Annotated in this window: 217 protein-coding genes and 4 pseudogenes (1 of these 221 only partly in view); 74 read left to right on the plus strand and 147 right to left on the minus strand. The window is 64.6% G+C overall.

Annotated features, from left to right (window positions below):
- Nucleotides 1–33: 33 nt before the first annotated feature.
- On the minus strand, nt 34–588 hold the full coding sequence (locus K8M09_RS12150; RefSeq protein ID WP_229341844.1) for a hypothetical protein: 555 nt from the start codon (nt 586–588) through the stop codon (nt 34–36).
- Nucleotides 589–866: 278 nt separating this feature from the next.
- On the opposite strand from K8M09_RS12150, the gene K8M09_RS12155 reads away from it, so the two are divergent.
- Nucleotides 867–2078, plus strand: a complete 1212-nt coding sequence (locus tag K8M09_RS12155; RefSeq protein ID WP_160788268.1) for an IS256 family transposase — start codon at nt 867–869, stop codon at nt 2076–2078.
- Nucleotides 2079–2126: 48 nt separating this feature from the next.
- Here K8M09_RS12155 and K8M09_RS12160 read toward each other — a convergent pair whose 3' ends face one another.
- The 22 genes from K8M09_RS12160 to K8M09_RS12265 form a co-directional block, all read right to left on the minus strand.
- Nucleotides 2127–2720, minus strand: coding sequence for a hypothetical protein (locus K8M09_RS12160; protein WP_229341846.1), 594 nt, complete (start codon nt 2718–2720; stop codon nt 2127–2129).
- Entirely contained in the window at nt 2720–3181 is a 462-nt protein-coding gene (locus K8M09_RS12165) for a hypothetical protein (protein ID WP_160787732.1), read from the minus strand. Before K8M09_RS12165 ends, K8M09_RS12160 begins: the two co-directional genes overlap by 1 nt.
- Nucleotides 3182–3227: 46 nt before the next feature.
- On the minus strand, nt 3228–4208 hold the full coding sequence (locus K8M09_RS12170) for a hypothetical protein (protein WP_160787731.1): 981 nt from the start codon (nt 4206–4208) through the stop codon (nt 3228–3230).
- A gap of 177 nt (nt 4209–4385) precedes the next feature.
- On the minus strand, nt 4386–5069 hold the full coding sequence (locus K8M09_RS12175) for a CDP-alcohol phosphatidyltransferase family protein (RefSeq protein WP_160787730.1): 684 nt from the start codon (nt 5067–5069) through the stop codon (nt 4386–4388).
- Entirely contained in the window at nt 5066–5461 is a 396-nt protein-coding gene (locus K8M09_RS12180; RefSeq protein ID WP_160787729.1) for a hypothetical protein, read from the minus strand. Before K8M09_RS12180 ends, K8M09_RS12175 begins: the two co-directional genes overlap by 4 nt.
- The gene (locus K8M09_RS12185; protein ID WP_160787728.1) at nt 5458–6405 is read right to left on the minus strand and encodes a phosphatidate cytidylyltransferase; all 948 of its coding nucleotides are present in this window, start codon (nt 6403–6405) and stop codon (nt 5458–5460) included. The genes K8M09_RS12180 and K8M09_RS12185 overlap by 4 nt, the downstream gene beginning before the upstream one ends.
- On the minus strand, nt 6402–7049 hold the full coding sequence (locus tag K8M09_RS12190; RefSeq protein ID WP_160787739.1) for a lysophospholipid acyltransferase family protein: 648 nt from the start codon (nt 7047–7049) through the stop codon (nt 6402–6404). Before K8M09_RS12190 ends, K8M09_RS12185 begins: the two co-directional genes overlap by 4 nt.
- A gap of 417 nt (nt 7050–7466) precedes the next feature.
- Nucleotides 7467–8438: a DUF3592 domain-containing protein gene (locus tag K8M09_RS12195; protein WP_160787727.1), complete on the minus strand. Its 972-nt coding sequence runs from the start codon at nt 8436–8438 to the stop codon at nt 7467–7469.
- A 167-nt stretch (nt 8439–8605) separates the two neighbouring features.
- Entirely contained in the window at nt 8606–8821 is a 216-nt protein-coding gene (locus tag K8M09_RS12200) for a DUF2274 domain-containing protein (RefSeq protein ID WP_160787726.1), read from the minus strand.
- A 2-nt stretch (nt 8822–8823) separates the two neighbouring features.
- Nucleotides 8824–9963: a TrbI/VirB10 family protein gene (locus tag K8M09_RS12205; protein ID WP_160787725.1), complete on the minus strand. Its 1140-nt coding sequence runs from the start codon at nt 9961–9963 to the stop codon at nt 8824–8826.
- Nucleotides 9960–10919 carry a P-type conjugative transfer protein TrbG gene (trbG, locus tag K8M09_RS12210; protein ID WP_160787724.1) on the minus strand — a complete coding sequence of 320 codons (960 nt, stop codon included), beginning with the start codon at nt 10917–10919 and terminating at the stop codon, nt 9960–9962. Before trbG ends, K8M09_RS12205 begins: the two co-directional genes overlap by 4 nt.
- Entirely contained in the window at nt 10916–11605 is a 690-nt protein-coding gene (trbF, locus tag K8M09_RS12215; RefSeq protein ID WP_160787723.1) for a conjugal transfer protein TrbF, read from the minus strand. Before trbF ends, trbG begins: the two co-directional genes overlap by 4 nt.
- Complete coding sequence (gene trbL, locus K8M09_RS12220) at nt 11602–12966, minus strand: P-type conjugative transfer protein TrbL (RefSeq protein WP_160787722.1); 1365 nt, start codon at nt 12964–12966, stop codon at nt 11602–11604. Before trbL ends, trbF begins: the two co-directional genes overlap by 4 nt.
- A gap of 3 nt (nt 12967–12969) precedes the next feature.
- A complete protein-coding gene (gene trbK-alt, locus K8M09_RS12225) occupies nt 12970–13248 on the minus strand; it encodes a putative entry exclusion protein TrbK-alt (RefSeq protein ID WP_160787721.1) in 279 nt (92 codons plus the stop codon).
- A gap of 10 nt (nt 13249–13258) precedes the next feature.
- Nucleotides 13259–14026, minus strand: coding sequence for a P-type conjugative transfer protein TrbJ (gene trbJ, locus K8M09_RS12230; protein ID WP_160787720.1), 768 nt, complete (start codon nt 14024–14026; stop codon nt 13259–13261).
- Between the two features lie 2 nt (nt 14027–14028).
- A complete protein-coding gene (gene trbE, locus K8M09_RS12235) occupies nt 14029–16473 on the minus strand; it encodes a conjugal transfer protein TrbE (protein ID WP_160787719.1) in 2445 nt (814 codons plus the stop codon).
- A gap of 13 nt (nt 16474–16486) precedes the next feature.
- Complete coding sequence (locus K8M09_RS12240; RefSeq protein ID WP_160787718.1) at nt 16487–16765, minus strand: VirB3 family type IV secretion system protein; 279 nt, start codon at nt 16763–16765, stop codon at nt 16487–16489.
- The gene (locus K8M09_RS12245) at nt 16765–17037 is read right to left on the minus strand and encodes a TrbC/VirB2 family protein (protein ID WP_229342355.1); all 273 of its coding nucleotides are present in this window, start codon (nt 17035–17037) and stop codon (nt 16765–16767) included. Before K8M09_RS12245 ends, K8M09_RS12240 begins: the two co-directional genes overlap by 1 nt.
- A gap of 92 nt (nt 17038–17129) precedes the next feature.
- Nucleotides 17130–18125, minus strand: coding sequence for a P-type conjugative transfer ATPase TrbB (gene trbB, locus K8M09_RS12250; RefSeq protein WP_160787717.1), 996 nt, complete (start codon nt 18123–18125; stop codon nt 17130–17132).
- Between the two features lie 141 nt (nt 18126–18266).
- Nucleotides 18267–18731: a ribbon-helix-helix domain-containing protein gene (locus tag K8M09_RS12255; protein WP_160787716.1), complete on the minus strand. Its 465-nt coding sequence runs from the start codon at nt 18729–18731 to the stop codon at nt 18267–18269.
- Nucleotides 18732–18741: 10 nt separating this feature from the next.
- Nucleotides 18742–20721: a conjugal transfer protein TraG gene (locus K8M09_RS12260; RefSeq protein ID WP_160787715.1), complete on the minus strand. Its 1980-nt coding sequence runs from the start codon at nt 20719–20721 to the stop codon at nt 18742–18744.
- A 124-nt stretch (nt 20722–20845) separates the two neighbouring features.
- Nucleotides 20846–21148, minus strand: coding sequence for a DNA -binding domain-containing protein (locus K8M09_RS12265; protein WP_160787714.1), 303 nt, complete (start codon nt 21146–21148; stop codon nt 20846–20848).
- A gap of 137 nt (nt 21149–21285) precedes the next feature.
- Here K8M09_RS12265 and K8M09_RS12270 point away from each other — a divergent pair, with 137 nt between their 5' ends.
- The gene (locus K8M09_RS12270) at nt 21286–21507 is read left to right on the plus strand and encodes a helix-turn-helix domain-containing protein (protein WP_160787713.1); all 222 of its coding nucleotides are present in this window, start codon (nt 21286–21288) and stop codon (nt 21505–21507) included.
- On the opposite strand, the gene K8M09_RS12275 is transcribed toward K8M09_RS12270, so the two are convergent.
- The 5 genes from K8M09_RS12275 to K8M09_RS12295 all read right to left on the minus strand — a co-directional run bounded on the left by K8M09_RS12275 (nt 21490) and on the right by K8M09_RS12295 (nt 30719).
- Nucleotides 21490–22449: a LysR family transcriptional regulator gene (locus tag K8M09_RS12275; RefSeq protein WP_229341848.1), complete on the minus strand. Its 960-nt coding sequence runs from the start codon at nt 22447–22449 to the stop codon at nt 21490–21492. The genes K8M09_RS12270 and K8M09_RS12275 overlap by 18 nt on opposite strands.
- 135 nt (nt 22450–22584) lie before the next feature.
- Nucleotides 22585–23226, minus strand: a complete 642-nt coding sequence (locus tag K8M09_RS12280; RefSeq protein ID WP_229341850.1) for an invasion associated locus B family protein — start codon at nt 23224–23226, stop codon at nt 22585–22587.
- Nucleotides 23223–24113, minus strand: coding sequence for a SapC family protein (locus K8M09_RS12285; RefSeq protein WP_160787712.1), 891 nt, complete (start codon nt 24111–24113; stop codon nt 23223–23225). The genes K8M09_RS12280 and K8M09_RS12285 overlap by 4 nt, the downstream gene beginning before the upstream one ends.
- On the minus strand, nt 24110–24529 hold the full coding sequence (locus K8M09_RS12290) for a globin family protein (RefSeq protein WP_160787711.1): 420 nt from the start codon (nt 24527–24529) through the stop codon (nt 24110–24112). The genes K8M09_RS12285 and K8M09_RS12290 overlap by 4 nt, the downstream gene beginning before the upstream one ends.
- A gap of 10 nt (nt 24530–24539) precedes the next feature.
- The gene (locus K8M09_RS12295) at nt 24540–30719 is read right to left on the minus strand and encodes an autotransporter domain-containing protein (RefSeq protein WP_160787710.1); all 6180 of its coding nucleotides are present in this window, start codon (nt 30717–30719) and stop codon (nt 24540–24542) included.
- Nucleotides 30720–30974: 255 nt separating this feature from the next.
- Between K8M09_RS12295 and K8M09_RS12300 the strand changes: the two genes are divergently transcribed.
- On the plus strand, nt 30975–31949 hold the full coding sequence (locus tag K8M09_RS12300) for a helix-turn-helix transcriptional regulator (protein ID WP_160787709.1): 975 nt from the start codon (nt 30975–30977) through the stop codon (nt 31947–31949).
- On the opposite strand, the gene K8M09_RS12305 is transcribed toward K8M09_RS12300, so the two are convergent.
- Nucleotides 31946–32422 (minus strand): DUF3592 domain-containing protein, encoded by a 477-nt coding sequence (locus tag K8M09_RS12305; protein WP_160787708.1) that lies wholly within the window; start codon nt 32420–32422, stop codon nt 31946–31948. The two genes, K8M09_RS12300 and K8M09_RS12305, sit on opposite strands and share 4 nt — an antisense overlap.
- Nucleotides 32423–32555: 133 nt before the next feature.
- On the opposite strand from K8M09_RS12305, the gene K8M09_RS12310 reads away from it, so the two are divergent.
- A complete protein-coding gene (locus K8M09_RS12310; protein WP_160787707.1) occupies nt 32556–33059 on the plus strand; it encodes a DUF3592 domain-containing protein in 504 nt (167 codons plus the stop codon).
- A 50-nt stretch (nt 33060–33109) separates the two neighbouring features.
- Here the strand turns inward: K8M09_RS12310 and K8M09_RS12315 are convergent, their stop codons facing one another.
- From K8M09_RS12315 to K8M09_RS12360, 10 genes are all read right to left on the minus strand, one after another.
- Nucleotides 33110–34615: a DUF3363 domain-containing protein gene (locus tag K8M09_RS12315; protein ID WP_324256112.1), complete on the minus strand. Its 1506-nt coding sequence runs from the start codon at nt 34613–34615 to the stop codon at nt 33110–33112.
- An 871-nt stretch (nt 34616–35486) separates the two neighbouring features.
- Entirely contained in the window at nt 35487–36410 is a 924-nt protein-coding gene (locus K8M09_RS12320; RefSeq protein WP_160787705.1) for a lytic transglycosylase domain-containing protein, read from the minus strand.
- A 4-nt stretch (nt 36411–36414) separates the two neighbouring features.
- A complete protein-coding gene (locus tag K8M09_RS12325; RefSeq protein WP_160787704.1) occupies nt 36415–36750 on the minus strand; it encodes a DUF736 domain-containing protein in 336 nt (111 codons plus the stop codon).
- Nucleotides 36751–36817: 67 nt separating this feature from the next.
- A complete protein-coding gene (locus K8M09_RS12330) occupies nt 36818–37363 on the minus strand; it encodes a S26 family signal peptidase (protein WP_160787703.1) in 546 nt (181 codons plus the stop codon).
- The gene (locus K8M09_RS12335; RefSeq protein WP_160787702.1) at nt 37360–37878 is read right to left on the minus strand and encodes a DUF2840 domain-containing protein; all 519 of its coding nucleotides are present in this window, start codon (nt 37876–37878) and stop codon (nt 37360–37362) included. Before K8M09_RS12335 ends, K8M09_RS12330 begins: the two co-directional genes overlap by 4 nt.
- On the minus strand, nt 37875–39002 hold the full coding sequence (locus K8M09_RS12340) for a replication initiator protein A (RefSeq protein WP_160787701.1): 1128 nt from the start codon (nt 39000–39002) through the stop codon (nt 37875–37877). Before K8M09_RS12340 ends, K8M09_RS12335 begins: the two co-directional genes overlap by 4 nt.
- Complete coding sequence (locus tag K8M09_RS12345; RefSeq protein ID WP_067182956.1) at nt 39003–39272, minus strand: helix-turn-helix transcriptional regulator; 270 nt, start codon at nt 39270–39272, stop codon at nt 39003–39005. It lies immediately after the preceding gene.
- A gap of 135 nt (nt 39273–39407) precedes the next feature.
- Complete coding sequence (locus K8M09_RS12350) at nt 39408–39932, minus strand: DUF2285 domain-containing protein (RefSeq protein WP_229341852.1); 525 nt, start codon at nt 39930–39932, stop codon at nt 39408–39410.
- 55 nt (nt 39933–39987) lie between these two features.
- Nucleotides 39988–40191, minus strand: coding sequence for a transcriptional regulator domain-containing protein (locus K8M09_RS12355; protein WP_229341854.1), 204 nt, complete (start codon nt 40189–40191; stop codon nt 39988–39990).
- A 303-nt stretch (nt 40192–40494) separates the two neighbouring features.
- Nucleotides 40495–41337, minus strand: coding sequence for a DUF932 domain-containing protein (locus K8M09_RS12360; protein WP_160787735.1), 843 nt, complete (start codon nt 41335–41337; stop codon nt 40495–40497).
- A gap of 272 nt (nt 41338–41609) precedes the next feature.
- Here K8M09_RS12360 and K8M09_RS12365 point away from each other — a divergent pair, with 272 nt between their 5' ends.
- Complete coding sequence (locus tag K8M09_RS12365) at nt 41610–42260, plus strand: abortive infection system antitoxin AbiGi family protein (RefSeq protein WP_160787699.1); 651 nt, start codon at nt 41610–41612, stop codon at nt 42258–42260.
- Between the two features lie 68 nt (nt 42261–42328).
- On the opposite strand, the gene K8M09_RS12370 is transcribed toward K8M09_RS12365, so the two are convergent.
- A complete protein-coding gene (locus tag K8M09_RS12370; protein WP_160787698.1) occupies nt 42329–42646 on the minus strand; it encodes a DUF736 domain-containing protein in 318 nt (105 codons plus the stop codon).
- On the opposite strand from K8M09_RS12370, the gene K8M09_RS12375 reads away from it, so the two are divergent.
- Entirely contained in the window at nt 42636–42998 is a 363-nt protein-coding gene (locus K8M09_RS12375) for a hypothetical protein (protein ID WP_160787697.1), read from the plus strand. The genes K8M09_RS12370 and K8M09_RS12375 overlap by 11 nt on opposite strands.
- Nucleotides 42999–43582: 584 nt before the next feature.
- Nucleotides 43583–44389 (plus strand): hypothetical protein, encoded by an 807-nt coding sequence (locus tag K8M09_RS12380; protein WP_160787696.1) that lies wholly within the window; start codon nt 43583–43585, stop codon nt 44387–44389.
- 74 nt (nt 44390–44463) lie between these two features.
- On the opposite strand, the gene K8M09_RS12385 is transcribed toward K8M09_RS12380, so the two are convergent.
- Both K8M09_RS12385 and K8M09_RS12390 read right to left on the minus strand, forming a co-directional pair.
- Nucleotides 44464–44871, minus strand: a complete 408-nt coding sequence (locus K8M09_RS12385) for a hypothetical protein (RefSeq protein ID WP_160787695.1) — start codon at nt 44869–44871, stop codon at nt 44464–44466.
- 131 nt (nt 44872–45002) lie between these two features.
- Complete coding sequence (locus tag K8M09_RS12390; protein ID WP_160787694.1) at nt 45003–47102, minus strand: ParB/RepB/Spo0J family partition protein; 2100 nt, start codon at nt 47100–47102, stop codon at nt 45003–45005.
- A 592-nt stretch (nt 47103–47694) separates the two neighbouring features.
- Here K8M09_RS12390 and K8M09_RS12395 point away from each other — a divergent pair.
- From K8M09_RS12395 to K8M09_RS12410, 4 genes are read left to right on the plus strand one after another with little or no spacing between them, the layout of a single operon-like run.
- Nucleotides 47695–48159 carry a mobile mystery protein A gene (locus tag K8M09_RS12395; protein WP_160787693.1) on the plus strand — a complete coding sequence of 155 codons (465 nt, stop codon included), beginning with the start codon at nt 47695–47697 and terminating at the stop codon, nt 48157–48159.
- Nucleotides 48156–48746 (plus strand): mobile mystery protein B, encoded by a 591-nt coding sequence (locus tag K8M09_RS12400; protein WP_160787692.1) that lies wholly within the window; start codon nt 48156–48158, stop codon nt 48744–48746. Before K8M09_RS12395 ends, K8M09_RS12400 begins: the two co-directional genes overlap by 4 nt.
- A gap of 56 nt (nt 48747–48802) precedes the next feature.
- Nucleotides 48803–50707: an ATP-dependent nuclease gene (locus K8M09_RS12405; RefSeq protein WP_229341857.1), complete on the plus strand. Its 1905-nt coding sequence runs from the start codon at nt 48803–48805 to the stop codon at nt 50705–50707.
- 8 nt (nt 50708–50715) lie between these two features.
- Complete coding sequence (locus tag K8M09_RS12410; RefSeq protein ID WP_160787691.1) at nt 50716–52539, plus strand: UvrD-helicase domain-containing protein; 1824 nt, start codon at nt 50716–50718, stop codon at nt 52537–52539.
- A gap of 174 nt (nt 52540–52713) precedes the next feature.
- On the opposite strand, the gene K8M09_RS12415 is transcribed toward K8M09_RS12410, so the two are convergent.
- The 5 genes from K8M09_RS12415 to tnpA all read right to left on the minus strand — a co-directional run bounded on the left by K8M09_RS12415 (nt 52714) and on the right by tnpA (nt 56275).
- On the minus strand, nt 52714–53088 hold the full coding sequence (locus K8M09_RS12415; RefSeq protein ID WP_229341860.1) for a hypothetical protein: 375 nt from the start codon (nt 53086–53088) through the stop codon (nt 52714–52716).
- A gap of 87 nt (nt 53089–53175) precedes the next feature.
- Complete coding sequence (locus K8M09_RS12420; protein ID WP_076443148.1) at nt 53176–53865, minus strand: UPF0149 family protein; 690 nt, start codon at nt 53863–53865, stop codon at nt 53176–53178.
- Nucleotides 53807–55417 carry an IS66 family transposase gene (gene tnpC, locus K8M09_RS12425; RefSeq protein WP_160787690.1) on the minus strand — a complete coding sequence of 537 codons (1611 nt, stop codon included), beginning with the start codon at nt 55415–55417 and terminating at the stop codon, nt 53807–53809. Before tnpC ends, K8M09_RS12420 begins: the two co-directional genes overlap by 59 nt.
- A 100-nt stretch (nt 55418–55517) precedes the next feature.
- On the minus strand, nt 55518–55865 hold the full coding sequence (tnpB, locus tag K8M09_RS12430) for an IS66 family insertion sequence element accessory protein TnpB (protein ID WP_076443144.1): 348 nt from the start codon (nt 55863–55865) through the stop codon (nt 55518–55520).
- A complete protein-coding gene (gene tnpA, locus K8M09_RS12435; protein WP_160787689.1) occupies nt 55862–56275 on the minus strand; it encodes an IS66-like element accessory protein TnpA in 414 nt (137 codons plus the stop codon). The genes tnpB and tnpA overlap by 4 nt, the downstream gene beginning before the upstream one ends.
- 474 nt (nt 56276–56749) lie before the next feature.
- Between tnpA and K8M09_RS12440 the strand changes: the two genes are divergently transcribed.
- The 8 genes from K8M09_RS12440 to K8M09_RS12475 all read left to right on the plus strand — a co-directional run bounded on the left by K8M09_RS12440 (nt 56750) and on the right by K8M09_RS12475 (nt 63890).
- The gene (locus tag K8M09_RS12440) at nt 56750–57262 is read left to right on the plus strand and encodes a hypothetical protein (protein WP_229341862.1); all 513 of its coding nucleotides are present in this window, start codon (nt 56750–56752) and stop codon (nt 57260–57262) included.
- A complete protein-coding gene (locus tag K8M09_RS12445; protein WP_160787687.1) occupies nt 57259–57948 on the plus strand; it encodes a hypothetical protein in 690 nt (229 codons plus the stop codon). Before K8M09_RS12440 ends, K8M09_RS12445 begins: the two co-directional genes overlap by 4 nt.
- Nucleotides 57949–58004: 56 nt before the next feature.
- Entirely contained in the window at nt 58005–58853 is an 849-nt protein-coding gene (locus tag K8M09_RS12450; RefSeq protein ID WP_160787686.1) for a bacteriophage abortive infection AbiH family protein, read from the plus strand.
- Between the two features lie 96 nt (nt 58854–58949).
- Complete coding sequence (locus K8M09_RS12455; RefSeq protein ID WP_160787685.1) at nt 58950–59525, plus strand: hypothetical protein; 576 nt, start codon at nt 58950–58952, stop codon at nt 59523–59525.
- Nucleotides 59522–60907 carry a 7-cyano-7-deazaguanine synthase gene (locus tag K8M09_RS12460; protein WP_160787684.1) on the plus strand — a complete coding sequence of 462 codons (1386 nt, stop codon included), beginning with the start codon at nt 59522–59524 and terminating at the stop codon, nt 60905–60907. Before K8M09_RS12455 ends, K8M09_RS12460 begins: the two co-directional genes overlap by 4 nt.
- The gene (locus K8M09_RS12465; RefSeq protein ID WP_160787683.1) at nt 60891–62081 is read left to right on the plus strand and encodes an XRE family transcriptional regulator; all 1191 of its coding nucleotides are present in this window, start codon (nt 60891–60893) and stop codon (nt 62079–62081) included. The genes K8M09_RS12460 and K8M09_RS12465 overlap by 17 nt, the downstream gene beginning before the upstream one ends.
- Complete coding sequence (locus K8M09_RS12470; protein ID WP_206366698.1) at nt 62056–62721, plus strand: PIN domain-containing protein; 666 nt, start codon at nt 62056–62058, stop codon at nt 62719–62721. Before K8M09_RS12465 ends, K8M09_RS12470 begins: the two co-directional genes overlap by 26 nt.
- A gap of 419 nt (nt 62722–63140) precedes the next feature.
- Nucleotides 63141–63890, plus strand: a complete 750-nt coding sequence (locus K8M09_RS12475; protein ID WP_229341864.1) for a hypothetical protein — start codon at nt 63141–63143, stop codon at nt 63888–63890.
- Nucleotides 63891–63907: 17 nt separating this feature from the next.
- On the opposite strand, the pseudogene K8M09_RS12480 reads toward K8M09_RS12475, so the two are convergent.
- The 3 genes and pseudogenes from K8M09_RS12480 to K8M09_RS12490 form a co-directional block, all read right to left on the minus strand.
- Nucleotides 63908–64402: pseudogene (locus K8M09_RS12480) on the minus strand (IS3 family transposase); the annotation flags it as partial.
- A 53-nt stretch (nt 64403–64455) separates the two neighbouring features.
- The gene (locus K8M09_RS12485; RefSeq protein ID WP_160788268.1) at nt 64456–65667 is read right to left on the minus strand and encodes an IS256 family transposase; all 1212 of its coding nucleotides are present in this window, start codon (nt 65665–65667) and stop codon (nt 64456–64458) included.
- Between the two features lie 150 nt (nt 65668–65817).
- A pseudogene (locus tag K8M09_RS12490) lies at nt 65818–66075 on the minus strand (IS3 family transposase); the annotation flags it as partial.
- Nucleotides 66076–66192: 117 nt separating this feature from the next.
- Between K8M09_RS12490 and istA the strand changes: the two are divergent.
- Both istA and istB read left to right on the plus strand, forming a co-directional pair.
- Complete coding sequence (gene istA / locus K8M09_RS12495; protein WP_160788247.1) at nt 66193–67719, plus strand: IS21 family transposase; 1527 nt, start codon at nt 66193–66195, stop codon at nt 67717–67719.
- A complete protein-coding gene (gene istB, locus K8M09_RS12500; RefSeq protein ID WP_160788246.1) occupies nt 67709–68521 on the plus strand; it encodes an IS21-like element helper ATPase IstB in 813 nt (270 codons plus the stop codon). Before istA ends, istB begins: the two co-directional genes overlap by 11 nt.
- Nucleotides 68522–68560: 39 nt before the next feature.
- Here istB and K8M09_RS12505 read toward each other — a convergent pair whose 3' ends face one another.
- From K8M09_RS12505 to K8M09_RS12515, 3 genes are all read right to left on the minus strand, one after another.
- The gene (locus K8M09_RS12505; protein WP_229341866.1) at nt 68561–68764 is read right to left on the minus strand and encodes a hypothetical protein; all 204 of its coding nucleotides are present in this window, start codon (nt 68762–68764) and stop codon (nt 68561–68563) included.
- Between the two features lie 184 nt (nt 68765–68948).
- On the minus strand, nt 68949–69440 hold the full coding sequence (locus K8M09_RS12510) for a type II toxin-antitoxin system YhaV family toxin (RefSeq protein ID WP_160786289.1): 492 nt from the start codon (nt 69438–69440) through the stop codon (nt 68949–68951).
- A gap of 1 nt (nt 69441) precedes the next feature.
- Nucleotides 69442–69777, minus strand: coding sequence for a type II toxin-antitoxin system PrlF family antitoxin (locus K8M09_RS12515; RefSeq protein ID WP_160786290.1), 336 nt, complete (start codon nt 69775–69777; stop codon nt 69442–69444).
- Between the two features lie 112 nt (nt 69778–69889).
- Between K8M09_RS12515 and K8M09_RS12520 the strand changes: the two genes are divergently transcribed.
- The gene (locus K8M09_RS12520) at nt 69890–70027 is read left to right on the plus strand and encodes a BrnA antitoxin family protein (protein ID WP_160786291.1); all 138 of its coding nucleotides are present in this window, start codon (nt 69890–69892) and stop codon (nt 70025–70027) included.
- A 455-nt stretch (nt 70028–70482) separates the two neighbouring features.
- On the opposite strand, the gene K8M09_RS12525 is transcribed toward K8M09_RS12520, so the two are convergent.
- Nucleotides 70483–71679, minus strand: coding sequence for a hypothetical protein (locus K8M09_RS12525; RefSeq protein ID WP_160786292.1), 1197 nt, complete (start codon nt 71677–71679; stop codon nt 70483–70485).
- 108 nt (nt 71680–71787) lie between these two features.
- Nucleotides 71788–72567: a hypothetical protein gene (locus K8M09_RS12530; protein ID WP_160786293.1), complete on the minus strand. Its 780-nt coding sequence runs from the start codon at nt 72565–72567 to the stop codon at nt 71788–71790.
- Nucleotides 72568–72763: 196 nt separating this feature from the next.
- Between K8M09_RS12530 and arsC the strand changes: the two genes are divergently transcribed.
- Nucleotides 72764–73186 (plus strand): arsenate reductase (glutaredoxin), encoded by a 423-nt coding sequence (arsC, locus tag K8M09_RS12535; protein WP_160786294.1) that lies wholly within the window; start codon nt 72764–72766, stop codon nt 73184–73186.
- On the opposite strand, the gene K8M09_RS12540 is transcribed toward arsC, so the two are convergent.
- Nucleotides 73183–74289, minus strand: a complete 1107-nt coding sequence (locus K8M09_RS12540; protein WP_160786295.1) for a glycosyltransferase family protein — start codon at nt 74287–74289, stop codon at nt 73183–73185. The two genes, arsC and K8M09_RS12540, sit on opposite strands and share 4 nt — an antisense overlap.
- A gap of 286 nt (nt 74290–74575) precedes the next feature.
- On the opposite strand from K8M09_RS12540, the gene K8M09_RS12545 reads away from it, so the two are divergent.
- The gene (locus K8M09_RS12545) at nt 74576–75592 is read left to right on the plus strand and encodes a LacI family DNA-binding transcriptional regulator (protein ID WP_160786296.1); all 1017 of its coding nucleotides are present in this window, start codon (nt 74576–74578) and stop codon (nt 75590–75592) included.
- Here the strand turns inward: K8M09_RS12545 and K8M09_RS12550 are convergent, their stop codons facing one another.
- The 4 genes from K8M09_RS12550 to K8M09_RS12565 all read right to left on the minus strand — a co-directional run bounded on the left by K8M09_RS12550 (nt 75593) and on the right by K8M09_RS12565 (nt 78511).
- Complete coding sequence (locus tag K8M09_RS12550; protein WP_160786297.1) at nt 75593–76636, minus strand: Gfo/Idh/MocA family protein; 1044 nt, start codon at nt 76634–76636, stop codon at nt 75593–75595.
- An 8-nt stretch (nt 76637–76644) separates the two neighbouring features.
- Nucleotides 76645–77430: a ThuA domain-containing protein gene (locus K8M09_RS12555; protein WP_160786298.1), complete on the minus strand. Its 786-nt coding sequence runs from the start codon at nt 77428–77430 to the stop codon at nt 76645–76647.
- A gap of 118 nt (nt 77431–77548) precedes the next feature.
- Nucleotides 77549–77890, minus strand: coding sequence for a DMT family transporter (locus K8M09_RS12560; RefSeq protein WP_160786299.1), 342 nt, complete (start codon nt 77888–77890; stop codon nt 77549–77551).
- Nucleotides 77891–77950: 60 nt separating this feature from the next.
- Entirely contained in the window at nt 77951–78511 is a 561-nt protein-coding gene (locus K8M09_RS12565; RefSeq protein WP_160786300.1) for a TetR/AcrR family transcriptional regulator, read from the minus strand.
- 144 nt (nt 78512–78655) lie between these two features.
- Between K8M09_RS12565 and K8M09_RS12570 the strand changes: the two genes are divergently transcribed.
- Together K8M09_RS12570 and K8M09_RS12575 are read left to right on the plus strand one after the other, a co-directional pair.
- Nucleotides 78656–79072, plus strand: a complete 417-nt coding sequence (locus tag K8M09_RS12570; protein ID WP_160786301.1) for a group II truncated hemoglobin — start codon at nt 78656–78658, stop codon at nt 79070–79072.
- A 4-nt stretch (nt 79073–79076) separates the two neighbouring features.
- Entirely contained in the window at nt 79077–79442 is a 366-nt protein-coding gene (locus K8M09_RS12575; protein ID WP_160786302.1) for a DUF423 domain-containing protein, read from the plus strand.
- 1 nt (nt 79443) lies between these two features.
- Here the strand turns inward: K8M09_RS12575 and K8M09_RS12580 are convergent, their stop codons facing one another.
- From K8M09_RS12580 to K8M09_RS12605, 6 genes are all read right to left on the minus strand, one after another.
- The gene (locus tag K8M09_RS12580) at nt 79444–79815 is read right to left on the minus strand and encodes a bleomycin resistance protein (protein WP_160786303.1); all 372 of its coding nucleotides are present in this window, start codon (nt 79813–79815) and stop codon (nt 79444–79446) included.
- A complete protein-coding gene (locus K8M09_RS12585) occupies nt 79812–80126 on the minus strand; it encodes an antibiotic biosynthesis monooxygenase family protein (protein ID WP_160786304.1) in 315 nt (104 codons plus the stop codon). The genes K8M09_RS12580 and K8M09_RS12585 overlap by 4 nt, the downstream gene beginning before the upstream one ends.
- 15 nt (nt 80127–80141) lie before the next feature.
- Nucleotides 80142–80402, minus strand: coding sequence for a hypothetical protein (locus tag K8M09_RS12590; protein ID WP_160786305.1), 261 nt, complete (start codon nt 80400–80402; stop codon nt 80142–80144).
- Complete coding sequence (locus tag K8M09_RS12595) at nt 80399–80791, minus strand: DUF2325 domain-containing protein (RefSeq protein ID WP_160786426.1); 393 nt, start codon at nt 80789–80791, stop codon at nt 80399–80401. The genes K8M09_RS12590 and K8M09_RS12595 overlap by 4 nt, the downstream gene beginning before the upstream one ends.
- 397 nt (nt 80792–81188) lie before the next feature.
- Nucleotides 81189–82082: a cell envelope integrity protein TolA gene (locus tag K8M09_RS12600; RefSeq protein WP_160786306.1), complete on the minus strand. Its 894-nt coding sequence runs from the start codon at nt 82080–82082 to the stop codon at nt 81189–81191.
- A gap of 58 nt (nt 82083–82140) precedes the next feature.
- On the minus strand, nt 82141–82572 hold the full coding sequence (locus K8M09_RS12605; RefSeq protein WP_160786307.1) for a hypothetical protein: 432 nt from the start codon (nt 82570–82572) through the stop codon (nt 82141–82143).
- A 223-nt stretch (nt 82573–82795) separates the two neighbouring features.
- Between K8M09_RS12605 and K8M09_RS12610 the strand changes: the two genes are divergently transcribed.
- The 6 genes from K8M09_RS12610 (at nt 82796) to K8M09_RS12635 (ending at nt 87743) form a co-directional block, all read left to right on the plus strand.
- The gene (locus K8M09_RS12610; protein ID WP_160786427.1) at nt 82796–83842 is read left to right on the plus strand and encodes a hemin-degrading factor; all 1047 of its coding nucleotides are present in this window, start codon (nt 82796–82798) and stop codon (nt 83840–83842) included.
- A gap of 65 nt (nt 83843–83907) precedes the next feature.
- A complete protein-coding gene (locus tag K8M09_RS12615) occupies nt 83908–84858 on the plus strand; it encodes a heme/hemin ABC transporter substrate-binding protein (protein WP_160786308.1) in 951 nt (316 codons plus the stop codon).
- Nucleotides 84859–84895: 37 nt separating this feature from the next.
- Nucleotides 84896–85966 carry a FecCD family ABC transporter permease gene (locus tag K8M09_RS12620; protein WP_229342359.1) on the plus strand — a complete coding sequence of 357 codons (1071 nt, stop codon included), beginning with the start codon at nt 84896–84898 and terminating at the stop codon, nt 85964–85966.
- 4 nt (nt 85967–85970) lie between these two features.
- Nucleotides 85971–86759: a heme ABC transporter ATP-binding protein gene (locus K8M09_RS12625; protein ID WP_160786310.1), complete on the plus strand. Its 789-nt coding sequence runs from the start codon at nt 85971–85973 to the stop codon at nt 86757–86759.
- A gap of 100 nt (nt 86760–86859) precedes the next feature.
- Complete coding sequence (locus tag K8M09_RS12630; RefSeq protein ID WP_160786311.1) at nt 86860–87246, plus strand: glycine zipper domain-containing protein; 387 nt, start codon at nt 86860–86862, stop codon at nt 87244–87246.
- A 65-nt stretch (nt 87247–87311) separates the two neighbouring features.
- Entirely contained in the window at nt 87312–87743 is a 432-nt protein-coding gene (locus tag K8M09_RS12635; protein WP_160786312.1) for a hypothetical protein, read from the plus strand.
- A gap of 30 nt (nt 87744–87773) precedes the next feature.
- Here K8M09_RS12635 and K8M09_RS12640 read toward each other — a convergent pair whose 3' ends face one another.
- From K8M09_RS12640 to K8M09_RS23665, 3 genes are all read right to left on the minus strand, one after another.
- Nucleotides 87774–89279: a sensor histidine kinase gene (locus tag K8M09_RS12640; protein WP_160786313.1), complete on the minus strand. Its 1506-nt coding sequence runs from the start codon at nt 89277–89279 to the stop codon at nt 87774–87776.
- Nucleotides 89280–89399: 120 nt separating this feature from the next.
- Complete coding sequence (locus tag K8M09_RS12645; RefSeq protein WP_160786314.1) at nt 89400–89954, minus strand: RNA polymerase sigma factor; 555 nt, start codon at nt 89952–89954, stop codon at nt 89400–89402.
- Nucleotides 89955–89961: 7 nt separating this feature from the next.
- Nucleotides 89962–90075, minus strand: a complete 114-nt coding sequence (locus K8M09_RS23665; RefSeq protein ID WP_160786428.1) for a NepR family anti-sigma factor — start codon at nt 90073–90075, stop codon at nt 89962–89964.
- Nucleotides 90076–90305: 230 nt separating this feature from the next.
- Here K8M09_RS23665 and K8M09_RS12650 point away from each other — a divergent pair, with 230 nt between their 5' ends.
- On the plus strand, nt 90306–91100 hold the full coding sequence (locus K8M09_RS12650; protein WP_160786315.1) for a response regulator: 795 nt from the start codon (nt 90306–90308) through the stop codon (nt 91098–91100).
- Between the two features lie 292 nt (nt 91101–91392).
- On the opposite strand, the gene K8M09_RS12655 is transcribed toward K8M09_RS12650, so the two are convergent.
- The 9 genes from K8M09_RS12655 to K8M09_RS12695 form a co-directional block, all read right to left on the minus strand.
- Nucleotides 91393–92976 carry an FGGY-family carbohydrate kinase gene (locus K8M09_RS12655; RefSeq protein WP_160786316.1) on the minus strand — a complete coding sequence of 528 codons (1584 nt, stop codon included), beginning with the start codon at nt 92974–92976 and terminating at the stop codon, nt 91393–91395.
- On the minus strand, nt 92976–93668 hold the full coding sequence (locus tag K8M09_RS12660) for an HAD family hydrolase (protein ID WP_160786317.1): 693 nt from the start codon (nt 93666–93668) through the stop codon (nt 92976–92978). Before K8M09_RS12660 ends, K8M09_RS12655 begins: the two co-directional genes overlap by 1 nt.
- 66 nt (nt 93669–93734) lie before the next feature.
- Complete coding sequence (locus tag K8M09_RS12665) at nt 93735–95219, minus strand: mannitol dehydrogenase family protein (protein ID WP_160786318.1); 1485 nt, start codon at nt 95217–95219, stop codon at nt 93735–93737.
- Nucleotides 95220–95282: 63 nt separating this feature from the next.
- Nucleotides 95283–96056, minus strand: a complete 774-nt coding sequence (locus K8M09_RS12670) for an L-iditol 2-dehydrogenase (protein WP_160786319.1) — start codon at nt 96054–96056, stop codon at nt 95283–95285.
- The gene (locus K8M09_RS12675; protein ID WP_160786320.1) at nt 96053–97054 is read right to left on the minus strand and encodes an ABC transporter ATP-binding protein; all 1002 of its coding nucleotides are present in this window, start codon (nt 97052–97054) and stop codon (nt 96053–96055) included. The genes K8M09_RS12670 and K8M09_RS12675 overlap by 4 nt, the downstream gene beginning before the upstream one ends.
- Before the next feature lie 13 nt (nt 97055–97067).
- Complete coding sequence (locus K8M09_RS12680) at nt 97068–97892, minus strand: carbohydrate ABC transporter permease (RefSeq protein WP_160786321.1); 825 nt, start codon at nt 97890–97892, stop codon at nt 97068–97070.
- A 13-nt stretch (nt 97893–97905) separates the two neighbouring features.
- Nucleotides 97906–98778 carry a carbohydrate ABC transporter permease gene (locus K8M09_RS12685; RefSeq protein WP_160786322.1) on the minus strand — a complete coding sequence of 291 codons (873 nt, stop codon included), beginning with the start codon at nt 98776–98778 and terminating at the stop codon, nt 97906–97908.
- Nucleotides 98779–98985: 207 nt separating this feature from the next.
- Nucleotides 98986–100296 carry an ABC transporter substrate-binding protein gene (locus tag K8M09_RS12690; protein WP_160786323.1) on the minus strand — a complete coding sequence of 437 codons (1311 nt, stop codon included), beginning with the start codon at nt 100294–100296 and terminating at the stop codon, nt 98986–98988.
- Between the two features lie 180 nt (nt 100297–100476).
- A complete protein-coding gene (locus tag K8M09_RS12695; RefSeq protein ID WP_160786324.1) occupies nt 100477–101430 on the minus strand; it encodes a sugar-binding transcriptional regulator in 954 nt (317 codons plus the stop codon).
- Nucleotides 101431–101687: 257 nt separating this feature from the next.
- Between K8M09_RS12695 and K8M09_RS12700 the strand changes: the two genes are divergently transcribed.
- Together K8M09_RS12700 and preA are read left to right on the plus strand one after the other, a co-directional pair.
- Nucleotides 101688–103049, plus strand: a complete 1362-nt coding sequence (locus K8M09_RS12700; protein ID WP_160786325.1) for an NAD(P)-dependent oxidoreductase — start codon at nt 101688–101690, stop codon at nt 103047–103049.
- Nucleotides 103050–103061: 12 nt separating this feature from the next.
- Nucleotides 103062–104375, plus strand: coding sequence for an NAD-dependent dihydropyrimidine dehydrogenase subunit PreA (gene preA / locus K8M09_RS12705; RefSeq protein ID WP_160786326.1), 1314 nt, complete (start codon nt 103062–103064; stop codon nt 104373–104375).
- Between the two features lie 18 nt (nt 104376–104393).
- Here preA and K8M09_RS12710 read toward each other — a convergent pair whose 3' ends face one another.
- On the minus strand, nt 104394–104738 hold the full coding sequence (locus K8M09_RS12710) for a carboxymuconolactone decarboxylase family protein (RefSeq protein ID WP_160786327.1): 345 nt from the start codon (nt 104736–104738) through the stop codon (nt 104394–104396).
- Nucleotides 104739–104810: 72 nt separating this feature from the next.
- On the opposite strand from K8M09_RS12710, the gene K8M09_RS12715 reads away from it, so the two are divergent.
- Both K8M09_RS12715 and K8M09_RS12720 read left to right on the plus strand, forming a co-directional pair.
- Nucleotides 104811–105113 (plus strand): ArsR/SmtB family transcription factor, encoded by a 303-nt coding sequence (locus K8M09_RS12715; RefSeq protein ID WP_229341868.1) that lies wholly within the window; start codon nt 104811–104813, stop codon nt 105111–105113.
- A 2-nt stretch (nt 105114–105115) separates the two neighbouring features.
- Nucleotides 105116–105649: a rhodanese-like domain-containing protein gene (locus K8M09_RS12720; protein ID WP_160786328.1), complete on the plus strand. Its 534-nt coding sequence runs from the start codon at nt 105116–105118 to the stop codon at nt 105647–105649.
- Between the two features lie 6 nt (nt 105650–105655).
- Here K8M09_RS12720 and K8M09_RS12725 read toward each other — a convergent pair whose 3' ends face one another.
- On the minus strand, nt 105656–106294 hold the full coding sequence (locus tag K8M09_RS12725) for an exopolysaccharide biosynthesis protein (protein WP_160786329.1): 639 nt from the start codon (nt 106292–106294) through the stop codon (nt 105656–105658).
- A gap of 142 nt (nt 106295–106436) precedes the next feature.
- Here K8M09_RS12725 and K8M09_RS12730 point away from each other — a divergent pair, with 142 nt between their 5' ends.
- Nucleotides 106437–107366, plus strand: a complete 930-nt coding sequence (locus K8M09_RS12730) for a DMT family transporter (protein WP_229341870.1) — start codon at nt 106437–106439, stop codon at nt 107364–107366.
- Between the two features lie 3 nt (nt 107367–107369).
- Here the strand turns inward: K8M09_RS12730 and rutR are convergent, their stop codons facing one another.
- Nucleotides 107370–108020, minus strand: coding sequence for an HTH-type transcriptional regulator RutR (gene rutR, locus K8M09_RS12735; RefSeq protein ID WP_160786330.1), 651 nt, complete (start codon nt 108018–108020; stop codon nt 107370–107372).
- 271 nt (nt 108021–108291) lie between these two features.
- On the opposite strand from rutR, the gene K8M09_RS12740 reads away from it, so the two are divergent.
- From K8M09_RS12740 to K8M09_RS12790, 11 genes are all read left to right on the plus strand, one after another.
- Nucleotides 108292–109542, plus strand: coding sequence for a Zn-dependent hydrolase (locus K8M09_RS12740; RefSeq protein WP_160786331.1), 1251 nt, complete (start codon nt 108292–108294; stop codon nt 109540–109542).
- 99 nt (nt 109543–109641) lie between these two features.
- The gene (locus tag K8M09_RS12745; RefSeq protein WP_160786332.1) at nt 109642–109836 is read left to right on the plus strand and encodes a hypothetical protein; all 195 of its coding nucleotides are present in this window, start codon (nt 109642–109644) and stop codon (nt 109834–109836) included.
- Between the two features lie 11 nt (nt 109837–109847).
- On the plus strand, nt 109848–111302 hold the full coding sequence (gene hydA / locus K8M09_RS12750; protein WP_160786333.1) for a dihydropyrimidinase: 1455 nt from the start codon (nt 109848–109850) through the stop codon (nt 111300–111302).
- The gene (locus K8M09_RS12755; protein ID WP_160786334.1) at nt 111302–111679 is read left to right on the plus strand and encodes a hypothetical protein; all 378 of its coding nucleotides are present in this window, start codon (nt 111302–111304) and stop codon (nt 111677–111679) included. The genes hydA and K8M09_RS12755 overlap by 1 nt, the downstream gene beginning before the upstream one ends.
- A 232-nt stretch (nt 111680–111911) precedes the next feature.
- Nucleotides 111912–112706 (plus strand): ABC transporter ATP-binding protein, encoded by a 795-nt coding sequence (locus tag K8M09_RS12760; RefSeq protein ID WP_160786335.1) that lies wholly within the window; start codon nt 111912–111914, stop codon nt 112704–112706.
- 41 nt (nt 112707–112747) lie between these two features.
- Nucleotides 112748–113632: an ABC transporter permease gene (locus K8M09_RS12765; protein ID WP_160786336.1), complete on the plus strand. Its 885-nt coding sequence runs from the start codon at nt 112748–112750 to the stop codon at nt 113630–113632.
- Nucleotides 113629–114498, plus strand: a complete 870-nt coding sequence (locus K8M09_RS12770) for an ABC transporter permease (protein WP_160786337.1) — start codon at nt 113629–113631, stop codon at nt 114496–114498. The genes K8M09_RS12765 and K8M09_RS12770 overlap by 4 nt, the downstream gene beginning before the upstream one ends.
- Before the next feature lie 22 nt (nt 114499–114520).
- Entirely contained in the window at nt 114521–115513 is a 993-nt protein-coding gene (locus tag K8M09_RS12775; protein ID WP_160786338.1) for an ABC transporter substrate-binding protein, read from the plus strand.
- Nucleotides 115514–115870: 357 nt separating this feature from the next.
- Nucleotides 115871–117028, plus strand: a complete 1158-nt coding sequence (locus K8M09_RS12780) for an efflux RND transporter periplasmic adaptor subunit (RefSeq protein ID WP_229341873.1) — start codon at nt 115871–115873, stop codon at nt 117026–117028.
- Between the two features lie 139 nt (nt 117029–117167).
- Nucleotides 117168–120479 carry an efflux RND transporter permease subunit gene (locus tag K8M09_RS12785; RefSeq protein WP_160786340.1) on the plus strand — a complete coding sequence of 1104 codons (3312 nt, stop codon included), beginning with the start codon at nt 117168–117170 and terminating at the stop codon, nt 120477–120479.
- Nucleotides 120480–120629: 150 nt separating this feature from the next.
- Nucleotides 120630–121313: a Crp/Fnr family transcriptional regulator gene (locus tag K8M09_RS12790; protein ID WP_160786341.1), complete on the plus strand. Its 684-nt coding sequence runs from the start codon at nt 120630–120632 to the stop codon at nt 121311–121313.
- A gap of 6 nt (nt 121314–121319) precedes the next feature.
- On the opposite strand, the gene K8M09_RS12795 is transcribed toward K8M09_RS12790, so the two are convergent.
- The 13 genes from K8M09_RS12795 to K8M09_RS12855 form a co-directional block, all read right to left on the minus strand.
- Complete coding sequence (locus K8M09_RS12795) at nt 121320–121934, minus strand: glycosyltransferase family 29 protein (RefSeq protein ID WP_160786342.1); 615 nt, start codon at nt 121932–121934, stop codon at nt 121320–121322.
- Between the two features lie 7 nt (nt 121935–121941).
- Complete coding sequence (locus K8M09_RS12800) at nt 121942–122322, minus strand: lysozyme inhibitor LprI family protein (protein WP_160786431.1); 381 nt, start codon at nt 122320–122322, stop codon at nt 121942–121944.
- Between the two features lie 38 nt (nt 122323–122360).
- Nucleotides 122361–122615, minus strand: a complete 255-nt coding sequence (locus K8M09_RS12805) for a DUF1272 domain-containing protein (protein WP_160786343.1) — start codon at nt 122613–122615, stop codon at nt 122361–122363.
- 207 nt (nt 122616–122822) lie between these two features.
- Nucleotides 122823–123941: a branched-chain amino acid ABC transporter substrate-binding protein gene (locus K8M09_RS12810; RefSeq protein ID WP_160786344.1), complete on the minus strand. Its 1119-nt coding sequence runs from the start codon at nt 123939–123941 to the stop codon at nt 122823–122825.
- 113 nt (nt 123942–124054) lie between these two features.
- On the minus strand, nt 124055–124399 hold the full coding sequence (locus tag K8M09_RS12815; RefSeq protein WP_160786345.1) for a DUF6867 family protein: 345 nt from the start codon (nt 124397–124399) through the stop codon (nt 124055–124057).
- 28 nt (nt 124400–124427) lie between these two features.
- Complete coding sequence (locus K8M09_RS12820; protein ID WP_380735078.1) at nt 124428–125153, minus strand: ABC transporter ATP-binding protein; 726 nt, start codon at nt 125151–125153, stop codon at nt 124428–124430.
- Complete coding sequence (locus tag K8M09_RS12825) at nt 125153–126043, minus strand: ABC transporter ATP-binding protein (protein ID WP_160786346.1); 891 nt, start codon at nt 126041–126043, stop codon at nt 125153–125155. The genes K8M09_RS12820 and K8M09_RS12825 overlap by 1 nt, the downstream gene beginning before the upstream one ends.
- Nucleotides 126043–127434: a high-affinity branched-chain amino acid ABC transporter permease LivM gene (gene livM, locus K8M09_RS12830; RefSeq protein WP_160786347.1), complete on the minus strand. Its 1392-nt coding sequence runs from the start codon at nt 127432–127434 to the stop codon at nt 126043–126045. The genes K8M09_RS12825 and livM overlap by 1 nt, the downstream gene beginning before the upstream one ends.
- Before the next feature lie 4 nt (nt 127435–127438).
- The gene (locus K8M09_RS12835; protein ID WP_160786348.1) at nt 127439–128341 is read right to left on the minus strand and encodes a branched-chain amino acid ABC transporter permease; all 903 of its coding nucleotides are present in this window, start codon (nt 128339–128341) and stop codon (nt 127439–127441) included.
- Between the two features lie 285 nt (nt 128342–128626).
- Entirely contained in the window at nt 128627–129181 is a 555-nt protein-coding gene (locus K8M09_RS12840) for a sarcosine oxidase subunit gamma (RefSeq protein ID WP_160786349.1), read from the minus strand.
- Nucleotides 129182–129191: 10 nt separating this feature from the next.
- A complete protein-coding gene (locus K8M09_RS12845; protein ID WP_160786350.1) occupies nt 129192–132149 on the minus strand; it encodes a sarcosine oxidase subunit alpha family protein in 2958 nt (985 codons plus the stop codon).
- Nucleotides 132146–132421 (minus strand): sarcosine oxidase subunit delta, encoded by a 276-nt coding sequence (locus K8M09_RS12850; RefSeq protein ID WP_160786351.1) that lies wholly within the window; start codon nt 132419–132421, stop codon nt 132146–132148. Before K8M09_RS12850 ends, K8M09_RS12845 begins: the two co-directional genes overlap by 4 nt.
- A gap of 8 nt (nt 132422–132429) precedes the next feature.
- Entirely contained in the window at nt 132430–133680 is a 1251-nt protein-coding gene (locus K8M09_RS12855) for a sarcosine oxidase subunit beta family protein (protein ID WP_160786352.1), read from the minus strand.
- 151 nt (nt 133681–133831) lie between these two features.
- Here K8M09_RS12855 and cysQ point away from each other — a divergent pair, with 151 nt between their 5' ends.
- Entirely contained in the window at nt 133832–134641 is an 810-nt protein-coding gene (gene cysQ, locus K8M09_RS12860; RefSeq protein ID WP_160786353.1) for a 3'(2'),5'-bisphosphate nucleotidase CysQ, read from the plus strand.
- Nucleotides 134642–134674: 33 nt separating this feature from the next.
- Here cysQ and K8M09_RS12865 read toward each other — a convergent pair whose 3' ends face one another.
- The 4 genes from K8M09_RS12865 to K8M09_RS12880 form a co-directional block, all read right to left on the minus strand.
- Complete coding sequence (locus K8M09_RS12865; RefSeq protein WP_160786354.1) at nt 134675–137755, minus strand: efflux RND transporter permease subunit; 3081 nt, start codon at nt 137753–137755, stop codon at nt 134675–134677.
- On the minus strand, nt 137752–138825 hold the full coding sequence (locus K8M09_RS12870) for an efflux RND transporter periplasmic adaptor subunit (protein WP_160786355.1): 1074 nt from the start codon (nt 138823–138825) through the stop codon (nt 137752–137754). Before K8M09_RS12870 ends, K8M09_RS12865 begins: the two co-directional genes overlap by 4 nt.
- Nucleotides 138822–139892, minus strand: a complete 1071-nt coding sequence (locus K8M09_RS12875; protein ID WP_160786356.1) for an efflux RND transporter periplasmic adaptor subunit — start codon at nt 139890–139892, stop codon at nt 138822–138824. Before K8M09_RS12875 ends, K8M09_RS12870 begins: the two co-directional genes overlap by 4 nt.
- Nucleotides 139893–140425: 533 nt before the next feature.
- On the minus strand, nt 140426–142747 hold the full coding sequence (locus tag K8M09_RS12880) for a methyl-accepting chemotaxis protein (RefSeq protein WP_160786357.1): 2322 nt from the start codon (nt 142745–142747) through the stop codon (nt 140426–140428).
- 321 nt (nt 142748–143068) lie between these two features.
- Here K8M09_RS12880 and K8M09_RS12885 point away from each other — a divergent pair, with 321 nt between their 5' ends.
- Together K8M09_RS12885 and K8M09_RS12890 are read left to right on the plus strand one after the other, a co-directional pair.
- Entirely contained in the window at nt 143069–144022 is a 954-nt protein-coding gene (locus K8M09_RS12885) for a ring-cleaving dioxygenase (protein ID WP_160786358.1), read from the plus strand.
- A 69-nt stretch (nt 144023–144091) separates the two neighbouring features.
- Nucleotides 144092–144649, plus strand: a complete 558-nt coding sequence (locus tag K8M09_RS12890; protein ID WP_160786359.1) for an NADPH-dependent FMN reductase — start codon at nt 144092–144094, stop codon at nt 144647–144649.
- A 57-nt stretch (nt 144650–144706) separates the two neighbouring features.
- Here K8M09_RS12890 and K8M09_RS12895 read toward each other — a convergent pair whose 3' ends face one another.
- The gene (locus tag K8M09_RS12895; protein WP_160786360.1) at nt 144707–146263 is read right to left on the minus strand and encodes a VOC family protein; all 1557 of its coding nucleotides are present in this window, start codon (nt 146261–146263) and stop codon (nt 144707–144709) included.
- Nucleotides 146264–146501: 238 nt separating this feature from the next.
- Complete coding sequence (locus K8M09_RS12900) at nt 146502–146720, minus strand: glycosyltransferase family 1 protein (protein WP_160786361.1); 219 nt, start codon at nt 146718–146720, stop codon at nt 146502–146504.
- Nucleotides 146721–147378: 658 nt separating this feature from the next.
- Between K8M09_RS12900 and K8M09_RS12905 the strand changes: the two genes are divergently transcribed.
- Nucleotides 147379–148776, plus strand: a complete 1398-nt coding sequence (locus K8M09_RS12905; protein WP_160786362.1) for an efflux transporter outer membrane subunit — start codon at nt 147379–147381, stop codon at nt 148774–148776.
- Between the two features lie 36 nt (nt 148777–148812).
- Here K8M09_RS12905 and K8M09_RS12910 read toward each other — a convergent pair whose 3' ends face one another.
- Nucleotides 148813–149505 carry a GntR family transcriptional regulator gene (locus K8M09_RS12910; protein WP_160786363.1) on the minus strand — a complete coding sequence of 231 codons (693 nt, stop codon included), beginning with the start codon at nt 149503–149505 and terminating at the stop codon, nt 148813–148815.
- A gap of 117 nt (nt 149506–149622) precedes the next feature.
- Between K8M09_RS12910 and K8M09_RS12915 the strand changes: the two genes are divergently transcribed.
- Nucleotides 149623–150462, plus strand: a complete 840-nt coding sequence (locus K8M09_RS12915; protein WP_160786364.1) for a fumarylacetoacetate hydrolase family protein — start codon at nt 149623–149625, stop codon at nt 150460–150462.
- 59 nt (nt 150463–150521) lie between these two features.
- On the opposite strand, the gene K8M09_RS12920 is transcribed toward K8M09_RS12915, so the two are convergent.
- The 4 genes from K8M09_RS12920 to K8M09_RS12935 all read right to left on the minus strand — a co-directional run bounded on the left by K8M09_RS12920 (nt 150522) and on the right by K8M09_RS12935 (nt 153372).
- On the minus strand, nt 150522–150683 hold the full coding sequence (locus K8M09_RS12920) for a hypothetical protein (protein ID WP_170299502.1): 162 nt from the start codon (nt 150681–150683) through the stop codon (nt 150522–150524).
- A 112-nt stretch (nt 150684–150795) separates the two neighbouring features.
- The gene (locus tag K8M09_RS12925; protein ID WP_160786365.1) at nt 150796–151434 is read right to left on the minus strand and encodes a hypothetical protein; all 639 of its coding nucleotides are present in this window, start codon (nt 151432–151434) and stop codon (nt 150796–150798) included.
- Nucleotides 151435–151515: 81 nt separating this feature from the next.
- Nucleotides 151516–152562 (minus strand): CatB-related O-acetyltransferase, encoded by a 1047-nt coding sequence (locus K8M09_RS23725; protein ID WP_324256113.1) that lies wholly within the window; start codon nt 152560–152562, stop codon nt 151516–151518.
- A 120-nt stretch (nt 152563–152682) separates the two neighbouring features.
- Nucleotides 152683–153372 (minus strand): helix-turn-helix transcriptional regulator, encoded by a 690-nt coding sequence (locus K8M09_RS12935; protein WP_160786366.1) that lies wholly within the window; start codon nt 153370–153372, stop codon nt 152683–152685.
- Nucleotides 153373–153458: 86 nt separating this feature from the next.
- Here K8M09_RS12935 and K8M09_RS12940 point away from each other — a divergent pair, with 86 nt between their 5' ends.
- Nucleotides 153459–153881, plus strand: coding sequence for a GFA family protein (locus K8M09_RS12940; RefSeq protein WP_160786367.1), 423 nt, complete (start codon nt 153459–153461; stop codon nt 153879–153881).
- Nucleotides 153882–154047: 166 nt separating this feature from the next.
- The gene (locus K8M09_RS12945) at nt 154048–155922 is read left to right on the plus strand and encodes a HAMP domain-containing methyl-accepting chemotaxis protein (RefSeq protein ID WP_160786368.1); all 1875 of its coding nucleotides are present in this window, start codon (nt 154048–154050) and stop codon (nt 155920–155922) included.
- An 89-nt stretch (nt 155923–156011) separates the two neighbouring features.
- On the opposite strand, the gene K8M09_RS12950 is transcribed toward K8M09_RS12945, so the two are convergent.
- From K8M09_RS12950 to tauA, 13 genes are all read right to left on the minus strand, one after another.
- Nucleotides 156012–157634 carry a 5-guanidino-2-oxopentanoate decarboxylase gene (locus K8M09_RS12950; protein WP_160786369.1) on the minus strand — a complete coding sequence of 541 codons (1623 nt, stop codon included), beginning with the start codon at nt 157632–157634 and terminating at the stop codon, nt 156012–156014.
- A gap of 157 nt (nt 157635–157791) precedes the next feature.
- A complete protein-coding gene (locus K8M09_RS12955; RefSeq protein WP_160786370.1) occupies nt 157792–158439 on the minus strand; it encodes an amino acid ABC transporter permease in 648 nt (215 codons plus the stop codon).
- Nucleotides 158436–159104 (minus strand): amino acid ABC transporter permease, encoded by a 669-nt coding sequence (locus K8M09_RS12960; protein ID WP_160786371.1) that lies wholly within the window; start codon nt 159102–159104, stop codon nt 158436–158438. Before K8M09_RS12960 ends, K8M09_RS12955 begins: the two co-directional genes overlap by 4 nt.
- Before the next feature lie 37 nt (nt 159105–159141).
- Nucleotides 159142–159939 (minus strand): transporter substrate-binding domain-containing protein, encoded by a 798-nt coding sequence (locus K8M09_RS12965; RefSeq protein WP_160786372.1) that lies wholly within the window; start codon nt 159937–159939, stop codon nt 159142–159144.
- A 221-nt stretch (nt 159940–160160) separates the two neighbouring features.
- Nucleotides 160161–161018, minus strand: coding sequence for a LysR family transcriptional regulator (locus K8M09_RS12970; RefSeq protein WP_160786373.1), 858 nt, complete (start codon nt 161016–161018; stop codon nt 160161–160163).
- A gap of 307 nt (nt 161019–161325) precedes the next feature.
- Nucleotides 161326–162324, minus strand: a complete 999-nt coding sequence (pta, locus tag K8M09_RS12975) for a phosphate acetyltransferase (RefSeq protein ID WP_160786374.1) — start codon at nt 162322–162324, stop codon at nt 161326–161328.
- Nucleotides 162324–163361 carry a YeiH family protein gene (locus K8M09_RS12980; protein ID WP_160786375.1) on the minus strand — a complete coding sequence of 346 codons (1038 nt, stop codon included), beginning with the start codon at nt 163359–163361 and terminating at the stop codon, nt 162324–162326. The genes pta and K8M09_RS12980 overlap by 1 nt, the downstream gene beginning before the upstream one ends.
- A 70-nt stretch (nt 163362–163431) precedes the next feature.
- On the minus strand, nt 163432–165207 hold the full coding sequence (gene xsc / locus K8M09_RS12985; RefSeq protein ID WP_160786376.1) for a sulfoacetaldehyde acetyltransferase: 1776 nt from the start codon (nt 165205–165207) through the stop codon (nt 163432–163434).
- A gap of 38 nt (nt 165208–165245) precedes the next feature.
- Nucleotides 165246–166646, minus strand: coding sequence for an NAD(P)/FAD-dependent oxidoreductase (locus K8M09_RS12990; protein ID WP_160786377.1), 1401 nt, complete (start codon nt 166644–166646; stop codon nt 165246–165248).
- 16 nt (nt 166647–166662) lie between these two features.
- Entirely contained in the window at nt 166663–167043 is a 381-nt protein-coding gene (locus K8M09_RS12995; RefSeq protein ID WP_206366677.1) for a nuclear transport factor 2 family protein, read from the minus strand.
- 107 nt (nt 167044–167150) lie between these two features.
- The gene (locus K8M09_RS13000) at nt 167151–167978 is read right to left on the minus strand and encodes an ABC transporter permease subunit (RefSeq protein WP_160786379.1); all 828 of its coding nucleotides are present in this window, start codon (nt 167976–167978) and stop codon (nt 167151–167153) included.
- On the minus strand, nt 167971–168783 hold the full coding sequence (locus K8M09_RS13005) for a taurine ABC transporter ATP-binding protein (protein WP_160786380.1): 813 nt from the start codon (nt 168781–168783) through the stop codon (nt 167971–167973). The genes K8M09_RS13000 and K8M09_RS13005 overlap by 8 nt, the downstream gene beginning before the upstream one ends.
- 150 nt (nt 168784–168933) lie before the next feature.
- Nucleotides 168934–169950: a taurine ABC transporter substrate-binding protein gene (gene tauA, locus K8M09_RS13010; RefSeq protein ID WP_160786381.1), complete on the minus strand. Its 1017-nt coding sequence runs from the start codon at nt 169948–169950 to the stop codon at nt 168934–168936.
- A 128-nt stretch (nt 169951–170078) separates the two neighbouring features.
- On the opposite strand from tauA, the gene pdxR reads away from it, so the two are divergent.
- Nucleotides 170079–171575: a MocR-like pyridoxine biosynthesis transcription factor PdxR gene (gene pdxR, locus K8M09_RS13015; RefSeq protein WP_229341875.1), complete on the plus strand. Its 1497-nt coding sequence runs from the start codon at nt 170079–170081 to the stop codon at nt 171573–171575.
- Nucleotides 171576–171661: 86 nt separating this feature from the next.
- On the opposite strand, the gene K8M09_RS13020 is transcribed toward pdxR, so the two are convergent.
- Nucleotides 171662–173713: a bifunctional aldolase/short-chain dehydrogenase gene (locus tag K8M09_RS13020; protein WP_160786382.1), complete on the minus strand. Its 2052-nt coding sequence runs from the start codon at nt 173711–173713 to the stop codon at nt 171662–171664.
- A gap of 186 nt (nt 173714–173899) precedes the next feature.
- Here K8M09_RS13020 and K8M09_RS13025 point away from each other — a divergent pair, with 186 nt between their 5' ends.
- Nucleotides 173900–174880, plus strand: a complete 981-nt coding sequence (locus K8M09_RS13025; RefSeq protein WP_160786383.1) for a sugar-binding transcriptional regulator — start codon at nt 173900–173902, stop codon at nt 174878–174880.
- 32 nt (nt 174881–174912) lie between these two features.
- Here K8M09_RS13025 and K8M09_RS13030 read toward each other — a convergent pair whose 3' ends face one another.
- The 5 genes from K8M09_RS13030 to K8M09_RS13050 form a co-directional block, all read right to left on the minus strand.
- Nucleotides 174913–175860 (minus strand): carbohydrate kinase family protein, encoded by a 948-nt coding sequence (locus K8M09_RS13030; protein ID WP_160786384.1) that lies wholly within the window; start codon nt 175858–175860, stop codon nt 174913–174915.
- Between the two features lie 25 nt (nt 175861–175885).
- Nucleotides 175886–176917, minus strand: coding sequence for an ABC transporter permease (locus K8M09_RS13035; protein ID WP_160786385.1), 1032 nt, complete (start codon nt 176915–176917; stop codon nt 175886–175888).
- The gene (locus K8M09_RS13040; RefSeq protein WP_160786386.1) at nt 176917–178485 is read right to left on the minus strand and encodes a sugar ABC transporter ATP-binding protein; all 1569 of its coding nucleotides are present in this window, start codon (nt 178483–178485) and stop codon (nt 176917–176919) included. Before K8M09_RS13040 ends, K8M09_RS13035 begins: the two co-directional genes overlap by 1 nt.
- 84 nt (nt 178486–178569) lie before the next feature.
- Entirely contained in the window at nt 178570–179568 is a 999-nt protein-coding gene (locus K8M09_RS13045) for an autoinducer 2 ABC transporter substrate-binding protein (RefSeq protein WP_160786387.1), read from the minus strand.
- A 120-nt stretch (nt 179569–179688) separates the two neighbouring features.
- Nucleotides 179689–180675 (minus strand): ABC transporter permease, encoded by a 987-nt coding sequence (locus K8M09_RS13050; protein ID WP_160786388.1) that lies wholly within the window; start codon nt 180673–180675, stop codon nt 179689–179691.
- Between the two features lie 559 nt (nt 180676–181234).
- On the opposite strand from K8M09_RS13050, the gene K8M09_RS13055 reads away from it, so the two are divergent.
- From K8M09_RS13055 to dhaL (K8M09_RS13070), 4 genes are all read left to right on the plus strand, one after another.
- Entirely contained in the window at nt 181235–182227 is a 993-nt protein-coding gene (locus K8M09_RS13055) for a dihydroxyacetone kinase subunit DhaK (protein ID WP_160786389.1), read from the plus strand.
- Between the two features lie 13 nt (nt 182228–182240).
- On the plus strand, nt 182241–182882 hold the full coding sequence (dhaL, locus tag K8M09_RS13060; RefSeq protein WP_160786390.1) for a dihydroxyacetone kinase subunit DhaL: 642 nt from the start codon (nt 182241–182243) through the stop codon (nt 182880–182882).
- Nucleotides 182883–183018: 136 nt separating this feature from the next.
- The gene (locus K8M09_RS13065) at nt 183019–185136 is read left to right on the plus strand and encodes a bifunctional sugar-binding transcriptional regulator/dihydroxyacetone kinase subunit DhaK (protein WP_160786391.1); all 2118 of its coding nucleotides are present in this window, start codon (nt 183019–183021) and stop codon (nt 185134–185136) included.
- 28 nt (nt 185137–185164) lie between these two features.
- Complete coding sequence (dhaL, locus tag K8M09_RS13070; protein ID WP_160786392.1) at nt 185165–185803, plus strand: dihydroxyacetone kinase subunit DhaL; 639 nt, start codon at nt 185165–185167, stop codon at nt 185801–185803.
- Between the two features lie 433 nt (nt 185804–186236).
- Here the strand turns inward: dhaL (K8M09_RS13070) and K8M09_RS13075 are convergent, their stop codons facing one another.
- The 6 genes from K8M09_RS13075 to K8M09_RS13100 all read right to left on the minus strand — a co-directional run bounded on the left by K8M09_RS13075 (nt 186237) and on the right by K8M09_RS13100 (nt 192277).
- Nucleotides 186237–187301, minus strand: a complete 1065-nt coding sequence (locus tag K8M09_RS13075) for an ABC transporter ATP-binding protein (protein ID WP_160786393.1) — start codon at nt 187299–187301, stop codon at nt 186237–186239.
- On the minus strand, nt 187298–188221 hold the full coding sequence (locus K8M09_RS13080) for a PfkB family carbohydrate kinase (protein ID WP_160786394.1): 924 nt from the start codon (nt 188219–188221) through the stop codon (nt 187298–187300). The genes K8M09_RS13075 and K8M09_RS13080 overlap by 4 nt, the downstream gene beginning before the upstream one ends.
- Nucleotides 188222–189244, minus strand: a complete 1023-nt coding sequence (locus tag K8M09_RS13085; RefSeq protein WP_380735099.1) for an SIS domain-containing protein — start codon at nt 189242–189244, stop codon at nt 188222–188224.
- Entirely contained in the window at nt 189241–190086 is an 846-nt protein-coding gene (locus tag K8M09_RS13090; RefSeq protein ID WP_160786395.1) for a carbohydrate ABC transporter permease, read from the minus strand. The genes K8M09_RS13085 and K8M09_RS13090 overlap by 4 nt, the downstream gene beginning before the upstream one ends.
- Nucleotides 190086–190970 (minus strand): carbohydrate ABC transporter permease, encoded by an 885-nt coding sequence (locus K8M09_RS13095; RefSeq protein WP_160786396.1) that lies wholly within the window; start codon nt 190968–190970, stop codon nt 190086–190088. The genes K8M09_RS13090 and K8M09_RS13095 overlap by 1 nt, the downstream gene beginning before the upstream one ends.
- A gap of 68 nt (nt 190971–191038) precedes the next feature.
- Nucleotides 191039–192277, minus strand: a complete 1239-nt coding sequence (locus K8M09_RS13100; RefSeq protein WP_160786397.1) for an extracellular solute-binding protein — start codon at nt 192275–192277, stop codon at nt 191039–191041.
- A 143-nt stretch (nt 192278–192420) separates the two neighbouring features.
- Here K8M09_RS13100 and K8M09_RS13105 point away from each other — a divergent pair, with 143 nt between their 5' ends.
- A complete protein-coding gene (locus K8M09_RS13105) occupies nt 192421–193626 on the plus strand; it encodes an ROK family transcriptional regulator (RefSeq protein WP_160786398.1) in 1206 nt (401 codons plus the stop codon).
- Here K8M09_RS13105 and dgt read toward each other — a convergent pair.
- From dgt to K8M09_RS13120, 3 genes are all read right to left on the minus strand, one after another.
- Nucleotides 193623–194966: a dGTP triphosphohydrolase gene (gene dgt / locus K8M09_RS13110; protein WP_160786399.1), complete on the minus strand. Its 1344-nt coding sequence runs from the start codon at nt 194964–194966 to the stop codon at nt 193623–193625. The two genes, K8M09_RS13105 and dgt, sit on opposite strands and share 4 nt — an antisense overlap.
- A gap of 94 nt (nt 194967–195060) precedes the next feature.
- Nucleotides 195061–195837: an SDR family oxidoreductase gene (locus K8M09_RS13115; RefSeq protein ID WP_160786400.1), complete on the minus strand. Its 777-nt coding sequence runs from the start codon at nt 195835–195837 to the stop codon at nt 195061–195063.
- Between the two features lie 10 nt (nt 195838–195847).
- Nucleotides 195848–196612 carry a FadR/GntR family transcriptional regulator gene (locus K8M09_RS13120; protein WP_229341876.1) on the minus strand — a complete coding sequence of 255 codons (765 nt, stop codon included), beginning with the start codon at nt 196610–196612 and terminating at the stop codon, nt 195848–195850.
- Between the two features lie 206 nt (nt 196613–196818).
- Between K8M09_RS13120 and K8M09_RS13125 the strand changes: the two genes are divergently transcribed.
- The 4 genes from K8M09_RS13125 (at nt 196819) to K8M09_RS13140 (ending at nt 201232) form a co-directional block, all read left to right on the plus strand.
- Nucleotides 196819–197802: an arabinose ABC transporter substrate-binding protein gene (locus K8M09_RS13125; RefSeq protein ID WP_160786402.1), complete on the plus strand. Its 984-nt coding sequence runs from the start codon at nt 196819–196821 to the stop codon at nt 197800–197802.
- 64 nt (nt 197803–197866) lie between these two features.
- Nucleotides 197867–199399, plus strand: a complete 1533-nt coding sequence (gene araG, locus K8M09_RS13130; RefSeq protein ID WP_160786403.1) for an L-arabinose ABC transporter ATP-binding protein AraG — start codon at nt 197867–197869, stop codon at nt 199397–199399.
- Nucleotides 199396–200346 carry an L-arabinose ABC transporter permease AraH gene (gene araH, locus K8M09_RS13135; protein WP_160786404.1) on the plus strand — a complete coding sequence of 317 codons (951 nt, stop codon included), beginning with the start codon at nt 199396–199398 and terminating at the stop codon, nt 200344–200346. The genes araG and araH overlap by 4 nt, the downstream gene beginning before the upstream one ends.
- A 4-nt stretch (nt 200347–200350) precedes the next feature.
- Entirely contained in the window at nt 200351–201232 is an 882-nt protein-coding gene (locus tag K8M09_RS13140) for an aldose 1-epimerase (protein WP_160786405.1), read from the plus strand.
- Between the two features lie 8 nt (nt 201233–201240).
- Here K8M09_RS13140 and K8M09_RS13145 read toward each other — a convergent pair whose 3' ends face one another.
- Nucleotides 201241–202137 (minus strand): LysR family transcriptional regulator, encoded by an 897-nt coding sequence (locus tag K8M09_RS13145; RefSeq protein ID WP_160786406.1) that lies wholly within the window; start codon nt 202135–202137, stop codon nt 201241–201243.
- A gap of 116 nt (nt 202138–202253) precedes the next feature.
- Between K8M09_RS13145 and K8M09_RS13150 the strand changes: the two genes are divergently transcribed.
- Together K8M09_RS13150 and K8M09_RS13155 are read left to right on the plus strand one after the other, a co-directional pair.
- Nucleotides 202254–202754 carry a nucleoside deaminase gene (locus K8M09_RS13150; RefSeq protein WP_160786407.1) on the plus strand — a complete coding sequence of 167 codons (501 nt, stop codon included), beginning with the start codon at nt 202254–202256 and terminating at the stop codon, nt 202752–202754.
- Nucleotides 202755–202802: 48 nt separating this feature from the next.
- The gene (locus K8M09_RS13155; RefSeq protein WP_160786408.1) at nt 202803–204194 is read left to right on the plus strand and encodes a nucleobase:cation symporter-2 family protein; all 1392 of its coding nucleotides are present in this window, start codon (nt 202803–202805) and stop codon (nt 204192–204194) included.
- A 178-nt stretch (nt 204195–204372) separates the two neighbouring features.
- On the opposite strand, the gene K8M09_RS13160 is transcribed toward K8M09_RS13155, so the two are convergent.
- Nucleotides 204373–205284, minus strand: coding sequence for an alpha/beta hydrolase (locus K8M09_RS13160; RefSeq protein ID WP_160786409.1), 912 nt, complete (start codon nt 205282–205284; stop codon nt 204373–204375).
- A gap of 106 nt (nt 205285–205390) precedes the next feature.
- On the opposite strand from K8M09_RS13160, the gene K8M09_RS13165 reads away from it, so the two are divergent.
- Complete coding sequence (locus tag K8M09_RS13165) at nt 205391–206308, plus strand: LysR family transcriptional regulator (RefSeq protein ID WP_160786410.1); 918 nt, start codon at nt 205391–205393, stop codon at nt 206306–206308.
- Nucleotides 206309–206329: 21 nt separating this feature from the next.
- Here K8M09_RS13165 and K8M09_RS23730 read toward each other — a convergent pair.
- A pseudogene (locus tag K8M09_RS23730) lies at nt 206330–206437 on the minus strand (helix-turn-helix domain-containing protein); the annotation flags it as partial.
- Between the two features lie 123 nt (nt 206438–206560).
- Between K8M09_RS23730 and K8M09_RS13175 the strand changes: the two are divergent.
- The 3 genes from K8M09_RS13175 (at nt 206561) to K8M09_RS13185 (ending at nt 209212) form a co-directional block, all read left to right on the plus strand.
- Entirely contained in the window at nt 206561–207505 is a 945-nt protein-coding gene (locus tag K8M09_RS13175; protein WP_160786411.1) for an alpha/beta hydrolase, read from the plus strand.
- Between the two features lie 62 nt (nt 207506–207567).
- The gene (locus K8M09_RS13180; RefSeq protein ID WP_160786412.1) at nt 207568–208500 is read left to right on the plus strand and encodes an alpha/beta hydrolase; all 933 of its coding nucleotides are present in this window, start codon (nt 207568–207570) and stop codon (nt 208498–208500) included.
- Nucleotides 208501–208576: 76 nt separating this feature from the next.
- Entirely contained in the window at nt 208577–209212 is a 636-nt protein-coding gene (locus tag K8M09_RS13185) for an SDR family oxidoreductase (RefSeq protein WP_160786413.1), read from the plus strand.
- Between the two features lie 182 nt (nt 209213–209394).
- Here the strand turns inward: K8M09_RS13185 and K8M09_RS13190 are convergent, their stop codons facing one another.
- The 7 genes from K8M09_RS13190 to K8M09_RS13220 form a co-directional block, all read right to left on the minus strand.
- Entirely contained in the window at nt 209395–210156 is a 762-nt protein-coding gene (locus tag K8M09_RS13190) for an ATP-binding cassette domain-containing protein (RefSeq protein WP_160786414.1), read from the minus strand.
- A gap of 11 nt (nt 210157–210167) precedes the next feature.
- Nucleotides 210168–211367, minus strand: a complete 1200-nt coding sequence (locus K8M09_RS13195) for an alanine racemase (protein WP_160786415.1) — start codon at nt 211365–211367, stop codon at nt 210168–210170.
- Nucleotides 211368–211377: 10 nt separating this feature from the next.
- Nucleotides 211378–212355: an ABC transporter permease gene (locus K8M09_RS13200; protein ID WP_160786416.1), complete on the minus strand. Its 978-nt coding sequence runs from the start codon at nt 212353–212355 to the stop codon at nt 211378–211380.
- A 37-nt stretch (nt 212356–212392) separates the two neighbouring features.
- Nucleotides 212393–213451, minus strand: coding sequence for a substrate-binding domain-containing protein (locus K8M09_RS13205; protein WP_229341878.1), 1059 nt, complete (start codon nt 213449–213451; stop codon nt 212393–212395).
- Nucleotides 213452–213537: 86 nt separating this feature from the next.
- Nucleotides 213538–214593 carry a substrate-binding domain-containing protein gene (locus K8M09_RS13210; protein WP_160786437.1) on the minus strand — a complete coding sequence of 352 codons (1056 nt, stop codon included), beginning with the start codon at nt 214591–214593 and terminating at the stop codon, nt 213538–213540.
- 33 nt (nt 214594–214626) lie between these two features.
- Entirely contained in the window at nt 214627–215886 is a 1260-nt protein-coding gene (locus K8M09_RS13215; RefSeq protein ID WP_170299503.1) for a M20 family metallopeptidase, read from the minus strand.
- Nucleotides 215883–217097 (minus strand): ROK family transcriptional regulator, encoded by a 1215-nt coding sequence (locus K8M09_RS13220; RefSeq protein ID WP_160786417.1) that lies wholly within the window; start codon nt 217095–217097, stop codon nt 215883–215885. Before K8M09_RS13220 ends, K8M09_RS13215 begins: the two co-directional genes overlap by 4 nt.
- Nucleotides 217098–217221: 124 nt before the next feature.
- Here K8M09_RS13220 and K8M09_RS13225 point away from each other — a divergent pair.
- Nucleotides 217222–217340: pseudogene (locus K8M09_RS13225) on the plus strand (IS5/IS1182 family transposase); the annotation flags it as partial.
- 53 nt (nt 217341–217393) lie between these two features.
- On the opposite strand, the gene K8M09_RS13230 reads toward K8M09_RS13225, so the two are convergent.
- The 4 genes from K8M09_RS13230 to K8M09_RS13255 form a co-directional block, all read right to left on the minus strand.
- On the minus strand, nt 217394–218692 hold the full coding sequence (locus K8M09_RS13230) for an HlyD family type I secretion periplasmic adaptor subunit (RefSeq protein ID WP_160786418.1): 1299 nt from the start codon (nt 218690–218692) through the stop codon (nt 217394–217396).
- A gap of 10 nt (nt 218693–218702) precedes the next feature.
- Nucleotides 218703–220604, minus strand: coding sequence for a calcium-binding protein (locus tag K8M09_RS23735; RefSeq protein WP_206366676.1), 1902 nt, complete (start codon nt 220602–220604; stop codon nt 218703–218705).
- A complete protein-coding gene (locus K8M09_RS13250) occupies nt 220601–222382 on the minus strand; it encodes a type I secretion system permease/ATPase (RefSeq protein WP_160786419.1) in 1782 nt (593 codons plus the stop codon). The genes K8M09_RS23735 and K8M09_RS13250 overlap by 4 nt, the downstream gene beginning before the upstream one ends.
- 68 nt (nt 222383–222450) lie before the next feature.
- Nucleotides 222451–224496 carry the final stretch of a peroxidase family protein gene (locus K8M09_RS13255; protein ID WP_160786420.1) on the minus strand. 5322 nt of this gene lie beyond the right edge of the window, so only the last 2046 of its 7368 coding nucleotides appear in the window; its start codon lies beyond the right edge, outside the window; the stop codon is at nt 222451–222453.

Here is a 224496-nt window from a genome sequence, read left to right on the forward strand (position 1 = left end):
ATGTCAGTATTCGGTTTGTTTTGGCGCGTTCGCCTAATTGACCTCGACGTCTATTCTCAGCCTTTGAAGCACGTCGGGCAGGTTGCCGCCGCTATCGAGAAGGTCGATCAGGTCGATGCCGGGTTGGGTCTTGGCCTGGACCGTTACGTCGATGCTTTTGAGCCCTTCGGCGATGAAGCGCTTGAGGGCAGCGCCGACCGCGCCCGCGTCGTCGGATGGATAGAGAGTGCCGAAGGCGGTCTGAGCGACGATCCGCGCGAGCACGGCCAGCCGTTCGCCAGGATCGTCGTTGTCGGGCTTTATTATGGACGCGGCGAGAAGATCGCGAAGGCCGGAATCACGGATCGAGGCGGTGACGAACCGGATCGTCAGGCCGGATAATGCGGCCTGAGCCTCTGCCGGGTCCGTCGAATACAGCGCCTTGCCCGCCTTGGCGACTTCACCAGCCAGAAACACGCCGCCGACATCTCTGGTCGTGACGGAGGCTTCGAGGAGGCTGATCGTGTTCTGCCGCTCACTCCATTCGGCTGCGAGGCGAAACGTCCCGTCGATCCGAGCCAGTCCTGCGCTGCGCAAGGCGGCGAGCATGGGGGTGTCAGGAGCGGCCGGTACATCGAATCTTACCCCCATGCCTTCGACATCGAACGACGTCGGGATGCCATTGTGGAATGCCGCCAGAGAGGCTTCGAGGCTGAGAATCCCGACTCCGACCGGTAGCGTCCGCGCACGTGGTGTAATTTCGGAGGCGCATTGAGGTGGAAACGGCGGTGGAGAATGAGCTGCCGAATTCGTTGAGCGCAAGGTGGGCACCGGGCCTGTCGGAGAAGGTGGAGTTGCAAAGCTTCAACCAGCCGAAAGGAACCCCGATGACCGACGACAGATTAGCTCTTTCCGAGCTTGCCGCGAAGAGTGGCGATAGCGATTTTCTGCGCACGATTGCCGAAAGCGTGCTGCAACTGATCATGGAAGCCGATGTTGATGGCCTGATCGGCGCTGGGCGCTATGAACGTGGCGACAGCCGCCAGACATGGCGCAACGGCTACCGCGACCGCTCGCTCGACACCCGGCTCGGCACGCTGAACCTGAAGATACCGAAGATGCGACAGGGAGCCTACTTTCCCGGCTTTCTGGAGCCGAGGAAGATGGTGGAGAAGGCGCTGGTGGCCGTGATCCAGGAGGCGTGGATCAACGGCGTCTCGACGCGCAAGGTCGATGAGCTGGTGCAGGCCATGGGCATGACCGGCATCTCCAAATCCTCCGTCTCCAAGCTGTGCAAGGATATCGACGAGCGGGTGAACGCCTTCCTCAAGCGCCCCCTTTCCGGTGACTGGCCATACCTCTGGCTCGACGCCACCTATCTGAAGGTGCGTGAGGGCGGTCGCATCGTGTCGGTGGCGGCGATAATCGCGGTGGCGGTCAACACGGACGGGAAGAGGGAGATTGTCGGCCTGCACATCGGCCCCTCCGAAGCCGAGCCGTTCTGGACGAGCTTCCTGCGTGATCTGGTCCGCCGAGGCCTCACCGGCGTCAAGCTGGTCATCTCCGATGCCCATGAAGGGCTGAAAGCGGCCATTACCCGTATCCTCAGCGCGACATGGCAGCGCTGCCGTGTTCATGCGACACGCAATGCGCTGGCCTACGTTCCCAAGGGCCAGCACACCATGGTCGCCGCCGCGATCCGTCAGGCTTTCATCCAGCCCGACCATGACAATGCCGTGCAGACCTGGCGGCATGTCGCCGACCAGCTCCGCGCCAGATGGCCCAAGCTCGGTACCTTCATGGACAATGCCGAAGCCGACGTGCTGGCCTACATGGCCTTCCCCGCCCAGCACCGCACGAAATTACATTCAACGAATCCACTCGAACGCCTCAACAAGGAGGTCAAGCGCCGTGCCGATGTCGTCGGCATCTTCCCCAACGAGGACAGCATCGTTCGCCTCATCGGCGCGGTTCTGCTCGAAGCCAACGACGAATGGCAGCTCCTGAGCCGATACATGCAGGTCGAGGCAATGGCCGAGCTAAACCCACCAACAATCGAAGAGGAAACTACACTTCAGATTACACCCAGAGCCGCCTGATCATGACGGCCCGGTCCTACACCCGAAATTACACCAACTTGACGGACGCTATCCTCCGACCCGGCCGCCGGGATAGGCGGAGTGCGGTACATCGAACGACATATCCTCGAAGATTACCCCCGGCCTTTGCTCGGGTTTCATGCCATGACGCAGGAGTTGCGTGCCGCCTTTGACGTTGCGGGCAGCGATATTGTCGAGCCGGGATTCTCCCCACGGCATACCGAGAACGATCGAGCCAATGGCCATGGTGGCCGCCTGCCCATTACCGACATCGCGCAATTCGATGTCGGTGAAAGCCAAACTGCTTCCGGCCAATCCCTGCGGCTCTGTCACAGTGATGGTGAGTCTCGGGATCGAAATCCGCTCCGCACGTATCGTCGCCAGCTCCGCCAGCGATCCGGCGGCAAGGACGGCCTTCACACGGTCGGCTGCAAGGCTCGATCCTGATTGATCTACCACCGGGATTGATACGGAATAGGTGGTCGCACCCGCGACACCTTCTATTCTTGTATCGAGCAGCACGCTCCCGGCGTATGCGTGGCATGGCACGGCGAGCAGAGCGGCAAGCATGGCGATATGGCCGCGAAACCTGCAGCCGGTTCCAGGAACGGGCCGCGTTGTGCGGTGGTGTTCGTCCATCATCACTCGACGAAGCAGGAAATATTGCCGCTGAAGGTCGTTGCATTCCCGCCCTCGACATTGCTGTCGGTCATATCTTCGGTCGAGAGCTTGTACGTGCCCCGGAATTTCCCCTCGTCGCTCGCGCGTCGGGCACGAAGCTCCAGCGTGACCGAGCCAAACGGCCCATTTCCTTCGCGCTCCTTATAGAGGATCAGGCGCAGGTCCTTGCTGTCCAGCCAGTATTGCGGCCGGTCGGCTCCGCCGAAGGTCATGGTCCGCAAATCTTGCGCGACGGCCTTGTCACGGATTTCCAGCTTGCCGGCTAGATCGTAAGCCGGGTTGCCCATTCCGCTCGTCAGCGATGCATAGACGCTGAAATTGACGGATTTGTCATTGGCGGTGCATTCCAACCCGCCGGATGCGGAGGCCGGCAATGCCGCCCCCGCGAAGAAAAGGCCACCAAGAAAGAGTTGCAGACGCATCGGGTCGCTCCCCGCATTCGAGTGAGGTTATATGCTCTGACGCAGCCTATGGTGCTGGGCTGACGGTGATGGTTCTGGTTTCGGTCTTTTCCAGGCTGCGGCCCATCGCCCGCGCGACGGTGACGGATTTGTCGGTGATCCGACGGGTCATGCCGCCCTCAACCTCGTACACTGCGCTTCGCTCAAGCGAGATCGCCATCTGCCTGACGACGCTCTCGATCTGATCGGGCGTCACATTGCCGGCGCTTGCGGCAGCCCGCCCGCTGAGAGCCTGGATGACCTCTTTTACGGAGGCGGGGTCGTAAGTGGTGGTGGTGACGAAAACCCGCCGTCCACTACCGGTATCGACTTCGGAAAGCGTGAAGGTGGAGCTGGTTTTCAAAGCTCCGCCGAGGGGATTGAGCGCTGTGTCCGACCAATACCGGGCCTCGCCCTGCTTCATGCCGGTATTCTGAGCAATGGCGAGCTGCGGCAGGTCATCGAGGTAGGTCCTGGCGGCCGCTTCGGCGTCGACCTGGATGAAGCCAACCATGATCTGATTGAGCAGAGCGACAATCTGGGGTTTGCTTTGATATGGCTCGGTGATTTTGCTGGCCATGACGCGGATGGCCGCTTTCGCTTCGTCAAGATTCTCGACACGCAACGGCTTGCCGCTCATGTCGGTAATTGCGCGAACCGGCACATTGTCGAGCGCCTGTGCGGCAGACAGGATGAGCGGCAATCGCGGATCGTCGCCTCCGGCCGTGGTGCCAAGCTGGCGATAGGTGATGCGGAATCCATCCGCCGTCTTTGCCTCGAAAATCAGTTCGGCGCGCGTGGCGATCTGTGAGGCCCTTTTTCCTTCCGGCCTCGTCTCGATCGTGTCGCGCTTGGTCTCGACGATCCAGCGACTTCCGACGGGCGGATTGAAGAGCGGCTCGGCAGTGTCCGCGATCGACCCCTGCGTCGAACCAAGGGTCAGCAGGGTCGCAGCCGCGAGGCCAAGGAATTTCAGCCGGAGTAGACTAGAGATATACTGCCGGCTCATACGCCCCCCGGGGTTCGTTACCCCGAGCGCTTCCTGGGCGCAGACGGGCATATTCAGATCATAAAATTTTCCGCCCCGATCATATCGGACTTGAAGCGATGGGAGACCTCGGCAATTGGCGAACACTGACGGGGGAAACGGCGATGTCTCGGCGCTTATGCGGGATGGTTCGCCCGTTCACCCCCTCGCGCGGAGTGTCCTGACGATGCGCAAAGCCCGACGAAACGTCGTCACGGCCGCACCGAATGCGATCGCCCAAAGTGCGAGAGCGAGGATGACGTTCCAGCCGTCCCAAAGCGGATCGAAGAGCGATAGTAGGGCGGCCACGGTTATGACGGCCATCCGGTGCTGCTTCGCCATCGGCCCGGAAAAGTCTGCCGGCAATCCACAATTGCTGCCGAGTTCGCGCGTATATGCGGTCAGAACGGATAAACCGCCTACGGCCCAGCCGAGCGTCGGCAAGCCGATGCCGTGGCCCAGGCCGGCGAAGATGAGCAGGTCGGCGATGCGGTCGGGAAACTCGTTCCAGAACGGACCGTCCGGCGATTGCTTTCCGCCCTCGATGGCAACCATGCCGTCGAGAAGATTGCATATCAGGCGAAGCTGACAGAACGCGGCGGCCATGAGCAGCAGGAAGCCTCTCGATCCGAAATCACCAGCGTTGGCGATCAGGAATGCGAAACCTGCACAGGCGGCCATCACCATGCTTGCCATCGAAATCTGGTTTGGCGAGATCTTGGCCGCCGAGAGGATACGCGCCGCTTCCCGCGCCCAAACCTTGTCGCGGCTGGCCAGCGGCCGCCGATCCTTTCCGGCAAGCGCGGAGGGCAGGTCTTGGTCTGAAAGAGGCGATCTCGTCATGGATAATCCTTTCCGGCGTTCCAGAGGGCCAGGCTGTAGAGCGCCGCATATGTTGTCGAGACGGTGAGCGGGAGCACGATTGTTTGGCCGAGCTCCGGCGTTCCGCCGATCCGGTGCATCGTCACAGCGATGATGGCCGACAAGATGCACGCGATGACGGGTGGCGCGACGAGCGCACTCCAACCGCTGAACCGACTGGAGGTTCGCTCGATCGTGCCCTTGAGCGCGAGGGTGATGCAGCCGGAAACAACGCCCTGGATCAGGGCCGCCGTCAGCGGCGCGGGCATGGGATGAAAACGGTTCGAGAAGGCCGCCCAGCCTCCCATCGCAGCGCAGGCGACGGAAAAATGCGTGACGCCGTGATGCGCGATCCTGACAAAGATCCCGCTCATGTCGCCGACCACCAATAGCGCGTCAGATGGAAGAAGATCGGGGCGGCGAATACGACGGAATCGAGCCGGTCGAGAAAGCCGCCATGGCCGGCGATCAGATACCCCCAGTCCTTCACGCCGCGATCGCGTTTGATCGCCGACATGACGAGACCGCCGAAAAAACCCATGAGCACGATGACGAAGGACAGCGCGGCCGCCTGAAGCGGCGTGAACGGCGTCATCCAGGACAGCGCGGCCCCGACCGCCGTCGCGCTCAACGCCCCGCCGACGAAACCCTCGACCGTCTTCGACGGAGACAGCTTGGGCGCGATCTTGGTGCGGCCGAACAGTTTGCCCCAGACATATTGCAGCACGTCGCTGAGCTGCACGACGACGACGAGAAAGGCGATCAGAAGGACGTTGCGGCCGGAATAGCCCGGAATGTCGAGGCTGAGCAGCGCCGGCACATGCGAGATGCAGAAGACGCAGATCATCAGCGCCCATTGCACCTCGGCAACCCGCACCAGGAACCGATCCGTGTCACCGCGCAGCGCGGCGACGATCGGCATCAGCAGGAAGGCATAGACCGGGATGAAGATCGCAAAGAGCCCGTACCAGTCGATCCAGATCAGGTAATACTGGACCGGCAGGACGATGAAGAAGGCCACCGCCAGCGCCGTGTGGTCGGCGCGGCGCGTGTCGGTCAGCGTCATGAACTCGCGCAGCGCTGCGAACGAGCACAGGGCGAAGAGGAGCGTGACGCCGACCCGGCCGCCGATGAGAGCGAGCCCCATCAGGATGACCATCACCCACCACGCCTGGATGCGATCGTTGAGATTGTCGATGGCGGCGTTCGGTGCGCCGACGACCCGCCGCGCCAACGTGAAGCCGATGACGGAGGCGAGCGAGAGAACGCCGAAGAGACCGGCCAGAACCCGGAGCAGATCGGGATGCGGCATCGTCATGGCGCGGCCTCCTTGGGGGCGAGCGCCAGCAACGCGGTCCGGGCGCGGTCGAGAAAGGGTTGCTTGGCTTCATCCTCCTCAAGGCGCAGCGGCGCGCCGAAGGTGATGGTGCAGGTCAGCGGGACCGGCAAGAGCTCGCCCTTGGGCATCACCCGGTTCAGATTGTCGATCCAGGTCGGGACGAGTTCGACATCCGGCCGCGTCCGCGCTAGGTGATAGAGACCGCTCTTGAACGGTAGCAGCGCGGTGTCGGTGACGTTGCGCGTGCCTTCCGGGAAGACGATCAGCGAGGCGCCGCTATCGACAGCCTGCGCCATCTGCCCGACCGGATCGGCCTTCCGGGCGGCCCGGTCGCGCTCGATTAGCACCGCGTTGAAGACGTCGCGGCCGATGAAGCGGCGAAGCGAAGACTTCAGCCAGTAGTCGGCGCCGGCCACCGGCCGGGTCTTTTGACGCAGCCGAGGCGGCAGCACTGCCCAGATCAGGACGAAATCGCCGTGGCTCGCGTGATTGGCGAAATAGATGCGCTGCCGGTCGATCGGCTCGGTGCCTTCCCATTGACCGCGAACGGCTGTCACGGCACGGGCGAGGCCGAGCAGTCCGACTCCAATCAGACTGGACAGGAGACGTTTTGGCGCTGCCATGTGCCGCACCGGCGCGCTTGTGAATTCCGACATGGGATTGCTCTTTGCGGGACGCAGGGGACTTGACCCGGTTCCCGCCATTCGTCAGCGAGAACTTGCCCTGATGGCGGTGATGGCGGCGACAGAAATGCCGCTCGAAACAAGATGCAGTCGCTTCATGCGCCCCCTTCGGCTCATCGAGCCGCGTTTTCAACGTGATGCATTTTTGGAGAGAAAGGGGCTGGCGTTGCAGTGCAATGGCGCTCAAGTCTCCCATTCAGGCAAGCGCTTGCCCCTGGTCGGGACTGGCACAAGCTTCCGTGGAAACGATAACCCTCTTCGGGCCGGGTGAGACCTCGGCATTTGGCGAACGCTATCGGTGAGAACTGCGATACCTCAGATGGTCTACGGGCCTTCAGCGTAGCCCATACCATCGGTTCAGCCTCGTATTGCGAAGAAAACTGCCAGCACGAACAGCACCGTCGCTGCGGTCCAGACCACGGCTACGCCGCGTGCGCGCGGCTCCAGAACGGATTCGGATGGATTGTCAGGATTGACATGAACATCAACGATCTGGCCGCTGCGATACCGTCTGATCGAATGCCCGGCGAGGTGCGCCGACGTCGTCATGACCTCGGCGCCGGAAGAGGCCACGGAACCGATGTAGTCGTTGCCTTCATAAGCATAGCGATAGCTTATGTCGGCCTTGAACACCTTCGCTCCGCGGTGCACGCCGTCACGTGCATCCCGAAATCTTTCGAGGCCGGCAGTTAATATGGTCCCCTTGACGACCGGCCAGCGGCCAGCTTCAGCGGCACGGCGTTGCATGCCAAGAGCTGTCAGCATCATTATCGTTGCGAAGGTCGCGATGCCGATTGACAGCGGTGCATTGGCGATATGGCGCGAGGCAAACCGTGCAAGCTGGTCGAAGCCGATGATTGCGCCGAATATGAGGGCTACGAACGCCAAGGCTGTCCAGCCGACGATACGCCACAAACCAGGAGGGTCACGTTCGAGTACAGAGTCGGTGCGTTGGTTCGGGTTGTAATAAACGGTTACGCGCCTGCCGGCTGGATAGCGCGCGACGGTCTTCGCGACTCCAAAGTTGCCGCGATCCACGCCTATGGCCACACGGTTGTTGCTATAAACCTCCCCACCGACATCGTATTCGTAAACGATATTGGCGAAGTTTCTCTCCTCAAAGCGAACTCCGCTTTCACGATTTCTGTCTAACACTTTGATGGTGCGTGCCTCGACTTCGGATGACACGATAATGCCCGGCGCGCTCGGCCAGTTGCGGGGCACACTTGATTGGCGCGATCCAATGGCAGCGAAAATGACGACTACCCCGACGGGGGCGAGCCACGTGAGAAGGACTATGAAAGGGATGTCCTGCAGCACCGCGATCATTGCTTGCGCACCCCAGGGAAAATCGTAGCTTTCAAGGTCCTAGCTGGCGCGCTTCTATTGGTCATGGAAAACTCCGCACCGATCCTACTGTATGTGCGGAGGACCGAGACCACGGTGTTTTCCGAACGCTGCGGAGGGGAAACGCGATACCTCGCTCCAGTCCGACCCTATGATTTTGGGCGGCGTGCTTTTGCAAAGCCACGATCGGTGGCCACGAAACGCTCGAGCATAGGCACGATCAGCTTGGCGGGCTGGACTGGCGTGCCGCCCTCGGCGAGAAGACGGCCGTAGTCGGTCAGGTCGCGGTGAAGCGCCGCCGGCAGCTCCACCGAGATCCTGACGGGCTTGTCATCGGCGATGGGTCCGAGTTTCAGCTTGGTCATGGTCAGCTCCTGTAGGGTTCGAGCACCAAATCCTTGGTGACGATGACGCGGACGGGGAAACCGGGCCGGATGGTCAGGGTCGGTGCGACCTGCAACTGGCGCTGGACGATCTGCTGACCGGCCTGATTGACCGTATCCTGCGCACCGTCACGGATGGCGCGGATCAGGCGATCGTTGTCATCGGTGGCGAGTTCGGCGCCAACGCCGAGCAAGGTCGAGAGTGCGGCGGCCTTGGCGAGATCCCACCAGTGGTAATCGACGCCATCCTCCAGGCCGGCATAGCCCTGCGTATCCGCGCCGGGCTGGCGCTCAAGAACGATGGAGCGGCCGTTCGGCATGATGAGTCGATTCCAAACGAGCAGAACGCGGCGCTGGCCGAACTGCACGGCATTGTCATACTGACCGATGAGGCGGGTTCCCTGCGGTACGAGTAGAATGCTCCCCGTCGGGCTGTCATAGATGTTCTCCGTGACCTGCGCCGTGATCTGGCCGGGAAGATCGGAACGGATGCCGGTGATGAGCGCGGCCGAGATGACCGCGCCGGCCTGAAGCACGAAGGGCGATGCCGGAGGCGTGACACGATCCGGCGTGACGGTGCGCCGGTCGGCCGCCGCATTGAGGAAAGCAAGCTGCTTGTCCTGCGCGGTCGGCTGTCCCGTCGCGCTGGCGGGATCGAAACCGGCAAGGCCCGGCATCGTGCCGGAAGTCGCCGCCGTCGAGCCCTGCCGGGACTGGAAGAACACGGTGCTGAGGCGGGCGGCCTCTTCCTCGGCGCGGCGACGCTGTTCGGCCTCATCGACGCCGGGCGTCTGAACGACGGGCGGCACGACGGGCTGGCCGGCATTCTGCGCGGACAGGATCGGGCCGCCGAGATCGCCGGGTAGCGCGGGACCGAGGATCGGGCCGGTATAGTCGCGCGGCAGGCCGGCGAGGCCATCGGCGGGCTGACGGTTGGCGGTGGAATAAAGCTCCTCGCCGCCATCGCCGGGACCGCGCGTCTGAAGTGCATAGATCAGCGCGCCACCGATCCCGACCAGGGCGACGGCCGCGACGCTGGCCAGCATCTTGCGTGACAGGCGCGTGACTCGTGGGGCTTCGGCGCGCAGGCGCATGGGAGCTGCATTGGATTCGGTATCGGTCATGATTGCGGTCTCCCGTCGGTGCGGACGATCCTGACGGTCTGCTGGCGGCCGCCGCTGCCAAGACGCAGCTCGGCCGCACCGAAGAGGCGATCGACGATCAGGATGTGTTGATAGATGCGGCTATTGACGATCTGCGCCTCGCCCTCGGGGCCGATGACGAAGATCGGGGGCATCTCGCCCTGCACGATGCCGCGGGGGAACTCGACATAGACGCGGCGGCCGTCGTCATAGACGGCGACGGGCTTCCATGGCGGATTGCTGCTGCCAGTCAGGCCATAGCGGTAGTTGCGCGCGGCGACGGCCGGAATGACCGGCGTTGCCGGGACGGCCTGACGGCCGCCGCCTGCCGGCTGCGGATAGGCCCATGCGACGGCGGGCATATAGGGCTTCTCGCCGGAACGCAGCTCGACCATGTAGGTTCGCCGGTCGGTGGTGATGACGAGGTTCGTGGTGATGTCGGCGCGCGTCGGCTTTATCAGCACATGGACCCGGCGGGCTACGCCGGAGCCGGATTCCGTGTCGCCAATGATCCAGCGAGCGGTGTCGCCGGCCGCGATCGGTCCCGCGCCGGTCAGGCTCTCGCCGGGTTCGAGCGCGATGTTGGTGATTTGGCCGGGGGCGGCATAGACTTGATAGAGCGCGCCTTCCGACCACGGATAGACCTGAATGGCGTTGAAATAGCCTTCGCGGCGTGGCTGCACGCGGGCGGCGGCGTTGGCGTTCTCCACGCGCGCCGTCGGTGTCGCTCCAGCCGTGCCGCCGCGTGCAACTGTCCAGGCGGGCGGAACATGGATCGGCTTCAGCCGCTCGTCTGTCACGGCCGCCGGAATGCTCGGCAGCGGCGGCACGCTGGCATCGTAGCTGATCTCGGGCGGCGGGGTGGTGGCGCAGCCAGCGAGCGCCGTAGCGGACAGCAGCAATATGGCGACCGTGGATTTACGGATTACGCAGCTCATTGGTCCATCTCCCGCGACCAGTTGATGGCATTGACGTAGATGCCGAGCGGATTGGCCTTGAGGCGTTCGGCGTCTCGGGGCGGCTGAAGCGCGATGGTCAGGATGGCGGTCCAGCGTTCGGTCGTGGCGAGCTTGCCATCCTCGTAGCGCCGTTCGGACCAGGCCACGCGGAACGAATCCGGCGAGGCGCGGATGACGCTGGAAACCTCGACCGCGATCTGCTGCTTGCCGACCTTGGCGAAGGGATCGTTGGCGCGGGCATAGTCGTTGAGTGCGCCCGCGCCGCGATCGGTCGTCCATTCATAGGCGCGAAGCCAGTTCTGACGGACGATGACCGGATCGGCCGGGATGGAGCGTACCTGTTCGATGAAGCGGGCGAGATGCCACGCGATCTGCGGATCGGTCGGCCGATAGTCGGCGGTTGCCGGAGCCACTGCCTGCGAATGGCCGAGATTGTCGACCTGCACGACCCAGGGCACGACGGTCCCACGCGCCGACTGAATGACGAGCGCGGCGGCGAAGCCAGCCGAGAGGAATAGCGAGCCGAAGGCCATGATGCGCCAGTTCTTCGCCTGCACGCGGGCCGAGCCGATACGCTCGTCCCAGACCTGCGCGGCGCGTTGATAGGGCGTCTCGGGTTGCGGTGTCTTGCCGTAATGGGCAGCGGGTCGTTTGAAGAGGTTCATGAGCGATCACTTTCTGAGAGGTTGACGGAAGAGCCGGAGGCGTGGCTGTCGCCGGAGCGGACGGCATGGGCGGTCGCCTGAACGCCGTGGGTCACGCGCTGCGAGCGCTGCATCCGCTTTGCCCAATCGGGCTGGCCCTTGACGGTCTTGGTCTCGGCGGTGTCGTTCCCGGCCTCGGTGGGGCTGCCGACCGTGCCCATGGTCGAAGCGCCGCCGGTCGCGCCAAACCCGCTCTTCACACCATCGGAGAAGCTGGATTTGACGGTGGCGGAAGCGCGACGAAGCGGCGATGCGACGGCGTTTCCGGCAGCGCTGCCAGCAGCGCGGGTGACGCCACCGAGACCGGAGGCGACACCCGACGCGCCGGATTTGCCGAGCGAGCCGAGCGAATAGGCGGACGACGCCGCGCCTGCGGCCGTCGTTGCGCCGCGCACGGCTGCGGCCCCACCCGACAACATGGCGGCTCCGCCACGCGCGGCGAGCATTGCGCCACCGCCGGCGGCCATGGTCGCGCCGGCGGCGGCGAGACCCGTGCCAACGGCAGCACCAGCGCCGAGCTGGGGGCCGCCGCTGACCAGCCCGGAGGCGATGCCGGGTCCGAAGACGCCAAGGCCGAGCAGCGACAGCGCGGCGAGCACAACGGCCATGGCATCGTCGATGCTCGGAGTTTGTCCGCCGAAGCCCTGGGTGAACTGGCTGAACAGCGTCGAGCCGATGCCGATGATGACGGCAAGCACCAGAACCTTGATGCCGCTGGAAATCACGTTGCCGAGCACCCGCTCGGCCATGAAGGCGGTCTTGCCGAACAGGCCGAAGGGGATCAGCACGAAGCCCGCCAAGGTGGTCAGCTTGAACTCGATCAGGGTGACAAAGAGCTGGATGGCGAGAATGAAGAAGGCGAGGATGACCAGCGCCCAGGCGAACAGCAGGCAAGCGATCTGGATGAAGTTCTCGAAGAACGCGATCCAACCCATGAGATCGGAGATGGATTCGAGCAATGGCCGGGCGGCATCGAGGCCGGTCTGTGCGACCTTGCCGGGGCGCATCAGGTCAGCGGTCGAAAAGCCCGTGCCGGAGCCTTTGAGACCGAGGCCGGCGAAGCTCTCGAAGACGATCTTGGCGAGATTATTCCAGTTGCCGATCAGGTAGGCGAAGACGCCAACGAACAGTGTCTTCTTGACGAGCCGGGCGATGATGTCGTCATCCGCCCCCCAGCTCCAGAACAGCGCGGCCAGCGTTACGTCGATGACGATCAGCGTGGTTGCCACGAATGCGACCTCGCCGGACAAAAGCCCGAAGCCGCTGTCGATGTATTGGGTGAAGACCCCGAGAAAGTTGTCGATGACGCCTGTGCCACCCATGGCTCACCGCCCTTCCGGCGCTGTGGGCGCAGGTTGGCGGCCAAGGAAGCGGTCACGGGTCTCCGCCCAGACGCGCAGGCAGTCGGTGTCGTTCGCGGCCTGTTGCCCGAGCTTCTGGCATTGGCGCTGGCTTTCGCGCAGCGGATCGGAAGCCGATTGGTGAAGGCGCACCGGCGAAGATGCCGGCGCGTCCTCTTTGCGGGTCATTTCGATCACCGTCGCCGTGATGGCGATGGCAACGAAGACGATTGCGCCGAGGCGGGCCAGCATCTTGCCATCCATGGTCGCGCCCTCAGTTGCTCTTGTTGAACATCTGGGCGTTGCCGGGCTGGTAGCCCGAGCCCGGCGTCAGGAAGCGGCGACGCTGTTCGCGACCCTGCTCGGCGGCGGCAGCGCGTTCCGCATCGGTCAGGGCGCTTGCCCGGCCATTGGCCGAGATGACCGCGACGAGATCGGAAAGCTGCTGCGACTGGAGGGCGAGAAGCTGGTTGCCGGCCTGCGCCGCCTGAAGTGCGCCGGTGGCGGACTGGCTCTGGCCGACCAACGCCGACATCTGCGCGCGGTTGCTGTCGATATTGCCGACGACGCCGGCCTGCACGCGCATGGCGTCCTGCAAGCCGCCGACCGTGTTCTTCCAGCGGTCGCGGGCATTGGCGACGAGCTGTTGATCGGACGCCGAGAGCGAGACGTTCCCGTATTTCTGCTGGAACATCTGGTCGATCTGCTGGACGTTGAAGGCGATGCCCTGCGCCTGCTGCAAAAGCTGCTGCGTTTTCTGGACGGATTGCTGAATCTGCTGGAGCGCCGAGAACGGCAGGCTGGCGAGGTTCTTCGCCTGATTGATGAGCATCTGCGCTTCATTCTGAAGCGAGGTGATCTGGTGGGTGATCTGCTCCAGCGTGCGCGCGGCGGTCAGGACGTTTTGCGCATAGTTCGTCGGGTCGAAGACGATGATGGCGTGCGCCGGCGTCGCCACCATCGGCGAGAGCGCGAGCGGTGCGGCCGCGAGCATGGTTGCGGCGAGCGCCATGGCGCGCGAGCGGAAACGGCGAATAGTCATGGTCAGGACTCCTTTTCTGCTTGGGGGATCGGGAAAGTCGGGATGAGGTCGACGGCCCAGCCGGCGTCGCGGGACCGGAGCCAGGCCGCGAGAAAGCCGTCGCGGCCGTGTTCGGCGACGAGGTTGGCGATCAGGGTCTGGTCGGATTTCGAGGAGGCGGCGCAGAGCGCGAGGCCGACTTCGGACAGGCCCAGCTCGAACAGGCGATTTCCTCGCCGGGACTGGCAGTAATAATCCCGCTTGGGCGTCGCCCGCGCCAGGATCTCGATCTGGCGATCGTTGAGGCCGAAGCGGCGATAGATCGCCGTGATCTGCGGCTCGATTGCGCGCTCGTTTGGCAAGAGCAGCCGCGTCGGGCAGCTCTCGATGATGGCCGGGGCGATATTGCTGCCGTCTATGTCCGACAACGACTGGGTGGCAAATATGACCGATGCGTTCTTCTTGCGCAGCGTCTTCAGCCATTCGCGGAGCTGGCCCGCAAAACCTTCATCGTCCAGCGCAAGCCAGCCTTCATCTATGATGAGCAGCGTCGGCCGTCCGTCGAGCCGGTCGCCGATGCGATGGAACAGGTAGGACAGGACGGCCGGAGCTGCGCCCGTTCCCACAAGCCCCTCGATCTCGAACGCCTGCATGTCGGCGCTGCCCAGATGTTCGGCCTCGGCGTCGAGCAGCCGGCCATAGGCCCCGCCGACGCAGTACGGGCGCAATGCCTGCTTCAAGTCGTTGGATTGAAGCAGGACGCAAAGGCCGGTGATGGTGCGTTCTTCGATGGGCGCGGAGGCGAGCGAGGTCAGCGCCGTCCAGATATGCTCCTTGGCTTCCGGCGTGATCGTGATGCCTTCGCGCATCAGGATCGCGACGATCCAGTCCGCCGCCCAGGCACGCTCATAGGTGTCGTGGATACGGGCGAGCGGCTGGAGCGCGACGGAGAACTCGTCCCCCTCGGTCAGCCCGCCACCGAGATCGTGCCAATCGCCGCCCATGGCGAGCGCGGCCGCACGGATCGAACCGCCGAAGTCGAAGGCGAAGACCTGTGAGCGGTCGTAGCGCCGGAATTGCAACGCCATGAGGGCGAGCAGTACGGACTTGCCCGCGCCGGTCGGGCCGACGACCAGCGTATGGCCGACGTCTCCGACATGAAGAGATAACCGGAACGGGGTCGAGCCTTCGGTCTTGCCATACAGCAAGGGGGGCGCACCGAAATGCTCGTCCCGTTCCGGCCCCGCCCACACGGCAGAGAGGGGGATCATGTGGGCGAGATTGAGCGTCGAGACCGGCGGCTGGCGGACATTGGCGTAGGCATGTCCGGGGAGCGAGCCGAGCCAGGCATCGACGGCATTGACTGTTTCGACCATGGCCGTGAAGTCGCGGCCCTGAATGACCTTCTCGACGAGGCGCAGCTTCTCGTCGGCAAGACGCGGATCGGCGTCCCAGACAATGATCGTGGCCGTGACATAGGCCATGCCGGCGACATCCTGCCCAAGCTCCTGCAAGGCCATGTCGGCGTCGGCCGCCTTGTTGGCGGCATCCGTGTCCACGAGGGCGGATGCCTCGTTGGTCATGACTTCCTTGAGAATCGCGGCGATCGACTTGCGCTTGGCGAACCACTGCCGCCTGATCTTCGTCAGCAGGCGTGTGGCGTCGGTCTTGTCGAGCAGGATCGCGCGGGTCGACCAGCGATAGGGAAAGGCGAGCCGGTTGAGATCGTCGAGCAGGCCGGGCGTCGTCGCAGTTGGAAAGCCGATGATGGTGAGGACGCGCAGATGCTCGCTGCCAAGGCGCGGTTCGAGCCCGCCGGTCAGCGGCTGGTCGGCGAGCAGCGCATCGAGATAGACCGGCGTTTCCGGCACGCGGACGCGATGCGGCTTTGTCGAGACGGTCGAATGCAGATAGGTCAGCGTTTCGCCGTCATCGAGCCAGTCGCATTCGGGCATGAAGCCGTCGAGCAGCGCCAGCACGCGATCTATGCGATCGGTGAAGGCGCGCAGGATTTCATGCGGATCGACGCCGCTACGTTCACGGCCCTCGTATAGCCAGGCCTCAGTGCGGGCGGCTTCCTCGGCCGGCGGCAGATAGAGGAAGGTCAGATAATAGCCCGACACGAAATGCGCGCCGGCTTCCTCGAAATCGGCCTTGCGCTCGGCATCGACCAGGCCGGAGGCCGGATCGGGGAATTGGCTGTCGGGATAGATCGCGGCCTCGGAGCGCTGCGCCTCCACGAAGATCGACCAGCCAGAGCCGAGACGGCGAAAGGCGTTGTTGATGCGACCGGCGACCGCGACCAGTTCGGCGGCGACGGCACTGTCGAGATCAGGACCACGAAAGCGCGCGGTGCGCTGAAAGCTGCCGTCCTTGTTGAGCACGACACCCGGCGCGACGAGCGCGACCCAAGGCAGATAGTCGGCAAGGCGGCTGGCGGAGCGGCGATATTCGGCGAGGTTCATCATGGTTGCGCCTCCCTCAAACCGACAGGTGGGTGGGGATACGCAGATGTCGGCGGCCAACCTCCACAAAGAGCGGATCGCGCTTGGCGGCCCAGACCGCCGCGAAATGCCCGACGGCCCAGATGAGCAGGCCGACCAGCCAGAGGCGCAGGCCGAGGCCCACGGCCCCGGCCAGCGTCCCGTTGAGGATCGCGATGGAACGCGGTGCGCCGCCGAGCAGGATGTGCTCGGTCAGCGCGCGGTGGACCGGCACGGTGAAGCCCGGCACGTCCAGTTGCTCGAAAGCGCCCGCCATCAGACCAGCGCCCCGCCGCCGAACGAGAAGAACGACAGGAAGAAGCTCGACGCGGCGAAGGCGATCGACAGGCCAAAGACGATCTGGATCAGGCGGCGGAAGCCGCCCGACGTGTCGCCGAAGGCGAGCGCCAGGCCGGTGGCGATGATGATGATGACCGCGACGATCTTGGCGACCGGGCCTTCGATCGACTGGAGGATTTTCTGGAGCGGCGCTTCCCACGGCATCGAGGAGCCGGAGGCATAGGCTGGCGGCGTGGCCGTCATCACCATGATCGTGACGAGTGCGGTTGAGGCCGCGAGGCGATCATAGGCGATGCGCATGACAGAGGGTTTTGACGGTTTGGGGAAGTTGATCGGTGGCTTCATGCGGGGTCTCCTGTGTTGGTGGGGATGGCCAAAGGGATGGCGTGCGTGACGCGGTAATCGCCGTCGGTCGTGAGCCCTTCGACGCGGGCGAGTTCGGCGAGCCGGCGCGCGGAGCCGCGGCCGGAGAGGACGGCAACGAGGTCGATGGTCTCGGCGATCAGGGCGCGCGGGACGGTGACGACGGCTTCCTGAATGAGTTGTTCGAGCCGGCGCAGCGCGCCGATGCCGGTTCCGGCGTGGATCGTGCCGATGCCGCCGGGATGGCCGGTCCCCCAGGCTTTGAGGAGGTCGAGCGCTTCAGAGCCGCGCACCTCGCCGATGGGAATGCGGTCGGGGCGTAGGCGCAGCGATGAGCGGACGAGATCGGAGAGCGTGACGACGCCTTCCTTCGTCCGCATGGAAACGAGATTGGGTGCGCAGCACTGCAGCTCGCGAGTGTCCTCGATGATGACGACGCGATCGGCCGTCTTCGCCACCTCGGCGAGCAGCGCATTGGTCAGCGTGGTCTTGCCGGTGCTCGTGCCGCCCGCGACGAGGATGTTGGCTCGCGCCGCCACGGCTTCGCGCAGCGTCGCGGCCTGATCGGCGGTCATGATGCCGGCGGCCACATAGTCCGCGAGGGTGAAGATGGCGACGGCGGGCTTGCGGATGGCGAAAGCAGGTGCCGCGACGACGGGAGGAAGAAGCCCTTCAAACCGCTCGCCGGTTTCCGGCAATTCGGCCGAGACGCGCGGGGATCGGGCGTGAACCTCTGCGCCGACATGATGGGCGACCAGGCGCACGATGCGCTCGCCATCGGCAGGCGACAGGATTTCGCCGGTGTTGGACAGTCCTTCGGAGAGCCTATCAATCCAGATACGGCCATCCGGGTTGAGCATCACTTCGACGACGGCCGGCTCTTCCAGAAACCGCGAAATCGCCGGACCCAGCGCTGTGCGCAGCATCCGCGCGCCGCGTGCGATGGCTTCCGGTTTTTGATGGCTGGTCGTCATATCCGCCCCGTTTCTTCACGAGGCGCAACAGACAGTCCCCGGATCGGGGTCGATTAAAAGAGCCTGAAATCAGGCCGGTTCAACAAGTATCGAAGGCCGTGCGGAGATCGGCGGCCATCGGCGGCGAATAGGATGGATCGACTATTCGAGCGCAGCGCCATTCGTCTCCGGCTGAGCTGGTACGGGAGCCTCCGGGGGCGACTCGACATCGCGCGAAAGCTCCTTGAGGAACCTGTCTCCCGTCGCCAAACGCTTGCCGAGTGCCTGCATGAAGCCCTCGAAACGCTCCAGGCCCTTCGCCCGGCCAGAGGCTTGTACGGCCTCGGGCAAGACCGGCGTGAAGGTGAGCCAATAGCGGACGAACAGCGACACGGCTTCGCCGAGCACGGCGAGGTCTTCATCAAGCCCGTCGATCTGGCGGCCGAGCTTGTCGAGCCGGCGCGACATCGCGGCTTCCAGCTTCTCGCTGGTATCGCCGGAGAGGAAGGACGCGACGGCGGCTTCGACAATGGCGGATTTGGAAACTTTGCGACGCATCGCCAGCGCGTCGAGCTGCTTGAGCAAAGCCGGGTCGAAATAGACGTTCATGCGAGTGCGGGTCGTCATGACGTGGTCCTCAAAGCTCAATGCCGTCGCCGGGGTCTAGGGATGCCTGCCGGGCAACATTGCGCATCCGGGCGCGCATGGCGTCGGCCTTGGCGGCGTCGACATCGGGGTCGTCGTCCAGAAGCTCGAATTCCTGTGCCGGCGACGGCGGCGGCGCGACGATTTCCTCATGCTCGGGCAATTCCGGCTCGCGGCGGATGCCGGCATTGGCCGGATCGCCGTCGCCCGCGCCAGCGGCGCTCACGGACGATCCCGCCGCCGCGACGATGCGGCCGGACCAGTCATCCGACGATGCCGGAACCACAACCGCCGCCAATGCTGGCGGCGTGATGATGCGCTCCTGCAAGCGCCTGTCCTCGAAATAGCGGGCCTTGGTGGCGCGGATTGGCGGCGTACCCGCGACCATGACGATTTCCTCGGACGGCGGGAGCTGCATGATCTCGCCGGGGGTCAGCAGCGGCCGGGCGGTTTCCTGCCGCGAGACCATGAGATGGCCGAGCCAGGGCGCGAGCCGGTGGCCGGCATAGTTGGTGGAATCGCGCAGCTCGGTCGCCGTGCCGAGCGCATCGGATACGCGCTTGGCGGTGCGCTCGTCGTTGGTCGCGAAGCTCACGCGGACGTGGCAGTTGTCGAGAATGGAATTGTTCTGGCCGTAGGCACGCTCGATCTGGTTGAGGCTCTGCGCGATCAGGAAGCCCTTGATACCGTAGCCGGCCATGAAGGCGAGCGCGGATTCAAAGAAGTCGAGCCGGCCGAGCGCAGGAAACTCATCGAGCATCAGGAGCAGGCGGTGGCGCTTCGTCGTCGCGGTCAGCTCCTCGGTCAGCCGGCGGCCGATCTGGTTGAGGATGAGGCGGATCAGCGGCTTGGTGCGGTTGATGTCGGACGGCGGCACGACGAGGTAGAGGCTGACCGCTTTCTTGCCGCCGACAAGATCGGCAATGCGCCAATCGCAGCGCGCGGTGACACGGGCCACAACGGGATCGCGGTAGAGGCCGAGAAACGACATGGCGGTCGACAGCACGCCGGAGCGTTCGTTGTCGGATTTGTTCAGCAGCTCGCGGGCGGACGATGCGATGACGGGATGCACGCCGGCTTCGCCCAGATGCGGCGTGTCCATCATCGCGCGCAAGGTGGCTTCGACCGGGCGGCGGGGATCGGAGAGGAAGTTGGCGACGCCCGCCAGCGTCTTGTCCTTCTCGGCGTAGAGGACATGCAGGATCGCGCCGACAAGGAGCGAATGGCTGGTCTTTTCCCAGTGGTTCCTCTTGTCCAAGCTCCCTTCGGGGTCGACCAGGATGTCGGCGATGTTCTGAACGTCGCGGACTTCCCACTCGCCCTGGCGGACTTCGAGCAGAGGATTATAGGCCGACGACTGCACGTTGGTCGGATCGAACAGCAGGACACGACCATGCTTCGCCCGGAAGCCCGCCGTCAGCGTCCAGTTCTCGCCCTTGATGTCGTGGACGATGCAGCTTCCCGGCCAGGTCAGCAGCGTCGGCACCACGAGGCCAACACCCTTGCCAGAGCGGGTCGGCGCGAAGCACAAGACATGCTCGGGGCCGTCATGACGAAGATAGTCGCGTTCGTAGCGGCCGAGCACGACGCCATCGGGACCGAGCAGGCCAGCGGAGCGGATTTCCTTGTCCTCGGCCCATCGTGCCGAACCATAGGTCGCGACATTTCGGGCTTCGCGCGAGCGAATGATCGACATCATGATCGCTGCGACGATGGCGAGGAAGCCGCCGGACACGGCGATGATGCCGCCCTCGGTGAAGATCCCGGGCGCATAGGCATCGAAGGAGAACCACCACCATAAGAAGGCCGCCGGATAATAGATCGGCCAGCCCGCCAGCTCGAACCATTGGGTGCCAAGCTGCGCCTGAAAGCCGAGCCGCCATGCGGTCCATTGGGTCGCCGCCCAGATCATCACGAACACGATGGTCAGGACGACGGCAATCTGACCCCAGAGAATTCGGCCTCCACGCATACACGCTCCAATCGGCAAAAATGTCGGAGCCGATCAGAGAATGGGGGATTTCGGGAGGTGCAACAGCCAAGATCAGGCTGGCGGGCCGCCGGCTAGAAACGGCGGCGAATAGGATGGTTCCGTGTCAGTGCAGGCCCTTGCGCTGTTCCTCTTCGGCGGCCTGTTCGAGAATGCGGCGATAGCCGGTGTGGGTCATCCATTGCGCGCGGGCCAGATGGCTCGACCAGCATCGGCGGGTGCGGGCCTCGTCGTTGGCGGGATCGCGGTGAAGGACGATCTGCGCCACTTCCCTCCAGTCCGCACCATCGGCCTCGGCGTCGAGCAGGCGCATATAGGTGACGAAATGCGCCTCGTCGTAGAGCGTGATGTCCGGGCCGGTCGGCGCTTCATCTTCAACGTCGGGGTCAAGTTCTGGCTGAACGCGCATGATGCCATCCTTTCCGGCCGGGCGCGGTGCATACATACGACGTGCAGCGCCAACAATATTGCCGGATAGCAGTATAGCATACGAATAGGAACGATCGTTCCTAGAATGATCGTTCCTATGCTGGTTCCGCTGTCCCCATGGATCTCAAGGAGGTCATGGCGAGGAATCTGCGTCGGATACGTCATGCAAAAAAACTTACGCAGGAAGAGCTGGCCGACCGCGCGAGCCTGAGTATGCGTTATGTCGGCGCAATCGAACGCGGCGACGTGTCCGCCAGCGTCACCGTGCTTGGTCAGATTGCTGAAGCTCTTGAGGTCGATCCCGCCGAATTGCTCCAGCGATCAACTGGCGGCGATTGAACGCCCCATCTTTCCGGCCAGGTCGAGCAGGTTTCGGAGTGTGGCGCCCTGATTATATGGCGACCAGACTGCAGAGAACGGGACTGGTTCCGGCTCGTCGTGAAACGGCCGGAAAGTGACGCCGGGGATGTCGATCAACCCCGCCGCCTCACCGGCGATGGACACGCCGAAGCCCTGCGCGATCATCTGCATCAGCGTGCAACGCTCAACATCGCAGCGCATGATAGCGGGTGCATCCAACCAACGTCCGGCCATGCGCAGGAGTATGTGTTCATAGGCTTGTGGTCCGGTACCGCTGTGCCGGACGATGAAGGACTCTTCCGCCAGATCGTCCCAAGCTACGCTTTCTCTCTCGGCGAGCGCATGATTGGCAGGCAGGACAGCGACCAGCGGCTCGTGCCAGATACGGCGTGAATGGCAATCTGGAAGATCGGGAGCCCCGGCGACGAAGGCGATGTCGAGCTGATCGGCGCGAAGCTGAACGATGATGTCGCGCGCGGTGCCCTCGCTGATCTCGATGGTGACGTGCGGATGCTCCTTACGATAACGCATGAGGAGATGGTCAAGGAAGCTGCCGGGCGTTAGGGCATAGACGCCAACGCGCATGCAGCCGAGATCACCGCGGGCAAAAGCCCCAGCGGTTTTTACGGCATGTTCGAGCCGGTCGACCCCCGCGGCCACACCTTCGACGAAATGCCGCCCGGCCTCGGTCAGTCGGACTCCGCGCGCGTGGCGCTCGAACAATCGAATGCCCAGGTCTTCTTCGAGCGTCTTGATGCGTTCGCTCACACTAGAGGCGCTGACGCCGAGATAGTTCGCGGCATGACGGAAGTTCAGATATTCGGCGACGGCAAGAGTCTGGATCAGCGAGACCATGGGTATGCGCGCGCCGAGCCGTGAGGGCGACTGCCAGGTTTCGGAGAATTTCTGGAGACGCCGCATCGTCGGACTATCCGAAGGGTCGGCTGAAACCTCCGTCGCGCGCGCCGATGCAATGCGCGACGGACAAGCCGTCCTTGTGAGCCGCCGAGGGTGAAGCGCCGTAAGCGGCGCTTCCTATGGTCAGTGCACCCCGCCTCAACGAGCGAGCGCCGCCACGCGATCAAGGGCCGTACCGAAGCCTTGCAGGGAGATGGAGAATGGCGTCGCTGCGCCTCCGTCGGCGGTTGCCTTGATCTTCAGGACGGCCCCGGCGCGCAATGCAACCAGGGTCGCCGCGTCAAAATTGACGTTGACGATGCAGCCTCCCGGCACGCAGGTCCGGAAGCGCACTGGCTGCATTGCCGGCTTCTCGTCGATCTGGAAGGTGACGCCGGCATCGAGCGCCAGACCGAACGGAAGAACGAGCGTGCCGGTGACAGCGTTACCTGTCGGCGCGTTCAGCTCGATCGCCAGAACGCGCTGGCCGTTCTGCTGAACCTGGGCCTGTGACAGGACGCAGCTTTTGACGGTGCCTTGTTGTACGCAGGCGACGCGCCAGTCCTTATATGTCTCGTTGAGGGACGATGCGCCACCAGGCAATCCGCTCGTCGCTGCTCCGCCAGCTTGCGCCTGGGCCAGTTCGAAGCGTTGCGGAACAGGGTCGGCATTCGACGTCGTGAACAGCGTGTCCGTGCCGGATGACGACTGCGCGCCGCTTGGTACGGCATAGGCTGCTACGGCCGCAGCAATCGCCGCGGCCGCAACTGTGGAAATGCCAAGTATCTTCTTGCTCATCATGCGAGCGCCTTTCGTTCGTTCGCGCGCTGCGCATTGAGGTCGAGCAGGTTCTGGAAACTCTGCTGGGAGACGAGGTGAAGCCCGACGAGATCAAGCCAGCCTTTCGTGTGCCATTCGGCGACGGTCTTGGGCGGAAGAGCGCGGAACGCCTGTTCATCGACGGCATAAAAGCCATTCACCTGGTTCAGCGTGCCATCGGGAAGCCGGAACTCGGCGTGGTAGGGCGTGAGCAATTTGGCGGCAAGAAGCGCCTTTCCGAAGGCGATCGTGGCGGCATGATCTGTATGATAGGCGTGGCAGAACGCCATCGCCGCCTGTGCTGCGGCGGTGGCGTTCCCCACGGCATCGAACAGGCGCTCAGCCTCGGGGCGGTCCGCCACGGAGGCGACAAAGCGCTCCGAGCCCCGGTCGATGGCAAGCAGTTGCTGCGCCCTGTCCGGCGTCTCGGTGACGATGAAGGGATAGCGGCGGATATAGGCCGGAGCATAGCTGCCGGACCGCCAGGTTCCATCCCGCTCGATAAAGAGATTGGCGTCGCGACGAATGCCGACGAGCGCGATCGGGGTGGCCTGGTCGTCAATCGCGAAAACGATTGGGAAATGCCGTTGCGCGACGGCGAACTCACCGACGCACAGGGGAATGGCCACGGCCTCGCGGGCGAAGCCGAAATGGCTGGCCGGTGCGAGGCCAGCATCGCCGTGCTCCTCGAAACGGAGAAGCACCGGGTCCTTGTAGAAAAGCGGCAATGAGGGGGACTGATCCAAGATATGCATGTCCATATTAACGTGTTGAACTGATCGCTCGGTCTGGCCATGGAGCAATAAGCGCTCGGCGGCTCGAAGCGGGTCTGGCTGCCGGCGCGACGCGGCGCGCCGGCTTGCGGTCAAGGCAGGGCGTCTTCTTTCGCCGCTGCGATCATGACGCCGGAGAGAGCGCCATAGGCGTCCGTCCAGGCGCGTCTGACCTCGGGCGTGAAGGCGTCCCCGAGACCCTGGCGGAGCGTCCATAAAAGCGTATCGCCGACTGCATCATAGTGGGCATCGACGACACCATAGTCGTTGTGCTTCCGGGCGAGTTGCTGGACGGCCGGCAATATTGTGTCGAGCCTGTCCAGGCCGTTGACGACAAGCGCGAGCATCTGGACGAGTTTTTTCGACTGCGGGCCGATGTCCTCCGCGAACATCGGCCGCACCGCAGGATAGGTCTCGAACAGGCGGGCGTAGAACGCCGCGCCCACCTGATCGGCAACCGGGACCAGCTTCTTGAAGCTGGCCTGTACGAGAGCGATGGTGTTTTCCTCCATGCGCGCGCCCTCAGAACTTCACGTTGAAGTTGGCGCGGAAGGACTGGTCCGTGACGCCCGAGCCGAACTGGCCGCCATAGGACACGCCCAGGATGGCGTTCGGCGAAAGTGTGAAGTCGAGGCCGGCTTCGACCACGGCCAAATCTCGCGCAACGGGAACGCCGCCGATGGAGAAGGCGCTGCCGCCCGAGGCATAGGACATCATCACCGACGGGGTGGTGTCGCCAAAGGCATGACGCCAGCCGACCGTACCCTTGGCCGTGACCGCCGTTTCACCCATGGTGAAGCTGGTCGAGGCGCGCAGTCCGAGGGTCGTAAAGGTGTTGTTCGTCGATCCGCCAGCGCCGGATAGCGCCGCGGCGCCGCCCTTCTCGGTGAAGCCGTTCGCGTCGAAGTTGACATAAGCGAGGTTGGCGAAGGGTTCGAGCTTGGCCGTGCCGAGATCGATTCCATAACCGACTTCCGAGAAAGCCTGGAAAGTGCCGGCCCGGTATCCGGCCGTCAGGCGATCGGAGAAGCCAGGGAACGCCACGTTCCGAGTCGTGTCCATGTCGTGCCAGGTGTAGGCAAGGCCGGAGCGGAAGGCGACAGCGCCCCAATCGGTCCCGCCATAGAGACCGAGGTGGTAGTTATCGCTGGAGCCGGACGAGATGCGATCCTTCGTGTTGAAGCTGGTGCGGCTGTAACCGGCCACCGCGCCAAAGCGGGCATTGTCGAACACTTCGCCATCGGCGCCGAAGAAGAAGCCGCCGGTCGAGCGGTCCGTCTTGGCGGCATTGCCGTTACCGTTGGTGTGCCCCCACGAACCGAACGCCTGACCCCAGACGCCGTATCCCTTGCCATCCTCGCCGGCGCGGATGCGGTCCCACATCGCATTGCGGACGAAGCGGCTGTCCTCGATCAATGCCGAGATCGCCGAAGCGTGAACTTCGCCGGAGAGCTGGTCGAAGGCGTATTGCGCCTGCGAAGCCGACAGGTTCAGCACCGCGTCATAAACCGGATTACCGAGGCCGAGGCTTTCGGTGCCGTTGCCGGTGGCGATCTGGTTCGGCGTCACGCCGACATTCTGGAAGCCGACATTATTGCGCGTCATCGTCAGATAGACGTTGTTGGCGTCATAGCTGAGCGACGGGTCGAGAAAGGCGAGGTTCGAGGTCACGCCGCCGGTGAAGGTGCCGGTGCGCCCGCCCGCTGCGGTCAGGATCGTATACTGGGTCTGCGGCGCATAGTTGCCCGCGCCCGCCAGCACCTGAACCGAACCGCCATTGATCGTGGCCGTACCGCTCGCATTGATGAGATCGGTCTGACCTGCCGCATTGACTTCGACCTCATAGATCGAGCCGCTGTTGAAGGTGATGTTCCCCACATTGAGCGTGCCGATGGAGTTGCCGGGCGCGATGACGCCGTTGACCGTGGTATTGCCGATCGTGCCGTTGCCGCCGAGGCGACCGCCGACCGCGACATTGACCGCGCCCGCCAGCGACCCCGTCACCGAGAGCCCGCCGGACTGGACGATGGTCTCGCCCATATAGGTGTTGTTGCCGGCGAGGATCAGCGTGCCGAGGTCGCTCTTGACCAGGCCGCCGGCTCCGGTGAGGGCCGAACTGATCGTGGTCGTCCAGTTGGCACCTGCCGACGTGCCGTCGCCGACGCGGATCGTGGTGTTGCCGCCCGCGCCGTTGAGTGCGACAGCATCGCCGGTGACGGTCCAGCCCTGGCCGATGAACTGCATGCCGGTGGTGGAGATCGCACCGCCGCTGCCGTCGACGGTTACGGTGCCGGGGTTGTTCTGGAAGACGGCGAAGTTGCCGCCCCATGCCGCGGCCGTCGCGCCAGCGGAATCTGTCCAGTTGGTCGGCCCCATGCGCCAGGTGCCGCTGCCGCCATGGATCGTGCCGTCGGCGGTCGTGGTCGCGCCGTTCCAGAACTGCATGGTGGGGATCGGGCCGGGACCGCCATTGTCGACGACGAGGTTGACCTGATTGGCCATCGCCGTCTGCACGGTGGTGGTCGTGCCGGCCGGCAAGGTCGGCATCGTGCCGATGTCGAGCCCGTTGTCGGTGAGCGCGCCGGTATAGTTGACGATCCGGTAGACGCCCATGCCGAAGCCGCCGGCATCGGTGACGTTCAGTGTGCCGTCGAGCGTCAGGTTGCCGTTGACCTGGAAGAGGCCCGCACCACCGGCCGCGCCGAGCGCTGCGTTGATGGTCGCGCCGGAAGCGAGGACGAGATTGCCGGTGGTGAGCGTCTGGCCCTGTGCGCCCGCGAGGATGCCGCCATTGGCGACGGAGACGGTGCCGACCGTGCCGGAGCCCGTCAGCGTGCCGCCGGACATGACCGAGATGCCGCCGCCGAGCGTGCCGTTGACGCGCAGCGTGCCGGCGGCCACATCGGTTCCGCCGGTGAAGGCGGCGGAGTTGCCGGTGAGCGTGGTCGTGCCGCTGCCCATCTGCCAGATGCCGCCGCTGCCCGAGATCTGACCGCCGAAGGTCAGGTCGTTCGAGCGGTTGAAGGCGAGCGTGCCGTTGTTCTGCACATTGCCGGCGATCGAGCCGGAGGTGCCGCCATTGCCGATCTGGAGCGTGCCGGCATTGATCGCCGTGCCGCCCGAATAGCTGTTGGCGCCGGTCAGGATCAGGGTACCGAGATCGTCCTTGACGAGACGGCTTGCGCCGGTGAGCGCGGAGGCGATGGTGGCGCTATGGGCGGCATTGGTGCCGTCGCCGACGCGGATCGTGGTGTTGCCGCTCGCGCCGTTGAGCGCGACAGTATCGCCGGTGACGGTCCAGCCCTGGCCGATGAACTGCATGCCGGTGGTGGAGATCGCGCCGCCGCTGCCGTCGACGGTCACGGTGCCGGGGTTGTTCTGGAAGATGGCGAACTGGCTGCCCCATGCCGCGGCGGTGGTGCCGTTCACATCGGTCCAGTTGGTCGGCCCCATGCGCCAGGTGCCGCTGCCGCCATGGATGGTGCCATCGGCGGTCGTCGTCGCGCCGTTCCAGAACTGCGTGTCGTTGGCCATGCCGGTGACGAGCAGGTTGACCTGATTGGCTACCGCCGTCTGCACCGTGCCGCTGGTGCCCGAGGGCATGGTGCCGACATCGAGGCCCTGATCGTCCAGCGTGCCGCCATAGTCGAAGATGCGATAGACACCCTGACCAAAGCCGCCCGCATTGGTGACGTTAAGTGTACCGTCGAGGCGCAAGGCGGCATTCACGTTAAACAGCCCGGAGGCATTGCCGGGGGTGCCAAGCGAGACATTGATGTTTGCACCGCTCGACAAGCTGAGTTCGGAGAACGTAAGCGTATCGCCCTGAACACCGATCAAAGTGCCGCCATTATTTATCACGGCAAGTAAAATGGCGCCGTTACCGCTGAGCGTGCCATGCTCAAAGACGTCGACATATCCATTGACGAGCGCGCCATTTTCGACGCGCAGCGTGCCGGTACCCTCGCTGCCTACGTTAAGCGAATAAAGGTTAGGGGCGCCGATGTTCCAGCGCGATCCCGCCCCGGTGACCAGCACTATGCCCGTGCCGCTCCCTCCAGCCGTCGCGGCGCCGATCGCCCCACCTTCTGTCGTGGTGAGGATGCCGCCTCCCGAAATTGTCATCGAACCAGTGCCATTGCCGCTGCCGATCCCTGCATTCTTGACATCGATAGTTGACGGGCCGTCCAAGAGGATGGTGCCGTTGCCACCGACAGCTGTGCCAACAATGAGTGAGCCAGTCGACAAGAGTTGAGCGCCATTCTGGACCGTCAGGCTGCCGTTACCGGATAGGCCGACAGAAAGATTGTCGCCACCGGCTAACCAGCGGGCATTAGCCCCTGACAACGTGACAGCGCCGCTGGAGCCGGATGAAACGCCGATGATGCCGCCCTGGGTTTCCAGCAACGCGCCGCTCTGGACATTCAAAATGCCGTTGCCGGCGTGGCCGACCCAGATTGGCACTACCATCGAGGACAGGCTTGCATTGTCGAACAGGTTGAGCGTGCCTGTTACACTGGCACTCTCGCCGACAATGACCCGATTGCCCGCGCCCGCCACGTTGACTTGGGCGCGGTCGGAAATACTCAGGCTGCCATTGGCTGCTCCGCCGACGACAAGGTTGCCGCCGGTGATCTGCCAATCGGTGCTGAGGCCCGTGACGGTCGCGGTGCCCTCATGCCCTGCGAACGAGCCGATCCGCACAGCGCCGCTGCTGATCTGTGCACCACCGCTGGCGACGAAATTCGCCGAAGTGCCGGCGGTCCCGACATGGATCTGATCGGCCAGCAGGCGGGCGTTATCCGCGATGGTGACGCTCGCCGTTCCTTCATTGCCGACCGTCAGCACGCCGCCGGTGGCGTTCCATTCCGACTGATCGCCGGTGATGAGGACGGTGCCGCTGCCGCCTGCGTCCTGTCCGATGATGCCGCCCCAGGACCGGACCCTGCCCAGGTTCTCCACCGTGAGCGTACCGTCGCCATACTGCCCGACGACGAAGGTGCCGAGCGCCTCGAGCCTGGAATTGCCGCCGGTGACGGTGATGGTGCCGGTGGCGCCTAAGTCGAAGCCGGCGCGCACGATGCTGGCGCGGGCAAGGCCGCCATTGTCGATCGTCAGCGCGCCTGCGCCGGACGAGCCGACATTGATGGCGCGGGTTGCTGTGAGACCGGATGTCGCGCCGGTAACCCGCACGGTTCCGGTCGTGCCGGCGTTGAACCCGATATTGACGTCGTTGCTGAGGGTGGCGAAGCCGTTGTTCTGGATGGTGACTGTCGCGGAACCGCTTCCGCTGGCATCGAGGTTGAGATCGCGGGCATTGAAGGCGCCGTTGAATCCGACCGTGAGGCTGCCGTCGCCGTTGGCGCCACCCAACCAGACATCGCCGTTCTGGGCGTTCCAGATGGACTGAACCGATCCGGCCGTGCCGATGTTGACCACGCCCGTGCCGCCATTGCCGACGTAGCCTCCGGTGGTCAGCAAGACGCCACCCGTGTCGATGTTCACCGTGCCGGTGCCGAAATCACCGACATTGAGCACGCCCGTGCTGTCCCAATAGCCTCTGTTCGAAACTGTCAGTGTTCCGACGCCCCCGGCGGGCGAGCCGACCTGAATGGCGCCACTGTTGACGATCGCCTCATTGGTCAGCGTCATCGTGCCGGTGCCGTCGCGCCCGACGGCGAAGGCGCCGCTATTGGCCCAATGCGTGCCGACGCCCGAAACCGTGGCCGTGCCGACGCCGCCGGTATTGCGCCCGATCGTCGCCTGCGCGCTCGTCATCTGCGCGCCACCTGACAGAGAGAGCGTGCCGGTGCCGGCAGCGCCGATGGTCACTGCTGTCCCGACGTCCCATTCGGCACCGCTGGTCAGCGAAACCGAGCCGTTCGAGCCGGCCTGTTGGCCAACGATCGCCGAGGTGCTGTCGATCTTGCCACCATTGCTTGCGGTGATCGTGCCCGTGCCCAAACGTCCAACGATGAGGGATTCCGAACTGAACAGCGAGCCAGCGCCATCGACGGTGAGCAAGCCGGTGCCTTGCTCATAGAAACCCAGTGTTGCAATCTGCGACGTCACCGTGCCCGTGGACGCGATATTCAGCGTCCCGTCGCCCTGATAGCCCACGAACAGTTCGCGAGAATTGTTCCAGGTGCCGCCCGTCGTGACGTTGACGGTTCCCTTGCCGCCTTCGCGGTTGCTCAGATAGCCGTCCTGACTGGTCACGAGACCGCCGTCGGACAGGTTGAGGGTGCCGGTGCCGAGAAAACCGAGTTCCAGGTAATTGGCCAGATTCAACTGGCTCCCGCCGCCGGTGATCGTCACCGTGCCCGAGCTTGCGTCGTTAAAGCCGATCTCCATGGCGTCGGACGAATTGAGCTTGGCGCCATTACGGATCGTCAGGTTGGCACCGCTACCGTCCTTGCCGACCCAGATTCTGCCGATGTTGTGCGTGCCGCCGGTGATGATCGGCCAACCGGCCCCTTCATTGTCGATGGTGACGTCGCCGCCGGCGGGCACCGCTCCGCCCTGCCAGTTGCCGGCCGTCGCCCAGTTGGTCGATAGCGTGCCGGTCCATTCCTGCGCATGAAGCGTGGCCGGCATGGCGACGGCGAGAACGACAAAGGAGGACGAGCATAGCCACTTCCTGAAGGAATGCCCGATGCGCGGACGGTGTTCTTTGGTCAATTCGGAAGCGGCCTTTTTCATCTTGTCCCCTAAAGTAAAACGAAGAACGCGACGGCGAGTCGCGCCCTGATAGATGTCTTGGCTTGCACTCCTGAACGATGAGAGGGTTCCGCGTCTCGCCACCAGAGGAACAGGCATTGACGCAGGAGGAACCAGAGCCGAAAAAGGCCCTCCATGTGCCGAAAATGCCGCACGAAATCTGGCATTTGGCGAGAAAGAGTTTGATCGGAGCGGCGGCTTTGCCTTACCCTTTTGAGGAACCGGCAAGGGGGTGCCATGGACACTGAAGACAATGCGGCAGCAGCGCCATCGATAAGTTTCTCGGTGAACGATATTCCCGGCAAGAACCGTCGCGGCGCTATTCGTGACTATTTATCCGAGATGATGCATGTAGAAGTCGAGCCGGCGGATCTCGACATACCATTTCAATACAGTGCGGACTTACGCTTCCTGCCCGATGTGAGTTTCGGGCATGCGTTCTCGTCCGCGGTGGTGACGCATCGCACCCGCCAGCTCCTCAAGGACGCGCAGGATGACCTGATGCTGGTGATGCCCGAGGCGCGCATGACGATCCTGATGCCCAACCGGGACGATCTTGTGATCGAGCCCGGAGGAGCGGCGCTGGTATCGCAGGCGCGCGAGATGCGCCTGGTTCATCACGAGACGGCGGCGAGCTGGGCGGTACGCATGCCGCACCGGAACATGGCGCGAATGCTGGTGGGGCTCAGTGCCGCGCCGGTGCTGGCATTGCCGCAGGGCACGCCGATGCTGGAGGTCCTGCGCCGGTTCCGGCGCGTGCTTGATGGCGATCCTCTCAGGCATGTCGCGGAGCGGGAGCTGACCTCGCGGCAATTGCAGGAAATCATCGCCGGCACGATCAGGCATTCGGCGGGTTATGTCGGCGAGGCGGAAGAGAATGGCCTGCTCGCCGTGCGGCTGAGAACGGTCAAGGCCGACATCGACGATAATCTCGGCAACATCCATCTCAACCTGGAATGGATCGCTGCGCGGCAGAAAGTATCGTCCCGTTATGTGCGCAAGCTGTTCGAACGGGAGGGAACGAGCTTTTCCGATCACCTGCGCAAGACGCGGCTCGCACGCGTCTATTCGATGCTGATCGACCCCCGCAACAGCGGCCGGACCATCAATTCGATCGCGCACGAATGCGGCTTTCCCGAAGCCTCGTCGATGAACCGCGCCTTCCGGGAAGAATATGGAATGACCCCGAGCGACGTACGCGGGCGAAACTAGTCCGCGTCTCCCATCTGCTTGAGGCGGTCACGGTATCTGCCGGACGCGCGTCGCAGCGTCGTGGGCGAAAGAAAGGCAGCATGCAGTATCAGCAGAATCATACCGAGGCCGCCGAAGAGCGCGGCAGTGAAATAACGCCCCCAGAAGCCGTCAATCACGGCCTTGTCCGGGACTACCGGATCATAGAGCACCGGAACCGGGGCCCCGCGGTCATAGGCCGGCGGGTTAGTCGAGACGGGCTCGACGAAACGGTGCATGGCGCCGCCTGCGTCCCTGAACTCCACGACGGCGGCGAAGACGGTGCGCGTGGGAAAGCCCGGTCGCCTGTCCTGCACCAGATCGATGACGACGCCATCCGCGTGGGACGCCGAAAGCCCGAAGGCGATCTGGTCTATGGCCTGGTAGCCGGCAAAGGCGAGCATGGCGAGGCCAAGGATGAGGACGAGACGGCCCATGAGCCGGAATATGGTCAAGCGCGTCGTCCTCTCCTGAAGGTATTGCCGATCCTGTCCGTTGCGCGCCGGTCGAGTCGCCGACGCTGTTCCTCTCCGCTATCAGGATGGGCGGCGCTTGTGGAGATACCCGCATTTTTTTCGACGGTGATGCATGCCCTGGTGGTCTAGCATTACATCGCGGATCAACGCGCCCAATGTTCTGGCGCTCTACGGTATCGGCATGGTGATCTGGGGCACCGGATGGGTCGTCTGGTCGCTGATCGAGACAATCCCGCCGCAATCCTGGCCGGTCACGCAGGGCGAGGTGGTTCGGGCCTACTATGTCACGGAGCCGTTCAGCACCAAGTTCGAGAGCGGCTATATCTATGTTCCCGTCATCCGGCATCGCTATGCTATCGGCAGCCAGAACTACAGGTCTGACACGACCTGGACCGGCAAGCGCGTGACATATCGCATTCTGGCGGAGACGGAGGCTTTCCTTGCGCGCTACCCCGCTGGCTCCAGGATCGCCGTCCGATATGATCCGGCAGCGCCGGAGCGCTCGACGCTGTTTGTCGAAACCGACTACGCGATGCTCGGAACGGCGGGCATGGGGCTTTTTCTCTTCCTGCTGAGTTGCCTGATGCGCTGGCCGGGAAAGCAAGAGGAGCCTTGAACCGGCCGTTGCCTGCGAAGCTGCAGGAGCTTTTCTTCCAGTGTCGCGGATCAAATCCCGAGCCCACGCTGCCGGCCCAGCTGCCATGAGACTGATCCGCCCTGAACGACGCCACTGACCTCACGGCCAAGCTGGCGGTCGATGACCGGCCGCCACGGGACAAGGGTGAACTCGTGGCTCTGCTCGACCATGGCGAACTTTCCGCTCGATAGCTGCACGGTCCCGGTGAACTTGCCGGAGACGGTCTCGCCATCGGCGGCGGCGCGGAACGGCAGGCCCTTGGTCGCCGCCAGCTCGCCGCCGACGCGGGCAAGTTCGCGCTCGCGCAGCTTGGCCAGAAGGTTGCGCCGATAGGCGATACTGCCATTAGGCTGACGGGCCGCATCGCCCCGGTCGATATGATGCTCGCGGCGACGATCCATCGCGTCGCGCACCTCCCGGCCAAAGCCGGCGGGCGCGAGGTCCGATGTCTCCGCCGAGACCAAGCGGCGGTCGAGCCAGGTCGCGCCGTCCGCGCCGATCTGCTGTTCGAGGCGCGCGGTCGCGAGGATGCGGATATTGGCCTGCCGGTTTCGGCCCGCGTCATAAGCGGCGGCGCGCGCCTCATAGTCCTGCGGGATGCGCCATTGGTCGGCGTCGATCCGCTCGGCGATCCCGGCGCGGCGTAGCGCCTCCAGCCGCCGCACATGCGCATCGACATAGTCGTCATAGTCGCCGCCCGGCACGCGACCCTCGAACTTCGCCTGTTCGAAATGCCGGCTCGGCCGATAGATGCCGCCTTCGGCAATCGTCGCGATGGTGCGATCTGACGGCCGGCTCGCGGTGTCGGGCGGGCCGATCTCGACGACGCTGCCGATCCGGGCGTCGGCAACGCGGGTCGGGTCGATGCCGGCGACATGGTGCGTGCGTCCGTCGATGCCGTCCACCACCACGGTCAGGTTCTCACCCAGCTCGTCGGTCAGATATTTGTCGATGACGCGGCCGGTGATCGGGACTTCCGGCGCGGCGTCGTGAATCTGGAAGGTCATGGGGTCACGGTCCAGCCCGTCGGCCTTTAGCGCCTTGTGCATGTTGCGGATGATGTCTCCACGCTCGCCCAACTCGCGCAGCGCCGGTTCCATCCGCTCGCCGAGTTCCCAGACGCCCGTCGCGTGCTCCGTGGCGAGGCCCATCTTCTCCAGCTTGGCGAGGCGGCGCAGGCGCAGCGTCCGGTTGAACTGGCGCTTGGGATCGGTGGGCTCATGGCGCAGATCGAGAAAGCGGTCCTCGGCTTCCTCAGTCATGGCGCGGTCGATGCGGGTGAAGCGGTCTTGGTCGATCTCAGTCGAGAGCTTGCGGCTCTGCTCGATCTCGGTGACGGGACCGAGTTCGAGCGTGGCAAGATCGCTCGCCCGCTCGCGGATGCCGTTGGCGAGATAGGCGCCGTTGATGACGAGGTTTTCGCCCAGCTCGTCCTTGCCGCGCACGATGACGTGGACATGCGGGTGGCCGGTGTTGTGGTGATTGACGGCGACCCAATCGAGCCGGGTGCCGAGATCGGTTTCGACCTGGCTCATGAGGTCTCGCGTGTAGGCCGTGAGATCGGACAGGTCCGCGCCGTCCTCGGGTGAGACGATGAACCGGAACTGGTGGCGATCGTCCACGCCGCGCTCGACGAAGGCGGTCCCGTCGGCTCGGTCCTCGGTCGCGGAATAGAGCTGGCCGCGCTCGCCGTCGCGCGAGGTGCCGTCGCGCTGGATGTAGCGCAGATGGGCGGCGGATTTCCCGTTCTTGCCCGCGCCCTGAACGTAGCGGGTTTTGACGATGACGCGGCGCTGGCCGGGCGCGCTGTGCTTCCATCCGCCCGAAAGGGTTCTAGCACGCACGAAGGCTGCGCCGCGTCCCCGTTTTAGGCCCGGCCCCCTGGCAGAGCGCGCGGCCTTGCCGCCCTTCGCGGCCGCCACCGATCTCAAACGAGACGACGTTGACGACGATGACCGCGACGGGCTGTTGCTCTGCTGGCGCGCGATCTTCTTCGCCTGGGTGAGAAAGCTCTTGGCCTTGCCGAGCTTCGGCGTGTCGGCGCGGATGCGGCCGGGCTTCGGCCGGAAACGAAATTCGTCGTCGGCGCTCAAGGACGCGCCTCCGGCCCAACCTGCGGAAAACCGCCCGATTTCGGGCTATGGTGCCGGTCGAAACCCTGCAAAGCCAACGCTTTGCGCGAACACGCGGCACGCGGGCTCGAAAAGCAAGGTGCCGGAAACGGCGCTCCAAAACAGTGTGCAGACAAGGGCTTGCCCCGAAACCGCCGCCGCATGGTGCCGGTTTCCTTTATCTTGCCCTCCGCCTTCTCCGACCTTTCCTCCCTTCCGACCGGGAATGCAGCCAGGCGCGACCCTGCCTGACTGTACACCGGAACCAGCGCAAGCGGACGGGGGAACGCCATGCTCATGGTACTCTCCCGTCGTCGGCACGCGCGACGAACATGCTGCCGTCACGCGGCTCCGCATCGCGACGCTCACGCACCGGAACGGTCGGGCGAGCCTCGCCTGATGTGCCGATAGTTTGCACCGGATCGGCGCTGCGCCTGTCGCCCGGACGCATGACGAAGAGCGGCGCATCGCGCCAGTCGGGCGGCGGCGCGGATTGCTTCTCCGGCGTCTCGACCGCGACCGCGCCGCCGAGCACCGGGGCGAGCGCGGCGACATAGGCACGGGTTTCGGCGGGCAACGGGCGGCCCGTCGTGCGATGATCGTCGTAGCGACCCGGACCGGCATTGTAGGCGGCGAGCATTGCCGCGACATTGCCGTAGCGATCCCACATCTCGCGCAGATAGGCGGTGCCTGCGAGGATGTTGTCGCGGGGATCGTAGGGATCGCGGCCGAGACGATAGCGAGTGCGCAGGCCCGCCCAGGTATCGGGCATGACCTGCATCAGCCCGAGCGCGCCCGCCGACGAGATCGCGCGCACGTCGCCCGCGCTCTCGGCGCGCAGCACGGCGCGAATCCAGTGCTCGGGAATGCCGAAGCGCTGCGACGCCTCGGCGATGTGGCCGCCATGCGGATCGGTGGCGACTGTACGTGCGACCGGCGCGGACTGCGCCAGCGTAGCCGCCGGCCCCGTGCCGAGCACAAGCGCGCCAGCGATCAGGATAACGGCATAGCGCCGTGCTTGCCTTTCTCCACCCAACCACCAGCCTGCCAGCGTGCTCGCTGCGGTCAAGGGTGCGCGCGAAGCGCCGGCCGGTGGCCGCCCTTGACCTTCGCTGCGCGCGCCGGCCGACTTGTGGTCGAGCGGGACGAAGGAATGAGACGGCTTTCCCGCGAACAAAGGAATGAGGGCTTGGAGCGCGATGATGACAGAGGACCGCATGGCTTCAGTCCCGCTCTTCGCGCGGTTTCGGGCGCGTCCAGTGCAGCGACCATGACGATCCCGCATCGTCGTCACGGAACAGGTTCGCGCGGATCGGCTGCGGCAAGGCGGGATCGTCGAGCAGCACCGACAGATATTCGCCGGCCTTCTCGCCGGTGCGTTTCCACGCCGCGCCGATCTCCGGGCCGTCGTCGGCCCCGTGATGGACGCGGTAGTCCGGCATGCTCTCCGAGTCCGAAGGATCGGCGGGAACAATGGTGAGTTCGCGGTATAGCGTGAGCGTATGAACGCGCCCGGTGAAGCCGGACCCTTCGCGCGTGAATTGACCGATTTGCGGCATGACTGTCTCCATGCGGTGGTGTTGGGAAAGCCATCGGCGGACACCGCTTCCATCGATGGGAAAGCGGTCAGTGGATCGGCGCGCGCCAGACGAAGCGGCCGTCGCCGTCTTCGTCGGTCCAGAGCGGCAGCGCGCGGCCGATGACGGAGCTTGCGGAGATCGGTCCGAAGTAGCGGCCGTCGAGGCTGTCGGGGACATCCCAATTCATGAGGAAGAGCTGGCCGTCGGCGATGACGCGGCAGCCCTGCCAGACCGGTAGAGCGCGGCCGATCCGGTCGCGGTCGAGCGTGTCACCCATCTCCACGCCATCGACCGTGATGGCGTGGCCGATGCGGCAAACACGCTGGCCGGGGAGACCGACGACGCGCTTCAAGAGCGGCACGCCGCGCCCGACATAGCCGCGCGCGATCATGAAGCCGGCGAGCGGTTCCGGCGGCCTGACGGCGACCAGCTCCGGCACTTCGATCCGGTTGGCCGGCTCAATGATGTAGAAGCCGACCGGCGCGCTCGCTGTGGCATTCCAGAGGAGTTTTGTCGGCATATCGGCTGCGCTGGCGGCGGCGATGCCTATGACGGCGAGCAGCGTCACCGCGAGGATGCGGCGGCGGCTCATGGGTCGATCCTCCGGCGACCGATCCATGCGGCATGACGCTCGGGCGTGTAGGCGTTCGGCTCCAGTCCGGCGGAAAGCCGGTTATGGACGTGCCGCCAGTGATCGGGCGAAGCGTCGGCCGGATCGAGGCCGAGCGCTTCCACCGCGTCGATCGCGGCAAGCGCACGCTGGACCTTGGGCCAGCCGTCGATCCGCAAGAGGATGTCGCCACCAGGCCGGACGAAGGGCAGCGTCTGGAACGGCTCGCCGCGGCGGATGGCGCGCACGATGTCGATGCGCGAGATGATCGTGCCATGCTCGCCCGCCGCCCATCGGACGAAGGCGAAGATGCTATCGGGCGCGAAGCCGACAACGCTGCGGCGACGGTCGAGGATCTGTTCGTAGCTCTTGCGCCCGAACCTGATCCAGTGCTCGACCTTGCGTTTCTCGAAGGTCAGCTCGGCCAGTGTGGTGAACGGCGCTGGCCCGTCCGTCAGCGGACGGCTATGCGCGCGATGGGCAGCCCTGTCGCTCATGACCTGCCTCCATGGCGATCATCGGCGGCGAGCATGTCGCGCAGCACGTCGGCGATGGAACGAGCGGCACCGGCACCACGCCTCGCGTGCGCGTGCGTCAAAGAAGAAGAGTTAGATTCTCTGTTAGACTCTAGGTTAGCAGTCGGGTTCCGCTTTTCAGGCCATAGGCTTAGCTGCGGTCCTTGCGCCTGATGTGCCGATAGAGCTGCGCCCGATGTGCCGATACCCCGTGCGCCTGATGTGCCGATGGTATTCACACCCTTTTCAACAGGCACTGTGGACAAGGTTTCCGGGCGGATGCGCAGCAGCTCGCGGCCGTGCTCCCGCTCGATCTCAAGGCGATAGCCGGGAAGCGGCTGGCGGGCGGCGATACGGCGCAGGTCGAGCGCGAAGTCGGAGACGCGGGCGAGACTGCCGGACTTCACATGAAGGTGCGCGACCTCGAACAGCCAGCCGTGGCGCTGGTGGCCGGCGTGCTTGCGGGCGACGCGATAGAGCCAGCGTTCGATGCCGCCGGTCAGCCGGAAATAGGCCGGGTCGATGGTGAGGACCAGCGAGCGGTCGACGACGCTGTTGTAGAACCATTCGGGCAGGACGAATTCCATGCCCTCGATCCGGCCGGAGCGCGTCGTCATCTCCTCCCATTCGTTGATCCACGAGAATTGCCGACGCCGCCAATGCGGGCCGTTGCGGATCGTGGTGGCGATGACGGTGGATTGCAGGCGCGCGAGCGCGGCCTTCAGCAGCACATATTGACGGTTGCCGGTCGGCCGCCCGATGGCGCGCAGCAGGTGATAGGGCGTGAAGCGGAAGAAGCGCGAGGTGCGCAGGCCATCGTTCTCGGCCGCCACGATCTGCGAGGCGGCCCATATCAGCACGTCGGCATCCCAGATGGTCGCCATGCCGTGTTCGGGCATGGCGAGCACCTGCACCTCGACATCGGCGGCCTTGTAGAGAATGGGCTTGGTGCGCGGCGTCTTTGCCAGCGAGAAGAAAGGCCGCTCCATCAGGTCGCGCTGGTCGCGTGGGGCGGCGTCGCCGGTCGCGACCACGAAGGGGTTGAGGTGGCTGCGCTCGCTCGCATCGGCCGGCTGCGCGGGTCTATGATCGTCGTCGCGCAGCATTCAGCACTTGCCCCGCTCTTCCGGCGTCAGGGGACGCGCGGGGAAAACCGTGCCGGCCGTCGTCTCGCGGGTGGATTTGCGGGTGCCGATCTCCGACCAGGATTCGAGATCGTGGACGGTGTAGAGGACGCGGCCGCCGATCTTGCGATAGGTCGGGCCGGTTCCGTAGGTCCGGTGCTTCTCAAGGGTGCGGATGGAAATGCCGAGGAAGCGGGCGGCTTCCTGCGTGCGCAAGAGTCGTGGCGGCAGGCCCGCCAAGGGGTTGGCCATGGGATCACCTCTGGTTCGTCGTTGATGCGCGCGGCCTTCGTGGCGGCGGGCTGTGGCGAACCATGGCGAGGCATCGGCGGCGGGTAGCGTGCCGAATTTGCGCATACGCGCTGACGGCACCCCTGATGCGGCGGGTTATTTGCGCGGGGACTTGATCGGATAGTGGAGAAGAAGACGATAGCCGCCGCGCATCATGGCGATGCCGTTGGCGACAAGGCGGCGCACCTTGTTCTTACGGGGATCGACCTCCCAATCCTCCTTCGTGCCCTGAAAGCTAAGCAGGACTTCGGCGATGGCGCGATAGCTCTCGCCATGGAGCTTCGCGTCGAGAGCGCGCAGCGCGAGGATATGGAGTTGCCGGAGTTGCGAGGGCATTTCCCGAAAATCCCGGCCCGGAGGATCACCGCTGAAGGAGCGCCGGAGCCGCTGGGAGGCGTGCGCGCGCAGGTCGTGAAAGCCATCCATCGGCAGGACCGAGGCGTAGAATGCAGGTACATCAGGCACGGCCTCGGCAAGCCAGAACTGATGCGTCACGCCACCGACCTGCCAGATGCCGTGCCAGCCATCGGCGGCGTGGCGCAGATCGAGGCCGGCGAGATGAGCGAGCGTGACAATCGGCTCCGTATCGCCGTCATGATGCTCAACGGGCAGCAGCTTCACGGCCTGCGGCCGGACACTCGGATTCCAGAAGAGCGCCTGCTCGTCGGCGGATGTGTCAGGGTCGCTCGGGAAATCGCAACCCCCAGCGCCGCGTGAACGCCTCCAGCATATCGGCGCTGGGCTTCCGGTCACGGCTGATGGCCTGATAATCGCGATGGTAGTTCGCATCGCGGCGAAGATATTCCCAGGCGAAGCCGGCGGCAGCAATACTCTTGGTATGCTTGTATGCTGCCGCTGAACGCCAGTCGATGTTCAGCATGGCGTTACCTCTTTACGCGGGTGATCTACGTCAAACCCGAGCAAAGAGTGTCCGATGCAAGTCTAAGTGGTTGAAGTTAGTGAAGCGAGAAACGTAATACGGCTCAGCCGACCGAGTGTGGTTACTCTATTCTTAACGTGAGAGCTGTTGTTTTGCGAGCCGGGCGCAGCACGGCGAGCGCGGCCATGATTTCGGGCATGGCCGCACCGCCGATCCGCAACGTCGGATCGGCGCGATTTTTCCGCCCCTGTCATCGCAGGAAGAGGCAGGGCCGCCGGGACGGCGGCCCTGTGGCGCTCGGGGTCAATTCCCCTTCAAACGCTGCATCCCCTCGGCGAGCGTCCAGAGTGCGCGATTGAGCCCGACATTCTGGTCGATGCCGTTAACGGCGCGGGTTTGGGTACGACGAATACGACCGTCCGATGTCTGGCGGCGCCCCCGCAAGCCGCCCTTCGTCAAATGCTCCTGAATGACATTGAAGGTGCTCCAGACGCTTTGCCCCGCATCCTCATGGCGGCGCGGCATGATAATCTGATCCGGCTGCACCGGGCTTTCCTCCTCGCCGTAGCGGGCGACAAGGCTGGCCTCTGCCAAAACCCGCTGCTCGTCCCGCGAAAGCCGCGTTTCCTTCATCGTCTCGGTGGCGTCGATGAGGCGCGGGAAATCCTCGGCGACTGTATAGACGCCTTCTATGATCTGATCCTGAATAGCGCCCTTGTGGGGAACGCGGATTTCCTCGAACCGCTCGCCCGCGATCATGCTGTTGGTGCAGACGAAACGCAGCATCCCCGCGAACATCTGATAGGCGCTGGTCCCGTCATGGCTGTTGACGATGATGACTTCCGCCGCCTCCGGCTTGCCGATGCCGCCATCCCGGCGAAGGCGCAGCATGTGCTTGGCGTGCCCGTGGCGCGAACCGTCACGCGGAACCGACTGCACGGCAAAGAACGGGAACCATCCTTCACGACGCAGGCCCTCCACGATGTCGATGGTGGGGACATAGACGTAACGCTCGGAACGGCTGTCATGGGCTTCGCTGGCGAAGATCGAAGGGACGTGCCGATAGAGGGCTTCGTTATCCAGCGGCTCGCGCCCGCTGATCTGATGGCTGTTGCGGCCGAACCGGGTGGCAAGCTGATGATACATGGTCTTTCTCCTATGGGCTTGGGTTGGAGCGCAGCGCTGCGCTGCAACCCTGGCCGTCGCCGAGACCGGGGTAGAAAGGTGCAAGGGCGACCGGGCCGGAGGGGGATCACCCGGCCTGCACGGAACGGCGGAACGACGTGGAGGAAGGCCGGGGAAACCGGCTTGGTCGAGCGTCAGCGATCCCTTGCGCCGCGCGAGGGCAGAGCCCTTAGTGTTCAATAGAAAAACGGCGCCGTATGCGGCGCTCACTGAGTCGTTCGGAGTTTTTTGCTGTGAAGAAGCTGATTGGTTCGACGCATCCGAACTGGGAAGATATGTCCCCGTTCGTCGTTCATTTCACGAAGAAGTCCGCGACAGGCAGCGAATACGCTAACTCGATCTCGATCCTCGCAAGCCGATGCCTTCAGGCGAAAAATCGTTTTGGCATGGGCAAGAATCACACGGAGTCGCCACCGTGCGTTTGTTTCAGCGAAGTGCCGCTGCACCAGCTCAAGCGCTTTGCCGACGCGCGCGGGCCATATGGGATCGTCTTCCGAAAGGAGTTCATTGTGGCACGCGACGGCGGGCCGATCCTCTATGCCTATCAGGATACACCGCACGCCAAGGCCACGCGGATGCTAATTGAGGGGGCTGTGGGGAAACCCAACGATCCCATCTGGAAGATCGCGCCCTTTGTCGATCAGCCGGGGCACTATGGAAGCTCGTCATACTTCTACGAGTGGGAGCGCGAATGGCGACACCCCGGCAATCTCGTTTTCAATGAAGCCGACCCCGCCTTCCTGATTATCCCCGAGGATCTTCACGAGGCAGCCCGAGACTTCTTCGACAACGCCGAGCGCGAACAACTCGGACCAAATTACAAGTGCCCCTTCATCGCCCCCTATTGGGGTCTGGAAAAAATCAAAGGCATCTTGAAGCCGTAGGCTTCGAGCGGCGGCGGGCATGAGTATGAAGAAGCCCCGCCGCGGCGGGGCTTCTTGAGGGGCCGGTCTCAGTCGCCGTTGCGGCGGGACCAGATGAGGTTGTGACCGCTGCCGTCCTCGGCTTCGATCAGGCTGGCGTAGATCGGGGCCGGGAAGCTCGGATCGTCCAGCTTGACCGAGAGGTATTCGCGCTGGGTCTCACGGGCGGTCTTCTTCCAGGCCGCGCCGAACTCGGTCGCGCCGGCGAAGATGCGGAAGTCCGGGCCGCGCTCGCTTTCGCCTTCCGAGGGGACGAACTTGGCCTTGACGTTGAGGGTCAGGGTCTTGACCGCGCCGGTGAAGCCCGCGCCGGTTTCGTTCTTGGTGAAGGTGCCGATGGTCGCCATTGTCGTATTCCTTTTCCTGTCGGGCCGCTCCATTGCGACCTCGATGGGGGTCGTGAGACCGGGGACGATCGGCCCTGCACCCGAAGGGCTGGAACGAAGTGGAAGGCGGCTGGCGACGGCTTTTTTGCCTCGCGATGCAAAGCCGAAGGCGGCGGAAAAAAGTTGGCGACGGACGTTGCGGGAGACGAGCGAGGCGAAGCCGGTCTTCGGTCAGACCCATGCCAATCGAGATCGCGGATGGAGCGCCCGTTTCAGGAAGTCGGGGGAATACGGCAATGGCGGCCGTCCCTACGCCTTGACGCTCGAGAACGGAAACGGCGTGGGCTTCGCTGGTCGATGCTCTGCCGCCTGACCTTCGTCGTCATGGCCCGGCAATCGCCCCCGGTTTGGCATGATCGACACTCGGCCCTGTTTTTCGCTCCCTCGTGGCATTGATCGCGTTCAGCGCTACCGAGCGACCGCGTATGAGATGCTGCATGGTTTCCTTGGCTCGCCGCGCCTATCCGGGTTCTTGGCGCTTCTCTGCTGCTTGCCTTTTATTGAGCGGGCGGCGCTGCCCCATCTCACTAGTCCCGCCGCAACGGCGACTAAGTCCAGCTTTCGGGAGCCTTGCCTACACGGGGCGCTCGCGAAATGACCGCCACCGTCTCCTGCGTTAGCGATTGAAGCCGAATGGCGGAAACGCGCCGCAGGCGTGGTTCCGGCGCAGCCGAAAGCGCGGCCCGCAGGGCAACGCGAAGATGCGTTTGCCGACGTATGATGCCTTGAAATTCAAGGTGCAGAACATCATCTTACGAATCGGGCTGGACACCTGTGACCTGTCGCCGGGTCAAACGTCCTGAACGGATAACGTTTCAACACATCTCAACACCTGCATCCCAACCAATGGGCTGCTGCGTAATCGGCGAACAGCATGGCCCGATATGGAGATGCATCGTGTTTACTCTCACGATTCCTGTTTCGACGGATGGCCTCAGTGCAATCAAGGCCGACCTCACGCGCAAACTGCCTGATGTAAAATCCTCGCATCGCTGCGAGGCTATCGCGCGAGGGCTGGGTTTCCGCACCTATGCGACGGCTCTGGCGGCCGTGCAGGCGGGCGCTACAAGCACGACCCAGGTTCGCGGCGACCTCTTTGTCGCATACCTCGCGGAACACGCCTTCACTGTTTCACCGGCAGCTTTCTACCACGCTGCTGCAAAGCTAGCCCTTCGCGATGTCTGGGAACGCACGCCGAAGCTGACGATGTGGGGCATTGGCTCCGGCGGTCCACGGCGGAAGGACGACGGGCGCTGGGAAGATTTCCGGGACATGAACGCCAGGTTCAAGGAAGCACGCTCGGAACTGCTCGGTGACGGCGCCGTGAAGCCGTTCCTTGCTTCGCTGGCCTTCCTCGGTCGGGTTACGCCGACAAAGACCATTCGGAAGGGAACGGGAAGCTACTGGCTGAAGCACATCGCGGAAAACTTCGCATGCAGCTACCCAGAGGGCGAAAAGCTCGGCCCGACCTATGTGGCGAACGGCGTGTTGATTGCGGCCGCGCTACACGCTGGCTTCAAGATGAAGACCTATGTCGATAATCTTGGCTATGATGAGTTGAACGTCAGCTTCAACATGTCGAAGCCTTGCCTTGAGGAACTCGACTATGAAGTGCGCCCAGACGGTGCGCGGGCGCAGGATCGACGGCACCGCGAGGCCATGAAGCGGAACCGGCACTATCCCTTTGGGTCAGCGACATTCTGATAGCCGCCAATGTGGTCGCGCGGCGAACGAACGCTCGCGCGACCACGCCTTCTCTCCGCGATTGGCGGGGGGAATCAGGCACGGGCTGACGTGATCAATCGCAGTAGCGCCGAAGTTCCGACAAATGCCCCACCGATGATGCAGAAGATTTGCCGCCAGATTTCGGACGGCACGGATTCCTTGGTGACGCCGTGGACGAGCGCATAGCCCGCGACGGCGGCGGGCGCGGCGAAGACCAGCGCCACGATCAGGCGCAGGATCGGTGAGCGCAGCGTGTCGAACAACAGCGCCAGCACGCCGAAGGCGGCGACGGCGGCGACAAAACCGACAAGGCCCGCGCCGATGAATCCCGCGCCGGTGTGATAGGCGAACTGCGCAGCGGTAACGCCGAGCATAAAGGGCAAGGCATAGACGGCGAGCGTATAGGCCAGGATGCAAAGCCCGGCGATCAACACGACGCTCATCAGCATGACGGCAACCATGGTTCTCCTCCTTCATGGTGATTCCGACCGTGGCGACGGTCGAGGTGATCGGGCCGCGCGACTGCGCGGCCCGCGATTTTTTCGGACTGAAAGAAAGCCGGGGCCGCTTGCGCGCGCCCGGCCTGCCTTCTTCATTCCGCTGCGATGGCGAAATGGTCATCATAGGCTTCCTGCGAGGATGCGGGCTCGACGGGTGCGAGGGCGAACGTCTCGGCCTGCTGGTCGGGCCATGCGGGACGCGCGGTGCGCAGCACGGGCGGGAGCCAGCCGGTCCCGGCCAGAAGCTGCTCGGCGGCTTCGGCCATCTCCACCTTCTTCTTGTCCGCGATCCGCTCCGCTGCCTCGTCGCCAAGGGCTTCGCGCACGGCGGCGAGGATATGGGCCTTGGTGACGCGCCCGAGATAGGTCCGCACGGTGGGCGTCCAGTGCGCCGTCATGTCGAGCGTCACCGCCGTCGCCAGCTTGTCCGCCGTTTCATGGGCGCGGCGCTTGCTGGTTTCCCACGGCAGCTTCACCGCATTGACGGTCAGCGAGGCGCAATGCGCGAGCAAGGCCATGAGGCTCGCATGGTCGAGACCGGCAACGAAGCTCCAGAGGTCGGCCACGTCGCGCGGCATATCCGCCGCCCATCCGGTGTGGCGGTCGTCCAGCATCTTCGCCACCGCCGTGTCCTCGATGCCGTCCGCGTGGGCGGCGAGGTAATTGCTGGTCGGGCTGATTTCGAGGCAATGGGCCGTGCTGCCGCCCCGATAGAAGGTCTGCGCCGCCAGCGTGTTGATGACGGCGATCAACGCCATGTCCGGCTGCTCGCCAAGGGCGAGGCGCAGGCCAAGGGTGCGGTGCGCTGTCAGGTCGCGGATGAGGGAATCGGGCAGCGGCTTGCCCGATTCCCCGGCGTCTTCTTCCGGCTCCGGTTCGGTTTCGGGAAGGTCATCGCCTTCGCCGTCCTCGCCGTCCCCGTCGAGGATTTCACCATCTGCGTTGACGCGCACGCCGCCGATGACGGTTTCACCGCTCTCGGCAAGTTCCGGCTCCGGCTCCGGTGCCTCGTCCTCGGCGCGTATGAAGCCGCGCTCGATCCGGGTTTCGCCGTTATGGGCAACGACGATGAACGCGCCGCCGCGCGCGATCTCTTGCGCATCGTAGGCATGGCGCTTGGCGTCGATCCGCTCGATCTCGGCTTCAAGCTCCGCGAGCCGCGCATCCACCTCGGGCGGGAGGTCAATATCGGCGTCTTCCCATTCCGCTGTCACGCGCTCAAGCTCGTCCTGCGCGGCGTCGTAGGCGGTGGCGTCTTCCTCCGAAAGCTCTACCGAATGCGGATAGACGCGGCGCATCCCATGCGCGTGGGGGAAGTCCAGATAGGCGGCGGTCCACTTCCACCCCTCGGCCTCCCGCACCTCGGCGGCGATCCGTTCCAGCTTCTCGACGGCAAGCCGCTCCAGAAGCACCGGGTCTTCAAAGAAGCCGCCGCGATCCTCGGTGAACAGGTCGCGGATGATGTTGCCGCCTGCCTCGGCATACGCTTGCGCGCCGACAAAGACCGCGCAGCGATCCGTCGCCGCGACGTTCATCTTGGTCAGGTCGCGCCGGATGATGGAGGGATCGCGGTTATAGGACAGGTTCTCATAGACGTGTTCCTGTCGCGCGTGATCGTCGGTGATGGCGAAGGCCATCAACTGGTCCAAGGTCAGTTCTCCGTCGCGATAGACCTGCAACAGCTTGGGGCTGACCGCGCCGAGCCGCATCCGCTGCTTCACCACATGGGCGGTCACGCCGAACCGGGCGGCGATTTCCTCCGCGCCCCATCCCCGATCTTCCGAAAGCTCGCGGAACCGCTCGTACTGGTCGGCAGGGTGAAGGTCTTCGCGGGTCACGTTCTCGTCGAGGCTGATTTCCGCCGCGTCGTTCGCCGTATCGACGACGCAGCGGATGGGTTCGGTCTTCTTGATCTGCTTGCGCTTCACGCGCAGCATCTGCGCCAGTCTGCGGCCTTCTCCGATGCTGACGAGATAGAAGCCGGTCGGCGCGCCGTCCGCGTCCGCTTCCGGCTCGACCACCAGATTTTGCAGGATACCCTTGGCGGCGATGCTCGCCGCCTTCGCCTCGATAGACGCCTCGCTGTGCGGGGTCTTGCGGGCATTCTTCGGGTGCTTCTTGAGCTTGTTGAGCGGGATGAAGACGGTCGCGCCGTGTTCGTCGGTCGGGGCGTTGGTTTCGGTCGTGGTCATGGTCTTTCTCCTATGGGCTTGGGTTGAAGCGCAGCGCTGCGCTGCAACCCTGCCCGTCGGCGAGACCGGGGGGTGTAAGGTGCAAGGGCGACCGGGACGGAGGGGGATCACCCGGCCTGCACAAGCGGATCGAAGCCATGGCGAGAGTGGGAAACACGTATCCGCGCGGAAGGCTGGGGAGACCGTCTCGGTCGAGCGCCAGCGATCCCTTGCGCCGCGCCAGGGGGCAGAGCCCCCAAGCTAACGGCCCGGCCTGAGCGGAGCGGCGGCCGGGCGCAAGGACCGGATCAGGATGTGAAGGCCGATTCGCCCCGAACACCTCCATCCTGGTCTCCATCTTGTTCCGCCACGGTGCGACCATGCGAAAGCGCCCCGCGCGCAGGGGGCGTTGCGGGGTCTCCCCGCAGAAGGGGTCGGCCGAGACCCTGGCTCGGGCGCAGGGGAAGGCTTTCCCCATATCAGGCCGATCAGGCCGCTTCTTGCTCATATATTCATGAGCGACTTTTAGAAGTTTGCTCATGCCTGAGTGAGCAGTGTTAATTGTTTTGCTCACATATATATGTTAAAGATCGCCCGAAATGGACACATATATATGAGCGAAAAACAGGCCAGACTCGCCAGAAAGAACCTCGATAAACGGCTTTCTCCCCTGAGAGCCGACCGCATTCTGACGCCCTCGCGTGGCTGGACGAAAGCCATTCGGGAGGCCCTAGGCATGACCACTCGCCAGCTCGCCGAGCGCATGGGCGTGGCCCCCTCTCGCGTGACGACGATCGAAAAGGCGGAGGCCACGGGCGCGATCACCCTCAAGACCCTACGCGAGACGGCCGAAGCGCTCGACTGTCAGTTCGTCTATGCCTTTGTCCCGACCAAGGCCCTCGACGACATTCGCTACGATCAGGCCGAGCGCAAGGTGCGCAACGAACTCGCGCATCTCAATCACACGATGCGCCTCGAAAATCAGGCGGTGAACGCGGAAGACCTTGAAGGGCAAAAGCGTCGCATCGTGGCGGACTACCTCGCGCACTTTTCGCGGAAGCTGTGGGACAAGGAATGAGCGATCCGCTTTTTGAGGGTGACGACGACGGAAACACACCGCTCGAAGCCGAGGAGCGCGAACAGCTCATTCCTTCCTACATCACGACGCGCGACGAGTTGAACGAGGCGGAGCTTGCCAACATCGCCGACGCCGTTCGTTGGGTCGGGCGGCGAAAGCGCAAGGTGCTCGACCAAGATTTCCTGAACGAGTTGCATAAGCAGATGTATGGCGATGTCTGGAAGTGGGCGGGCACCTACCGCACGACGGCGCGCAACATCGGCATCGACGCCTATCGCATCCCGGTCGAGTATTATCAGGCGATTGACGATGCGAAATATTGGGCCGAGCACGCGACGTTTCCGCCGGATGAAATCGCGATCCGTTTCAGCCACCGGGTTGTTGCGATCCATCCCTATCCCAACGGGAATGGCCGCTTCTCGCGCATGATCGGCGACCTGCTGGCGATCGAACTCGGCCAGCCGCGGTTCACCTGGGGCCAGATCAATCTCGTCGATCCGTCCGCAACGCGGAAAGAGTATATCGCAGCACTCAAGGCCGCCGACGGGGGCGACTACGGCCCGCTCCTCGCGTTCGCCCGTTCTTAGCGCTCGCGTGCACGCACTTAGCGCGATAGCCCCGATATGGTTGCTTAAAGCGGCACATGCTGCCGATGGAGCGAGTGACGTTCCACCGATTTGGGGCTAACTGTGAAATAGAAAAAATTTGTGATGGATGGCGCCGGGGGGCTGAGTTGAAGATTTACGCCGTTTCGATTGAGAATTTCAGGGGTATCAGTTCAACCAAGCTGGTTCTGCCCGATCACGCTGTCCTTATCGGCGACAACAACACCGGCAAGTCCTCCGTTCTCGAAGCTATAGACCTTGCACTTGGGCCGGATCGACTGAGCCGCCGGCCTCCTGTCGACGAGCACGATTTCTACGAGGGCAAATATCTGCCCGGGGCTCCCGCTCCGGCCGAAGAGGGCGAAGCGCCAGCAGAGCCGCCGCCTGCACCGCAAATCACCGTCGAGGTGACGATCATCGGGCTGTCGGAGGAGCAGGAAGCCCGGTTTGGTGGCAATATCGAGTGGCTCAACGTCGAGACCGGAGACTTCTTCACGGAAGCAAATCCCGCTGGCGTGGATGCGGCGAATATCAAGGCGGCGCTGCGCGTCACGTTCATCGGCGCATACGACGGCGAAGAGGACGATTTCGTCGGCAATACCTATTACGCGCGCAGCCTGACGGATGAGGAGACACCAACGCCCTTCTCCAAGAAGGACAAGCAGCATTGCGGCTTCCTCTTCCTGCGCTCGCTGCGAACCGGCTCGCGTGCGCTCAGTCTGGAGCATGGCAGCCTGCTCGACATCATCCTGCGGCTGAAGGAAATCCGACCGCAAATGTGGGAAGGCACGATCGGCACGCTCGCCGGATTCGATGTCGCGAGCGATCCTGCAATCGGCATTTCGGGCGTGCTGGAGAGCATCGACAAGTCGCTGAAGAAATATGTGCCGCGGGAATGGGGCGTGAAGCCGCATCTCAAGGTCTCGAACCTCACGCGCGAGCATCTGCGCAAGGTCGTGACCGCCTTCATAGCCACCGGCGATGGCGCACATGCCGCGCCCTTCTTCCGGCAGGGCACCGGCACGATCAACATGCTGGTGCTGGCGATGCTGTCGCAGATCGCCGAGGACAAGCAGAACGTCATCTTCGCGATGGAGGAGGTCGAGACCGCAATCCCGCCCTATGCCCAGAAGCGGATCGTTCACGAGCTGCGCAAGCTGGCAGCCCAGTCGATCGTCACCTCGCACTCGCCCTATGTCCTTGAGGAGTTCAAGCTCGACGAGACCGTGATCCTGTCGCGGGCGAATGATGGCATTCTCAAGCAGGCGCAGATCGCGCTGCCCGACAGCGTGAAGCACAAGCGCTATCGTCAGGAGTTTCGGACGCGGTTTTGCGAGGGCCTGCTGTCACGGCGCGTTCTAATCGCCGAGGGCGCGACCGAGGCGAGTTCCTTTCCGGTCGCGGCCCGCCGGCTCTCTGAACTGAACCCCGGCGTCTATGCCTCGCTCGAAGCGCTCGGCATCTGCATCATCGATGCGGGCACCGAGTCGCAGATCGCCGATCTCGCTGGTCTCTATAAGGGCCTCGGCAAGCGGACGTTCGCACTGTGCGACAAGCAAACCGACCCCGCGAAGGCCGCAATCGAAGCCCAGGTCGAGCGCCTGTTCATGCACGAGGAAAAGGGCATCGAGGATCTAATCCTCAAGAATACGACCCAGGCCGCGCTTGAGCGTTTTTCAGATGCGCTCGATTGGCCCCCACATCTGTTGCAAAAGTTTCCCGATCCGAAGATCAATCTCGTCGCCGCGCTGAAGGAATATTTCGGGTGGGCGAAGGGCAACTGGGGGATCGCGGATTTCCTTGGTCAATGTTCGGAGGCTGAAATCCCGTCGTGGATTCGCGACGCTTGTGTGAGCCTGAGGGCGCTCTGCGATCCGCCGCCTGCACCGCCGGCTCCTCCGCAGGAGAATGGCGAGGACACCGCCGTCGAACTGGGCGAATAGAGGGACGGATGGTCGATCTGACTCTCGCGCAGAAGAATGTTCTGAAAGAAGACGGTCACCAGCTCGTCGTGGGCGGCCCCGGTTCCGGCAAGACCACTGTGTCCATCCTGAAGGCGGCGAAGATTGCCCGCGAGAAACTCAGGCCGGGCCAGCGCATCCTGTTCCTGAGCTTTGCGCGCGCAACGGTTTCGCGCGTCTTCGAGGCGATCGACGAAGAGCAGTCCGTCACAAAGGAGGAGAAGAAGCGGATCGAGGTCGACACGTATCACTCCTTCTTCTGGCGCATTCTCAAGGCGCACGGCTATCTGGTCGGTTTTCCACGCCGGATGACAATTCTGACGCCGCCCAACGAGGCGATCGCGCTGTCAGCGATCCGCAGCGGCTTCAAGGCGCCGTCTAAGCTCACGGACGAGGAGAAGGCGCAGAAGGCCGCGCTGGAGATTGCCGAGAGAATGCGGTTGGCGACCGAGGAAGGCAAAATCTGCTTCGACCTGTTCGCGGAGCGCGTGGCTCTCCTGTTGCACGGCTCCGCCAAGGTCCGCGATCTCGTATCGACCATGTACCCTTTCATCATCCTCGACGAGTTTCAGGATACCAGCGCCCAGCAGTGGCGCGCGGTCGAGGCCATCGGGAAGAGCAGCACGCTGATCGCTCTGGCCGATCCCGAGCAGCGCATCTTCGATTTCATCGGCGCGGACCCGGAGCGTCTCGACCACTTCAGAGAGGCTTTCAAGCCTTCCGAGCACGATTTGGCCGGAGACAACCATCGCAGCAAGGGGACGGACATTGCCTTGTTCGGCAACCACCTTCTAACCGGCAAATTTCGGGAAGAAGCATATCAGGGCATCGACTACGAGGGGTTTGCCTCGAATCCTAATCAGGCTTTCGCCTCGCTTGTCGCTCAGGTTCTGAAAGCGCGTAAGCGGCTAATCGCGACGGGCCGCCGGGACTGGTCGCTTGCGATTCTGGTGCCGACGAAGCGTATGACCCGGCTGGTCTCCGATAATCTGCGCGAGCCCTTCGGCAACGTGCCTCCGATCGCGCACACGGCGGCCGTCGACATGGAAGGCCCGATCCTGGCCGCGGAGGTGATCGCCTTCCTTCTCCAGCAGCGAAGTCACGCCGGCTGCTTTGACGAATTCGTCGATGTGCTTTGCAGCTATTTCAGCGGCCGAGGAGGCCAGGCGCCGACGAAGGGCGATCTGACGGAAGCGGCGCGTTTCCGCTCGGCGCTGGGCAAGTGGAATGACTGCCTCGTGAAGGGAAAGGCCGTTCCGGCAAACAGCGTCTTGCAAGCCACGTTCGCGGTCCACGAAGCTGCAATGGCTGTTGCGCTGACTGGACAACCCGACGGCGACTGGACCGCGGTTCGAGCGGTGCTTGAGGCTGGTGCTTGCACTCGGCTCGCCGAGGTTGCGAAGGAGGCGCGCAACGTCCGGATTCTCGAACGCGGAACGCAGCTCCGGCAAGGCCTGTCGCAGGACTGGCGTGATACCGGCGGATACAAGAACGCGCTGGCTGTCACTCGCCAAGCGTTCGTGCAGGAGCATTTCGCGACCGCTCACAAGCCGGAGTCGGGTGTCGTCGTGATGAACATGCACAAGGCCAAGGGCAAGCAATTCGATGAAGTTATCATCTTCGAAGGGTGGCCGAAGCGCTACAGGGGCGAGATCGTCGGTAACCCGGATCGCATTGTGGGCGGCAATGTCCGCGCGGGAGCGATGACGCAAGCTCGCCAGAATTTCCGCGTGAGTGTGACGCGTGCGAAAACCCGCACGACGATCATGTCTCCCAACGATGATGTTTGTGTGCTCCTGCTCCCTGCAGAGTGAGAACGGATGAAACTTGGCATCTTGCTGGCGGCAATGAGAGGACGGCACCGATCATCATCGCTAAGCTCCGCGCGCCAAATGCTCCCGAATTGGTGTTGATTGCGACCGCCTAACACCACCGATATCCGCATAAAATCGACGCAACATAACACCAACGCCGCGTCGACCGACATTCTAAGCACAGGATTCAGCTATCGCCGAATGAAGGAGCGTCAGTGATGGGCTTCTTTCCCGCCATAAGATCTTGCAGCATGGGGCGGGCTTGTCGGTGACGCTGACGCTCACGTGAGCCGCGTCCCCAGAAATATCGCGATAGCTGCGATAAAGTCGATCGAAGTCGCTGCCCTCCAGGAGCGTACCGAGTTGGATTGCCTTCGCGCCCTGAAGCCCTTGATCGACAAATTCCTGTAGCTGTTGCCTGACGTCGTCGGTGCCGCTGAACGTCTTTGCATCGAGATGAAGAGCAGCGCGCGAATGCCGGCTCTTGAAGTCGTCGTCCTTCATTTTTGCGACGAAAGCGGGATTTCGGTCCAGCGCGATGAGGTACATCGTGGCCTCGAGGACGCCGCGGGAATGGATTCGAAAATCAAGCTGTCGGGTAACCGTCCGGTCTCGGCCCTGTGAGCTTTAGCGCTCTCAGTTGAGACCGCAGCATTTTTTGTGTTTCTTGCCGGAGCCGCAGGGGCACGGGTCGTTTCGCCCGACCTTCTGAGCCGGAGCGGCGAAGGGGTTTGATCGGGTGGTCATGGTCGGCGCCGGGGCGGCGTTGGCGAGGCGCCAGTCGTTGAGTTCGATCACCCAGTCGGCGATCTTGTCGTGAGCGGTGGCGGTGATGGCGTCGATTTGCTCGTCGGAGAAGCGGGGATCGCGGCGGGCGACATCGGCGAGCATCATCAGGCCGGTCCAGGCCCTGGCGGCCTCGATATCGGCTGTGGCGAGGGGCACCCAGGCTTCGGGCTTCAGCTTGACGGCCTTTTCGAAGCCTTCGATCCAGATCTCCCACAGGATCTCGCCATTGCGCCTGTCGATGCTGACGATCGGACCATAGCGCTCGGGTTGGTCGAAGAGCGTGCGCGCGACGTCGTTGTAGTACGCCATCACCAGGCCCATCACCTTGTTGGCGTGGTCGAGGCTCTCGAACACCGGCTCGCCCTTTGCGTCGGCGCTGTTCCAGACCCATGGCAGCCAGGCGCTGGGAGGGATCATCTGCGGGCAGACGAGGAGGCCGGCAATGAAGCCGTCCAGTTCCTCGATCAGCATCGCCTCTTCATCGAGGTCCAGCAGCGCCTTCGACAACTGCTTCTGTTGGCGCGACAGTCCGGGCATGGCTCGTCCAGTTCCAGGGGGCGAGTTCACCGACGCGGTTGATGGGATGGTCGCCGATGCGGGCCAGAACATCCCGGAGATAGGCCTGGGGATCAAGGCCATTGAGCCTGGCGGTCCCGATCAGGGTGTAGATGACGGCGGCGCGCTCGCCGCCCTTGTCGGAACCGGCGAAGAGCCAGTTCTTGCGGCCGATGGCGAGCGGCCGGATCGCGCGCTCGGCGGCGTTGTTGTCGATCTCCAGATCGCCGCGGTCGGCATAGCGGGTGAGCGCGGGCCAGCGCGACAGGCCGTAGCGGATCGCCCTGGCGAGTTCACTCTTGCCCGACAGCTTGGGCAGGGTCGTGTCGAACCAGGTCCGCAGATTGGCGAGCCGTGGAACGGCGTGCTCCTGCCGCGATCGTCGCCGTTCGTCGGGCGGGCGGCCACGGACGGCGTCCTCGACCTGGTAGAGCTCCCCGATCCGGCGCAAGGCCTCGGCTGCGACCGGCGAGGCGTTGGCCTGGTGGATATCGAAGAACTTGCGCCGGACATGGGCCCAGCAGGCGACCTCGGCGATCGCGGCGCGCTTACCGGGGCTGCCGGCATAGAGCTTGTCGAAGCCGGCATATCCGTCGGCGTGGAGATATCCGGCGAAGCCCTGGAGATGGCCTTGCGGGCGCACGCCCTTCCGATCCGGCGTATAGCGATAGAGGACGGCTGGCGCGGCATCTCCGGCATGGGGGCGCTCGTCGCGGACATAGACCCAAAGGCGGCCCGTCGCGGTCTTGCCGAACCCGGGGGCGAGCACCGGCACGGGCGTGTCGTCGGCGTGAAGCGCGCGCCCGGCCATGGCATGCTTGCCGATCGCCTCGGCCAGGGGTGTCAGCAGCGCCGCCGCCGATCCGACCCAATCGGCCAGGGTGGAACGGTCGAGATCGACGCCTTCGCGGGCATAGACCTCGGACTGGCGGTACAGCGGCAGATGGTCGGCATACTTGGCCACCAGCACATGGGCGAGCAATCCAGGGCCCGGCCGCCCGCGCTCGATCGGCAGGGACGGCATCGGCGCCTGCACGATCGCTTCACACAGGCGGCAGACGATCTTGGGGCGGATATGCCGGACGACCTTGAACTGGGTGACGCGCTCCAGCACCTCGGTCTCGTCCTGGCCGAGCCGGCGCAACTGTCCGCCGCAAGCCTGGCAACCACAGCCGAGATCGCCATCGGCGATGCCCGCTGGCCAATGCACGATCTCCTCGCGCGGCAGATGATCGGGCAAGGGACGACGAACCGGATGCTGCCGGGCGTCGGGAGTTGCCGGCATGACCGCGCGCTCCAGAACCGTCCGCGCCGCCGTGCCCTCCTCGACATCCTCGAGCGCCAGCTCCAACTGGTGGATGGCGGCGTCGAGCTTCTCCGACGACTGCCCGAACTGCATCCGGCGCAGCTTCGCCAGTTGCGCCTTCAGCTTCTCGATCATGAGCAGATGGGCGGCCGTCTCGGCCCGTGCCGCGATCAGCAGCGCCTGAAGCGTCGCCACGTCGTCGGGAAGGTCTGCGGAGGCGCTCGCCATGGTCCTTTCGAGATTATCCCGAGGCCGGCGGCCAAGCCATTGAATCATGGTCGATCTTGACCGCGGACCACAGTCCTGAATCGGCTCGAAGCACCTCGCTTCACAGCGCCAGGCTGGGGCGATCGGTTCGAATCGGCGCGCGCCAATCGATCCCCTCCAGCAGCATGGAGAGCTGCGCCGGCGTCAGCCGCACCACGCCGTCGGTCGTCACCGGCCAGATGAAGCGGCCCTTCTCCAATCGCTTGGCGAACAGGCAGAAGCCTTGTCCATCCCAGTACAACACCTTCAGAAGATCGCCCCGGCGGCCACGAAAGACGAACAGGTGGCCGGAGAACGGATCCTGCTGCAGCGCCTGCTGCGCCAGAGCGGCCAGACCGTCGAAACCCTTGCGCATATCCGTCGGGCCCATCGCGAGATAGACCCGCATCCCGGCAGGGATCGCGATCATCGCCGGTCCAGCACGTCGAGCACCCGCCGCAGCGCGTCCGCGTCGACATCGCGGTCGACCCGCAGCCTGCGGCCAGAACCGAGCGCAATCTCGATGATGCCGGACAAACGACGGCTCCGGCGCGCGGGCTCTGTGCAGGCAACCTCGGACGCCGACGTGGGCGGGACGTCGGTCACGACAGGAGCCAGTTCGACGGGCAGCAGAAGCGGCGCCGGGCTGCCGCCGCCCAACTGCCCCAGCTTCGCCTGACGCCGCCACGTGAAAACCAGGCTTGCCGCGACCCCGTTGCGTCGCGCGACATCCGTCACCGTCACACCCGCCGAAAAACTCTCCTCGACGATCCGGACCTTGTCCTCATAGCGCCAGCGCCGCCGCCGCTCGATCGCGCCCAGAACCTCAGCCCGAACCATCGCCATGACCTTAAAGCTAGACTTAAGGTCACACCGTTCGGGAAATGCCGCCCACCGCGCAAGGCGGCCGAGACCGGACGGTTACGCTGTCGGTCGTTTTCGAGCAGGAGCAGGGCGCCCTCGAACAGCGTCAGCGCTCGGGCGTAGAGCGCCATTTTTAGCGCTATCAGCTCCCGCTCTTCGTCTGATGCAACATCGACCGGATCTTCTGAAGTGAACCGCCTGGCAGCGTCGACATAGTCATTCATCCAGGCAAGCCATTGCGATGAGCGCGATTGTTGTTCGGTCACGGACAATAGCTCCGAAAAAATTGGTATGGCTGGGGTTTCCTGGCAGGATTTGGCGGGAGGCCTATGCCATCAGCGCGCATATTGGAAAAGCAAAGAGCGTTGGGTTTCGTATTCTTGCTGCCGAATTCGGTTTTCACGTCGCGGTCCCGATTTTCATTGAGGTATTTCATGGTAGATGAATGTCATGAGGGATGATTTGCAAGAAATACTTTCAGTATTCGCGGCTGCGGTGCGTGCACTTCTGCAGGATAAGGATCTTGCCTATGCGGATCCTGCCGAGCGCGCGCTTGTCGCTCGGATTCGGGATCTCCTGCATGGGGAATATGCCGGCTGGTCAATCGATTTGGAATGGAATCGCCGCGAGGACGTGATCAAGCGCCTTCGCTATGACCTGAGCGATGACGAGTTGATTGGGAAGGATGCGATTGTCCCTGACCTCATCGTACATCGGGTCGGCAAGCGTGAAAATTTGCTCGTCGTCGAGGTCAAGAAGTCGACCAACAAGGACTTCGATGGGGACATCTGGAAGCTCAAGGGAATGACGGAACAGGCCGGGGCTTACGGGTATCTGGTTGGGCTTCATCTGGTGATCGACGTGAAGGCGGGGATCGCGCCGCGTTGCGACGTCTATGTCGACGCTGCGTTGGACGACGAGTTGACAGAGTGGATGCGCGCTGAGCTGGGGAAGGCAAGATGACTGGGGATCCCGTCGAGATCGTCAAACTGCTCGGTCGCTTTACCGGGCCGGATTTGACGCAGACACTGTCGCGCATCGAAGGCGCGGTACGAGGTGTGTCGGCCAGCGATTGCACGGGCTTCCTCGAAAATGCCGGGGCTGGCCGTGAGGTGCTTGCGGCCGCGGCCGGCATGAAGCGGCTGGCCGGACAGATCAATGTCACGATCCATGCGCTCGGCATCCTCATGTGCCTGCCGCATATTCTCGAACCGGACGAGCGCGTCGAATCTGTGTCTCTCGGTGCGGGAAATACGGGCCGCGATTTCGATCTGGAGACGAATGTTCGGGTTGCCGAGTTCAAATTCATCCAGTGGAGAGGCGGACCAGAGACGATTCGCCAGAATGCAGTTTTCAAGGACTACCTGCTGCTTGCGGAGCATCCGACGGCAAAGCGTAAGCACCTCTATTTGCTCGGAACGGAGCATGCGATCAGGTTCTTGCGTGGTGGTCGCGCGATGTCGAGCGTCCTGAGCAGAAACGCCAAGCTGCAGAGGATGTTTACGGAACGGTTCGGGAAGCGCTTCGGGACAGTCGGTGACTATTACGCGGCGCACGCCAACGCGGTTCAGATCGATGATGTTTCGCCCTGGCTTTCGGAATTGGCGGAGGAGTTGATCGCGGAGGCGGATATGGAGATTAGCGATTGAAGAGCAGCGCAAATGAGCGAATGCGTTGGCGAACGGGAAAACACTGAAGGGCTGGGATGGGGAAAACGCTTTACATCATCGGAAACGGCTTCGATCTCCACCACGGAATTCCGTCATCCTATAAGGCGTTCGGAGAGTATCTCCGGCGGTCGGATGCCAAGACCTATGATGTCGTCGAGAAATACTTTTCGATGGATGCGCAGTTTTGGGCCGAATTCGAGGATCGGTTGGCCTCTTTCGACAGCGATTCACTGATTGAGGACGCGGCCAACTTTCTGGTCGGATATGGCGCCGACGATTGGAGCGACGCATACCACCACGATTACCAGTACGAGATACAACAAGCGGTCGAGGCGATCTCGACGACGTTGCGGTTGCGCTTCGCCGAATGGATACGCCAGCTCCCTGTGCCATGGGCTGCTGAGTTCAGCGGGCAGCGCGTTCGGGTGGATCGCTCGGGGACCTTCTTGAACTTCAATTACACCCCGTCGCTACAACGATTGTACGCGGTTCCCGACATCAACGTGTTGCATATCCATGGAGCGGCCGCGAACCCAACGGAGACGTTGGTGCTGGGCCATGGATGGGAGCCTGTTCCAAACCTGGATCCCTACCGTTTCCACCAGGATCCGGAGGATGCGGATATGCGTGTCGTCGAAGGGCAGGGGATTGTCGACGACTACTTCAAGGACACGTTCAAACCCACCGCCAAAGTCATCGAGAAAAACGCAGCCTTCTTTGCCGGGCTGTCGGATGTCGATCGGATCGTCGTGATGGGACATTCGGTGTCGGAGGTCGATCACCCGTATTTTGAGGAGGTCATCGCGAATATCGACGTCAACCGGGTGCGCTGGAAGGTTACGCGACGAGCGCCAAGCGATCATGTCCGCATCACACACAGCTAGGACTTTTCCTATCCAGGCCTCCAATTGTCAGGTTTATATTATCATATATTGACTTTGTCAGATTTTATGCGCATATTGCCGACATGGGAGGCTGTCATGACCGATGGGCCATTCAGAAATGCAGAACTGAGCAGCCGCTGGAAACGGTACGGGCAAGACCTGGTCAGCGACGCGGTCAGCGCGGAAGAGCGGACGATGCAGGCTTGTCACAGCATGATTGGTGACGTCGACATGAACGCATTCAGCCCGCTTTTCGGCGACCTCAAGGCGCATGCGGAACGCACGCAAATGGATCTAGACCCGGTGTCGGAGGTCGAAACGATTTTCGAGAGTCACCCAACCTCGCCTCTGGCGGATGCGCTTCAGCGGCATTTGATCGCGAACCTGCGTGACCAGATGCCTATCGACGAGGCTCTCAACCGATCGCTCGAAAGCACGGCGAAAGACTGGATCGGCACCACCAAGAACAGGCTCGACGAAGAGTGCATTCGCGCCCGCGAGCTCGGCGACATGAAGCGAGAGGATTATCACAAGGGCATAGAACGGAACCGCGAGACGTTTGCGGCCATCAAGCCCAACGAGCTCTGCGATGCCCTGGCCACCGGTAGCAAGAGCGCTTTCCGGCTGGCAGTTCAAAAGAAAGCCGGCGTGGACGAGGGGCCGGAAGAGTGAGCGCCCGTACGCATGAGGCACCCGTATCGGGCAAGCACCTGTTCGTTATCGAAAAGGGGCAGAAGCCCGGCCGCGCTCTCCCGAAGGGCGCCGTAACGGCGGAAGTCGGCCGGCACATTCGCTTCAATGCTGCGGTTCTGGATACGTTCGACGTGAAGGGGTTCCAGCCGCTGCATTACGACATGTTGGTCTTGTGCGCCGCCATTGAGTTTGCTGACCGACGTTGGAAGCGCCCGCTTGGGTGGCGCCGGACCCTGGAAGTGACTGTTCCGGTCATCGACCTCAAAAGTTGGCAGAAGCCGGAGGTTTTGAAGAGCCTGCATGGCGTCTTGAACCACCTGACCGGCGACACGTGGCGGTTTTCCTTCGTTGGAGCGAAAGACCGCTCGCCCATCGGTTCGCGGCAAATTCCGCTGGACTTCGGCAAGACCAAGACCTTTGCCGTCGCTTACAGCGACGGCTTGGATTCGCGTGCGGTCTCTGCGTTGAGTGGCGACCAGGACGAGGCCCTATGCATTCGGATCGCCGGCAAGCGCCAACGCCGGAAAACCGGAGACAGTTTTTTCACGCAGATCCCGTTCAAGGTGCAGGGATATCGCGGACACGAAAGCAGCTTCCGTTCGCGCGGATTCCAGTTCGCGGCGGTAACGACAATTGCCGCGCAGCTTTCTAGCGTGGCGCGTATCATAGTGCCCGAGAGCGGCCAGGGTGCGCTTGGACCCGTATTGCTGCCTCTGCACAACATCTATCCCGACTATCGCAACCATCCGACGTTCTTCCGAAAGATGGAGCGGTTCATCACGGCACTGCTAGGCTATCGGGGCAAGTTTGAGCAGCCACGTTTGTGGTCGACGAAAGGGCAGACGCTACGAGCATTCCTGGACATTCCCGGAAAGACCGAACGGCACCTGACAAGCACTCATTCCTGCTGGCAGAGCCGCCGCGTGGTGAATGTTGGGGGGCGAAAGCATTGTGGCTTGTGTGCTGCCTGTTTGCTCAGGCGCGTTAGTTTGCATGCAGCTGGTGTTAACGAGGCGCGAGACGCTTATGTCGTGTCCGATCTGGCCGCCACTGACGCGAGCGGCGCACTATCCGTCATACCCCTGAAGGCCGATCGGGACATCATGGTCGAATATGGGAGCGTGGGCGCACGGCACCTGCAGCACCTTGCCGAGCTCGCCAGCTTGCCTGATGACGCCCTTCGCGTCCACGCCTCGCAGATCGGGGCGGTAATCGGGGAAAGCACTGAGAAAGCGCTGACGAAGCTAAGGACAATGTTGGGTACGCATGCCGTGGAATGGCGGGCATTTCTGTCCGCGCAAGGAGAACAAAGCTTTTTGAAGAGCTGGATGGATGGAGGGCGCTATGGCCGATTTGAATGAGCTGAGCGCGCAAGAAATAGGACGCCGACTGCGCATCGCGCGGGAGAACGCGGATATCCGGCAGGATGACGCGGCCCAGGTCATAGGCATGTCTCGCCCGACGTTGGTATCCATCGAGAAGGGTGTGCGCCGTGTGCGCATCCAGGAAATCCAGATGCTGGCTCGTCACTACGGCGTGTCTGTGAACGCCCTCCTTCGCAGAGAAGCCGTCCACACCGATTTGATGCCCCGCTTCCGGAAACTGCGTGAGACGGAGGACGCACACACCACCGAGGCCATTCTGCTCTTCAACGATCTGATCAAGGCGGACGTTGAAATGGAGAACATCCTAGGGATCCAGCGGCGGAGAAATTACCCGCCGGCGCGCGGCATCAATGACGGTGATGTTGTTGCGTTGGCTGAAACGCATGCCAAGGAACTGCGCCACTGGCTGGGTCTCGGCCCAGGGCCGATTGCCGATATCTTTTCGGTTATCGAGCTGGGCCTCGGCATCCGCTTGTATCAGCGCCGCCTTTCTTCGAACTCGAAGGTGGCGGGGCTGTTCACTTACGATGAAAGCATCGGCGCCTGCATTCTTCTCAACGCCAACCATCCATTGCCACGTCGCATCCAATCCGCGGCTCATGAAATCGGCCATTTCTATGGCACTCGGCAAACCCCGGAAGTGCTCGAGGATGATGAGAGATTCTTGTCGCGCGATGAACGCTACGCAAACGCCTTTGGCCGCGCGTTCCTGACGCCTGCTGAAAGCTTCTCGGAAAGCTTTCGCCAACTGAAGGAGATAACCGGCAAGACGACCCGACGCCTGATCATCCTCCTTGCCCAACAGTATAACATCTCGCGCCAAGCTTGCGGTCTCAGGCTCGAAGAATTGGGTCTCGTCAAGCGCGGCACTTGGGCCTGGTTCGAGAACAACGGCGGCATCACCGACGACCATGTTCGGGAGGTCCTGGGCGAAATGACGGATCGCCGCGATCCGTCAAAGAGTGACGCCGATCGACCGATCTCGCACCGCCTGAGCCTCATGGCGCACGCCGCCTGGAAACGCGGACTGATGTCGGAAGGACAATTGGCAGAATTGCTGAAGGTGGGGCGAGTGGAGCTTCGCGGCATTGTTGATCAAATCGAGCTTGAGGAAAGAGAGACGGATGAGTTGCTCAAGCTCCCTGATTAATATCGCGGACCCGCTGGTTCTCGACACCAGTGTTCTGATCAACCTCCACGCCTGCAAATACGGCGAACGGATGCTCGCAGCCATTCCCAACGATATTCTCGTCCCCGAGATTGTGGCTGGAGAACTGGAACACGAGACGAGCCGCAGGAACGGGGAGCACGGTTTCCTGTACAGTCTCGTCGCGAATGGAACCGTGACGCTCGCCCGCCTGACCGAGGTGGAGTACGAGATTTTCTACGAACTCACGTCGATCGCGCCTTCGCTGGACGATGGCGAAGCGGCAACGATCGCTGTTGCCTCGACCAGAAACTTCGTACCCGTCATCGACGAAAAAAGAGGACGAGCTCGCGCTCTCGCCAAAGCGCGAGCGGCGGGCTGGTCACTGGATATCTTCCGTCATCCATCCGCGCTTTCCACGCTCGGCGATCAATCCGCCATCGACGCGCTCTATCTCGCCCTTCGCGACGGCCGCATGCGAATACCCCCGGAAAGCGCGGATAGCGTGATTGGGATTATTGGTATCGAGCGTTCACGCGATTGCACCTGCCTCCCCGGCTACCGGGACCGATTTGCAGGGATGCGTAATCGATCCATCGACGTGGAAGCTATCGCCGCCGCAGATCTGGAGGCCGGAGAATGATTGCTCGATCATTCGGCCGAATCTGAGTGATCTATTGTGCCGATCTCCGTATGCACAACTCCCCGATCGTAGCCATCAAGGTCGGCTTGAAATGATGAACAGCGAGCTGTCCATCAAGCTCCGGGGGGCTGCAGGCCTCGTTTCTCGCCAAAGGAGGGCCTTAGAGGGCTATGGAGTAGATAAAGTTGTCTTCTTCACCCGGTGCGGCGCGCCACCGAACTAATTGATTTGATTGACGTATCAGTCTTTGCTTGATCTCTTACATTGCAGAAATAAGCTAGCACAGTCCTAGCCCAGTCGCATTTTTGCGTTGGAAAAAACTCAAGCTTTTCAATGCCGGTGAAAACTGTGCGGGACGCCCGTTAGCACAGTCTTAGCGCAGTCGCGCTATCGTAGTAACACCATTGGAAACCGGGTTCATGTTACAGCGTACCAAGCAGCCTTTCGTTCTTTTCCAGCGCCCAGGCACGAAAAACTGGTCCATGAGATACAGTTTGGACGGCAAGCAGATCAAAAAATCCCTACAAACGCCTGATGAAGCAGAAGCCTTGCGCCTAGCCAATCAGATTTGGCACGAACAGACTTATCGTTTGAAGCAGGGCCTCACCATTGACGAGCAGCCTTTCTCGAAGGTGGCGGAAGAATTCATGAAGAAGGTCGAGTTCGAGGCATCCGCCGACGAACGCAGCAAGTATCACCCGATCTATTGGCCTCCGATCATCCGCCGTTTCCCAATGGCTTATTTCGGCGATAAGCCCATCGACACGATCACGTCGGCCGACCTCGAACGCTATCTGCTATGGCGCAAGACCTATTGGACATCTGGCCACGGAACGAAGATCGAGAAAATTCGCTGCGAGCGTAATGGTCGAATCTATAGTCGTGCTGCACCTCGAAAGGTGGCCGCGCTCAGCACCCTGAATGGCGAGATGGTCATCATTCGCGGTATATTCGAGCAAGCGGCTCGTTGGGGGTATTGTCAGCCACTCGTCATGCCGTCCACGAAAACCCGCAAACGAGTGGATAACCGTCGCCCGAGCTTCACAGGTACGGAATACAACACATTGCTCCGCGTTTGCGAAAAGCGCATCTATGAGAGCTTTACGGGCGAAAGACAGGTTCAGGAGAGGTGGCTCGGTTTGTCTGAACAGCTTCGGGCGTTTCGCTAAGTGGATTTCCGCCTCGATTATGCCGCCACCATCATTGGTGTCAGCGCGTTGAAGTAGGCCTGATCCGGCGTCCGCCGGTCAAGGGATGAATGTGGGCGTCTGGTGTTGTAGAAGTTCAGATATCGGCCGATGCCAGCGCGTGCCTCGGACACAGTCTTGTAGGCATGGAGGTAGACTTCCTCGTATTTGATCGAACGCCAGAGCCGCTCGACGAAGACATTGTCTCGCCACGCACCCTTGCCATCCATCGAGATGGCGATCTGTGACCTCTTCAGCACGGCGGTGAAGTCGATGGAGGTGAACTGCGATCCCTGGTCGGTATTGAAGATTTCCGGCCTGCCATGACGGGCAAGTGCCTCCTCCACCGCCTCGATGCAGAAGGCTGCTTCCATCGTGATCGACAACCGCCATGACAAGACCTTCCGGCTGAACCAGTCCACGACGGCGCACAGATAGACAAATCCCCGCGCCATGGGGATGTAGGTCAGGTCCATTGCCCAGACCTGATTGGGGATAGCGTCCGTCAAGTTGGTGTAATTTCGGGTGTAGGACCGGGCCGTCATGATCAGGCGGCTCTGGGTGTAATCTGAAGTGTAGTTTCCTCTTCGATTGTTGGTGGGTTTAGCTCGGCCATTGCCTCGACCTGCATGTATCGGCTCAGGAGCTGCCATTCGTCGTTGGCTTCGAGCAGAACCGCGCCGATGAGGCGAACGATGCTGTCCTCGTTGGGGAAGATGCCGACGACATCGGCACGGCGCTTGACCTCCTTGTTGAGGCGTTCGAGTGGATTCGTTGAATGTAATTTCGTGCGGTGCTGGGCGGGGAAGGCCATGTAGGCCAGCACGTCGGCTTCGGCATTGTCCATGAAGGTACCGAGCTTGGGCCATCTGGCGCGGAGCTGGTCGGCGACATGCCGCCAGGTCTGCACGGCATTGTCATGGTCGGGCTGGATGAAAGCCTGACGGATCGCGGCGGCGACCATGGTGTGCTGGCCCTTGGGAACGTAGGCCAGCGCATTGCGTGTCGCATGAACACGGCAGCGCTGCCATGTCGCGCTGAGGATACGGGTAATGGCCGCTTTCAGCCCTTCATGGGCATCGGAGATGACCAGCTTGACGCCGGTGAGGCCTCGGCGGACCAGATCACGCAGGAAGCTCGTCCAGAACGGCTCGGCTTCGGAGGGGCCGATGTGCAGGCCGACAATCTCCCTCTTCCCGTCCGTGTTGACCGCCACCGCGATTATCGCCGCCACCGACACGATGCGACCGCCCTCACGCACCTTCAGATAGGTGGCGTCGAGCCAGAGGTATGGCCAGTCACCGGAAAGGGGGCGCTTGAGGAAGGCGTTCACCCGCTCGTCGATATCCTTGCACAGCTTGGAGACGGAGGATTTGGAGATGCCGGTCATGCCCATGGCCTGCACCAGCTCATCGACCTTGCGCGTCGAGACGCCGTTGATCCACGCCTCCTGGATCACGGCCACCAGCGCCTTCTCCACCATCTTCCTCGGCTCCAGAAAGCCGGGAAAGTAGGCTCCCTGTCGCATCTTCGGTATCTTCAGGTTCAGCGTGCCGAGCCGGGTGTCGAGCGAGCGGTCGCGGTAGCCGTTGCGCCATGTCTGGCGGCTGTCGCCACGTTCATAGCGCCCAGCGCCGATCAGGCCATCAACATCGGCTTCCATGATCAGTTGCAGCACGCTTTCGGCAATCGTGCGCAGAAAATCGCTATCGCCACTCTTCGCGGCAAGCTCGGAAAGAGCTAATCTGTCGTCGGTCATCGGGGTTCCTTTCGGCTGGTTGAAGCTTTGCAACTCCACCTTCTCCGACAGGCCCGGTGCCCACCTTGCGCTCAACGAATTCGGCAGCTCATTCTCCACCGCCGTTTCCACCTCAATGCGCCTCCGAAATTACACCACGTGCGCGGACGCTACCTGATTGGGCCGGGTGACTGCCAGCTTTCGTAGGAGGTAGGGATAAATTTTGTGCCCTGGCGCTGGTTTCGAGGTGTTCGGGCGGCGGTAGATCGCCTCGATGCCCATCTTCTTCATCAGCGTGGCGACGTGTCGCCGCCCGGTCTCCAGACCTTCTCCTCTCAAGAGCCCTTGCAACATCCGACTTCCGGCAAAGGGGTAGTCGAGATGCAATTCGTCAATCCGGCGCATAAGGGCCAGATCGCCGTCAGACACCGGATTGTTGATTGCCACTGAGAACTGACCCGGCGTGGCCTGATATTTCCATTGAGAATTGACCCATGTTCCAACCTTCCCTCGCATGTTTTCAGCGGGGGCTATGGAGTGATCGACATGGCGTTATTGAGCGTGATCCGACGCTGGCATTTTCGAGAAGAACTATCGATCCGGGAGATTTGCCGCAGGACTGGCCTGTCCCGGAATACCATCCGCAAATACCTGCGCCTGGACGGCGTGGAGCCGAAGTTCAAAGTCCCGGAGCGGCCAAGCAAGCTTGATCCTTTTGCTGATCGGTTGTCTGCCTGGCTGAAGAGCGAATCCAAGAAGAACCGCAAGCAGAAGCGGACGATGAAGCAGTTGCATGCCGATCTGATGAGCCTTGGCTACGAGGGCTCCTACAATCGGGTTGCGGCATTTGCTCGGGAATGGCGTGATGATCGGCAGAGAGAATTGCAGACGACGGGCCGCGGGACATATGTGCCCCTGGCGTTTGACCCCGGCGAAGCCTTCCAGTTCGATTGGTCGGAAGATTGGGCCATCATCGGCAATGAGCGCACCAAACTGCAGGTGGCGCACACGAAGCTGAGCTACAGCCGCGCCTTCATCGTTCGGGCCTATCTCCTGCAGACGCATGAGATGCTGTTCGATGCCCATAATCATGCATTCCGGGTCTTCGGCGGCATCCCCGGCCGCGGAATCTACGACAACATGCGCACGGCGATCGACAAGGTCGGCCGCGGGAAAGAGCGCGACGTCAATGTCCGTTTCCTGGCGATGGCCAGTCACTACGTATTCGAGCCGGAGTTCTGCAATCCCGCGTCTGGTTGGGAGAAAGGGCAGGTCGAGAAGAATGTTCAGGATGCGCGTCATCGCTTCTTCCAACCTGTTCCGCGCTTTCCATCATTGGATGCCCTGAACGACTGGCTGGAGCTTCGGTGCAAGGAATTCTGGGCAAAGACCCCACACGGACAGATGCGCGGCACCATTGCCGACATCTGGGCTGAGGAAGCTTTGGCATTGATGCCTGTTACCCGTCCGTTCGACGGCTTCGTGGAGTATACGAAGCGGGTCACGCCAACCTGCCTCGTCCATCTGGAGCGCAATCGCTACAGCGTGCCGGCATCCTTCGCCAATCGACCGGTGAGCCTGCGGGTCTATCCGGATCGTGTCGTGGTTGCTGCGGAAGGCCAGATCGTCTGCGAGCATCGTCGCGTCATCGATCGCTCTCACGACCGACCGGGACAGACGATCTACGACTGGCGGCACTATCTGGCGGTCGTGCAACGCAAGCCAGGCGCGCTTCGCAACGGTGCACCCTTTGCCGAGCTACCGGACGCGTTCCGGACCTTGCAGCAATACCTCCTGAAGAAGCCGGGTGGCGACCGCGAGATGGTCGATATCCTGGCCCTTGTTCTCCAGCACGACGAACAGGCCGTGCTATCGGCGGTCGACATGGCGCTGAAGTCCGGCGTCCCCACGAAGACCCACGTGCTGAACCTGCTGCATCGCCTCGTCGACGGCAAATCCTTCACACCGCCCACCATCGATGCACCTCAGGCCCTGACGCTCGTCAACGAGCCCAAGGCCAATGTCGAACGATACGATGCGCTGAGAAAGACGGAGGCCCGCCATGCGTCATAATCCAGCAAGCGGCGCTGTCGTCATCATGCTGCGGCAACTGAAGATGCACGGCATGGCCCAGGCCGTCGGCGAACTCACCGAGCAGGGATCGCCGGCATTCGAGGCGGCAATCCCGATCCTGTCGCAGCTCCTCAAGGCGGAGACCGCGGAACGTGAAGTTCGATCGACGGCCTACCAGCTCAAGACGGCACGCTTTCCAGCCTATCGTGACCTGAACGGCTTCGACTTCACCAGCAGTGAGATCAACGAGGCGCTGGCCCGTCAGCTTCATCGCTGCGACTTCCTGGACGACGCCAACAACATTGTCCTGGTCGGCGGTCCCGGCACGGGCAAGACGCATATCGCCACGGCCATCGGTGTCCAGGCCATCGAACATCATCACAAGCGGGTTCGGTTCTTCTCGACCGTGGAACTGGTCAACGCGCTCGAGCAGGAGAAGTCCCAAGGTCGCTCAGGCCAGATCGCCAACCGCCTGGCACACTCCGATCTCGTCATCCTCGACGAGCTCGGTTATCTGCCGTTCAGTGCTTCAGGCGGTGCGATGCTGTTCCATCTGCTGAGCAAGCTCTATGAGCACACGAGCGTCATCATCACCACCAACCTGAGCTTCAGCGAATGGGCCAGTGTCTTCGGCGATGCCAAGATGACAACCGCGCTGCTCGACCGGCTCACCCATCATTGCCACATCCTCGAGACCGGCAACGACAGCTTCCGCTTCAAGAACAGCTCCGCGCACGACACCAAAACGACAAAGGAGAAAACGAGGAACTTGACCACGACCGCAGAGCCGAAACATACCTAATAAGCGGGTCAATTCTCGGTGGAAACGCCGGGTCAGTTCTCAGTGGCAATCAACAATATTGTCGAGAATATCGATGGGAATGTCGTCCCGGGTGGACTGGCACGCGGCTCTCACGAGGTCCTCCCGGTGCGGCGAATACTCGGGATCCGTCAGCAGATCGTTGGGCTCGGAGAAGACCCGGTACAGGTCGCCAACGATCTGCCGAACCTGGGTACTTTCGAAGAAGTTGTCGAAGTCGGGCATCGGTTTGGCCTCTGGTGGCGATCTGGAACGATGGCATAACGGGCAGAATTCCCGCGCCCGCAAGTCTTTTCAACCGCCGGGTCTTGGCATGGAGCATTCGCCGGGCCGATGAACGGCTTGGCTGCGGCGGTAAGGCTCATGTTCTCGATGCTGCCGGTTCGCCTTTCGTGGCTGTGATTGCCGATCAGGGCTTCGAGGGGGAGGCTTTTTCCAGCCGCTGAACGGCTTTCGCGTCGGAAGCCGTTTTGTGCAGCGTGTCCCAATCGTCAGGTGGATTGCCGTCGTCCAGCATTCCCTTGAACACTTTGTACGCGTCCGCTTTGGACCCATAGGTCCGCAAGGTGTTCTCGTCGTTCACCCAGGCAAAGATGATGACCTTGCTGGCGCTGCTGTACCGGAAGAACAGCCGGAAACGGCCATTGCCGAACTTGGCGCGGAACCAGTGCTTGCGATCATCGCCGAGGGTCGAGCCTTGGCGATACATGGCGGCTGTCGGGTCCGATGGCACCGTGACGGTGACGAGTTGGACCAACGCGGCGAGCAGCTTGGCGTCGGCGGATTTCTGATATTCGCCCGGCTTCTTTGCCTTGAGCGTGTCGACCGCCTCGATCAGCTTTTCCCACTGATCGAGGAAGAGAGGGTGTGCGAGGACGGTCCAGCCGTTGATCGTCAGCATGTCAGATCGAGACGTCTCCCTCGATCTCAGCATCGAGATCGACCGTCATGCCCGCCGTCAGGGCGACAGCCCGGTCCAGCAGGGCTTTCGGGAACGGCTGGACAGACTTCTCGGGGTTCTTCGCCATATCCTGAGCAAGGAATTCGAGAAAGCGGTCGATTACGGGATCGGCAGTTTCTTCCACTTCCGCCTTCTGGACATAGACGCGACGGTGCTCATCTACGAAAAAGGCAATGCGCCCGCCATAATCGACACCCAGCGCCTGCCGAACAGACTTCGGCACGGTAGTCTGTCCCTTGGCGGTGATCGTGCTTTCTTCTTTTAGTAGTGCTCCCATAGCGAGCCTCCAAAAATCCTTCAGGCGGAATGTAAGGAGTAATCCTTACAAAATCAAGGAATGCTTGTAGCCTCTCGACCCGGCCGGTGACGCTCTTGTGTTACAGGTTGCCATGCTACCCACCAGATACAGCAGCGCGAAGCAGATCACGCGTCAGCTGGACGAGGCAGTCGTCGCCAAGTTTCACGAAACCGGCAAGAGCTGGCAGGGGCGAATGAACGAGACACTGAGAAAAGCCGCGAGCCTGTAAAACTTAGCGCAGTCGCAGCGCAGTTGAAATATGCCTCCTGTAAGATCAATAACCTATAACCAATTTCTACCAATTCCGATGACGCGGATTTGCCGTGCTAAAATTTTCTGTACTGAGCTAATTTCCCCTCGACCGCAGAGGAGCGCAAGGTAGCGCAGTTCTAGTCCAGTTTCGAGCGCGCATCATATACAACAATAGCTTAGAACCATAGATAACCAATTCCGATTCCAAAGGTCACAGGTTCGAATCCTGTCGGGTGCGCCATTAAATTCCACCATTTGTGGATATCTCGACAACCGCTAGAACTCTCTCGGAGTGAGACAGATGCGTTGACCTGTTCCCGCAAGCTCATATGACCGCGGGGCAGTATCTAGGAAAATACGGCATCCGCCCGAATATCTGAAATCCGAGCATCTGAGCGCACGCATGCTTTAAGGGAGGCTGTACGCCCTTCCTCAAAGCAGGTTGAACTGCGGGAAGGATTTGCGGTCGATGTGGTAGACCGCGAGGTAGTCGTTCGACCGGAAGAAGCCCGGGGCCTGGGCGTAGGCGTAGGCATTCGTCCAGCGGACAGGGCCGATGTCGCGGTGAACCGTGGCCACCACGCCCGCATTGCTGAATTCCAGCGAATGCGCCAGCCCGTTCACCAGCTTGATCTCGAAGCCGCAGTGGAGCGCGGTGTAGAACTGGTAGGTGATGTGGTCGAAAATGCTGTGCCCCAGCCGCTCCACGAACTGGAGGTTGGCGCTCCAGCCGATCCAGTCGAGGAAGCCGGGAACGGTTTTCGCGTCATAGACCGGCAGATCCCACCACCAGGTATAGAGACCCCAGTCGTGTGAAAGCGCGCGGATTTTCTCGTGCTCGGCGGCGGGCGCAAGGCCCAGCGAGGAGGCGTGCATGATCTGACGCTCGGCCATGTGCGTTTCGGTGAGCACGCCGCCATACCAGCAGGCATCCGACACGATCTTCGCCGCCGCTTCGGTCCAGCCGGTCGGGCGCAGGATGAAGGTCTCCGCGTCGACGCAGAGGATGTGGTCGTAGGAGGCGTGTACCAGCGAGATCGCCAGGAACTTCTTGACTGTCGGCCAGACATTGCGCTCGGCAACGAGCCTGAGCGCGCTTCCGCTGAAATGATCGTCGAGCACGATCGAATGGTAGTCGAGGAAGGAGGAAGCCTGGTGCATCGCGGCGAAGGCGCGGCGGTCGGCATCGGTGGAGAAGACGAAGACGATATCGTAGTCCGACCCCATGCTTTGATAGAGCAGATTGATGCCGTAGATGAAATAGGCGTCGTGGATGGGCACGACGAGCGCCGTGCGGTTCTTCGGGCGTTCCAGCGCCTCGTCTTCCTTGAGGTAGTGCAGATGACCCGGCCCGCCCAGGCGGAAGGGGCCCTCCATCTCATGGCGGCCGTCGACGGATGTCATCCGGCTGAATCGGGTCGAGACCTGCCCGTTCTCCGTCACGAATTCGATTGCCCCGCCCTTGACGCGCCAGGTGCTTTCATTCGGATGGGTGTAGCCGAGGATGCGCCCGCCGCTCGCCAGCGTCAGCGATTGGGAAAAGACGTCGCCGGTCGATGCGTTTCCGAACGTCCAGGTACGGCCCTTCGCCAGCTTTTCGAGCGAAAAGTCGTTGATATCGACACTCATTCATCCATTCCTTGTCCAAACCCGTAACGCGCGGGCGCTTGCGGCCAGCCGCCCCATGCTAGGAAGCCCCTCTTGCCTCAGGCTTGTGAGGCGAGGGAGCCGTTTGCCTTAAAGCGGCTGCGGCAGAAGCTTCGGCAGAACGAATTTCTCGCCGAAGAGGTGCAGCCAGAGACGCTCGAGGATGTAGCCGTAGACCGCGATGCCGGAGACGGAGAGGTTGCGCAGGGCCTCGATGGCCTCGGGGGGAACGGCGGCGACGTGCCGGTTGCGAACGGCGAAGATGGCGCCGTAGGAGAAAACGCCCAGCGTGTGCCGCGCAGCCTCGTCGGCCATCGCCTCCAGCCCGGCGAGCCGCAGGAAATGGCTGGCGATATTGGTGCCGTCGGGCAGGCCGCCATGGATGGCGCGGTAGACGTTGCCCATGCCCCAGGCGCCCTGGTCGATAAAATCGATCGGCCCCCAGGTGAGCAGCGAGAAGTGCTCGAGGCGCACGCGCGGGCGGCCGAACAGACCCCGCTCATATTCCGACAGGAGAAGCGCCGGCGGCACCTTTTTCTCGGCGATCCACTGCCAGGACATCGGCTGCAGGTCGCCCCAGTTCCTCCAGGTGTGCAGAAGGTTGATGAAATCCGGGCTGTGCTCGAAGGGGCCGGCCTGGGCATAGACGGTGAAATCGTCGTCGTCCCGCCGCTCGGTCAGCATGTGGTGGAGATAGGTTTCCGATTCCCGCCCCTCGTTCGGCCGGTCGACGATGGTGGAGGCGCGCCGGATGACGTCGGGGGATTCGATCCGGTCGCCCTTGTTGTAGATGACGACCTCGAAATCCTCGGGAATGAGTTTGATCCACTCCAGGGGTTCGGCATAACGCGCAAGCACGACACGGTTCATAAAAGCCTCCAGCGACAGGGCACCTGAAAGGAGGCTCGTCATGAGCCTGAGGCCCGGGCCGCATCCATCCATTCCGGCCCCAGCCTATGGCACGAAAATCTTGCTCGTGGCTGGAAGCCGGCAGGCCCTTCCCGCCCCTTGACGGCCAGCCCGGATCGCCTATTCCTCGACACGGATACGATCCGAAGGAGCCGGCATGGACGCGGTCATCTATCACAATGAAAGATGCGGCACGTCGCGCAATACGCTGGCGCTCATCCGCAATGCGGGCGTGACGGCGACAATCGTCGACTACCTCGCCTCGCCGCCTTCGAAGGAGGCGCTGCGGGCGTTGATTGCCGCCGCGGGCCTGACCGTGCGGGCGGCCCTGCGCGAGAAGGAGACGCCCTATGCGGCGCTCGGCCTCGACGATCCTGCGCTTTCCGACGACGCCCTGCTCGACCATATGATCGCGCAGCCGATCCTCATCAACCGCCCCTTCGTGACGACGCCGCTCGGAACGCGGCTGTGCCGCCCCTCCGAAACGGTGCTGGATATCCTGCCGGATACGCACAAGGGGCCCTTCGCCAAGGAGGATGGCGAGAAGGTGATCGGCGAGGACGGCAAGCGGCTCGTCTAAGGCCGCGCAAGGCCGAGGGCGGCGCGAAGCGTCGCCTCGCTCTTCTCCGCAAAACGCAGCGCCGCCAGATGGCCGCCTTCGGCATCGCGCGGCGGCAACGGACCGGCGAGCCGTCCGGTGACCGTCTCCGGGCTAGCCGCGATATGCGGCAGGCTTTCGGCGGCGCACAGGCGATGCGCAAGCGAGCCTTGCCGCACGACGACGGGAATGCCGAGCTGCGCCGCCCGCCCGAGAATGCCGGACGCATGGTCGCCGACCGGCGGATAAAGGCACCAGACCGCATCGCTCGCGGCATAGGTGCCGAGCAGTTCGGCATCGGAAAGCACCCGGTCGACCAGCACGCCGCCGGCCTCGACCAGAACGGCGGCATGCTCCCCCGCCGCCGGCACGACACGGCCACAGGCAATGAACTGGCAGCGCGCGCGCAGGCCAGCGGAGCGGGCATAGACATCGGCGAACAGGTCGATGCCCTTTTCCGGGCTCTGCGTGCCGATGGCGCTCACCACCGGGCGCTCGCCCATCCGTCGCTCATCGCGCAGCGCCTCGATGGCCCTGCGCTCCTCCTCCGTCACATCCCAGAGCTGGAAGTCGTAGATCCAGCCATCCGCAATGGAGGCGAAAGCCGGGAAGATGCCGAAGGGCAGCACAGTGAGCGTCTGGATGGAGCGCCAGCGCTTCAGCCGGCGCAGCACGGCCCGCCGCAAGCCATGGTGCCAGCGGGCGGAAACGGCGAGCGTCCTGGGCCGGGCCAGCAGGCCCACCGTGCGCCGCCCGATCATCGCCCGCAGCAGGCCGACGACGACATAGAGGAGGAACGCCTCCTCCACCATCAGGAACAGCACCGGAGCACGGGAAAGGAAGAGATCGCGCCGCCGACCCGCGCGGCGCGCACCGAACAGGCGCTCCAGAACCCGCAGATACGAACGACGCCGGCCGGTTTCGAGCCGGGTGTAGACCAGCGGCGCGCCCTGCCCGCTACCGGCTACGCCGCGTTCCGCCCCAACCGGCAGAAACCGCTGGCCGGCCTCCGCCGCAGGTTCCTCCGGCCATAGATCGGCGCGGGCAAACGAACCCGCCGCCGGCAGCATCGAGCCAACCAGCATGCCCCCTCCCCGAAAACGTCGCAGGCATTGCCGGAAAGGCTTCCCTGCAGATGACAGGCGAGCGGACCAGCCCCATGGCCCGTATCGTCGCAACAGATCGGGATCGGGCGAAAACGCACCCACACACAACCATATCGCTAATATTTAGACTTTAACGTGCCGTTTACCGATTTCAAGCGCTTTCACAACTCCTGCGGATTACCCGCGCGCATCCTTCGCGGCGCTTGCTGCACAGGGCCGAAGGGTTCATAAATGACACCCGGTCGCCCGCAGCAGAGAAGACAGCATGAACCTCAAGGAATTCGCCGCGCGCATCGGCCTGTCTCAGACGACGGTCAGCCGGGCGATGAGCGGATATCCGGAGGTGAAGCCCGAGACGCGGGCGCGCGTGCTGGAAGCGGCCGAAAAGCTCGGCTACCGGCCGAACATCAGCGCACAGAGGCTCGCCACCGGCCGGGCCGGCGCCATCGGCATCGTCTTCCAGGGCGGCGGGCGCTTCGGCCCCCATTCCAGCGAGTTCATGGGCGGCCTCTCGACGCGCCTGCAGAAGGACGGCATCGATATCCTCGTCTCCACCGTGGAAACGCAGGACGAGGAGGAGGCCGCCTATCGCCGCCTTGCCGCCAGCAAGCGCGTGGACGCGGTGATCGTCCATACCACCGCCTGTACGGATACGCGCATCGCCCTGCTGCAGGCGCAGGGCCTGCCCTTCATCGTGCATGGCCGCAGCGAGGCGCAGGAACCGTTCGCCTTCCTCGATATCGACAATTTCGGCGCCATCGAAGCCGCGACGCGGCATCTGGCGGGCCTCGGCCACCGCCGCATCGCCCTCATCAACGGCGATATCGCGCACACCTATGCCCGCGACCGCGATGCGGCCTATCGCGCGACGCTTGCCGCCCACGGCCTTGCCCTAGACCCGGCGCTCGCCGGCCACGGCGAGTTCACGGACGAAACGGGTTTCCGGCTGATGCAGGCCTTCCTCGCCCTTCCCTCACCGCCGACAGCCGTGATCGCCGGCTCGATGATGTCGGCGCTCGGGGCCATGCGGGCGATCCGCATCGCCGGGCTTGCGGTGGGTGTGGACGTTTCGCTCATCGCCCATGATGATGTCTTCCCCTATCTCAGCCCCGACAATCTCGTGCCGGCGCTCACCACGACGCATTCGCCGATCCGCGCGGCGGGCGAGCGGATCGGCGACATGGTGCTGCGGCTGTTGCAAGGGGAAGCGCCCGAGACCTTGCAGGAGATCTGGCCGGTCGATTTCATCGTACGCGGCTCGACGGGTCCCGCCCCGGCCTAATCAGACCTTCCGTTCGCGGCGCTCCTTCTCGGTCTCGATGGCAAGGTCGAGAACCTTCTGAAGCTCGGCCGCATGGCGGAAGCCGGGTTCTATCGCTTGGCGGGCGGCGACGGCGGCGGCGAAGCGCTGGTAGTTGGTCGGCACCGTGCCGGCGTCGATCTCCCTCCACACGGCCGCCTCCACATCCTCGCCAAGGCAGGCGCGCAGGCTCGATCCCTCGGTCGAATGGATCACCTCCAGCGCGCCGCGATCGCCATGCAGGCGAAGGCGCAGCTCGTTGAGGTGGCCGGTCGCCCAGCGGCTGGAATGAATGACCCCGAGCGCGCCATTGGCGAAGTCGACGGTCATGGCGAAGCTGTCATTGGCGTCGAGATCGTATTCGCCGATGCGGTTGCCCGGCGCCTTGTCGAAGGCCTTCAGGCGCGCGAAGACATGCTCCACATCGCTTCCCGCACCGTAGCTGGCGAAGTCGAGGATGTGGATGCCGACATCGCCGAGAACGCCGTTTGAGCCGTGCTTCGTGGACAGCCGCCAGAGCCACTGGCTTTCCGTCGCCCAGTCGCCCCACGCCTTCGAGACGAGCCAGCTTTGCAGATAGGACGCCTCGACATGGCGCACCTGACCGATCGCGCCGGCCAGCACCATCTCGCGCGCCTTCTGCAGCGGCGCGACATTGCGATAGGTAAGGTTCACCATGGTGACGAGGCCGGAGGCCTCCGCCGCGCGGGCCATCTCGTCCGCCTTGGCGTAGTTCTCCGCCAGCGGCTTTTCGCACATCACATGCTTGCCCGCCGCCAGCAGCGCCAGCGTGGTCGGATGGTGCGCCCGGTCGGGCGTCACATTGGTCGCCGCATCGAAGTCGCCCCAGGCGATGGCCTCTTCCAGCGAGGTGAAGACATGCGCGATGCCATGCTGCGCGGCGAAGGCTTTCGCCCGCGCGGGATCGACATCGACGGCGCCGACGAGTTCGACGCCGTCGATTGCGGCAAAGTGCTCGGCATGGGTATTGGCCATGCCGCCGGTTCCAAGAACGAGAAGTCGCATGGCCTGCCTCAACGGTAACCGGCTTCGCCGGCTTCATGCAGCTTCGGCCCGCGCTCGACGATCGGCTCCAGCGCCGTTTCCACCGGCACGTTCGGCGCGTCGTGGATCGCCGTATAGGCGCTCTGCGGGTTGAAGGCCCATTTCACGCCGTTGACCAGAACCTTCTGCACGGTGGCGTCATGATAGGTCGGGTAGGTCTCGTGGCCCGGGCGGAAATAGAAGATATTGCCCGCGCCGCGCCGCCAGGTGAGGCCCGAACGGAACACCTCGCCGCCGGCGAACCAGGAGATGAACACCGTCTCCAGCGGCTCGGGCACGGAGAACTGCTCGCCGTACATTTCCTCATTCTCCAGAACGAAGTTCTCGCCGAGACCCTCGGCGATGGGATGGCGCGGATTGACGACCCAGACACGCTCCCGCTCACCGGCCTCGCGCCATTTCAGCGCGCAGGGCGTGCCCATCAGGCGCTTGAAGATCTTGGAGAAATGGCCGGAATGGAGGACGAGAAGGCCCATGCCCTCCCACACGCGCTTCGCCACGCGTTCCACCACCACGTCGCTTACAGCGCCGTGGTTCTGGTGGCCCCACCAGGTCAGCACGTCCGTCTCGGCCAAACGCGCCTCCGTCAGGCCGTGCTCCGGTTCCTGCAGGGTGGCCGTCGTGGCCGTGATCGCGGGGTCCCGGTTGAGCGCGTCCGCGATCGTGTTGTGCATGCCGTTCGGATAGATCGAGCGGACGACCGCGTTCGTCTGCTCGTGGATGTTCTCACCCCATACGATGGTGCGTATTGCCATGTGCCATTTCCTCGAAACTGAAAATTGAAACCGCTTTCAATTCCGGGAAATGGATAGAGGCAGCGCCGCCCTTTGGCAAGTGGGTCCCTGGCGGCTCCTTGCCGATTCCGGCTTTCGTTCAGTGGAATGTCGACTTGGAGAAGAGGTTCAGCACGACGACGCCGGCGATGATGAGGCCAAGGCCGAGGATCGCGGCCGGATCGAGCTTCTGGCCGAAGACGAAATAGCCGACGAGCGAGATCAGCACGATGCCAAGCCCGCTCCAGATCGCATAGGCGATGCCGACCGGCACGAAACGCAGGCTCCAGGACAGGAAATAGAAGGCGATGGCGTAGCAGACCACCATCGTCGCCGTCGGCACGAGGCGGGTGAAGTGCTGGGCCGCCTGCATGGCGGAGGTGCCGAGCACCTCGAAGACGATGGCGACGACGAGAACGGCGTAGACGGCGGTAAGGTTCATGGCAGGTCTCCGGCGCGGGCCGCGCCAACGGGCGCCGCGGGGCATAAATTCAAGGAGGCGTCAAAGACGCGACAGCACCATCAGCCGCTCCAGCATGGCCGCGCGCGCCGGCGGGTCCATGACCGGCGCGCCGAGCAGGTCGGCCAGCCAGAGCCCGTCCACCGCGTAGCGCACCAGCATGGCGTCGAGCGCGGAATCCGTGCCGACATTCTCGGCAAGCTGCCGCTCCACCCATTGTCGCCAGCGCTCGCGCAGGTGCGGCTCGGAGATGAGCGCGACGATCAGCACCTTCCACTGGTCGCCGTCCGCCATACCCTCCGGCAGGAACCAGATGGCGACATAGGCCCGCGTGAAGCGCCCCTTCGGCTCCGGATCGTCCCGCATCCTTTCGGCAAGAGCCCGGTCGAACTTGCCCGTCAGGTCGTCGAACAGGCCGTCGAGCAGCGACAGCTTGTTGGGGAAATGGTGCAGCAGGCCGCCCTTGCTGACGCCCGCCGCCTGCGAGACCGCATCGAGCGTCACGCTCGACGGCCCCTTCTCCAGCGACAGCTTCGCCGCGACCTCCAGCAATTGCTGGCGGACGGCTTCGGGGTGCTTCTTGCGGTGATGTGCTTGGCTCATGCGAAAAACATACCGTCCAGACGGTTTCTTGTCAATCGACGGCAAGGCGGGTAACGGGAAGGCGGGCGCGTTTCGTCGCGGCCTCGCGGCCGGCATTGCGCCCTCAGCGCGCCGGCGCTAAGACCGGAGCGAACGGGAAACATCATGACGGACACGACGGAAGACCAGCAGCGGCAGGGCGAGACGGTCACCCTCTACGAGGCCATCGGCGGCGACGCTGCGGTGCGCGCGCTGACGCGCCGCTTCTACGAGCTGATGGATACCCTGCCGGAAGCCGCCCGCTGCCGGGCCGTCCACCCGCCGGACCTGACCGGCAGCGAGGAAAAACTCTACGAATACCTGACGGGCTGGCTCGGCGGCCCGCCGCTCTATACGCAAAAGCGCGGGCACCCCATGCTGCGCCGCCGCCATTTCGCCGCCCCGATCGGTCCGGCGGAGCGGGACGAATGGCTGCTCTGCTTCGTGCGCGCGCTGGAGGAAACGGTGCCGGGCGAGGGTCTGCGCGCCGTCATCCTCGAACCCGTGACGCGGCTCGCCCACCACATGCAGAACCAGGAATAATCCGATGTCCTTTTCGCTCCGCTCGGCAAGCCTTCTCGTCGCCGGCCTGATGGGCCTTGCCGGCGTCGCCGCGGCCGCAGCCGCATCCCATGGCAGCGATCCGCGCCTGATGGCCGGCGCTTCCGCCATGTGCCTCGCCCATGCGCCGACGCTGATCGCGCTTCATGCCGCATGGCCCACGGTGCGCACCGCGCCGCTTGCGGCCCTGCTTCTCATCGTCGGCACGGCGCTCTTTGCCGGCGACCTTATCTTCCGCCATTCGGCAGGCCACGGCCTCTTCCCCATGTCCGCGCCGACCGGCGGGTTCCTCATGATGGCGGGATGGCTGGCGGTGGCGCTGGGCGCTTTCCTGCCGCGCGGCAACGCCTGAGTCAGCACTGCGGGATACGGCCGAAGCGCAGCAGGTTGCCGTGCGGATCGTGGATGTAGAATTCTTCCATGTTCCACGGCCGCACGCTCATCGGCGTCAGCCCCGGCACATCGCGCGCGGTGAATTCGCGGTGAAGATCGCCGATGCCGCCGCCGCGCAGGTAGACGGAGGTGCGCTCGCAAAGCGTCCGGTCGTCGGTCAGCCAGAAATGCAGCTCCATGCCGGGACGGCGGACGATGAGATAATCGCCCGTCTCATAGACCAGTTCGGCAAAGCCGAGCTTGCCGGCGTAGAAATCCCGTGTCTCGGCAATGTCGAGCGACGGCAGGACAGGCAGGACCTCGATGCGGTCCGGATCGTCGAGCGCGCTCATGCGCCGACAACGGCGGTGAAGCCCTCGAATTTCGGCGGGCCGAGATAGATGCCGCGATTGTCGCCGGCATTCTTGTGAGCCTGCCGAAAATTCTCCGACTGCGTCCAGGCGGTGAAATCGTCCTTGCTCGCCCAGACCGTATGGGAGGCGAAGAGCGTATAGCCTTCCTCCGCATTGGTATCGCCGCGCAGGAGATGGAAGGTCCTGAAGCCGGGCATTTCCGCAAGGCTCGATTCCCGGCCCTTCCAGATATTCTCGAAGCTCTCCTCATGGCCGACGGCGATGCGGAAACGGTTCATGGCGACAAACATGCGACCTCCCTCGTCTCAATCCCGCCGCGCGCGACGCGGCGCGGGGAAGGCTACGACATTGTCGTTGCGCGCTTCAAGGGCAGGCACGCCCTCGAAGGCGGGCCGGGCCGGCGGCCGGGCGCTGTGCAGCGGGAATTCCGTGACATTCGCGCTTTCCAGGGCATCCGCCCGGCGCGTCAGCAGGGCGTAGAGTTCCGGCACGAGGCCGTCGCCGTTCTGCGAGGCCAGCTTGTGCAGGCCGATCATCATGAAGGCTTCGGGTCTTTCGTCATTCACTGGGTACTGTCTCCCTGGCTCATGCTCTGCAGGGCGCGCTCGAAGGAGGATTTGCTGCCGTTGCGCAGCGGCACGAAGGCCTTCTCCCACTTCTTGCAGCCCGTCTTCACGCGGATGCAGGCATCGTGGCTGATACAGTCGATGGGGCAGAAGACGCAGTCGACCGAAGGCAGCACATTGTCGATGCGCGAAACCGCCTCGCGCAGCCCGCCGTCGTGGTGGATGAGGTTCGCGCCGTAGGAGCTGGCGATCTGGCGCAGATGCGCCACCTGGCAGTCGCGCCCGCCGACATAAAGGAAGCTGCGCCCTTCGAGGCCGACCTTGTCGCCCTTCTGGGCGTCGCTGTCCTGCTGGCGGGCCTGCTGCTGTTGCCTGTGCTTCTCGCGCATCGCCTTCCTCTCCGCTTCGCCGGTCCGGCGCTTCACCTTGGTGACTTCCACGCTGCGCGGCGCCTGCGGCGCCTTCACCTCGACCCGCGCCACGGCCGGCGCTGCGATACCCGGCTCCGACGCGCCGGCCATCTGCTTCTTGAGCGCGGCAAGCTGGCGCTCCAGGTCCGCGATGCGCCGGTCGCGCTCGGCGATCATTGCCTTCAGGACCGATTCCATGCGGCCCGCAGTCATCGAATTCATGCAACTCCCCTTTGGCACTCCGCGAAGGGCGGAGCCTCGGTTCGGGGGCAACCTACAAAACTTGATTTTCAGAGTAAAGTATAAACATGACTAAGTTAGTCATATTTTCGCGCAAAAAAATCCCGCCGGTTGGAGGCCGGCGGGAAGGAAACACTCAGTTGAAGAGGATCGGCACGTCGAAGGCCCAGGAGGAGCGCCCCGCCCCTTCGGGAATCTTCGCGAAGGGCGCGGCGCGGCGCACCGTATCGACCGCCGCCTTGTCGAGCGCGGCGCTGCCCGACGAGCGCGCCAGACGAATGCCACTCGCCTGCCCGCTCGCGCCGACGACGAAGCTCACCACGGCCGTGCCCCTCTCGCCGTTACGTCCGCCGCGCTTTGCCCGGTTGATCTTGTTGCGCACCTTGCCCGGATAATTGCTGACGGCGGCATTGCCCGCCATCGACGAATTGCCCTTCTGCTGGCCGCCGACCGACGCGGTCTTCACATCCGCCGAGCCGTCGACCTCGCCCTTGGTGGCGTTGGCCTTGGCATTGCCCTTCTCGCCGGCCTTCTTGACGACCTTCTGCTTCGGCTTCTTGCGCTCGACCTTCTTGACCGGCTTTTCCTTCTTCACCTGCGGAACGGGCTTGACCTCTTCCTCAGGTTCGATCAGCGGCTTGATGTCGGGAACGGGAACCGCGGCGATCTCCACCTCGGAAGAGGGCACGACGAGTTCCGGGACGGCCTCAGACACGACCGGATCGACCGGCGCGATTTCCGTTACTTCGGGCTGGATCTCGGCCGGCTGGATTTCCGCCACCTCCTGCGGCTGCGGTTCGACGATATCGGGCTGGATCGCCTCGGGCGTGATGGCGTCCTCGGGATTGCCCGATTCCACCGCCTCGAACGCGCCGTTGCCGAGCATCGCCACTTCCGCGACGACCCCGCCGGCGATCAGCGCTTCCTCGTCCTGCTGCGCAGGCGTCATCGTAAGGATTGCCGCCGCCCCGGCATGGGCGAGCAGGGACAGGACGCCCCCACTGATCCAGAGCCATTTGCTTCCAGCCATCGTCCTGTCCGCCATTCCGTTTCCCGCGCCGCAGCCTCATGCGCGGCGCTACTCAAACTCAGCCTTCGAGACCCGCCGCCGCCTTGCTGCGCGTGACGATACCATCCATGCAGGCGCCCTTGGCCAGCCCCTCGCCCTCGCAGGCCGGCGCATCGTTGATCAGAAGGTTCTTCACGGCCTCGCACTTGATGCCCGGCACGTCGAACTGGCGCACCTTGGCCTTGCCCGACGGCAGGTCGCGGAAGTCGAGCAGCGCAAGGCGCTCGACCGTGCCCTTGTCGTTGAAGATCACGACCTCGAAGGAGACCTTCGCGATATCCTGCGCAAGACCGCTCTGCGCCACGAAGGTGAAGAGGCAACCCTTCTGCGAGGCGGCAAGCGCATTCAATTCGACGGTCAGCCCCTTGGCCTTGGCGGCCTCCTCGGCCGCTGCGCCGGAAACCGCGGCCGCGGACATCAGCGCAGAGAGAAGAAGGATGCGTACGGTCATTGGCTCGCCTGTCTCGCGTATCGGTTCCATATCTCACGAGGCCGCCGGGCAAAGAATTAACATGACCTTGCGGCTCCGGTATTGCGTGCATAAAGAAATATGAGTTATGAAGTCAAGATAGCAAACCGCAAAATCCCGGTCAAACCCCTGTTCCACCAAGAAAATCCACCGGTTGGAACAGCATGAGGGAATGACGCAACGCATTTCGATGAAGGCCGCGCCCATGAGCAACACGACCCGACCGACCCCCGCCGAGATCCGCGCCTTCCGCGCCGAGAACCCGAAGATGCGCGAGCGCGACATCGCCGCCCAGCTCGGCATTTCGGAAGCCGCCCTTGTCGCGGCCGAAGTCGGCCTGACGGCCGTGCGCATCGACGGCGACGCCAACCGTTTCCTGGAGCGCTCGGAAGCGCTCGGCGAGGTCATGGCCCTCACCCGCAACGAGAGCGTCGTACACGAGAAGATCGGCGTCTTCGAGAAGATCAACACCGGCAAGCACGCCTCCATCGTGCTCGGAGAGAACATCGACCTGCGCATCTTCCCCGGCACCTGGGCGCACGGCTTTGCCGTCACCAAGACGGATGGCGATCAGGTCCGCCGCAGCCTGCAGTTCTTCGACAAGGCGGGCGAAGCCGTACACAAGGTTCACCTGCGCCCGGCCTCCAATCTCGAAGCCTATGAAGCCATCGTCGCCGACTTCCGCCTGGAGGACCAGTCGCAGGAATTCGTCGAGGTCGTCACGGAAAAGACCGTCGAGACCGGCCCCGTCGATGTCGACGCGCTGCGCGAAGGCTGGAGCGCCATGACGGACACCCATCAGTTCTTCGGCCTCCTGCGCAAGCTCAAGGTCGCCCGCCAGGACGCCGTGCGCAGCGTCGGCGAGGACTTCGCCCATGAGGTGCGCGCCGATGCCGTCAGCGAACTGCTGCGCGCCTCGGCCGAGCGCGAGGCCGAGATCATGTGCTTCGTCGGCAACCACGGCACGATCCAGATCCACACCGGCCCGGTGAAGAACATCCAGCCGATGTGTCCGTGGATCAACGTGCTCGACCCGACCTTCCACATGCACCTGCGCACGGACCACATCGCCGAGTGCTGGGTGGTGCGCAAGCCGACCACCGATGGCCATGTCACCTCGCTGGAAGCCTATGACGCCAGCGGCGAGATGATCATCCAGTTCTTCGGCAAGCGGAAGGAAGGCATGGTGGAGCGCGCCGACTGGCGCGAGATCCTCGCGAACCTGCCGCGCCCGGACAGCGCGGCCGCCTGAGCCGAACCAAGCAACGGGTCCTTGCGCCGCGCGCGGGGACCCCGCAAACGCCGAAGGATCGTCCGATGAGCAAGAGCCTCGATTTCCGCCGCGCCCGCCCCTGGGAAGTGGCCCTCACCCTCCTTGCGCTTGCCGCACCCATCGCCCTGCCCTTCACGGCGGGCGGCGACGGCGGCTTCATCCGCAAGGCGGTCGCGCAGGAGATGCAGCAGGCCGATACCTCCCGGCTGGTGACGATCGGCGGCGCGCTCACCGAGATCGTCTATGCGCTCGGCGAGGAAAAGCGGCTCGTCGCGCGCGACAGCACCAGCATGTATCCGGAAGAGGCGATGAAGCTGCCGGATGTCGGCTACATGCGCGCGCTTTCGCCGGAAGGCGTCATCGCCGTCAACCCGACCGCGATCCTCGCCGTGGAGGGCAGCGGCCCGGCCGACGCCCTTGCCGTGCTGAAGAGCGCCGGCATCCCGTTCGAAACCGTGCCGGAAGGCTACGACCGCGCGGCGATCCTCAAGAAGATCGACGCCGTCGGCACTTTCCTCGGCGTGCAGGAAAAGGCCAAGGCGCTTGAGGAGAAGGTCGGCGCGGAACTCGACGCCGCCATCGCCGACGCGGCCAAGCGGCCGGAAAGCGAGCGCAAGCGCGTGCTCTTCATCCTCAGCGTCCAGAACGGCCGCATCATGGCCGCCGGCGGCCACACCGCCGCGGACGGCATCATCGGCCTTGCCGGCGCGATCAACGCGACGGACGGCGCATTCGAGGGCTACAAGCCGCTCACCGACGAAGCGGTGATCAACGCCAAGCCGGATGTCATCATGGTCATGCGGCGTCCCGGCGCGGACAGCTCGGACGAGGAAATCCTCGCCCATCCGGCGATCTCCGTCACCCCGGCCGGCCAGAACAAGGCCATCCTGCGCATGAACAGCCTGCACCTGCTCGGCTTCGGCCCGCGCACCGCCTCGGCCATCAGCGGCCTCAACAAAGAACTCTACGGCAAATCCGGCAATGTCTCTCAATGATGCCGTGCGCGCGCCGATCGCCCGCGGTTCCTTCCTGATGCGCGCCGGAACGGCCCGGGCCACCGGCGACCGGACGGCCATCGCGCGCCTGACGCTCGCCGTCCTCGTCGTTCTCTCCGTCGTCGCCCTCGCCCTTTCCATCGCGACCGGCGCGTCGGACGCCTCGGCCGTGGGCGTCATCGGCGCGCTGCTGAGCGGGGCGGAAGACACCGCCCTCAGCCTGCGCGACCGCATCATCGTCTTCGATATCCGCATGCCCCGCGCCCTGCTCGGCTTCCTCATCGGCGCGGCGCTCGCCATGTCCGGCGCGGTCATGCAGGGCCTGTTCCGCAATCCGCTCGCCGATCCCGGCCTCGTCGGCATCTCCTCCGGCTCGGCGCTCGGCGCGGTGCTGATGATCGTGCTCGGCAGTGCCCTGCCGACCGGCCTGATGCTGACGCTCGGCCCCTATGCGCTGCCCGTCGCCGCCTTCGTCGGCGGCCTGCTGACGACGCTGCTGCTCTACCGCATCGCCACGCGCGGCGGCCAGACCTCCGTCGCCACCATGCTGCTCGCCGGCATCGCCATCGCCGCGCTCGCCGGGGCCGTCACCGGCATCCTCATCTACATGGCCGACGACAAGCAGCTCCGCGACATCACCTTCTGGGGCCTCGGCTCGCTCTCCGGCATGACCTGGACGAAACTCTTCGCCGCCGGCCCGATCATCCTCGCCGCGCTGCTCGTCGTGCCCTTCCTCTCGCGCGGCCTCAACGCCATCACCCTCGGCGAGGCCGCCGCCTTCCATATGGGCGTGAAGGTGCAACGGCTGAAATACATCGCCATCGTCGCCGTCGCCGGCGCGGTCGGCGCGTCGGTCGCCGTCAGCGGCGGCATCGGCTTCGTCGGCATCGTCGTGCCGCATCTCCTGCGCATCGTCATCGGGCCGGACCACCGCTACCTGCTGCCGGCCTCGGCCCTGCTCGGCGGCGTGCTGCTGCTGGGCGCGGATATGCTGGCGCGCGTCATCGTCGCCCCCGCCCAATTGCCGATCGGCATCATCACGGCGCTGGCCGGCGCACCCTTCTTCCTCTGGGTGCTGCTGCGCGACCGCACGCGGAACGGCTGGTAACATCATGATCACCGCATCGAACCTTTCGGTCAGCCTTTCCGGCAAGCCTATCGTGCATGGCGTCTCGCTCGTCGCAAAGCCCGGCGAGGTCACCGCCATCGTCGGCCCCAACGGCTCCGGCAAGACGACGACGCTGAAAGCCATCGCCGGGGAACTCGCCAGCAAGGGCGACATCACCCTCAACGGCCACGACATTCGCGCGCTCGAACCCTGGCAGCTCGCCGTCAAGCGCGCCGTGCTGCCGCAGGCCGCGACCATCGCCTTCCCCTTCACCGTGCGCGAAATCGTCCGCCTCGGCCTCACCGTCGGTCCGAACCGCCATGCCGAGCGCATCGACGCGGTCACCGCCGAGGCGCTGGCCGCCGTCGACCTTGCGGGCTTTGCCGGCCGCCTCTATCAGGAGCTTTCCGGCGGCGAACAGCAGCGCGTGCAGCTTGCCCGCGTGCTCTCGCAGATCTGGGAGCCGGTGCTCGACGGGGAACCCTGCTTCCTCCTGCTCGACGAGCCGGTCTCGGCCCTCGACATCCGCCACCAGCTCACCATCATGCAGCTTGCCCGCCGCTACTGCGTGGCCGGCGGCGGCGTGATCGCCGTCATGCACGACCTCAACCTCACCGCCATGTTCGCCGACCATATGGTGATGATGAAGGAGGGCCGCATCGAGCGGTCCGGCGCGCCCGCCGATGTGATGACGGACGACGCTATGGAGACCGTCTTCGGCTGTCGCATGCGCATCAACGGCGTGCCCTCCGGCGGCGTGCCCTTCGTGCTGCCCCACACCGCCTCGGCCTGATCCCGCCGCCGCCCGGCGGAACCTTTTGCCCCGCCCCCGCGTTTCCTTGCCGAAAACCGCTCGCCGCAAGGCGGGCGGCGTCCGCAAAAGGAGAAACGGCATGGCCACTGGACTGTTTTCGTCCCGCAGCAAGACCCTTCACGATGACGCCCACGCAGTCGAGGAGCAGATCGCCGAACTGCGCGAGGAGATCGCCGCGCTCGCCCGCACGCTCGCCGACGACGCCTCCAAGGGCGCCGGCAGCATCCGCCGGAAGGCCCGCGCCGCCAAGGCCGAGGCAAGCGAGGCCGCCCATGGCCTCAAGGACCGCGCGGAAAACGACATCCGCGACATGATCGCCGCCGGCGAAGACATGCTCGCCGAGCTACAGGGCCGCTACCAGGACTCCGGCCGCAAGGCACGCCAGGCGGTGCAGGACCATCCGCTCACCACGCTCGGCATCGCTGCCGTCGCCGGCTTCGCGCTCGCCGCCCTGCTGCGCCGCTGATTTCCCGCCTTCACGTCCGAAGCTGCCCGCGCGGCGGCTTCCTTTCCATACGGAGAACAGACGGCATGCTGTCATTGGGGGCCATTCTCGTCCAGAACCTCGTCACCCGCGTCACCGACCGGGTGGACGAGACGCTGGACAGCGCGAAGCGCAACGCGATTGCCGGCCTCCTCGTCGGCGTCCTGCTCGTCACAGCCTATGCCCTCGCCCTTGCCGGGGCGACGGTGGCGCTGGCCGAGCGCTACGGAACCGTGCCCGCCCTCTTCGGCCTTGCCGGCGGCTTCCTGCTTCTGGCGCTGATCGTGCTGGCCATCGTCGCGGCCCGCAATAGGCGCGAACGCGAATTGCGCCGCATCCGCCGCCGGCAGCTTGCCGCCCGGCGCGACCTGCTGGCTGCCGCAGCCACCGCGGCCACCCGCAAGCCCTTCGCCGCAACGGCCGTGGCCCTCGCGCTCGGTTTTCTCCTCGCGCCGAAATCCCGCCGCGACGACGATTGATCGCCAGTCTTTTTCGGAAAACGACGCCGCTTAAAGCGGCATGCGCACGACCGCCGTCACGCCCTTCGGCAGATATTCGACATGCACACTGCTGCCGAGGATCTTGTCGAGGCTCCGCTCGATCAGCACCGAACCGAAACCGCGCCGACCGACCGGATCGACGGGCGGCCCGCCGACCTCGTGCCAGGTCATGTTGAGCACGCGCTGGCCATCCTCGTTCACCACGCGGGCGGTGATCACCACCTTGCCGGATCGCACGGACAGGGCCCCGTATTTGCGGGCATTGGTGGCAAGCTCGTGCAGCACGAGGCCAAGACCGACCGCCTGGTCCGGTCCCAGTTCCACCTCGTCCTTGTGGATTTCGATCTGGTTCTCGTAGTCCATCGCATAGGGCATGATCTGCTTCTGCAACAGCATCTTCAGGTGGATCACGCCCCATTCATGGTCGCTGAGCAGGCCATGCGCCTCCGACAGCGATTGCAGGCGGCCGGCGAAAGCCTCCATGAACTCCACCGGATCGCTGGTCTGGCGAAGGGTCTGGCGCGCCAGCGATTGCAGCATGGCGAGCGTGTTCTTCACCCGATGGTTCAGCTCCCGCAGCAGAAGGCGCGTCCGCTCGGAGGCGAGCTGGCCGTCGGTGACATCCACATTGATGCCGAGAAACACGGTCGGGCGTCCCGCCGCATCCCATTCATGCACACGGCCGCGGCCGAGCAGCCAGCGGCCGGTTTTCGCCGCCCGGAACAGGCCGTCATATTCCTTGCCGGTGGCAAGCGCGCTGCGCAGGCGGTCGATGGTGACCTTGCGGTCGGCCGGATGCACGGAGGTGAAGAATTTCCGCGCGCTCATCGGCTTTGCCGGCCTGACGCCGAGCATGCGGTAGAAGGTTTCGTTGCCGGAGACGATGCCGGTGGAGATATCCCAGAGCCAGCTCGCCACATTGGCAGCGTCGAGCGCCAGCGCATGGCGCTTCTCCTCGCGCGAGAGCGCCTCGGCGGCCAGCGTGCGCCGCCGCGCCTCGTCCTTCAGCGTGATGAGGGAAGCCGCAAGCCCCGCAAGCCGCTGCAACCGCGACAGCAGGTCCCCGGCAAGGCCGGCATGCGGCTCCACGTCGAAGACGCAGACCGTGCCGATGGCCCGGCCGCCGAGCAGGATCGGCGCACCGGCGTAAAAGCGCAGGCGCGGCTCGCCCGTCACGCTCGGCAGGCCGGCAAAGCGCGGATCGCGATGCGTGTCGGCAACGGCCATCGGCTCGCCGGGACAGGCCGCCAGCATGCGCGCGCAGAAGGAATCTTCCGATGGCGCGCGGATTTCCGGTGTGCCCTGTCGGGCAAGGAACCACTGGTCCTTGCGGCCGAGCACGGTGACGAGGGCGATCGGCACGACAAAGAGCGCGGCGGCGAGCGCGGCGATATCGTCGAAATCGGGATCGGGACCGAGAAAGACCGGCATGGCCGCGTCGAGCGCCGCCAGACGGTCGGGCGCGCCCAGAACCGCAGCGACTTCGGATGGCAATGGCTGGATATTGTCCTTCATCTCTTCCCGGTACGCGATTCTGCCCCTGTTTTCACCCGTTAAACGCGTGGCGGGCTGCATATTCGCCTCTCCCCCTTACGCTTGCGCCGCCCGCCGGAAGGGCGGGCGGCGCACCGTTTCTCAAGATGCGAAGGCGCGCGACGTGATGGGCGCGGATATCGCATCCGGCCCGTAGTCGCTTTCCCCGCTCACCTGCAGAAGCTCCTGCAGGCGCTGGCGGGCGCGGTTCACGCGGCTCTTGATCGTGCCGAGCGCGCAGCCGCAGATTTCCGCCGCCTCCTCGTAGGAGAAGCCGGAAGCACCGACGAGGATGATCGCCTCGCGCTGCTCGTCCGGCAACTGCTCCAGCGCCTTCTTGAAATCCTGCATGTCGAGCGAGCCGTATTGCGAGGGATGCTGCGCGAGGTTCTCGGTGAAGATACCGTCGCTGTCCTGCACCTCGCGGCCGCGCTTGCGCAGCTTGCTGTAAAGCTCGTTGCGCAGGATCGTGAAGAGCCAGGCCTTCATGTTCGTGCCCATCTCGAACTGTTCCTGCTTGGCCCAGGCCTTCATGATCGTGTCCTGCACGAGATCGTCCGCCTGGTCGTGGCGGCCGATCAGGGAGATCGCGAAGGCGCGAAGGCTCGGCAGAACGGCCAGCATCTCGCGCTTGAAAGTGGTCTGTTCCCGGTCCATCGCGCCCTCACTCGGCCCGTTGCACGCTGCCTTCGACAGCGTCCAATTTTTCGAGAAGATCCAGGAACCTCTGGGGAAGTGCCTCGTCCTGTACGGAATGGTAGAATGCGCGCAGCTTCATCGCAATCTGCGCATTCGGATCACCCGGTCGTCTGGGAGGTTTGTTCGTGCTGTTTGTGGTGTTCACGCTATTCACTCTCGGCCGCTTTCATATCTCTATCCATGCCCCGGAACGGATTTGGCGTGAAAATGCCCGGCATCAAAAAAAGTTCCCGGTCCCGGAACCTAAATTTGTCTCCCGCGTTCAAACCGTCGACTGCGATTGCAGAGAATCGAGAACAGGGGAACGTCATGCCCATTTCCGACCGTATCGGACCGCACCTTCCGGCCCTGCGCCGCTATGCCCGTGCCCTGGCGGGCACCCAGTCTTCGGGCGATGCCTATGTGGCCGCCATGCTCGAAACCATTCTCGTCGATCCCACGCTCATGAACGAGGGCGAGGACGACAAGATGAGGCTCTTCGCCCTGCTCAGCCGCATCATCGCCTCGCTGCCGGTCTCGATGGGCCGGGGAGCGTCCTCCCTCGTTCCCGGCGTGGAAACGCCCTTCGACCTGTCCGGCGTTCCTCCGCTCGGCCGGCAGGCATTGCTGCTCGCGACGGTCGAAGGCTTTTCCGTCGAGCAGACCGCCGAAATCCTCGAGGCGGAAATGGCGGCCATCCGCACCCTGCTCGACGCAGCCTTCGCGGAGATCGCCGCCCAGGCCGAAACGGGCATCATGATCATCGAGGACGAGCCGCTGATCGCGCTCGACCTTGCGCATATGGTGAGCGGCATGGGCCATCGGGTGACCGGCATCGCCCGCACCCAGGCGGAAGCCGAAACGCTGTGGAACGACAGCCAGCCCGGCCTTGTGCTCGCCGACGTCAAGCTCGCCGACGGCTCCTCCGGCATCGACGCCGTGAACACGATCCTTTCGCGCACCGATATTCCCGTCATCTTCATTACGGCCTACCCGGAAAAGCTGCTGACGGGCGAGCGCCCGGAACCAGCCTTCCTCGTGTCGAAGCCCTTCAATCCCGAACAGGTGAAGGTGCTGATCAACCAGGCTCTTCTCTTCACGCCGCAGACCCGCGCAGCGGCCTGATCCCGCTCCCGGACAGCCGCAGCGGCGGCGCGGCGGCGGCGGTGGGACGGCACGCCCACCGCCGCTTTTGTTTTTCCTCGCAAGGCACAGCCGCAGGGCACAAAAGAAAACAGCCAGCGCCTGAGAGGCACTGGCTGCTTGAGTATCCACGGACCGGAGGGGGACACGGTATCGTGGTCGATCACCGGTCGAGGGCCTCGCATTTGGGGGATATGCGCAGACCGGTGACGCCGTAGAAACACGCGGCGAGCGATTTGGTTCCATCCGGTTGCAAATTTTTTCGGACTTTTTTTCAGCCCATCGCCTCAAGCTCCGCCCGGTGGCGGGAAAGCGCGAGGAAACGGCGGTAATCCCGGTCGTAGCCGGCCTTGCGCGCGGCGTCGGGCAGGAGTTCCGTTCCGGCCGCCTGCATGCCCGCGCCGGCCGCGGACAGATCGGGATAAATGCCCCCGGCAACCGCGCCTACCATCGCCGTCCCCAGCAGCACCGCATCGCCGCTATCCGGCACCACGATGCGGCAGCCGGTGACGTCGCGGTAGAGTTCCAGAAGCAGCGGATTGCGCACATGGCCGCCGGCGACATGGAGCGCATCGGCGGGATAACCCGCTTCGCCGAGTGCCTCGAGGATCTGGCGGATACCGAGCGCGATGGCCACCGCGGTGCGCCAGTAGAGCCGGCAGAGGCCGTCGAAGGAGGCATCGAGCGACAGGCCGCTGATCACTCCGAGCGCGTGCGGATCGGCGAGCGGTGAGCGATTGCCATGGAAATCGGGCAGGACATGCAGTCGGGCGGCGAAAGCCTCCCCCTCCTGCGCCCGCATTTCGCCGATGCGCGCGGCGATGCGGGCATGGGTCGCCGCATCCGGCTCTCCGCCCGCGCCATGCGCCCGTACGATATGGTCGAGCAGCGCGCCCGTGGCGGACTGCCCGCCCTCGATCAGCCAATGGCCCGGCAGCACCGCCTCGTAATACGGCCCCCACATGCCGAAGCCGAATTTCTTCTCGCGCGAAAGCGCGACGATGCAACTCGACGTGCCGCCGATCAGCGCGAGCCGGCGCTCCAGCCTCTCCGGTTCGCCGGCGAAGGGGCCGAGCACGCCGAGCGCGCCCGCATAGGCATCGATGAGGCCCGCCGCGACCACGCAGTCCGTGTCGAGGCCGAGGCTTGCGGCCGCCTCCGGGGTCAGCCGCCCGACACCCGTACCGACGGCAAGCGTCTGCGCCGACAGGGCGCCGCGTTCGCGCACGTCATCGAGGCCGATCGCCTGCAGGAAGCTCTCGCTCCAGCCGCCCTCCTCATGGGAGAGATAGTTCCACTTGGCCGCCATGGTGCAGCGTGAGCGGGCATTGCTGCCGGTCGCGCGCCAGGTGATGAAATCGGCAAGATCGAAGAAAGAACCGGCCTTCGCCCATTGCGCCGGCTGATGGCGCTTCAGCCACAGGAGCTTGGGCATCTGCATCTCCGGCGACATGACGCGGCCGGAATGGGCAAGCACCGGATGCTGCGTGGCGGTGCAGGCATCCGCCTCCTCCAGCGCGCGGTGATCGAGCCAGACGATGGTGTCCCAGCGTGCATCCTCGCCGCCGGAAACCGCAAGCGGCCGCCCGGCCCCGTCCCGCACGACGAGCGAGCAGGTCGCATCGACGCCGAAGGCGGCGACCCGGCTGGCATCCGCGCCCGCCGCCGCGCAGGCGGCCTTCACCGCCGCGCACACGGCGCGCCAGATGTCTTCCGAATCGTGCTCGGCATGATTGACGCTGGGGCGACGCATGGCGATGGGGTGTTCGGAACGCCCGAGCAGCGCGCCGCGCCGGTCGAAGACGCCGGCCCGGGCACTGCCCGTGCCGATGTCCACCGCAACGATCAGATCGCGCATCAATGCTCTTTCCCGCCGTCCTCGTCCTCGCGGACAAACTGTAACAATTCCCGCATGTCGTCAAACAGGGCGTCGGGTTCGAGGCTGAGGAGCGCCGCGCGGTGCTGGGGCGAGCGGGCATGGGAGCCGCCGGTGAAGGCGACGACCCGCATGCCGGCGGATTTCGCGGCGGCGATGCCGGCCGGACTGTCCTCCACGACCACACAGCGGCCCGGCTCCACCCCCATGGCCGCGCTGGCATGAAGGAAGAGGTCGGGTGCGGGCTTGCCGTGCCTGACCATGCTGGCGCTGAAGATATTCGGCTCGAAACGGTCGAGCAGGCCGGTGACGGAAAGCGACAGGCGGATGCGTTCCGGCTGGCTGGACGAGGCCACGCAATGGGCGATGCCCAGCCCGTCGACGGTCTCGGCTATGCCCGCAATGGGTTGCAGTTCGCTGCGGAAGCGCTCGTAGAGCGCTTTGCGCATGCCATCGAGAAAGGCGGCGTCGACGGCGAGGCCATAGTCGTCATGCAGGATTTCCGACATGCTTTTCAGGCTGCGCCCAAGGAAGCGCTCGTGCGCCTCCTCCTCGCTCATCGTCACGCCCGCCGCCGCAAGGGCCTCGACCAGCACCGTGATCGAGATCGGCTCGCTGTCGACGAGCACGCCGTCGCAATCGAAGATGACCAGTTGTGTCGCTGTGGCGGCCATGGCGTTCCGTTCCGTGTTCAGGCCCCCGTTGGTACTGTCTGCCCGGCGCGATGGAAAGGCCCTTCCTCACGCCGCCAGCCGGTTCTCCAGATAGCGCCTCAGCGTCGCCCGCGTGCCCTCCCGCTGGAGGCATTCCAGCGCATGGGCGAACCGCTTGCGGAAAAGGTCCGATCCCGCGACCGTGCCGAAAATATCCCTCAACTCGAGGAAGGCGCCCGGATCGCCCTTCGCCGCCGTCGCGGCGGCGCGGATGCGGTCGATATTGGGATCGTTGAAGGCGATATCCTTGCCGCTGTCCGTCTTGCCGGCGAGATAATGGCACCAGAGCGCCGAGACCAGCGAAAGGCCGACGACGTCCTCGCCGCGCGAAAGCCGGTCGGCCGTCGAGGGCAGGATGAATTTCGGCTGGCGGTTGGAGCCGTCCTGCGCAAGGCGCGGGATCGTGTCGGCGATCTTGGGGTTCAGGAAGCGCCGTTCGATCAGAGCGAAATAATCGTTGAGGTCCGTGTCCGGCACCGGCGGGATGACGGGAATGATCTCCTCCCGCTCCAGCTTGGCGAGGAAGGCGCGGATATCCACATCCTCCATGGCCTCATGCACGAAATGGATATCGAGCAGCGCCGCCGGATAGGCGATGGCCGCATGCCCGCCGTTGAGGATGCGGATCTTCATGTGCTCATAGGGCGCGACATCCGGCACGAACTGCACGCCGGCCTTCTCCAGAGCGGGGCGGCCCTGCGGAAAATGATCCTCCAGCACCCATTGCTTGAACTCCTCGCAGAAGACCGGCCAGGCATCGTCGATGCCGTAGTCGTCCGCCGCGATGGCGATCTCGCGCGGCCCCGTCGCCGGCGTGATGCGGTCCACCATACCGTTCGGGAAGGCGACATTGGCCTCGATCCAGTCGGCAAGCGCGGGATCGGAAAGGCGGGCGAGACCGGACACCGCCGCGCGCGTCACCTTTCCATTGTGCGGAATGTTATCGCAGGACATGACAGTGTAGGGCGCGATGCCCTTGTCCCGGCGCGCGCTGAGACCCGCAAGGATGAGGCCGAAGACGGTTTTCGGATCGCCGGGATTGGCCGCGTCGGCGGCAATGGCCGGATGGGTCGGGTCGAAGACGCCGGACGCCGGATCGATGAAGTAGCCGCCCTCGGTGATCGTCAGCGAAACGATGCGGATCGCCGGATCGGCAAGCCGCGCGACGGTCGCCGCCGCGTTGCCAGGGGCAAGATAACCGATCATCGCGCCGGTCACCCGCGCGCCGGAACGGTTGTTGTCCTGCTCGACCACGGTGGTCAAAAAGTCCTGCCCCGCCAGCTTGTCGCGCATCGCCGCGTCTGAGGGCAGAACGCCCGCGCCAACAATCGCCCAGTCATGGTCTAGGCCGAGATTGAAGAGATCGTCGAGATAGACCGCCTGATGCGCCCGGTGGAAATTGCCGACGCCGAAATGCACGATGCCGGCCGCAAGGCCGCCGCGCTCGTAGGCGGGCACGCTTGCCGTTGCGGCAATGTCCTTGAGGGTGGCGAGCGACAGTTTCGTGGTCATGGGTCCAGTCCTTCCGGTCTATCCGGTCTTGTCTCGTGCCGGGTCCGCGCGGGGCGCGCGGGCTCAGCTCATCCAGTTGCCGCCGTCGACATTGTAGGACTGGGCGACGACGTAGTTGCTCTCCTCAGAGGCCAGGAAGACCGCCATGCCGGTGAGGTCGTCCGCCGTTCCCATGCGGCCGAAGGGCACTTCCGCGCCGACGAGGCGCTTCTTCTCGCCGAGCGGGCGGTTCTCGTATTTGGCGAAGAGCGCATCGACGCCGTCCCAGTGCTCGCCGTCGACCACGCCGGGGGCGATGGCGTTGACGTTGATGCCATGCCGGATGAGGTTCAGCCCGGCCGACTGGGTGAGGCTGATGACCGCCGCCTTGGTGGCGCAGTAGACGGCAACAAGCGCCTCGCCGCGCCGGCCGGCCTGGCTGGCCATGTTGACGATCTTGCCGCCGCGCCCCTGCGCGATCATCTGCCTGGCCGCCGCCTGCATCGTGAAAAGCGTGCCGGCGACATTGATCGAGAACAGCCTGTCGTAGCTCTCCCGCGTGATCTCGACGATGGGCGCAAGGTCGAACAGCGCGGCATTGTTGACGAGGATATCCAGCCCGCCGGCCTGCTTCACGCAGGCACCGATAGCCGCGTCTATGGAGTCCTGCCGTGTCACGTCCATCTGCACCGCATAGGCCGCGGGGCCGATCTCGGAGGCAGTCGCCGCGGCCCGCTCGATATTGATATCGGCGATGGCGACGCGCGCGCCTTCCCGCACATAGGCTTCCGCGAATGCGCGGCCGATCCCCCGCGCCGACCCGGTGATCAGCGCGCTCTTGCCTTCCAGTCTTTTCATCGGATTGCCATTCCCTTGTCGTCGAAGCGATGGATGCGGGTCTCGTCGGGGGTGAGATAGACGGTATCGCCGTGGGTGACGGGGAAGTCGCCATCGGCGCGCACCGTCAGCATGCCCACACCCTCGACATTGACGTGGAGGAACGTGTCGGAGCCGAGATGTTCGGCGACGCCGACAAGGCCCTTCCAGGTGCCGCTCTCCTTGGAGAGCCGGATATGCTCGGGGCGGATGCCGACAGTCGGCGCATTCCACGGCCCCGCCGCCGCGCCCTTGACGAAGTTCATGCGCGGCGAACCGATGAAGCCGGCGACGAAGAGGTTGTCAGGCTTGTTGTATAGATCGAGCGGCGAGCCGACCTGCTCGATATTGCCGGCATTCAGCACCACGATCTTGTCGGCCATGGTCATGGCTTCCACCTGATCGTGGGTGACATAGATCATCGTGGTCTTGAGCTGGTGATGCAGCTCGCTGATCTCCAGCCGCATCGTGCCGCGCAGCGCCGCATCGAGGTTGGACAGCGGCTCGTCGAATAAAAAGGCCGACGGTTCGCGCACGATGGCGCGGCCGATGGCCACGCGCTGGCGCTGACCGCCGGAAAGTTGACCCGGCCGCCGCTCCAGGTAGTTGGTGAGGTTCAGCACGCGTGCGGCTTCCGTCACCTTCTTGTCGATCGCCGCCTGATCCATCTTCGCCATCTTCAAGGGAAAGGCGATGTTCTTGGCGACGCTCATATGCGGATAGAGCGCATAGGACTGGAACACCATGGCGAGCCCGCGCTTGGCGGGGGCGGCGGCGGTCACGTCCTTGCCGTCGATCTCGATGGTGCCGCTCGTCGTGTCTTCAAGACCGGCGATGAGGCGCAGCAGCGTGGACTTGCCGCAGCCCGAGGGGCCGACGAAGACCACGAACTCGCCGTCCTCGATGGTGAGGTCGATGCCCGGAATGACCTGCGTCGCGCCGAAGGACTTGTTGACTTTCTTCAGGATGATCTTGCCCATGAGTTCCCTCCCCTTACTTCACGGCGCCGAAGGTCAGGCCGCGGACAAGCTGCTTTTGTGAGAACCACCCCATGATCAGGATGGGGGCGATGGCGAGCGTGGATGCCGCCGAGAGTTTCGCCCAGAACAACCCTTGCGGACTGGAGAACGAGGCGATGAAGGCGGTCAGCGGCGCGGCGTTGGTCGTCGTCAGCCGGATCGTCCAGAAGGCCTCGTTCCAGGCGAGGATGATGTTGAGGAGCATGGTCGAGGCGATGCCCGGCACCGCCATCGGCGTCAGCACGTAGACGATCTCGCCCCAGAGCGAGGCCCCATCCATGCGCGCGGCTTCCAGGATCTCGCCCGGGATTTCGCGGAAATAGGTGTAGAGCATCCAGATGACGATCGGCAGGTTGATCATGGTCAGCATGACGGTGAGGCCGATGCGGCTGTCGAGCAGGCCGAAGTCGCGGAAGAGAAGATAGATCGGCACGAGGACGGCCACGGCCGGCATCATCTTCGTCGAGAGCATCCACATCAGGATGTCCTTGGTGCGCCGTGTCGGGGCGAAGGCCATGGACCAGGCGGCGGGCACGGCGATCAGCAGCGCCAGCAGCGTCGAGCCGATGGAGATGATCACCGAGTTCAGGAAGAACTTGAAGTAGTTGCTCTGCGCCTGCACGGCCGCATAGCTTTCCACCGTGCCCGAGGGGATGAGGTTGAAGCCCTGGATGGCCTCGGTCTCGGACTTGAACGAGGTGATGATCGTGTAGAGGATCGGGAAGAAGATCACGAGCGCGATGATCCAGGCGGCGATCGTGAAGGCGACGGTTCTTCTGGTCGAAACGGCGCGGGCCATGGGTCTCTCCTTCCTACTTGTCCAGGTTCTTGCCGACGGCGCGCATCAGGAAGAAGGCGACGATATTGGCGAGGATGACGGCGATGATGCCGCCGGCGGAGGCGCCGCCGACGTCGTAGCCGAGAAGCGCGGTGCGGTAGATCAGGAACGGCAGGTTGGTGGAGGCATAGCCCGGCCCGCCATTGGTGGTGACGAGGATTTCCGCATAGACGCCGAGCAGGAAGATCGTCTGGATCAGGATGACGACGGTGATCGAGCGGGAAAGATGCGGCAGCGTCAGGTAGATAAAGCGCGAGACGAAGCCCGCGCCGTCCATCTCCGCCGCTTCTTTCTGCTCGCCGTCGAGCGATTGCAGCGCGGTGAGCAGGATGAGCGTGGCGAAGGGCAGCCATTGCCAGGCGACGATGATGATGATCGACAGCAGCGGGAACTGCGCGAACCAGTCGACGGGCTGGAGGCCCAGCGCCCGGTTGATATCCGCCAGCACCCCGTAGCCCGGATGCATGATCATGTTCTTCCAGACGAGCGCCGCGACCGGCGGCATGACGAAGAAGGGCGAGATGATCATGATGCGCACGACCCCCTGCCCCCACATGGGCTGGTCGAGCAGAAGCGCGATGCCGATCCCGCCGACGACGGTGATGAGCAGCACCCCGCCGACGATCAGCAGCGTGTTCCAGATCGACTGGAAGAAGGCCGGGTCGGTGTAGAAATATTTGTAGTTGAACAGCCCTGCCCAGCTCACATTGCCGGGGTTCAGGAGGTTGTAGTTCTGGAACGAGAACCACAGCGTCATCGCCAGCGGCACGATCATCCAGACCAGAAGCAGGCCCACAGAGGGCGCCAACATCACCCGCGCCAGACCGCGCGTATTCTCCGTCGCCATGATTTCCTCCCGAGAGCCGGTGCGGCCGGCCGATGCTGTCATTCGCAGATGGGTCGCAAGAACCCCTCACCTGCCTGCCGGCATCCTCTCCCTGTAGGCGGAAAGAAGGTCCCGGCAGGGGGATGAAGGGCAAACGCCCAATCAACATTCCCCGCGTCCTCGGCTGCCCGGACCGCAATCCGGGCAGCCTGTCCTTGGGGAGGAGGCTTACTTGATGTAGCCGGCGCGGGTCATTTCGCGCACGGCCGTGGTCTGTGCCTGTGCGAGCGCGTCATCCACGGAGGACTGGCCGGCAAGCACCGCCGAGAAGAGCTGGCCGACCGTCGTGCCGAGACCCTGGAATTCCGGGATCGCGACGAACTGGCCGCCCGTATAGGGCACCGGCTTGACGGAGGGCTTGGTGATGTCCGCCGCATCCATGGCCGCAAGGGTGGGAGCTGCGAAGGGCGCTGCCTTCTGGTATTCGGCGTTCTTGTAGAGCGAGGTGCGCGTGCCCGGAGGAACGTTCGCCCAGCCTTCCTTGCTGGCGACGAGCTCGGTGTAGCCCTTGCTGGTCGCCCAGGCGATGAACTTCTGCGCGGCTTCCGCCTTGGTCGAGCTTGCCGGAACGGCAAGGTTCCACGACCACAGCCAATGGCCATGGTTGCCATTGCCCGTATCCGGGAAGATCGCGTAGCCGACCTTGTCGGCGACCGTCGAGTCCTTCGGATTGGAGACGAAGGAGGCCGCGACCGTCGCGTCGATCCACATGCCGCACTTGCCCTGCTGGAAGAGCGTCAGGTTCTCGTTGAAGCCGTTGGACGAAGCGCCCTGCGGGCCGGCATCCTTCATCATGTCGACGTAGAACTGAAGGGAAGCCTTCCATTCCGGCTGGTCGAACTGCGGCTGCCACTTCTCATCGAACCAGCGTCCGCCGAAGGAATTGTTGAGCGCGGTGAGGAACGCCATGTTCTCGCCCCAGCCGGCCTTGCCGCGAAGGCAGATGCCGTTGATGTCGGCATTGCGGTCCGTGATCTTGCGGGCCGCTTCGCCGATGAATTCCCAGGTCGGGGAATCGGGCATCGTCAGGCCCGCCTTCTCGAACAGGTCCTTGCGGTACATGATCATGGCGGACTCGCCGTAGAACGGCGCGGCATAGAGCTTGCCGTCGACCGAAAGACCGCCGCGGATCGCCGGCAGCAGGTCGTCGACGTCATAGTCGGCGCCGAGGCCGTCGAGCGAGACCAGCCAGCCCTGCTTCGCCCAGATCGGGACCTCGTAGTTGCCGATCGTTACGATGTCATACTGGCCGCCCTTGGTCGCGATATCGGTCGTGACGCGCTCGCGCAGCACGTTCTCCTCGAGTGTCACCCACTCGAGCTGAATGTCCGGGTTCTTTGCGGTGAAGTCTTCCGTCAGCCCCTGCATGCGGATCATGTCGCCATTGTTGACGGTCGCGATCGTCAGCGTTTCGGCATTGGCGAAACCGGCGAGGAGAGCAGCCGAGCTGACGCCCAGCAGAAGGGTTCTCAAATTCATCATCTTCCTCCCAGAAGAGTTGTGAGCATTTGCTTCGCTCGTGAGCAATTACCCATAAATTGACACGGAAAGTCAACGACCATTCGTTGCTGCACCGCACAAAGCGGACAGCCACACCTTGAATCTCATGGGAAATTTCTGTCCGGCGCAGAGCGATCCACAGCCGGCGGAGGGCGGTTTTCAGGCCGAAAGCAGGTAGCGCGCCGTCTCTTCGTCGGTGATGACGCCGTTGATCATGCGCCCGCGCAGGGCCGCAAGCAGGGCCGCATATTTGCGTTTGCCCTTGGCAAGGCCGATGACGGTGGTCGTCTCGCGCGGCGGCAGCGGCACGGAGGCGACACGCTCGTTGATGCTGCCTTCCAGCAGCCGGCCGTCACGGTCGAACATCCAGCCGCAGATCTCGCCGGCGGCCCCCTCTTCCATCAGCCGCGCCATCTCTTGCGGGTCGAGGAAGCCGTCGAGGCAGAGCGGCGCGTCGGCGCCAAGCTCGCCGATGCCGACGAAGACGACATCCGCCTCGCGGCCGAGCTGGAGCGTCGACTGCACGAGGCTCTGGCGGTGCAGGAGATCGCGCTCTTCGGCCGAGGAGACGAGAACCGGCAGCGGCATCGGATAGTGCCGCGCCTTCACGGCATCGGCCATGGAGAAGATGACGTTGTAATAGGCGGCCGAGCCGTCCGGGCCGATATTGCCGGTCAGCGACATGATGCGGTGCTGCGGACATTCCATGGCCGGCAACTGGTCGATGGCCGCCTTGAGCGTGCGCCCCGTGCCGACCGCCAGCACGATCGGTTCGCTCTTCTTCAGCCAGCGCTCGATTTCCGCCGCGCCCGCCTCGGCGATGCCGATGGTCGTCGAGCTGGACCCCGGATCGCCCGGCACGATATCGACATGCACGAGGCCGAACTTCCGCTTGAGCGCCTCGCCCAGTTCCAGGCATTCGGCGATGGGATGGTCGAGGCGCACCTTGATCAGCCGCTCGGCGACGGCGAGCGAAACGAGACGCTGCGCCGACTGGCGGGAAATGCCCATGGCGGCGGCGATCTCGTCCTGCGTGCGGCCCGCGACGTAGTAGAGCCAGCCGGCCCTTGCCGCATCGTCCAGCCGCCCGGCTGTTTCCGTCCGCTTCGCCATCGTCTTCCCCGGTTGTTCCCCACGATTTGCTGCATCTTTTCATGCCACCTGTCAAACGTCATCTGATGGCGCATAAAGGACAGGCAAGGCCGCGCCGCACTATCGACACGGCGAAAAGATAACCGAAATTCTCATGTTTATTTTCGCTGCAAGCCCTGAAAAACCGGGATTTCTTTTGAAATTTTACCGTTTGATAAAAAAATAAACCTGAGTTACCGTTCTCCTATTCAAAAAGCCCACGCGAATGGGAGATAACGATGGGAACGACGCAATCTGGGATTCATCGGGGGCGTCTTGCGCCTGCCGAATACGAGACGAACTTCTCCGACCTTCACCCGCGCCTCGACGACCATGAGGCGCTGGTCGCAGCCGACCGCTGCTACTTCTGTCACGACGCGCCGTGCATGACGGCCTGTCCCACCTCCATCGACATCCCGATGTTCATCCGCCAGATCTCGACGGGCAACCCCATCGGCTCGGCCAAGACGATCTTCGACCAGAACATCCTCGGCGGCATGTGCGCCCGCGTCTGTCCCACAGAGACGCTTTGCGAACAGGCCTGCGTGCGCAACACGGCGGAACACCGCCCGGTCGAGATCGGCCGCCTGCAGCGCTACGCGACCGACGTCGCGATCACCGAGAACCAGCATTTCTACGAGCGCGCAGCGCGCACCGGCAAGGCCGTGGCGGTCGTCGGCGCTGGTCCCGCGGGCCTTGCCTGCGCCCATCGCCTCGCCATGAACGGCCATGACGTCGTGGTCTTCGAGGCGCGCGAGAAGGCCGGCGGCCTCAACGAATACGGCATCGCCACCTACAAGGCGGTCGACGACTTCGCCCAGCGCGAAGTCGATTACGTGCTCGCCATCGGCGGCATCGAGGTGAAGAACGGCCTGAAGCTCGGCCGCGACTTCACGCTCGCCGACCTCACTGCCAATTTCGACGCCGTCTTCCTCGGCATGGGCCTTTCGGGCGTCAACGCGCTCGGCGCGGAAGGCGAAAACCTTCCAGGCGTGGTGGATGCCGTCGATTTCATCGCCGAGCTGCGACAGGCCGAGGACAAGGCAAGCGTGCCGGTCGGCCGGCGCGTCGTCGTCATCGGCGGCGGCATGACGGCCATCGACGCCGCCGTGCAGGCAAAGCTTCTCGGCGCGGAAGAGGTGACGATCTGCTACCGCCGCGGCAAGGAGCACATGAACGCCTCGCCCTTCGAGCAGGACCTTGCCGCCTCCAAGGGCGTGATGATCCGCCACTGGCTCCAGCCGAAGCGCGTCATCGCCCGCGACGGCCAGGTCGCCGGCATCGAGGTGGAATATACCGAGATGCGCGACGGCAAGCTCACCGGCACCGGCGAGACCGGGGCGCTCGTCGCCGACCAGATCTTCAAGGCCATCGGCCAGACCTTCGAGGCTGCCGGCCTCGGCGCGCTCGCCATGGCCTCGGGCCGCATCGCCATCGATGCGGAAGGCCGCACCTCCCTCGCCAATGTCTGGGCGGGCGGGGACTGCGTGAAGGCCGGCGAGGACCTGACGGTCACCTCGGTCGCACAGGGCCGCGACGCGGCCGATTCGATCAACCGCATGCTGGCTGCCGGCGCGCAGCCTTCCGTTGCCGTCGCTTGAGGGAGATGAGACATGGCTGATCTTCGCAACAACTTCGTCGGCATCAAGTCGCCCAACCCGTTCTGGCTGGCCTCCGCGCCGCCGACCGACAAGGCCTACAATGTCGAGCGCGCCTTCAAGGCGGGCTGGGGCGGCGTGGTCTGGAAGACGCTCGGCGAGGAAGGCCCGCCGGTCGTCAACGTCAACGGCCCGCGCTACGGCGCGATCTGGGGCGCCGACCGCCGGCTGCTCGGCCTCAACAATATCGAACTGATCACCGACCGCGACCTCTACACGAACCTGCGCGAGATGAAGCAGGTCAAGATGAACTGGCCGGACCGGGCGCTCATCGCCTCGATCATGGTGCCCTGCGAGGAGGAGAGCTGGAAGGCGATCCTGCCGCTCGTCGAGGAGACCGGGGCGGACGGCATCGAGCTGAACTTCGGCTGTCCGCACGGCATGTCCGAGCGCGGCATGGGCGCGGCGGTCGGGCAGGTGCCGGAATATATCGAGATGGTCGTGCGCTGGTGCAAGCAGTACACGCGCATGCCGGTCATCACCAAGCTGACGCCGAACATCACCGACATCCGCAAGCCCGCCCGCGCTGCCAAGGCCGGCGGCACCGATGCCGTGTCGCTGATCAACACGATCAACTCCATCGTGTCGGTCGACCTCGACAGCTTCGCCCCGAACCCGACGGTCGGCGGCAAGGGCACGCATGGCGGCTATTGCGGCCCGGCGGTCAAGCCCATCGCGCTCAACATGGTGGCCGAGATCGCCCGCGACCCGGAAACCTACGGCCTGCCGATCTCCGGCATCGGCGGCGTGACGACCTGGCGCGACGCCGCCGAGTTCCTGGCGCTCGGCGCCGGCAACGTGCAGGTCTGCACGGCGGCCATGACCTACGGCTTCAAGATCGTGCAGGAGATGATCTCCGGCCTTTCCGACTGGATGGACGCGAAGGGCCACCGCAATCTCGACGACATCTGCGGCCGCGCCGTACCGAATGTCACGGACTGGCAGTATCTCAACCTCAACTACATCGCCAAGGCCCATATCGACCAGGATGCCTGCATCAAGTGCGGCCGCTGCCACATCGCCTGCGAGGACACCTCGCACCAGGCGATCACGCAGTTCGTCGACGGCGTCCGGCATTTCGAGGTGATGGAAGACGAATGCGTCGGCTGCAATCTCTGCGTCAACGTCTGCCCCGTCGAGAACTGCATCACCATGGTGGGTCTGGAACCCGGCACGCTCGACCAGCGCACCGGCAAGCCGGTCGATCCGAACTACGCCAACTGGACGACCCACCCGAACAACCCGATGGCCCGTCAGGCCGCCGAGTAAACGCCCTTTGCCGGGGCCTCAGGCCCCGGCAAACTGGTCGTAGGCGCGCATCGCGTCGGCCGCATACATCAGCGCCGGCCCGCCGCCCATATAGACGCACATCGCCATCACCTCCGCGACTTCCTGCCGGGTCGCGCCAAGCTCGATCAGCGCCTTGGCGTGGAAGCCGATGCAGCCGTCGCAGCGCTGCGTCACGCCGATGGCGAGCGCGATCAGCTCCTTCGTCTTCTTGTCCAGCGCGCCCTCCGCGCCCGCACCCTTCGCAAGGGCGGAGAAGCCCTGCATCGCCTCCGGCGTGAGTTTGCGCAGCTCGCCCATATAGGCCGAGATATCCCTGGTGATCGCCTTGTAGTCCTTCGTCATGGCTCGCTCCTTGCAGCTTTACATTTCATATTTTCTTGATATCATAAAAATATAAATCGTAAAGAGGTGCCCGTGACGATTACCGAAGAGATGCCGGCGAAGGCCGAGACGGTGGCGAACTTCCTGAAGGGGCTGGCCAATCCGCACCGCCTGCTGGTCCTCTGCGCGCTGGCCAACGGCGAGCGCAGCGTGAGCGACCTCATCGAGGAGACGGGCATCGCCCAGACCTCGATGTCGCAGCACCTCGCCAAGCTGAAGGAGGAAGGGATCGTTCGCTACCGGCGCGATCACCGCACCCTCTTCTACGCCATCGACCACCCGGCCGTGATGGAGATCATGACCGTGCTCTACGCCCGTTTCTGCGCAAAGGACTGACCATGACCGCAACCGTATCCCCCAAGGACGCCGCCCTCTGGCTCGCCTCCGGCGAAGCCGTGCTGATCGACGTGCGCGAGCCGGACGAGTTCCGCGCCGAGCATATCGCCTGCGCGGCCTCCATTCCCTTGAACTCGTTGGGCGATGCGCTTGGGGGCACACAGATACCCGCCGCCCGCAAAATGATCTTCCAATGCCTGAAGGGCGGGCGCGGCGAAGTGGCTTGCCGGACGGCCGAGGCCGCAGGCGCGGGTCACGCGATCTACAATCTGGAAGGCGGCATCGCTGCCTGGAAGGATGCGGGCCTGCCCGTCGTCGGCAGCGGCGCGCCGGCCGCCATCCCGCTGTTCCGGCAGGTGCAGATCGCCGTCGGCATCATGATCGCAACGCTGATCGCCCTTGGCTTTTCCGGCCTGACGGCCGCGTTCGCCCTTGCCGGCCTGATCGGCGTCATGCTGGTCTTTGCGGGAACCACCGGCTGGTGCGGCATGGCGATGCTGCTCGCCCGCATGCCCTGGAACCGGCGTCCCGCGTGACGCCCCTTACCCGAAGATGTTGAGGCCCTGCCCGGCGCTGTAGGCCAGGAAGGCGAGCGCCGCGAAATACACGATCGTCAGCACCACCATCACATAGCCGGCGATCACCACGAGGCCGTCGCGCTGCGAAATGCCGGCGGCAAGCAGCAGGATGGCAACGCCCGGCAGCGTGTTGGAGAAGGGAATGAGGCCGAGCGGGGCCATCAGCAGCAGCCCCGCCCCCATCAGTACGAGGCCGTTCACGCGGTTCATCACCGCGCCGGAGGTCAGCGAGGCCATGCGCGGCTTGAAGAACCGATCGATCTTGCGCAGGAACGTCACGCCGCGCTCCAGCACCGGACGCAGCTTGCCGCTCTCCAGCCGCCGGTCGGCGACCTTCGCTGGCAGCCAGGGCAGCCGGTTGAGCGTGATCGCCGCGCTGATCAGCACGATGCCCGCGCCGAAGACGGTGGAAACGCCGGGGATCGACACCGGGAACAGGAAGGGCAGCGACAGGAAGGCGCAGAGCAGCAGGAGACCGCTTTCGCCCATCATCCCCAGGAGATCGCGCAGGGTGATGTACTCGCCCTTGATCGAATGGAGGATGTCCTCGAGCAGTTCGCTCGTCTTGCGGTCCGTATCCTTGAAGCCGATGGCCGTCGTCATGAAATATCCTCTCGAATGCCGCCGGCCTATGGGCGGCGATTGCGGCTTTCCTGTGGGGGTGGCCGCCACCGCGAAACCGCTTCGCACTTTCTCGCAAATTGCTCTATGACCACACCGCGCCGCAGACAATAGGGTGATTTGCTTGACGAAGCGTATGCCGGCCCGGACGGGCCTCTCCGTTCACGCGACGGGCCGTGAAAAACTCAAGGGCCATCTCGCCATGCTGCTCTTCGCCGTGCTGATCGCCGGCTCCTTCTCCTTCGGCGGGCTGGCCGCACGCTTCATGGATGCCGAGCCGCTGATGCTCTGGCGCTATATCATGACCATCGCCGTCATGGCCGCCCTCGCCTTCGGCTTCTTCCGCGTGCCGGCAAGGTTCCCCAAGGAGGCCTGGCGCTTCCTGCTGCTCGGCGCCCTCATCGCGATCTACATGCTCACCATGTTCATGGCGCTGGAATTCACCAGCCCCGTCGCCACCGGCGCGGTCTTCACCCTCATGCCGCTTCTCAGCGCCGCCTTTGCGCTGCCGGTGCTCGGCCAGAAGACCCGGCCCGGCGTGCTCGCCGGCCTGATCATCGCCGCCGCCGGCGCAGTCTGGGTCATTTTCCGCGGCAATATCGACGCCATCCTGTCCTTCGATGTCGGCACCGGCGAGATGATCTTCTTCATCGGCGTCGTCGCCCATGCGCTTTATGTGCCGCTCATCCGCCGTTTCGACCGCGGCGAGCCGGCCGTCGCCTTCGGCTTCTGGGTCACGGTCGGCGCGACGCTCTGGCTCGTGCCGCCCGGCATCCGCGACCTGCTGCAGGTCGATTTCTCCGCCCTGCCCCTCGCCGTCTATGCAGCCGTCACCTATCTCGCGGTCGTCACCACCGCCGGCACCTTCCTGCTGCTGCAATATGCCTCGATGCGCCTGCCGGCCTCGAAAGTGCTCGGCTACGGCTACCTGACGCCAAGCTTCATCATCCTGCTCGAAGGTCTTCTCGGCCACGGCTGGGCCAGCCTGCCGGTGCTGGCCGGCGCGCTCGTCACCGCCTGCGGCCTCGCGCTCATGGCGCTCCTGCCGGACTGACCGTCAGGCCTGCTCCTCGCTGATGTCGAGGCCGGTCACGAAAAGCTGTTCGAGGAAGCGCGCCGCATCCTCGAAGCGCCCTTCGCCGGACTGGTCCTGTCCCAGCACCGCGCGCACCTGCACGTCGAAGTCGGCATAGTGCTGCGTGGTCGACCAGATCGAGAAAATCAGGTGGTAGGGATCGCATTTGGCGATCTTGCCCGCCTTGGCCCAGGCCCGGATGACCGCAGCCTTCTCGTCGACCAGCGATTTCAGCGGCCCCTTCAACTCGTCCTCGATATTCGGCGCGCCCTGCAGGATTTCATTGGCGAAGAGCCGACTTTCCCGGGGAAAATCCCGCGCCATTTCCAGCTTGCGGCGGATGTAGCTGCGGATTTCCGCCACCGGATTGCCCGCCGCATCGAACTCGCGCAGCGGATCGAGCCAGGTATCGAGCACACGGGTGATGAGCGCCCGGTGCATCGCCTCCTTGGTGCGGAAATAATAGAGCAGGTTCGGCTTGGACATGCCCGCCACCTCGGCGATCTGGTCCACCGTCGCGCCGCGAAACCCGTGCAGCGAAAACACCTCCAGCGCCGCTTCGAGGATCTGCTCCTCCTTCGCTTCCTGGATGCGTGTGCGCCGCTGTGTCTTCGCCGCCCTCGGTAATGCCATCGTGCCCCCTCGGCCATTCCGCTTCCCGAAAAACTGCCGGCAAATTCACCAGTTTAACCAGTCGCCATTTTCTTGGGCGCTTGCCCACGGTTTTTGGTTTTTCGGCTTGAGTGCCGCAACGGAAGCTGTAATGTTTACCAACCGGTCAAATTATCAGACAGTTATCAAGTAAAGGCAACTGCTGATCGGACGGCGCAAAACAACAATCGCGCTGCCAGCCGGTGGGAACAAATCGGGGCTGCAAAAGCCCAAAGACGTGGGAGCATACGACATGGCCGCACCCGGCGAGAACATGCGTGTCAACGCGGACCGCCTGTGGGATTCCCTCATGGACATGGCGAAGATCGGCCCCGGCATCGCCGGCGGCAACAATCGCCAGACCCTCACCGATTCCGATGCCGAAGGCCGCCGCCTCTTCCAGAAATGGTGCGACGCCGCGGGCCTGACGATGGGCGTCGACACCATGGGCAACATGTTCATGACGCGCGCGGGCACGGACCCCGACGCCCTGCCCGTCTATGTCGGCTCGCATCTCGACACCCAGCCGACCGGCGGCAAGTATGACGGCGTGCTCGGCGTGCTCGCGGGCCTCGAGGTCGTGCGCTCGCTCGACGATCTCGGCATCCGCACAAAGCACCCCATCGTCGTCACCAACTGGACGAACGAGGAAGGCGCGCGCTTCGCCCCCGCCATGCTCGCCTCCGGCGTCTTTGCCGGCGTGCATACGCAGGATTATGCCTACGGCCGCAAGGACCCGGAAGGCAAGACTTTCGGCGACGAGCTGAAGCGCATCGGCTGGATCGGCGACGAAGAGGTCGGCGCGCGAAAAATGCACGCCTATTTCGAATATCACATCGAGCAGGGCCCGATCCTCGAAGCCGAGAAGAAGGATATCGGCGTCGTCACCCACTGTCAGGGCCTCTGGTGGCTGGAATTCACGCTGACCGGCCGCGAGGCGCATACCGGCTCGACGCCGATGGCGATGCGCGTCAATGCCGGCCTTGCCATGTCGCGCATCCTCGAAATGGTGCAGACGGTCGCCATGGAGAACCAGCCGGGGGCCGTGGGCGGTGTCGGGCAGGTGTTCTTCTCGCCCAACTCACGCAACGTGCTGCCCGGCAAGGTCGTCTTCACCGTCGATATCCGCTCGCCCGACCAGAAGAAGCTCGACGGCATGCGCGCCCGCATCGAGGCGGAAGCGCCGAAGATCTGCGAAGCGCTCGGCGTCGGCTGTTCCGTCGAGGCGGTCGGCCATTTCGATCCCGTCACCTTCGACCCGGCCCTTGTCGCGACCGTCCGCAAGGCCGCCGAAGACCTCGGCTACAGCCACATGAACATCATCTCCGGCGCCGGCCACGACGCCTGCTGGGCCGCCAAGGTGGCCCCCGCCACCATGATCATGTGCCCCTGCGTCGGCGGTCTCTCGCACAACGAGGCGGAGGACATTTCGAAGGAATGGGCCGCCGCCGGCGCGGACGTACTGCTTCATGCGGTGATCGAGACGGCGGGGATCGCCGAGTAATGCCGCTCGCGGGCAACCCTCGCGAAGCCGACAAGCCACCACGATTTCGAAAATTCAGGGCCTGAACATACACGGCCTGATGTGATCGGGAGAACCAGCATGGCAGGCAAATCCGTTACCTTTACCTTCACCGGTCCAAAAGCCGAGGAGGCCGCAGAAGTGTTGTGGGTTCAATATCTGGATGGGGGACTCGATCAAGAGATCGAAGCACGCCTGGCTAAAAAAGGAATTGAAGATACCGATTACACATGGGTCGATGACACGCGGACAGTTGTCATTTCGACCAAGCAGTAGGAGGCAGCACGATGAGCACAGTCATCAAGGGCGGAACCATTGTCACCGCCGACCTGACCTACAAGGCGGACGTCAAGATCGAAGGCGGGAAGATCGTCGAGATCGGGCCGAACCTTTCCGGCGACGAGGTGCTGGATGCGGCGGGCTGTTATGTCATGCCCGGCGGCATCGACCCCCATGTCCATCTCGAAATGCCCTTCATGGGCACCTATTCGGCCGACGATTTCGAAAGCGGCACACGCGCCGGCCTTGCCGGCGGCACGACCATGGTGGTCGACTTCTGCCTGCCCGATCCCGGCCAGTCGCTGCTCGACGCGCTGAAGCGCTGGGACAACAAGTCGACCCGCGCCAATTGCGACTATTCCTTCCACATGTCGGTGACCTGGTGGGGCGAGCAGGTCTTCAACGAGATGAAGACCGTCGTGGAAGAGCACGGCATCAACACCTTCAAGCATTTCATGGCCTACAAGGGCGCGCTGATGGTGAACGACGACGAGATGTTCGCCTCGTTCCAGCGCTGCGCGGCGCTCGGCGCGCTGCCGCTCGTCCATGCGGAGAACGGCGACGTGGTCGCCGCCATGCAGCAGAAACTGATGGACGAGGGCAATAACGGGCCGGAAGGCCACGCCTATTCCCGCCCGCCCTCCGTCGAGGGCGAGGCGACGAACCGCGCCATCATCATCGCCGACATGGCCGGCGCGCCGCTCTATGTCGTACACACGTCCTGCGAACAGGCGCACGAGGCCATCCGCCGCGCCCGCCAGAACGGCATGCGCGTCTATGGCGAGCCGCTGATCCAGCACCTGACGCTCGATGAAAGCGAATATTTCAACAAGGACTGGGACCACGCCGCCCGCCGCGTCATGAGCCCGCCCTTCCGCAACAAACAGCATCAGGATTCGCTCTGGGCTGGCCTCGCGGCAGGCTCGCTGCAAGTGGTGGCGACCGACCATTGCGCCTTCACTACCGACCAGAAGCGTTTCGGCGTCGGCGATTTCCGCAAGATCCCCAACGGCACCGGGGGCCTGGAAGACCGCATGCCGATGCTCTGGACCTATGGCGTCAATACCGGCCGTCTCACCATGAACGAGTTCGTGGCCGTCACCTCCACCAACATCGCGAAAATCCTCAACGTCTATCCGAGGAAGGGCGCGATCCTCGTCGGCGCGGATGCGGATATCGTGGTGTGGGATCCCAAGCGCTCCAAGACCATCTCGGCGAAGAACCAGCAATCCTCCATCGAATACAATGTCTTCGAAGGCAAGGAGGTCACCGGCCTGCCGCGCTATACGCTGACGCGCGGCGTCGTCGCCATCGAGGAAGGCACCGTCAAGACCCGCGAGGGTCACGGCCAGTTCGTCAAGCGCGAGCCTTTCGCCGCCGTCAACAAGGCGCTGTCGACCTGGAAGGAAATCACCGCGCCGCGCAAGGTGGAGCGCAGCGGCATTCCGGCGAGTGGCGTCTAATGCCCGACGGCCGATCACTCTCCACCCTTCTTCTCGGCCTTGCTCTCGCCGGCCCGGCGGGAGCGGCAGCCGATATCGTCGATGGCAGCTACGGCGACAAGGAAGGCTGCCACTATGCCGAAACCGGCGAATCCTCCGGCGCCGACATCTTCTTCCTGCTCGACAAGGCGGGCGTCACCACCGCCGTTTCCTATTGCGAGTTCCAGGGCGAGGGAACGAAGACCGGCGAGGCCACGACCGTCAAGGCCGGCTGCCACGAGGAAGGCTCGGAAGAGGTCACGCCCTACGAACTGACGCTGACCCCGGGCAAGGATGGCTACACGATCAGCTTCCCCGACGGCACGCGCTGGGGGCCGCTGGCGAGGTGCGGGAAGTGACGGTCAGGCATCCGGCATATCGTCGCCTGCGTGGCAACCACCGCCTCGAAATGCGGCAGAAGCACCACGCACTCCTGCTCGTGGGACACTGTCCGGACGCGGTGCCCCGCACGCCCTCCCGAAAGAATTCCGCACACAGGACGATACGCCAGACAATGCCGATTGCAATGCCGGGAATGGACATGCAGTCTTGCGAAAACCGCGCTGTGCGAGGCGCTGAAAGATGAGCAGCATGGCCCCATCCGATACCGTCGTTGCAGCAAAAGACCTCGGCCTCACCTTCCAGACCGCCGATGGCCCGGTCACGGCGCTCACCGGCGTCAACCTCTCCGTCGAGAAGGGCGATTTCGTTTCCTTCATCGGCCCTTCCGGCTGCGGCAAGACGACATTCCTGCGCGTCATCGCCGATCTCGAAAAGCCGACTTCCGGCACAATCACCGTCAACGGCATGACGCCGGAGGAAGCCCGCCGGCACCGCGCCTACGGCTATGTCTTCCAGGCGGCCGCGCTCTATCCCTGGCGCACCATCGAGAAGAACATCGCCCTGCCGCTGGAAATCATGGGCTATTCGAAGGCCGACCAGAAGGCGCGCATCGAACGCACGCTCGACCTCGTCAACCTCTCGGGTTTCGGCAAGAAATATCCCTGGCAGCTTTCCGGCGGCATGCAGCAGCGCGCTTCCATCGCCCGCGCGCTCGCCTTCGACGCCGATCTTCTGCTGATGGACGAACCCTTCGGCGCGCTCGACGAAATCGTCCGCGACCATCTCAACGAACAGCTCCTGAAGCTCTGGGCGCGCACGAACAAGACCATCTGCTTCGTCACCCATTCGATCCCCGAGGCGGTCTATCTCTCGACGAAGATCGTCGTCATGAGCCCCCGCCCCGGCCGCGTCACCGACGTCATCGAATCCCCGCTACCGAAGGAACGCCCCCTCGGCATCCGCGAGACGCCGGAATTCCTCGAAATCGCGCACCGCGTCCGCGAAGGCCTGCGCGCCGGCCACAGCTATGAGGAGCACGCCTGATGCCGTCCTCCTCTCCATCCTCCCCCGCGAGGCGCTGACCCATGGAACAGGCAAGTTTCCTTCGTGACCGCCTGCTTCCGATAGGCACCGTGCTTATCGCCCTCCTCGCCCTCTGGTACGTCTTCGTCGTCGTGTTGAACGCGCCCTTCGAGCGCGACACGGCCGCGCGCGCCGGCACGAGCATCGGCTTCATGGAACTTCTGCCGAAGACGATGGCGCAGGAGCGCCCGGTTCTGCCCGCGCCGCACCAGGTCTTCGCAGAACTCTGGGACACCACCATCAACAAGGCGATCACCTCCAAGCGCAGCCTCGTCTATCATGCCTGGGTCACCCTTTCGGCAACGCTGCTCGGCTTTGCAATGGGGGCCGTGCTCGGCATCCTGCTCGCCGTCGCCATCGTGCATAACCGCGCGATGGACCGCTCGCTGATGCCCTGGGTCATCGCCAGCCAGACCATCCCCATCCTCGCCATCGCGCCGATGATCATCGTCGTGCTGAACGCCATCGGCATTTCCGGCCTGATGCCGAAGGCGCTGATCTCGACCTATCTCTCCTTCTTCCCCATCGTCGTCGGCATGGTGAAGGGGCTGCGCAGCCCCGAGCAGATTCAACTCGACCTGATGCACACCTACAACGCCTCCGCCGCGCAGACCTTCTGGAAGCTGCGCTGGCCCGCTTCCATGCCTTACCTCTTCACCTCGCTGAAAGTGGCGGTCGCCATCTCGCTCGTCGGCGCCATCGTCGGGGAACTGCCGACCGGCGCGGTCGCCGGCCTCGGCGCGCGCCTGCTCGCCGGCTCCTATTATGGCCAGACGGTGCAGATATGGGCAGCGCTCTTCATGGCGGCCGGGGTGGCGGCGCTGCTCGTCATCATCGTCGGCTTCGCCCATAGCCTCGTCCTCAAGCGCATGGGGGCACGGGCATGAATGTTTCGATCCTGATAGCCGCCGTCGTCTTCTGGCTCGCCGCCTGGGCGTTCAATGAGTGGCTGGTGCGCCGGAAATTCCTGAACCCCGCCGCGGACCGCGCCGCCCGCCTTGCCGTGCCGCTCATCTTCGGCCTCACCATTCTCGTCCTGTGGGAAGGCATCGTGCGGGGCTTCAACATCCCATCCGTCCTGCTGCCGCCGCCGAGCATGATCTGGACGCGGCTGATCAACTCCCTCCCGACGCTCTGGGCGGATTTCCGCCAAACCTTCCTCAAATCCGTGCTCGTCGGCTATGCGCTCGGCTGCGGCCTCGGCTTCCTCGTCGCCATCCTCATCGACCGCTCCCCCTTCCTGCAGAAGGGCCTTCTGCCGCTCGGCAATTTCGTCTCGGCCTTGCCGGTCATCGGCATCGCGCCCATCATGGTCATGTGGTTCGGCTTCGACTGGCAGTCGAAGGTCGCCGTCGTCGTCATCATGACCTTCTTCCCCATGCTGGTGAACACCGTCTCCGGCCTTGCCGCGACGAGCCACATGGAGCGCGACCTGATGCGCACCTATGCCGCCGACTGGTTCCAGACGCTGGTGAAGCTGCGCCTGCCGGCCGCCTGGCCCTTCATCTTCAACGCCCTCAAGATCAATTCCACGCTGGCGCTGATCGGCGCCATCGTCGCCGAGTTCTTCGGAACGCCCATCGTCGGCATGGGCTTCCGCATCTCCACGGAAGTGGGCCGCATGAATGTCGACATGGTCTGGGCCGAAATCGCGGTGGCCGCGGTGGCTGGCTCCGCCTTCTACGGGATCGTCGCGCTCATCGAGCGGGCCGTCACGTTCTGGCATCCGTCTGTCCGCGGTGGACAGGCGTAACAAGAAGAAAGAGGGAACTGACATGAAAACGAAGATCGCATCGCTGCTGCTGGCAAGCGCCTTCTCGCTTGCCGCGTTCCAGGCCGGGGCCGCCGACAAGGTGACGCTGCAGCTCAAATGGGTCACCCAGGCCCAGTTCGGCGGCTACTATGTCGCCAAGGACAAGGGCTTCTACGAGGAGGAAGGCCTCGACGTCGAGATCAAGCCGGGCGGCCCGGATATCGCCCCCGCGCAGGTGATCGCCGGCGGCGGCGCCGACGTCATCGTCGACTGGATGCCGTCTGCCCTCGCCAGCCGTGAAAAAGGCGTGCCGCTCGTCAACATCGCCCAGCCCTTCAAGTCCTCGGGCATGATGCTGACCTGTTTGAAGGAATCCGGCGTCAAGGGACCGGAGGACTTCAAGGGCAAGACGCTCGGCGTCTGGTTCTTCGGCAACGAATATCCGTTCCTGTCCTGGATGAGCCACCTGAAGATCCCGACCGAAGGCGGGCCGGATGGCGTGACTGTGCTCAAGCAGGGCTTCAACGTCGACCCGCTGATCCAGAAGCAGGCCGCCTGCATCTCGACCATGACCTATAACGAATACGGTCAGGTTCTCGATGCCGGCATCAAGCCGGAAGACCTCGTGACCTTCAAGTATGAGGACCAGGGCGTGGCGACGCTGGAAGACGGCCTCTATGTGATGGAGGACAAGCTCAAGGACCCGGCCTTCAAGGACAAGATGGTCCGGTTCGTGCGCGCCTCCATGAAGGGCTGGAAATATGCGGAGGAAAATCCGGACGAAGCGGCCGGGATCGTTCTGGAGAACGACTCGACCGGCGCCCAGACCGAAGCACACCAGAAGTTCATGATGGGCGAGGTCGCCAAGCTGACCGCCGGTTCCAACGGCGCGCTCGACGAGGCCGATTACAAGCGCACGGTGGAATCGCTGCTCGCCGGCGGCTCCGATCCCGTTATCTCCAAGGAGCCGCAGGGCGCCTGGACGCACGAGATCACGGACGAGGCCCTGAAGTAATCCTCGTTTCGAGAACAGGGAACGTGCGGGGGCCTGCCCCCGCACGTTTCGTTTTGCGCGGCTGAAAACCGCATGGCACCGCGCCGCATTGCCATGGAAATGCCAGACGCCTAAAATAATGAGGCACCATTCCGTTGCCCCTTGTAAGGATGACGGACGCCAATTACATAGACCGCACAGTTGGACCGGAACAGGCTGGGGAGCCGTTCCGCATCCACGATACTGGCAGGCAATAGGGTCCGGCAGAACGACAAGAAGATCGCCCGGATCAAGATCATAAAGTTCATGCTTTTTGGGAAAGTTCGGCCTATGGCTTCTGGACGCAGGACAATTCTCTCTTTTTCCGTCGCCGCCTTCATGACGGCCACCCCCGTCCTTGCTCTCGCCGATGAGGCCCCGGGCGATACCGCCGGGCAGCAGCAGACGCAAAATCTCCCGGCAATCGTGGTAACGAGCGCCGAACCGCACGCCATCGTCGACCGCGTGATCGCGACCGGCACGATCCAGGCGGTCGAAGAGGTTTACGTCACGCCGCTCGTCGAAGGCCTTTCCATCCGCACGCTCGCCGCCGATGTCGGCGACAGGGTGGAGAAGGACAGCACGCTCGCCACGCTGAACGACGACGCCCTCCTCCTGCAGAAGAGCCAGACCGAAGCTTCGCTCGCCAAGGCCGAGGCCGCGCTGGCGCAGATCAAGGCGCAGCTTGCCGAAGCCAGGGCCAATGCCGACGAAGCCGTCCGTGCCCGCGACCGCGCGCAGAAACTCGCAAAATCCGGCTCGCAGTCGCAGGCCGCCGCCGACCAGGCCGTTGCGGCCGCGGATGCAGCGCTTGCCCGCGTCACATCCGCCGAGCAGGCGATTGCGGTGTCCGAGGCCGATATCAAGGTGGCCCAGTCGCAGATCGACGATATCGACCTGAAGCTTGCCCGCACCGCGGTCAAGTCGCCGGTCGCCGGCATCGTTTCCGCCCGCACCGCCAAGATCGGCGCGATTGCCAGCGGCGCGGCCTCCCCGCTCTTCACCGTCATTCGCGACGGCGAGATCGAACTGAAGGCCGATGTATCCGAGGATGCGGTGCTGAAGCTCGCACCGGAACAGAAGGTCACCGTCACGCTGGCCGGCGGCGCGGCGACGCTTACCGGAACGGTCCGCCTCGTCGAACCGACGCTCGATCCGCAAAGCCGCCTCGGCCATGTCTATATCCGCTTTGCCGAACCGGATCAGGCACGCGCCGGCATGTTCGCCAGCGCCGAGATCGTCGTCGCCGAGAAGAAGGGCCTCGCGCTGCCGCTTTCCGCCATCACTACGGCGGATGGCAGGACGGTGGCCCGCAAGGTCGAGAACGGCATCGTCACGCTGGTTCCGGTCGAGACCGGCATCCAGGACGGCCAGTTCGTCGAGATCGTCAGCGGCCTTGTCGCCGGCGACGAGGTGGTCGCCAAGGCCGGCGCCTATGTTCGCGACGGCGACCGGATCAACCCGGTGCATGGCGAGCAGGCCTCCGCCACGAAATGACACGAGCGCCCCGCCGCGGCGGGGCCGCTTCCGCAGCCTGCGGGAGCGATGCCGGGCGAGATGTCCGGTGGCATGCGGGTGATCCGGAAAGGGCCGGCACCCGAGCAACATCCGGTCTCTCAACAAGGACTTCGGGGACATGAACTTTTCAGCTTGGTCCATTCGCAATCCGATTGCGCCGCTGCTCGCCTTCTTCCTGCTGATCTATGTCGGCATCCAGTCGTTCTATGCGCTGCCGATCACGCGCTTTCCGAACATCGACGTTCCTATCGTCGCCATTTCCGTGACGCAGAGCGGCGCGGCCCCGGCCGAGCTTGAGGTCCAGGTCACCAAGGAGATCGAGGACGCGGTCGCCGGCATCGAGGGCGTCGACGACATCATGTCGACCGTCACCGACGGCAGCTCCGTGACCTCCGTGCTCTTCGAGATCGAAAAGCCGACGAACCAGGCATTGCAGGACGTCAAGGACGCCATCGACCGCATCCGCAGCGACCTGCCCGCCTCCGTCGAGGAGCCGGTCGTCACCAAGATCGACGTGGAAGGCCAGGCGATCCAGAGTTTCGCCGTCTCCTCGCCCAACATGACGCTGGAAGAGCTGTCCTGGTTCGTCGACGACAAGGTCAAGCGCGCCCTGCAGGGCCAGCCCGGCATCGGCAAGATCGACCGCTTCGGCGGCGCCGACCGCGAGGTGCGCGTCGACCTCAACCCGGACAAGCTCGAATCCTTCGGCATTTCCGCCGCCGACGTGAACCGCCAGATCCGCAGCATGAATGCCGATGTCGGTTCCGGCCGCGGCCAGATCGCCGGCGCCGAGCAGGCGATCCGCACGCTGGGCGACGCCCGCTCGGTCGAAAAGCTCACCAATACGATGATCGCCCTGCCGAACGGCCGCTTCGTGCGGCTTTCCGAACTGGGCAGGATCACCGACACCTATGAGGAGCCGCGCTCCTTCTCGCGCTTCAACGGCAACCCGGTCGTCACCTTCGCGGTCTTCCGCTCCAAGGGCGCGAGCGAGGTGACGGTGGCCGAATCCGTCGCCAAGTCGCTCGACAAGGTGCGGGCGCAGTATCCCGACGTCTCCATCGAACTGGTCGACGACGCCGTCTACTTCACCTACGGCAACTACGAGGCGGCGCTGCACACGCTGATCGAGGGCGCGCTGCTCGCCGTCATCGTCGTGCTGCTGTTCCTGCGCAACTGGCGGGCGACGCTGATCTCCGCCGTGGCGCTGCCGCTGTCGGCCATTCCCACCTTCTTCATCATGGACCTGCTGGGCTTCTCGCTGAACCTCGTCTCGTTCCTGGCGCTGACGCTCGCAACCGGCATCCTCGTCGACGACGCGATCGTGGAGATCGAGAACATCGCGCGGCACATCCGCATGGGCAAGACGCCCTACCGGGCCGCCATCGACGCCGCCGACGAAATCGGCCTCGCCGTCATCGCGACGACCTTCACCATCATCGCGGTCTTCGTGCCGGTCTCCTTCATGCCGGGCATTCCGGGCCAGTACTTCATCCAGTTCGGCCTGACGGTCGCCGTCGCGGTGTTCTTCTCGCTCGTCGTCGCGCGCCTCATCACCCCGGTCATGGCCGCCTATCTCATGCGCTCGGGCGATGCGGACGGCCATGGCGAGGAGGAGGAAGGCCCCTTCATGCGCGGCTATACCTGGCTCGTCAAAAAGACGACGGGCAAGTGGTACACCCGCTATGCGACGCTTGCCGCCGCCATCGCCTTCCTCGTCGCCTCCGTCGCCCTGCTCTCCACCGTGCCCGGCAGCTTCCTGCCGCCGGAAGACGCCTCGCGCGTCGTGCTCTCCGTCGAGCTGCCGCCGGATGCGATGCTGGACGACACGGACCGCACGACCACGCAGATCTACGATCGCGTCAAGAATATCGACGGCGTGCAGAGCGTCTTCGTGCTCGGCGGCTCCTCGCCGAAGGGGGACCTAGAACTGCGCCGCGCCTCGGTGACGGTCATCCTCGACAAGCTCGAACACTCGCTCACCCACAAGCTGGTGAACGACGTGCTCGGCGGCATTCCGGTGATCGGCCAGTATCTGCCGAAGCTGGAGGCCAAGGGCCGCCTGCGCCCGCAATGGGATATCGAGAAGGAAATCTTCGCGACGCTGCGCGATATCCCGGACGTGCGCATCATCAAGCTCAACGACCGCGGCGAGCGCGACCTTGCGTTCAACCTGCTTTCCAACAACGAGGCGGACCTCAACAGCACCGTCGCCGTTCTGGAAGCCAAGCTCCGCGCCGATCCGGTCCTGTCCAATGTCAGCTCGGAAGGCTCGCTGCCGCGGCCGGAACTGCAGATCCGCCCGCGCGACGACCAGATGGCCCGCTTCGGCATCACCACGGCCCAGATATCGGAAGTCGTGCGCGTCGCCACCATCGGCGATATCGATTCCCAGCTCAGCAAGGTCTCGCTCGACGACCGCCTGATCCCCATCCGGGTGCAGGTGGACCGCGGCTTCCGCACCGATCTTGCCGCCATCCGCAACCTGAAGATCCAGACGGCCGGCGGCCAGTTCGTGCCGCTCTCCTCCGTGGCGGATATCGACTATTCGGAAGGCCCCAGCTCGGTGAAGCGGCACAACCGCAACCGCGTCGTCTCCATCGGCTCCGACCTCCGGCAGGGCGTCGCGCTCGACACGGCCACCGCCCGCTTCAAGGAAATCGCCGCCAGCATCGACATGCCGCCGACCGTGCAGTTCGCGGAAAGCGGCGATGCGGAGGTCCAGGCCGAGATGCAGCAATCCTTCGGCAACGCCATGCTGCTCGGCCTGCTTCTGGTGCTGATGGTGCTGATCCTGCTCTTCAAGGACGTGATCCAGCCCTTCACCATCCTGCTCTCGCTGCCGCTCGCCATCGGCGGCGTGGCGGCGGGCCTGATCCTGACGCAGAACGCGCTCTCCATGCCCGTCCTCATCGGCATCCTCATGCTGATGGGCATCGTGACGAAGAACGCCATCCTGCTCGTCGACTTCGCCATCGAGATGATGCACCACGGCATGGACCGGGTGGAAGCCATGATCGAGGCCGGCCGCAAGCGCGCGCGCCCCATCGTCATGACCTCCATCGCCATGTCCGCCGGCATGTTGCCCTCGGCGCTCGGCGTCGGCGAAGGGGGCTCCTTCCGCTCGCCCATGGCCATCGCGGTGATCGGCGGCATCATCGTCTCGACCGTGCTGTCGCTGGTCGTCGTGCCGTCCTTCTTCCTGATCATGGACGACGTCTCGCGCCTTCTCGGCTGGCTGTTCGGCCGCTTCGTCGGCAAGAAGGACGAGGAGCTGCTGGCGATGGAGCCGGAGGCCCTCACCCGCCTTGCCGACCAGACGGCCCGCGACGTCAACGATCTGGAAAAGCGCATCGAGACGCTCGAAAAGAAGAACGGCGAACGCAAGCCCTTCAGCGTGGTGCATCACTCGCCGCTCGCCGCCGAGTAATTCCGCCGCAAACACGAACGGCCGGCCCGGCGAAAACGGGCCGGCCGTTTTTATATTCATTGATCGAAATCAAGTAAGACTTCCCCAACCTCGACTATCGTTCTGTCATCGAAATTCGAACGACGCCTGCGGGAGCATGGAGTGAGATCGATGAACAGGCTGATGAAACCCGGCGCACGGGAACGCGAAACCCTTCTCAATTCGGGCCTTCTGTCCGTGCTCGGCGTGGAAAGCGTGGCGGCGATGATGGAAATCGCGGCCATCGGCAGCCTGCCGGCCCGCCAGATGCTGTTCCGTGAGGGCGAGCCGGCGGATATGCTGCATTGCGTGCTGTCCGGCTATGTCCGCGTCTACAAGCTCGACCCCGACGGGCGGGAGGCCGATGTGGAGCTTTACGGCCCCGGCGACCTGATCGGCGCCAGCGTCGTGCTCGACGGCGGCCGCTACCGCGCCACCGCGCAGGCCGCGGAACCCTCGCTGATCGCCCGGTTCGACCTGAAGCGCGTGCGCGATATCGCCAGCCGCCGGACGGACCTCGCCATGGCCCTCGCCACATCGCTTTCGGGCCAGCTCGCAAGGGCCTTCGCAAGCCTTGCCGACGACCGGCTGCACACCGCGCCGCAGCGCGTCGCGCACTACCTGCTGGCGCATTGCACGGCGGACGGCAAGCCGGCGAGCTTCCGCCTGCCCTACCAGAAGAGCCTCCTCGCCGGCAAACTGGGTCTTGCCCCCGAGGCGCTGTCCCGCGCCTTCTCCATGCTGCGCAATCACGGCGTCAGCGTGCGCGGCCGTCTCGTCCATATCGGCGACCCGGAAGCCCTGCGGCGAATCTGACCGGGGTTACCCGTCGAGGCGTTCCAGTCGCCCGGCAGCGATATGGGCCTCGACCCAGCGCCGCTCCGCGGCGAAGGGATGCCATTGCCAGCCCTCATGGCCGAAGCCGGCTATGCAGACGCGGTCTCCCGCCGCCGCCACACTCTCCAGCACATGGGCGATAGTGACCAGCCCCGAACTCGGCACGACATAGAGTGTGGGATCGAAGGCCGCGAGCGAAACGTCCAGCGCCCGATGGGCCGCGGCCGGAACGATCTTCAGAGACCGGCCGGTCGCCTCGCAGAAAGCCGCAAAGCCGGCCGTATAGTCATCGCAGAAATCGTCGAGGTCGGGGTGGCTGCGCGCGAGCGGGCCGCGCAATGCGGCAAAGGTCTCCGGCGCGCGCACGCACCAGATTTCCCTTGCCTGCCGCACGCTCCCGCTGGCCTTCCATTGTCCCCCTGCCAGCATTTCCAGCGCCGGACGGCCGGTATTGCAGACGGCGACGATATCCGTCCTGACGCCGCCCGGGCCCGCAGAGCGGCAGAGGTTGAACCGGATGACCGTGTCGGCGCTGTCGATGGTCGCCGCCAGCCCTTCCGGAACGGACCCGTTACCGACGATGGCGATCCGGCGCGTCATGCTGCCCCTATCCTTCCCGTTCCACAAATTCTCGCAGTTCCTGCGTCCGGTTGCGCGTCAGCTCGGCAAGGCAGCCTGAAACCAGCATGGCCTCCGCCTGCCCGCCCCGCGCCTGAAAGCCCGCCAGCACGCACTGGCCGTCGCGATAGCCGATCCAGGCGCGCTGGGCGCTCTTCAGCGCATCGGCGGCCGCCGGCTGCCCTTCGTATTCGTCGTCCAGCGCCCGCGCCTTGGCCAGCGCCTTGCGGTATTCGGCGTTGAGGGCCGCATCCTCGGCCTCGTATTCACGGTAGGCGCAATCGTTGAGATCGGGCTGCGCGGTGGCCTTGCCACAGTCGAGCGTCGGAGCGCCATCCTGCGCAAGAGCGGCGATGGCGGAGACGAACAGGACGACCGCCGCAAGACCCGGGCGAAGGGCGGGCACTCTCACGCCGCCCCGGCCGGCTTGCAGCCCTCGGCCTTGAGGACGCGCCGCGTGGCCGGCGGATACTTACCCAGCAGCGCGGCGGGGCGGATGGGGCGCGGCGTGAAGCCGCCGCCGCAGTTGGGGCAGACGCCGCCGAGAACCGTCGAAACGCAGCTAGCGCAGAATGTACATTCGAAGGTGCAGATCATCGCCTCCTCGCTTTCCGGCGGCAGGTCGCGGTCGCAGCATTCGCAGTTCGGTCTCAGTTCCAGCATGGTCCACCGTTCATGGGAAGGCGGGACGGATATTCGTCTCGCGCGAGGATCGAGCCGGATTGTCGGCATGGGCGCGCCGTCGCGCAAGCGCGAAATCGGGCGCGCTCCCGTTTTCCGCCGGGCAAAACGAAAAAGCCCGGCGCGAAGCCGGGCTTGAAAGTCGAAGCGGCCGGGCGGCATGCATGCGCCGCCCGTTCCGTGAACCGATTACTGGTTCTCGACGTAGGTGTACTTGCCGTCGTCACCCTTCTTCCAAGTGTACATGACGTAGTCCGGACGGGTGATGTCGCCCTTTTCGTCGAAGCCGAGTTCGCCGATAGCGGTCTTGAAGGGACCCTTCGCCTTGATGGCTTCGGAAACGGCCTGCGGGTCGCTGCTGCCGGCAGCCTTGGCTGCTTCTGCGATGACCTGGAGAGCGGCGTAGGAGTAGAGCGTGTAGGCTTCAGGTTCGAAGCCGGCAGCGCGGAACTTCTCTACGAGTTCCTTGGCGGACTCGTTCTTACGCGGGTCCGGTGCGAAGGTCATCAGCGTGCCGTCTACGGCGTCGCCGGCGATCGAGGCCAGCTCGTTCGAAACGATGCCGTCGCCCGACATGAAGGTCGCCTTCAGGCCCTGGTCGGCGGCCTGGCGTTCCATCAGGCCGAACTCGGTGTGCAGACCGCCCCAGTAGACGACGGAAACGCCGGCTTCCTTCATCTTGGCGATGAGAGCGGAGAAGTCCTTGTCACCGATGTTGACGCCTTCATAGATGGATTCGGTGATGCCGGCTTCGTTCATCGCCTTCTTGGTTTCGTCGGCAAGGCCCTGACCATACGGGGTCTTGTCGTGCAGGACGGCAACCTTGGCGTCCTTGAAGTTGGCGGCGATGTAGGAGCCTGCTACGGCGCCCTGCTGGTCGTCACGGCCGCAGGTACGGAAGGTGTTCCACAGGCCGCGTTCCGTGTAGGTCGGGTTGGTGGAAGCCGGGGAAACCTGCAGGATGCCGTTTTCGGCGTAGATTTCCGAGGTCGGGATGGAAACGCCCGAGTTGAAGTGACCGACAACGAACTTCACGCCGTCAGCAACGAACTTGTTGGCGACCGAAACGCCCTGCTTCGGGTCGGAAACGTCGTCGCCGAGCACGACCTTGATCTGCTCGCCGTTGATGCCGCCGGCAGCGTTGATGTCAGCGGCCGCCTGCTCGACGCCCTTCTGGATCTGCGCGCCGAATGCAGCGTTCGGGCCGGTCAGCGGGCCGCCGACGCCGATCAGGATGTCGGCCCAGGCGCTGCCGCTGAAAGCGACCATTGCAGCCAAAGCAACAGCCGACATGAGAGACTTCTTCATTGTGTTACTCCCAAAATTTATAGCGGGTTGGTTTCAACCGGTCGCAACACCCGCATTCATTGCGCCGATATCCTTATGCCGCAGCCGGAAACCGGCTGCGGAGTTCCCTCTGGTTACTTGGATTTCCAGGAAAAAGGCGATGCCTTTTCATAGAGCCAGTAGTAGTTGTTGGTCATCTGCCGCGTACGATAGTAGCGATAGCCGAGCGTAGCAAACAACAAAAGCACGACAGTGTCCACGACATAGTATTGCGGCGACACCATGGTGCCGTGGAAGAGCGCATGGTGGATGAAGCGGATCGCCGCGCCGAGAAGAAGCACGTAGACGACCAGCGTCCCGTAGTTCTGCCAGTTTTCCGCAACGCTCTTGCCCGTGCGCCACGCCGTCCAGCCGCCCATGATGACGGTGATGAAGAGGAACTGCCAGATCGACGGTTCTTCGTAGAGAATTCCCTGCATTGTTCTTGTCTCCCCTACCGGATCCGTCTCAGTGCCTGCCGCCTTCGAGATAGGCCGCGCGCACTTCCGGATTGGCCAGAAGTTCCTTGCCCGAACCGCTCATCGTCACCTGTCCGTTGACCATGACATAGGCCCGGTCGGAGAGCTTGAGAGCGGCAAAGGCGTTCTGCTCGACGAGGAACACGGTCAGCCCCTCGGTCTGGTTCAGCACCTTGATCGCGTCGAAGATGCCCTTGACGATCAGCGGGGCGAGACCCAGCGACGGTTCGTCGAGAAGCAGCAGCTTGGGACGCGCCATCAACGCGCGGCCGATGGACAGCATCTGCTGCTCGCCGCCCGAAAGCGTGCCGCCACGCTGGGCCTGACGCTCTTTCAGGCGCGGGAAGAGCGTGAAGATCTTCTCCACGTCCTCGTTGAAATACTTCAGATTGTCGAGGCTCGCGCCCATCTGGAGGTTTTCGAACACCGTCATGCGCGGGAAGATGCGGCGACCTTCCGGCGACTGCGCGATGCGACGGCGGGCGATGAGATGCGTCGGCAGGCGCGTGATGTCCTCGCCATCGAAGATGACGGTGCCGGTGCGGGCCTGCGGGCTGCCGCAGATCGTCATCATCAGGGTCGACTTGCCGGCGCCGTTGGCGCCGATCAGCGAGACGATCTCACCCTTCTTGACCTCGACATTGACGCCGGCGAGCGCGCGGATGTTACCGTAATAGGTTTCCACGCCCTGGACGCTGAGAAGCGTATCGCTCATCAGTGCGGCCCTCCCTGCGTGTCTTCAATCTCTTCGATCACCTCTTCGACCTCATCATCTTCGACACCGAGATAGGCCGCGATAACCTTCGGATCGTTCTTCACATGGTCCGGCGTGCCGTCGGAGATCTTCTGCCCGTATTCGAGCACGACCACATGGTCGGAGATTTCCATGACGACCGACATGTCGTGCTCGATGAGCAGGATCGACGTGCCGCTGTCCTTGCGGATGGAGCGCAGGAGTTCGTTGAGCGCGAGCGACTCGCGCGGGTTGAGGCCGGCGGCCGGCTCGTCGAGGCACAGGAATTCCGGCCCCGTGCACATGGCGCGGGCGATTTCCAGACGCCGCTGCGCACCGTAGGGCAGGTCGCCCGCCGGATCGTCGGCGCGATCGATGAGATCGGCCTTTTCCAGCCAGTAGCGGGCGATATCGACCGATTCCGCCGCGGCCTTCTTGTAGGCCGGCATGCCGAGCAGGCCGAGAACCGTGTAGCCGGAGGCCTTCATCAGCATGTTGTGCTGGGCTACGAGCAGGTTTTCCAGAACCGTCAGGCCCGAGAAGAGCCGGATGTTCTGGAAGGTGCGCGCCACCTTGGCGTCCCGGTTGACCTCGAAGTCGGTCATCCGCTCCAGCAGGAATTCCTTGCCCGCCTTCTGGCGCATGGTGATCATGCCCATGGTCGGCTTGTAGAAGCCGGTCACGCAGTTGAAGACCGTGGTCTTGCCGGCGCCGTTCGGGCCGATAAGCGCGGTGATATCGCCGCGATAGGCTTCGAAGGAGAGGTCGTTGATGGCCATGAGACCACCGAAGCGCATCGAGAGATGCTCGACCTTGAGGATGGGATCTTTCGTCATCGTATTCGTCGCTACCGTATTCGTCAGGGTCGCCATCAGCCGTGCCCTTCCTTGGTGAAGCTGCCGGAGACTGCCTTGCGCTCCTTGAGGAAGGCGGTCGGCTCACGGCTTCCGACGAAGCCGCGCGGCTTCCAGACCATGACCACGACCATGGCGAGGCCGAAGATCAGCATGCGGTAGAGTTCCGGCGTGAAGTCCGGTCCGAAGATGGCCTTGAGGAAGGTCATCTCGCGCAGCAGCTCCGTGCCGCCGACCATGACGGCCGCCGCGATGGCGATGCCGACGAGCGAACCCATGCCGCCGAGAACCACGATGGCGAGGATGATCGCCGATTCGAGGAACACGAAGCTTTCCGGCGAAACGAAGCCCTGGCGCACGGCGAAGAAGGAGCCGGCGAAGCCGCCGAACATCGCGCCGATGGAGAAGGCCGTCAGCTTGGTCGTCACCGTGTTGATGCCGAGCGAGCGGCAGGCGATCTCGTCCTCGCGCAGCGCTTCCCAGGCGCGGCCGATCGGCATGCGGCGCAGGCGGATCGTCACATAGGCGGTGAGCAGGGCCAGCGCCAGGATGAGATAGAACAGGAACACCTTGTAGTAGGCCGAGGACATCGGCAGGCCGAAGGCCTTGGCGAAGTTGTTCGGCGCGCTGACGTCGAAGGACCAGATGCCGAAGACCGAAGCCTTGGGAATGCCCGAGACACCGAAGGTGCCCTTGGTCACTTCCGTCCAGTTGATGAGGACGAGGCGGATGATCTCACCGAAGGCGAGCGTCACGATGGCGAGGTAGTCGCCCTTCAGGCGCAGCACCGGGAAGCCGAGGATCATGCCCCAGAAGGCGGCGAGGATGCCGGCGAGCGGCAGCAGGACCCAGAAGGAGAAGCCGAACTGCTGCGACAGAAGCGCGTAGGAATAGGCGCCCACCGCATAGAAGGCGACGTAGCCGAGGTCGAGCAGGCCGGCGAGGCCCACGACGATATTCAGACCCCAGGCCAGCATCACATAGATGAGGATCTGGATGCCGAAATTGTCGACCCACTTCAGCGAGCCCTGCACGCCGAAGAGCATCATCATCAGCGGCGGATAGAACAGCAGCGCGACGATGGCGATCTTGCTGAAATTGCGCTTGAAGAAGCTCTCTTCCGTGTCCGCGCCGGCCTTCGAGGCGCCCGCGGCCTTGCGGGCGGCAAGGAAGGGACCGAGATAGGCGACGGACAGGAAGCGGCCGACGGCGGCGATGATCACGAAGATCGCGAGCAGCCCCCAGCGCTGGTTCAGCACCAGCTCGTTGCGGATGTTCTGCGTGGTCTCGAGACCGACGAAGAGAACGAAGAGGCCGAGCGAGACGAGGCCGGCAAAAAAGCCCTCGCGCAGAGCCCGCGCCGTCAGGTTCCCGCCGGCGCTCTCATGGGTGTTGGAAATGTTGGACATGAAATCAAACCTTCTCGACTTCCGGTCGTCCGAGAATACCGGACGGCTTGAAGATCAGGACGATGGCGAGGATGGAGAACGTCGCGACGTCCTTGTAGTCGATGGTGAAGTAGGCGGACCACAGGCTCTCGATGAGGCCGATGAGCAGGCCGCCGAGAACGGCGCCCGGCAGCGAGCCGATACCGCCCAGAACCGCAGCCGTGAAGGCCTTGACGCCCGGAATGAAGCCGTCGGTGAAGACGGTCACGCCGTAGTACATCAGGTACATGGTGCCGGCGACGGCGGCGAGCGAGGCGCCCATGATGAAGGTCACGGAGATCGTGCGGTCCACGTCGATGCCGAGCAGCGCCGCCATCTTGCGGTCCTGTTCGGTGGCGCGCTGGGCGCGACCGAGCGAGGTCTTGTTGACGATGTACCAGAAGGTCGTGAGCAGCACGACCGTCAGCACCATGATAATGATCTGCTTGAGCGAGATCGCGATGCCGAAGACGTTGTAGACCGAGGAAACCAGCGGCGGGATCGGCTTGTTGCGCGGGCCCTGGGTAACCTGGATGAAGTTCGACAGCGCGATCGACATGCCGATGGCGGTGATCAGCGGCGCGAGGCGGAAGGATCCGCGCAGCGGCCGGTAGGCGACCTTCTCGATCGTCCAGTTCCACAGCGATGCGGTGAGCATCGCGGCGGCGATCATGACCAGGAGCAGGATGACGACCGGAAGGCCGACGAACACGCTGGTCAGGACGAGGAAGGTGATGAGAGCGGCAAATCCGCCGAGCATGAAGATATCGCCATGGGCGAAGTTGATCATGCCGATGATGCCGTAAACCATGGTGTAGCCGATGGCTATCAGACCATAAATCGAGCCAAGCGTCAGCCCGTTGACGAGCTGCTGGACGAAGTACTCCATATAAATCCCCCGGATGCAGTTCCTGATGGGCCGCATCTCTTGTTTTTGTCGCTCTTTTCGAGCTTGTTTGGACAATGCGGATTCCATACCGCTTTCGATGCAAAAGGGAAGCCCAAAAAGCCCGGATCGACAATTTCTTTGGAAAGAAGCGCCGAATGACGCCTTTAACGCCATGGAAACCAAAAAATGGGCGGAAGAATCGGCACTTTTGCCCAAAAACATGCACGAAAGTCGCAAGGACCCGTCCCATTTCGGGACAGGTGCGGCGGGCGGCCCAGGCCGGTTTCAGCGCGTGGCGAAATCCACCGACAGATGGTGGCTGCGGGCCATCGTCTTGAGGTCGTCCACCAGCGCCTGCGCGAAGCTGCGGGCCACGACGAGATCGAAACGCGCCTCGCCGGTCCGGGCGAGATTGACGGCAAGATGATTGCAGCGGACGTTCGCCGCCCGGCCGACCGGGAAGGCGTCGGGATGCAGGTCGACGGCGATGCCGTTCGCCAGGATGCGGGCCGCATCGGGACCGCTGAGCGTGAGGACGACCCGCCCGTGGCTCTGGTCGCAGACATGGGCGCGCGCGCCGAGCCGGGCGTCGAGTTCGGCGGCAAGCGTTTCCGGCGCATGCGTTTCCGCAAGCACCAGCCATTCGCCAGGCCCGCAGAAACGGGCCTCGACCGTGCCCTCCGCAGCAAGAAGGGCCGCGACCTCCGCGGAGTGGCCGGGCGCGGCCAGCACCACGGCGAGCGCCGGCGCGCGGTGGACGGCCAGATGATTCGCCCGATGCTCGGAGATCGCCCCGATGGTGCCGTCCAGCGCATGCGCCGCCTGATAATCGTAAGCCATCGCCCTCACCTCACGTCGTCAGCTTGCGGTTTTCCGGATCGACGAAGACCGGGTTGCAGACCTCCGCCATGGTCTCGACGCCGCGCAGCCGGTCCCACACCACGATCTTCTCGCCATAGCGCTCGCGGCCGGACTTGAGGAAGGCGAGCGCGATGTGCCCGCCGAGCGTCGGCGAGAAGCAGGCGGAGCTGACCCAGCCCTGATCGTTCAGCGTCGAGGGCTTGGCGCCGTCCTTGAGCAGATGCGCGCCCGCCCGCAGATCCTGCTCGGCCTCCAGCGCCCGCAGGCCGACGAGCTGCGCACGGTCGGCGGCGGTCAGGCCGAAGCGGGCGGAAAGGCGCTTGCCGATGAAATCCGGCTTGGACGCGCCCATCATGCGCCCGAGGCCGGCGTCGTCCGGCGTCACGCGGCCGTCGAATTCGGCATGGGTCACATGTCCCTTCTCGATGCGCAGCACGTTCAGCGCCTCGACGCCGTAGGCGCAGAGGCCGTGCGGTTCGCCCGCACGCATCAACGCATCCGCCACCGCCTCGCCGTATCCCGCCGGCACAGCCAGCTCATAGGCAAGCTCGCCGGAGAAGGAGATGCGGAAGAGCCGCGCCTTGAGATTGCCCTTCAGCCGCACTTCGCGCGCGGCGAGGAACGGGAAGGCCGCGTTGGAAACGTCGTCCTCGACCACGGCCTGCAGGATGGCGTGCGCCTTCGGCCCGGCAAGCGACATCTGCGCCCATTGGTCGGAGACGGAGAGAAAGCGCACCCGCAGCTCCGGCCAGAGCGCCTGCGCGGCAAATTCCATATGCGACAGCACGCCGGCCGCCATGGCGGTCGTGGTCGTGACGAGGAAATGCTCCTGCGCCAGCCGGCTCACGGTGCCGTCGTCATAGACCATGCCGTCTTCGCGCAGCATGAGGCCATAACGCGCCTTGCCGACCGGCAGCCGGAGGACCGGATTGCAATAGAGCCGGTCGAGGAATTCGGCGGCATCCGGCCCGAAGACCTCGATCTTGCCGAGCGTCGAGACATCGCAAAGGCCGGCCTTTTCCCGCACGGCGCGCACTTCGCGGTCGACGCTTTCCCGCCAGGTCCTCTCCCCCGTTTTCGGGAACCAGGACGGACGATACCACAGGCCGGAATCGACGAAGGCCGCGCCGTTGGCCGTCGCCCAGCCATGGAGCGGCGAGCGGCGGACGGGCATGGCATGTTCGCCGACGGCGGTGCCGGCCAGCGCGCCGAAGGAGACGGGCGTGTAGAACGGCCGGAAGGTGGTCGTACCGACCTCGGCGGGGCTGACGCCGCGCATGGCGGCAAGGATGCCGATGGCGTTGACATTGCCGAGCTTGCCCTGGTCGGTCGCCATGCCGCTCGTCGTATAGCGCTTGGCGTGCTCGACATGGCCGAAGCCCTCGCGCACGGCAAGGCCGAGATCGCCGGTGTGCACGTCGTTCTGGAAATCGACGAAGGCCTTGGATTTGCCCCCCGGCACATGCCAGAGCGCCGTGAAGGACGGGTCGGCCTCTCCGCCGATGGCGGGCGGCGCGAATTCCGCGACCGGCCGCCCGAGCGCTTCCACGAAGGCTGACGCCCTGCGCGCGCCGTCCTCGAAACAGTCGGCAAGGCGGTAGCGCCCCGCCGCCGCCCCGGCCATTGCAAGGCCCGGGCCGGCGTCCGGCGCAAGGAATGTCTGCAAGGCCGGCGACCAGGCCGGCCGTCCGCCGCGCTGGCAGGCAAGATGGATGACGGGGCTCCAGCCGCCCGACATCGCCACCGCGTCGCAGGCGATCAGTTCCTCGAAGCCGCCGCGATCCGCGACGATGGAGCGGATGCGATGACGCCCCTTCGTATCGACGATGGAGCCGCCGCGAATAAGCCGGACGCCTTCCGGGGCGCTGTCGGCCGCCTCCGTGCGGCTGTCGATGAGCGCGGCGATGCCGACGCCCTGCGCCGCAAGGTCCGCCGCCGTGCGGTAGCCGGAGGAACCGTTGGTGTAGATGGCGACCGACTTGCCGGCGGCGACGGCGAAGCGGTTGGCATAGGCGCTGACGGCGCTCGCCGTCATGATGCCCGGCCGGTCGTTGCCGCCGAAGACCAGCGGGCGCTCTTCCGCGCCCGTCGCAAGGATCGCGTGTTTCGCCACGATGCGCCACAGGCGCTCCACCGGCTTTGCCGTGTCGATGGCCGCGCCATGCTTCTGCACCCGCTCCACCGCGCCGAAGACATTGTCGTCGTACCAGCCGAAGACGGTGGTGCGCGGCAGGAGGGTGACGTTCGGGCTGTTCTGGAGTTCGTCCACCGCGCGGCGGGCGAAGATATAGGGCGCTTCGCCGTCCAGCGGCGTCGTTTCGCACAGCAATGCGCCGCCGAGCACGAAATCCTGCTCGGCGAAGATGACGCGCAGGCCCGACCGCGCCGCGACCAGCGCCGCCGCAAGCCCCGCAGGACCGGAGCCGACGACCAGCAGGTCGCAATGCGCCCAGCTCTTCTCGTAGCTGTCCGGATCGGGCGGCAGCGCCGTGCGCCCGAGGCCGGCGGCGCGGCGGATCAGCGGCTCGTAGACCTTTTCCCAGAAGGCGGCGGGCCACATGAAGGTCTTGTAGTAGAAACCGGCCGAGAAGAAGCGCGACATCAGGTCGTTCGCCGCGCCGATATCGCAGGCGAGGCTCGGCCAGCGGTTCTGGCTGGTGGCGACGAGGCCGTCGTAAAGCTCGGCGACCGTCGCCTTGGTGTTGGGGTCGCGCCGTGCGCCGCTGCCGATGGTGACCAGCGCATTCGGCTCGGAGGGGCCTGCCGTCACGATGCCGCGCGGACGGTGATACTTGAAGCTGCGGCCGACGAGCAGCCGGTCGCCGGCAAGCAGGGCCGAGGCCAGCGTGTCGCCGGCATGGCCAGTGAGACTGGTCCCGTCGAAGGAGAAGCGCACGGCATGGCTGCGGTCGATGAGGCCGCCCGAGGCGAGACGATAGGCGGTCATTGCGCGCCTCCCCGCTCCGCCGCGGCATCGAGCACGGCGAAGACCTCATGGGTGAAATTGTCCCGCTCCACCACCAGCCAGCGCCGGCAGCCGGCGACATGCTGCCAGTGTTCGCGGATGCGCCCGCGCGGATTGGCGCGCAGATGCACATAATCGTGCCAGACCTCGTCCGCAGCCAACGGCGCGGGGCGGACGGGCGCGGCGTCGCCGCGGATGGAAAACTCTTCCTTGGGGCGCGTGCCGCAATGCGGACAGGATATCAGGCTCGCCATGGCTCAGCTCAATGCAGGTTCGGCTGGGTGCCGGCACCCGCCTCGTCGATGGGAAAACCGCGCTCGAACCGGTCGAGCCGCAGGGCGCGCGCCACATGATGGCTCTCGCCCTTGGCGATCAGATGCGCGAAGCAGAAACCGGAGGCGGGCGTCGCCTTGAAGCCGCCGTAGCACCAGCCGCAGTTCAGGTAGAGGTTTTCGATGGAGGTGCGGTCGATGATCGGCGAGCCGTCCATCGACATGTCCATGACGCCGCCCCAGGCGCGCAGCACCCGCACGCGGGACAGGCCGGGGATCATCGTCACCCCCTCCTCCATGACATGCTCCGCCGTCGCAAGGTTGCCGCGCTGCGCATAGGAGGAATAGCCGTCGATCTCCGCGCCGAAAACCAGCCCGCCCTTGTCGGACTGGGAAATGTAGAAATGGCCCGCGCCATAGGTGATGACGTGATCGATGCAGGGCTTCAGCCCCTCGGTCACGAAGGCCTGCAGCACATGGCTTTCCAGCGGCAGCTTCAGCCCCGCCATCTCGCCGACGCGGGAGCTGTTGCCGGCGGCGGCAAGGGCCAGCCTGTTGCAGCCGATGAAGCCTTTCGTCGTCTCGACACCCGTGACGACGCCGTTTTCCCGGCGAATGCCGGTCACTTCGCAATTCTGGATGAGATCGACGCCCAGGCGGTCGGCACCGCGGGCAAAGCCCCAGGCGACGGCATCGTGCCGCGCCGTGCCCGCGCGCCGCTGTAGCAGGCCGCCGATAATGGGAAAGCGCGCATGGTCGAAATTGAGGAAGGGCAGCATCTTTTTCAGCGTCTCGCGGTCGAGCTGCTCGGCCGCAACACCCTCCATCATCATCGCATTGCCGCGCCGGGTATAGTGATCGCGCTGGCCGTCGTTGTGGTAGAGGCTGATGATGCCGCGCTGCGACAGCATCACATTGTAGTTCAGCTCCCGCTCCAGCCCTTCCCAGAGCTTCAGCGAGAATTCGTAGAACGGCTCGTTGCCGGGCAGCATGTAGTTGGAGCGCACGATGGTCGTGTTGCGCCCGACATTGCCGGAGCCGAGATAGCCCTTCTCCACCACCGCCACATTGCGGATGCCGAATTCCCTGGCGAGATAATAGGCCGTCGCCAGCCCGTGCCCGCCGCCGCCGACGATGACCACATCGTAATGCGGTTTCGGCTCCGGCTCGCGCCAGACGGGTTTCCAGCCGAGATTGCCGGCAAGGGCCTGCTTGAAGATGGAGAGGGCGGAGTAGCGCATGCGAAATCCCGGATCAGTTCCCCCACATTCGCATATGCCGCACAAACGGCAAGGCGCGGCATCGTCGCAGGCCCCGCGAGCGGCACTCTTTCCACATGCTCGGCCGAACGGCGCATTTGCTTTCACGCCGCCCCACGACTAAGCCATAGGAATGCAGCCCGATCCCGCGACGCTCAAACAGGTCATGGAAACCGCCGCCCTTTCGGCCGGCCGGGCGATCATGGCCATTCATCGCGCCGGGCCGGACGTGCAGATCAAGCCCGACAGCTCTCCCGTCACCGAGGCGGACGAAGAGGCCGAGCGGCTGATCCTCGCGGACCTGCGGCAGCATTTTCCCGCCATCCCCATCGTTGCCGAGGAGGCGGTCGCGGCCGGCCATGTGCCCGATATCTCGGCCGGCCTGTTCTTCCTCGTCGATCCGCTCGACGGCACGAAGGAGTTCATCGCCGGCCGCAGCGAGTTCACCGTCAACATCGCCCTCATCGAGGCCGGCGCGCCGGTGGCCGGCATCGTCTTCGCCCCGGCGCTGTCGGCCGGGTTCGTCGCCGTCGCGAACCGCGCCGAGCGTTTCTCTGTGACGGGTGATTCCGGCATCGGCGAACGGCAGTCCATCGGCTGTCGCGGCCGTAGCGCGGCGGTCACCGCCGTCGCCAGCCGCTCGCACGATACCCCGGAAACGGCGCGTTTCCTCGACGATCACGGCATTAACGCCTGCACCGCCATCGGCTCGTCGCTGAAATTCTGCCTCGTCGCGGAGGGTCTTGCCGACGTCTATCCCCGTTTCAGCCGCACGATGGAATGGGATACAGCCGCCGGCGACGCCGTGCTGCGCGCCGCCGGCGGCGAGACGCGCACGCTTAACGGCGCGCCCCTCGCCTATGGCAAGCGCAACCAGCCGCACGACGCGGATTTCGCCAATCCGAACTTCATCGCGGCGCGCGCGGGGTGGAAAACGAAATAGCCCCGCCATGCGGCGGGGCCATTCGTCTTCGGCTCAGGTCGCCGCAAGCGGTTCCGGCTCGGGTACCGGCGCATCCTCTCTCGGCTTGATCCGGAACCATGCGATATAGAGCGCCGGCAGGAAGAGCAGCGTCAGCACCGTGCCGACGATGATGCCGCCCATCATGGCATAGGCCATCGGTCCCCAGAACACTTCCCGCGAGATGGGGATGAGCGCAAGGCTCGCCGCCGCCGCCGTCAGCATGATCGGGCGCATGCGGTGCTCGGTCGCCTCCCGCACGGCATCCCAGGCCCGCATGCCCTCGCGCCGCAGATCCTCGATCTGCACGACGAGGATCACCGAGTTGCGGATCAGAATGCCGATCAGCGCCAGCACGCCGAGGATGGCGACGAAGCCGAGCGGCGCGCCGCTGCCCAGAAGCGCGATCACCACCCCGATCAACGCCAGCGGCGCGACCGCGAAGACGAGGAACAGGCGCGAGAAACTCTGCAATTGCAGCATCAGGATCGTCGCCATGGCGAAGAGCATGAGCGGCACGACCGCGACGATGGGCGCCTGGCTGTTGGCGCTTTCCTCCACCGTGCCGCCGACCGTGACGCTGTAGCCGGAGGGCATCGCCGCGCGGAAAACGGCCACGTCCTTGTCCATCTGCGAGACGACCGTCGCCGGCTGCACGCCGTCCGCAATGCTCGCCTTGACGGTGATGGTGGGCTGGCGCGAGCGCCGCCAGACGACCGGCTGCTCCATCTCGTAGCGATAGTTCGCCACCGCCGCGAGCGGCACGGAGGTGCCGTTCGCCGTGGGAAGCTGTATCTGGCGGATCGTCTCGATGGATTCCCGCTCGGAGGGCTTGGCGCGGCCGATGACGTCGATCAGATAGACGTCGTCGCGGATCTGCGTGACGGTCGTGCCGCCGACGACGCCGTTCAGCGCCGAGGCGATATCCTGCGAGGTGACGCCGAGCTGGCGGGCCTTGTCCTGCAGCACGTCGACCTTCACCACGCGGGCCGGCTCGTTCCAGTCGTAGACGATATCGCCCAGATGGCCGTTCTTGCCGAGGAGTTCGCCGAAGGCGAGCGCCTGCGCGCGCACTTGCTGGATATCCGGCCCCGTGACGCGGTACTGGATCGGCCGGCCGACCGGCGGGCCGATGTCGAGCAGCTTCACCAGCGCATCCGTGCCGACGAAGGTCTTGCGCAGATAATCCTGAAGGTCGGCCCGCAGCCGGTCGCGCGCCTCCAGGTCCTTGCTGACGATGATCGTCTGGCCGAAGGCCGGCGACGGCGGCTGCACATCGAAGGAAAGCAGGAAGCGCACCGCGCCCTCGCCCACATAGGAGGACCAGCGCTCGATATCGGGATTGCCCTTCAGCTTCTCCTCCTCGAGCCTTGCGATCTGCGCATTGGTCTCGGCGATGGAGGCATTCTGCGGCAGCGCCCAGTCGATGACGAGTTCCGGCCGGTCCGAGGACGGGAAGAACTGCTGCTGCACGAAGCCCATGCCGAAGACCGAGCCGAGGAAGATCAGCACGGTCGCGGCGATGGTCGTCCATTTCCAGCGCATGCACGTGTCGAGGATGCGCGCGAAGCCGCGGGCGAACCAGCCCTTCTCCTCATGATGCTTCTTCATGCTCTTCGGCAGGATCGTGACGCCGAGCAGCGGCGTGAAGATCACCGCGACCACCCATGACACGACGAGCGAGATGGCGATGACGACGAAGAGGCTGAAGGTGAATTCGCCGGCCGCGCTGTTGTTGAGGCCGATCGGGATGAAGCCCGCCACCGTCACCAGCGTGCCGGTGAGCATCGGGAAGGCGGTGGAGGTGTAGACATAGGTCGCGGCCTTGCGCAGCGAATCCCCCGCCTCCAGCCGCGCCACCATCATCTCCACGGCGATCATCGCATCGTCGACGAGAAGGCCGAGCGCGATGATCAGCGCCCCGAGCGACACGCGCTGCAGGGAGATGGCGTCGTAATACATGAAGACGAAGGTGATGCCGAGCGTCAGCGGAATGGAGAGCGCGACGACGAGGCCGGCGCGCAGCCCGAGGCTGACGAAGCTGACGATGAGAACGATGGCGACGGCCTCGAACAGCGCGCGCGTGAAGCCGGAGACGGCCTCCTCCACCACCTTCGGCTGGTCGGAGACGAGATGCACGTCGACCCCGGCCGGCAGCTCGTGCGACAGAAGCTCGATTTCCTTCTCCACGGCCGCGCCGAACTGCAGCAGGTTCGATCCCTGCTTCATGCCGATGGCAAGGCCGATCGCCGGCTCGCCGTTGAAGCGGAAGAGCGCGGACGGCGGATCCTGATAGGTGCGGGTGATGGTGGCGATGTCGCTGAGGCGGAAGAAGCGGTTGTTGACGCGAAGGTTCACGTCGCGAAGGCTGTCTTCCGACGTGAACTGCCCGCCGACGCGCACGCTGACGCGCTCGCCGCCGGCCTGCACCACGCCCGAGGGCGCAATGGCGTTCTGCGCCTGAAGGGTCGCGACAACCTGCTGGGTCGAAATGCCGAGCGCGGCAAGCTGGCGCGTCGAGAATTCGAGATAGATCACCTCGTCCTGTGCGCCGATGAGTTCGACCCTGCCGATATTCGGCACGGTGAGGATGCGCGTGCGGGCGTCCTCCACATAGTCGCGAAGCTGGCGCGGCGTCAGGCCGTCGGCGGTGAAGGCGTAGATATTGCCGAACACGTCGCCGAAGCGGTCGTTGAAGGCCGGGCCGACGACGCCGGACGGAAACTCGCCGCGGATGTCGTTGATCATGTTGCGCACGGTCTGCCAGGTCGGCGCCACGTCGCGGGCGCGCGTCGTCGGCTTCAGGTTGACGAAGACGAGCGTCTGGCCGGGCGTCGTGATCGAACGGCTGAAATCGAGCGATTCCAGCTCCTCCAGCTTGCGCTCGATGCGTTCGGTCACCTGCCGCGTGGTCTCCTCGACGGAGGCGCCGGGCCAGGCCGCGCTGATCGTCATCGTCTTGATGACGAAGGAGGGGTCCTCCTCTCGGCCAAGGTTCTGGTAGGCGAAGAAGCCAAGCAGCGCGAAGACCAGCATGAAGTACCAGACGAGCGACGCATGATCGAGCGCCCAGTCCGAAAGGTTGAACTTCTTCATAGGCTTGCCTCGTCTTCGATCGTTATCTTCTGGCCTTCTTCAAGGCTGTGGACGCCGGCCGTGACGATACGCTCGCCTTCCTTCAGGCCGCTCGTCACCGGCAGGAAGCGGCCGATGGCCGCGCCCGTCTCGACCGCCGTCAGGCGCACCTCGCCCTTGGCCTCGTCGACGCGCCAGACATGCGGCTTGCCGTCCTTCATGAGCACGGCCGTTTCCGGCACCATGAGCGCCGTCAGGTCCGGCCCTTCCAGCTCGGCCGTGATGGTCGTGCCGAGACGCACGGTATCCGGCGGGTTCTCCAGCGCGATCTTGACGCGCCGCGTGCGGGTGGCCGCATCGGCGGACGGCGCGATCTCGCGCACCACGCCGCGCACGGTGATGGCGGGGTTGATCTGCAGCGAGACGGTGAAGCGGCTACCGGCGGCGATGGCCTCGGCCGTCTCGGGGATATCGACGACCGCATCGCGGGCGTCCGGCTGGGCGACGGTGACGATCGTCTCGCCGGGCGAGACCGTCTGGCCGACTTCCGCGCCCGTCGCGACGACGACACCATCGAACTCGGCGAGAATGCGGGTATAGGAAAGCTGCTCCTCGGCCTTCACCAGCGCCGTGCGCGCCCGGATGAGGCCGGCATCGGCCGCCGCACGCGACTGTTCGGCACTCTCGACGGCCGCCTTGGCGGCGGCGTTCGACTGGAGCAGCGTCTTCTGCCGCTCCTCGACCGCGATGGCGCTGGCAAGGGTCGCCTCGGCGCTGGAAAGCTCGGCGCGCGCCGAGCGCACCGCCAGCTCGAAGGCGGTGGCGTCGAGCACCGCGAGTTCGTCGCCCTTGCGAACGAGATCGCCGACATGGACGCTACGCGAGACGAGGCGGCCCGCGACGCGCGAGCCGAGCGCGGCCTGCACCTTGGCCTGCACCGTGCCGGCAAAGCGCGTGCCCGGCAGCGCGGTGGGCGTCACGACCATGGAGAGGACGGGACGCGGCGGCGCGGCCGCTTCCTCTTCCCTCTTGCAGCCGGTCAGCGCAATGGCGGCAATGACGGCCACGGCGAGCGGAACGAAAATCCTCATTGGGCTTCTCCTGCGCTGGCGCTCACCGTCTGGCCGGGCCGCAGCAGCTTCGTGCCGTCGGCCACATAGACCTCCCCTTCCTCGATGCCGCCCGACACGAGCGCCGCGCCCGTTTCGAAGGACAGCACCTCGACCGGGCGCAGGCTGACGGTGTTGTTCGCCTTATCGACGATCCACAGCGCCGGCTTGCCCTCGACACCCGAAAGCGCCTGCCACGGCACGACCGCGACCCGACGCGGCGCAAGCGCCCCGACACCGACCACGGAGGCGCCGAGCGTCATCTGCGGCGGCGTTTCGTCCATGGCGATCTTGACGCGAACGGTGCCGGTCTGCGCGTCGATGGTCGGCGAGACCTCGCGCACATGGCCCGTCGCGCGCACGGTCTCGTCGCTGAGCAGCGTGACGGTCACGCCATCCTTGGATGGCTGGGCGAAGAACAGCGATTCATAAACGTTGAAGACCGCGTCGCGCGGACCGTTGTCGGCAATGGTGAACATGGTCTGCGCCGCCTGCGCAACCTGTCCCGTCTCGGCCAGCCGGGCGGTGACGATACCATCGGCGGGCGCACGCAGCTCCGTATAGGAGAGCACTTCCTGCGCCGTATCGCGCTGGGCGACCGATGCCTCGCGGGCGCTTTCGGCCGTGCGCAGCGCGGTCTCTGCATCATCATAGTCGCGCTGCGTGCTGATGCCATCGTGGAGAAGCGATTTCTGGCGGTCGAAATTCGTGCGGGCGAGCTTCAACTGCGCTTCCGCCGCGCGCACGCCGGCCTCCGCCGCCTCTACATCCGCCTTCTGTTCCTCGGGGTCGAGCCGCGCGAGAACCTCGCCTTCCCGAACCGCGTCGCCGACATCGACGAACCAGCCGACGATGCGCCCGCCGACGCGGAAGGACAGGTCCGTCTCCACCCGCGCGATAACCTCGCCCGTGATGGTGATCGACTGTTCGCGTTCCTCGAAATGCACCGGCGCGGTACGCACCGGGCGCGCCATGCCGTCGGCAAGGGCCGGCGCGGCGGTGGCGGACAACAGGAGCGCCGCCAGCATCATTCTACCCGATCGGGTCATCGTCGTCTCCACTGTTGCAGAAACCCCATTTAATATGGGGCCTCATTATATTGCGAAGAGCAGACTGGCAAGCCTCCATGCCATCTGGCGTTGCGCGTGCCGTGGAGGAGTGTGGCGGACTGCGCGCAAAAAGCCAATCGGCAAGACGGCGGAGACGGAAAATATGAAAAATCATATTTTTCAGGGACCTACGCCGCACCGCCCGCACCAGACAGGAAAGCCGCCGGCAGCCGGAAATCCTTGCGGTTTCCGTGGTTGCTGCACGACGGCTTGCCCGGAGCGTCATTCGTTGGACGCTTCTATGCGGCCCCCTCTGGACCTGTCTTCAGAAAGCAGAAACCGTGCCAGTTGCGGCCTCGCCCGGGATTTGCAGGAAAACCGCGCTATTCAATAGATATCTAATTTAAAATATCTGCAATGCGTCCGGCAGGGTTGCGCAAACGCTGTGCAGAACGGGACATCTGTGCCGCTTCTGCACAACAAAAGGGCGGCCGTTGCCGGGCCGCCCTCCAGTCCGAAACCCCAAGCGGGTATCAGAATTCTTCCCAGTCCTGCGCGGCCGTGGCTGCCGCGGCCGGCTGTCCGCCGCCGAACGCCCGGGCGAGCCTGCCGCCGAGCGCCCTTGCGCCGGACGCGGCCGGCTGGTGCTCTCCTGCGGACGCTGCGACCGGGCGACCGGCGGCCGCACCCGTGCCCAGCCGGAACTGCGCGATGAGCGTGTTCAGCGCCGCCGCCTCGGTGGCCAGCGCATGGCTGGCCGCCGTCTGTTCCTCCACCATGGCCGCATTCTGCTGCGTGCCCTGGTCGATGGAATTCACCGCCGCGCTGATCTCGTTGAGGCCCGTCGACTGCTCGCGGGCGGAGCGCACGATGGCCGCAACGTTCTGGTCGATCTCCTGCACCTGATCGACGATCTCCGTCAGCGCCGAGCCGGTCTCGCCGACGAGCGCAACACCGAGATGCACCTGCTCGCCCGACTTGGTGATGAGCGCCTTGATCTCCTTGGCCGCCTGCGCCGAACGCTGGGCAAGCTCGCGCACTTCCTGCGCCACGACGGCAAAGCCCTTGCCGGCCTCCCCGGCACGCGCCGCTTCCACGCCCGCATTGAGGGCGAGGAGGTTCGTCTGGAAGGCGATCTCGTCGATCACGCCGATGATATTGGAAATCTCGCGCGAGGAGGTCTCGATGCCGCTCATCGCATCGACCGCCCGGCGCACGACCGCGCCGGACTTCTCCGCGCCGAGGCGGGTGCGCTCGACGAGCTGGCCGGCATCTTCCGCCCGCTTGGTGGCGTCCTTGAGCGAGGTGGTGATCTCCTCCAGCGCGGCGGCGGTTTCCTCGACGGAAGCCGCCTGCTGCTCGGTGCGCTTGGCCAGATCGTCGGAGGCCGAGCGGATTTCGGCCGAGCCCGCCTGAATGGCATTGGCATTGGTGCCCACGGAACGCAGCGCCGATTGCAGCTTCTCGACCGAAGCGTTGAAATCGTGGCGGACCTCGTCGAGCGAACCGGCGAAGGCCTCGTGGATGCGGTGCGTCATGTCGCCGTCGGCAAGCTTCTGCAGGCCCTCGGCCAGCGCCCCCACGGCGGCCCGGGTCTGCCGCTCGCGCTCGGCGGCCTCCTCGGCGCGCTGGCGTCGCTCTTCTTCGGAAAGCGCGCGGTTCTGCTCCGCCTCGCCTTCCAGCCGCACCTTGGCGAGCGTCGCATCGCGCAGCACGGCGAGCGAGCGGGCCATCTCGCCGATCTCGTCCTGACGTTCGGATTCCGAAAGGTCGACATCTGTGCGGCCGCGCGCGATCTCGCTGGTTGCGACGATGACCTTGTCGAGCCGCTTGCGGAAGCGCGACGCCAGCAGCCAGCCGATGGAAATCATCAGGCCGGCCGCAATCGCGATGACGACGATGGAGGTCGCGGCAAGCGTCGACAGGCTGGCGAAGAGAACGGATTTCGGCACCGAGGCCACGGTATACCAGGTGGTGCCCGGCACAAGCGGCACCGGCACGGCGACCGCGATGGAGGCGACGCCGTTGGCGTCGGTGATCTCCATCGCCTTTTCCGGATTGTCGATCATCGCCTGCCAGGCGGTGGCGTCGAGGCCGGAATCGGCGAGGGCCTTGCCCAGCACGGACTGGTCGGGATGGCTGATGATGCTGCCGCCCTGGCTGAGAAGGGCGACATACCCTTCCCCGAGCGGCTTCAACTGCGCCATGTCGGCGGCAAGCGCATCGAGGGCGATGTCCACGCCGGTCTCGCCCTGGAACTTGCCATCGAACAGGAGCGGCACCATGAAGGAGGTCATCAGCACGTTCTTGCCGCCGATGGCATAGCTGTAGGGTTCGGTCAGGAAGTCCTTCCCGGTCGCCTTCGGCACCTGATAATAGTCGCCGGCGCCGGGCTTGTCGTAGTCGACCAGCGCCTCCATGCCCACCTTGCCTTCGCTGCGTACAAAATAGGGAATGTAGCGGCCGGTGGCGTCGTGGCCCGGCTGGTTCTTGTATTCCTCGTCCTTGCCGTCGAAGGCGTTCGGCTCCCAGCCGGTGCTGACGCCGAGCGCGAAGGGATTATCGGCCATGAGGCGGTCGAAGACGCCGTTCATCGTCTCGCGGCTCGGCGCGCCGGATGCCTTCATCGCATAGAGCGCCGAGCGCATGTTCCAGCTCAGCGCCTTGACCTGCGCGAAGTAGGTCTCGACCTTGCCGGCGCTCGCCTCGGCCGCATTGACCATTTCCGAGATCGACCGCTCCTCCACCGCCCGATAGGACAGCCAGAGCAGAACGCCCGCCGTCGCGACGGTGGTGGCAACGCCGGCCGCCACGATGGCGAACATATTTCGGGCAGTCGCAGTCTTTGGCAGCATGAAACGTCTCCTGGCGTCCGGGGGCGAGAAAGCCCGCACCGGCATTCATCGGAAATGGCGGAACATGCCGACGGCGCGGCGAAACAGAGACGAAGTCATTTCGCGGGACGAAGCCTAAGGGATAGCTGGTTTACGAAACAATAAAATCCTGACGATGCCCGACAAGACGGAATGACCGGCCATCGTTCAGGAAAAATGAACGATCCGTTCGCCCTCGCCGGCCTTCCGGGAACGCCGCCGAGGGGCGATATTCGCTCCAACGCAAGGCCCCGGCTCGGGGCACGCACGAACGCCCCGGACGGTTCCGGAGAGGAGCTTACCATGACCCTGCAGCTTACGGGCATCCACCACCTGACCGCGATCACCGCCAATGCGGCGGAGAACCTGCGTTTCTACACGCAGACCCTCGGCCTGCGCCTCGTCAAGAAGACCGTGAACCAGGACGACACCAGCGCCTACCACCTCTTCTACGCCGATGGTCTGGCCTCCCCCGGCTCCGACCTCACCTTCTTCGACTGGCCGGTGGGCCATGAGCGGCGCGGCACGCACAGCGTTTCGCGCACGGGCCTGCGCGTCGCCAGCCTTTCGACGCTCGAATGGTGGAAGGCGCGCTTTTCCGACCTCAAGGTCAAGGCCGGCGATATCCGCGATGTCGGCGGCCGCGCCACGCTCGACTTCGAGGACGGCGAAGGCCAGCGCTTCCGCCTGACGGTGGACGATGCCGGCGCGCCCTCCAATCCGTGGGGCAAAAGCCCGGTGCCGGCCGGGCACCAGATCAAGGGCCTCGGCCCGATCACGCTCAGTGTGCCGGATATCCGCAACACGGCGCTGGTGCTGACGGAGGTGATGAGCATGAAGGAGACCGCCACCTATCCCAACCCGGAAGGCGCGGGCGAGGTCCATGTCTTCTCGATGGGCGACGGCGGCCCGGCGGCCGAGCTGCATGTCGCCGTCGAGCCGGACCTGCCGGCCGCCCATCAGGGCGCGGGCGCCGTACACCACGTCGCCTTCCGCGCACCGGATGTGGAGGCGCTGCATGCCTGGACGGAGCGCCTGCGCGGCTTCCGCCTGCCCTCCAGCGGCGAGGTCGAGCGCTTCTACTTCCGCTCGCTCTATTTCCGCGAGCCGAACGGCATCCTCTTCGAGATCGCGACGGACGGCCCCGGCTTCGCCGTGGACGAACCGCTCGAAACCCTCGGCGAGAGCCTGTCGCTGCCGCCCTTCCTCGAGCCGCGCCGCGCGCAGATCGAGGCCCGGCTGAAGCCCCTCGCCTGACCTGAACCCGAACCCCGGCGCGACACCACCGTCCGCCGGGGTTTTTCCATGCCCATGAGGAGATGCGACATGACGAGACTGGTGGCAATTTCGGGAAGCCTGCGCAAGGGCTCCTTCAACACGGCGCTGCTGCGCGCCGCCCTGACCATGGCGCCCGAAGGCACCGAAATCGTGGAAGGCTCGATCCGCGGCATTCCGCTCTATGACGGCGACGTGGAGGCCGCGGACGGCATACCCGAAGCGGTGATGGCGCTGAAGGACCTCGTCGCGGCGGCGAACGGCGTCATCCTCTTCACGCCGGAATATAACAACGGCATTCCCGGCGTCTTCAAGAACGCCATCGACTGGATGAGCCGCCCGTCCGCTGACATCGCCCGCGTCTTCGGCGGCAAGCCCTTCGCCATCACGGGCGCCTCGCCCGGCAATTTCGGCACGCTGCTTTCGCAGGAAGCCTGGCTTCCCGTCATGCGCACGCTCGGCACCGTGCCGTGGTTCGGCGCCAAGCTGATGGTCTCGCGCGCCGGCACGGTCATTCAGGACGGCCGGATCGCCGACGAGGCGACCGAGAGGAAGCTGCGCGATTTCATCGCCGGCTTTGCCGCCTTCGCCGCCGAACACCGGCGCTGAGCGAAACGAAAAGGGCGCGTCCTGCGACGCGCCCTTTTCCTTGTCCCACCGGCAGGATCAGCCGATCACCCGCTCCCTGTAGGCCTTGGCCAGTTCCAGATCGGCCATGCCGATATCGTGACCCGCGGCCAGCAACTCGCTCTCGACCGTCGCGCCGGCCGCCGTCAGCGCGGCCTCAAGCTCCCCGGCATAACGGCCGTAGGGATCGGACCGGCCGGTGACCATCAGCACATTCGCACCGGCAAGATCGGCCTGCGGCACCGTCTCCAGCACGTTCATGCCGCGCAGCAGCACAGCGTTGCGGATGAGGCCCGGATGCAGCAGCATGATCGCGCCGATCATGTTCGCCCCGTTGGAATAGCCGACGAACAGCGTCTTGTCCGGGTCGAGCCCGTAGGCTGCGTTCGCCCCCTCCATGAAGGCCGCAAAAGCCTCCGCTTCCTGGACGATGTCCTTCTGGTCGAAAGTCACAGCCGTCAGGCGCCGGAAGAAGCGCGGATAGCCCTCGTCCGTGCTGCGCCCGCGCGGGCTGAGCAGAAGGGCATCGGGCGCAAGCCGCGCGCCGAAGGGCAGCAGGCTGGTCTCGTTGCCGCCGGTGCCATGCAGCAGCACGACGGCGGTGCCGTCAGGATTTTCCGGGCGGTGAACCCGGTGGATGAAAGGCAGGTCTCGTTCGGTCATTCTTTCCTCTCCCGGCAGGGAAAATTGCGGAAGCCGCGCCCGGACGTCGTCCGGGTCGGCGCGAAAATGCCTCGGCACGAACAGCCGCGTGCCGAGCGTCTCCAGCGGCTCGTCGACCGTCATGCCCGGGCCGTCCGTCGCATATTCGACGAGCGAGCCGCCCGGCTCGCGGACATAGAGCGAGTAGAAGTAGGTGCGGTCGTGCATGTTGGTGTCGCCCGCCGCCTCGGCCGCCAGCCGGCCGGCGATCGCTTCCACGGCCGCCCGGTCCGGCGCACGCAGCGCGACATGGTCGATCGTGCCGATACCGGGCGCGGACGTCCAGAACCCGCCGGCATTGCGGATGTCGAGCACGTCGCCCGCCTCACCGGCGAGCCGGGTGACGCCATCCGTCTCGGCCACCGGCCGGAAGCCGAAATGGCCGGCGATGAAGCCCGCCGTCTCCGCCGGCTTTTCCGACAGGATCGTCGCGCCCCGGATGCGCTGGATCGCATCCCCCGCCGCAATGTCCTTCGTGACATGCGGCGCGGGACCTTCCACGCCCGCCTGCCCGACGAGCTTGACGATGATGCCGTCCGGGTCCTTCAGCCGCAGCACGGGTTCGCCGAACTCCTGCGCGGGGCCGGTCATGGCGATGTTCCGCGTCAGCGCGCGCGTCAGCCAGAAGCCGATCGCCTCGGGCCGGATGGCAAGGGCGATCTCCGAGGGCTGGCCGAGGCCGACCCGGCCGGGAGAACCGTCCTCCCAGGCCAGAAAGGTGATCAGCGAGCCGGGGCTTGCCGCCGCGTCGCCATAGAAGAGATGAAGCTGGTCGGCGTCCTCGTAACCGGCCGTACGCTTGACGAGCCGGAGACCGAGGAAACCCGCGTAGAAATCCACATTCGCCTGGATCTTGCGGGTGATGGCCGTGATGTGATGGATGCCGCTGGTCATGGGGCACCTCCTTTCGCAAGCACCCAATCAGGATTTGGCCGGCCCCGCCAGCCGGCGCGGGGTGAATGCATTGTTCACAAAACGAAACCGTCCAAGCCAATGCTGGACCGGATTGGCTTCACAAGACGAGATCGCCCCACCCATGCGGTGTGGAACGGAGGCACAAAACAAAACCGGCCCCGCGCATGCAGGGCCGGCCGGGCCGGCACGGATGCGCCGGCGCATGGGAATTTGGGGTTCAGGCGGCCGCGATATTGGCCGGGCGCATCGCTCGCCGTGCGGCGGACGGATCGTTGAGGAGACGACGGATCGCCGCGCGCACCTCGTCGGCCGAGGAAAAGCGCTGGGAATCCAGGTCCCACACGGAATATTTGACGGCAACGAACTTCAGCCGATCCTCATCCGGAACGACGACGCCGACGGCTTCACCACCGATTTCGATAACCTGCTTTTGCATAACAACTCCTGCCGCACCCGAAGGCACAGCCAATTCAAACTTGCGCTTAATCGATAGGGGAACTCAGATCACATTCGGCACGGAGCCGTATGCACTTTCCCTGTAACCGTTTCACGACAGGAGTACGCCACACGCACGGAGGCGATGCAGTTGATATCGTACATGACACACTCCCTCTGGTTGGCGCTGACGCTAAAAAGGAACGCGTCAGGATAGGGCCGAAACGATACGCATGCGGCCCTCTCATGCGATGCTCAAACACATAATCGACTCTCCTCTCTTTGTCAATGGAATCCCCGGAATCTTGGAATAAATTACCGCAAGATTTGTGTGACAATTGCGAATCGCAAAATTGTTTTCGCGCATGCAGCATTTTTCAGGAAAATATGTCGCGAAGACGGACATTCCGGGGAAAAGCCGTGACGCAACCCGGCGGCGCAGCGGGCGGGGGTCGACTTGCGCAGGACGCGCAGGAAAACGACGCCTCGCGGCGCATTCCCGTTGCGCCGCGGTCACACCCCGATCGCGAACGGGGAAAAAAACGCTATGGGACCATTCTTTTTTCTGGCGGAGGCTCGCCCTCGGCCCCAAACATAAATAAAGAGTGAATCAGAGATTTTTTGCGTTAAGCACGCCAAACGGCCGACAGGATAGACTCATGAATTTCACCAGGACGCTTCTTCCGCTAAGCTTGCTTCTCCTGTCAGGCTGCGTCGTCGGCCCCGACTATCAGAAGCCGGAAACCGCCCTTCCCGCGAAATTCACCGAAAGCAAGGCCACGAGCGCCGAGAATGTGGCGCTCAATCCGTGGTGGGAAGCCTTCCGCGACAAGCGCCTGAACGCGCTCGTGCATGAAGGCCTCGGAGAAAACCTCTCGGTCATGACCGCGCTGGAGCGCATCGAGGCGGCCGAGGCGAGCGTCACCATTGCGGGCGCCGGCAGCCTGCCGAGCCTTGGCGTCGGCGCGAACGCGACCGCGCAGGGCGGCCACAATGCGCAGGACCGCCGGACGATAACCGGCGGCGCGGATGCCTCCTGGCTGCTCGACTTCTTCGGCCAGTACCGCCGTGCGAAGGAAGCGGCGACCGCCTCGCTGGATGCCGCCTATGACGACGTCAATGTCGCGCGCCTCGCCTATCTGTCCGACCTCGTCTCGAGCTATGTGAACGCCCGCTACTTCCAGGAAGCGCTGGCGCTGAGCCGCAAGAACCTCGAATCGCGTCGCGAAACCCTGAAGCTGACGAACGAGATCCGCGAGGCGGGCGCCGCCTCCAACCTCGACGTGCTGCAGACCGAAGGCCTCGTGAACCAGACGCTGGCGGAACTGCCGGGCCTGGAAGCCGGCTTCCTTCAGGCCGCCAACCATATCGCGACCCTGCTCGGCGTACCCGCGGGCACCGTCACGGCCAGCCTGACGAAGGGTTCCGCCCAGCCCATGCCGCGCTACACGACGCGCACCGGCGTGCCGGCCGACCTCATCCGCAACCGTCCCGACATCCGCGCGGCCGAGCGCCGCCTGCAGGCGGCGACGGCGCAGATCGGCGTCAACGAGGCGAACCTTTATCCGAGCATCCAGCTCGGCGGCTCGATCAACGCCTCGCGCGTCTTCACCAATCCGGGCGTCACCAACATGACGAGCTGGTCCTTCGGCCCGTCGCTGGCCCTGCCCATCTTCAACGGCGGCGAACTGCGCGCACGCGTCAAGGTCGCCCGCTCGCAGGCCGAGCAGCAGTACCTGACTTGGAAGTCCACGGTCCTGAACGCGGTCGAGGAAGTCGAGAACGCCCAGAGCGCGCTCATCCGCGACGGCCAGACGGTGGCTGCGCTGCGCAAGGTCGTGCAGACCAACGAGAAGACGCTGGAACTTGCCCGCGAAAGCTATCGCGGCGGCGCAAGCACCATCCTCGACGTGCTCGATGCCGAGCGCAACGTCGCCTCGGCCCGTCTGTCGCTCGCCGCGGCGATCCGCCAGCTCGCCCGCGACTATGTGGCGCTCAATGTCGCCATCGGCGGCGGCGCGGAGATCGGTGCAGCGGAAACGGTCGCCAGCAAGTAAACCGGCAGAACACTGTTCAAGGAAACGGCGGCCCCTCTATGCGGGGCCGCCGTTTTCGTTTGCGAAGAAAGCTTCCAGCGCGGCGGCCGTTCGGCCATAATGCGCGCGCAGCAGCGCCGCCGCGCCTTCAGCGTCGCGCGCCAGCGCATGCTCCATGATCTGGCGATGCTCGCCCTCCACATCCCGCGCGCCGCCCGAAAGGCTCACCGACAGACGCCGGTAGCGATCCGCGCGGGAAAACAGCCTTTCGCAGATATCCAGAAGAATGGGCGACCCACAGGCCGAAACCAGCGCCGCATGGAAGGCCGCGTGCCGCGCCTCCCAATCCTCCCGCATCACGGAGGGAATATCCTCGCGCGCCTGCGGAATGCGCGTCATCAGGTGGTGGGCGGCGACCACCCGCGCCTCCCAGTCGGCATCCCCCTTCGTCACGGACAGGCGCAGCGCCTCGCCCTCGCAGAGCTGCCGCGCCGCCGTGATATCGCGCAGCTCCTCAAGGGAAAGGCTTGCGACGCTGTAGCCGCGGTGATCGTCCAGAACCGTAAAACCTTCCGCCGTCAGCCGCGCCAGCGCCTCGCGCACCGGGGTCACACTCATGCCGCACAGCGCCTGCAGGTCGGCGAAGCGCAGCCGGTCGCCCGCCTTGAAGGTTCCCGAGCGGATCGTCTGGCGGATCGCCGTGTAGGCGTCGGCCGCAAGCGTCTTTCCCCCTGCCCGCTTCTGCTCCATCGGCTTCACCTATTTTATAAGATATGGAAGATTTTCGAAAATCATTGACTCGATGTAAAACCGGATGGAAGCTGCGCGCAACAGAAATCGGCGATGCCGGCAACAATGGAGGACAGGATGAAACTTGTGCGCTTTGGCGCGGCGGGCGCGGAAAAGCCCGGACTGATCGACGCGGACGGCAAGGTGCGCGATCTTTCCGGCGTGGTGCCGGACATTGCCGGCGACGTGCTCGGCCGCAAGGGCCGCGCGCGCCTTGCCGCCATCGATCCCGCCAGCCTGCCGCTCGCCCCGGAAGGCAGTCGTTTCGGCGCCTGCGTCGGCCGCGTCGGCAATTTCATCGCCGTCGGCCTCAACTATGCCGACCACGCCGCCGAAAGCGGCATGGCGGTTCCCTCCGAGCCGGTGCTTTTCAACAAGGCCCCCTCCTGCATCGTCGGCCCCGACGATACGGTGCTCATTCCGCGCGGTTCGGAAAAGACCGACTGGGAGGTGGAGCTTGCCGTCGTCATCGGCGAGCGCGCCTCCTACGTCTCGGAGGCGGATGCGCTGGATTATGTCGCCGGCTACTGCGTCTGCAACGACGTGTCGGAACGCGCCTACCAGATCGAGCGCGGAGGCCAGTGGACCAAGGGCAAGGGCTGCCCGACCTTCGGCCCCATCGGCCCCTGGCTGGTTACGACGGACGAGGTGGACACCGGCGACCTCGCCATGAAGCTCAGCGTCAACGGCGAACTGGTGCAGAACGGCTCATCGAGCACCATGGTCTTCAAGGTGCCCTTCCTCATCCACTACATCTCCCAGTTCATGATTCTCGAGCCCGGCGACGTCATCACGACCGGCACCCCGCCCGGCGTCGGCATGGGCATGAAGCCGCCGCGTTACCTGAAGCCCGGCGACCGGATGGAAGTCTCCATCGCCGGCCTCGGCGTGCAGCGGCAGGCCGTGGCGGCAGGCTGAGGATCGTCAATCGCCCGAAAAGCGAGAGGGGCCTCGAAGGCCCCTCTTTCGTTCAGCGCTCAGTGGACGGTCGCAGGCGATGCTTCGCCCTCAAGGATGCGGAAAGCCTCATCCAGCGCGGCCACCAGAATGTCCGTCAGCTCGTCCGCGTCGTTTTCGAGAAGGTAGAGAGCGACCGTTGCATTGTCCGGATCGCTGTAGCGCTCGAGGTCGTTCGACATGTCATTGTCCCTTTCCAGCCGGCACCATCCCGGTAAAGGAAAGCTTAGGGACGAAGGCTTGCGTCTGGCTTGTGCCGGAAAGACACAGCGCGCGCAAGGCAAAAAGCATGCGTTAACCGCACCAGGATCGATGCCGCCCGGTCCAGGGTTTCGCAAAGCCCTCGCGCACCAGCCGGGGGCCGATGGACTGCCCGTCGCGCAGCACGAGATGCGGCGAGGCTCCCGCCTTTGCGGCAGCGCTGTCCTTCGCCGCGACGAGCGTGATATCGCCCTCGTTCAGGATTTCGCGCAGCCGCAGCTTGGCGTCGCCGCCGCGCGAGCGCTCGGCTTCGCAGCGCGCGCCGGATATCGACGGCGCATCGATATCCGCAAGCCGCACCTTGCGACCGGCATAGAGGATCGTGCTACCGTCGAGCACGCAATAATCGGTCTGCGTCGTGCAGATGAACCACTTGCCCGAAAAGGCCGGCAGCTTTTCCGGCGCGGGCAGCGCCTGCTCGACCCGCGCGGCGGGCTTCGGCTTAGGCCGCACCGCCGCCGCATCGCGCTCGGCCTTCGCCTCCCGGCGCTCGATGGAAGCCGTGCGGATGCCCGTGGCCGCGCTCTCCGGCCCCGGCGTCCGGTGATCCATATAGAGGACGCCGCCGATAATGGCCGCGCCCAGCACATACCAGTGCGCCATGCCACCCCGCCGGGCCGAACCGCGCTTCGCGCCGCCGCTCTTCTTCCGTCTCGCCGTCTTCTTCGCCATCACCGGTCTCCTGCCCGGGACAGTGCAGCGATCTCTTGAATATATGGTTACCGGCCCCCGGGGAGCGCCACCGATGAGCCTTCAGCCGCGAAGGGATGCCTTGAAAAGCGAGAGCGCAAGATCGATGCGCTTCGGCTTCCAGCGCGCAATCTCGCCCGCCGCTTCCTTCTCGACCAGTTCGGTCACGATCCGCTTCGGATCCGACCAGTGGGGAGGCAGGTCGATGTAGTTGAAATCCCACCATCTCGTCTCCAGCAGGAGATCGACCAGACCGGCATCGAAACGCTTGCGGATGGGCTTTGCCGGCACGCCCCCGACAATCGTGTAGGGCGGCACATCCTTCGTGACCACCGACCGCGCCGCCACGACCGCCCCGTCGCCGATCGTCACGCCCTGCGCGATCAGAACGCCCTCCCCGATCCACACATCGTTTCCGATCGTGACCGGCGCATCGTTGATGCTGTACGGTTCCGGCAGAAAGCCGCGACCGTAATCATCGCGGGCGATATCCACGAAATCCTGGTGGTAGGTGAACGGATGTGTCGTGAGCCGCTCCATCGGATGGCTGTCTCCCATGAGCTGGAGATTGCCGGCGATGCTGCAATACCGCCCGATGGAGAGATTGCCGCGGACAGGCCCGACGACATAGCTATAGGCGCCCATCTCGATGAAGGAGCGGAATGGCAGCGTCACGTAAGGCTCGACGAAGACCGGCGCCATGAACGGGATGAATTCGCCCGGCGCATAGACATTGTCATGTTGCCCGCCAACGCGCAGATAGATGCGATTGCGCTTGAGAAACGCCGTGCAGCCCTCCGTCCAGGCAAAGCCCGTCGGATAGTTCAGCCCGGTCTTCTCCAGAATATGCACCAGCCCCGGCCGCCAGCCCAGCGCCGCGGGCAGGACCGGCCCTTCGTACCGGCTGTCCGATACGCGGCTGAGCACGGAGGTCGGTTGCCGGTCGCCGTTCATCAGCACGATGGCATCGTCGTGCCGCAACCAGAACGTCTCGTTATGATGCCGGTGATTGAGGACAAGGCCCCCTTCGTCCAGCACCAGGGCGTCGGCGATCGGGCCGCCGGAACTGCTGAACCGCCAGAGATGGTCGCCAGGATCGTCGTCATGCACCAAGATGAACTGCCTTCAGGATCGCGCGTATCGCCACTCCCGGCACCGTGTCGCGGGTAGGTTGCGTGAGGCTGACCCGCAGGAGAGCCGTGGGGGCCTCATGAAGACCCGGATGCCCGGTCAGGGAAGCGGTATGGCGTTGCGCGCCTTCCAGTCCCGCAGCAGGTCGCGCCGGGAGGATGGATAGGTCGAATCCGTCGGCGATATGCGCTGCAGGCGGTCCGTCCGGAAATGGCGATAGTCCTGCCGGGCCTCGCACCAAGCCGCGACGATGCGGACCGCATCCATATAGGCGATGAAAATCGGCCAGATGACCCGTTCGCTCACCGCGCCCTGCGCATCGACATAGGTGATGGCGACCTTCCGCCGGTCGCGAATGGCATGGCGCAGCTCCGCAAGGTCGATGGTCTCGACCGGCTGCCGCGTCATGCTGACAGGTTTCAGGCCCGCATCGAGCACGATCGGCCGCAACGCCGCAGGCACGACCGCGGTCAATTTGACGATCAGGTCGCGCGCACCTTGCGCCAGTTGGGCATCGCCCCGCGCCGCCACCCAGCTTGCGCCGAGAACGGCGGCCTCGAGTTCGTCCGGCGTCAGCATCAGCGGAGGCAGGTCATATCCCTTGTCGAGGACATAGCCGGTGCCGGCCTCGCCGCGCACGGGCACGCGCTGGGCCATCAGTTCCGCGATATCGCGGTAGAGGGTGCGCAGCGAAACCTCAAGCTCGCCCGCCAGTTCGCGGCCGGTCATCGCCCGCCGCGCGCCGCGCAATGTCTGGATGATGCGGAAAAGCCGCTCGGTTCGCCTCATGACCTCGCCTCCTGCCATGCTGCTGCCATAACGGTGGCAGCAGGCCTGTGACAAGAGGCAGGCTCCACCAGCAAGGAGAGATTGCCATGAATCGCGAAGGAGGGTGCGCCTGCGGCGCCATCCGCTTTACCACCGGGGCCGCGCCGCTCGGCACGGGCGCCTGCCACTGCACCAACTGCCAGAAATTCTCGGGCGGCGGGCCGAACTACGTCGCGCTTCTGCCGAAGGGCGCGCTCAGCGTCGCGCGTGGCGCGCCAAAACTGTTCTGCGACCGGGGAGACAGCGGCGGCGCGGTGCAGCGCGCCTTCTGCCCCGATTGCGGAACCCCGCTCTGGAGCATCCCCGAGAGCGCGCCCTTCATGACCGTCAAGGTCGGGGCCTTCGACGACAGCGCGGATCTGGGGCCCATGCTCCACATCTATTGCGTATCGGCGCCCGCCTGGCATCCCATTCCCGAGGGGATGGCACGGTTCGATAAAATGCCGCCGCCGCATACAGCGCCGGCCTGATCGCTCGGCCCGGGCGGACGGTACATCCGCCCGCCCGCCACAGCGTCTGGGCGGCCCCCACGAAATGAACACAACCCTTAATTATATATTTCTAATTTTAATCGGTACTTAAATAAAATCCTCTTACCCTCGTCCTGTCCAGATCTCCAGAACGGCAGGCCTCTCCATGCAGATATCGACGAAACTCGGTGCAGTGACGCTCTTCCTGACGCTGCTGCTCGCCGGCGCCATCTCCTCGACCTACCTGGTCCTCAACACCATGTCCGCCTCGATGAACACGATTGTCATCGACCGGCTGATCCCCGCCGCGCATCTGAAGAAGGTGGGCGATCTCTACGCGGTGAACATCGTCGATACGGCCCACAAGGTGCGGAGCGGCGCGCTCTCCTGGGAAGAAGGGCACCGGCTGAACACGGAGGCGGTGGCGACGATCCAAAAGCTCTGGAGCGATTATACCGCAACCTACCTTACCGATGAGGAGCGCGCGCTCGCCAGCCAGATGACCGCCGAGATGCAGAAGCAGGCCGACAGCATCGGCCAACTGCTGGCCATCATGAAGGCGCAGGACAAGGCCGCGCTCGACACCTATGTGGAAACGCGGCTCTACCCCACCATCGACCCGATCGGGACCTATGTGGCGTCGCTGATCGACCTGCAGACCCGCGTCGGCGAAGAGGAATTCGCCAAGGCGAGCGCCAGCAAGCAGTTCAACCTCGTTTTGCTCGCGGTCTTCGGTATCGTCGCACTCGCCGTCTCGGCCCTCTCCTTCTGGATCATCATCGCCGGTGTCTCGCGCCCGCTGACCGCCATCACGACGATCATGCAGTCGCTTGCCGGTGGCATGACGGATTTCACGGTGCCGTTCCGCACCCGCAAGGACGAGATCGGCAGCATTGCCGGCGCGGTGGAGATATTCCGCCAGTCGGCCATCGAAAAGCGCATGCTGGAAAAGGAAGCCGAAGCTGCCCGCCTTCAGGCCGAAGCCGACCGGGTACGCCTGCAGGAAGAGGCGGAGGCGGCCGCGCAGCAGCGCCTGCGGGAGGCGACCTCCGGGCTGGCCGGGGGCCTGCGCCGGCTCGCGGCCGGCGACCTGACCTTCCAGCTCACCGAACCCTTCGCACCGGATTTCGAGGAATTGCGCAACGACCTCAATGCCGCGGTCGACCAGCTCGGCGAGGCGCTACGCGCCGTCGCCCAGTCCGTCGACGAGATGGACACCGGGACGCGCGAAATCAGCACCGGGGCCGATTCCCTCTCCAGGCGCACGGAACAACAGGCGGCATCGCTTGAGCAGACCGCCGCCGCGCTGGACGAGATTACCGCCAATGTGACGAACTCGACGCGCCGGGCCGAGGAAGCCCGCGCCGTAGCGGCGGAAGCGAACGGCGCGGCGACCCATTCCGGCGGGGTCGTCGCGGACGCCGTCAACGCCATGCAGCGGATCGAGCAATCCTCGCAACAGATTTCCAGCATCATCGGCGTCATCGACGAAATCGCCTTCCAGACCAACCTGCTCGCCCTCAATGCGGGCGTGGAAGCAGCACGCGCCGGGGAAGCCGGCAAGGGCTTCGCCGTCGTGGCGCAGGAGGTGCGCGAGCTTGCCCAGCGTTCGGCGCAGGCGGCGAAGGAAATCAAGGGACTGATCCGCAACTCGGAGGCAGAGGTGAAGAGCGGCGTGACGCTGGTCAGCGAGACCGGCGATGCGCTGCAGGCAATCGGCAGCCATGTGGCGACGATCAACCAGCATATGGAGGCCATCGCCGTCTCGGCCCGCGAGCAGTCCGTTGGACTTTCGGAAATCAACACCGCCGTCAACCAGATGGACCAGACAACCCAGCAGAACGCGGCCATGGTGGAGGAAACCAACGCCGCCTCCGCCACGCTTGTCGCGCAAGCCGAGAAGCTGCGCAGCCTGATCGGCCGCTTCACCCTCGGCCATCAGGCCCGCCAGGCGCAGCCCGCCCCGCAGCGCATGGGTCTAAGCCGACCGCGCATCGCCGGCAACACGGCGCTGAAGGCGGAGAGCTGGGAAGAATTCTGATAACAAAGCGCCCTCCTCAGGAGCGCACGGCCTCCGCTTCGACAGCGGAGGCCAGATCAGGAAGGCTCGCCTCTCAAAATCGATGGATCCTATGCCGCAAGCGACTCGGCGAACGGCGAACCGGCACGAATCTCGATAACGGTCGGCACCTTGCGGATGACCGACGCCTTCAGTTCGCTTTCGAACTCCGCAAGCGACGCCGGGCGCGAGGCTTCGCAGCCGAGTGCCCTGGCAAGGCCGAGGAAATCGGGCGTGAAGATATCCACGCCGATCTGCGGAATGTCCCGCTCGGCCATGAAGGTCTTGATCTCGCCATAGCTGCTATTGTTCCAGATGATGACGGCCACCGCGATGCCCGCCTCCACGGCACTTGCAAGCTCCTGCACCGAGAATTGCAGCCCACCATCGCCGATCAGGCAGACGGAGGGGCGGTCCGGCGCGCCCAGCTTGGCACCGAAGGCAGCAGGCAAGCCATAACCGAGCGTGCCGTAGCCGGTGGAGGAATTGAAGAACGAGCGCACCTGCGGCGCCTGGTAGATCTGGTTCACCGCATAGACCGGCTCGGTCTGGTCGCCTGCGACGATCGCATCGGGCAGCGCTCTGGCGACGATCTCCATCAGCTTGCCATGCGTGCGGCAGGCCGGCCAGAGACCGGCGGCCACCGCCTCGCGCACGGCTCGGGCGCGCGCTGCGCCATCGCCGGCCTTGCGGGTTTCGCTGAGCGCGGCAAGAAGGCTCGCGGCGGCGAGCGTCGCATCGGCGACAATCGGCACATCGGCGCGAAGCCCGGTGACGATCTGCGCCGGGTCGATGTCGATGCGGATGAGCGGGCCACCGAAGGAAAGCGGCTTCGGCTCGGGATACATCTCCGTCTCGCCGAATTCGGTGCCGATGGCGAGGATGGCGTCGCTGGCGGCAAGTGCGTCGAGCAGCGGTGGCATGCCGAGATTGCCGGTCATGGTCAGCGCATGGCCGGGCTTGAGGATACCGCGGCCGTTGATGGTCATGAAGACGAGGGCATCGAGCCTTTCGGCGATGGCGGTGATCTCCGCGGCGGCATCGGCAGCGCCGCCGCCGGCGACGATCATCGGGCGCTTCGCTCCCTTGAGGATCGTTGCGGCCCTCGCGATGGCGGCGGGATCGGCCGCGGCGCGGCACGGCAGCGGCCAGGCATCGGTGGAGAGATGCTGCGCCTCGGCAACGATGATGTCGAGCGGGATTTCGATATGGACGGGGCGCGGGCGCGCCGAATTGAACACGGTGAAGGCGCGCGCCATCACCTCGGGAAGCTGGGCAGGATCGAGCAGCGTGTGGCTGAAGGCCGCGACGCCGGCGACGAGGTTGCGTTGGGCGGGCAGCTCGTGCAGGCGGCCCTGCCCCATGGCGAGTTGATCACGGGAATTGACCGCCGAGATGACCAGCATCGGCACCGAATCCGCATAGGCCTGCCCCATGGCGGTGGCGATATTGGTCATGCCGGGGCCGGTGACGATGAAGCAGACACCCGGCTTGCCGGTCACGCGCGCATAGCCATCGGCCATGAAGCCCGCGCCCTGCTCATGGCGCGGCGTGACGTGGCGAATCTTCGTGGCCGGCAGGCCGCGGTAAAGCTCGACCGTATGGACGCCGGGAATGCCGAAGATGAGTTCGACACCATAGGATTCCAGAAGGCGGACAAGGTATTCGCCGGTGGTAAGACGGGTATCTGGCATGGTTCATCGCCTCTCAGCGCCCGCAGGGGCGCAAAGCCTGTGTTTCGTTCAGTGGTATCGGCCGCCCTCTAGCCATGAAAACGGCACGGCATCGTCGTCCGTTTCACCTGGGCCCGGTTGGCCATTCGTGTTGTCTCTCCTTCAAGCCGAACGCCAATCAGCGAAAGGCGGTCTTTCCCTCGAGCATCCGCGCATATTGCGTGAGCGGGTAGCAGAGGAGGAAAAAGATAACCGCAACAAGGCCATAGACCTTGAAGGGCTCGAAGGTGGCATTGTTGATCGCGTTCGCCGTCTTCAGCAGTTCCTCGAAGCCGAGGATGGAGGCGAGCGCCGTGCTCTTGATAAGCTGCACCAGGAAGCCGACGACGGGTGCGCGCGTAATGCGGAAGGCCTGCGGCAGGATGACGAGACGCAGCTCCTGCAGCCGGTGCAGGCCGAGGCTCGCCGCAGCCTCCGATTGCCCGCGCGGCAGCGCCTCGACACCGGCGCGCCAGATTTCGGCGAGATAGGCGCTGGCATAGAAGGTCAGCCCGCAGACGGCGGCGGTCCACGGCTCGATACGCAGCCCGAGCATCGGCAGCCCGAAGAACATCAGGAAGAGCTGCATGAGCAGCGGCGTGCCCTGGAAGAGCGCGATATAGCCCGCGCCGAAGCGCCGTGCCCACCGCGCCACAGAAATGCGCGCAAAGAGAATCGCAACGCCCACGACCGCCCCGCCGACGAACGCCGCCACGGATAGCAGCACCGTCCAGCGCGTGGCGAACAGCAGGTTGCGCAGGATATCCCAGAAGGTGAACTCGATCATTTTACGCCGGCTCCCAGCATGCGCTGCCCGAACAGGATCATTCCACGGCGAACCGCGGCCGACAGGGCGAGATAGATGAGGGTCACGACCAGATAGGTTTCGAAGGAGCGGAACGTGCGCGCCTGGAGCAGGTCGGCCTCCTGGGCGAGTTCCCGCACCGAGATCTGCGAGACGACGGCCGATTCCAGCATCATGATGATGATCTGGCTGGTCAGCGCGGGGTAGATGATGGCCAGCGCCTGCGGGAGGACGACCTTGAGGAAGGCGAGTCTCGGCCGCATGCCGAGCGCCGTCGCCGCTTCCCTCTGCCCCTTGGGGACGGCATCGAGACCGGCACCCACCACTTCGATCGTATAGGCGGCCATGTTGAGGGTCATGGCGAGGATCGCCGCGACCATCGGATCCAGCCGCACGCCGATGCTCGGCAGGCCGAAGAAGATGAAGAAGAGCTGCACGAGGAAGGGCGTGTTGCGGATGACTTCCACATAGACGCCCACCAGTTTGCGCAGCCACGGATAGCGTCCCCGGCGCGCGGCGGCGCCGAGAATGCTGATCGTCAGGCCGAAAACCGTGGTGCAGGCAATCAGCAACAGCGTCATCGCCGCACCCGAAGCCAAGGCCCCCAGGCTGCCCCAGAGCCAGGTGAAATCCAGAGCGTATTTCATGGCGACCTCTCCAAGCCGATGGGTGCGAAAGGCCGCGTCAGTCCTTCAGGTTCTCGGGGTTGAGCGGCGTCTTGAGCCATTCCTTGGAGCTTGCATCGAGCGTGCCGTCGCTGACCATCTTGGCGATGGCGTCGTCGACCGCCTTCTTCAGCCCCTCTTCGCCCTTGCGCACTGCGATATGCGACGGCGAGGTCAGAAGCTGGAACTTCTGCTCGGGCTTCAACTGGTCCTGGCGGGCGAGCACCTGCGCGCCGACATCGTTGCCGACGACCATCAACTGGGTCTGGCCCGAGATGAAGGCCTGGATGACGGCATTGTAGTTCTCGAACCGCTGGATCGTGGCCGATGCGGGGGCAGCCTCGGTCAGCGAGGTGTCCTCGAGCGTGCCGCGATTGACGGCGATCGTCTTGTCGGCGAGGTCTTCCTTGCCGGCAACCTTGAGATCGGCAGGGCCGATGACCGCGATGTAGTAGGGCGCGTAGGCCGCAGCGAAATCGATCGCTTCCGCGCGCTCCTTGGAGTAGCCGACGCTCATCAGGATATCGACGCGGTCGTCGTTGAGATAGGCGATGCGGTTCTGGCCGGTGATCCCGACGAGATTGAGCTTCACGCCGAGGGCGTCGGCGATCTTCTGCGCCACATCCACGTCATAGCCCTTGATGCTCATATCCGCGCTGGCGGAGGAGAACGGCGGGAAGTCGGAGAAGATACCGACATCGAGCGTTCCCGCGCTCTTGATATCCTCCAGCGCGTCCGCCGAGGCAGCGCCGGCGAAGATACCGACGGCGGCAACCGCAACGGTGAGCACGGATGTCAGTTTGCGTGTGATGTTCATGGCTTTCCTCCCTTTTGAGCCTGTCACCGCGCCCGCAGGCCCGGTACGGCGTAAAAAGCACCCTCCCCGGTGCCGTTCTGTCGCTGCATCATTGGCGGCGATGGCGGAACGCGGAAGCCCGAAAATCTGGAGGCGTATATAAGGATTCGTGATAGTGGGCTGCGGCCCCCGGCACGGCAGGGCACCTGGAACCATCCGGCCCCACAGGTTGGCACGCCGCGTCAGGCAGGCAGCATGGCGGCATGGCGCGTAATGAAGTCAACGAGATAGCGGGCGCCTTCCGCCATGTCCGGCTGGTTGTAGAGGCCGATCTCGATGCGCACCGGCCCCGGCAGATCGGACGATTTGTCCAGCGTCCGGCACCCTTCCGGCTGTGTGTTGGCGATCATCGGCGCAATACCGACACCGACGCGCACGGCCGCCGCCACGGCGACAAGCGTCGACGCGACGCAGGCCGTTTTCCACTTGATGCCCCGTTGAGACAGGGCGCCCGTCACCGGAATCGTCCAGGGACACCCCTCGTCGAACATGATGATCGGCAACGGTTCTCCCGCATCGACGACGAAGTCGGACCGGACGGTCCACATCATGTACTCGGTCCAGACCAGCGCCGGCTTTCGCGACAGGCAGGTCACGTCGCACACCGCCAGATCGAGCAGGCCGTCATTGAAAAGCGCGGCAAGCCGGCGATTCGGCTCGATGATGATATCGATCTCGATATCCGGGTTCTGGTCGCGGAAATTGCGCAGGATCCGGATGAGATGGCCCGCAGCGAAATCCTCGACGACGCCAAGGCGGATGCGGTCCCGGATGGTTTTTCCGCTCAGCCTCTTGCCCGCCTCATCGCCGAGCCGGACAATCTCACGGGCATAGGGCAGCATGATCTGCCCCTGCGCGGTGAGCGAAAGCCCCTTCTGCGACCGAGAAAACAACCTGACGCCGACAAGATCCTCCAGCTTGCGAAGCTGCATGCTGACGGCCGCCTGCGTCCGGTTGAGCGTCGCTGCGGCACCGCTGACGGTGCCTATTTCAGCAACGGCCAGAAACGCTCTGAGCAGGTAGGGATCGAGATCAAGCATTCAGACTCGGTTTCATGACGGGGTTGGTTACGGGCTGAGCGATGCTGCGCGCACCGCAACGCAAGATCGCCGCACCATAGCAAATACGGTGCAGCGAATGGCCAGAATAATGAAGCTTCCGGAACGGTGTGTCCAAATTCCGAAAAATCGCAGCGAGCTATGGGGATTGTGAGGGGACCGTAGCGACATACACCGCCGCGTTAGCCCACGACGAGGTCTTCATAGGAGACGGCTGATGTTCAACGGTTTTCTGCTCCGCCCGCGCCGCAATCGTCACGCTCCGGCTGCAATCAACGGATTCTGCCCCCTAGGCACTACCGGCCTGGACCACCGTAACGGCGATCATGTGGAAGACGTCGTCGGCGCTGCAACCACGGGACAGGTCGTTGGCCGGCTTTGCGAGTCCCTGCAGGATCGGGCCGATCGCCGTTGCACCGCCGATGCGCTGGGCGATCTTGTAGCCGATATTGGCCGCGTCGAGATTGGGGAAAATGAAGACATTCGCGGCCCCGTGTAGCACGGACTGCGGCGCCTTGGCCGTGCTGACGGCCTCCACGAAGGCGCTGTCGAACTGCAATTCGCCGTCGATGACGAGGCCGGGTTCCGTAGCCCGGGCGAGCCGCGTCGCCTCCACCACCTTGGAGACCCGCTCATGCGCGGCGCTGCCCGCCGTCGAGAAGGAGAGCATGGCCACCTTCGCCGGTATGCCGGACAGCGCCTCGTAGGAGCGCGCGGAGCTGACCGCGATATCGGCAAGACCCGCCGCGTCGGGATCGACCACGAGGCCGCAGTCGGAAAAGAGGTAGAGGCCCTTCTTCACGTGATGCGGCGCGCAGAGCATCATCAGGAAGAAGCTGGACACGAGGCCGACGCCGGGTGCGCGGCCGATCGTCTGAAGCGCGGCGCGAACCGTGTCGGCGGTCGTCGCCACCGCCCCGCCGATCGTGCCGTCCGCCTCGCCCTCACGCACCATCATGGCGGCGAAGACGAGCGGGGAGCGCAGCGCCTCCGCCGCCATCGCCGCATCGACGCCCTTGCCGGCGCGAAGCGCGTGATAGGCTTGCACAAGGCGCGGGGCGAGCGCCGAGGAAGCGGGGTCCTCGATGCGCACAGCGCCGGGCGAAGCGCCCGCCGCGGCAAGGCGCGCCTCGACGGTCGATCGGTTGCCGACCAGAACGATCTCGGCAAGACCTTCACGCAGGGCGCGGACCGCCCCCTCGACGATGCGCGGATCCTCGCCTTCGGCAAGGACAATGCGACGCGGCGCGGCTTTCGCGGCTTCAAGGATACGGTCGAGCGGTTTCATCAGGCGTGCCCCAGATAGTGGATGCCGACGAGGATGAAGGCGGCGATGAAGAGGGTTTCGGCGACGATGAGCGCCACCGCGTCTCCCCCGACATCGAGCACGCGGCGCAGCGATGTGCGCATGCCGACCGCGACGATCCCGGCGAGCAGCGCCCAGCGCGAGGCTTCCGAACCCGCCTTCGCCACCGCCTCCGGAATCACTCCGAAGGAATTGAGGGCGGCAAGAACGAGGAAGGCGACCACGAAGCCCGGCAGCAGCGGCGGGCGTTTGCCCGTCTCGCCCTCGCCCTGCGGCACATTGCGCAGCACGACGGAATAGGTGAGCACGACCGGCGCCAGCATGGTGACGCGGATGAGCTTGACCAGCGTCGCGGTCTCGCCCGCCTCCGGCGAAACGGAAAAGCCCGCGCCGACGACCTGCGCCACGTCATGGATGGTGCCGCCGAAGAAGATGCCCGTGGCCCGCGCGTCCAGCCCCATGCTCTGTGCGAGGATCGGATAGGCGATCATGGCGAGGGTGGACAGCACCGTGACCGACAGCACGGTGAAGATGAGGTTACGCTCGGAGAATTCATTTTTCGGCAGCACGGCGGCGATCGCCATGGCGGCCGATGCGCCGCAGATGGCGACGGAACCGCTGGTCAGCAGCGCCAGCCGCCAGCCGCGCCCGAGCAGCTTGGCGGCCAGGAGGCCGAAGCCGATGGTCGCGACGATCGCCGAGACCAGCAGCAGGATGGTGCTCGCGCCGAGCCCGATCAGGAGATCGACGCTGATGCGCATGCCGAGCAGCGCGACGCCGACGCGCAGCACCTTCTTCGAACAGAAATCGATGCCGGCGACGCACCGCCCCTCCTCCGAGAGGAAATGGAAGGCGATGCCGAGCAGCAGCGCCATCAGCATGGCCGGCGCGCCGTAATGATCGGAAAGGAACTGGGCGGCGACGGCCACCGCGGCGGTGACGGCAAATCCCGGCCAGTATTTGGAAAATCCCGAGGGCATGCCCCGGAAACGGTCTTGGACGGAGGCGGCAAGGCTCATGAGGTCGTTCCGTTCGCTGGCGTGAGACCTGTCCCGCCCGGCGGGGCCGGGCGGGACATTGCGATGGGCGTCAGGCCCGCGTCTGCGGACGCATGTCGGCGCGGTCGATGCCGGCGACCGGCACAGGCTTCTTCATGGCGTCGCGGCGGAAGGGTTCGCCCAGTTCCTGGTTGAGGATGACTTCCACGAAGGTCGTGACGCCGTTCATCTGGTCCTCGATCGCTTTCGCAAGCACCTCGGTCAGCGCCGCCGGGCTATCGACGGCGACGCCCTTCAGGCCGCAGCCTTCCGCCACCTTGGCGTAGCTGAGATTGGGGTTCAGCTCCGTGCCGACGAAGTTGTTGGCGTACCAGAGCGTCGTGTTGCGCTTTTCCGCGCCCCACTGGTAGTTGCGGAAGATCACCATGGTGATCGCCGGCCAGCCTTGACGGCCGATGGACCCCATCTCGTTCATCGAGATACCGAAGGCGCCGTCGCCGGCAAAGCCGACCACCGGCACGTCCGGGCAACCGATCTTCGCGCCGACGATCGAGGGGAAGCCGTAGCCGCAGGGGCCGAACATGCCGGGCGCCAGATATTTGCGGCCGTGCTCGAAGGTCGGATAGGCGTTGCCGATGGCGCAGTTGTTGCCGATATCGGTCGAGACGATGGCTTCCTTCGGCAGAGCCGCCTGGATCGCACGCCAGGCCTGGCGCGGCGACATGCGGTCCGGCTCGCGGTTACGGGCGCCTTCGTTCCATTCCGTGCCCGGATCGTCGTCCTCGTGATCCATCGAGGAAAGCTGCTGCTGCCAGGCCGAACGGGTCTGGTGGATCGTCGCCTTGCGCTCCTCGCGGCCGGCATTACCTGCCGAAGGCGAAAGCTGCTCAAGTATCTGCCGGGCGACCTGTTTGGCGTCGCCGCAGATACCGACACCGACCTTCTTGGTAAGGCCGATGCGGTCGGCATTGATGTCGACCTGGATGATCGCGGCGTTCTTCGGCCAGTAGTCGATGCCGTAGCCCGGCAGCGTCGAGAACGGATTGAGACGGGTGCCGAGCGCCAGCACGACGTCGGCCTTGGAGATCAACTCCATCGCCGCCTTCGAGCCATTATAGCCGAGCGGGCCGACCGACAGGCGATGGCTGCCCGGGAAAGCATCATTGTGCTGGTAGCCGCAGCAGACCGGCGCATCAAGCCGTTCGGCCAGCGCCATGGATTCACCGATGGCGCCGCCGATGACGACGCCTGCGCCGTTGAGGATGACCGGGAACTTCGCCTCGGAGAGAAGCTTGGCCGCCTCCGTGATCGCCTGCGGGCCACCGGCCGGGCGCTCGAAGCGCACGATAGCCGGCAGGTCGACGTCGATCACCTGGGTCCAGTAGTCGCGCGGGATGTTGATCTGCGCCGGGGCGCAGCCGCGCCATGCCTTCTCGATGACCCGGTTCAGCACTTCGGGAATGCGCGAGGGGTCACGCACCTCCTCCTGGTAGCACACCATTTCCTCGAACATCGCCATCTGGTCGACTTCCTGGAAGCCGCCCTGGCCGATGGTCTTGTTGGCCGCCTGGGGCGTGACCATCAGGAGCGGCGTATGGTTCCAGTAGGCGGTCTTGATAGCGGTGATGAAGCCCGTCACGCCGGGGCCGTTCTGGCCGATGGCGATGGACATGGTGCCCGTCGCGCGGCTGAAGCCGTCGGCCATGATGCCCGCATTGGTCTCGTGGGCGCAGTCCCAGAACTTGATGCCGGCCTTCGGAAACAGGTCCGACACCGGCATCATGGCCGAGCCGATAATGCCGAAGGCATGTTCAAGGCCATGCATCTGGAGAACTTTGACGAAGGCTTCCTCGGTGGTCATTTTCATGGCGGGTTCCTTTCCTTGGGGGAATTGATTTCAATGGGTTAGAGGATTTCGTCGCGCAGGTAGTACCAGCGGTACATGCCCCACTGGCCAAGCCGCCGGAACGGCGTCAGCAGTCCGTGGCTCGGCAGGGGGGAGGTGAAGATGGGCAGGTCGAGGCCGCCGCCCTTGCCGGCGACCATCTGGGCCATGCGGCGGCCCGCCTGGGCCGAATACATGACGCCGTTGCCGCCATAGCCCAAGGCGTAGAAGAGCTTCTGCGACGGGTCCGGCTGGAAGATGCGCGGCATCATGTCGTGGCTGACATCCACCCAGCCCCACCAGGAGTAGTCGATCTCGATGCCGCGCAGGATCGGGAACTTGCGGTAAAGCCCTTCCAGCAGCAGGTTGAGGTGCTTGGGATTGGCGGCGTCGCGTCCGGTGATGGCGCTGCGGCTGCCGATCTGCACGCGTCCGTCCGGCAGCATGCGGTAGTAGTGCCGCAGCGTGCGTGTATCGGTGAGCGGAATGCGCGCCCTGAAGTTCAGCGCCTCCCGCTCGCCGTCCGTCAGCGGCCGCGTCACGACCGAGTTGGACAGGATCGGCATCAGGCGATGCTTCGTCAGCGTGTTCATGCCGGGCGAGGTATAGCCGGCCGTGGCGATGCAGACCGCGCGGGCGCGCACCGTGCCGCCGGGCGTGCGCAGATAGTGCATGCCGCCCCTGGCCGTGCAGTCGAGCACGGGGCTTGCCGTATGCACCTTCGCGCCGAGCTTGCGGGCAAGACGCAGGTAGCCGAAGGCGAGCTTGGCGGCGTGGATGCCCATGCCGTCGGGTTCGTACATCGCGCCGCGCGCCTCCGAGTCGCGCACGAAATCACGGTGGATTTCGTCGCGCGAGACCATGCGGGCGCGATAACCGAAGGTCTCGTTCAGCACGCGCACCTCGCTTTGGAGGTTCGGCAGCACCTTGTCGCGGTGGGCAATGTAGAGATGGCCTCCGTCCTGCGGGTCGCAGTCGATCTCCGGCTCGCGGACCAGCGCGCGAAACAGGTCGAAGCCCTCGGATACTTCCGCATGCATCTTGCGCGCGATATCGACGCCCCAGCGGGCGATCCATTGCGAGCGCTTCAGCCGGCCGGCGGAAATCTGCGCCTGCCCGCCATTGCGGGTGCTGCACCCCCAAGCGACGCCGTTGGCCTCCAGCACCGTCGCCTTGATGCCGTGCTCGCGCGCCAGATGGATGGCGCAGGAAAGGCCGGTATAGCCCGAGCCGATGATGGCGACATCGACATCCATGTCGGCGGTGATGGGGCCGTCGTCCTCCGGTTCCGGGCCGGCGGTGCCGATCCAGTAGGTCGGGGCATAGTCCTTGCCCGTGCCGGGGATGTGGTCGTGGTTGGGGTCGTAGGCCGGATCGAAGGGCTGCCGTTCGGCCTTCAGGGGAGTGGCGTGCAGTTGCATGGCGTTGCTCCGGCCATCAGTAGCGGGGTTGCAGGACCGGGCGGTTCTTGCGGAACGCCTGCTTGCGCACGATCTTGCCGCCCTTGAAGGTGAAGAGGTCGCAGCCTTCCGCCTCGATACGGCTGCCGTCGGCGGCCGTGCCGGAGAAGGTCCATTCGGAAACGCCGCGATCGCCGCTGGCGAAGTGGCTGTGGTTGCCCCATTCGGCATCCGGCATCGCCTTCCACACGCCGCTGAAGGCATCGGCGATGGCCTGCCGTCCCTCGAAGCGGACGCCGTAGACCTCGGGACCGCCGACCGCGTTGAAGACGCAGTCCTCGGCGAAGAAATGCATGATCCCGTCGATATCGTGCCGGTTGAAGGCGTCGAACAGGGATTTCAGGTCGGTTGCGGTCAAAGTCATCGTCATGTCCTCTGGCGTATCGGAAGGCATGGCTCTGCCGGGGACGGCAATCCGCCGTCCTCATGGGCCGCCATGGCCGGGGTCGAATGGGAGTGGAGGGGCTAGATGCGCCCCTTCCAGGGGATCAGCACCTTTTCGAGGTAGCGGATCAGAAGGTCGAAGGCGAAAGCGAAGATGCCGATGATGAGGATGCCCATGATCACGGTATCGCTTTCGAGGTTTTCGGCCGCGTTGAGCACCATGAAACCGAGACCGCGGTTGGCCGCCACCATTTCGGCCGCCACCAGGGTCGTCCAGCCGACACCGATGCCGATGCGCATGCCGGTGAAGATTTCCGGCAGCGCGGCTTTCATGATCACCTGGCTGATGACCTGTCCGCGGGTCGCGCCCATGGCGTAGGCGGCGTGGATCTGCTCCGTCGAGACCGAGCGCACCCCGGCCCTTGCCGCGATCGCCATCGGTGCGAAGATCGCCAGGAAGATGAGGAACACCTTCGGGAATTCGCCGATGCCGAGCCAGATGATGACCAGCGGCAGGTAGGCGAGCGGCGGCAGCGGGCGGTAGAATTCGATGATCGGATCGAACAGGCCGCGCACGAAGCGGTTGACGCCCATCAGGATACCGATCGGCACCGCCGTCACCAGCGCCAGCGTGAAGGCGCCGAAGACGCGGGCAAGGCTGGCGAACGTGTGCTGCACGAGCGTGGAATTCGAGACGCCCTCGGTCAGCGCCAGCACGAACTTGTCCCAGACTGCCAGCGGCGAAGGCAGGAACAGCGGCTTGACCCAGCCCGATTCCGTGACGAGGAACCAGAGCGCGATGAGCACGGCGGCCGTCGTGAAGCTGATCAGTCCGCTGGCGCCGTCGCCGGGAGCGCCGAAGATCTTGCCCGCCTTGGCGGGCTTGGCACGGGTCACACGGTCAAGCATGGGCCACCTCCGGATTGCCGGACGCTCGCTCGTCGCCATAGATGATGCCCAGCACTTCCTCGCGCATGCGGATGAATTCGGGGCTGGACTTGATGGCGCGGGCATTGCCCTCCGCGAGGAACCGGCGGTTGAAGTCGAGTTCGTAGGTATGGGTGATGCGCCCGGGGCGCGGCGACATGACGATCAGCCGCGAGCCGAGGAAAAGCGCTTCTTCCACGCTATGCGTGATGAAGAAGAACATCTTGTTGGTGAGCTGCCAGACCTTGAGCAGCAGTTCCTGGATGGTTTCACGCGTCAGCGCGTCGAGCGCGGCCATCGGCTCGTCCATCAGCAGCATGGCAGGGTCGCAGGTCAGCGCCCGGGCGATGCCCACACGCTGCTGCATGCCACCCGAAAGATGGTAGATCATGTGGCGGTGGAAATCCTGAAGGCCGACGAGGGCGAGGTTTTTGGTCGCCAACTCCCGGCGCTTGGCCTTGTCGACGCCGCGCAGCTTGAGGCCGAATTCAGTGTTCTCGATGACGTTCAGCCACGGCAGGAGCGCGTGCTTCTGGAACACCACGCCGCGCTCGGCGCCCGGACCGTTGACCCGGTGATTGCCGAGCGAGATATCGCCGTCCGACGGCGCCATGAAGCCCGCCATCAGGTTGAGCAGCGTCGTCTTCCCACAGCCCGACGCCCCGAGTGCGACGACGAAATCGCCGCTGTTGATGGTGAGATTGACACCCTTGAGGGCAACCACCGCCTGATCCGAATAGAGGCCCGGATAGGTTAGACTGATATTCCTGACGCTAAGCGTTTCCATGCGATATGCCTCCCTGCACCTCGGTCACGGTCGTATGGATCTTCATGCAATCCGGACGCGGAACCGCGCAAGGCGGATCGCCGGAACTGCTCTTTGCGATGAAGGTGGCACCGGCCGGCCGAAGCGGCCGGTGCAAGAGCGGCGGGTGCGTTACTTCGCAGCCGCCTTTGCGAAATCGGCGTTCACGAAGGGCGCGTAATCATCGAGCGCGTTGCCGATCTGCTTCTGTTCGACGAGGAACTTGGCGCTTTCGTTGAGCGCGCGCACCGCACCGCCGCCAAGCCAGGTGTCGGATGCCTGTTCGTCCGCATTGGGGAAGGCCAGCAGTCCCAACGCCTCAACCGTACTCGGGCCGTCGCCGCCGATCAGCTTGACGATGCCCTTGACCGGCTCGGAGTCCGCCGTCCATGCCGCTTTGTTGGCATTGTAGTCGGCATAGGACTGGGCCAGAACCTTGGTGAAGGCTTCCATGAACTTCGGGTTCTCCGCAGCCCAGGCCTTGTCGACCACCAGGCCGTCGAAGGTGGGTACGCTCGCCGCGCCGATGATCTCGCTGTCGGAAATCGTCTTGCCGGTCTTCTGGATTTCCGACAGGGCCGGCGGCCAGACATAGGCGGCGTCGATGTCGCCGCGCTGCCAGGCAGCGACGATCTGCGGCGGCTTCAGGTTGAGAATCTCGACTTCCTTCGGATCGACCTTCCACACCTGGTTCAACCCGACGAGCAGGTGGAAATGCGAGGTCGAGACGAAGGGCACCGCGACTTTCTTGCCCTTGAGGTCTTCCGGCTTCTCGATGCCCGAACCGTCACGGGCGACCAGCGCCTCGGACTTGCCGATATTGTCGAGGATCCAGAAAAGCTGCAGGTCGACGCCACGCGTGGCAGCGGCGGCCGTGCCGGTGGAGCCGATCACGCCGATCGGCACGTCGCCCGAGGCAAGCGCCGTCGTGATGTCGCCGGCCGAAGAGAACTGGCGCCAGTCGATGGCGTAGCCCGCTTCCTTGGCGGCGGCATCGAAGCGGCCGTCAGCGATGGCGGCGACGAACGGGCCGACGATCTGCTGGTAGCCGACGACGAGCCGGGTCTCCGCATAAGCGAAGCCCGATGCAAAAAGCCCCGCCACGATGGTCGTCGTGGCCGCCAGGCCATGGATTGTCCTGAAACGCATGCTCTTCCTCCTCTTGGTGATCCCCGCCAGCTCTTGCCGGTCTTGTGGGAGTAGAGATAAAGCGGGTATCTCTCTTGCGTTATATCCAGTTTGGAAGTTGAATAAGTCCAGATTGAGGGAGACGTGCAGTGCAGATCCACGTCTCCGAGACGATTTTCTTCATCGACCGGGAAAGCGGGCTGGGCCTGCAGGCACAACTTCGTGAAACGGTGGCTTCGGCCGTCGTCGCCGGCCGCATCCAGCCGGGCGCGCAGCTTCCCTCGACGCGCCGGCTCGCCGCCTATCTCAACATCTCGCGCATCACCGTCACGCTTGCCTATCAAGAACTTCTCTCGCAGGGCTACGTGGAGGCGGTGGACCGCAGCGCCTACCGTATCGCCCGCAATCCGCCGGGCCGGCGCCTGGAGGGCGACCGCCCCTCCTCCAGCGCCAAGCCGGTGGACTGGGACAGCAAGGTGGCGATGGACTTCTCCGTGGTCCGCCAGGTGGGAAAGCCGCTCGACTGGCGGCGCTATCCCTATCCGTTCCTCTACGGCCAGCTCGACCCCTCGCTCTTCGACCTCAACGCCTGGCGCGACTGCGCGCGGCGGGCGCTCGCCCGCGAGGACTTCATCCTGATGGCGAGCGACTTTGCCGCGGCCGACGACGTGCGGCTCGTCAACTACATCTGCTCGCGCACGCTGCCCCGGCGCGGCATCCACGCCACGCCGGACGAAATCCTCGTCACCGTCGGCGCGCAGAACGCGCTGTGGATCGCCACGCGGCTGATCCTCGAAAACGGCTCCAGCGCCGTCTGCGAGAACCCGTGCCACCCCGATATCAGCGCCTCGCTCCTGCTGAGCGGAGCCAAGGTCACGGCTCTGGACGTGGATGCGGAGGGCCTGCCGCCGGACAGTCTGCCGGACGATGTCGACGTGGTCGTCGTCACGCCCAGCCACCATTCTCCGACCGGCGCAACCATGCCGATCGACCGCCGCGTCCGGCTGCTGCAGGCGGCGACGGAGCGAGATTTCGTCATCGTGGAGGATGACTACGAATTCGAGATCAGCTTCCTCGCCCCGCCCTCCCCGGCCCTCAAGGCTTTCGATACGACAGGCCGGGTCCTCTATATCGGCAGTTTCTCCAAGTCGCTATTTCCCGGCCTGCGGCTCGGCTATCTCGTCGCACCCGCGCCGTTCATCCGCAAGGCGCGCGCGCTGCGCTCGCTGATGCTGCGCCATCCGCCCGGCCACCTGCAGCGCACGGCTGCCTATTTCCTCGCGCTCGGCCACTACGACGCCGTACTGCATCGCATGCGCACCGAATATCACGCGCGCCATATCGTCATGGCCGAGGCTTTCCAGCGGGAGGGCCTGACGGTCGCAGGCGCCTCCGCCTTCGGCGGCACCTCATTCTGGATGAAGGGCCCCGAATGGCTGGATGCAGACCGGCTGGTCGAGATTCTGCGGCAGAAAGGCGTGCTCGTCGAGTCCGGGTCGTCCTTCTTCCCGAAAAGCGACGCCCCTTGCCGCTTCTTCCGCATGGGCTATTCCTCCATACCGAAGAGCAACATTGCCGAGGGCGTCGCACGCGTGCGCGCCGCCCTGGATACCTTCTCCCAGCGACCGGGAGGCGAGACCGCATAATCAAGCCCGGCTTCTATTAGAGCCGCACTGCTTGGAATCGGCATACCGCCCCCCGCTCTGACAGGCCTGCTTGACCTTTCAGGGACTTACCGCATCATCGCGGACACATTGCCGCCGTCGACCGTGATGACGGCACCGGTGGAAGCGCGCGCCGTGGTAAGATGAAGGACCGCATTGGCGACGTCGACCGCGGTGACTTCGCGCCGAAGCAGGTTGCCACGCATATAGGCCTCGGGGGTGACGCCGCGCGCCCGCGCGCGCTCCTCGACCATGGCATCGGTCATAAGCCGCGTTCTGATCCGGTCGGGATTGACGGCATTGACCGTGATCCCGTCCGCGGCATGCTCCAGTGCATACTGGCGCATCAGCGCCATCAGGGCCGCCTTGGGGGTGCCGTAAGGGCCAAAGTCTGCCCCCGGATTAACGGCCTGCTTGCTGACATTGAAGATGATCGAACCGCCGGTCTTCTGCTTGCGCATCACCTTGACGGCTTCGCGGGCAATATAATGATGGCTCCAGAAATTGAGCTCGAACGCAGCCTTGAACATGTTATCCTCGACGTCGAGGAGCGCGCCCTGGAATGCCGCCCCGGCATTGGAAACCAGAATATCAATACCGCCATAGGTCTCGGCAACCTTGGCGATCGCGCTGGCCGCCGCTTTCTCGTCCGTCAGATCACAGGAAACGGCAAGTCCGCCGAGACGCCTGGCTTCGTCCTCTGCACGCTTGACGTCGACATCGACCAGGACGACTTCGGCCCCCTGCGCCCGAAGGACTTCCGCGACCGCGAGACCGAGGCCACCGGCACCGCCGGTAACGACAGCGACCTGACGCGTCAGCGGCTTCTCGATCTGTTTGGTGAGCTTCACCTGCTCCAGCGACCAATATTCGATATCGAAGAGGTCCTCTTCGGAGAGTGCCTCGAACGTATCGATACCCTCCGCGCCGCGGATAACCTCGATGGTGGCTTCGGCGACGTCGGCGCATATGCGCGCCGCCTTCTGGGTCGGGCCGGCGGCAAACAGGCCGACACCCTCGATATAGAAGACCCGCGGCATCGGATCGAGCATCGTCTTCTCGCCGCCGCAGCGGAGATTGTTACGTTCGAAATAGGCTTTGTAGTCGGAGACATAAGAGGCCACCGCATCGGCCACCTTTTCGCTCCAAGCCGCAAGGTCCTGCTCCAGCGGCGCCGGAAGCGCGATGCCGAAGCGTTTGATGTGGATGACATGCTCGGGCGTCGCATTCCCGCGCCGCACGAGATCGGCGACATTGGGAGCGCCGCAGAAGTCCAGGATACGGTCATTGACGCGGTGCTCGATGATGAAGCGGCGGAAGCGTCCCTCTTCCTGCCCCGGCAAGGCAAGCGCACCGCGCAGGATCGGCGCGATCGCGGCAACGGATGCTAGCGGCTCCGCCTTCGCAACGAAGCGGCCAAACGGCGAGGCCTCACCCTCGGCAATGCGTTTTTCTGCCCGGTCTATGGCGGCAATCATGTTCTCGTAGGCTTCGCGCGGATCATCGGACCATGTGAAGATACCGTGCTTCAACAGAATCATACCCGGTGCGTCGGGCCGCCTGGAAAACGCGTCGAGGCAGGCTTTCGAAAGGTCGAAGCCCGGCATCACATAGGGCACGACGATCATTTCCGGGAACAGTTCCCGGATAATCGCCTCGCCGTTCGGCTGGTTGGTCAGGGCGACGATCGCATTGGCGTGTGTGTGGTCGACATGCTTGAACGGCAGGATGGCGTGAAGGATCGCCTCTACCGACGGATTCGGCGCAGCGGGATCGAGCAGAAGGCGGCGCTGGAGCATAACCATGTCGTCATCGCTCAGCGTCTCGTATTCGACCATCGCCTTCAGCGGCGCAAGGCGAAGCGCGGGAAGGCCGGCGGGCTCGATCTTGCCCATGTCCCACCCGCTACCCTTGACGCAAAGTGCCTCGACCGGCGTACCATCATGGTCGATCAGCGTCGTCTTCACAGACGTATTGCCGCCACCGTGCAGCACCAGTTGCGGCACTGAGCCGAGCAGGCGCGTCGTGTAGGTGCGGATTGCAACATCACGGTTCACACCTGCCTGCTCATAGGCGCCAACCACCGCGTCAAACTCCGCTTGCGACCATTTCGACTGCATAAGAACTCCTTTGCGCATGGCATGCGCGCCCTATCGCGGGGCAAGGCCGCAACCGCGCCATCCCCAAATCACACTCGAATTACAATTGCCATTATATACTGACATTAGTCAATACGTTACGTCGCATGGTTGATCGAAGCCGCAATTCGTGTCAGTCAATCGCGGAGACTTCACTGGAAACGCTTCATGAAACGGGACGACCTCGCGCCGACTGCGCAACCAACTCCGGCGGAATTCGAAGACGCAGTCGTGTGGGCGACATGGCTCTACTACGAGGATCAGCTCACCCAGAACGAGATCGCGAAGCTTCTCGGCGTCTCGCGCGCGACCATCGTCAATTACCTCCAGGATGCACGCAAACGCGGGATCGTCCGCATCCTGATGAATGCGGAAATCGCCACCCGCACGGACATTTCCCGCAGGCTCGCGGAGAAATACGGCCTGGAGCAGGTCATGGTGCTTCCGGGCCAGAACGACGACAATCAGGCCGCGCTGCTCAAGGCGCTCGGCGCAGGCGGCGCCCGCCTGATCGAGCGCATGACGAAGCCCGGCGATACGATCTGCGTTTCCTGGGGACAGACGGTTCTCGCCATTGCTGAAGCACTGGACCTGCCGCGTCCGCTCGATGGGCTGAGCGTGGTGCAGGTGACCGGCGCCTCGACCGGCAACAAGGCGTTCTCCGCTGAATTCTGCACCGCCATCATGGCGCGCAATCTTGGGGCCGTCAGCGTCAACATGGTCGCGCCGGCTGTATTGAGCTCGGCAGGACTGCGGGATGCGCTGATGGCCGAACCGGTGCTGCGCCGCCAGTTCGACAGGATCAGCCAGGCCGATCTGATCGTCTTCGGCGTCGGCGCGCTCGGGCCTGACAGCACGATGCGCATCGCCGATGTTACCGACAATGCCGAGATCGACGAATATGCCGCAGAGGGCGCGGTCGCCGTGCTCATCTGCCGGTTCCTCGACAGTGCGGGCCGGCAGATCGTCCGCGACTTCGACAGCCGGGTCATCGGTATCGAGCTGAACGAACTGCGCAGGCTGCCGAGACGGCTGTGCGTGGCCGGCGGCGCCAACAAGACGGATGCCATCCGCGCCGTGCTCAAGGGCGGCTACGCCACGCATCTCGTCACCGACATGGCGACTGCCGAACAACTGCTTCAGGGCTAGGGCGGCGACAAGCGCCGCCCCATGCTCCTTTATCAGGCAGCCTTGCGCGGCGCGCTGTTCATGAAGGCCAGCGTTTCCTCGAACGAGCGAATGCCCGCGTCCGACCCCAGGCCGGTGGCCACAAGGGCCGCGCTCGCCTGCGCGAAATTCAGTGCGGTGGTCAGGTCCATCTTGTGATGAAGCGCCGTGATATAGCCGGCATCGAACGCGTCGCCGCATCCGGTCGTGTCGACCACCTGGATTTCGAAAGCCCGCTCGCGCACGACCGAGCCCGAGGCATCCATGAAGCAGACGCCGTCCTCCCCGAGCGTGAAGACGCAGTGCTTCACGCCGCGGTCAAGAAAGAACCGCCCTGCACTTTCGACATCGCCGGCACCGGAAATCTGCTTGGCCTCCTCGATGGAGGGCATGAAGTAATCGATATACGGGAACAGCGGCTCGATGAGGCCGAGCGTACCGTCATTGGCGCCCAGCAGATCGAAAGTCGTGATGCGGCCCCGCTCCTTGGCGGCGGCCAGCAGCTTGCGGCTCGGCTCGCCGTCGAGTTTCGCCAGAAGACCCGTGCCACCGAGATGTACGATGGGGGCTGCAAGCACCGCGTCGAGGTGGTCGGCGGGAACGTCGAAATGGTCGGAGGCTCCACGCGCATGGAGTGCGGGACGATCGCCGTTGCGGCGGATATTCAAGATGGTCGCCGAGGTCGCCACCCCCTTGAGGCGTTGCATCTGCGCGGTGTCGACGCCGAAACGCTGTAAGGTGGCCAGAACAAAATCAGCTTTTTCGTCGTCGCCGACGGCGCCGACCGCCAGGCAACTGAGCCCGAGCTTTGCCAGGTCGACGACGGTTCCCCCTGCCGTGCCGGCAACCGTCAGACGGATCTCGTCGATGAACTCGACATTGCCGCCCTCCGGTATCGCATCGACCGGCCGGCCGAGCACGTCCAGAATGTAAAGCCCGACGACAGAAACATCATGAGCCACGAAACCCTCCCATTTTTGAATGCGTTCACCCGCGGTTGCGCAGCGTGAAGATGGTGCCGGCGATCAGGATGAACAGGCCGACGATAAAGAGCTGCAACGTGCTGGGAATTCCAACGAAGATCAGAACGTTGCTGACAAGAGTGATGAGGAGCACGCCGAGAAGCGTCCCGATCACCGAGCCGGATCCCCCCGTAATACGCGCGCCGCCGAGCACGACGGCTGCGATGATCTCCAGCTCCATACCCGCAAGATCGAAAGGGTTTGCCAGCCGGTTGCTCGCCACATGGACGACGCCGGCGATACCGGCGAGCAGCCCCGCATAGGCGAAGACAAAGACGCGCACGGTGAATAGCTTGATGCCAAGCCGCTCAGCGATCTGCGGGTTGCCGCCTGCCGCGAAGATGGCACGGCCCATCAAGGTCCGCTCGAGGATGAACCACGTCACGAACGCGGCGACAGCCAAAACCAGCACCGTTGCCGGCAGCGCCGAGGCGACGCCGCTCGGCGAGATATGTGTGTAAAGCGACGCCTTGCCCAGGCCGTCCATCGCGGCTGGAATGTTCATGAATAGCGCGGTGCCGACGAATGTCAGCAGGAAGCTGCGATAGACATATTGCGTGCCGATCGTCACGATGAGCGAGGGTGCGCTGAGCTTGTGCACCAGAAGGCCATTCACCGCGCCGAGCGCGGCGCCGCCGGCAGCCGCGATGACGAGGATGGCCACGAGCGGCATATCCGGCACAACATTAATGACGAGCATCGTCAGCGCATACATGACGAACGCGGCAATGGCGGTGAAGGAAACATCGATGCCGCCGGCTGCGAGAACCACGAGGACGCCCATTGCAAACAACCCGCGCACGACGGAGGCCCGCAGGATGTCCACCAGATTGCTCATCTGCAGGAAATCGGGGTTGGCGATGATGACGACGAGGCACGTCGCCACCACGAGCAGGAGCGTGAACAATTCCGGGCGCGCACCCAGAATATCCCACAGCCGCCGACCGAGGCCCCGCTGCTGATCGCTCGCACCGGATACGGAAATCGCGTCGCTCATCAGATGTTTTCCTTCGTATGTCCGGCCATGGCGCGGTAGATGCTGTCCTCGCTGAGGGACACGGCGCTGTCATCGGAGATGATCCGGCCTTGACGCATGATGAGGATGCGGTCGCAGTTCTGCAACAATTCGGGCAGGTCGTCGCTGATGATGATGACCGACATGCCACCATCGGCGAGCCGCTGGATGATGCGGAAGATGGTATCCTTCGATCCAACATCCACACCGACCGTCGGGCCGTGCAAGATCAGAAGCCGCGGATTGATCGTCAGCCAGCGGCCGATGAGAACGCGCTGCTGGTTACCGCCGGAAAGGGACTGGACCGGCGCGGAGACATCCGGCGCGACGATCTGAAGGTCGCGTACGCTTTCCTCGGCGGTGCGTCGCGCCCTGCTGGCGCTGATGATGCCGAAGGCATTCTTCAGACGGCCCAGGATCGGGAGGGTGATGTTGTCCTGTATCGGCTTTTCCAGGAACAGACCTTCGGTCAGCCGGTCTTCCGGCACATAACCGATGCCGTGACCGATCGCATCGGCCGCCGACTGCGGCGCAATCGCCTTGCCGTCCAGCCGGATTGTACCATGGGAGGCGGGGGAGACCCCCGCCAGAGCGAGTGCGAGCTCGTTCCGGCCGGAATCGAGCAGGCCCGTAATACCGAGAATTTCGCCGCGGCGAACATCGAAGCTCACATCCTTGAAGACCCCGCCCTTGGAAAGCCCCTCGACCTTAAGCAGCACATCACCCGGTTTCGGATTCGTGCGGTAACGCGTTTCACTGATTTCGCGTCCCGTCATCCAATGGCTGAACTCGGCCTTGCTGTGCGTGGCGACGTCGAGCTCCGTCACCTTCACGCCATCGCGCATGATGACGGCCCGCCCGCCGATCTGCTTGCACTCGTCAAGCTTGTGCGTGACGAAGAGCACGGCGACGCCACGCTCCTGAAGGCGCGCGACGACCTTGATCAGGTTCTCGACTTCCTGCCGGGTAAGCGAGGTCGTCGGCTCATCCATGATGACGAGCCGCGCATCGGACGCGATGGCGCGCGCGATGGCGACAAGCTGGCGGGTGGCAAGCGGAAGCGTATCCGTGCGACGGGTCAGGAAGCCCCGGTCCGTCGGCAGATGAACCTCCGCGAGCGCCCGGCGCGCCGTAGCGTGCAGCGCCACGAGATCAAGGCGCCGCGCAAGGCGTCCCGAGGACGCCACAAGCTGCTCCGTAAAGGCGACGTTTTCGGCGACGGAGAGATTGGGCAACAGGGAGAGGTCCTGATAGACCGTCTCGATGCCCGCGCCCAGAGCGCCAATGGCGCCGAGATCCCCGGCAACCACGCCGGTCGGCTGGCCGTCTATCAGGACCTCCCCCTCGTCGGCTGTCTGCGCTCCCGAAAGAATCTTGATCAGCGTGCTCTTGCCGCAGCCGTTCTCTCCCATCAGGTGGTAGATCTTGCCGGCTTCGATGATCAGGCTGACCTCCTTGAGGGCGCGTACGCCGCCAAAGGACTTCCTGACGTTCCTGATCTCGAGGAAGGGCGGTTTTTCGGCCGGTGCTGATGGCGTGACGGCATTCATCGAGAAATCCTGAACGGCTTTGACACTGGAAGGCGTGGACAGACGGGCGCGCCGGCACACAGGCCGCCGCGCCCGCAGACGATCTTAGAACGGATAGTTCTTGTAGTTGGACTTATCGGCATCAACCCAGGCCTGGCCCTGGATGATGATGCCCTTGCCGGGGCCCTTGGTGACCGTCATCTTGTTGTAGCCGGCCACGCCGAGATCCATGCCGTCCTTGATTTCCTCGCCCTTCAGAACCAGGTCGGCGACCTTGTTCATGACATAGCCGGCATCCTTCGGATCCCAGAAGAAGATCTGATCGACAGCACCGGTTTCGAGATACGGACCGGTGTCCTTCGGCAGGCCGAGACCGTAGACGCAGGTCTTGTCCTGCAGGCCGGCTTCCTCGACGGCACGGCCGATGCCGATGACGTCGATGGCGGACGAACCCTGGAAGCCCTTGATGTCCGGATACTTGCGCAGGATTTCCTTCGCCTTTTCATAGGCGCGATTGGCGTCGTTGAAGGATTCGTTCTTCTCGGCAACCAGCTCCATGTCCGGGTACTGCTTGGCATTCTCCGCGCCGGCATCGACCCACTGGTTGTGCGTGAGGCTGCCGAGCGAGCCGACGAAGCTCGACCACTTGCCGGATTTGCCCATGCATTCGGCAAGCTTTTCATTGATGCGCGCGCCGAAAGCCTTGTTGTCGAAGGCCTCGATGTCGACGTCGGTGTTCACGAGGCTGTCGCCTTCATGGGTGATGACCTTGATGCCGCGCTGGGAGGCACGGCGCAGAACGCCTTCAAGCGCCGACGGATCCATCGGAACGACGGCGATCGCCGAAACGTTCTTGGCGACCAGGTCCTCGATAATGCGGGTCTGCTGTGCGGCGTCGGCCTTCGCCGGGCCGATCTGGCTGGCATCGACGCCCGCATTGTCCTTGCCATAGGCATCGACGCCCTCGTTCATGCGGATGAACCAGTTTTCACCGGTCACCTTCACCACCGTCACGATGGACGGCTTGTCTTCAGCATGCGCCGCGCCGATTGCCATGAGGCCTGCCAGAACGGTGCCCGCTGCGAGTTTCGAAATCATGCTCATACGTCTCCTCCGTTTAATTGAGCAAATTAACGTCTCCCCTCCCCGTCTCGCCGATAGCAGATGCGGTTGTGGGATTTGGTATCGCGATCGCCCTTGGGAGCGGTCGCCATCGGGAACCGGCTAGCGTCCCGGCTTGAGCCAGATGCCGAGATTGATGCGTGCCGATGCGAGAAGCATGAGCAGCAGCAACCCCCAGGCCAGATCCCGGAAAAAGTTCGAGATGTTCATGAAGTTGAACAGGCTGGAGAGAATTTGCAGGGCGGTCGACGCCAGCAGCACGCAAATGACCTTGCCGTGACCGCCTTCGGGCCTCACGCCGCCGAGAACAGCGATCAGGATGGCGATCAATACATAGGAGCTGCCGTAGTCCCATTTCACCGACGACGTGCGCGCAGCGATAATGATGCCGGCGACCGAAGCCAGCACGCCGCAGATCGTGTAGGTGGCGAGCAGCATGCGCCGCTCATTGATGCCGCCATAGCGCGCCGCTTTCGCATTGCTGCCGAGCAGCATGAGCTGCACGCCGAAACGAGTATAGGCGAGGCTGAAGGCAAGGGCCGCAGCAACGACCAGAAACAGCGCGAAACAAAGCGGGACACCAAAGACTGGCAAATTGCCGAAGTCATCGAGCGGCTCGATATAGCCCATGCCGACGGCCGAGCCGTTGGTGAGATAGATTGCAAGCCCCGTGAACAGAAGCTGCGTACCCAGCGTGGCGATAAGCGGGGTCAGGCGCGCATACGCGATTATCAAGCCATTGAGAAAACCACCGGCAAGCCCGATCACAAGCGCAAGCCCGGCGAAAGTCCAGGAAAAGAGCAGCGGGTCGTCGGCCACCGGCACAAGCGTCTTGGCGACACCGAACGCCACGATCCCGGCAAGATTGGCAAGCGCGATGCCGGAGAGATCGATACCACCGTTTCCGGAGATCATTGCCAGCATTACACCAAGCGCAAGAAGGCCAAGTTCGGGAACCTGCGCCGCCATCGACTGCAGATTATAGCTGTCGAGGAAGCCGCGCCCGGCCAGGATGGCACCCGCAATCAGGGCAAGACCATTGATGGCTGCCAGAAAAAGTGTCTGCCGATCCAGTCGCAAATTCACCATCGATCCTCCTCCATGACCGTCCCGCCCGACTTGCAACACCACCAGGGCGTTCCTCGTGCTTGGGCGGCCACCACGATATGACATTTGTCAGAGACTGTTAGCGCTTGTCAATAGAGCCGACAACACCGCCACCGAATATCCTCCGAGACCATCCAGAAAGGCTGGAAAACAAGCCTTTCCGGAAGAAGGCGCCCCTCATGCCTTTCTCACCACAAAACGTCGACAATTACATATGACAACTCAATTCCATCATATGTCACATTCTAATGTTGACATTTGTCTAACACTTTATGTTATTTGTAAACCTGAAATCAGAAAGTTTCGCCAGGCGCCAACGGAGGACACAGGTCGCCATGTCGATCGAGGACAATCCCACACGGCCGTTTCGGCGCGCTAGCCGCACCACACCATGCCAACCCGTCCGGCGACGCCCGGCGGGCGTCCATCACGGAATTCACCGGTGGCGGGCATGAAAAGAGAATGCGCCGCGCCATCGGGCGCGCGTTCAAGGGTCGCAGATATTCGAGTTTCACTGGCTCGCAAAATTCAAGGAGTTCCCATGCAGCGTTTCATCAACGATCCTGATCTGGTGGTGGAGGATACCGTCAAAGGCTTCGTCAAGGCGCATGCCGACATTGTACGCCTTGCGGAAAACCCGCGCGTCGTCGTCGCCAAGGATGCCCCCTTTGCCGGCAAGGTCGGCGTGGTGACTGGCGGCGGCTCCGGCCATGAACCGGCCTTCATCGGCTACACCGGCAAGAACATGCTGGATGCCGTCGCCATCGGCGAACTCTTCTCCTCTCCGACCGCGAAAAGCTTCCACGACGCCATCCGCGAGGCCAATGGCGGCAAGGGCGTCGTCGTGCTCTATGGCAACTATGCCGGCGACAACATGAACGTGAAGATGGCCACGAAGCTCGCTGCCAAGGACGGGATCGAGGTCGCGACCGTGGTCGCCAATGACGACGTCTGCTCCGCCCCGCCGCAGGAGCGCGAAAAGCGCCGCGGCGTCGCCGGCGAGATCTTCATGTGGAAGATGGGCGGCGCCAAGGCGGCAACCGGCGCAAGCCTCGAAGAAGTCCGCGCCACCGCGCAGAAGGCGATAGACAATTGCCGTTCGATCGGCGTCGGCCTCGGTCCCTGCACGCTGCCGGCCGTCGGCCATCCGAATTTCCAGATCGAGCCGGGAACGATGGAGGTCGGCATCGGCCATCACGGCGAGCCAGGCGTGCGCGTCGAAAAGCTGAAGACGGCCGAAGAGGTCGCCAGGGACATGGTGAAGATCGTGCTCGACGATCACAACCTGCCCGAGGGCGCCGAGGTCGCCGTGCTCGTCTCGGGCCTGGGCGCGACGCCGCTCAACGAACTCTACATCCTCAACGACACGATCGAGAGCGAGATTTCGGCCCGTGGCCTGAAAATCCGCAAGACCTGGATCGGCAACTATTTCACTTCGCTGGAAATGGTCGGCGCCACGTTGACTGTCATGGCGCTCGACGACGAACTGAAGACGCTGCTCGAGGTCGAGACGCGTTGCACGATCATTCTGTAACGGAGGAAGACACATGCAGACTTTCGACAATGCTTCCTCTGGCGCCATCGTGCTGTCGATGGCCGAGCGGATCGTCGAGAACCGCGCCTATCTCAGCGAAATCGACGGCAAGATCGGCGACGGCGACCATGGTGTGAACATGGCGAAGGGTTTCGCCATGGCCGCCGAGCGCCTGAAAGGCAAGAACGCCTCGCTCGCCCAGTCCCTCGACACGCTCGGCACCGTGCTGATGACGGAGATCGGCGGCTCGATGGGGCCGCTCTACGGCGTCATGTTCACGGAATTCGCCGAAACCATCGAAGGCGTCGAGAAGATCGACGCGCCAGCCTACAGCAGGATGCTGCATGCCGGCCTGGCGGGCATCCAATCGATCGGTTCGGCCAAGGTGGGCGACAAGACGCTGCTCGACACGCTCGTTCCCGCTGTGGAGGCCTTCGACACGGCCACGGCGACGGAAAAGCCCTTCGGCGATGCACTGGAAGCCCTCACCGCAGCGGCGGAAACCGGCCGCGACTCGACCATAAATCTCGTGGCGAAAATCGGCCGTGCCAGCCGCCTTGGCGAACGCTCGCTCGGCGTGCTCGATGCGGGGGCCACCTCCTGCGCCATCATCCTCAAGGAATTGTCCGACGGCGCGCGCGCCCGACTTGCCTGAGACGGCGTAAAAGTTCCTCCCAGGATGCGCGGCCTGTCCTTCGTGAGAGGTCGCGCACCGCTTTTTTGCCAAGGCATGTTGCAAACCGGCGGCGTTGCTTTCATGGTCGCCGCCTGATGGAGGACCGGCGAGACCGATGGCATCGAAGACTTCCGCACCGCGCAAGGGCGGCCCTGGCCGGGGCAACGGGCCGGAAGGTATCGACATGATCCCGCTGCGCTACGGCGACGATCCCTATGTCTGGGCCTGCTGGCTCTATTATGAAGACGGCATGACGCAGGGCGAGATCGCCGAGGCGATGGGCGTCTCTCGCGCCACCGTCAACAGCTATCTCGCCGACGCCCGCGAGAAGGGCATCGTCAACGTCTCGATCGAACCCGCCCGCCTCGCCTCGCTCACCATCGCGCAGGAACTCAAGCGCCATTTCGGCCTCGCCGACTGTCTCGTCGTGCCGAACAGCGACGATTCCCGCCCGCTGATCGGTCGCCTGGGGGCCGCCGGCGCACAGGCGCTGTCCAGGATCATCAAGTCCGGCGACACGCTCGCCGTGGCCTGGGGGCGCACGATCCTCTCCGTCGGCGAGCACCTCGAAATGGGCGCGTTACAGGACGTCACCGTCGTGCAGGCAACCGGCGGCACCACCGCGAGCTTCGCCTATACGCCGGAGTTGACAGCCGCCGCCGTCGCCCGGGCGATTTCCGCGCGCTGCGTCAACATCACCGCACCCGCCATCGTCGCCTCCGCCCAGATGCACGACATGCTGCTGGCCGAACCGTTGATCCGCGAACAGTTCGACACGCTCGCCCGCGCCAACCGCATCGTCTTCGGCATCTCGTCGCTGCGCCCCAATTCGACGATCCATACCAGCGGCTTCTTCGAATCCGTGCCGCTGCAGCACTATCTCGCCAAGGGCGCCGCCGGCGTCCTCGCCGGCCGCTTCATCGATGAGCGGGGCCGTCCCGTCGCCGGCCCCCTCGACGACCGCACCATCGGCATCTCGCTCGAAATGCTGCGCGGCATCGGCACGCGCGTCGCCGTGGCCGGCGGCTTCGACAAGGTCCCGGCCCTGCTTGCGGCGCTGCGCGGCGGCTATGCCAATATCCTGGTGACGGATGCGGCGACGGGCGCCGGTATTCTGCGCGCCGATGGCGTCACCAGCCTCGACGGCAAGCCCTCACAGCGCCAGAGAAGTATGCCGGTCGCCAAGAGCTACCGCACCCATGTCAAAAAGTTCCTCAACAACCCCAACGACGTGGTCGAGGAGATGCTGGACGGCCTGATCGCCGCGCACAGGCCCTATCTCCAGCCGATCGGCGCTTCGCGCCGCGCGCTCGTCGCACGCGACGGCCCACGCCCCGGCAAGGTCGGCCTCGTCATCGGCGGCGGCACGGGGCACGAACCCTGCTTCGTCGGCTATGTCGGCAAGGGGCTTGCGGATGCAGTAGCGCTTGGCAACATCTTCTCCTCTCCGCCACCGGACCCGATTGTCAAATGCGCCTTGGCCGCGTCGGGAGGCGCAGGCGTGCTCTTTGTCTACGGCAACTATGCCGGCGACGTGATGAATTTCGAAATGGCCGCCGAGCTGGCCGAGGAACAGGGCATCCCGATCCGCACCGTGCTGACGACGGACGACATCGCCTCCTCACCCGTCGAGGACAAGGAGGGGCGTCGCGGCGTTGCCGGCAATTTCTTCGTCTTCAAGGTGGCAGGCGCGGCCTGCGACATGGGCATGACGCTCGATGAGTGCGAGGCCGTTACGCGCAAGGCGAACGACCGCACCTATACCGTCGGCGTCGCGCTCGAATCCTGCTCCATGCCTCAAACGCGGCGGCATAACTTCGAGATCGGTCCCGACGACATGGAATTCGGCATGGGGATCCATGGCGAGCCCGGCGTGCTACGCGAGCGCGTACGCACCGCCGACGAGATCGTCGACACGGTCATGGACAACATCTTCAAGGAGATGAAGGCCGAGCCCGGCGACAGGGTGGCGGTCTTGGTCAACTCCTTCGGCGCAACGCCGCTGATGGAGCTCTACATCCTCTATCGAAGAGTGGAGCAGCGGCTTGCTGCCAAGAATATCGCAATCGAGGCGAGCTGGGTGGGGCACTACTGCACATCGCTCGATATGGTGGGCGCTTCCATTTCGATTCTGCATCTCGAGCGCCAGTTGACCGAACTGCTGCACCATCCGTGCCGGACGGCAATCCTGACCATCGGTGCGTCTGACGTGAACGGAGCGGCAAAAGGCTGAGGCGGCCGGCGCCAAAGGGGAGAAAGACATGTCGGAAACTGCGGCACGCACTCTCGCCCGGATGTTCGAACGGATGTCCGAGGTGATCGAAGCGGAAAAGGACCATCTTTCCGAACTCGACGGCGCCGTCGGCGACGGAGACCACGGCATTACCATGTCGATCGGCTTCAAGGCAGTGACATCGGCCTTGGCCGGACTCGATCTTGACGAGGCAAGCCTTTCCGACGTGATGTCGACGGCCGCCAGCGGCTTCCTCGACGCGGTCGGCGCCTCCACCGGCCCGCTTTACGCAACGGGCTTCCGCCGTGCAGCGCGGGTGCTTACGGGCCGCGACCGGCTCGACCTTGCCGCCTGCCGCGACATGCTGACCGCAATCGCCGAAGGCATACGCGAGCGCGGCAAGGCGCAACGCGGCGACAAGACCATGCTCGACGTCTGGCTACCGGCCGCCGAGGCCGCAACAGCGGCAGTGGCCCACAATCTTTCGAAGCAGGATTTCTGGAAGGCCGTGGAGACCGCCGCCGAAAATGGCGCTGCGGCGACCGCCACAATGATCGCAACCAAGGGCCGCGCCGCCCGCCTGCGCGAACGCTCGCTCGGCCACCCCGACCCCGGCGCAGCATCCGCGGCTCTGCTGATCAAAACGATCGCAAGCCTTCAGTTCTAACGGAATGCTTCCTGGCCGATGAATCTAGCCTTTCGGCCGCGACCTCTCCCGAAAAAAGATAAATATTTTCAACTAGTTGTAGATATTTCACAGCCAGTCGTTTGAATAAACCAGAGTTGTAAATGCCCTGCTTTCAAGTTTTGAGATAGAAGGCCCTTATGAGCGGGCGTAGTTTCGGCGACGAGTTCAAGCGCGACACGGTGCGTCAAATTCCCGAGCGAGGCTACCCGGTTGCGGAGATGCTCAACGCCTTGATCTGCCACTGATGGCACGCCGGTCATCCACCCGGGGGCGGTTGGCTCTTTGGCAGATGCGGCTCCAATGCAGCCCGGATTTCGTCTGAGCGAAAGAACAGACCGCGCCTGGCTCCCTCCAAAACCCAAGATCCACTCCGAAGCTGAATAGGTATTCCAACCAACCGGAAGTCCCGTTTTCAGTTCAGGCGCTGCTCCGTTTCCGCATCGAAGACATGGATGGCGGAGGGCTGGACGCGAAGGGAAATCTCCTCGCCCGCCTTGATGCCGGCCGCCGCCGGCAGGGCCGCGACGAGGCGCTGGCCGCCGACCGACGCCGTGACGACCAGTTCCGGCCCCGTCAGTTCCGCCACCTCGCAGCGCGCGTCGAGAGGCACACCATCGCCCGACGGGCCGAGCGCTTCGGGGCGGATACCGAGGACGAGCTTCAGCCCCTCGGCCATGGTTTCCAGTCCCGGCACGGCGAGCGCGATGCCGGTTCCCTCGATGACGGCCTTGCCGGCCTCCACGCGCGCCGCCAGAAGGTTCATCGGCGGCGCGCCGACGAAGGTCGCGACATAGAGCGTCGCCGGCCGATTGTAGATGTTTTCCGGCGTGTCGAGCTGCTCGATGCGGCCGCCGCGCATGACGGCGATGCGGGTGGCGAGCGTCATCGCCTCGATCTGGTCGTGCGTGACATAGACGACGGTCGTCCTCGTCATCTGGTGCAGGCGCTTCAACTCGGTGCGCATTTCCATGCGCAGCTTGGCGTCGAGGTTGGACAGCGGCTCGTCGAAGAGGAAGATTTTCGGATTGCGCACCAGCGCCCGGCCGATGGCGACGCGCTGGCGCTGGCCGCCGGAAAGCTGGCCGGGCTTGCGCTCTAACAGGTTCTCGATCTGCAGGAGCTTCGCCGTCTCGCGCACGGCGCGGTCGCGCTCGGCCTTGTCGACCTTGCGCATTTCGAGGCCGAAACCGATGTTCCGGTGGACCGTGAGGTTGGGATAGAGCGCGTAGGACTGGAAGACCATGGCGATATCCCGGTCCTTGGGATGCACGCCGACGATGGAGCGCCCGTCGATGCGGATATCGCCGCTCGTCGGCTCGCCGAGGCCGGCGATGATGTTGAGCAGGGTGGACTTGCCGCAGCCCGACGCGCCGAGCAGCACGAGGAATTCGCCGCTTTCCAGCGCGATGTCGATGCCCTTCAGGGTCTCGACGGCGCCGTAGTTCTTGCGGATGGCTTCGATGGTCAGCGTGCTCATGCCGGGATTTCCTGCGGGATGGGGGCGTAGCGTCTCGGATGGGTGGAGATGGCGAGGGAAGCGACGGCCGTGCCGGCGGCAAGGCTGGCCGCAAGCCCCCTGCCCTCGGCATAGGCGGCGAGGAAGGCGGCGTTGAAGACGTCGCCCGCGCCGATGGTGTCGACGACCGCGACGGATGGAGCCTCGGCCCGGCAAAATGCGCCGTCCGCATCGATGGCGATCGCGCCCTTCGGCCCGCATTTCACGACGACGATGGCCTCTTTGGGCATGTCCTGCCGCAGGAGGCGGCCGGCCTCTTCAGGGTCCGGGACGCCGGCAAGGTTCGTTGTTTCGACCTCGTTGAACAGGGCTATACGGCAGCGCGACAGCCAGCCCTTCGCCGCCGCCCGGTTCTCCTCCGTCCAGCCGTGCAGCGGCCAGCCGGTGTCGAGTGCGACGGCAATGCCGTGCCGTTCCGCCCAGTCGAAGAAGCCGTCATATTCCGCCACCAGCCCATCGGTGAGGAAGGAGCCGCAGAGGAGCGCGATGCCGCCCTGAAGGCGCGGGCCGTCAAGCACGGCGAAGACGTCCTCCAGACTGAAGAGCGGCAGGTGGCCGCGCGTGGTGAAGAAGGTGCGCTCGCCATCGGGATGGGTGATGCCGACGGAAAGGGTCGTGCTGTCGCCATGCACCGGCCAGCGCCGGGCGCGCTCGCCAAAACTTTCGGCAAGCCACGCGCCAAAACGGTCGCTGCCGATGCTGGCGGCGATCTCGAAGGGCGTGCCGAGCGCCATCCAGGCGAGCGCCGCATTGCCGGCGGAACCGCCGACGCGCAATTCGTCATGGTCGACGATGATCTCGGTGCCGGGCTGCGGCCAGGGCGCGGCCGGGCCCATGATCAGGTCGACATTGACGTTTCCGATGACGGCAAGCGGTCTCACTCATTCGCTCCGGGTAATCTTGGTCGAACGCACCGGCGTTCCGGCATCAGGGACGCGGGCGGCGGCGAAGGCGATCATCAGGCGCTGCGCGGTCGGCAGCATGGAGAAGACGGCGGCAAGGCCCGTCGATGGCGGGAAGACGATGGTCGCCGCGCCTTCGACGGGCGGGCGGCCGGAGGCGTCGAAGACGACCAGTTTCGCGCCGGCTTCCACCACGGAGACAGCCATGGCCGTCACGAGGTCGGCCGTCGCATCGTCGCTGCGGAAGAGCACGATGCCCACCTCCGGCGACAGCATCTCCATCGGCCCGTGGCGAAGCTGCCCGCCTTCCAGCGAGAAGCACGGCACGCGCGAAAGCTCCGTAAAGCCGAGCGCTATGGCTTCGGCGAGGCCCTGCAGGCGACGGCCGGACGTCACCACAGAGCGGACAGTCGAAAGCGCGGCGAGCGCCGCCTCGATGGACGGCTCACTGAGGTTTTCCAGCGCGGCAACGGCGGAGGCAACATCCTCGCCCAGCGCGCCGAGGATCGCGAGATGAAGGGCGAAGCTTACCGTCAGGCTGCGCGTTGCGGCAAAGGCCTGTTCGGTGCCGCCGTGGCCGACGAGGCAGGGGGCGGTGCGGGCAAGGAAAGAGCCGCCCTCCAGCGTGAAGCCGAAGGTTTCGGCATTGCCGCCGGTTTCCTCGAACCAGCGCAGGACCTCGGCGCTTTCGCCGGATTGCGAGGTGATGAAGACGGTGCGGCCATCGAGCGAGAGCGGCGCACCGAGCTGTTCGGAGAGCGGCAGGGCGACGGCATCGATGCCGAGGGCGCGGTAGAGCGGCTCGACGGCGCGGCCGACGGCGTGCGAGCCGCCCATGCCGAGGAGGATGAGCCTCCCCGTGCGCTTCAGGCTGGCGGCGGCCCTTGCCGCCATGGCCGCATTGCTGCGGAAGGAGGCCAGTGCATCGGCGTGCTGGCGGGCCATTTCCCGGTCGATGGCCTGAAGCCCGGCCGGGCGTGTCGCGTTCGTTGTCATGGTCATCCTTTCACACCGCCGCTGGTGAGGCCCGAGATCAGGGCCCGTTGCATGAGAAGGCCGACCAGCACCGGCGGCAGCGCGGCAAGCACGCCGGCCGTGGCGATCAGCCCGTAGTCGGAGACGCGTCCGCCCGCGAGATCGGCGATGGCGACGGTGAGCGTGCGCGCGCGCTGGTCGGAGGTGAAGAGCAGCGCATAGAAGAATTCGTCCCAGCCGAGCAGGAAGGCGAAGAGCGCCGAGGTCGCGACGATGGGCATGGCGAGCGGCAGGGTGACGATGCGCAGCGTCGCGAAAAGGCTTGCCCCGTCGATCATCGCGGCCTGCTCGATCTCGCGCGGGATGCCGTCGAAGCCGGACTTCATCAGCCATGTCGTGAAGGGCGCGAGGATGCTCAGATAGACGAGCGCGAGGCCGAAGACGGAATTGAGCAGGCCGAGCGCGGCGAGCAGCATATAGAGCGGCACGGCGAGCGCGACCGGCGGCAGCATGTAGGTGGCGATGACCAGCGACAGCGACCAGCCGACCGAGGGCGTGCGCGACACCGCCCAGCCGGCGGGAATGGCAAGCGCGATGGCCGCGAGCGTCGCCATGCCGGCCACAAGGATGCTGTTGACCAGCGAGGCGACGAAGGTGGCCCCGGCGCTGTTGGGCACCGTCGAGAGCAGCATCGCATAGCGGGAGAAATCCACCGTGCTCGGCCACCAGCGCAGCGGCCGCGCCACGAGGTCGGCGGCCGGCGAGATGCTCATCACGAAGAGCCAGAGGATCGGCGCGAGGATGACGGCGGCGAGCAGGAGCGCGGCGGCGTGTATGAGGATCGAGGCAAGGAGGCTGCGGCGTTCCATCAGGCGGCACTCCCTGCGGCGCGGCGCACCAGCATGCCGTAGCCGATCGCCAGCACCGTCACGATGAGCGTGACGACGAGGGCGAGCGAGGCCCCGGAGCCGGCGCGCTGGAAGGAGAACGCCTCCTGATAGACGAGGATGGAGAGGGTGCGCGTGGAATTGGCCGGCCCGCCGCGCGTCATGACCCAGATGATGTCGAACACCTTGAAGGCCTCGATGGTGCGCAGCACCAGCGCCACCATCAGCGGCCCGGCAAGATAAGGCAGGATGACGAAGCGGAAGCGGGCGAAGGGACCCGCGCCATCGACCAGCGAGGCGGCGGTGATATCGCGCGGCACCGCCTGCAGCGCAGCGAGCGCGATGAGGGCGACGAGCGGAAAATTCTTCCAGCAGTCGGCGACAATCAGCGCCGTCATGGCGGTGGCCGGCTCGCCGAGCCAGGACCGGTAGGCGTCGAGCAGGCCGATCTGCGTCAGCGCCGAATTCAGCGCGCCGTATTCCGGGTTATAAATGAGACGCCACAGGGTCGCGTTGACCACCGTCGGCAGCGCCCAGGGCAGGATGAGCAGCGCGCGCAGCACCGTGCGGCCGTGGAACTGCTGGTTCAAAAGCAGGGCGGCAAGCACGCCGAGCACCATTTCCGCCGTTACCGAGGCGACGGCGAACCAAGTGGTGGCGTAGAGCGCCCGCAGGAAATTGCTGCTCGCCAGCATCTTCGCGTAATTGTCGAAGCCGACGAAATTGCCGCCGAGGCCCACCAGCTTGGCATCGGTGAAGGAGAGCCGCACGGTATCGACCATCGGCCAGCCGATGACGGCGACCATGATCACCAGAAGCGGCAGCATGAGTAGCCATGCCCGGGTGGTCATCCAGGTGCTGGACATAGCGTCCTCTTGTCTGTTTTCGGGAAGGAGAGTGTGCGGGCGACCGAAGCCGCCCGCAAGTCAGGATATCAGAGGCCGCTATTGTCGGCGGCGGACTTCAATGCGTCTTCCGGCGATGCCTGATCGAGCAGGGCTTCCTGAATGGCCTGCTGGAGCGCCGTGGAGAGTTCCTGATACTTCGGCGTCGTGGGGCGCGGATACATGGCGGCAAGACCGAGCTTGGCGGCGGCGATCAGCTCTTCCTGGCCGGCGGTGACGGCCGGGTCCTCATAGGAAGACGCCCAGATCGGCAGGCTGAGCTTCGCATAGGCGTTCTGCGTTTCCTGCGAGGTCATGTGGACGATGTATTTCCACGCCTCGTCGGGATGCTTGCTGGTCGAGGTGACGCCGAGGCCCATCGAGCCGTTGACGGCGGAAACCTCGCTCTTGCCTTCCACCCCCGGCGCAGGCACGACGCCCACCTTGCCGGCGACCTTGCTGTCCTTGCCGGCATTGGCCATGTTGTACATGTAGGTCCAGTTCAGCGCGAAGGCCGCCTCGCCGTTCTGGAAGACGTTGCGCACGTCTTCTTCAAGGAATTCCTTGGAGTTCGGGTTGGTGACACCGGACTTGTAGCTGTCCACCATGTATTTCAGCGCGTCGAGACCGCCGCCTTCGGTGAAGGCCGGCTTGCCGTCTTTCAGGAATTCGCCGCCATAGGCGCTGACCAGCGTGGTGTAGTCGCAGATCGCGGCCTCGGCCTGCGACCAGCTCCAGGCGATAGGCGTTGCGAGCAGGCCCTTGTCCTTGATGATCTTGGCCTGATCGTTGAGTTCGGCCCAGGTCTTCGGCGGCGTCTTGATGCCGGCCTTTTCGAGGATTTCCTTGTTGTAGAACAGGTACTTGGTGTCGAGAATCCACGGCATGCCATAGGACTTGCCGTCATAATTCACCGTGGTCCATGCGCCGGGCAGCACGCCCTTCTTCATATCGTCGGTGACGCGCGAAGAGACGTCGACGAGGACGTTGTTGGCCGCATATTCGGCCGGCCAGATCACGTCGAACAGCACGACGTCGTAGCCGCCGCCGGAACCCTGCGCCAGCACCGTCTTGTCGTGCAGGCCCTCATAGGGCACGAATTCGAGGTTTACCTTGATATCCGGGTTCGCCTTGGTGAAGGCGTCGGTCATGGCGCGCACATCCGCCTCGCTATAGGCGGCCTGCGCCATGAAGAGCGCGTTGAGCGTCGTTTCCGCGAAGGCGTGCGGCGCGGAGACGGCGGCGATCAGCGTCGCCCCGATCAGGGTCTTCTTTATCGATTTCAACATGTCGTCCTCCAGTTTGCGTCGTGATCCCGGACCGTCCCCATGGACGTCCGTTCATTCCCCGGAACTCTTTGGTTCCTTATTAAGTCAAATATCTTGACTTAAGTGTTCTGTATTATTCAAATGGTGTCAAGAGGGAATTGCCGATGAACGAATTGCGGACGATCCGCGCCAAGAGCGGAACCAACCAGGAAGGCACGAGCGCCCATAACCGGCGCGTCATCATCGAGGCCATCCGCCTGAACGGGCCGCTCTCGCGGGCCGATCTCGCCCGCGCGACGCGCCTGACGAAGCAGACCGTGTCGAACCTCATCGAGGGACTGGAGGTGGACGGCCTCGTCGCCTCGGAGGATGTGGTGCGCGGCGGGCGCGGCCAGCCATCGACGCCCTATCGGCTGGTCGCGGAGGGGGCTTTTGCCATCGGCGTGCAGATCGACCGCGAGTTCACCCGCGTCGTCGCCGTCGATCTTCTCGGCCGCGAAGCCGCGCGCGCGGTGGAGAACCTGCCGCCGGGCGATCCCGTCGAGGGAAGCCGCGTCATCCTGCGCCTGATCGGGCAGGTGCGCGCGGAGCTTGCGGCGCGCATCCCGCTCTCCGTCCACCGGCTCACCGGCCTCGGCGTCGCCATGCCCGGCCCCTTCGGGCTGGAAGCGCCGGGCGACGACCGCTGGATGATGGCGCGGTGGCAATCCTTTCCGCTCTTGGAAACGCTTTCCGCCGGCACCGGGCTGGAAACGAGCCTGCAGAACGACGCCACCGCCTGCGCCACCGCCGAGCGCATGAACGGCGCGGCCGACGGTCTCGACCATGCCGTCTGCCTCTATCTCGGCTACGGCATCGGCGCGGGCCTCATCCTCGGCGGCGAACTTTATACCGGCAGCAACGGCAATGCGGGCGAGATCGGCATGGTGCTGTTTTCGCGCGGCGGTACGGTCTCGCCGCTTGAGCACCGCGCGTCGCTCGCCTCGCTCTTCCAGCATCTCGGCCTCGATTCGGCGACGACGGATGCCTACGACACGGTGGAGCGGCTGGCGGCGACGGACGATCCGCGCATCCGCGGCTGGCTCGAAGGCGCGGCCGCCGACTTGCGGCAGGCCATCCACATGGTCGAAACCGTCTTCGACCCGCAAACCGTCATCCTGACCGGCAGCGCGCCGCAGCCGCTGGCCGAACGGCTGTTTTCCGCGATCTTCCCGCTGCTGCCGTCCAATGCCGAGCGGCCGGGCCGCACCGTTCCGCGCTTCCGGCTCGGTACGATGGACCCCTGGGCGGTGGCCCTCGGCGCGGCGGCGGATCCCATCCGCCGGGCTTTCGACCCGGTCTTCTCGGCCATCCTGAAGGAAGCGGTCTAGATTCCGGTGAGCATTCGCGCGATGCGCACAGCATAGCGGTCGGTCATGCCCGAGGTGAAGTCGGCAAGGGCGTGCAGCGCCTCTTCGGCATTCGTGACATCGCGCAGGTCGAGGTCGAGCGCCCGGACGAGTTGCCGGTTGTGGTCGGAGAGCCTGTCCCGATCCCAGCCCACGCGGGCGAGGTCCTCGAAGACGGGCAGGATGCCCGTCATCACATTGCCGATCACGCGCCGGCCGGACACTTCCAGCTCGGTCTTCCTGCGGGCGGTGAAGACCTCGTCCCGGGAAAGGGCCTTCATCTTCTCGAAGACGCCCGCCATGGGGCCTGCATCCGCCAGCGAATCGGAGAAGGTGCCGGCCATGATGGCATCGTAGTTTGCCTTGAACGCCTCCACGCAGCTTTCGATCGCTGCACCGATACTCAGCGCGCGCAGCAAGGCGATATGTTCGGCCGGGCTGAGGTCGCCCATGACGCTGTCGGGCCTCTTCGCGGCCTCCTGCAAGACATCCCTGACCGCCTCGTATCGCAGTTCGCCGGTCGTGAAGGCGTCTTCGAGGTCGACGATATTGTAGCAGATGTCGTCCGCCGCCTCGACGATGAAGACCAGCGGATGGCGTCGCCACCAGCTTCCGGCCGCGCCCGTTTCCTCGGGCAGGCCAAGCGACTCCGCCGCCTTGCGGAACAGGTCGAGTTCGGAGCGGAAGAGGCCGAACTTCTTGAGGCCGACATAGGGCGCACGCCCTTCGCCGACGATATCTTCCCGCACGGCGGATGTGACCGGATATTTGGCGAAGGCCCCGAGGGTCGCCTTGGAAAGCTGCATGCCGCCGTCGTTGCGGTACATTTCGAGGCGGGCGATGATGCGGAAGCCCTGCGCATTGCCCTCGAATTTCACGAATTCGGACCGCTGCGCCGTCTCGATCTCCGCCATCATGCCCCGGGCATCGTCGAACCTTTCGGCAAACCAGTCCCCCATCGCCGCCTCGCCGGAATGGCCGAAGGGCGGATTGCCGATATCGTGGGCGACGCTGGCGGCCTGGACGATGTTCGACAGGCTGTGCGATTCGCCGGCGGCGATCTGCCCGATCCCTTCCAGCCAGTCGCCGATGCGCATGGCCAGCGAACGCGCGACGCTGCTGACCTCGATGGAATGGATCAGGCGGTGATGGACGTGGTCGTGCTCGTAGAGCGGCTGCACCTGCGTCTTGTTGGCGAGCCGCCGGAACGGCGTGGAAAAGACGATGCGGTCATGGTCCTGGACGAAGATCGACCGGTTCGGCCTTGCCTCGTAGGGCCTGTTGCGAAGCCGCTCGCTGCAAAGCAGTCTGTCCCATTCCATTCTCAAACCCCGAATTCCATCGCTTTCCGATGCCCATCAGTAGCCTCCGCGATCCACGGCGGCAACCGGGGCGCGGTTTTCCCGGGAAAACCGCTCAGGGGTGATGGAGAACCGACATGCCGCCGTCGACGGTCAGACACGTGGCATTCATGAACGGGCACTCGTCCGAGACCATGAAAAGCGCGGCCCTGGCGATCTCTTCCGGCGTCGCGATGCGCCCGCCCGGATGCAGCCGCATCGTCGCGGCCTCGGCCTCGACGGGATCGGGGAAGCTGTTCCAGTAGTCGACGACCTTCTGCGTGCGCACATAACCGGGCGCCAGCGCGTTCACCCGCACGCCCTGTCCCGCATATTCGAGGCCGAGGGCCTTGGTCATGCCGAGCAGCGCATGCTTGGCGAGCGGATAGGGAAAACTGTGCGGGACGATGGTGAAGGCATGGGTGGAGGCGATGTTGAGGATGACGCCGCCGCCCGCCTCGATCATGCCCGGCAGCACGGCCCGGCTGCAATTCCACGCACCCTTGAGGTTGATGTCGAAGCAGCGCTGCCAGTCCGCCTCGGAAAGCGCCAGCGGTTCGGAAAAGACGTTGACGCCGGCATTGTTGACGAGGGCGTTCGGCCGGCCGATCCCGTCCGTCGCGGCCTGCATCGCCCGCTCGATGGCCGCAGCATCGGCGATATCCGCCGCCGCATGGCCGACCCGGCCGCCACCGGCCCCCAGTCGCCCGGCCTCCCGTGCGAGGAGGTCGCCGTCGCGGTCGATCAGGAAGAGGCTCGCCCCTTCCGCGAAGAAGGTATCGGCCATGGCAAGGCCGATGCCCTGTGCCGCACCCGTGACGACGATCCGCTTGCCTTCAAGACGTCCTGCCATGTCGCTCTCCTCAGCGTCCGGCGGGCGCCGGATGGTTGCGCACGGCGATGGCGATGTCGCGGGCGGCGACATCCAGCATGCGCTGCGAGCACTCGCGCGCCGCCGCCTTGTCGCGCATGCGCAGCGCCTCCACCAGCCGCTTGTGAATCTCCACCGCTTCGCCGCGGGTATCGGCCGCCTCGTTGGAGGCGTGCAGCGAGAATTCCAGCGCCGCCTGGATGATGCTGGCAAGCTGCATGAAGACCCGGTTATGGCTCGCCTTCAGAAGACCCGCATGGAATGCGACGTCCGCCTCGGTGAAGGCCTCGATATCGCCTTCCGCATCGCGCATGCGCTCCCAGGCCCGCTCGATCTCCGCCACCTCCTGCACCGTCGCCCGCTCGGCCGCGAATTCCGCGGCGAAGGGCTCGATGGCGCGGCGCGCGTCGAGAACGCAGGTCAGAAGGTCCAGTTCGAAGATGCGCGGGCCGATCCATTCCAGCACCTGCTGGTCGAGGATGTTCCACTCCTCCTTCGGGCAGACGACCGTGCCGACCCGCGAGCGGCTGCGCACCAGCCCCTTGGATTCGAGGATCTTCAGGGATTCGCGGATGACGGTGCGACTGACGCCGTAGCGCAGGCACAGCTCCGCCTCCGTCGGCAGGAAGGCGCTGATCGGAAACACGTCCGCGCAGATATCCGAAGCGATCGCCCGCGTGACGTTCTTCTGCACGCGGGGCCGGCGCACCGTCCCCTCGCCTTCCGGCGCATCCACGCGCCCTGACTGTTCCTGCACGGCCATTCTCCATCCCCTTGTCGCCGCCGACGCGACGCCAGCGATCCATATCCGGTTTCGCGCCCGATGGCGACGACCGGATTCGCCTTTGCGGCCACTCTATCATACACAGATATTTAATTCATCATACAAGATCAATTGACGAATATGATGAAAGACACTACACCTTTCTCCACTGCTGGCGCAGTTAATTTGGGAGAGAGACAATGGGCTTTATCAAGACAGCCATCCTGGCTGGCACCGTCGCCGTATTCGCAGCAACCTCCGCCTTCGCCGCCGACGTGAAGATCGGCTTCATCGTGAAGCAGGCCGAAGAGCCGTGGTTCCAGGATGAATGGAAGTTCGCCGAGGTCGCCGCCAAGGAAAAGGGCTTCACCCTCGTCAAGATCGGCGCGGAAGACGGCGAGAAGGTTCAGTCGGCCATCGACAATCTCGGCGCCCAGGGCGCGCAGGGCTTCGTCATCTGCACCCCGGACGTGAAGCTCGGCCCCGGCATCGTCGCCAAGGCGGCCGCCAACGACCTCAAGCTGATGACCGTGGACGATCGCCTCGTCAATGCCGACGGCAGCCCCATCGAGGACGTGCCGCATATGGGCATCTCGGCCACCAAGATCGGCGAAGCCGTCGGCCAGACCATCGTCGACGAGATCAAGAAGCGCGGCTGGGACATGAAGGACGTCGGCGCGATCCGCGTTTCCTACGACCAGCTCCCGACCGCCGTCGACCGCGTCGAGGGCGCGCTTTCGGTGCTGAAGGCCGCCGGCTTCCCGGAAGCCAACATCTTCGACGCCCCGCAGGCCAAGACCGACACGGAAGCCGCCCTGAACGCCGCGACCGTCGTCCTCAACAAGAATGCCGGCATCAAGCACTGGGTCGCCGTCGGCCTCAATGATGAAGCCGTGCTCGGCGCGGTGCGCGCGACCGAAAGCGTCGGCATCGCCGCCGACAGCATGATCGGCGTCGGCATCGGCGGCGCGGATTCGGCGATCAACGAGTTCAAGAAACCCGCGGCCACCGGCTTCTTCGGCACCGTGATCATCTCGCCCAAGCGCCACGGCTACGAGACCGCGCTCAACATGTACGAGTGGGTCGCCAACGGCAAGGAGCCGGAAAAGCTGATCCTGACGGCCGGCCAAGTCGCCCTGCGCGACAATTACGAAGCCGTCCGCAAGGATCTTGGCATCGAGTGATCATCCTCCCAGGATGACCTTCCCCGGCGGCGAAGAGCCGCCGGGCTTCCCTCGGGGTGGCGACATGCAGGACTTTCTCGAATTCAAGGCGATATCCAAGGGATATCCCGGCGTGCAGGCGCTCGCCGACGTCTCCTTCTCGGTAAAGAAGGGCGCCGTTCACGGCCTGATGGGCGAAAACGGCGCGGGCAAATCGACCCTCATCCGCGTGCTCTCGGGCGACCAGTCCGCCGACACCGGCGAAATCCGCATAGACGGCGCGTTGCAGCGCTACCGCTCCGTGCGCGACGCCTTCGAGGCCGGCGTCATCGTTATCCACCAGGAGCTCCAGCTCGTTCCCGAGCTGACGGTCGCCGAAAACCTCTGGCTCGGCCGCTTCCCCGGCAAGGCCGGCGTGATCGACCGCACCCGCCTCATCGGCGTGGTGAAGGAGAAGCTTGCCGAAATCGGCATCGACATCGATCCGGCCGCCAAGGTCGCGTCCCTCTCCATCGGCGAGCGCCAGATGGTCGAGATCGCCAAGGCCGTGATGGCCGATGCGCGCGTCATCGCGCTCGACGAGCCGACCTCCTCGCTCTCCTCGCGCGAAAGCGAAATCCTCTTTGCGCTCATCGACCGCCTGCGCGCGCAGGGCAAGGTCATCCTCTACGTCTCGCACCGCCTCGACGAGATCTTCCGGCTCTGCGACAGCCTCACCGTGCTGCGCGACGGCAGGCTCGCCGCCCATCATCCCGACATATCCGAGGTGACGCGCGACCAGATCATCGCCGAGATGGTCGGCCGCGAGATCGCCAATATCTGGGGTTTTCGCCCGCGCGAGCGCGGTGCGTTGCGGCTGGAGGTGAAAGACCTCGCCGGCCGCAAGCTGCGCAGCCCGATCGGCTTTACCGTGCGCCAGGGCGAAATCCTCGGCTTCTTCGGCCTCATCGGCGCCGGACGCAGCGAGATGGCGCGGCTGGTCTACGGCGCGGACAGCCGGTCGCAGGGCTCCGTCAGCGTCGACGGCCGGACGGTCGCCCCCGACAGCCCGCCGCAGTCCATCCGCGCCGGCATCGTGCTCTGCCCCGAGGACCGCAAGTTCGACGGCATCGTGCAGGGCCGCAACATCGAGGAGAACATGGCGATCTCCTCGCGCCGCCATTTCTCGCCCTTCGGTCTTCTCCAGCCGAAGAAGGAGGCCGAACTTGCCGAGCGCTTCATCGCCAAGCTGCGGGTGCGCACACCCTCGCGCAAGCAGGACATCATCAACCTGTCCGGCGGCAACCAGCAGAAGGTCATCCTCGGCCGCTGGCTTTCCGAACAGGGCGTGAAGGTCCTCATCATCGACGAGCCGACGCGCGGCATCGATGTCGGCGCCAAGTCGGAAATCTATGAAATCCTCTACGAGCTTGCGGGCCAGGGCATGGCCATCGTCGTCATCTCCAGCGAATTGCCGGAGGTGATGGGCATCACCGACCGCATCATGGTCATGTGCGAGGGACGCGTCGCGGCCGATATCGAGCGTGCCGATTTCGACGAGCGGCGCATCCTCGCCGCCGCCCTCCCCGACGCAGACAAAACCAGCGAACGCACCAACCAGCAGGTCCAGCCGCGATGACGTCCTTGAAAAAACTCCTCCTCGGCGAGCAGGGCCTCGTCGTCATCTTCGCCGTCGCCTTCGCCATCGTGGCGCTGACGGTTCCGAACTTCCTGACCGAGCGCAACATGCTGGGCCTGCTGCAATCGGTCGTGACCATCGGCATCGTCGCCTGCACGATGATGTTCTGCCTCGCCTCGCGCGATTTCGACCTGTCGGTCGGCTCCACCGTCGCCTTTTCCGGCATGGTCGCGGTCATGGCCTCGAACGCCTCCGGCTCGATCCTCGTCGGCCTCCTGGCCGCGCTCCTGTGCGGCGGGGCCGTCGGCCTCGTCAACGGCGTGGTGATCGCCCGCTTCCGCATCAACGCGCTGATCACGACGCTCGCCACCATGCAGATCGTGCGCGGTTTCGCGCTGATCGCCTCGGACGGCCGCGCCGTCGGCATCAACGATCCGGGCTTCTACCAGCTCGCCCTGTCGAAGTTCCTCGGCATCCCGACGCCGATCTGGGTCATGGCCTTCTTCTTCGTCCTCTTCGGCTTCGTGCTGAACCGCACGGTCTTCGGCAAGAACACGCTGGCGATCGGCGGCAATCCGGAAGCCTCGCGCCTCGCCGGCGTCAACGTCGCCAGCATGCGCATCTGGATCTTCACGCTGCAGGGCCTCGTCTGCGCCGTCGCCGGCGTGCTCCTCGCCTCGCGCATCACCTCCGGCCAGCCGAATGCCGCAACGGGCCTCGAGCTTTCCGTCATCTCGGCCTGCGTGCTCGGCGGCGTGTCGCTCGCCGGCGGGCGGGCGGCGATGACGGGCGTCATCGTCGGCGTGCTCATCATGGGCATCGCCGAGAACGTGATGAACCTCCTCAACATCCAGGCCTTCTACCAATATGTCGTGCGCGGCCTGATCCTGCTGCTCGCCGTGCTGCTCGATAACCTGCGCTCGGCCGCCGCCGGCCGGCGCGCCTGAAACCGTGGCCGGGGACGTCATCCGCCTCGAAGCGGACGGGCTTGCGGTCGAGGCAAGCCCGCTCGGCGGAGCGATCCTCTCCGCCTACTGGCACGGCATTCCCGTCCTCGCGCCCACCCCGTCGCCCGGCCTCGCCTCGACGATGCTGGGCGCAGAAGCCTGCTTCCCGCTCGTTCCCTTCGGCAACCGCATCGAAAACAACGGCTTCCGTTTCGAGGCCCGCGACCATGTCCTGCTGCCGAACACGGCCGACCCGCTCGTCCTGCACGGCGACGGCTGGCTCCGCCGCTGGACCCTTGCGGAACGGACGCCGCACCGCATCGTTTTCCATCACCGGCACGAGGCGGACGCCGCCTCTCCCTTCGACTACGAAGCCGCGCAGACCATCGCGCTCGGCAAGGATTGCCTGACCCTCTCGCTCGACATCGTCAACCGCGCGGCCGGCACGCTCCCCTATGGCCTCGGCTTCCACCCGTATTTCCCCCGGACACCCGCCGTCCGCCTCTTCGCCAGCGCCGGACGCTACGCCCCCGAACGCGAGCTTCACCTGCCGGCCCAATCCGAGCCGGTCCCGCACGATCTCGATTTCTCCGCCGGTGCGCCGCTGCCCGCGCGCTGGTTGAACAACGCCTTCGACGGCTGGGACAGCGCGGCAGACATCGAATACCCGGAAACCGGCCTCATCCTCTCGCTCGAGGCCGACGACACATTCCGCTTCTTCACCCTCTACGCCCCCGCGCCCGAGGCCGGCTTCTTCTGCTTCGAACCCATGACGCACCGGCCGAACGCCCATAACGCCCCGGACACCGACGGCCTCGTCCCGCTCGCGCCGGGAGAACGGCTCGCGGGAACCTTGACCATCCGCTGCCGGCGCGGCGAAGCGTAGTCGAACGCCTAATTCATTTGCGGCGAATGCGGAACGCGGCGGAAAAGCGCGCGGGTGCGCGCCGCCTGAAGCGGCCCCAGCGGGGCATTGGCCGCCGCGCACAGATAGAGCTTTTCCGAGAGGCGCCGGTTTTCCAGCTTGGCGAAGTGGAAGCGGCCCTCGGCAACGCCGGCCGCGGCATCCAGCCATGTCAGAAAGCTGATGCCCTTGCCCGCCGCGACATATTCCATGATGAGCGCGATAGAATTGCTGCGCAGCGCGATGCGCGGCTCGGCATGGATACGGTAGACCTCCGCATCGAGCCGTGGCCAGACCGAAAGGCTGGTGTCGGGCAGGCAGAGCGGGCGGCCAAGGCAGCTCTCGATGCGGAAGGGCGGCTCGCCCGAGGGCGCCAGCGCCGCCGCATAGACCACCCCGAGATCGTAGCTCCGCTCGTCATAGACCCGAAGCTCCGGCAGGCGCGGCACGTTGAAGGCGAGCAGCGCGTCGATCTCGTTGCGGCAGAGCTGGCCGACCAGCGTGCCCGTGTCCCCCACCGATATCCTCAGGGCGGACGGGCCGGCCTCTTCCTCCAGCCCCGGCAGGATATAGGGCACGAGGCACTCCATGATGCCCAGCCGGAGCGTACCGGCCCCGCCGCCGCCGGCCTGCTGCAACGCGGCGCGCAGCGCGCTCTCGTCGTCCAGCCAGCGCTCGGCCTGTGCCAGCAGCACCTGCCCCTGCTCCGTCAGTTGCACTCCCTGCGGCATGCGCACGAGGAGCCGGGCGCCGAAGGTCTGTTCCAGGATCTGCATCTGGCGGCTGAGGGCGGAGGCGGAGAGGTTGAGCTTTTCCGCCGCGCGGCGGATCGAGCGCTCGCGCGCCACTTCCACGAAGGTGAAGAACTCCCGCGAGAATGCCGACACAGCCGCCTCCGTGTGCAGTTTTATCGCACACTATGCGCAATTCATTCTAATTGGCGCAAGCCCCCTTCTCGCGCACTCTGAATGCGGGAGTTCCAAGCGTTCAGGAGGAGTGACGAATGCTCGACAAACAGAATAAAGGACAGGCAACGGACAACGACTTGCGCAACCTGCGCGAGACGATGAAGATCGCGGAGGAAAGCCGGGCGGCGGGCAACCACCCGTTCGGCGCGCTACTGGCTGGGCCGGACGGCGCGGTGCTCATCACCTCCGGCAACACGTTCAAGGACGACAAGGGCGTCGGCCACGCCGAGATGAACGTGGCGCGGGACGCAGCAAAAACCTACTCGGCCGAGTTCCTTGCAGAATGCACGCTCGTCACCTCGGTGGAACCGTGCTGCATGTGCTCGGGCGGCACCTATTGGGCCGGCATCGGCCGCGTCGTCTACGGCATGACGGAAAAACGCCTGGCCGAACTGACCGGCGACAACCCGGAAAACCTGACCATGGACATGCCCTGCGAACACATCTTCGACGCCGGGCAGCGCAAGGTCGAGGTCGTCGGCCCCGTCCCGGCGCTCGAAGGGGAGATTGCGAAAGCGCATGAGGGCTTCTGGTGAAAACCGGAAGCCGCCGCCCTTTCCATTTTCCTTTCAGGAGTTCAGCCCATGTCCCGACAAGCGGACCATGGCGCGGCTGCGGCCGGCGCCAACCAGACTGCACGGCATGTTCATCCCGTCGATGAGATCCTGCCGCCCGCCCGCATGGCGGTGCTCGCGCTTCAGCACGTGCTCGTCATGTATACCGGCGCCATCGCCGTACCCTTCATCATCGGCAGCGCCCTTCACCTCACCCAAGCGCAGATCGCCTACCTGATCCAGGCCGACCTCATCACCTGCGGCCTCGCCACGCTGATCCAGACGATCGGCTTCTGGCGCTTCGGGGTGCGCATGCCCCTGATGCAGGGCATCACCTTCGCCGCGATCTCTCCGGTCATCGCCATCGGCAGCAACCCGGCGATCCTGGCGAACGGACCGAATGCCGGCCTGCAGGCGGTCTATGGCGCGGTCATCGCGGCGGGGCTGTTCGCCATCTTCATGGCTCCGCTCGGCCGCTACATCGTCAGGGCCTTCCCGCCCGTCGTCGTCGGTGCGGTGCTGACCGTCATGGGCCTCAGCCTGCTGCCGGTGGCGATCCAGTACGCCCAGGGCGGCTTCGTCGAAGATGCGGGCAGGCCGGCCTATATCGGCCTCGCCTTCCTCGTGCTCGCCGTCATCGTCCTGCTCAATGTGTTCGGTCGCGGCTTCGTGAAGAACATCGCTGTCTTCCTCGGGCTGGTCGTCGGCGTCGTCTTCGCCGCCGTCATGGGCATGCTGGATTTCAGCGCGGTCAGGGACGCGGCCCCGCTCGCCATCGTCACGCCGTTTCATTTCGGCCTGCCGACTTTCCATCTGGTGCCGGTGCTGACCATGTGCCTCGTCGTCGCCATCACCTGGGTGGAATCGGTCGGCGACACGATCGTCGTCGGCGAGATGGTCGGCCGCCCCGCGACGGAACGCACCATCGCCGATCTCCTGCGGGCCGACGGCCTGTCGACCATGCTCGGCGGCATGCTCAACTCGTTCCCCTACACGGCCTTCTCCGAGAATGTCGCGCTGGTGAACATCACGGGCGTGCGCAGCCGCTGGACGGTGGCGCTTGCAGGGGGCTTCCTCGTGGTGCTCGGCCTTTCGCCGGTGCTGGCGACCGCCATCGCCTCGCTGCCGAAGCCCGTGGTCGGCGGCGCCGGGTTCGTCATGTTCGGCACGCTCGTCGTCGTCGGCATGAAGACCCTGCAGAAGATCGACTTCGACACGACCTTCAACAACTTCATGGTGGTGGGCCTCAGCATCGCCATGGCGATGATCACCATCGTCAAGCCGGACTTCTTCCAGTTCATGCCGGATTGGTCCCAGGTGGTCTTCCATTCCCCCGTGATCATGGGTGCGATCACCGCCATCGTCATGAACGCCGCCCTTAACGGGCTGCGCAGCCAGGGGCACGTCGTCATGGCCCACTAGGCTCCCCCTTAGTGCCCGGACGACACCTGCCCGAGGGCCGGAACCGTAAGGTCCCGGCCCTCGGGTCCGTCTATCCGGAAACGCCAAATGCAGAAAACGACGCCCCTCATGCCAACCATGGAGCCTGAACCGATTCGTGGCTGGCGCCGCCTCATATCCGCGCCAGCCTGTATTTCGATCAAGCCGCGAGGTGGGCCTTGTAGAAGGGCCCAAGTTTGGACATCGCCTCTCCCATCTGGTCCGGCGTGTCGTAGAGCGACATGTGGGTAGCGCCCTCGACGACATGCAGGTCTTTCACGCTGCTCGCCGCCTTGCCGAAGATGGTCTCGCTGTACCAGAACGAACCCGCCTCACGTCCCGCCACGAGTTGCAACGGCTGCGTGAGAAGCTGGTCGGCAAGGTGGAAGGCGTCATAGGTCACAAGCTGCGGCAGGCTTGCCACCGTAAACTTGCTTTCCGTGTTGCAATGCTGGGCGCGCTGCGTCCGGTAGTAATCATAGGCTTCGCGCATATCCGGGTCTTCCACACCTTCGAGGCTCGGCGGCGAGAAGGGAATGAAGGCGGCCTCGCCACCATTCGCCTCGGCCGTGCGCTGGGCCGTGCCCATTTCCAGAAGGCCGATGGCCTGCGCCACATCGCTATCGCCGGTCCAGCCCTGGCGGAACATCTCGCCGATATTGACCGAGCTGACGCCGCCCACCGCCTTGATGCGGCGATCGGTCATGGTCGCGTGAATGGCATAGCCGCCACCGGCGCAGATGCCGAGCGCGCCGATGCGGGCGTTGTCGACATAGCCGAGCGTCGTCAGGTGATCGACCGCTGCCCGCACATCGTTGACTCGGGCATAGGGGTCTTCCGCATGGCGCGGCTCGCCGCCGCTCTCACCTTGGTGGGAGGCGTCGAAGGCGAGTGCAACAAAACCTTCGGCAGCGAGCCTGGCGGCATACCCGCCGGCGGTCTGCTCCTTCACGCCGCCACCGGGGTGCACCACGACGATACCCGCATAGGTCTCGGCGTCGTCGAAGCCTTCCGGCAGGTAGAGGTTGCCGGCCATTTCAAGGTCGCCGTTTGGGAATTTCACAGGCTTCATCTTCGTCACTCCGGTTTGTCTCGTTTGCAATGAAAGGAATATAGCCCCGCCTCGGCTTTTCGATTATTGGTGGCAAACGGGATACCATCATTAGACAGGCTAATGAATGTCGAACGAGAATCTCCGAGATCTGAACGCCTTCGTCACCGTGGCGCGCGAGGGGAGTTTCACCCGCGCGGCAGCCCGGCTCGGCGTGTCGCAATCCGCGCTCAGCCAGACGTTGCGCAATCTTGAGGAGCGGGTCGGCATCCGCCTGCTCAACCGCACCACCCGCAACGTCTCTCCAACCGAGGCGGGGGAGCGGCTGCTGGCCCATGTGACGCCGGCACTGGAGGAGATCGAGCACGGGTTTGCGCAAATCGGCACGCTGCTCGACCGCCCCTCGGGCACGATCCGCATCTCGGCGGATGAATATGCCATCGAGACGGTTCTCTGGCCTCGGCTGTCGCTATTCATGAGCGACTATCCCGAAATCAATATCGAGCTCGTCACCGACTATGGCCGCAACGACATCGTGCGCGAACGGTTCGATGCCGGCGTACGGCGGGGGAAGCTCGTTTCCAAGGACATGATCGCCATGCGCATCGGGCCGGATATCCCGATGGCAGTGGTCGCGGCCCCCTCTTTCCTTGCCGGCCGGAAGAAACCCCGTACACCGCAGGACCTGTCGAGTGCTCCTTGCATCAATCTGCGCCTGCCCACGCATGGCGAACTGATGGCCTGGACCTTCAGCAAGGGCGGCAAGGATCTGCGCATCACCACCGAAGGAAGGCTGGTGCTGACCAGCGTGCGCCAGATACGGCAAGCGTCGCTAGCGGGCTTCGGGTTTGCCTATCTGCCGATGGATTATGTCGCAGGCGAGATCGCCGCAGGCCACCTCGTCGAAGTGTTGGCCGACTGGCGCAAGACCTTCGAAGGCTATCACCTCTACTACCCGAACCGCCGACAACAATCCCCGGCGCTCGCCGCTCTGGTCAGGGCGCTGCACTATCGGGTTGGGGCTTCCCCGGAGACGAACCGGTAACCCCTAAAGACACCACGGCGCGCTCAAGGCGGACTGGGAGAGCCCGAGCTTAGCGGCTGCGCGGGTAAAATTCCGCTCCTCCGCCACCACCACGAAGGCGGTCAGGTCCGCCATCTCCTCGCGCCGCATTCATCACCTCACTGATAGGTTCAAACAGTTTGCCGCCATAGAGTGATAGGCGAGATCGACCTATATTTCCAGTCATTCAAGCCGGAACACATTTCCAACCCCGGCCAACCCGAGGAAACCACCATGGGCAAGATCAGCTTCACCAACACCAACAACCCGGCCATCACGCTCTCGGCCGTCATCAACTTCCCGGAAGGTTTCAGCGAAGCCGGCAGCTATCCGGCCATCGTCGTCTCCCATCCCGGCGGCGGCGTGAAGGAGCAGACGGCCGGCACCTATGCCCGCGAACTTGCCAAGGCCGGCTTCGTCACCATCGCCTATGACGCTTCCTATCAGGGTGAATCCACCGGTGAGCCGCGCCAGTTGGAAAACCCCTATATCCGTACCGAGGACGTCAGCGCCGTCATCGATTACCTGACCACGCTTCCCTACATCGACCAGGAGCGCATCGGCGCCATGGGCATCTGCGCCGGCGCGGGCTACACGGCCAACGCCGCCATCCAGGATCGCCGCATCAAGGCGGTCGGCACGGTCAGCGCCGTCAATATCGGCTCGATGTTCCGCAACGGCTGGGAGAACAATGTCGCCTCCATCGACGCGCTGCCCTATGTCGTCGCCGGCTCGAACGCCCGCACGGCGGATGCCAAGGGTGGCGCTGCCGCCATCATGCCGCTCGCCCCGATGAAGGAAGAGGATGCGCCGAACGCCGAACTGCGCGAGGCCTGGGAATACTACCACACGCCCCGCGCCGAATGCACCACGGCACCCGGCTTCGCCACGCTGCGCAGCCTCAACCAGATCATCACCTACGACGCCTACCACATGGCCGACGTCTACCTCACCCAGCCGATCCTCTCGGTCGTCGGCTCGGTCGCCGGCAGCAAGTGGATGAGCGACGACCTCCTCGCCCGCGCCGCCAGCACGGACAAGGCGATGCACATCGTCGAGAGTGCGAACCACATGTCGCTCTATGACGGCAAGTCTTACGTCGATGAAGCCGTCTCCGTCCTCGCCCCCTTCTTCCGCGCAAAGCTTGCCGGCGAAGCCGCCCGCCAGGCCGCCGAATAACCCATCCCCGCAGCCGGGCGTCGCACGATGCAGCGCCGGCACCTATCTCTCGGAGAAAAGACATGAAAAGCGTCAAATTCCAGAACCCGGACATGGCCTGGCCGATCGCCGCGAACATCCAGTTCCCGCCGGGCTTTGACGAAACGAAGGCCTATCCCGCCATCGTCAGCATCCATCCCTTCGGCAGCTGCAAGGAGCAGACCTCAGGCAATGTCTACGGCAAGGCGCTTGCCGCGGAAGGCTTCGTCGTCATCGCCTATGATGCCAGCTTCCAGGGCCAGTCGGGCGGCACGCCGCGCTGGGTCGAGGACCCGACGCAGCGGGTTGAGGATATCAGCCGTGTCATCGATTATCTCGTGACCCTGCCCTATGTCGACGAGAACCGCATCGGCATTCTCGGCGTGTGCGGCGGTGGCGGCTATGCCGTCAACGCGACCCTGACCGAAAAGCGCATCAAGGCCGTCGTTTCGATCACCGGCGTCAATATCGGCCGTCTCTTCCGCGAAGGTTTCAGCGGCTACAATCCGCTCGGTGCGCTTGCCGCCATAGCCGCCCAGCGCACGAAGGAAGCGCGCGGCGGCGAACTTCAGGTCAACGAACTGCTGCCTGCCAGCCTCGACGTGGCGAGACAGGCCGGCCTCACCGAACGCGACGTGTTCGAGGCGACGGACTATTACAAGACCCCGCGCGGTCAAGAGGAAGGCGGCGCGACGCGCATGCTCTTCTCCCACGCACAGAAGACGCTCGCCTGGGATGCCTTCGCCTTTGCCGAAACCCTCCTCACGCAGCCCGTGATGGTGGTGGTCGGCCAGAAGATCGGCGCGTTCGGCGCCTTCCGCGACGGCATGGAGATCTACGGCCGCGCCACCGCGTCGAAGGATCGCCAGCTGGTCTCGCTCGAGGACTGGTCGCACTACGACCTCTACGACAAGCCGGAGCCGGTCGGCCTCGCGCTCGATAAGGTAACGCCCTTCTTCAAGCAGCACCTCGCCTGACCAACGCATGCATCCGTCGCTCTCGCACCGGGAGCGGCGGCCATGGACCCGCAATGTGAGACACAGAGAGAAGACAATGAGCAATGTACTCGTTCTCGGCGCAGGCGGACAGATCGCGCGCCATGTCATCGGCATGCTGGGCGGCGAACAGGGTATGGCCCTGACGCTGTTTGCCCGCAACACCGCCCGGCTCGCCCGCGTGCCAGCCAATACCACGCTCGTCCAGGGCGACGTGCTTGACCCCGCCCGTCTGGCGGAGGCCGTCAAGGGACAGGACATCGTCTACGCCAACCTGACGGGCGAAGACCTCGACGATCAGGCCAAGGCCGTGATCGACGCCATGCAGGCGGAAGGCGTGCAGCGCCTCGTCTTCGTGCTGTCGCTCGGCATCTACCAGGAAGTTCCCGGCAAGTTCGGCGAATGGAACGAGGCGATCATCGGCGAGGACCTGAAGCCCTTCCGCCGCGCCGCCGACGCCATCGAAGCCTCCGGCCTCGACTATACCATACTGCGCCCCGCATGGCTGATGGACGAGGACGAGGTGGACTACGAGACCACCGGCCGCAACGAGCCCTTCAAGGGCACCGTCGTCTCGCGCAAAAGCGTCGCCGACCTGATCGCCAGGACCATCCGCGCGCCAAAACTCCACAGCCGCGCCAATTTCGGCGTCAACAAGCCCAACACGGATGCCGACAAGCCTTACTTCATGTAACGCCCAGCCCCACCGCCATGAGAAAATCCATGTCATCTCGCAATGGATCGCCGCCGCACTGGCGCTCATTGCACTCGCCATCGCCTGCGTGCCGTTCCCGTCACCTGGATCGAAAGCCGGCAGGCCCGCACCGTGGCATCCATGAAACCCTAAAGACGCGGCAAGCCGGCAACGCATCCTGCTCAGCTCTGCTGCAGGCCAGTGATCATCGCGATGATCTCGTTCTTGTCGGTCGCCTTCGTCTCGCGCACGCCGATCTGCCGGCCGCGGCGCAGGACGCAGATGCGGTCGGAGAGCTTGAAGACCTGATCGAGGCTGTGGCTGATGATGAGGATGCCGATATTGCGGCTCTTCAGCGATTGCACGATCTCCTCCACCTTCGCGGTCTCGGCGACGCCAAGGGCGGCCGTCGGCTCGTCGAGCAGGATCAGCTTGCTCGCCCAATGGGTCGCACGGGCGATGGCGACGCCCTGGCGCTGGCCGCCCGAGAGGTCGCGGATCGTCGCATGCGCCGAGGGAATGCGCACGTCGAGTTCCTTCACCAGCTTCTCCGTTTCATCGATCATCCGGCGGCGGTCGAGAAGGCCGAAGGCCTTGGTCGGCTCGCGGCCGAGGAACATGTTCATGTAAACGGTTTGCTGATCTGCCAGCGCGAGATCCTGATAGACGACCTCGATGCCGTGGGCGCGCGCCATGGTGGCGTTGGCCATGGTGACGGGTCCGCCCTCGATGGAGATGGAGCCCGAGGTCGGGGCATAGACGCCGGAGATGATCTTGATCAAGGTCGACTTGCCGGCACCGTTGTCGCCAACCAGCGCGACGATCTCGCCGGGCTGGATCTCCAGCGAGAAGTTCTCGATGGCGACGACGCCACCGAAGGTCTTGCGGATATCCTTCAGCGCCAGGACGGGCTGGCCGGCAGCGGCGACAGCGTTCGTGGTCATATCCTGTCCTCCTAGACCGGCCAGGCGGCCGTTTCGCCCGCCGTATTCTCGATGGTCTCCACTTTCGGCGCGTCAGCCGAAATGCCGGAGACGCCGACGACATAGGCCCGTGTGACGAAGGCCTGCCCGCGGAAACCGAAGATAGCGGTATCGCCGGGTCTGGGAGCAGCGGGGCCGGTGGCGTCGATCATGGCGTAATAGTCAATGGCCGAGGGCGGCGGGACTTCGACGCTGCGCAAGGCGCTCGCCGCCACGGTCGGCTCGGCCGAGACGATGGCCTTGACGTCGTAGTCGGGGAAGATCGGATCGATATAGAAACCGCCACCGAAGCAATAGGCCTTGCCGCCCGAGAGATGCGAGACTTCCGTGAGGTAGAGCATGGCGGGTAGTTCCGGCAGGTCTTCCACCACATGCAGCGCCGTGGTGCCGTGCAGACCGTTGCCGGGTTCGCATTGCGTGGCCCCCGCCTCGGCGAGTGCGGCGAGCAGCACGCTGGATGTCGTGCCGGGGGCGTTGATCTCGATGTCGCTGCGGCCCGCTTTGGCGAGGGCCTCCGCCGTCTTCGTCAGCGTCGCGAGGTTGGGCGTGGGCAGGACCTTGCGCGCCTGATGGTCGAAGAGCAGCGCGGGGAAGGTCGTGATGCCGGCGAACCGACCGCCATCGAGGCTGTCCAGCCAATTGGCGACGGTAACAATATCGGCGGCGGCGAAACCGCCCTCATGGCCGCGATAGAAAGTGTCTCCCTCGGCGTGGATGCGGGCAAGCAGGTTCTGCACGCGGCCGGCCGCCTTGGCCCCGGCCGCCGCTTCCTGCGCCTTGGTCTCGTTGAAGACGGTCCAGTAATCCGGCTTGAGCACGCTTGCCGCGCCATCGGCCTCAGCGCGGGCAACCTGCTGGAGATGGCCGAGATGGCCGACCTTCATGCCGGCCCGGTGGGTCGCCTTGGCGCAGGCCATGTCGACGGCGACCGCGCTGTCGATGCCGCCGCGCATGATCGCCCGGCAGGCCGACCTCGACCGGCCGAACTGCTTGGTCATGGCGAAGGTTTTCAGCCCGAGCCGCGTCGCCTCGTCCTTGAGGATGCGGGCATTGCCCTCGATGGCGTCGAGATCGATCACATAGGCATTGGCCGGAATCCGGCCCTCGCGGTGAAGCGCCTGGGCGGCTTCGATGAAGCGGGGATTGCGACGGCGCAGAACGTCGAGAAACATTCGATCCTCCTCAGCGGGACTTTTCGCGCAGCGACACGGCGACTGCGGCAAGGATGATGAGACCGCGAACGATCATCTGGTCGGAAACGGAAAGGCCCATCAGGATGAGGCCGTTGTTGAGCATGCCCATCATCAGCGAGCCGACGAGCGCACCGATGATAGAGCCCTTGCCGCCGTTGAGCAGCGTGCCGCCGACGATGACAGCGGCGATGACCGTCATGAGATCGGTTTCGCCAAGCGTGTATTTCGCAGCCTGCAGGCGGCCGGCATAGAGCAGGCCCGCAAGCCCGGCGAGGCCGCCGGAGATCATCAGCACCGCAAGGCGCAGCTTCGGCACGGAAATGCCGGATACGCTTGCCGCCCGCGCATTGTCGCCGACAGCCAGCACATGGGCGCCGAAGCGGGTCTCACGGTAGATGATGTGGCCGAAGGCGACGGCGATGGCCGTCCACCAGATGAGCGAGGGAATACCGAGGAAAGCGCCCGAACCGAAGAAGCCGGTGAAGGTGCTGTCGGTGACGGGAATGCTGCGCAGGTTCGTCATCGAGCGCGAGACGCCGGCGAACAACCCCATCGTCGCCAGCGTGACGAGGAAGGACGGCAGGCGCACATAGGCGACGAGAACGCCGTTGACGAGGCCGATCAGGAGGCCGCAGCCGAGCCCGGCGACGATACCGGGCACCATGCCGTAGCCCTGCATCGTCACGGCGGCGGCCAGCGCCGCCACGGCCACCGTCGAGCCGATGGAAAGGTCGATCTCGCCCGCCGACATGACGAAGACGAGGCCGATGGCCATGATGGTGACGGGCGCCGTCTGCAACACGATATTGGAGAGGTTGCGGACCGTGAGGAAGCCGCTGTCCTTCAGCACGATGGCGAAGAACAGGAAGATCGCCAGGAAGCCGAAATAGACGACATATTGCTGCAGGTTGATGCGGCCGGCCAGCCCCGCCGCACGGACCGCGGCATCCTGATTGGTACTGGACATGATTTACCTCCGTGAATGAAAGCCGACCGGACGTCGCTTACTTCAATGCATCGGTGATCGACTGCGGGACGTCCTTGTTGAGCGACGTCTTCCAGCCTTCCTTCACCGTATCCTTCGTGACGGCGAGGGAATCCACGACGAGGAAGGGCGCAGCCTCCTTGCCGAGCATCGCGCCTGCCGCCGAACGGGCCGCCGTGACGCCAATGTCATAGGCCTCGTCCGCCACCAGCGCCGCGACGCTGCCGCCCTTGACCATGTCGAGCGCCGCCGGCTCGTTAAGGTCGAGCGTGACGATCTTCGTATGCGTGTTGCCGGCCGAGCGCAGGGCGGCGAGCACGCTCAGCGCCGGTTCCGCCCAGGTGACATAGATGCCGTCGAGATCGGGATGCTGCGTGACCATCGCCTGCGCAATCTCCTCGCTGCGGGCGGGATCGGCCATGCCCTGCTCGGCGACGATCTTCATGTCGGGATAGTCCTGCTCGATGGTCTTCTTGAAGGCCTGGTCGCGCTGGTTGGTCACGTAGAAATCGGCATCGTGGAAGATGTAGCCGACCTTGCCCTTCTTGCCCAAGGCATCGGCCATGGCGACGGCGGCCTTGCTGCCCATCTGGAAGAGATCGTCGGAAACGATGGTCACATAATCCTTGCCATGCGCGTAGCCAGCCGGCGAATTGTCGACGAAGGCAAGCTTGACGCCCGCCGCGCGGGCCGGATCGTAGACCGGCGCGGCGCTTGCCGGGTCGACCGGCAGGGAAACGATGATCGACGGTTTCTTCGCCAGCACAGTCTCGACATCGGCCTTTTGGCGCGCGGCGTCGAAGCCCGCATCGGTCTGCGCGACCACCTCGATGCCGAGGCGCTTGAATTCGTCCTGCGCGCCGGCATTCACCGCATTGGTATATTCGCTCATCTCGTGCCAGACGAGGGCGGCTGTGAATTTGCCGTCCTTGATCTTCTGCTCTTCCTCGGCGGTAAGCGTGACGGTGCCTGCGGCCGTCGGGGTCTCGCCGTTCGGGCCGGTCGTCACACCGTCGGCGGCAAGGGCGTAGCCGGCGATGAGGCCGGTCATCAGGGCGAGTGTCGTTGCAAAACGCATGGGTTTCCTCCCGTGGAACACGAATGCTTCTGGCTCTTCTGGTATTGGGGGGACTGCGGCGGCGGATGGCCGCCACAGTCGGGCGGTCACTTCGCGGCGTCGAGCACCGATTGCGGCGCATCGCGATTCAGCGAGTCTTTCCAGCCCTGGGAGACGTTTTCCTTGGTGACGGTCAGCGCCGGGGCGACGACAAAGGCCGGCGTCTCCTGCCCGAGCAGCGACTTCATGCCGGCGGCGGCCATGGCACGGCCGAGCTCATAGGCCTTGTCGGCGACGAGCGCGGTCACATTGCCGCCCTTGACCATGTCGAGCGCAACCGGCTCGGCAAGGTCCAGCGTCACGATCTTCGTCTTGGTGTTGCCTGCGCTGCGCAGCGCGGCGAGCACGCCGTCCGCCGGCTCGGCCCAGGTCACGTAGATGCCGTCGAGATCGGGGTTCTGCAGCAGCATGGCGCTGGCGAGCTCTTCCGCGCGTGCCGGGTCGGAAATGCCCTGCTCGGCGACGATCTTGATCTCGGGATAGTCCTTCTCGATGGTCGTCTTGAAGGCCTGGTCGCGCTGATTGGTGACGTAGTAGGTCGCGTCGTGGAAGATGTAGCCGACTTTGCCCTTACCGCCGATGGACTTGGCCAGCGCGTCGGCTGCCTGCTTACCCATCTGGTAGAGGTCGTCGGTTACGATGGCGGCGTATTCCGCGCCGTGCTTGTAATCCTTCGGCACGTTCGACAGGAAGACCAGCTTGGCGCCATCCGTGACGGCCTGGCGGAACGCCTCGGCCGATGTCACCGGATCGAGCGGGAGAGCGAGGATGACATTAGGCTTGGCCGCAAGCGCGGTCTCGATGTCGCTGCGCTGGCGGGCGGCGTCGAACTGGGCGTCCGTCGTCACGGCAATCTCGATGCCCGCACGCTTGAACTCATCCGTCGCACCCTGACCGACCGCATTGGTAAAATCCGAGGACGTGTGCCAAAGCAGCGCGGCCTTGTAGCCCTTGTCCTTCAGCGCCGCGATATCGGCGTCGGTCAGCGCTACCTCGGCGCTCGGCGTCGCCGCCTCGCCGGCCGGGCCGACCGTCTGGGCGATGGCAATTCCGGCGTTCAGGATAAGACCGGCGGTCAATGCCCCGGTCAGCCATTTCGTCATCTGCATGGTCTCACTCCCTCTTGGTTATGGTGTTCAGTCGACGGTTCCGCAGAAACGCGCCATGAAGGCCGCAAAGCCGACGACGGCCGCGAGAAACTCCTCGATTTCGACATGCTCGTTGTAGGTATGGCAGTTGCGGATATCGCCCGGCGCGCAATAGACCGTCGGAATGCCGAGCCGGTTCACGAAGAACGGCGATTCCGACCAGAAAGGTGCGCCTTCGATCCCGCCCCGGCCGGGCAGCGCGCCGCCTATGGCCTGCGACAGCAGCGAAACATCGGCGCGCCCCTCCTCTATCTCCGCCGCCGTGCCGCCGAGCGCATGGTCGCGGCCGGCCGGATAGGAGAATGTCACGGTGATTTCGGGGTCATCGATGGCCCCGCGCACCGCCGCTTCGATATCCGCGGCCGCCTGATCGAGGGATTCGCCCGGTAGCAGCTTGCGGATCAGCGACAGCTCGCATTTCTCCGGCACGGCGATGTAGCCGCCGCCGGTCAGCCCGGTGATCAGCAGGAACGAGCGACCGACCAGCTTGTGCTCGGCACGGGCGGAAATTTCGTCGGAATGTTTCCAGAGCGCGCTCATCGCCGCATGGCTGGCGCGCAACGCATCCTTGCCGAGTTCCGGCACGCCGAAATAGGCCGAGCGCCCGGTGATGGTGATATCCGTGATGAAGAAACCGATCTGCGCGGGATAGACGGCAAGCTGCGTCGGCTCGACATAGACGACGAAATCGGGCCGCGCCACCTCCCCCGCTTCGATACGGGTCACATAATCCTTGATGCCGGCGGAGACGCCGGTCCCCGGCTGGCCGCTCTCCTCGTCGCCGACGAAGGCGAAGGAGACATCGCCGGCAAGCGTGATGCCGGCCGCATCGAGCAGCGCAAGGGCGGCCAGCGACGAGGTGATGCCGGCCTTCAGGTCACCCGCGCCACGGCCCCAGACAGCGCCATCGACGATCGCGGCGCCGAAGGGGTTCTCGCGCTCCGTACCGACCCAGTTCTCGCGCCAGCCATCGACATGCACGACATCCGTATGGCCGATGAAGAGCAGGCGCCGACCGTTGCCCGCCCCCTTCCGCTCGCCCCACACATTGGGCCGGCCGGGCAGGAAATCCGCCATGGTGAGACCGGAAAGATCCAGCCTGCCCATCGCCTCCCTGAGATAGGCGACGACATTGGCCTCGTTGCCGGTGATGCTTTCGCGCCGCACCGCGCCACGAAAGAGATCAAGCGAGGCATCGCGGTCCAGCGCAGCCCAAAGGCGGGCGAAGAGATCGTTTTCCATCGTCATTCCGCGGCCTCCTGCGACGAATCCGTTCCCACCGGGGGCAGCGAGATGCCGGCATTCGGCGTCGCGACGCCAAAGAGCGTGTTGTGCAACTGGCTGAGGCCGACCGCTGTCGCGCCGACCAGCGCCGCGCGCGCGCCGAGTTCACCCGAGACGACATCGACCGGATAGGGGAAGCACTGCGGCAGGAAGCGGCGTGCGCGCTCCAGGATTTCCGGGCGCAGGCCGATGGAGCCGCCGAGGATGACAAGTTGGGGATTGGCGATGGCGCAGATCGCGGCGATGCCGCAGGCAACCTGGCGGGCCGTATCGTCGAGCGCGGCATCGGCAGCCTTATCGCCGGCCGCCGCGCGCTCGAAGATGGCGGGGACGTCGATCCGCTCGCCGGTCGCCGCTTCATAACGCGCGATGATGCCATGCGTCGCGACGGCGCGCTCATAGGCGCCGACCCGCAGGGATTCCGGATCGAAGGGATCCGCGCCGATCGGCAGGAAACCCATTTCGCCCGCCGCATTGGCCGCGCCGCGCACGAGATTACCGCCGAGGATGAGGCCGCTGCCGATACCCGTACCGAGCGCCACATAGGCGAGGTTGTCGATGCCCTGCCCCTGCCCCTGCCAGCTTTCCCCGAGGGCGGCGAGATTGACGTCGTTCTCGAGCACCACATCGAAGCCGAGCGCCTGCCGGAAGGCCTCCAGAACATCCATCGTGTCGAAATCACGGATATTGGGAGCAAGCAGCACACGGCCCGTCCGGTTATCGGGCGCACCAGGCACGCCGACGACGGCAAGCCGCAGCTTCTCACGCGGCACCTTGGCGGCCGAGGCGGCCGCAAGCGCCATGCCGGATATCTGGGCGACGAGATGGGCTCCGCCGCGCCGGTCGGTGGGCGCCGCATCCTCGATCACGATCTGCCCGGCAAGATCGGTCACGGCCACGCGCACCTTCGTCCCGCCGAGATCGACCGCCACGATGAAAGCCGCGTCAACCACCAGCTCATAGGTCACGGCGGTGCGGCCGACATGCCCGCTAGTGCGCCCCGTTTCACGTACCCAGCCGTCATCCTCAAGGTCGCGCACGATCTCGGAGATCGTCTGCTTCGACAGACCCGTCAGCTTCGCGATGGAAGCCCGCGAGATCGGCCCGCCCTGCACGATAGTCTCCATGACGGAGCGCTGCGAGAACTGCCGGGAAATGCGGGGCGCGTCGGTCATTGTCACTCACTTAGTTCGTTCTGTAACCGAACTTATTAAGGTGACACAAAAGAGTCAAGCGTCATCCCGGCATTGATTTGCAATGAGAACTGACCTGGTTTGCCCCTAGAGGTGATCCTGCATGAAGGAGCGCAAACGCATCGAGCGCAGCTTCAACACGCTCAAGCAGTTCAGGCGCGTCACAATCCGATACGACAAGCTGCCCGCGCACCGCACATGGGCTTCGTCAAACTCGGAGTTGTCATAACAGAACGCCCCTTCGTCTCTTCCGGCCTCTTGAACAGCGCCCGAAAACGTCAGCGCTCACGGAAAGCCTTGCTGAACTGATCGACGATCGGCTTGGCGAAGTAGGACAGTGCCGTCCTTTCGCTGGTCGTCACGTAGACCTCCACCGGCATGCCGGGAATAAGACGGCTCTTGCCCATCTTCGCCAGTTCGCCCTCCGATATCTCGACATCGCCCTTGTAGAAGAGCTGGCCGCTGGCCGGATCGCGGGCGGTGGCGGGGGAGACGTGCGAAACCACGCCGGCAAGCTCGGGCGTCGTGCGCTGGTTCAGCGCCGTCAGGCGCAACCGCGTGGGGCTGCCGAGTTCGACCTGATCGATGGCGGTCGGCTGGAGCATGACCTCGACCTTGAGCTTCGCCCCCTTGGGAACGATCGTCACCAGCACCTCGGCCGGCGTGATGACGCCCCCCACGGTATGCACGTTCAGTTCATTGACCGTGCCCGAAAGGGGCGCCCGGATCTGCGTGCGCGACAGGCGGTCGGATATGGCCATATGCCGGTCCTGAAGCTCGGACATCCGGGTTTCGACCGTGGTCAGTTCACGCTGCGCCTCGGTGCGGGCGCTCTCGTCGATGGCGATGATCTGCAGGCTTATCTCGTTCATCTTGCTGCGCGCGCGCGCGATGGCGGCGTCGATCTCGCCCCGCTCGCCCTCCAGCCGGGCGAAATCGCGATTTGCCGAATAGAGCGGCCCGCGCTCGAGCAACTGCTGCTCCACGAGCGTCTCGAACTTCCGGCGCTGTTCCTCCACCAGCCGGATCTCGTCGGCCTTTGAACTGCGCTGGGCCTCCAGCCCCGTGATTTCCTCCGAGACCTGCACGGTGCCGAGCTCGAGCTGCTGCTTGCGGCTTTCGCGGTTCATGCGGTTGCCGTCGAAAAGCCGGGTCTCGCCGTTGACGAGAAACACGGTTTCAGGGCGCTTCAGGTCGAGTGTCCGGGGGAATTCTATCGCCGCCAGAAGGTCGCGCTCCGCCAGGAGCCTTGCCCGGCGCACGGTCTGCTCGAGAAGCTGCGCCTCCACGATGGACAGCTCCGCCCTGGTCTGCGCGTCGTCGAGGCGCAGCAGAACCTGTCCCGCCTCGACAGCGTCCCCCTCGCGCACGGCGATCTCGCTCACAATCCCGCCGTCCCGGTGCTGGATGGCCTTTATCCGCTGGTCCACGGCAACCTGTCCCTGCGCGATCACCGCGCCGGAAAGCTGGGCCGTCGCGGCCCAGCCGCCGACACCGGCGACAAGCAGAAAGCCCAGCGTCGCCCCAGCGAAAACCCGGGGGCCGATACGGAAGGTGTTCACGGATTGCTTGCTCATGTCTGCCCCCTCAGGCGTGCTCGATGATGAAGAAGATACGGGTTCCCTCGATCATCACGGTCGTTTCCCATGTGCCGTCGCGGTTGAAGTCCGCCTCGATGACCGTCTGGCTCAGCTCGTCGGTCCGGTCGTGGCGGTAGCGGATGGCGATCTCGTCATCGTCGAAGTCGTCGCCATAGATCGCTTCGAACTGGTCCTCGTTCCTGTCGACGATCCTTTCGAAGAGGTCGTATTTCGACATGCGCACCCGGTCGCCGACATCGAAATCGAGGATGGCGTGACGCACCGTTGCCGGCAGCGTCTCCGCCACGGCCGGGGCCGCGGGGGGCAGGAACTCGAAGATGTCGTCGCCCGCCCCGCCCGCAAGCACATTGGCCTCGCGCGTGCTGGCGATGATGTGATCGTTCCCGGCGCCGCCGATCACGGCCTCGAAGGACGTGATCGTGTCCTCGCCGATCTCGCTGCCGAAGGCCACGCCCTCATCCAGATCGACGGTCACGCCGGCGGTCGTCGGCGCGAAGCTGAGCGTGTCATGCCCCGCCCCGCCATCATGGACATCGTCCTCACCGTCCAGCGCGGCCACGAGGAGGTCGTCGCCGGCACCGCCGAAGGTTTCGTCCCGCCCGGCGCCGTCGCGCAGGACGTCATTGCCCGCGCCGCCTTCGAGCCTGTCGTCGCCTTCGCCGCCATCGAGAATGTCGTTGCCGGCACCGCCCACCAGAAGGTCGTTCCCCTCGTCTCCGAAGAGGATGTCGTCGCCGTCGTCGCCATAGAGTCGGTCGTCGCCCTCGCCGCCGGAAATCCGGTCGTTGCCGGCACCGCCGAAAACGATATCGTCGCCACGGCCGGCAAGGACGATATCGTCCCCGTCGCCCGCCACGATATGGTCGTCTCCATCGCCCCCAAGGATGACGTCGTCACCGCCCCGGGCATCGATATTGTCGTCTCCCGCTCCGCCGTCGATATCGTCGCCACAAGCCGTGCCGACGATGACATCATCGCGCTGCGTGCCTTCAATGGCGTTCCGCTGGACCCGGAAATAGGCGACCTGATCGACGAGCAAGTCGCCGTCCGTGATCTGGTAGGTCACGGTCACAAGGCCTTCGAATTTCGGCCCGCCCTGGAACAGCCACTGCCCGCCGGACGGCGTCAGCGTACCGTGCGAGATCGTGAGGTTGCGGACGGAGAGCACATCGCCATCCGGGTCGTGGGCGTTGCGCAGCAGGTCGGAAAGCGCGATCGCCAGAACGGCGCATCCCGTCACGTCCATGAGATAGACGGGGCCGGAGACACGGGGGGCACGGTTCGAGCGGTCAGGATCGTCGGGACCATCCGGCCCTTCACCATCGTCGCCATCGCCGCCCTCCCCGTCCACGCCGGGCGGCGTCAGGGGGGGCTGCCATCCTCCCGTATCCGGCCCCTGGCCACCGCCCGAAGACGGGATCTCGTAGTAGGAGCCGGGATCCATATTGTCATTGGCCGCGAGCGAGCCGAAGCCGAAGGACTTCGCACCGATCCAGTCCCTTGGGTCGATCTCGAACCGCGCGCCGGTCTGCGGCCCTCCGGCGGAAAGGAAACCGCTCCAGAGGGGGCCGTCCAGCACCGCGCCGCCGTCGTCCTCCAGAAAGCCGCCCTCGGCCGGGCCGTAATCGATGGCGAGGACCGGCGCGAGCGGCTCTTCTTCCGTTGGAGGCGTTTCCGCTTCCTCCTGCGCCTTCGGGTCGGCCGCCGCATCGTCCGCTGGCCGGGCGTGGCTGGTGAAGAAGGACTTGAGATAGACGACCAGTCCCGCCAGAAGCAGCCCCAGCACCATGGGCGTCCTGGACTTGCGCTCCATGCTCTTCAGGGCATAGCGCTCGGCGGGGTCGGTTTGCGCCGCAGTCTGCTTCGTTGCCTTGATATCGATGATCATGTCGAAACCCACGCCCCTACACTGGCGCGCTCCTTCCTGACGATATGGCCGACGGACGCGGCGGCCGGCGGGGCGGGCGGCGCCTGGACGACAGCGCCGAGAACGTCCTCCTTCGGGCCGAAGGCCGTCAGCTTGCCGTTCTGCACCACGGCGACCATGTCGACCGCCGCAAGGGCGCTCGGCCGATGCGCGATGATCACGACGATGCCCCCGCGCGCCTTGACGCTTTCGATAGCCGCCGTCAGCGCCGCCTCACCCTCGCTGTCGAGATTGGAGTTGGGTTCGTCGAGGATAACGAGGAACGGTTCTCCATAGAGCGCGCGCGCAAGGCCGATACGCTGGCGCTGGCCGCCGGAAAGGGCCGAGCCGAGGGGACCGAGCTGTGTCTTGTACCCATCCGGCAGGCGCACGACCATGGTGTGGACGCCCGCGGCAGCGGCCGCCTTGACGATGGCCCGTGCATCCGCCGCCTCGTCGAAGCGCGAGATGTTCTCCTCTATCGTGGCGTCGAGCAGGGACACTTCCTGCGGCAGATAGCCGACATAGGAGCCGAGCCGCGTGTCCTCCCATTGTGTCAGGTCGGCATCGTCCAGCCGCACGCTGCCCCGCAGGGTCGGCCAGATGCCGGTGAGCGCGCGGGCAAGCGTCGTCTTGCCGCCGCCGCTTGCGCCGATGACGCCAAGCGCCTGGCCCGCCTTCAGCTCGAAGCTGACATCGCTCAAAAGGACCCTGCCGGTGCCGGGCACGGCGACCGTGATGCATTCCACCTTCAGCGAGCGCACGGGCGCGGGAAGCTCCATCGGCTCGGGCGCCGACATCAGGGCGACGACGGTCTCCTTGAGGCGCTGGAAGGCGGCCCGCGCGGCGACCACGCTCTTCCAGTTGCCGATGGCAAGGTCGATGGGCGCAAGCGCGCGCGCCGAGGCGACCGAGGCCGCGATGATCGCGCCGGCCGAAAGCTGCCCCTGGATCGTCAGATAGGCGCCCAGCCCCAGCACCGCGGATTGCAGGATCATGCGCAGCACGCGCGAAATGGCGCCGAAGGTGCCGCTGATATCGTTGGCGCGGGTCTGGAGATCGAGATGATCCTCGTTCGCGCGGTCGAAGCGGGCGACCGCGCGGCCGGCAAAGCCCATCGCCTTCAGGATATCGGCATTGCGGGCATTGGAATCGGCGATGGCGTTGCGCGTTATCACGGCGCTGTGGGTCGCGCTCGTCAAGCGCCGCGTCATCAACTCGGTGACGATGGTCAGCACCGTCAGGGTGACCGCGCCGCCGATGGCGAGCGCCCCCAGCAGGGGATGAAGGATATAGACGAAGACGAGGAAGACGGGCATCCACGGCAGATCGAACAGGGCGACCGGCCCCTGGCTGCCGAGGAAGCTGCGCACGGTATCGACATCGCGCCCGCGTTCGAGCGCTTCGGCGGTGGAAAAACCGAAGCGCGGCATATCGACGGCGACCCGGTGGGCCAGCGGTGCGACCTTGCGGTCGAGGCGCGCGCCGATGCGCACCAGAATCTGCGAGCGCAGAATATCGAACAGGCCCTGGAAGCAATAAAGACCGATCGCCAGCAGCGAGACGGCGAGCAGCGTCGGAATGCTCGCGCTGGTCAGCGCCCGGTCATAGATCTGCAGCATGTAGAAGGCGCCGGTCAGCGCCAGGATGTTGATGATCCCCGACATCACGAAGAGAAAGACACCGATGGCCCGAAAGCCGCTCGTCAGCTTCTCCGCATTCTTCCGCCTTTCCGCGGACATCGTTTCTTTGGCACGCATGACATACTACCCCACTTTGTCGGATTTTCCGGCCGGGAGCGCCTCATGCGCCCCCGGCCTCTTGCCGGTCAGAGATCGAAATCGCTGGATGTGAGGTTGTGCGAACCCTTGATCGAGATCTTGAAGTCCGCCGTGCCGCCGCCGGACGTATTGCCCTCGACCACGGTATAGTCGGTGCCGTCACGGTTTTCGTGCGTGACCAGCAACTCGCCGCTCGCGCCGGTGAAGGCGCCGGAGACGAGCGTGAACGCCTGGTTTCCGGATGCGGACCAGTTGGCGTCCATGCCGCTGAGATCCAGCCTGTCGCCGGGCTGGAAGCCCATGATCGTGTCGCCGTCGGCGTCGGCGGCCGACAGGAAGCGGAAGGTGTCGTTGCCCGCGCCACCGTCCATCACGTTCACCGCGACGCTTGCCGTGATCGTGTCGTTGCCGGAGCCGGTGACGATGTTCTCGACACCCCAGATCGTGTCGGAGCCGGATTGTGTGCTGGTCACGCTGCCGCGACCGTTGAACCCGGTGCCGAGGTCGGCGGTGATATTGGCGCCGATGGCCGACATGTCGAGCGTATCGTTGCCCGCGCCGCCATTCATGTTGTCGCCGTAATAGACATCGTCGCCATCGCCGACGGATGCGACGAAGATGTCGTTGCCGTCGCCGCCGAAGACCGTGTCGTTGCCCGTGCCGCCGTCGATGAGGTCGTCGCCGGCATCGCCGAAGAGGCGATCATTGCCGGCATCGCCATAGATCATGTCGCTGCCGCCGCCGCCGAGCACATTGTCGGCGCCGTCACCCGCGAAGATCATGTCGCGGCCGTTGCCGCCGGCAAGGGTTTCCCCGTTCGACGTGCCGATCAGCACCTGCGGGCTGCCGCCATCGACATTGCCGGTGCCGCCGGGCACCACGCCATCGTCATCGCCGTCATTGTCATCATCATCATCATCATCGTCGTCGTCGATATCGCCATCGTCGTCGTCCTGATCCGGGGTCTCGTTATCGTCGTCATCGATGCCGCCGGTGTCGTCGTCTCCGTCATTGTCGATCGGCCCCTGACTGCCTTCGTCTCCGTTGCCGGCTTCCGGCGGTGTGAAGCCGCCATGCCCGTCGTCGGCGGAGAACTGCGGCAGGACGCCGTTGCTGAAGAACGTCACGGAATGATCCTCGCCGACGAGGGTCGTCGAGCCGTTGGCGTTCTGCACCACGTCGAAATCGTCGATGGTGGTGTTGTCGGGAAGCTGGATGACATCCTGCGGCCGCAGCGTGCCGATGATCGTGTCATTGCCGCCCTTGGACTTGAAGACGACGCGGTGCGCGGAGGCGAGCCGCGATATATCGACCGTGTCGTCACCTTCCGAACCTAGGATGGTGATCGTGTTCAGCCGCAGGCTGGTCTCCTCGCCCTGTTCGGCGAAATCGCCGATCAGCTCGAAACGGTCACCGCCGGCGGTGCCGACCCCGTTCGCCGGGCTGCCGTTGATGACGATCTCCTCGATCTCCGCAAGCTCGGCGATCACCTCCGGCGTGCCCTCGACGCCGTTCACCACGACCGTGCGGGTCACGACGATCTCCGTGGCGGAGCCGCGCAGGACAAGCCCCGGAATGACGGCTTCCGCATCCTCCGCGGGATAGAAGCGGAATATCTCGTAGGAGTCATCGCCGGTGATGACGAAGGTATCGCCCGCAATGCCTTCCGAGCCGCCATCGACCACGTCCCAGCCGCCGCTCGGCGCCTGCCAGTGGAAGACGTCGTCGCCGCTGTCGCCGAAGAGGACATCGTCCCCCGCGCCGCCATCGATGGTGTCGTCACCCGACAGGCCGTTGATCGTGTCGGCCCCGCCGCCGCCCAGGATGATATCGGCGCCGGCCGTGCCGGCGAGCGTCTCGCCGGCAGCGGTTCCGATAATCGTGTTTCCGCCGGAGAGGATGAAGTCGGCGATGGAGATCGCATTGTTCCCGGCCCCGGTCACGCCATTGAGCGTGATCGATCCGCCGCCTGCGACATCGACGCGGGTGCTCGTGCCATTGGCGGTGATGGTGACGCGCGAGGCGAAGTCGGCACTGGTGATGCCGAGGCCGCTGAGGTCGATCCTGTCCTGCCCACCGCCATTCGGGTTGGC

Origin of the sequence: Shinella zoogloeoides (assembly GCF_020883495.1) — a bacterium.
In the GTDB taxonomy this organism is placed as follows: domain Bacteria; phylum Pseudomonadota; class Alphaproteobacteria; order Rhizobiales; family Rhizobiaceae; genus Shinella; species Shinella zoogloeoides.

Bases quoted from the DNA above. Each gene is read 5' to 3' on its own strand.
- K8M09_RS12150 (WP_229341844.1), bottom strand. From the start codon at position 588: ATGCTCGCCGCCTTGCGCAGCGCAGGACTGGCTCGGATCGACGGGACG.
- K8M09_RS12155 (WP_160788268.1), top strand. From the start codon at position 867: ATGACCGACGACAGATTAGCTCTTTCCGAGCTTGCCGCGAAGAGTGGC.
- K8M09_RS12160 (WP_229341846.1), bottom strand. From the start codon at position 2,720: ATGATGGACGAACACCACCGCACAACGCGGCCCGTTCCTGGAACCGGC.
- K8M09_RS12165 (WP_160787732.1), bottom strand. From the start codon at position 3,181: ATGCGTCTGCAACTCTTTCTTGGTGGCCTTTTCTTCGCGGGGGCGGCA.
- K8M09_RS12170 (WP_160787731.1), bottom strand. From the start codon at position 4,208: ATGAGCCGGCAGTATATCTCTAGTCTACTCCGGCTGAAATTCCTTGGC.
- K8M09_RS12175 (WP_160787730.1), bottom strand. From the start codon at position 5,069: ATGACGAGATCGCCTCTTTCAGACCAAGACCTGCCCTCCGCGCTTGCC.
- K8M09_RS12180 (WP_160787729.1), bottom strand. From the start codon at position 5,461: ATGAGCGGGATCTTTGTCAGGATCGCGCATCACGGCGTCACGCATTTT.
- K8M09_RS12185 (WP_160787728.1), bottom strand. From the start codon at position 6,405: ATGACGATGCCGCATCCCGATCTGCTCCGGGTTCTGGCCGGTCTCTTC.
- K8M09_RS12190 (WP_160787739.1), bottom strand. From the start codon at position 7,049: ATGGCAGCGCCAAAACGTCTCCTGTCCAGTCTGATTGGAGTCGGACTG.
- K8M09_RS12195 (WP_160787727.1), bottom strand. From the start codon at position 8,438: ATGATCGCGGTGCTGCAGGACATCCCTTTCATAGTCCTTCTCACGTGG.
- K8M09_RS12200 (WP_160787726.1), bottom strand. From the start codon at position 8,821: ATGACCAAGCTGAAACTCGGACCCATCGCCGATGACAAGCCCGTCAGG.
- K8M09_RS12205 (WP_160787725.1), bottom strand. From the start codon at position 9,963: ATGACCGATACCGAATCCAATGCAGCTCCCATGCGCCTGCGCGCCGAA.
- trbG (WP_160787724.1), bottom strand. From the start codon at position 10,919: ATGAGCTGCGTAATCCGTAAATCCACGGTCGCCATATTGCTGCTGTCC.
- trbF (WP_160787723.1), bottom strand. From the start codon at position 11,605: ATGAACCTCTTCAAACGACCCGCTGCCCATTACGGCAAGACACCGCAA.
- trbL (WP_160787722.1), bottom strand. From the start codon at position 12,966: ATGGGTGGCACAGGCGTCATCGACAACTTTCTCGGGGTCTTCACCCAA.
- trbK-alt (WP_160787721.1), bottom strand. From the start codon at position 13,248: ATGGATGGCAAGATGCTGGCCCGCCTCGGCGCAATCGTCTTCGTTGCC.
- trbJ (WP_160787720.1), bottom strand. From the start codon at position 14,026: ATGACTATTCGCCGTTTCCGCTCGCGCGCCATGGCGCTCGCCGCAACC.
- trbE (WP_160787719.1), bottom strand. From the start codon at position 16,473: ATGATGAACCTCGCCGAATATCGCCGCTCCGCCAGCCGCCTTGCCGAC.
- K8M09_RS12240 (WP_160787718.1), bottom strand. From the start codon at position 16,765: ATGGCGGGCGCTTTCGAGCAACTGGACGTGCCGGGCTTCACCGTGCCG.
- K8M09_RS12245 (WP_229342355.1), bottom strand. From the start codon at position 17,037: ATGGTGATGACGGCCACGCCGCCAGCCTATGCCTCCGGCTCCTCGATG.
- trbB (WP_160787717.1), bottom strand. From the start codon at position 18,125: ATGACGACCAGCCATCAAAAACCGGAAGCCATCGCACGCGGCGCGCGG.
- K8M09_RS12255 (WP_160787716.1), bottom strand. From the start codon at position 18,731: ATGACGACCCGCACTCGCATGAACGTCTATTTCGACCCGGCTTTGCTC.
- K8M09_RS12260 (WP_160787715.1), bottom strand. From the start codon at position 20,721: ATGCGTGGAGGCCGAATTCTCTGGGGTCAGATTGCCGTCGTCCTGACC.
- K8M09_RS12265 (WP_160787714.1), bottom strand. From the start codon at position 21,148: ATGCGCGTTCAGCCAGAACTTGACCCCGACGTTGAAGATGAAGCGCCG.
- K8M09_RS12270 (WP_160787713.1), top strand. From the start codon at position 21,286: ATGGATCTCAAGGAGGTCATGGCGAGGAATCTGCGTCGGATACGTCAT.
- K8M09_RS12275 (WP_229341848.1), bottom strand. From the start codon at position 22,449: ATGCGGCGTCTCCAGAAATTCTCCGAAACCTGGCAGTCGCCCTCACGG.
- K8M09_RS12280 (WP_229341850.1), bottom strand. From the start codon at position 23,226: ATGATGAGCAAGAAGATACTTGGCATTTCCACAGTTGCGGCCGCGGCG.
- K8M09_RS12290 (WP_160787711.1), bottom strand. From the start codon at position 24,529: ATGGAGGAAAACACCATCGCTCTCGTACAGGCCAGCTTCAAGAAGCTG.
- K8M09_RS12295 (WP_160787710.1), bottom strand. From the start codon at position 30,719: ATGAAAAAGGCCGCTTCCGAATTGACCAAAGAACACCGTCCGCGCATC.
- K8M09_RS12300 (WP_160787709.1), top strand. From the start codon at position 30,975: ATGGACACTGAAGACAATGCGGCAGCAGCGCCATCGATAAGTTTCTCG.
- K8M09_RS12310 (WP_160787707.1), top strand. From the start codon at position 32,556: ATGCCCTGGTGGTCTAGCATTACATCGCGGATCAACGCGCCCAATGTT.
- K8M09_RS12315 (WP_324256112.1), bottom strand. From the start codon at position 34,615: ATGAGCCAGGTCGAAACCGATCTCGGCACCCGGCTCGATTGGGTCGCC.
- K8M09_RS12320 (WP_160787705.1), bottom strand. From the start codon at position 36,410: ATGCGGTCCTCTGTCATCATCGCGCTCCAAGCCCTCATTCCTTTGTTC.
- K8M09_RS12325 (WP_160787704.1), bottom strand. From the start codon at position 36,750: ATGCCGCAAATCGGTCAATTCACGCGCGAAGGGTCCGGCTTCACCGGG.
- K8M09_RS12330 (WP_160787703.1), bottom strand. From the start codon at position 37,363: ATGAGCCGCCGCCGCATCCTCGCGGTGACGCTGCTCGCCGTCATAGGC.
- K8M09_RS12335 (WP_160787702.1), bottom strand. From the start codon at position 37,878: ATGAGCGACAGGGCTGCCCATCGCGCGCATAGCCGTCCGCTGACGGAC.
- K8M09_RS12340 (WP_160787701.1), bottom strand. From the start codon at position 39,002: ATGCTGCGCGACGACGATCATAGACCCGCGCAGCCGGCCGATGCGAGC.
- K8M09_RS12345 (WP_067182956.1), bottom strand. From the start codon at position 39,272: ATGGCCAACCCCTTGGCGGGCCTGCCGCCACGACTCTTGCGCACGCAG.
- K8M09_RS12355 (WP_229341854.1), bottom strand. From the start codon at position 40,191: ATGCTGAACATCGACTGGCGTTCAGCGGCAGCATACAAGCATACCAAG.
- K8M09_RS12360 (WP_160787735.1), bottom strand. From the start codon at position 41,337: ATGTATCATCAGCTTGCCACCCGGTTCGGCCGCAACAGCCATCAGATC.
- K8M09_RS12375 (WP_160787697.1), top strand. From the start codon at position 42,636: ATGGTCGCCATTGTCGTATTCCTTTTCCTGTCGGGCCGCTCCATTGCG.
- K8M09_RS12370 (WP_160787698.1), bottom strand. From the start codon at position 42,646: ATGGCGACCATCGGCACCTTCACCAAGAACGAAACCGGCGCGGGCTTC.
- K8M09_RS12385 (WP_160787695.1), bottom strand. From the start codon at position 44,871: ATGGTTGCCGTCATGCTGATGAGCGTCGTGTTGATCGCCGGGCTTTGC.
- K8M09_RS12390 (WP_160787694.1), bottom strand. From the start codon at position 47,102: ATGACCACGACCGAAACCAACGCCCCGACCGACGAACACGGCGCGACC.
- K8M09_RS12395 (WP_160787693.1), top strand. From the start codon at position 47,695: ATGAGCGAAAAACAGGCCAGACTCGCCAGAAAGAACCTCGATAAACGG.
- K8M09_RS12400 (WP_160787692.1), top strand. From the start codon at position 48,156: ATGAGCGATCCGCTTTTTGAGGGTGACGACGACGGAAACACACCGCTC.
- K8M09_RS12405 (WP_229341857.1), top strand. From the start codon at position 48,803: ATGCTGCCGATGGAGCGAGTGACGTTCCACCGATTTGGGGCTAACTGT.
- K8M09_RS12410 (WP_160787691.1), top strand. From the start codon at position 50,716: ATGGTCGATCTGACTCTCGCGCAGAAGAATGTTCTGAAAGAAGACGGT.
- K8M09_RS12415 (WP_229341860.1), bottom strand. From the start codon at position 53,088: ATGTACCTCATCGCGCTGGACCGAAATCCCGCTTTCGTCGCAAAAATG.
- K8M09_RS12420 (WP_076443148.1), bottom strand. From the start codon at position 53,865: ATGCCCGGACTGTCGCGCCAACAGAAGCAGTTGTCGAAGGCGCTGCTG.
- tnpC (WP_160787690.1), bottom strand. From the start codon at position 55,417: ATGGCGAGCGCCTCCGCAGACCTTCCCGACGACGTGGCGACGCTTCAG.
- tnpB (WP_076443144.1), bottom strand. From the start codon at position 55,865: ATGATCGCGATCCCTGCCGGGATGCGGGTCTATCTCGCGATGGGCCCG.
- tnpA (WP_160787689.1), bottom strand. From the start codon at position 56,275: ATGGTTCGGGCTGAGGTTCTGGGCGCGATCGAGCGGCGGCGGCGCTGG.
- K8M09_RS12440 (WP_229341862.1), top strand. From the start codon at position 56,750: ATGAGGGATGATTTGCAAGAAATACTTTCAGTATTCGCGGCTGCGGTG.
- K8M09_RS12445 (WP_160787687.1), top strand. From the start codon at position 57,259: ATGACTGGGGATCCCGTCGAGATCGTCAAACTGCTCGGTCGCTTTACC.
- K8M09_RS12450 (WP_160787686.1), top strand. From the start codon at position 58,005: ATGGGGAAAACGCTTTACATCATCGGAAACGGCTTCGATCTCCACCAC.
- K8M09_RS12455 (WP_160787685.1), top strand. From the start codon at position 58,950: ATGACCGATGGGCCATTCAGAAATGCAGAACTGAGCAGCCGCTGGAAA.
- K8M09_RS12465 (WP_160787683.1), top strand. From the start codon at position 60,891: ATGGCCGATTTGAATGAGCTGAGCGCGCAAGAAATAGGACGCCGACTG.
- K8M09_RS12470 (WP_206366698.1), top strand. From the start codon at position 62,056: ATGAGTTGCTCAAGCTCCCTGATTAATATCGCGGACCCGCTGGTTCTC.
- K8M09_RS12475 (WP_229341864.1), top strand. From the start codon at position 63,141: ATGTTACAGCGTACCAAGCAGCCTTTCGTTCTTTTCCAGCGCCCAGGC.
- K8M09_RS12485 (WP_160788268.1), bottom strand. From the start codon at position 65,667: ATGACCGACGACAGATTAGCTCTTTCCGAGCTTGCCGCGAAGAGTGGC.
- istA (WP_160788247.1), top strand. From the start codon at position 66,193: ATGGCGTTATTGAGCGTGATCCGACGCTGGCATTTTCGAGAAGAACTA.
- istB (WP_160788246.1), top strand. From the start codon at position 67,709: ATGCGTCATAATCCAGCAAGCGGCGCTGTCGTCATCATGCTGCGGCAA.
- K8M09_RS12505 (WP_229341866.1), bottom strand. From the start codon at position 68,764: ATGCCCGACTTCGACAACTTCTTCGAAAGTACCCAGGTTCGGCAGATC.
- K8M09_RS12510 (WP_160786289.1), bottom strand. From the start codon at position 69,440: ATGCTGACGATCAACGGCTGGACCGTCCTCGCACACCCTCTCTTCCTC.
- K8M09_RS12515 (WP_160786290.1), bottom strand. From the start codon at position 69,777: ATGGGAGCACTACTAAAAGAAGAAAGCACGATCACCGCCAAGGGACAG.
- K8M09_RS12520 (WP_160786291.1), top strand. From the start codon at position 69,890: ATGCTACCCACCAGATACAGCAGCGCGAAGCAGATCACGCGTCAGCTG.
- K8M09_RS12525 (WP_160786292.1), bottom strand. From the start codon at position 71,679: ATGAGTGTCGATATCAACGACTTTTCGCTCGAAAAGCTGGCGAAGGGC.
- K8M09_RS12530 (WP_160786293.1), bottom strand. From the start codon at position 72,567: ATGAACCGTGTCGTGCTTGCGCGTTATGCCGAACCCCTGGAGTGGATC.
- arsC (WP_160786294.1), top strand. From the start codon at position 72,764: ATGGACGCGGTCATCTATCACAATGAAAGATGCGGCACGTCGCGCAAT.
- K8M09_RS12540 (WP_160786295.1), bottom strand. From the start codon at position 74,289: ATGCTGGTTGGCTCGATGCTGCCGGCGGCGGGTTCGTTTGCCCGCGCC.
- K8M09_RS12545 (WP_160786296.1), top strand. From the start codon at position 74,576: ATGAACCTCAAGGAATTCGCCGCGCGCATCGGCCTGTCTCAGACGACG.
- K8M09_RS12550 (WP_160786297.1), bottom strand. From the start codon at position 76,636: ATGCGACTTCTCGTTCTTGGAACCGGCGGCATGGCCAATACCCATGCC.
- K8M09_RS12555 (WP_160786298.1), bottom strand. From the start codon at position 77,430: ATGGCAATACGCACCATCGTATGGGGTGAGAACATCCACGAGCAGACG.
- K8M09_RS12560 (WP_160786299.1), bottom strand. From the start codon at position 77,890: ATGAACCTTACCGCCGTCTACGCCGTTCTCGTCGTCGCCATCGTCTTC.
- K8M09_RS12565 (WP_160786300.1), bottom strand. From the start codon at position 78,511: ATGAGCCAAGCACATCACCGCAAGAAGCACCCCGAAGCCGTCCGCCAG.
- K8M09_RS12570 (WP_160786301.1), top strand. From the start codon at position 78,656: ATGACGGACACGACGGAAGACCAGCAGCGGCAGGGCGAGACGGTCACC.
- K8M09_RS12575 (WP_160786302.1), top strand. From the start codon at position 79,077: ATGTCCTTTTCGCTCCGCTCGGCAAGCCTTCTCGTCGCCGGCCTGATG.
- K8M09_RS12580 (WP_160786303.1), bottom strand. From the start codon at position 79,815: ATGAGCGCGCTCGACGATCCGGACCGCATCGAGGTCCTGCCTGTCCTG.
- K8M09_RS12585 (WP_160786304.1), bottom strand. From the start codon at position 80,126: ATGTTTGTCGCCATGAACCGTTTCCGCATCGCCGTCGGCCATGAGGAG.
- K8M09_RS12595 (WP_160786426.1), bottom strand. From the start codon at position 80,791: ATGCGCGAGAAGCACAGGCAACAGCAGCAGGCCCGCCAGCAGGACAGC.
- K8M09_RS12600 (WP_160786306.1), bottom strand. From the start codon at position 82,082: ATGGCTGGAAGCAAATGGCTCTGGATCAGTGGGGGCGTCCTGTCCCTG.
- K8M09_RS12605 (WP_160786307.1), bottom strand. From the start codon at position 82,572: ATGACCGTACGCATCCTTCTTCTCTCTGCGCTGATGTCCGCGGCCGCG.
- K8M09_RS12610 (WP_160786427.1), top strand. From the start codon at position 82,796: ATGAGCAACACGACCCGACCGACCCCCGCCGAGATCCGCGCCTTCCGC.
- K8M09_RS12615 (WP_160786308.1), top strand. From the start codon at position 83,908: ATGAGCAAGAGCCTCGATTTCCGCCGCGCCCGCCCCTGGGAAGTGGCC.
- K8M09_RS12620 (WP_229342359.1), top strand. From the start codon at position 84,896: ATGCGCGCCGGAACGGCCCGGGCCACCGGCGACCGGACGGCCATCGCG.
- K8M09_RS12625 (WP_160786310.1), top strand. From the start codon at position 85,971: ATGATCACCGCATCGAACCTTTCGGTCAGCCTTTCCGGCAAGCCTATC.
- K8M09_RS12630 (WP_160786311.1), top strand. From the start codon at position 86,860: ATGGCCACTGGACTGTTTTCGTCCCGCAGCAAGACCCTTCACGATGAC.
- K8M09_RS12635 (WP_160786312.1), top strand. From the start codon at position 87,312: ATGCTGTCATTGGGGGCCATTCTCGTCCAGAACCTCGTCACCCGCGTC.
- K8M09_RS12640 (WP_160786313.1), bottom strand. From the start codon at position 89,279: ATGAAGGACAATATCCAGCCATTGCCATCCGAAGTCGCTGCGGTTCTG.
- K8M09_RS12645 (WP_160786314.1), bottom strand. From the start codon at position 89,954: ATGGACCGGGAACAGACCACTTTCAAGCGCGAGATGCTGGCCGTTCTG.
- K8M09_RS23665 (WP_160786428.1), bottom strand. From the start codon at position 90,075: ATGAAGCTGCGCGCATTCTACCATTCCGTACAGGACGAGGCACTTCCC.
- K8M09_RS12650 (WP_160786315.1), top strand. From the start codon at position 90,306: ATGCCCATTTCCGACCGTATCGGACCGCACCTTCCGGCCCTGCGCCGC.
- K8M09_RS12655 (WP_160786316.1), bottom strand. From the start codon at position 92,976: ATGCGCGATCTGATCGTTGCGGTGGACATCGGCACGGGCAGTGCCCGG.
- K8M09_RS12660 (WP_160786317.1), bottom strand. From the start codon at position 93,668: ATGGCCGCCACAGCGACACAACTGGTCATCTTCGATTGCGACGGCGTG.
- K8M09_RS12665 (WP_160786318.1), bottom strand. From the start codon at position 95,219: ATGACCACGAAACTGTCGCTCGCCACCCTCAAGGACATTGCCGCAACG.
- K8M09_RS12670 (WP_160786319.1), bottom strand. From the start codon at position 96,056: ATGAAAAGACTGGAAGGCAAGAGCGCGCTGATCACCGGGTCGGCGCGG.
- K8M09_RS12675 (WP_160786320.1), bottom strand. From the start codon at position 97,054: ATGGGCAAGATCATCCTGAAGAAAGTCAACAAGTCCTTCGGCGCGACG.
- K8M09_RS12680 (WP_160786321.1), bottom strand. From the start codon at position 97,892: ATGGCCCGCGCCGTTTCGACCAGAAGAACCGTCGCCTTCACGATCGCC.
- K8M09_RS12685 (WP_160786322.1), bottom strand. From the start codon at position 98,778: ATGGCGACGGAGAATACGCGCGGTCTGGCGCGGGTGATGTTGGCGCCC.
- K8M09_RS12690 (WP_160786323.1), bottom strand. From the start codon at position 100,296: ATGAATTTGAGAACCCTTCTGCTGGGCGTCAGCTCGGCTGCTCTCCTC.
- K8M09_RS12695 (WP_160786324.1), bottom strand. From the start codon at position 101,430: ATGGCGAAGCGGACGGAAACAGCCGGGCGGCTGGACGATGCGGCAAGG.
- K8M09_RS12700 (WP_160786325.1), top strand. From the start codon at position 101,688: ATGGGAACGACGCAATCTGGGATTCATCGGGGGCGTCTTGCGCCTGCC.
- preA (WP_160786326.1), top strand. From the start codon at position 103,062: ATGGCTGATCTTCGCAACAACTTCGTCGGCATCAAGTCGCCCAACCCG.
- K8M09_RS12710 (WP_160786327.1), bottom strand. From the start codon at position 104,738: ATGACGAAGGACTACAAGGCGATCACCAGGGATATCTCGGCCTATATG.
- K8M09_RS12720 (WP_160786328.1), top strand. From the start codon at position 105,116: ATGACCGCAACCGTATCCCCCAAGGACGCCGCCCTCTGGCTCGCCTCC.
- K8M09_RS12725 (WP_160786329.1), bottom strand. From the start codon at position 106,294: ATGACGACGGCCATCGGCTTCAAGGATACGGACCGCAAGACGAGCGAA.
- rutR (WP_160786330.1), bottom strand. From the start codon at position 108,020: ATGGCATTACCGAGGGCGGCGAAGACACAGCGGCGCACACGCATCCAG.
- K8M09_RS12740 (WP_160786331.1), top strand. From the start codon at position 108,292: ATGGCCGCACCCGGCGAGAACATGCGTGTCAACGCGGACCGCCTGTGG.
- K8M09_RS12745 (WP_160786332.1), top strand. From the start codon at position 109,642: ATGGCAGGCAAATCCGTTACCTTTACCTTCACCGGTCCAAAAGCCGAG.
- hydA (WP_160786333.1), top strand. From the start codon at position 109,848: ATGAGCACAGTCATCAAGGGCGGAACCATTGTCACCGCCGACCTGACC.
- K8M09_RS12755 (WP_160786334.1), top strand. From the start codon at position 111,302: ATGCCCGACGGCCGATCACTCTCCACCCTTCTTCTCGGCCTTGCTCTC.
- K8M09_RS12760 (WP_160786335.1), top strand. From the start codon at position 111,912: ATGGCCCCATCCGATACCGTCGTTGCAGCAAAAGACCTCGGCCTCACC.
- K8M09_RS12765 (WP_160786336.1), top strand. From the start codon at position 112,748: ATGGAACAGGCAAGTTTCCTTCGTGACCGCCTGCTTCCGATAGGCACC.
- K8M09_RS12770 (WP_160786337.1), top strand. From the start codon at position 113,629: ATGAATGTTTCGATCCTGATAGCCGCCGTCGTCTTCTGGCTCGCCGCC.
- K8M09_RS12775 (WP_160786338.1), top strand. From the start codon at position 114,521: ATGAAAACGAAGATCGCATCGCTGCTGCTGGCAAGCGCCTTCTCGCTT.
- K8M09_RS12780 (WP_229341873.1), top strand. From the start codon at position 115,871: ATGACGGCCACCCCCGTCCTTGCTCTCGCCGATGAGGCCCCGGGCGAT.
- K8M09_RS12785 (WP_160786340.1), top strand. From the start codon at position 117,168: ATGAACTTTTCAGCTTGGTCCATTCGCAATCCGATTGCGCCGCTGCTC.
- K8M09_RS12790 (WP_160786341.1), top strand. From the start codon at position 120,630: ATGAACAGGCTGATGAAACCCGGCGCACGGGAACGCGAAACCCTTCTC.
- K8M09_RS12795 (WP_160786342.1), bottom strand. From the start codon at position 121,934: ATGACGCGCCGGATCGCCATCGTCGGTAACGGGTCCGTTCCGGAAGGG.
- K8M09_RS12805 (WP_160786343.1), bottom strand. From the start codon at position 122,615: ATGCTGGAACTGAGACCGAACTGCGAATGCTGCGACCGCGACCTGCCG.
- K8M09_RS12810 (WP_160786344.1), bottom strand. From the start codon at position 123,941: ATGAAGAAGTCTCTCATGTCGGCTGTTGCTTTGGCTGCAATGGTCGCT.
- K8M09_RS12815 (WP_160786345.1), bottom strand. From the start codon at position 124,399: ATGCAGGGAATTCTCTACGAAGAACCGTCGATCTGGCAGTTCCTCTTC.
- K8M09_RS12820 (WP_380735078.1), bottom strand. From the start codon at position 125,153: ATGAGCGATACGCTTCTCAGCGTCCAGGGCGTGGAAACCTATTACGGT.
- K8M09_RS12825 (WP_160786346.1), bottom strand. From the start codon at position 126,043: ATGGCGACCCTGACGAATACGGTAGCGACGAATACGATGACGAAAGAT.
- livM (WP_160786347.1), bottom strand. From the start codon at position 127,434: ATGTCCAACATTTCCAACACCCATGAGAGCGCCGGCGGGAACCTGACG.
- K8M09_RS12835 (WP_160786348.1), bottom strand. From the start codon at position 128,341: ATGGAGTACTTCGTCCAGCAGCTCGTCAACGGGCTGACGCTTGGCTCG.
- K8M09_RS12840 (WP_160786349.1), bottom strand. From the start codon at position 129,181: ATGGCTTACGATTATCAGGCGGCGCATGCGCTGGACGGCACCATCGGG.
- K8M09_RS12845 (WP_160786350.1), bottom strand. From the start codon at position 132,149: ATGACCGCCTATCGTCTCGCCTCGGGCGGCCTCATCGACCGCAGCCAT.
- K8M09_RS12850 (WP_160786351.1), bottom strand. From the start codon at position 132,421: ATGGCGAGCCTGATATCCTGTCCGCATTGCGGCACGCGCCCCAAGGAA.
- K8M09_RS12855 (WP_160786352.1), bottom strand. From the start codon at position 133,680: ATGCGCTACTCCGCCCTCTCCATCTTCAAGCAGGCCCTTGCCGGCAAT.
- cysQ (WP_160786353.1), top strand. From the start codon at position 133,832: ATGCAGCCCGATCCCGCGACGCTCAAACAGGTCATGGAAACCGCCGCC.
- K8M09_RS12865 (WP_160786354.1), bottom strand. From the start codon at position 137,755: ATGAAGAAGTTCAACCTTTCGGACTGGGCGCTCGATCATGCGTCGCTC.
- K8M09_RS12870 (WP_160786355.1), bottom strand. From the start codon at position 138,825: ATGAGGATTTTCGTTCCGCTCGCCGTGGCCGTCATTGCCGCCATTGCG.
- K8M09_RS12875 (WP_160786356.1), bottom strand. From the start codon at position 139,892: ATGACCCGATCGGGTAGAATGATGCTGGCGGCGCTCCTGTTGTCCGCC.
- K8M09_RS12880 (WP_160786357.1), bottom strand. From the start codon at position 142,747: ATGCTGCCAAAGACTGCGACTGCCCGAAATATGTTCGCCATCGTGGCG.
- K8M09_RS12885 (WP_160786358.1), top strand. From the start codon at position 143,069: ATGACCCTGCAGCTTACGGGCATCCACCACCTGACCGCGATCACCGCC.
- K8M09_RS12890 (WP_160786359.1), top strand. From the start codon at position 144,092: ATGACGAGACTGGTGGCAATTTCGGGAAGCCTGCGCAAGGGCTCCTTC.
- K8M09_RS12895 (WP_160786360.1), bottom strand. From the start codon at position 146,263: ATGACCAGCGGCATCCATCACATCACGGCCATCACCCGCAAGATCCAG.
- K8M09_RS12900 (WP_160786361.1), bottom strand. From the start codon at position 146,720: ATGCAAAAGCAGGTTATCGAAATCGGTGGTGAAGCCGTCGGCGTCGTC.
- K8M09_RS12905 (WP_160786362.1), top strand. From the start codon at position 147,379: ATGAATTTCACCAGGACGCTTCTTCCGCTAAGCTTGCTTCTCCTGTCA.
- K8M09_RS12910 (WP_160786363.1), bottom strand. From the start codon at position 149,505: ATGGAGCAGAAGCGGGCAGGGGGAAAGACGCTTGCGGCCGACGCCTAC.
- K8M09_RS12915 (WP_160786364.1), top strand. From the start codon at position 149,623: ATGAAACTTGTGCGCTTTGGCGCGGCGGGCGCGGAAAAGCCCGGACTG.
- K8M09_RS12920 (WP_170299502.1), bottom strand. From the start codon at position 150,683: ATGTCGAACGACCTCGAGCGCTACAGCGATCCGGACAATGCAACGGTC.
- K8M09_RS12925 (WP_160786365.1), bottom strand. From the start codon at position 151,434: ATGGCGAAGAAGACGGCGAGACGGAAGAAGAGCGGCGGCGCGAAGCGC.
- K8M09_RS12935 (WP_160786366.1), bottom strand. From the start codon at position 153,372: ATGAGGCGAACCGAGCGGCTTTTCCGCATCATCCAGACATTGCGCGGC.
- K8M09_RS12940 (WP_160786367.1), top strand. From the start codon at position 153,459: ATGAATCGCGAAGGAGGGTGCGCCTGCGGCGCCATCCGCTTTACCACC.
- K8M09_RS12945 (WP_160786368.1), top strand. From the start codon at position 154,048: ATGCAGATATCGACGAAACTCGGTGCAGTGACGCTCTTCCTGACGCTG.
- K8M09_RS12950 (WP_160786369.1), bottom strand. From the start codon at position 157,634: ATGCCAGATACCCGTCTTACCACCGGCGAATACCTTGTCCGCCTTCTG.
- K8M09_RS12955 (WP_160786370.1), bottom strand. From the start codon at position 158,439: ATGATCGAGTTCACCTTCTGGGATATCCTGCGCAACCTGCTGTTCGCC.
- K8M09_RS12960 (WP_160786371.1), bottom strand. From the start codon at position 159,104: ATGAAATACGCTCTGGATTTCACCTGGCTCTGGGGCAGCCTGGGGGCC.
- K8M09_RS12965 (WP_160786372.1), bottom strand. From the start codon at position 159,939: ATGAACATCACACGCAAACTGACATCCGTGCTCACCGTTGCGGTTGCC.
- K8M09_RS12970 (WP_160786373.1), bottom strand. From the start codon at position 161,018: ATGCTTGATCTCGATCCCTACCTGCTCAGAGCGTTTCTGGCCGTTGCT.
- pta (WP_160786374.1), bottom strand. From the start codon at position 162,324: ATGAAACCGCTCGACCGTATCCTTGAAGCCGCGAAAGCCGCGCCGCGT.
- K8M09_RS12980 (WP_160786375.1), bottom strand. From the start codon at position 163,361: ATGAGCCTTGCCGCCTCCGTCCAAGACCGTTTCCGGGGCATGCCCTCG.
- xsc (WP_160786376.1), bottom strand. From the start codon at position 165,207: ATGAAAATGACCACCGAGGAAGCCTTCGTCAAAGTTCTCCAGATGCAT.
- K8M09_RS12990 (WP_160786377.1), bottom strand. From the start codon at position 166,646: ATGCAACTGCACGCCACTCCCCTGAAGGCCGAACGGCAGCCCTTCGAT.
- K8M09_RS13000 (WP_160786379.1), bottom strand. From the start codon at position 167,978: ATGCTTGACCGTGTGACCCGTGCCAAGCCCGCCAAGGCGGGCAAGATC.
- K8M09_RS13005 (WP_160786380.1), bottom strand. From the start codon at position 168,783: ATGGAAACGCTTAGCGTCAGGAATATCAGTCTAACCTATCCGGGCCTC.
- tauA (WP_160786381.1), bottom strand. From the start codon at position 169,950: ATGCGTTTCAGGACAATCCATGGCCTGGCGGCCACGACGACCATCGTG.
- K8M09_RS13020 (WP_160786382.1), bottom strand. From the start codon at position 173,713: ATGCAGTCGAAATGGTCGCAAGCGGAGTTTGACGCGGTGGTTGGCGCC.
- K8M09_RS13025 (WP_160786383.1), top strand. From the start codon at position 173,900: ATGAAACGGGACGACCTCGCGCCGACTGCGCAACCAACTCCGGCGGAA.
- K8M09_RS13035 (WP_160786385.1), bottom strand. From the start codon at position 176,917: ATGAGCGACGCGATTTCCGTATCCGGTGCGAGCGATCAGCAGCGGGGC.
- K8M09_RS13040 (WP_160786386.1), bottom strand. From the start codon at position 178,485: ATGAATGCCGTCACGCCATCAGCACCGGCCGAAAAACCGCCCTTCCTC.
- K8M09_RS13045 (WP_160786387.1), bottom strand. From the start codon at position 179,568: ATGAGCATGATTTCGAAACTCGCAGCGGGCACCGTTCTGGCAGGCCTC.
- K8M09_RS13050 (WP_160786388.1), bottom strand. From the start codon at position 180,675: ATGGTGAATTTGCGACTGGATCGGCAGACACTTTTTCTGGCAGCCATC.
- K8M09_RS13055 (WP_160786389.1), top strand. From the start codon at position 181,235: ATGCAGCGTTTCATCAACGATCCTGATCTGGTGGTGGAGGATACCGTC.
- dhaL (WP_160786390.1), top strand. From the start codon at position 182,241: ATGCAGACTTTCGACAATGCTTCCTCTGGCGCCATCGTGCTGTCGATG.
- K8M09_RS13065 (WP_160786391.1), top strand. From the start codon at position 183,019: ATGGCATCGAAGACTTCCGCACCGCGCAAGGGCGGCCCTGGCCGGGGC.
- dhaL (WP_160786392.1), top strand. From the start codon at position 185,165: ATGTCGGAAACTGCGGCACGCACTCTCGCCCGGATGTTCGAACGGATG.
- K8M09_RS13075 (WP_160786393.1), bottom strand. From the start codon at position 187,301: ATGAGCACGCTGACCATCGAAGCCATCCGCAAGAACTACGGCGCCGTC.
- K8M09_RS13085 (WP_380735099.1), bottom strand. From the start codon at position 189,244: ATGACCATGACAACGAACGCGACACGCCCGGCCGGGCTTCAGGCCATC.
- K8M09_RS13090 (WP_160786395.1), bottom strand. From the start codon at position 190,086: ATGGAACGCCGCAGCCTCCTTGCCTCGATCCTCATACACGCCGCCGCG.
- K8M09_RS13095 (WP_160786396.1), bottom strand. From the start codon at position 190,970: ATGTCCAGCACCTGGATGACCACCCGGGCATGGCTACTCATGCTGCCG.
- K8M09_RS13100 (WP_160786397.1), bottom strand. From the start codon at position 192,277: ATGTTGAAATCGATAAAGAAGACCCTGATCGGGGCGACGCTGATCGCC.
- K8M09_RS13105 (WP_160786398.1), top strand. From the start codon at position 192,421: ATGAACGAATTGCGGACGATCCGCGCCAAGAGCGGAACCAACCAGGAA.
- dgt (WP_160786399.1), bottom strand. From the start codon at position 194,966: ATGGAATGGGACAGACTGCTTTGCAGCGAGCGGCTTCGCAACAGGCCC.
- K8M09_RS13115 (WP_160786400.1), bottom strand. From the start codon at position 195,837: ATGGCAGGACGTCTTGAAGGCAAGCGGATCGTCGTCACGGGTGCGGCA.
- K8M09_RS13125 (WP_160786402.1), top strand. From the start codon at position 196,819: ATGGGCTTTATCAAGACAGCCATCCTGGCTGGCACCGTCGCCGTATTC.
- araG (WP_160786403.1), top strand. From the start codon at position 197,867: ATGCAGGACTTTCTCGAATTCAAGGCGATATCCAAGGGATATCCCGGC.
- araH (WP_160786404.1), top strand. From the start codon at position 199,396: ATGACGTCCTTGAAAAAACTCCTCCTCGGCGAGCAGGGCCTCGTCGTC.
- K8M09_RS13150 (WP_160786407.1), top strand. From the start codon at position 202,254: ATGCTCGACAAACAGAATAAAGGACAGGCAACGGACAACGACTTGCGC.
- K8M09_RS13155 (WP_160786408.1), top strand. From the start codon at position 202,803: ATGTCCCGACAAGCGGACCATGGCGCGGCTGCGGCCGGCGCCAACCAG.
- K8M09_RS13160 (WP_160786409.1), bottom strand. From the start codon at position 205,284: ATGAAGCCTGTGAAATTCCCAAACGGCGACCTTGAAATGGCCGGCAAC.
- K8M09_RS13165 (WP_160786410.1), top strand. From the start codon at position 205,391: ATGTCGAACGAGAATCTCCGAGATCTGAACGCCTTCGTCACCGTGGCG.
- K8M09_RS13175 (WP_160786411.1), top strand. From the start codon at position 206,561: ATGGGCAAGATCAGCTTCACCAACACCAACAACCCGGCCATCACGCTC.
- K8M09_RS13180 (WP_160786412.1), top strand. From the start codon at position 207,568: ATGAAAAGCGTCAAATTCCAGAACCCGGACATGGCCTGGCCGATCGCC.
- K8M09_RS13185 (WP_160786413.1), top strand. From the start codon at position 208,577: ATGAGCAATGTACTCGTTCTCGGCGCAGGCGGACAGATCGCGCGCCAT.
- K8M09_RS13190 (WP_160786414.1), bottom strand. From the start codon at position 210,156: ATGACCACGAACGCTGTCGCCGCTGCCGGCCAGCCCGTCCTGGCGCTG.
- K8M09_RS13195 (WP_160786415.1), bottom strand. From the start codon at position 211,367: ATGTTTCTCGACGTTCTGCGCCGTCGCAATCCCCGCTTCATCGAAGCC.
- K8M09_RS13200 (WP_160786416.1), bottom strand. From the start codon at position 212,355: ATGTCCAGTACCAATCAGGATGCCGCGGTCCGTGCGGCGGGGCTGGCC.
- K8M09_RS13205 (WP_229341878.1), bottom strand. From the start codon at position 213,451: ATGCGTTTTGCAACGACACTCGCCCTGATGACCGGCCTCATCGCCGGC.
- K8M09_RS13210 (WP_160786437.1), bottom strand. From the start codon at position 214,593: ATGACGAAATGGCTGACCGGGGCATTGACCGCCGGTCTTATCCTGAAC.
- K8M09_RS13215 (WP_170299503.1), bottom strand. From the start codon at position 215,886: ATGACGATGGAAAACGATCTCTTCGCCCGCCTTTGGGCTGCGCTGGAC.
- K8M09_RS13220 (WP_160786417.1), bottom strand. From the start codon at position 217,097: ATGACCGACGCGCCCCGCATTTCCCGGCAGTTCTCGCAGCGCTCCGTC.
- K8M09_RS13230 (WP_160786418.1), bottom strand. From the start codon at position 218,692: ATGAGCAAGCAATCCGTGAACACCTTCCGTATCGGCCCCCGGGTTTTC.
- K8M09_RS23735 (WP_206366676.1), bottom strand. From the start codon at position 220,604: ATGATCATCGATATCAAGGCAACGAAGCAGACTGCGGCGCAAACCGAC.
- K8M09_RS13250 (WP_160786419.1), bottom strand. From the start codon at position 222,382: ATGCGTGCCAAAGAAACGATGTCCGCGGAAAGGCGGAAGAATGCGGAG.